Here is a 201,799-nt window from a genome sequence, read left to right on the forward strand (position 1 = left end):
GACGCAAGGGCGGCAAAGCGCTGCTCTTGGGGATCATAAGTAAATAAATTTATCCCGTAGGTGTCATTATTCAGGGCCCCGATGATGAGCTTGTTGTCAGCGGTAAGCAGAATATCACTTTGGCTATAGTGGCCGCCTTGGTTAGCAACAACAGACTGGTTTTCGTCGGTGATTGTTAATCCATTTGTTTCGCTGGTGACCAAGTAATAAAGTGATGATGCCACCGTCAGTGGCGTCAATTGTTGGCCGGGAAAGGAAAAGGGCTTCATTTCCTGAGGCTGCAATGAGGTGGTTGTGGGCTGGCTTGTACACGCGGTCAGAGAAAGACCTGCTAGCGTAATGGAAAGAAGTGTCGGTAGTATTTTCACAGTTAATAGGTTCCTTTAGCGGGTAACTTTGTTCTTTTTAGATAAAACTATTGCGGGTAAGTGAGCACTTACCCGCATGAATGGTTACATTTGCCAGGTAAACCCAAGTTCAAAGGTACGGCCATATTCTTCATACTGGGCATTGACATTGCGCTGTCCGAAGTAGGCATAGTAGGGTTCGTCGGTTAGGTTGACGCCGTTGAAGTAAACCAGCATGTTGTCGTTAACATAGTATTTTCCAGAGAAATCCACTTGCTGGTGATCGTCTTCCATGCGGATGAAATCCCCATCAATTTCTTCGAAATTCTCGCTTTTGTAAGTCATGGTTAAACGCAGGCTCACGGCATTATTTTCATAACCTAAGGTGAGGTTGCCGATGCGATCTGATTGATTGGGCAAACTGGTTTCAAACTTCTCACCATCCACATAGGTGGTGGCATCAGAGGTGGAAAAGGTACCGTTAGCCGACATTAAAAAGCCGTTATCAAAGGTTTTCACCCAGGACAGTTCTAGACCATGTAAGGAAGCCGAGTCACCATTGATCCCTTGCGTAACCTCATCGTAGCCTTCCCATCCTTCGGTACCGGCTACATCGGCGTAAACTACAAAGTTGTCGATGTCTTTATAGAAGTAGCCGGCAGAGATAACCCCAATGTTGCCCGGGTAGTATTCTAAGGTTAAATCGATATTATTCGCTTCATAGGGCTTTAACTCTGGGTTCCCCGCTTCAGCGGTACGCTCGGTTACAAAGCTGCCATCGTCTTCTTCTTCGGTCTTTGTTTCGATGATTTGGTAGGCCGCTACGTCTTCAAACTTGGGGCGAGAAAGGGTTTGGGTATAGGCGCCGCGGATCACCACCTTGTCATTCACGTTATAGCGCAGGTTAATGCTGGGCAGCCAGTGATCATAGTCCCGGTCGGCAGACCAGTCAGTATTGAGCACTTCTTCCTCATCGGTTTGTGCATTTTCCACTAATTCAACCCGCATGCCTTGGGTACTAAAATCAGTGCGCTCGTACCGTAAACCGGCAACGATCCGCAGGTCATCAATATCCGCCGTGACCATAGTATAAGCGGCGAAAATATCTTCATTGTTAATATAAGATGCGCCGTTAGATTCAATTTCTGAATCCAGTTCAGCCAATTCGAGGCTGTCACGTTGCTGGTTAAAGGTACTTCTTAGGGAAGCGCGGTTTAACCCATCACCGAAATCACCTAAATTGTAATCCGGTGAGGCGGCAACAAAAGCTTCCCCTGTGACGCCATCAAAATCGCCATCGTAAATATACACATTGCTGTTGCGATCTTTTTCACGGCTGCGGTATTTACTACCGAATTTTATTTCCCCCGGGTAGTCACCTAAGGAAATTTTGCGGCTAATATCAAACTTGGCACTGGTTTCCACATCTTTGGTGTAATTGTCTTCAAAGCTAATTTCATCCAGATCATAAAGGGAGAGATCCATGGCATCATCATTTTGTATCACTTGGGGAATGATGGCATTAAGATCCGCTGAAATACTGTCGTTGTCTTGTTTAAAGGTGTAGTAAAGGGCGTTGGGCTCATCTTCATCGGATTTAGCATAACCGAGTTGCCAGTCAATCAGCCAGGTGTCCAATTGATGCTCTGCGCCAGCGGCAACGGTGAAGATGGTTTGGGTTTCGTAACGATCTTTGCTTTCCCGCTCAATATCCGAGTCTTCGCCGTCAAAAGTAAAGGTATTGGCTTGGCGGTATTCATCGTCGGAAAATTTGCTGTACAAGGTGCGTATATAATACTGATTGTTAAAATCGGGGCGGTAGTCAACATTGACTGCGGTACCTAAGCGTTCCCGAGTAATGGTGTAATCCCGTTGTTCCAGCTTATCCTCGCCGTTACTTTCGATATTATCTGAACCAAAGTCCCGTTCAAACCAAGACAGTGCCGCCGCAACGCCTAAAGACTCGCTAAATTTATGGGTGACCGCAGTGGATAATTTAGGGCTGACTTTATCTACCAGTTCATTGTAACTGCCCTGAGCGGTAAATTTGGCCGTATCGGTGGGGTAATCAAAAGCACTTACGCTTTTTACTTCCACGGAGCCACCAATGGCATCGGCATCCATATCGGGGGTGACGGATTTTGATACTTCTAGGCTTTGGATCAGTTCTGAAGGAATAACATCCAGCGCCACAGAGCGCACACCGGACTCTGGGGAGGGGACATTCAATCCGTTAATGGTGACGTTGTTTAAGTTAGGATCGATGCCGCGGATCCCCACAAAGCGGCCTTCCCCTTGGTCCCGTTCGATAGATAAACCGGGTAAACGCTGTAAGGCTTCTGCGGCATTTTGATCGGGAAATTGGCCGATGGCATCGGCAGAGACAATGGAGGATATTCTGTCTGAAGTACGTTGTTGATTTATGGCTCGGGCCTGGCCGCTACGTTGCCCTTTTACTAGAATATCAGCCATGGCCTTATCGTTATCAGATAGCACAATAACTGGGCTGACAACGCCACTGTCTTTCACTTTGACTATTTGGGTGACGGTGGGGGCACCAAGATAACTCACCTCCAGGGTGTATGCCCCAGCAGTAAGATCAGTGAACCGAAAGGTACCATCGCGGCGGGTTTCGGTACTTAAATTTAGCGCCGGAATTTTTACCATGGCACCGGCAAAGACACGGGCTTGATTTTCACTGGTCAATTTTCCTTCGATATCTCCTGCCATGAGGGTGAAAGGTACGGTTGACAGTCCCGCGGCAGCTAAACAATGCAGGGTTAATTTTGATAAGCGAAGCATATGTGCATTCCTGATAACAAGATGATTGAGGTTGTGTGGGGGGCTACGCTAGAAAGCTTGGATGACAAATTGATGACTGAGATGTGACAGCCGTTGTCACAATCGGTGGAATTTGGCACTTTTTGTCGGTGAGACATATTTATGAGCCAATATGACCTGTATCTAACTTATTGTTAAATATGAAAATTGATGAAAATATCTCGTCGAAGGGCGATTTTCGACATCCGTTTGTCATAATTCTGAGCCAAAATGACCCTTTCTATGAACCTACGTTTTACGTTATCAACGTGTTTTTGCGAATTACCCTGAGGCCTTATGAATTCGGTTTATCGTGCTCGGCAAAGTCATTTGATTGGCGGCAGTATTGCGACTCAAGCGCTGGCGTTATATTTGTGTTTTTCCCATGGAATTACAAAAGCCGCAGCACAAATTGCATGGCTGGATGTGGTGGGCGAGGGAAGCGTTTTGGTTTTTGCATTAAGCTGGATCGTGGCTGCGATCGTCAGTCGCCCCCCTGGTCGAGTGACTACCTTATTGATTGTTGGCCTTAATTGCTTTGCATTTACAACGATGCTGGATTTTCTCGATGAAGTATTTAGCTATTCTCTGGCTTCCGACTGGTTAAGTATGCTGGAGTCTATTCCGGCTGCTGTGGGCATGGTGGTGATGACCATCGCCCTTGTGGCTTGGCATGGAGAGCAAAAAGCGCTGAATAAACAACTACAACGCCGAGAGTGGACGTATCGGGATCATCATCAAATTGATGCAGTAACCCAGTTATATCAGGCAGACTATTGGCAAGAACGGGTTGAGGAGCTATGTAGTCGCAAACTGACCGGATGTGCGCTTATGCTAGATATAAACGGTTTTTCTCAATTTAACCAAATTCATGGCTATCAAGAGGGAAACCGCTTTTTGCAAGAAATTGCTCGATTACTTGTGATGCATGTGCGAGAAAACGACCTCGTGTGCCGGTTTGCCGGTGATCGTTTTGTGCTGTTATTGCCCAATACGCATTTTTCCACCGCGGCTGCCGTGGCCCGACAAATTGAGGTGTCGGTACATCATTTGGCCTTTAAAAGCGGTGTGAATACCACCGCCGTATTTCAATCGGTACGCACTGCCACCCTGCGCATTGATGGAAATAAGCCGGTAGCGCAGATACTTGCAAACCTGCAAGAAATGTTAGATAAACCGCGACACCAGGCCGCATGAAACACAGTATTGTTCAACCTCATCACCTGGTAACTCATAATGAGAAAGTGATACCGGCTTACCCGATGTGTCGAGCGGTGGTTGACGTGGTCACAAGCCAGGGCATTGATCAGCATAAGCTGCTTCGTGGAACGGGTATTTTTGATACAGACATTTGTCATTCGGGGTGGGTGTCGGCAAATCAATTATCAGCCTTACTTAGTAACGTGGTGAAGCATAGTAAAAGTAAAGGTGTTGGGCTGCAGATAGGGCAAGCCCTAGCGACGTCTCACTACAGTGGGTTTGCTAAGGCGTTAGGTTACTGTCGAGATTTAACCCAAGCAAGCACCATCTTGTCTCATTATTTGTTGCAAGTATGCCCGTTGGTGGATTTTGGGGTTTATCGCCAGCCCCACGGGTTGTTGCTTACGCTGCGAAATAGCATGGGGAAAAGCAAAGGCTTCCCTCTTGCGGTGGACATTGTAATGGCCGCTTTTATTGCCCTTACCAAGCAATGGTGTGGATACCGCTTACCCATTCATTTTTATTTTCCCTTTTCTCGCCCTCGTCAACTGGCAGAATATGAAATGCATTTAGGGCGTCGATTGCACTTTGATCAACCGTGCTTGAGTATGGCCATTGATGAGCAGGGGCAAACAACAACGTTTAACCAGCATAACCCTTTTTTACTGCGGGCATCGTTACATCATTATCGTCAACATTGGTCGCAAGGATCTTTACTGGTGCATTGGGTGCGGGTCTCCATTGCTCAACATCCCCATCTAACGGTGGCTGACACCGCAGAGCAGTTGGCCATGAGTCCGGCAACCTTAAAGCGAAGGCTTAAAGAATATCAGGTTACCTTTACTGCGTTGGTGGACGAAGTTCGGCGTGAACAAGCCATTTTTTTGCTACAGGTATGTCAACTTTCCAATGCGCAAAGCGCCATTAATATGGCTATCGATGATCTTACGAATTTTCGCCGAGCGGTTAAGCGTTGGACGGGGCGTACGCCCAGTGAATTACGGCAATTAAATCCACTAAGCTTACCCATAGACAAATAGCGCTACCAGCACATGGGGTTAGCGTTTTGCTACAAAATCGTTAGGTTGAATGTTGCTTAGTAAGCCGCCGTCTGTCACTTCCACCGTGGCACTATCTACCGATGCACTAACAACCTTTACTTTAGCTGGGTACAAGTTGTATTGCAGAAACGTCATGCCTTGGGGGTCGACCACCTCGCTGGTCTTATATAGGGTTAATTCATCGCCGGGACGAATGCCATGGGCGCGGCCAATAGAGACCTGTAGCTGATTACCTGTTACCGCAAGGACCCGTCCAGTGGCAGGCTGACAAACCAATGTGTGTTCTACATCTTCAACGACATTGGTATAAAGTCGACTGATGGCCTTGCCATATTCGCTGCCCCAAAAAACCTCGCTGCTTACATCTATCTGAGCAAAGCGGTCGAAATCCCATTGCGCCTGCGTGTGATAGTTTTTCTCTAACAGCAAAGCGCCATTCATGCCATCAACCACAAATACATCCATGGCAAACTCGCGAAGTGCTTCTTCACTTTTCCAAAACGCCAACGAGGACGGGATGGTTCGTGTCAGGCTGACATCGGTAATTACGGCGGCAAGAATAAATTGTGCCCGGGTTTGCCTAGCAAGGGACGGAGCCTGAGATAATACATTTGCCCGATCCCAACGCACGGTATAAGGCTCAATGCGGCCGATGGCCACACGTTCAGACAAGGCGGACATTTGCTGTTGTAACTGCCGTGGGGCGACGTCGGTAAGTGAGTGAATTTGCCCGTCTTGGGCTTGTTGGCGGTGGGCGAGAGGAAAGTAGGTCGTTACCAGGTTTTTTTTGAATTCAGCGGCAGCACATTGGGCCGCGCGGGGAAAAATGTCTGCCCGAATACGCACCGTAACGTAATCGTCGTGCCATCTTTCATCAACTAATTGAAGATCGTTAACTTCACCGGCGGCATTGATTTGCAACCTGTCTTCTTGTAACAATCCATTGGTCAGTACCTGCACACTTTGCACTGATGCACCAGCAAACATTAATGCTTGTCTAATGGCTTCTTCGGTGGCTAGCTTTTTCGCAGCCTGCCTATCCCCTTGTGAGATCAATGCTTGCCCCTGAGCTTCAAACCAGGCGGCAGAAGTTTGCCCACAAAGTAATAGTCCCATCGCTAGCATTGCCAAATTTTTCATTAAACCGTGTTTTGTTATACCCATTTCTGTTCTCTGGCACACTAATGACGTAAGTCATGTGATAGCAAGCTGCCTGACAGGTGACGACGACTGACGCGTACCTAAGGTTAGCCTTACCGGTTAGCTTATTGATGATAAACACAGCAAATATTGTTCCTAAATTAATAGTATAAATTTTGACGCTGCTGTTAGGGCACAGTAGTTGCTAGATACGCAGAGTGCTAGGGTGCAAAATAAACGGTTTTGCCCCTCATGTTTATCATTGAAGAAGGTTCGTTATGAATAAAATTAGCCAACAACTCCTTGTGGTTATCAGTGTCCTCGGCGCTATATTGATTAGCGGCTGTAGTAGCTTGATCGATAAGCATGTGGAATGGGAAACCGTGGAGCCTGAGGAATATCCCGTTCTCAATGCCATTGGTTATGCTCCTATTACCCTACAGCGCGGAAACACCGATAACGATCGTACTTTGATGGCCATGCGAGCATCAAAACTTGACGCCTACCGTGAATTAGCCGAACAGGTCTACGGGCAGAAATTAGACGGCAGTCAATCGGTGGCGAACCTGGTGTTGCAGGATTCTCGCTTAAAAGCGTCTGTGGAAGGCGTAATTCGAGGAGCGCGGGTGGTAAAAAGTTATCCAGTTGGCGAAGATACCTATGCCACCGAGTTAGAGTTAGATATGCGTAGAGTTTACGATATTTATTTGTCGGCGACGAAGCCAAAGCGGATACGCGACGTTACCTACTATTAAGACCGTTTGTTGCTATGTTGGGGGGACGTCTACTGATTGGGATGAAAATACCAAGGTGGCAACAGATTACGCGCTGATCCCCCGCCCACGACCTGAACCTTTAGGTTTGCCACTTTTATCGTAGGTCAGTGATTCTTTCGCTCTTACTTCTAACATCAAGTTTCTTAAGTGGGTCAGACGCAATTGCCCCTGTTCTACCGCTTTTTCATTTACTTGGGTTTTGTAACGGCACTCTTCGAGCTGCTGCTTAGATTGTTCAATCATTGCATTGATATCATCAGGCACGTCTTGTGATGCCGATAAGGGTTCGAAGTGTTGGGATACCCGTTGATCAGTGAGCTGAATTTGCTCGAGGGTCTGCTCTTTTTCTTTAAGCAAGTTAATGAGCGATTCTGCGTTGCGAGAACTAATAAGGTGCAATTCCTGATCGAGCAACGCCGACAATTGAGTTAGATTGGCTAACTGTTGTTCGAGGGCTTGCTGAAGTTCATGCACCATTTATTTACTCTCTAGGGTTTTAAACCAAATACTTGCGCTTCTAAGCGGGCGATTTTTTGAGCCAGTGAATCAGCATCAATTTTATACTCACCACTTTGAATTGCTTTTTTTAGTTTATCCACTTTTTCCTGATTCACCGGTGCTTCTGTCCCTTTCTTCTGTACCTGGCTTAATTGCTGGGCAGACTGGGTCAGCGACACGGAATCCTGTCTCGGAGCCGTGGTATGTGTATTTTTTGCCGCTACGTCTTGTTGCACGGCAGTTTGTGCTTGCGACTGTTGATTATTCAACTTCGCATTGTCAATGGGGGCCTTAGGGCTGCCATTGTTTACATTATTAATTGCCATATTGATTTTCCACTACCAATAATACCTCGTTTAGTTTATCGGCAGATTGCTTCGCAACTTTAGCCTAATTTACTAATTTTTTTAGGCAGTAGCCTACAGATTGACTATCACGGTTTGGGTGCTGGCCACTTCGGCGATAATCGATTTTCGCGACGATGCGTTAAGCACTTGAATATTATCACCAATTACGCCGTCTTGCTGGGCTATCCCCGCGGTTTTTACCTGCATGCCAGCGGCGTTAGCGCTTATTGTAATACGATCGCCCTTACAAACAAAGCACAGCATATTACCTTGAATGGCTTGTCCTTGTCTCACGCGCCGTTTCATGCGAGCACCAATCAGTGGCGTAAGGTCGGTATAACTGGTATGACGAATAAGATTAACGTCAACTTCTGAGAGCGTTAAGTTTTGCGCACTTAGCACCGTGCCTGGACTTATCATGCCAGCGGTAACCACCACCGTTCGGGTGCGGGCGATCCTGCCATTGGTAAACAAATACCAATTACTGCTTGGGCAACTTACCCGCACAGAGACATAGCTTTGAGACAGTGCCCCTTCATCGGCCTGGTAGTGATAACCGCTATCACAATGTTGTATTTGAATGCGTTGGTCGATGGGCAGTACGGTTATTTGAACATTATCATTTTGAAACCGATCGCCAATAGCCGCGCGTAGATACTGCTCAGCCCCTTCTTGTAATTGCTGACGCAATTGGTCAGAAGACTGTGCAAATACCTGAAAACTGACTATGGTTATGAGCAGAGCAACGACACCAAGGTGGCGTCTTTCTCGTTTTTTTGTATTTGAATATTGAATCTTTTTCTTCATTTTCACTTTTTCGTGTTCACCTGAACGCAATTTGACTATGATTAATAACAGTATCTGACGGGTCGAAGATGTCAGCGTCACTTTTTTGGCGATTCTACTTCAAATCATTAAGTGATATTGTCAACGCAATGTTCGTGCCCAAAATTTATATAGAGGTGAGGTATGTCTGGAATTCTTGATTCCGTTAATCAGCGTACGCAGTTAGTGGGGCAGAATCGACTAGAACTGTTGCTATTCAGACTGAATGGTCGTCAGCGTTTTGGCATTAACGTGTTTAAAGTGCGTGAAGTGTTGCAGTGTCCTCCATTAACGCGGATCCCCAAATTGAACTCGTTAGTACGTGGTGTGGCCCATATCCGAGGCCAAACCATTTCGGTGATTGATTTGAGTATGGCCACCGGCGGGCGCAAAATCGAAGATTTAGATAACGCGTTTATTGTGATTGCCGAGTACAACCGTTCGGTACAAGGCTTTTTGGTGGGTGCCGTTGAGCGCATTATCAATACCAATTGGGATACCATCATGCCACCACCACAAGGGACAGGTAAGGCGAGTTACTTAACTGCGGTTACCCAAGTGGAAAATGAGTTGGTGGAGATCCTCGATGTTGAGAAAATTCTCAATGAGATATCGCCCCTTAAAACGGACGTGAGTGCTGAGGTAGCTTCGGGTTTAGATACATCAGGCAGCAAGGATAAAATGATTTTTATTGCCGATGATTCCTCGGTAGCAAGAAGCCAGGTGAAAAAGGCGCTTACGGCGCTAGGCCTAGAAATCGAAGTGGCTAAAAATGGCCTCGAAGCACTCAATAGATTAAAAGAAATTGCAGCTGAAACCGGCGATGTGACCGATAAAGTTGGGGTGTTGGTGTCTGATATTGAAATGCCAGAAATGGACGGCTATACCCTAACGGCGGAAATTAAGAACACGCCTGAGTTACAAAAGCTGCATGTGGTGTTGCATACGTCATTAAGTGGTGTATTTAATCAGGCTATGGTGCAAAAGGTTGGGGCAGATGACTTTATTGCTAAGTTCCATCCTGATGAGCTTGCCACGGCCGTGAATAAGTGGCTTAAAGATTAAGCTTTTGAGGCGTTATTAGCTTGAAAAACAAAGATGTGTCTGCAGACAGTTATCGTCAATTCGGTCAGTTTCTGCAACAGCAATGCGGCATTTCTCTTGGCGAGAACAAACAATACTTGGTTCGCAGCCGACTATCGTCGGTGATGCACGAGTATCACTTTGACTGTATTGATGCCCTTATCTCGGCAACCGTTCGAGGGGCTAACCGACAGCTCCTTCAGGCCGTGCTTGATGCTATGACCACTAACGAGACATTATGGTTTCGTGACAATTACCCTTATGAGCTGCTGGTAAAAACCATCTTACCGGAACAGGCGACAAAAAAACGTCGGTTACGTGTCTGGAGCGCCGCTTGTTCGTCCGGCCAAGAACCTTACTCTATTGCCATGTCAGTGTTGGAATTTCAGCGGCAAAAAGCCCAATTGCGTGGTGGTGTTGAAATTGTCGGCACTGATCTGTCCTCTAAAATGCTGGAAAAGTGTGACAAAGGTGTTTACGACGAGTTGTCGCTAGCCCGGGGTTTATCCGCTGAACGGCGACAACGCTATTTTACCGCCAACAAAGATGGGCTGCTGCAAGTGAATCGCGATGTGAGAAACATGGTGTCGTTTCGTAGTTTAAATCTGTTACATAGCTATGGAAGCTTGGGTAAATTCGATATCGTTTTTTGCCGCAATGTACTGATTTACTTTCCGGCAGAAGTGAAAGCCCGAATACTGCAACAAATTGCCGCTCAACTGCAACCGGGTGGCATTCTCTTTCTCGGTGCGTCTGAATCCATAGGCAGCGCCGACAAGCTCTTCTCTATGGTGAAATGCCATCCAGGCCTTTATTTTCAGCGTAAAGCCTAAGCGTTTCCGGTTATCTACCTAGCGTCAAAAATACTTGGCACTTCCTTTGCTTTAACCTTCGGTAAGGTCAACTTTATAGCAACTGAGGTGTCAGACGTGGCCATCAATTTAGACAAATTAGTGGGTTTCCATCAAAAAGCACTGAACATTCGTGAACAGAGAATGGAAGTCATTGCCGGTAATCTGGCTAATGCAAACACGCCAGGTTACAAAGCGCGGGACATCGACTTCCAACGTGCTATGGAATCTGCCCAGACATCTCAGCGTACTGGGTCAATGGCTCGTACCCATGAAGCCCATTACAACGGTAAACTCAATACAACTAGTTTTGACGTGGACTTTCGCATCCCAAATCAACCTGATACCGGCGACGGCAATACGGTAGAAGTACAGACTGAGCGGAATGAATTTCTCGATAATGGTATGCGCTATCAAGCATCGCTTCAGTTTCTAGAGAGTAAATTGAAAGGTATGAAAAAAGCCTTAAGTGGAGGGCAGTAATGAGTCTTTTTAATGTAATGTCAATTTCTGGTACCGGCATGGAGGCAGAAAGTGTCCGTCTGAATACCACGGCCAGTAATATCGCCAACGCCAACAGCGTGAGTAGCAGCTACGAAGACACTTATAAAGCTCGTTATCCTGTCTTTGCCGCAGAACTTGCCCAAGCCACCGGCGATCAAAGTAAAGGGGCTGGGGTACAAGTTAAAGGGGTGGTAGAGAGTGACGCACCGTTGCAAATCGAATATGCCCCTCATAATCCCATGGCAGATGAAAATGGGTATATCTACAAGCCCAATGTAAACATTGTCGAAGAAATGGCGAATATGATGTCAGCTTCGAAAGGGTATGAAACAAATGTACAGGTTGCAGATACCACCAAACGGATTTTCCGTCAGGTATTGCAGTTAGGTCGTAGTCAGTAATGAAGGCTGACATGAGGATATTTCAGTGAGCACAATTTCAAACGATGCTGGTTTAACATCAGAGCTTTACTGGCAGGAAGAAGGCGTTGCCGTTGCCGATGGCAGTGAACAACGGCTCTCCCAGGAAGATTTCTTTTCGTTGTTAACCGAGCAGTTAGCCAATCAAGATCCCACTAAACCGGTGGATAACGATCAAATGGTTGCGCAGATGACATCCTTTACCATGGCTGATGGTATCGAGCAATTAAACGAGAAGTTTGAGTCATTTGCTGCATCGATGACCTCAAATCAAGCGTTGCAAGCATCCAGCCTAATTGGTCAAAACGTCTTGGTTGAGGGCAACATTGGTTATATGGCCGAAGAAGGTGCTGGGTTTAGTGGTGTGTTAGTTAACGACCAAACGGTCCAAGACCTTGCTATCACCATAGAAAACCAATATGGAGAAATTGTCAAAACCATTAATGCTGGCACCCAAGGCGCAGGAAACATTGAGTTCACTTGGGACGGTACCAACAACAATGGTGATGCTATGCCAGCGGGGGAATATGTCATTAATGCCAATGGTACGGCTGATGGCGAAGGAACCTCTGTACCCATTGCAGTGAATAGGCATGTGGGTAGCGTGAGTATGACAGGTAACAGTCAAGGCATCGTTTTAAATTTGGCGGGTGATGTGAGCATTAGTCTCGATGACGTCATCCAAATTGGCAGTGAGTAGGAGAAAATACTATGTCATTTAATATAGCACTAAGTGGTGTTTCTGCCGCGCAAAAAGATTTGGACGTAACCGCCAATAATATAGCGAACGTCAATACGGTAGGTTTTAAAGAGTCCCGAGCCGAGTTTGGCGATGTGTATGCCTCTTCACTGCTTGCCGGTGGTAAAACGAAAGTGGGTGACGGTGTGTTAACCCAAGAAGTTGCCCAGCAGTTTTCCCAAGGGAGTTTGCAGTTTACCAACACCGCATTAGATTTAGCGATTACTGGTAATGGGTTTTTCGCCACGGTACCTGAAATTACATCACGAGATTTCTCGTTTACCCGAGCCGGCCAGTTTAAATTGGACGAAGACAACTTTGTCGTTAACAGCAACGGTGATAACTTGCTTGGTTTTCCTGTGAACACCGATGGCACTAGTTCATCTGTGGCGCTAAGTACCACCGAACCGGTACGGATCCCTGATTCATCAGGTTCGCCGCAGCAAACCTCTGAAGTGGATATTCGCATGAACTTGCCCGCCGGCGATCAAGCCATCGATCCTGCGCAGTTTAATCCTGATGATCCACTGACTTATAATGCGGCAACATCGGTGACGGTTTACGACTCCTTAGGCGATAGCCATGTAATGACGTATTACTTTATTAAGGATCCTGCAGCGACCACCACCAACGATTGGTATGTGGCCACCGCCGTGGATGATGATTTAGTCGATTTAGTGAACTCTGACGGCACGGATTCGGATGTCACTACGGCGGCTAATACAGTGGGAACCAGTTCCGGTTATCCTGCCACGGTGGCAAAGTTGTCATTCAGTCAGGGAGGTGATTTTATTGGTATCGAGTCACCGGATGGATTAACTTCCACGGATTACAAAATTGAGACTGAAGCGCTAGGGGCGACGATTCTCTCCAATGGTTCGGATCCAAGCCAGCAAATTGCCATCGACTTCAACCTAGATCCTTCTTCTGCGACTACCACAGAGCCAACACAGTTTGCGTCGGCTTTTGAAGTAACGTCATTAGAGCAAGACGGTTTACCTGTGGGTCGTTTGACCGGTATTGATATTGGCGCTGACGGTTTGGTAAGAGCGACATTCTCCAACGGTACGTCAGAACCCATTGTTCGGGTCGCACTAGTGAGATTTTCCAACGAACAAGGTTTGACTCAACAAAGTAGCACCCAATGGAAAGAGTCCATTGAGTCTGGAGAGGCGCTGGCGGGAGAAGCCACCACCGGAACCTTTGGGGAAATTAACTCTTCTGCTTTAGAACAAGCTAACGTAAACCTTACCACTGAGCTTATTGATTTGATCATTGCTCAGCGTAACTTCCAGGCAAACTCACGTGCCCTAGAAGTGAACAACCAGTTAAACCAGACCATCCTTAATATTCGTTAAGGTGTTATCTGTATAATTTGCATACCAAGGCCGCATCAGCGGCCTTTTCATTATCTGCGGTTCCCCTACTTACACTCTTGGCACTTAAATTGCTCAGTTATTGATAAGTTCAATAAAACGTCAAAAGTCAGTCATGGATAAATTACTCTATATTGCTGCAAGCGGCGCCAAACAAGACCTGTTGGCCACGGGTGTACGCGCCAATAATCTGGCGAATGCCCAGACGTCGGGTTTTCGGGCTCAACTGGAACAGGCAAGAGCGATGCCGGCATACGGCGAAGGTTTGCCGACTCGAGTGTTTTCAATGACTGAAAGTCCCGCCAGTAATTATGAATCTGGGGCCATGATCCAAACTAATCGAGATCTTGACGTAGCAATCCAAGGGGATGGCTGGTTTGCCATGCAAACTCCCGACGGTCAAGAAGCTTATAGTCGTGATGGCAGTTTTCAGCTCGGACCAAACGGTATGCTAACGGATATGCACGGCAATATGGCCATGGGCGACAACGGGCCGATTTATTTGCCGGTACCCTTGGACAATTTAAATATTTCCCAAGACGGTACGATTTCCACGCGACCTGTTGGGGCGCCAGAAAATGTGTCAGAAGAAGTGGGAAGGTTGAAGTTAGTGAACCCTGACCTTGCCAACTTAGAGAAAGGTTACGATGGTTTATTCCGCACCAAAGACGGGTCTATTGCCGTGGCTGATATCAACGTTAGCGTACGCACCGGTATGTTGGAAGGCTCTAACGTTAATGCGGTGGATGAGATGGTCAATATGATGAGCTTACAACGGCACTATGAAATGCAGGTAAAGCTGATGAAAAAGGCCGATGAACTGTCAACCCGCGGCAATGCACTATTGCGCATTATTTAATTACATTATGTCACGATCCTCAATACTGGGGACGTTAGGAGGTTCATATGCATCCAGCACTATGGATAAGTAAAACAGGTTTAGACGCTGCACAAACTGATGTGGCAGTGGTATCAAATAACCTGGCCAACGCCTCAACGGTGGGCTTTAAAAAAGACAGAGCGATCTTTGAAGATCTACTTTATCAGAATATTAATCAGCCTGGTGGTCGCTCATCGGCAGACACAGAATTGCCGTCGGGACTTATGTTAGGCTCAGGTTCTAAAGTGGTGGCTACCCAAAAAGCCCACACTCAAGGGAATTTGCTGACCACAGACAATGCTTTAGATATGTCTATTCAAGGGCGTGGGTATTTTGAAATTCTACAGCCTGATGGATCCATTGCTTACAGTCGTAATGGTCAGTTTACCATGAACGATGAAGGCCAAATCGTGACCTCCGGCGCGGGCTTTTTGCTCCAGCCAGAAATCACGGTTCCTGAAGATGCCCAGCAAATAACGATCTCTCAGGATGGTGAAGTGTCTGCCACAGTGCGGGGGGAAGCAGAGCCCCAAGTATTAGGGCAGCTTAACCTCGCAGATTTTGTAAACCCAACGGGGTTACAACCCACAGGGCAAAACCTGTATGTTGAAACTGCATCAAGCGGTGCTCCCATTGAAGGTGTGCCAGGATTAGAAGGGTTAGGAACCATTGCCCAAGGCACGCTGGAAACCTCCAATGTGAATGTGACCGAAGAATTGGTCAACCTCATTGAAAGTCAGCGCTTGTACGAAATGAATTCCAAGGTTATCTCGTCTGTTGATCAGATGCTTGGCCAGGTAATTCAGCAACTTTAATGGGTGATGTGATGCGGAATATCATTGTAATAGCAGGCTGGATATTGATAACGGGGTGTGCCAGCACATCCCAACCTCCAGTGCAGGCCAACGATCCGGCTTTTGCCCCTGTGATCCCTGATATTCCCCGAGAACAGATTGCCGAAGATGGGGCACTATTTCGTCCTTATATGGCCAATAGCCTGTATTCCGATGTCACGGCTCGTCGTGTCGGCGACATTATCACGGTGACGTTAAGTGAAAATACCGCTGCAACCAAATCAGCGAATACTGAAACCACCAAAGAAACAGGTATTGATCTGCAGCCAATCACAGGCTTAGGTGGCAATGGTATTAATATTGGTGGTCAATCTATTCAATTAGGAATTGACTCGACCAATGAATTCACCGGTGACGCTACGGCAAATCAAAGCAACAGTTTATCCGGTGCTATTTCCGTTACTGTGGTGGATGTGATGGCGAATCAAAACTTGGTGATCCGCGGTGAAAAGTGGCTGACGTTAAACCACGGTGACGAATATATTCGTCTGACAGGCATTATCCGCCCTGCGGACATCAGCCCTGAAAATGAAATCGTATCTACAAAAATTGCTAATGCCCGTATTCAGTATAGCGGCACTGGCAGCTTTGCCCGCGCTCAGGAAAAAGGCTGGCTTACCCGCTTTTTCACCTCTGAAGTTTGGCCATTCTAGGAGAGGGTTATGTCTGTGCTAAAAACAATCATCGTGTTGCTGGCATTAAGCTTTTCTGCTTTTTCCTCTGCCCAGCGCATTAAAGATGTGGCAAGTATACAAGGGGTGAGAAGTAACCAATTAGTAGGCTATGGCCTGGTTGTTGGGTTACCGGGAACCGGTGAGCAAAGTCCGTTTACCGAGCAGAGTTTTCGCACCATGTTAAGTAATTTTGGTATCAGTCTTGACCCTGGTACCAAGCCAAAAATCAAAAACGTAGCCGCGGTTGCCGTGCATGCGGAATTGCCCGCCTTTATTAAACCCGGTCAGACCATTGATGTTACGGTGTCTTCCGTAGGGGAGGCAAGTAGTTTACAGGGCGGAACGTTACTACAAACCTTCTTACGGGGTGTTGACGGTAAAGTCTACGCGGTAGCGCAAGGAAGCCTTGTGGTGAGTGGTTTTGGTGCCCAGGGCGGCGATGGTTCACGGATTGTTGTGAATACACCCACAGTGGGGCGTATTCCTAATGGCGCCTTTGTAGAACAAGCGGTGCCATCGGGTTTCGCCAACGGCGATAGTTTGACTCTTAATCTACATTACCCTGATTTTTCCACAGCAAAACGCTTGGCCGATACAATTAACCAACGTCTTGGCGCTCAGCCAGAGCAAGGCTATACCATTGCAACGCCCATCGATGCGGCGTCAGTTCGCGTCACTGCGCCCCGGGATGTAGGTCAACGAGTGGGCTTTTTAGCGACGGTGGAAAACTTTGATTTTGAACCGGCAGATGCACCCGCAAGAGTGGTGATTAACAGCCGCACCGGTACCATTGTAATTGGTCAGAATGTGCGTTTATTGCCTGCAGCTATTACCCACGGCGGGCTCACTGTCACCATCTCCGAGAATCAGCAGGTTTCCCAGCCCAATGCACTGGCTGATGGGGATACGGTAGTCACCACCCAGTCCATTGTGGATGTGGATATGGCCGACAGCAGAATGTTCAAATTTGAACCTGGCGCTACCCTTGATCAGCTTGTTCGGGCCGTCAATGAGGTGGGCGCCGCGCCTGGTGATCTCATGGCAATATTAGAAGCTTTGCGTCAGGCCGGTGCCTTACGCGGCGAATTGGTAATTATCTAATGGATATGCAAAACACCGCCCAAAGCCAGCTTGAAATGGCCCGTAACGTCAATGATATTGGCGGGCTGAATAATTTGCGCGAAGCTATTGCTAAAGGTGATGGCAAGGTACTGCAAGAAGCGGCACAACAGTTTGAAGCCATCTTTGTGCAAATGATGCTTAAATCTATGCGCAAAGCGCAAGATGCGCTGGCAGATGAAGATAGTCCATTTAATTCTGAACAAGTTAAGTTTTATCGTGATATGCACGATCAGCAATTGGCGGTAGATTTGTCCAGTAATGGTGGTATGGGTTTGGCCGATTTAATTGTTAAACAGCTTGGACAACAAGATCCGAACTATCAGCCCGCCAGCACAATTCGAGCTGACGGGAATTTGCCGTCTCTTAACCGACAGGTAGAACAACAGCGAAATATCGCCCAGGACGCCATGCTAGGGTCGTCTTCCAAAGGGACTTTATCTGCATATAAAGACGCCATGTTCGATAGTCCCCAAGCGTTTGTTGAAGCCCTTTACCCGTATGCACAAAAAGCTGCCGATACCTTAGGTACAGATGCTAAAGCAATCATTGCCCAAGCTGCAGTGGAAACGGGATGGGGACGCTATGTTATCCATGATGGTGCCGGTAACAGCACAAATAATCTATTTGGAATAAAAGCGGATACACGCTGGCAAGGTGAACAAGCGGTGGTGGATACCATCGAATTTGATCAAGGGGTGCCTGAAAGACGAAAAGCCGCTTTTAGACAGTACCCAACCTTAGAAAGTGGTCTAGCCGATTATGTTAACTTCGTACAATCCCAACCTCGTTACCAACAAGCCATTGCGGCAAAAGACGACACTCAGCAATATTTTCAAGCTCTTCAGCAAGCCGGTTATGCCACCGACCCTCAGTATGCAGAGAAAGTGATGGCGGTATACCGTAGCGAAACGGTTCAGGGGTATCAGCCGTGAATAACTGTGTTAGCGGGAGACCACACTCATGATTAGAACCGATCTGTTCAATATCGCTAAAACCGGCGTGAACGCGAGTAGCCAGTTACTGAATACCACATCGAACAATATCGCTAATGTGAATACAGATGGGTATGTTCGAGAACAAACTGTTTTTGAAAGCAGTACGCTCGGTGGGGTAGGCCAAGGGACAACAGAACGAGTAATCAGTATCTTTGCGCAAAACCAACTACGTCGAGATATTACCTCGGTAGGTGAGTTAGAAACGTTCGTGGAGAAAACCTCGTCGTTGGACAATTTGTTGGCCAGTGAAGCGAATTCTATTGCCGATGGTTTAAGTCAGTTTTTCGCCTCAATGCAAACGGCTGCCGATGATCCCACCAACCTTGCTTCCAGAGAAGCGGTGCTTGGCGAAGCCACAGGGTTGCTTTCTAGAATGCAAACTTTGTCGGAATTCATGGAAGCGAAAGAAGAAGAGTTAAACCTTCAGTTTACCAGCGAAGTTGAACATGCAAATAGCTTGATAAAAAGTATTGGAGAACTGAATTCTGCGGTACTAACAGCGAAGGGCGGAAGTGATAATGAGCCTTCGGTTTTATTGAATCAACGGGATAAAGCCATTAATGAACTAGCTGAATTGATGTCAGTGGAAGTTCGTGAAAACCAATATGGCGCTGTGGTGGTTAATTTGTCTTCCGGTGAATCTTTGGTTTTGGAAGATGGCTCATTTAATTTATTCGAATTAGGTAACGACGCGGATCTTACTTTCAAAGAACTGCAATTAACCACCGCCTTTGAAAATAAAGAAAATACCAGTTTAAACATTGCCGAAGATAGCCTCGGTGGAACCTTGGGCGGGCTGTTTCGCTTTCGTGATGAAATTCTAGGCCCTGCACAGCGGGATATAGGTCAAATGGCACTGGCTATGGCCGATGCAGTCAATACCCAAAACCATCTTGGTATGGATTTAGATTTACAACTCGGCGGTGATATTTTCACACTCCCCACCTTTGCTGGGTTGAACTTTGAGGGCACCCCGGATGATTTGCCGGTTGCTGCTCGGTTAACCCCGGGGCAAGGGGATCAAATTACCGATGCCGATTATAAGGTGACCATAGAATCAGTAGACGGCAGTAACTTTCCTACATCCGTTACCCTCACGTTATTAAACAGTGATGGAACGCCAAAGCAAGATGCCCAGGGTAATGACGTGGAATATACCGGCATCAGTGTAGGAAGTGGTTTTAATGAATTACCCGGTGGTATTGAAATAGAGTTTAACAGTGTCGCCAGCTACGATGCCGGTAACGAATTTTTGATACAGCCAACAAAATTTGCAGCATCAGATTTAACCCTAGCGACACAACGTCCTGAAGACTTAGCCTTTGCGTCTCCACTTAGAGCCGATGCTGATATTGGCAATCTTGGCGATGCCAAAGTAAGTGGCATACAAATTTCAAACACAGTGGTGGACAGTACCCTTGGTAGTGATGCCTCAGCGTTTGATGGTGCCGGCGATATTCACGATGCCAGTAGTGCCCCTGGAGGTACAGTGGGGGCTCCAGCGCAGATTGTCTTTAGTTCTTCCAGCGAGTTTTCTGTGCTTGATAGTGCGGGCAATTTGATTACCGAAGTCAGTGGTGCAAGTAGTTACGAAAACTTACTGAGTCAAGCTAAAACCACTGGCTCCAGCCCAGCTTGGCCGGCGGCGTTTAGTGCCCTTGATGACTATCCAGGTTATGACTTAAGTTTAAGCGGTGTGCCCGTTGCCGGTGATACCTTTAGCATTAGCTATAATACTAATGGCGTGGCAGATAATGCGAATGCATTGAATTTGGCCGAATTGCAAAAAGAGGGCATGGTACAACTGAGTAGTGACAATGCAAATCAGCTGCGAACGTTTCATGATGCCTATTCCTCATTAGTCGGTCGGGTGGGAGAAAGTTCGGCGACAGCACAGATTTCATTGGATGCTGCCGAAGCGATGAAAGTACAGTCGGAAAATTGGTTTGATAGTACATCTGGGGTCAGCCTAGATGAAGAAGCGGCAAATTTAGTGCGCTACCAACAAACTTATGCCGCCGCAGCTCGTATATTAACTACGGCACAAGAATTGTTTGATACGATTCTGGCAGCAGCGAGGTAAGATAAATCATGCGGATCACAACGAATCAGATTTATGACCAGAATATCCGTGCCATCATGGATAATCAAAAAGACATGTCCCAAACCCAGGAAGCCTTGTCCACGGGCAAGCAAATAAATCGTCCAAGCGATGATCCTGTGGGGGCTGCCAGTGTGATCCGTATTACTGAGCAACTGGACAAATTATCCCAATATCAACGTAATAACGACTTACTGACTAACGCGTTAGAGCAACAAGATACCGTTCTCAATAATATCAATGCGTCTCTAGCAAGTGCCAGAACACTCATTGTTCAGGCCGGCTCGGGGATCATGTCAGATGAAGACCAGCGTGCCATTGGCGTTGAATTAGAACAGATACGCAATGAGGTCTTGGATCTCATGAATACGCAAGATGCAGGGGGGAATTACATCTATTCTGGTCACCAATCTCAGCAGCAAGCTTTTACCTTTAACCCTTCCGCAACCGGTAACGCTATTTCTTTTAATGGCGATACGGGGACGACAGAAGTCTCTTTATCTGACAGTGTGACGGTACAACGTAGTTCTTCAGGCCAGGATGTGTTTGAAAATGTGCTAGCACGGTTTAATTTTGATCTTACCGGCAGTACAGGGGCAACCGTTGAAGCGGCTAAGGTAGAAGAGCAAGGTACCTTTGATACATTTTTTAATCAATATTATGATGGCGGGACCTCATCGAATAACGATTTTCAGCTGCAAATACTGAGTACCGGGCAGGTGCAACTAAGTAACATAGGAACCGGTGCCATAGTTGGAGAGGCCGCGTTTGTGTCTGGTGAACCTTTTACCATTGAAGGGATGTCTTACACCGTAACCGGTGTACCGGGAGACACGGTGGATTTTAGTCTACGGGAGCCAGAAAAGAAGAATGTAGCAGAAACCCTCAACGATATTGCAAATCAGCTTATCAATGATTCTCTTACTGGCGATGCGCTTACCGAAGCCCTGAGTGATGCGCTGGTGGGATTAGACAATGGTATGGAGAAAATACGGCTTGAACGTTCTTCTTTGGGCGGGCGGCTGAATGTTGCCGAGTCGATATACGGCACTAACCTTGATTTAGAAATTGCAGCTAAAGATGCCCGTGCCTCCATTGAGGAGACAGATTACGCTGAGGCCTCTGCAGAGTTTGCTAAACAAGAAGCCGCATTGAGCGCGGCATTGGCAACATTTCCTAAAGTCTCAAACCTTTCCTTGTTCAATTATATTACATAATTTTTTAATACCGGTTATACACGCTAGGTAAACTCGGGTTTGATTATCACAGTGTCCTGAATAGTAAGACACATACAAGATATCACCTTGTATCACTAAACCGGGATAGCTATTGTCTTTTGCGCTCGGTAGAGTGTAAAGAGGTGTGAGTTTGGCGGTATCTAAGTCGAGTAACCATAGTTGGGTTTTGAACTCACAGCCTGTCCAATTTCGCCCTGCCACTAATGCCGATTTCTCGGTTAAGCGTATCATTGCAGGGCCACCAATATAGGTGTTTAAGTCTTGCCAGTGCCAGGATGTATAGGGTGGCTTACTTACCCCTAATTGGGCACTAAAGGTATCGGCATCTCGCCTCACCAACCCGTAAATCTCCTTTCTTTTACCAAATAGTAGTGCGCTCTCGTTAGGATAACCTAAGTTGTCTCGCTTCAAGCTCATAGCCGGCTTGGATTGCCTGAACATTTGCCTATGAGGATGGCCAATACAGAGATCTAATTGCTGTAGTGGGCGATGATAGGCCAAGCCAAACGCTTGGTTGTCCAGCCAGGCAATACGCCATAGCCACCAGTGATTGTCGCCAAAAGGGTGGGCAGAAGACCATGACAAGCCATTATCAGAAAACCAGCTCAGCATTTTTGTGTAGCCATGTTGGTTATCCACGGCGCGAAAACGAGCAAAAGCCATAAGCCACAGTCGGCCGTTGCCATCCACTGATAGTTTTGGATCCCGAAGATCCGCATTAGGTAGGTGAATGCGTTCTCGTTGCACAACCTTTGCCTGAGGGGTTAGGCGTGCAATTTCGATATGGCCGTCGCCACTGATGTGATTACTTGCAATGCGGTAACAACACAACAATTGGTCTTGGTAATACGTCAGATCCGTGAAGGCGGCGTGGCTAGCCCGCCCAGATATTCTATGTATTGCCTGCAATTTAAGAAATTTTTCTTGTTTCATAATTTACCTGAAAACCAATGTGTTAAGTGTATTTATGCGGCAATTAAATGCCGCTTACCGGCAATTAAGTGAATTTATATTAAAGGGATGTGGCAAACAGTCGATATAAAATTCGAGAGAGCCAGTTCATCATTTACCCCTCAGGTTATGGTGACTACTAATTGTAATCGCCGGAAGTTCCGGCAGCCAGCCCTGCTGGACTGAGAGTGTAGGAGAGACTTATGTCTTTGTACGTTAATACCAATGTGTCTGCATTGAACGCTCAACGTCAGTTATTCGACGTTAGCAATTCCTTAGGCACTTCATTTGAGCGTCTGTCGTCTGGTTTCCGGATTAACAGCGCAAAAGATGATGCTGCCGGTCTACAAATTACAGACCGTATGACATCCCAAATCCAAGGTTTAGACCAAGCCGTTCGTAACGCTAACGATGCGATCTCACTGTCGCAAACAGCGGAAGGCGCATTGGATGAAACCACCACCGCGTTGCAGCGTATTCGTCAGTTGGCGGTACAATCTCAAAACGGTATCAACAGCTCTGCTGACCGTTTAGCACTGCAAAAAGAAGTATCTGCATTGGCCACTGAAATTACGCGAATTTCCACTGATTCGCAATTCAACGGCGTCGATATCTTAACGGGTGGTTTTTCTGCTCAGTTTTTGGTGGGTGCAAACGCAGGTCAAACAATCTCTGTAAACCTGTCTGCTACTAACCTGGCTGGACTTAACGGCTTTAGTGCTGGTGGCTTAGGCCTAACCGGCGGTACCGTTGCCGATGTGGCAAGTGCTTCATCACTATTAGGCGTGGTTGATGGTGCTATTTCTGCCATTGGTGGCGTGCGTGCTGACCTCGGTGCATTGCAAAACCGTTTCCAATCAACTATTCGTAACTTAAGTAGCATTTCTGAAAACGTTTCAGCTGCGCGTTCACGTATCCGTGATACCGACTTTGCTGCTGAGACTGCCGAATTGACACGTAACCAGATTATCCAGCAGGCAAGTACGACAGTATTGTCTCAGGCCAATCAGCGTCCACAGTCGGCACTTCAGTTATTGGGCTAATCGCTCAACTAACACCGGGAATGAAGCCGGGAGGTAGTGACTCTGAGGTTCTAAAGCGCATAAATTGACGCTTACCCTAAAATAAACATCAAAAAAGCCGGACAAGTTGTCCGGCTTTTCTTTAGGAAAAACAACGAATAACTAATTTTTGCCTGAGATATGACAAAAATTGGAAAAAATACCTAAAGGATTTTGTCTGTCCGTACGATACATAAAGCAACGGGGGCTGAAACTAATAAAATCAAATTCAGCACCTTAAAAAGCTAATAAAAACAATAATAAGCAAAAATGCTATGTCACGTTAAAAACAAAAATAGTGACGTAATCCATATCGTTAGGAGATAGAGAAATGAGTTTATTTGTAAATACTAATGTGTCGTCTTTAAATGCACAGCGTCAACTGTTTAATACAAGCAATAGCTTAGATACTGCTTTCGAGCGTTTATCGTCAGGGTTTCGTATCAATAGTGCCGCTGATGATGCCGCCGGCTTACAAATTTCTGATCGTATGACATCCCAAATAATGGGGCTTGATCAGGCGGTAAGAAATGCTAACGATGGTATTTCACTTGCACAAACCGCAGAAGGCGCAATGCAAGAAATCACCACTGCATTGCAGCGTATTCGTGTACTGGCTATTCAATCCCAGAACGGCATTAACTCTTCTGCCGACCGTCTGGCGCTACAAAAAGAAGTGTCAGCCCTTAAAACAGAAATTTCTCGAATTGCATCGACCACCCAGTTTGGTGGTGTAGATATACTTAATGGAAGTTTTTCATCATCGTTTTTGGTCGGTGCGAATGCGGGCCAAACCATTGGTGTCAATATTTCACGAGAAAATGGATTTGGATTTGTTGGACTGACAGGCACTAGCGATACTTCAGTACTGACCGAAGATTTGGCTTCTGCAGCATTAACCGCTGTGGACTCAGCAATTTCCATTGTTGATGCTAAACGGGCGGACCTCGGTGCTATTCAAAACCGTTTTCAGTCTACTATTCGTAACTTATCTAATATTTCTGAAAACGTGTCTGCTGCTCGCTCTCGTATTAGAGATACGGATTTTGCGACAGAAACAGCCACCTTGACACGTAATCAAATATTGCAACAAGCCAGTACTACTGTGTTAAGCCAAGCAAACCAACGTCCTCAGGCGGCATTGAGTTTACTGCAGTAATACTTAGCATTAAGACACACCGGTCTAAGGCATAAATAATAAGACGAAGGCAAAAAAGGCGGGGCGCTGACTGGCAGGAATGAAGCCAGGAGGTAGTGAGAGGTATGAGGTCTGGAACAACATACCCGCCCGTCAGCTAGAGCAAAGCAAGCTTTGCCCGGAAATCCGGGAGTGACCCGGAAGTGTCAATGTTTTAACACCAACACACAATAATAAGCATAGCGTGTGCCAAATTTTTAAAGTTGTCCACGGTATGCAAAGTTAATTTAATGACGCCTTAGGTGTCTGTATTTAGGCAGCGGGTTAGGAAAGCATAATTTTGGATTCGGTAAGTACGAGCAAGATTATCTTCAACTGCTTGATACATTACAATTTTCCAAAAAAGCGGCAAAGTAGCGCAGGTAGGAAACGAAGTTATGCCATGCAAGCGGCAACTTTCTCCCATCATAACCGTCGCTTTTACCGGTAGAGGCACACCCTATAACCATCCGTGAAGGATTATTTTAATAAAGTGTGTCGTAAAGCGGATAAATTTGGGAAATGTATTACACTGAAATATGGGAAGGAGTTGAGAGGCCGCCCAAACCAGGTACCCCTAGCGGGGGACTGGTGAAATAAAACGCCGGCTAACAGGACTGAGAGGTAGAAGAGTGGTTGAGAGGCCAGTTATTTCTACTAATTATCCTGCCAGCCGACTGGAAACATTTTAAAGTTTTGCTCTAACTCCTAACGTGAGCAAAATTGGCCGGGACGTCTGTTCCGGCCTTTTTTATTTTTATGCCGAAACAACCTGCTCAATCTCACGCTATTCAAACTTAAGCATATCCTATGCCAAAAAAACGTGCCAAATAGTTGGCACTGACTTCAATGGTATTTAGAACAATACATTGAACGAGGTTTTCATACCTGAACATTTTGCACGAAATTTCTCCATTGAAAATAGAAAAGACAAACTTTTCCAGTGCTATTTAATCATTCCATCCTAAAAAGTTAAAAAATATCTCTTTTAATACAGTGGGTTATACGTTTTTTGAATTTTTTTTCGAAAAAAAGCTAAAGGTACTCAAGGAATGGTCGATAACTATTGTTGAGGGGTAATTTAATTACTTAAATGTGATGCTGTTAAGCATTATCAATGAGGGGCTTGTTGGCGTAGTGACCCAGCAAGTCTGAACTGGAAGGTATTGACTGTAACGTAAGTTACATCGATTCCCTAGGAGGTATTCTAATGTCTTTATATGTAAATACTAATGCTTCTTCTCTGAACGCACAGCGTCAGCTTTATGATGTAAGCAATAAGCTAAACACGTCGTTCGAAAGATTGTCATCTGGCTTTCGAATTAACAGTGCTGCCGATGATGCTGCCGGTTTGCAAATTTCTGATCGTCTGACTACCCAGGTTGAAGGTTTGAATCAGGCTGTACGAAATGCCAACGATGCCATTTCTTTGGCGCAAACATCAGAAGGTGCCCTTGCAGAGGTGACCACAAGTTTGCAACGTATCCGTCAGTTAGCGGTACAGTCGCAAAGTGGGATCAACAGTTCGGCAGACCGTGCCGCACTGCAAAAAGAGGTAGCAGCCTTACAAACAGAGATTTCCCGTATTTCTACGGATACGCAGTTTGGTGGTGTTGACTTACTTAAAGGTAATTACTCCGCGACCTTTCTTGTTGGGGCAAATGCTGGACAGTCTATTAGTATCAACTTGTCTCGTACGGGTGGTTTTGGCGCTTCGGGTTTAGGTGTTGGTTCGTTGACAATCGCCACCGCCACAGACGCTAGTGCCGCACTTGGTGCTATCGATAACGCTATGTCTGCCATTGGTGGTGTGCGTGCCGATCTAGGTGCTTTACAAAACCGCTTCCAATCAACCATTCGTAACCTAAGCAGTATCTCTGAAAACTTGTCTCAGGCTCGTTCTCGTATTCGTGATACCGACTTTGCGTCTGAAACAGCCGAACTGACACGTAATCAAATTATCCAGCAAGCATCTATATCTGTGCTAAGCCAAGCGAATCAGCGTCCCCAAGCTGCATTATCTTTGCTAGGATAAAGTCAGTTAAGACTTAAAAGGTATAGGGAAGCGTGAGGTTTGGTGCTTCCCCGTATTCTCTTTGAGATAAGGAGGTAACTGTGGATATCTCAAACTTACAAGTTGGCCAAAATTTTGCTGCTACTCCGATTAACGACGTACCGTTACAACAAAAGCCAGTTGTTGCTCCCATTGATAAAGATAATGGCGATAACAATACGGCGTTTGAAAGTGACAGAGATTCTGCACAAAATGCTCAAGTACCCGAGCAAACGGTCGATAACGTAATCACAGAGCAGCAAGAACAGTCCGATATTGAGGCTGCTACTCGGGAAGTAGAGAGTTTTCTTCAAGTACAAAATCGCAATTTGGCGTTTTCAGTAGATGAAGAAACTAATCGCTCAGTCGTGACGGTAAAAGATTCCGCATCCGGTGATGTTATTCGGCAGATTCCCACAGACGAGGTATTACGACTCGCTGAACGAATTAAGAATTTGCAGGAAGACATAGGCAGTAGTGTGGGGATGCTTGTAAACAACAAAGTGTAAATGAGGTAAGTAAATGACTATTCAATCGTTAGGTGTTGGTTCGGGACTTGCGCTTGACGATCTGGTCACGCAATTACTCGATGCTGAACGTACGCCAAAAGAAGAGGCGTTAAACGAGCGTGAAGAGCAGGTTGAAGCCGAAATATCTGGTCTAGGGCAAGTGAAATCAGTGTTGTCTGATTTTCAGGACGCCGTAGATGAATTGCGAACAGATGCAGACATCAATGGCCGTGAGCCAACCATTACCAATCCTGATGAAGATTTTGAAAACATTACCGCTGAAGCGTCAAACTCTGCGCTTAGAGGTAGCTATGAAATTGCTGTTGAGCAACTTGCAGAGGGCAGTCGTGTCGTTACTGATGACGGTGCTTTTTCTGATTCTAGTGATGCTATCTTATCTTCAGGTACAGGTTCATTGACCTTTAATGTCGGTACCACCGGCGACTCCTTTACCATTGACGTAGCAGCAGGGATGACACTAGCGCAATTGCGTGAAGCCATCAATGACAGCGAAAATAACTTTGGCGTGAATGCCAACATTATCGAGACAGGCACCTCTGCCGGTCCAAGACTTGTTTTTACTTCTGAGGTCACCGGTACAGGCAATGATTTAGAAATTGTTAATGACACCGGAGTTGCCGAATTAAATCGTCTCGCCACATCAAGCTCTAGTCCTTTAGGGCTAATTTCTGACAGCAATATTTCCTCTGCGACGAATGCCCGGGCAACCATTGACGGCATCGTGGTAGAAAGCAACTCTAACGAATTTGAAAATACCATTCAGAATGTGTCGTTTGAAGCTGAGCGTGTATCGCCATTGGCGGCAGATGGCATTTCTTTTCAAACCTCTACGCTGGAAATCGGGTATGACAAGGAAGGCTTGGAAACCAAAATTCGCGATTTCGTAGATACGTACAACAGCGTGATGAGCGAACTTAGCACCCTTACTCGCTACGGTGAGTCGGAGTTGGAAGAAGATGGCGCCCTCGCCGGAGATTCGTTAATGCGGGGGATCATGACGGGTATGGCGTCTATCGTGGGGACGAATGTTTCTTCTTCGGCATTAGGCGGTTTGTTTCAACTTGGTGTAGAACTGAATTCCGATGGCGAACTTGAGATCGGGAGTTCTGATTTCGGGCTAGGCACCGGTGAAGAGCGTCTAGAAGATGCCTTAGAAGATAATTTTGATGAAATCTCAAAGCTCTTTACGGATGAAAATGAAGGTATTGCCACTCGTCTTTACGAATTTGCTGAACAATATGTTTCCTACAGTGGCTTAATCACACTCAGAGAGAATGCCGCGAAAGATAATCGCGAAGAGATTTATGATGATCGTGAAACCCTCGAACTGCGCATGGCCAGCTATGAGCAAGTTCTGCGAGACAAATATTTGAATCTTGACCAAACTGTTGCTCAATTAAATTCAACCAGTTCAGCGCTGCTGGCTACCTTAGGATAAGTTAGGAGTTATCATGGCACTTACAGGTATTAACGCTTACCGCAAAGGTAACCTTAAACAAGATATTGCGAATGCAGATCCTCATAAACTGACATTGATGCTAATGCAGGGGGCGTTAGACCGTCTAGCATATGCAAAAGGCGCCATGGAGCGCAAAGAGTATGCGTCTAAATCAGAATTTCTTTCTCGCGTTACTGCCATATTGATTAATTTGCGAGATACCCTGGATTTAGATATCGGCGGTGAAGTGGCGGAAAATATGTTTGCTTTATATGAGTATATGATTGAACGCACGGGTGAAGCCCATGTCAGGAATGACTTGCAGATCCTCGACGAAGTCATTAGCCTATTAACTCCCATTCGTGATGCGTGGGTTCAGATTCCTCAGACGGCGAAAGAGGAAGCCTATGAAGCCCAGCGTCAAAAACGTCAGGCCGTGTGAATACAGAACTTAATCATTCCCTAACACCGCAGGCACTTGCTGAGATCAACCAACGTATCTTACAGTGCCTGGCCGATGAGGATGAAGCCTCTCGGTATCAGACTCTCCTGTCTTTAATTCAGCAACGCGATGCATTTATTCAATCCCATTTAGCGTCTTTAACCGGCGAAGACGCAAAATCTTTTGCGCAGCAGGAAGTTAGCGTCAATAATAAGTTATTGGAAGTGGCGCAGACTTTGCTAAAGTCAGCTAAAGATGATGTGAGCCAGTTTTTACAAAGTCAAAAGGCGGTAAAGCATTACCGCAAATGATATGTTAAGGCGTAATTGCATCAGCTAACTTAACGCCGGTTCGTAGACTGGTTATTCGTGGAAATCTTCGCATGTTTAATAATAAGAGTATTCTCATCACTGGCGGAACCGGCTCCTTCGGACGGAAGTTTGTCAGTTATTTGCTAAAGAATTATTCACTTCGAAAAGTTATCATTTATTCTCGTGATGAGCTTAAGCAGTTTGAGATGCAGCAGCTTTTTGATGCTGATTGTATGCGCTATTTCATCGGCGATGTGCGTGACAAAGATCGTTTGATTACGGCCATGAAAGATGTGGATTATGTGGTCCACGCCGCAGCCCTTAAACAAGTCCCCGCTGCCGAATACAACCCCAATGAATGTATCAAAACCAACATTAATGGCGCGCAAAATGTCATCGATGCGTGTATTGCCAATAATGTCTCGCGGGTTATTGCCTTGTCCACAGATAAAGCGGCCAATCCGGTAAACCTTTATGGTGCGACTAAGCTGGCGTCAGATAAGCTTTTTGTGGCCGCAAATAACCTGTCTGGTGCAACCGGGCCCCGCTTTTCTGTTGTGCGTTATGGCAATGTGGTGGGAAGTCGCGGCTCTGTGGTCCCCTTTTATCGTAAATTGCTTAGTGAAGGGAAACGCAAGTTACCGGTAACCCATCCTGAGATGACCCGCTTTTGGATCACCTTAGACGAAGGCGTGGAATTTGTGGTGAAAAACTTTTCGCGTATGCAAGGGGGAGAGATTTTTGTCCCCAAGATCCCCTCTATCCGTATCGTGGATTTAGTGGAAGCCATGAGTGGGGCGCGGGATTATGAAATTATCGGTATCCGTCCTGGCGAAAAGCTACACGAAGTGATGGTGCCAGAAGAAATGGCCCATCATTCCATTGAATTTGACGACCATTTTGTTATCGCTCCAGCCATTACGTTCTTTGACAAAAACGTAGACTACTTTCGCAATCGACTCGGTGATAAAGGGCAATCCGTTTCTGAAAAGTTTGAATATCATTCGGGTAAAAACCCCCACTTTCTTGATATAGCTGAACTACAAGCGTTGGATAAAAAAGCCACATGATCCCCTACGGTAAACATTCTGTTGATGAGGCAGACATTCAGGCCGTTGTTGAAGTGCTGCAAAATCAGTTTTTAACCCAGGGACAGCAGGTTCCTGCGTTTGAACAACGCTTATGTGAATATACCGGTGCGAGTGGGGCAGTGGCATGCAACAGTGGCACCTCAGGCTTACACCTTGCTTGTTTAGCGGCCGGTGTGACCGTGGGCGATCTGGTGTGGACTGTACCTAACTCGTTTGCTGCGTCAGCAAACGCTGCGCGCTATTGTGGCGCGGATGTGGATTTCATCGACATTGATCCGATAACGCGTAATCTAAGTGTTGAGGCCTTGGCACAAAAACTACAGCAAGCAAAAAAGCGAGGGCGATTGCCCAAAGCCATCGTGGTGGTGCATTTTGCCGGTAGCAGTTGTGATATGAACGCCATTGCGCAATTAACCGCGCCTTATGATATTTTGCTTATTGAAGATGCCGCTCACGCCCTTGGCGGGAAAGACAAAGATGGCCATCGTGTAGGAGCGTGTCATTATTCGGCCATGACAGTGACCAGTTTTCACCCTGTGAAGTCTATTACCACGGCCGAAGGCGGCGTGGTGTTTACCAATGATCCCTACTACGAATCACAGTTGCGTTTATATGCCAGCCATGGCATTACCAAAGCCCCTAAAAGCCTGCCTGAGGGCCATGAAAATGAACCTTGGTTTTATGCTCAGCAGTCCCTTGGTTTTAATTATCGGTTAAGCGATCTTCATGCGGCCCTTGGTCTTGCCCAAATACAACGAATTGACACCTTTATTGCCAAACGATTGGAAAAAGCCAAGCGGTATCATAAGGCGCTATCATCCCTCGCGGTTAAGCGCCCAGTACTCGATGAAAATAGCGCATGGCACCTGTACATGATTGAAGTCGTGCCAGCGCATCGAACCCGCATCTTCAATGCCTTGCGGGACCAAGGAATAGGGGTGAACGTGCATTATATTCCCATTCATTTGCATCCCTATTATCAGTCGTTGGGCTTTTCTCTTGGCGACTTTCCCCATAGTGAACAGTATTACAACGGGGCCATTACGCTGCCTTTATTTCCTGATTTATCAGTGAAAGATCAAGACACAGTGATTGCTACATTAGGTGAGGTGCTTAAATGAACATTGCGGTTATCCCTGCCCGGGGAGGCAGCAAGCGTATACCTAACAAAAATATTCGTTTATTTGCGGGTAAGCCCCTGATTGCTTATTCCATTGAAGCGGCAAAAAATAGTCAACTTTTTGATGATATTGTGGTGTCAACAGACTCTGATGATATTGCTCGCGTTGCCAAAGAGTACGGTGCATCTTGTGTCATTGAGCGCCCAGCCACATTAGCTGGCGATTTTACCGGTACTTTTCCAGTTGTTCAGCATGGCATCCATCAATATCAGCGTTTAAACGGGCCGGTTAATTACGTTTGCTGTATTTATGCTACGGCTCCATTTTTACAAGCAGATAAGTTACAAGAAGGCTATGGAAGGTTGCTTGACGAACCGGATATGCATTTCGCGTTTTCAGTAACTACCTTTCCATTTCCAATTCAAAGAGCCATCACCCTTAAAGGTAAAGGGGTATGTGCTATACAACCCGAGCAAATGGGTAAGCGCTCTCAGGATTTGGTAGAGTGCTATCATGACGCCGGCCAGTTTTATTGGGGAACAACCAACGCCTGGCTAACAGGAAAGCCGACTTTTGCACCCACGAGTATTCCGGTGATTCTGCCCCGTTATTTGGTGCAAGATATTGACACCCCGGAAGACTGGCAACGTGCAGAGTTAATGTATCGTGCCTATGTGTCTATGGATAAATAATGCAGGAAAAAATACTAATTATCAGAATGTTGGGGCTTGGTGATGTCACCTGTGTCGGGATCCCGGCCATCCGTCATATCAAACAAAAATACCCCGATGCTAATATTCATGTACTTACTTACGCCGCTGGGGAAGACATTATTGCTTTGGCTGAGCCCGATGTTCACATTATGGCATTGAAAAAAGGCGAGTGGCCGGAAAATATTGTCAATGCCATGCAGACCTTTTTGGGGTTAGCAGAGACAATTTTAGGCGAAAAATACAGTCGCATCATTAATTTAGATACCTGGTTTATGCCTTGTTTTCTTGCCCGTTTTTTGAAGGACGCGGGCGAACCCGTGGTGGGCAATACCATGAGTATTAGTGTGGCTGAGTTGGTGGATAAATTCCAACAACAAACCTTGTCCGCTGATTACGTCAACGTTCCTGAACACTATATGCAAAGTACCTGGTTGAGCATGGCTCAATGGCATACTGCTTGGTGGGAAAATGGTATTTCTTTAGAACGGGGTTATCCTGAATTCTATTTACGCCGGTGCTGTGGGTTTGGTGACATTGCCATGGATATGGCCATTGATGTGCCTGCCGATACCGCGTTAGCGGCGATGGATAAACCGGTTGTTGCCATGGCCACAGAAGCGCGAACAAAAGAACGTCACTATCCTTACGGTGAACAACTAAAACAGTTGTTAGAAGAGCAAGGGGTAATGGTTTGGAGTGGTTTTGATGGGCGTTATCCTATGCTTGACACCTTAGGTAAACTTAAAGCCAGTCAATTATTAATTACTGTGCCTTCTGCTCCCCAATGGCTAGCCACTACCGTTAATACGCCTTCGCTAGTCATAAGTGGCACTGTAGATCCAAGAACCTTAATGCCAGAGTTTGCCACCGATATGTCGTCACAACCTGTTGCCGCCGAGATCCTCGCTGAGGGCGTAATGAACATTCTAAAAGGACAGGGCCATGGGTGATATTAAAATTGGCAAGCGACTGATTGGGCCACAAACGCCACCGTTTATCATTGCAGAGTTAAGTGGTAATCACAGTCAAAATTATGACCTTGCGTGCGCCATGGTGGATGCCGCGGCGAAAGCGGGCGCCCATGCAATTAAACTGCAAACCTATACCGCCGATTCCATGACCCTAAATGTAGCTAGCGATGACTTTGTGATTTCAGAGCAAGATAGCTTATGGAAAGGAGAGTCGCTGCACGCATTGTATCAAAAAGCGGCGACCCCGTATGAATGGCATCAAGGTTTATTTGAACGGGCCCAATCCTTAGGCATGCTCGCTTTCAGTTCACCGTTTGATTGTGACGCGGTGGACTTCCTCGACAGTCTAGGTGTTCCCTGTTTTAAGATCGCGTCTTTCGAGCTTACCGATTTACCCCTTATTGGGTATGCGGCAAGTAAAGGAAAACCGTTGATTATGTCTACCGGTATGGCAAGTTTGTCAGATATCGAAGATGCTGTGCAATGTGCAAAAGCCCATGGTTGTGATGATATCATTTTGCTTAAATGTACAAGCACCTATCCTGCCGATCCCAGCAATACCCATTTAACCACTATTCCACATATGCGAGCCGCTTTTTCCTGTCAGGTAGGACTGAGCGACCATACCGGCGGTATCGGTGCGGCTGTGGCGTCGGTAGCATTAGGCGCCAGTGTTATAGAAAAGCACTTTGTATTAGACAGAAACGCTGGTGGCGTAGATGCGGCATTTTCCTTAGAACCTAATGAGCTGGCACTGCTAGTTACCGAAACAAAGCGCGCCTGGCAGGCTATGGGCAAGGTAACCTATGGTGGTAGCCAAGCCGAAGACGCGGCGAAACAATATCGACGTTCGATTTATGTTAGCGCGGATATTGCACAAGGCGAGGTTTTGACCAAGGATAATCTTAAAGTGGTTAGGCCGGCCTTTGGTTTAGCGCCTAAACATTGGCAGGAAGTACTTGGCGGTAAAGCCCGGCAAGCGCTTAAAAAGGGCACCGCACTGTCTTGGGAGCATGTAACGTTGTGAAGCCGCTGCTTTTTCGAGTCAATGTTTCCTCGACCATTGGTATGGGGCACTTAATGCGGTCATTGGCGTTGGCACAAGCAGCTCAAAGCAATGACATTCCCTGTCACTTTATTGTCGATATGGGGGGGAAATCTCTGGCTGTTAGTCGTCACGATTGGATTTACCCTGTGGTGGAGTGCCCCTTCGATAAATCCTCAGACAATGCCGCTTTCATTGCTAATTATGCCCAGACCATAAATGCATCTGTGTTGGTGGTGGATGGCTATGCTATCCGGGCCGAAGAAGTCCTATTGTGCAAACAGCAATTGCCTGTGGTGGTCATGGATGATGGTCAATTAAGCCAACTTAGTGTGGCTGATATTATCGTTAATAGTACGTCCCAAGCCCTGGATCAGGAATATCAACGACGTCAGCCAAATGCGCTCTTGTGTACAGGGGCAAAATACCGCCTTATGCGCAAAGAGTTTCAAGTGGGTATGCCACCAGCTTTTGAGCACCGTCATGGTCTGGTGTTGTCGTTAGGTGGAAGTGATCCGAAAAACCTTACGATCCCTTTAATTAATGCACTGGGGAAGGTACTTAATAATACCCCTTTGCGCGTGGTAACTGGCGCTGCTTTTACCAATACTCCGGCGTTACAACAGGCCATAACGAACAGTACTTTGCCTATACAGCATATTCATAATTGCCAGGATATGGCGGATGTGTGGCGAAACAGCAAGTTGGCAATCAGTGCCGCTGGCGGCAGTCAATTTGAGTTGGGGGTATGTGAAACCCCTGCTGTGCTTTTAATGGTAGCCGAAAATCAACGTTTGGCGACTGAGCAGGCGGAACAGGAAGGATGGTGCTGCACCTTTGATTGTATTGCCCAACCTCCCATAGACGGGATCGCCAATAAGGTCAGTGATTTATGGCGTAACACCGATAAATTAAAAACCATGCATGAAGCCTTACGGGATAAGTATCATGCAGATGGCGCTTATCATGTGTTGGATGCCATTGCAGGAGTGTTAAATCGGTGACTGATACTGTTGTGAATGTGCCCATTATCGAAGCCTATCAGGTTCGTCTTCGTCCCATTACCGTTGCTGATCTCACTTGTTTGCGGCAATGGCGTAACAGTGCTTTTGTACGAGAAAAGATGGTCAGCACTGGGCTAATCAGCCACGAGCAGCAGCTCGCTTGGTACAAAAAAATAGCTACCGACCCTAGTCAAATGCACTGGGTCATTGAATACCGAGATACGCCCATCGGCGCGGTGAATGTTAAGGTTTTCGAGGACGACGATTCGGTCACCTCAGCCAAGATCCTAGAGCCGGGTTTGTATATTGGCGAACCTCGATACCAAGGTAATATTGTGGCGTTTGCTCCCACGCTGGCGTTGTATGATTATTGTTTTTCCGTTTTTCATACTCAGCAATTTCATGCATCGGTGAAGGCTGATAACGAGGCTGCAATAAAATATAACCAGCAATTGGGTTATGAAACCGTCAGTCGGGGACAATTTGTCACCTTAAGCTTGCAAAAAGCATGTTATGAGCGGCAAACTGTCACCTTAAAGTCACTGTTGTCACGAACAGGCAAGACTAAATAATCAAAGAGGTTTTTTGTGGATAATCAGCAAAAGCTTACACAAACATTTGTTCAGGCTCTCGGGATCTCACCGGAACAGGTTACTGATGGATTAACCTACAATACCATCAAAGAATGGGATTCCACCGCCCACATGATCCTTATCGCTGAACTGGAAGATGCCTTCGAGGTGATGTTGGATACCGATGACATTATTGATATGAGTTCAGTGTCAAAAGCAAAAGACATTTTGGCTAAATATGATGTCCAATTCTGAATCCATGATCCTAAAAGGGGGCTCGGTACTGGTGACCGGTGCTACCGGAGATATTGGCCGCGCCATCGTTAACGAATGTGTCAGTGCTGGAGCCGCAGTCTTTGCGGCAGGGCGAAATGAAGATAAATTGTCTGCATTGGTAAATCAGTATGAGTCTCGGGTTATACCGTTAAATTATGATGTTACCGATGAAAAAGCAGTAAAAGATGCGTTTCGTCAAATTCAAATACAACAAAATCAACCCAATGTTGGGCCGCTGATGGGGCTGGTAAATAATGCCGGCGTCATGAAAGAAGCCCCGTTGTCGGTAAGTGCCATGGATGGGTTAAAAGCCCAACTAAATGTGAATTTTTTAGCCCCTTATCAACATATGCAATTAGCGAGTCGACTGATGGCTCGCCATCGGCATGGCAGTATTGTGAATATAGGGTCTCAGGTGGGCGAGCAAGGCAGTAGTGGGTTAAGTGCTTATGGTGCGAGTAAAGCGGCATTAAGCGGTGCAAGCCGTTCGCTAGCTAAAGAACTGGCTGCGGTGGGGATTCGTGTCAATACGGTGGCCCCTGGTTTTATCAATACCGAATTAACCGCACATTTTGACGACGAGGCGCGTCAAGACATTGAGTCCCGTATTGCCATGCGACGCTCTGGCAGAGCTGGCGATGTTGCGCGGGCAGTGGTGTTTTTATTGTCAAAACAATCCGCGTATACCACTGGACATGTGTTGCCGGTGGATGGGTTGTTTTATCCGTGAAAGCCGGGTTTTGGGGCACCATTGACGCCCATTCGCCCGCCAGTGTTGGGGTGATCACTGACCATGACAGTATTACTTATGGTAAGTTGCTTTCCTATGTGGAAAGTTGGCAACACACACTCACTGTCGCCGGTTACCGCCCGCTAATCGCACTAAGCATGGAAAATAGCATCTCAGCTATTGCCTGTTACCTCGCATGTCTTCGTTTAGCCTACCCTGTGATCATATTCAACCCAGCCCTTGGCGTTCAGGGGAGGCAGCTTTTAGCTCAACGCCTCAACCCCAATATTTGGGTGGAAGGAGAGCAGTTAACCGAACGTCATGTTAGCCCTGTGTCTACACACCAAGACCTAGCCGTGCTTTTGACCACTTCCGGGTCTACCGGTGGGGGAAAATATGTGGCTTTGTCTTATCAAAATTTGCACAGCAATGCCACGGCCATTTGCCAGTACCTTCCTATTGTGTCATCGGATATTGCGTTATGTACCATGCCGTTATCTTATTCTTATGGGTTGTCCGTGTTAAATACCCATTTGCTAAAAGGGGCGGCGATTCGCCTAACCCAAACCACGGTGATGGATAAAGCATTCTGGACTTTGTTAACCCAGACGCCGGTGACCTCGATGTCTGGTGTGCCATCCTTCTATGAAATGTTGTTACGACTTCGTTTTACCCGCAATACCTTGCCAGCATTGCGTTATTTTACCCAGGCGGGGGGGAAACTGGCTGAAAATTATATTCACACCTTGGCGGACTATGCCGATAACAGCCAAAAGGGCTTTTATGTTATGTACGGTCAAACTGAGGCAACGGCACGTATGGCCTATTTACCGCCAGAAAAACTGAAACGTAAACCCGGCTCTATTGGTCAGGCAATACCCGGTGGAAAGTTCACCCTGTTAAATAAAGACGGTGGCCTTATTTCCACTGCCAATGAGGTGGGAGAACTGATTTATGAAGGGGACAATGTGATGTTGGGGTATTGTGAGGATCACGCCGATCTTAGCACGCTTGCAGCGCGTCCTTTTTTGGCAACCGGTGATCTCGCTTATCAAGATGAAGACGGTGACTTTTACCTATGCGGCCGTTTAAAACGGATCATTAAGTTGTTTGGTGAGCGTTTGAACCTTGATGGCCTTGAAAGTTTATTTGCGCAACAGGGCATACAGGCCAAAGCAACGGGAGAAGACAACCTGCTAATTCTGGCCTGCGAATCAGGCAGTAAAAGGCGAGCCCAAGCATTGTTAGATGAATGGGTATCTTGCCCACCGCGAGCAAAAGTGCTGATTGAGGTTTCTGACTGGCCCTTATTAGCAAATGGTAAGCCCAACTATCAAGCGTTACTTGAGCAAGGAAAAGGATAAAATGAGCGGGCAAGCCATCGCGGATGATTATCAATCATGCCTTAATGAATTGTTGGCGCAGCCGGTTTACGGCATGACGCAGCGTGAGAAAAGTAACAAGTTGCGGGCAATCATGGCATATTTACATCAGCACCATCTTACTGGATGCGCCGCTTATGGAGCGCTGTTTGCCGATTATCCCAATCACTTTACCTGCTACGAACAATTGCCTTATTTGGCTGTGCGATTGTTTAAATTGCAACGGTTAGCCAGTATCCCTGAAGCCGATGTATTTCGAGAATTGCGCTCCTCTGGTACCACTGGGCAAACCCCTGCGCGGGTGATCCTCGATAAAGCTACCAGTGCCCGGCAAAGCAAAGCCTTAGTCACCATTATGCAGCAATTTATCGGTAAGCAGCGATTACCCATGCTCATTATCGATTCCCCGGAGATATTAAAGTCACCTGACCTGTCTGCACGAGGAGCGGGTATTCAAGGAATGGCCTTTTTTGGCCGTGACCATACCTATGCACTCAATGCCGATATGTCGTTAAACACCCAGGCGGTGGCAGCCTTTGTTGCTAAACATAAAGGAAAGCCCGTACTGTTGTTCGGGTTTACCTTTATGGTGTGGTTGCACTTTGTGAAAGCCATAGAAAGAAGCGGCATCCATGTGGATTTGTCACAAGGCATTTTAATTCACAGTGGTGGCTGGAAAAAACTGGTGGATCAACAAGTCACCAACGAGACTTTCAAGCGCACTATTCGTTCATTAACAGGCCTGACTCGCATTCATAATTTTTATGGTATGGCCGAACAGGTAGGTAGCGTATTTGTTGAGTGCGAGCACGGACATTTACATGCCCCGTCACTGGCGGATGTGATGGTGCGTTGCCCCTATACCCTTGAACCTTTACCCCACGGCAAAACCGGATTACTTCACGTGATATCGGCATTACCCACCAGTTACCCCGGTTACAGCATTCTTACCGAAGATATGGGCAGTATTATTGGTGAGGACGATTGCCCCTGTGGCCGAAAAGGCCGGTATTTTTCCATTGCCGGTCGGTTACCAAAAACCGAGATCCGCGGATGCAGCGATACGGCAGGTACATTGTGAATATTGAGCAAGTATTACCCTTTAGACAGTCTATTGCCGCAAACTCGTTAGCGGCAATTAGTGCCCCCAATACCCTTGTAGGCCACAAAACAACGCTGGATTTTATCGATGCATTATCTGGCGCATTACTTCGAAATACAGTCTGTAAAGCTTTTCCTGATTTAGTCGCGTTGGGGTTTTGGTTACGTCGCGCCAATATACAAAAAGTATTAACTACCCTGGCCGATGGCGTGTATAAGCCTGTGGGGCTAGTGGTGCATTATACCCCTGCCAATGTGGATACCATGTTTGTGTACAGCTGGGTGTGTGCACTGCTGATGGGAAACCGTAACATTGTGCGCTTGTCTAGTCGTCATAGTGAAGCGCAGCAATTGTTACTTGCTGTGATGGAAGAGGTATTTCGCCTACCCGAGTATGCCCAAGTGGCTAACGCCAACCAATTTGTCCATTTTGAACGCCATCATCCAGATAGCGGGGCAATTAGCCTTCTGGCCGATGCTAGAGTGCTCTGGGGCGGCGATGACAGTGTCAAAGCAATCCGGGCATTACCGTGTAAACCGCGATGTCGGGATATTAGTTTTGCCGACCGCTACTCGGCGGCATTTATCGACTTTCATCATATTTTCGAGAATAAGAAAGTCGCAGAGTTATTATGGCGTGAGTGTGAACCTTTTGAGCAACAGGCGTGTTCTTCTCCCCGCCTGTTGTTTTGGCGGGGCGAAGATATCCATTGGACTCGCTTTGTAAATGCTTTAGCGGCACAGGCTCAATCGGCAGCGCCGTCCATCACCCGTAAAAATGAGCAATTAATTTATAACCAATGGTGTCAAAGCGAAGATCTGCTAGATAACGCTGAACAGGCTGGAGCACTCAATCTTGCCCATGTTAAACAGTGGCATCCGGATCTTATTCAACGTCACGTGGGGCAGTATACGGTGTGTTGTATTCGGGTGGATAGGCTTGAAGCATTGCTCGATTATGATGATGCAAGATGGCAAACCCTATCTTACGCGGGTGTCAGTAAAGACTTACTTATCAAGGTTTTCGGTAGTGCGCCGATAGAAGGAATAGACAGAATGGTTCCACTGGGAAATGCATTGACGTTTTCACCCCAGTGGGATGGGTATGAATTATTAAGCCAACTGGCCCGTCGCGTGGTATTTGCATGAAGTTATCGGTGATTGTTCCCGCTTACAATCTGGAAAACTATATTGAAGCCTGCTTGCGCTCAGCGCTTGAGCAGCGCGTTACGGCACCCTTTGAGGTAATCGTATGTGATGATGCCTCAACGGACAATACTGCTGAGATTATTGGCTCGTTAGAGAAAACCTTTCCCCACTTAAAAGCCATCATTAAAAATGATAATGGGGGGCTGGCAAAGAATATGAAAACCTTACTTAACGAGGCCCGTGGTGAATATATTGCCTACTTAGATGGCGATGATCTCGCGCTGCCCGGTAAGCTGCAAACCCAGATAGATTATCTGGATAGTCACCCCGATTGTCAGATGGTTTTTCATGAATCTGATATGTTTGATTCTGATACCGATGCATCCATTCGCCTTTATAGTCAGTCGTTTTACAACTGGTCTTATATTCCTGAACACTCTGATATTACCCATTTAATACGGTATGGCACCTATATGCAGGCCAGCAGTGTGATGTTTCGTCGTCATGATTTTCTAACCCAGACGGTGGCTGAAAACTGCCAAATTATTCTCGATTATCCTTTTTATGTGTTAAACGCAGGCTTTCTTAATGCCAGAATCGACTTTATCCCTAAGGTGCTAGGGCGCTATCGAATTCATAGCAATAGTTTTGGTGCCCAAACCCAACGAAGTGCCGTGCGACGGGAACAAAGCTTGGCGGATATCTGTTTATCGTGTGAATTAGCTGCACAGTTTGATGTGGAGGATGCGGTGATCAAGGCGGGGATCGCCCATCATCAGTTTGCCGCGGCCTTGTATTTTCTGTTTAAAAATAACAGTGAAAAGTTTCGATTTTGGATCCGAGAATCGGCTAAACAGGGCGTGTTTTTTGATCATCGTCACCGCATGGCATTTGAGCACTGCAATGAACCTGACTATGTAAAAAATACCCTAAGAGCGCAAGAAACATCATGAAGCCGTCCATTGCCGTTGTCATATGCAATTATAACAAGGTAGCTTACCTAAAAGGCTGCCTGAATTCGTTGTGGCCGGCAAAAAAGGCGTGGCCTGCCATGAAGGTGTTTGTGGTTGATAATGCCTCCACCGACGGTAGCCAGGATATGATCAGGCAACACTACGGTGAATGGGTGGAATTAATCGCTCTCACTGAGAACACCGGCGGTTCAGGGGGCTTCGCTCGTGGTATGCAGGCAGCGGTGGCATCGGGCTGTGAATACACCGCGCTACTGGATAACGACATCTTGTTAGATGAAGATACCATATCTTTGCTGGTTGATTACTTACAGCAGCATGACAGGGTAGGGGTGGCCGGGGCGAAAATCTGCACCATGGACAACCCGCAAAAGCTACAAGAACTGGGCGCCTTTATCGATTGGCAGCGTTTCGGCGTTAGCACACCGTTGAAAGGACATGACGATACTGACAGCCTACCGGATGTGGTCAATTGTGACTATGTGCCGGCCTGTTGTTTAGTTACCCGCACCCGTATTATTGAAAATGTGGGCACCTTTGATGAAGCCCATTTTATTTACTGGGATGACATGGATTGGTGTACCCGGGTAAAACAGGCTGGCCATGAAATTCACGCCATTCGTCAGGCCAGAGTGCGGCATAAAATGGGGGCGGTGAACGCCACCAATACCTTTAGTAATTATTATTTTGAGCGCAACCGTTTGCGTTTTTTTGCCAAGTATTTGTCTGTGGAAAAGTTTACTCACTTTGCTGAAAAACGCTGTCAGGAATTAGCCCAGCAAGCATTTTTTGCGTATAGAAAAGGGCAGTCAACCCAAGCCGTGAGTGCACAATCCGCGCTACTGGATTTTGCCGCCGGGAATTGGTTTAGCCAGCCAGATGCGGTTTTGCCTAAAGCTGAATACTCCTTTATTAACCAATTACCCAAAGTGCCTTTTTATCGTGTTTATGGCGAAAATGAGCTGCTTTGTTCTCAGGTAGTTGGCGAATTGCAAAAAAACAGGTTGCCCATTATTTCAGATAATGCAGTGAAAAAAGCAGCCGATGAAGTTATTAATATCTGGGTGGTGGAGCACCTTCTAGACGTTGATGATGAGGAAGGTGATTACATAATCGACAGTTACTTTAACGTATGCCCGAAAGATACGTTAAATGAACTTAAAACAGTATATCAAGCATTTACAATGATTTTTGATGCCGTAGAAACTCCCGTCTTCTACCGCCAACTTATCACTGGTTATCAAGAGTTGCGTGGTTTCAATGCTAAATAATGAGGAAGTAATGACCCTATACCATCGTATTTTGGAACGCATAGATGATAAGCGTTTGGACATCATTACCCTAGATGTATTCGATACCATTGTCTTTCGACACGTGAACTATCCCACTGCATTATTCGAGAAAGTGGTGAGTGAGGTGCCTGCGCTGAATGGATTTTCAGGTGAAGACTATAGAGTGCTTCGAGAGCAGGCCGAGAGAGCGGCAAGAGAGCAAGCGTCGCATAAAGAAGATATTGTATTTGAAGAAATCTTTCAGTGCATGCCATTTGACACAGTAACGAAACAAACGCTTTTAGACGCTGAATTATTAGCAGAAAAAAACCATGCTATGGTCAATGAGTCTATGGTGGCAGTGATTGATACATTGTTAGCAAAAGGCGTGTCAGTTGCGTTGATATCAGATATGTACTTGTCGGAACAGCAAATTAAGGATACGTTCTTTTTCAATTGGCCTACGCTTTATAAGTTACCCCTGTTTGTTTCATCTGAATTTGGCAAAACTAAACATTCTGGCAGTTTGTTTAGATTACTGGCAAAAACGCAAGCATGGTCATTTAGTCGATGGTTACACATCGGCGATAACGAAAAGGCTGACGTCTCTTCGCCACATGCCATGGGTATTCAGACTCTGTATTTTCATCCTGCATTAGACACCCAGCGTATCACGGCAATAGAGTCGCAACATTTTCTGGCTGACACCCACTCATCGGCGACTCGATTGTTAGCGTCTTTACAGCAAGACGGGAATACACAAGTAGAACAAGTGGCGTTTGAAATTGGTGCATTTGTATGGGGTCCTGTTTTCGATGCTTTTACAGATTGGATCATTAAACAAAGTGATGCGTCTGGATGTAAACATATTCTTTGTTTGATGCGTGAGGGGTATTTATTTACGCCGTTGGTGAAAAGAAAATTGGAATTGCAGGGGCGCAAGGATATTAAAGTCTCGGCATTTTATGTCTCACGAAAATCTGCGTTTTGGCCTGGTATCGACACGTCTCAACCGCAGTGGCTAGAAAATGTGATGGATACACTAATGTTATATCGCGGATATACATTGAAAAATTTCATTAGAGATTTTCATCTGTCAGATGAGTTACTGTCTTTGCTAAACGGTGATCTTGAATTAAAAAATATCGAAAATTTATTTGTCGAGGGCGAAGCACTATATGCAAGACTAGTGCGAGAAGCGAAAGTACATACCACTCAGCTTGAGCACAAAATTGAGACTCAGCGTCGATTGTTAAAAACATATTTGAAACAGGTGACGTCAGCTAAGTATTCAGAATGTGCGGTGATAGATTTTGGCAACGGCGGCACGATTCAGCATAATCTTGAAGTGATATTGGGCGAGTCCGCTGGGGCTAATTTACTTTTTTACGCGTCCATACGCGCTTATCGCTTTGTTGAGAAAACGCTGTGCCGAGCGTTTATTTCACCGGGAACAGAACGCTTTCACGTGAGTAAAAAGCTTGCTCGTTCTCCTGAGTGCATCGAAGCATTATTACTGGGCGATAAAGGCTCTACCCTTAGCTATAAACAAAATAATGGCAACGTAGAACCTGTGTTAGCAAAAGGAATTACCGCTAACAAGGAACTATGCGAAAAGTTTTTATCCGGTTGCCTAAGCTTCGCTGAGAACGCCTTTAAACACGGAAAACCAGCCTTAGAAGCAGCGACCGTTCAGGCAATAGTGGCGAGATATATATTGATGCCCACGGATCTAGAAGCTTCACTGTTCACTCAATTATATCATCAAGACAATTTCGGCACAGATGGCGAATATACAGTTATTGATGAGGGCCAAAAACAGCTCATCAATCAATATGGTCTTGAAAAGTCTTTGTTTAAACTGACTGGAGATAAAGACTGGGAACTTGGAAATGTGCACTGGCCATCAGGTGTAATTGCGTTAATTGATAATGACTTTATTCCGCGATCATTGGGACTGCTAGATGCGGATAATCACTATCATGTTCAAATATTGATCAAAAAGTTGCTGAATTTAAAGTGGCATACAGTCAGTGTTTACGGTGCCGGTGAATTTTTCCGCGATATCTTACCGTTGCTCAAATCCAATGGGATCACGGTAGAGCGTGTAATTGACAGACGTGCTCAATCAGACGAATCAATCTCTGTGGCAGGCTATCGTGTGACGACAATCGAAGATGCGCTTTACCAGGGTTCTCGCCACATATTGATAACCTCTTATGCTTTTCGAGAGGAAATCGCCAACCGTATTATGCATGCTGCAGCCGAGCAAAAACTTGACAATGTTCAGATGATTAGTGTGTAGTTCTACAACTTTAAGAAACTGATTTATTAGTCATTTCTTGGCTATTACCATACACTTCAACAGTCTGACAACAATGACTATTAAATGACTTTAGAATCATAGGAAATCGTGCATGCTTAAAGATGTTAGAATTCATCTAGATATGGATGATGAGCTGCAGAACGCTCATGAGGTAAGGCTTGCAAGTCGAATTATGTCAAACTTGCGTAGAAACGAGGTGTCTTTTAAGACTTTCGTTCCTTCCCTTGTATCTAAAGTCAAACAAGCAAGAAGTCAAAATATTTCCGTTTTTGCGAACAAGTTCGGTCAACTCAATATTGTAGATTACAGTAAGGGCCGCACGTTTTATGGTCTTCAACCTAGTGAAGAAATAAAGGCCCAGTACAGACAAAAAAAAGCACAATGTACTTATTGCCGTTTTGAAGATGTAAAAGAAAGCCATACCGAAGATTCAGTATCTTTGTCTTCACTAAATGATTTAGTCGTTTTTCAGGAGCATTTAAAACAACCGCCGCTGCCTAAAAAAATTGATGTGATGGTAGTGCTAGGTATCGGCTTAGGCGAACATGTACGTTTGCTTATTGAAAATCACGATATTAAACACCTTATAATTTACGAGCCAGAACTCCAATATTTTCAGTGCTCTGTCTTAGCCATGGACTGGAACCCGTTGTTTAGTTTAGCTAAGAAAAAGGGAACGGGGCTGTATTTTCAGTTGGAAAATGACGGCAATACACTCATTGATGATATGGACGAACTGACTCAGTCTCATTCTGCTGATGGGTTCTTTTTATACCGTCACTACAATCAAAACGTGTTTAATTGTTTGGAACATGGATTGCTGACTGAAAATTGGTCCGCATTTCGTAAAAATGGCTTAGCTTCCTATCTACCGAAAAACAAAGACCACACCCTTTCTCCTTGGACGCCGCCAGTCTCTGTTGCTGACTATAATTTGCTTACAAATAAAGAGAGTGTGTTTACCAACAATATTGCAGCTTTTGAGCATTATTTTGCGGATATTGCAGAACAATTTAAAAACTATGTACCTGAATACTGGCTCCCGGTTACAGATCATGATGGAACTATAAACATAATTAGCCGCTTTTCATTAAATCCGTGGTATAGCACTCACCCTTTTGATGATGGGAAAATAAATCTCAATAATTTTGCTAGTTACCCTAATAAAGATGGGCTGGTGTTAGGGTACGAAGGCAAAAAGCTAAAGGACTATACCCATTTCCGTTTTGTTAAAAAAGCGCAAAAGCTGTTGGATAAAACAGAAGAAGAAGCTGGCGAACTGCCGGCAGTAATCAAGTCTCTGATTATGTTTGGTATCGGGCCGCAATTGTCTCTACTCATGGATGACTATTGCGTGGAAAAATTGTTTATTTGTGAGCCGAATAAAGACTTATTTTACGCATCATTATTTTACGTTGACTGGGCCGCCGCGCTAAAGAAAATTGATGATAGCAAGGGGCGGCTATACATTAACGTTGGTGATGATGGAACAAACTTATTTAAAGATTTGATCAGTCAGTTTTACTCTGTCGGGCCCTATATTCTTGCTAGTACTTATTTCTATCAGACCTACCATAACGAAGCATTGGTAAAAACCATCAGCCAACTGCGAGAGCAGTTGCAAGTGGTTATCGCCATGGGAGAGAACTTTGATCATGCCCGTCATGGTATCGCTCACACCCGAGAAACCATCAAGCGACAATATCCGTTATTGGAAAAAGCACCAGCTAGTAAACTAACTGGTATAGACAAAGATGTACCGGTTTTTATTGTGGGTAATGGACCGTCTTTAGATGATGCGATTGCAGCAATAAAAGAGTGGCAAGGTGCCGCTATTGTTGTTTCCTGTGGCACCGCGCTTATGCCTCTACATAGAAATGGAATTGTGCCTGATTTTCATGCTGAAATTGAGCAGAATCGTTCTACGTTTGACTGGTGCAGTCGTATTGGAGATTTTGATTACCTAAAGAAAATTAATTTAATTTCCTGTAATGGCATTCATCCTGACACCTGTGCTCTGTTTAACGATGTGTTTCTTGCATTTAAGGAAGGTGAATCATCCACGGTATCTACCTTAACTATTTTAGGGCGGGAAAATTACGAAGAACTGCAATTTGCATTTCCCACGGTTTCGAATTTTGTGATGAATATCATTACCTTGATTGGTTTTGAACAAATTTATCTGTTTGGGGTTGACCTTGGCTTTGTAGATAAAACTAAGCATCATTCTACGCAATCGGGGTATTACGATGCTAAAGGTGTGGAAAAGTACAGTTATCAAACTGAAAATAACACCGATATCGTGGTACCAGGTAATTTTGAGAAGTACGTCTATACCAAGTATGAATTTAAAGTTTCCAAAATCATCATCGAGCAGACCCTATCACAAGGTAATGTGGATTGCTTCAATACCAGCAATGGCGCGAAAATCGAAGGCGCTACGCCTTTGCCCGTGGATTTCATACTGATAACATCTAGTCCTGAGCAAAAGCACAAAACACTGCAAAAAATACAGCAACAGGTGTTTAAGCCGGTGACCAGCGGGGATGAATTCGAACAAGCCTTTATCCGTCATTTCGATGACACTGTGTTAGCTGATGAGTTGACCGGATTTATTGAGATAGTCAGTCGACCTTTTTCAAGCATCGAAGATGTTGATACTTTAACCGATAAACAAAAAGAGATGCTGTTTGAGTCGTATACTCGGGGTAACTCTTTATTGTTCTATTACCTGTATGGAACGGTTAATTACGCTAACTCACTGCTAAGCAAACTGTTACTTTCTTTAGTCACGAAATCAAAGCTACTGACCATGCTTAATGAATTAAGAGAAGTGTGGGCTGAAACTCTCAGTGAGATTAAGCGAGAAGTCGTTAACCATCCTTTTCAATACGATCATGTATCAAGTTTTTCCTATGAACGGGAAGAGGTGTTTTTAAAAACTAAAATTCCTCAATTAACGGTTAACTGTTTTCTATCAGAGCAAGAAACATACAAGTTAAATATTTTGGCGCGAAGAAGGGCAAAGCAAATCGGCTTATCTATCTGCAAGACACAGGAAGATGATAGCGCCATTGTTATCTTGCCAGAAAGCGCCGGCAAGCATTCAGCCCTTAATAGAAAAGCGAATGGGCATTGTATTGTCCAGTTAAGGCAGCTTCCAAAGCAGATAGAAAGTGAGTTGCTCCAGCAAAATGGCACCACCTATTTGTATACTCACCCCATGCTTGATTTACCCGCAGAGGCGTCGAAATACCTCGATGGTGAAGCGGTGTTATTTCACGACTATATGGCTACGACGGATCTTTTAAAAGCATGTTTCTTAGCCGATCATGGGAAGTTAATTATTCCAAAAATTTCCTATGTTTCTGAAACCGATGAAGTCCCAGAGAAAATACGGCAGTACGCCTTATCCCTTTTCGATGTGTTAAAAGCCGCGGATCAAATCATCAACTATCCCAATTATATTGTTGTACCGAAAAAGAAATATGCATGCGCTGCCCAAGTAAAAGACGATATGGGTAATCGAGGGCAAGTGTTAGACACAATATCCAATGAAAGCGTATTATTTATGGGCAATACAACGAAATATGAAGCACAAAAACAACTGGATAATTATGACAAGAATTGGTGGAAGGGAGCGCTCTGATAAAGTAAAGCTCATACTTTGAGCGCCACACAATCAAAAGTAATTTGATTAAAGAATTTCGATAAATTGTCGTTACACTTAGTACGAAACGCGCGAATAGATAGCGTGTCTTTTACTAATGTGTTGATGATTTCATGTCAATAGCCCAGGATTGAAAGTTGGTTATCAGTATGGCTCGTGCCTCGAATTTGAACGAATTTTTAAAAACAACGCAGTGTGTGATGCCACATTTTGCACTGTTAGATGCAGATTTTGACGATGTCTGTAATAGTCACTTTAACGGAAATTTGAGGTTGCACGATTCAGAATCGATAACCGAAGGTTCGTTTATATGTACAGAGGCTAGAATAAATGAATTTTTGGCCTGTTTTATCAGTAAGTACCAGTTTTTTGCTCATCAAAATATTTTCGTTACCGTTATTGGGTTGCAAGATAGTTCATCTTCCCAGTTAGACGTGGAATCGATGTTGTTTAATAACGGATTCCATGTGTCTGCTCACCAGTGGCAAACAAGGAACTATCATAATCTTGATGGTAACGCCGGTTATCAAACCACTACTTTTCGAAAAATCCCTCAGACCGAGCACAAGTTAACGTCGATGAGCAATTTGCTTATAGAGCGTGACTTGCATATGGATATGCTGAGGGAATGTTCGGGGCGTTCAGATGCTCATGTGTATCGTTACGTCTTTGCTGGATCATTTATACGACCCAATGATAAGGTTCTCGATTGTGCCTGTGGGTTAGGTTACGGCAGCTATATTCTTTCTTCCTTCAAAAATTGCCGACAAGTAACAGGGGTAGATATTTGTAAAGAGAGTGTCGGCTATGCAAATGATGTTTATGGCAGTGCTAAGTTGTCCTATCAGGCTGTAAACATAGACCATTTTGAACAGGCCGCTTTAGAGCAGTACGATCTTATCACTTCTTTTGAAACCATCGAACACGTGGTGGACTATCACGCATTTTTTAAGTTGTGTTTAACTCACCTAAAACCTGATGGCAGAGTGGTGGCTAGCGTACCCTATTTGTGGGTCGATGAGTCAGGTAAAGATCCAAATCCTTATCACTTCCACGAATTCGATTGGCAAAAATTCAAAGCCTTATTTCTACAATACGGCTTTATTATTGAAGCGCGACATCACCAGACAGCGCCCGGTGGGTTCAAATTAACGGACAGTCCGCGCAAATGGACCGAAGAAAATGTGGATGGTAGCGAATCAGAAACAGAGTGGTTAGTTATCGTTGCGACGCCTAATTTATCACATGAGTTATGGTCGGGCAGAATTACCGAGCCTTACACTAACCCCGAATATACAGCGCCGACGTTGCCGGTTTATGTGGATTTTAAGAATGGCTATGAAAACCCTTGGTTACACCGCCAGATAGTCCAAATCGGGCAACGAATTAAAAGTGATGATGTGCGCGGGGCTTACATCGAACAGCTACTTAAATCATCGAATGAAAGCCCGTTAATGCTTAGAACATTACAGGGCTATGCCTGCAAGCCAGATAAAGCGTGGTTCTGCGAGGTGGAGAAGCTTATTGATACTACTGAAGTGAGCGTCTTAAGCCATCATCCATTTAATCTGCGTTGGTTTACATCCTTAACATTTATACTTGCTAAACAATATTATGAATTAGGTGAATTTGCCAAGGCTACACATTATTTTCGTTTGCTGACAACGGTTGATACGTTTGATTTTTGTGCAATCTTGTCTGTTAAATCAATAGAAAGTTATTGGTATTTAGCAAAAATTTATATTTGGTCTGATGATAACGTAGCGGCCATGAAGTGTTTAACAACCGCAAAAAGTTTGATTCCAACTGTCAGCCAAGCGTTTCACAATTCGATTAATAATAGAGAAGATCTTGTCGCACCTTTTCTGTGGCCTGAAATGGCCGATATTTATGACGTGATCTCTGTAATAAACCAGCTTTATATAAAAATGCAGGTGGTTTCTGACAAGGTTTCGTTGCTATTTGACGCTGAATTTCTTGAACAAAATAAACGGTTCGGCTTAATTAATCTTGTGGACGAGTTGGTTAAACCTAAACAAGATGATGATCAGATTCAGCTACAAGCCATCGGCAAGTCATACGTTAACAAACTCATAGCGAAAGTGAAGCTTACTAACGTTAGACGTGGTGTCTACATTTGGGGTACTGGTATTGTTGCGAAAATGGTGTTTTTGAAATTAAAAGAAAATGCCATAACAGTAGATGGATTTATAGATAACTCGTCTAGTTCGCCAGTAACCTTTATGGAATTGCCTGTTTTTTCGCGTACCGATATAGCGTTTAAATCCATTTCTTTAATTTGCATTACTTCCGTAGGGTCTTCAGAGGAAATTGCCTCTTCGATTATGGATAGTGTTGACTGTGTTTTTATTTCCTAAATTATGTGGTTGTTTTAATTCTAATGATCACTGTTAGTTCGAAAATAAGTTTTTAATAGTTAGTTGATAAGGCGATGTACACCCATGCTTAAAAATATTAAAGAGAAAGTAGGTCGTCTAGTCCAGTCTGGCTTTACACAGTGCCCCGAATTGCCAGCTTTTGTAAAAGAAAGTGCTCATGATATCTATACTATTTCAGATGATGGTGATGCATTCGTATTGTATAACGAGCGTACTGCGACTGATAAATTAATAACACCTAAAATTATTAGCTTTTATACCGACGATAGTATTTACGCCAAGCGGGCGGAAGTTTTTCTACAATCTTTAAACGACCTGAAGATTGATAATTACTACGTTGAAAAAATAGAATCAGGTAAGAATTGGGAAGAAAATTGCAGCTACAAAGCTAAATTTATTGAAAAATGCCTTAAAGAATTCAAAGAGCCGGTTTTATGGATTGATATTGATACGGTAGTGAACGATATACCGTTAATACCGCAGTTAGCTGATTTTGCAATTCATTTATGGGATGGGTGGGAGTTTGCCACCGGTACCGTGTTTTTCAATTATACCGACGGTGGGTTGAAGTTAGTAAGTTGTTGGACGGATTTGGCAGCAACAAAACCGGTTTTATGGGACCAGATGCTTCTGGATGAGGCGTGGAGCCTGACTAGCCGCAAACATGACTTGGTGACATATTGGTTGGATAAAAGATATACCTATATTTATGACAGTGGCGCTGTGGAGCACCCCATTGTTACGCATCTGCAAGCCTCCAGAGATGTAGTGAAACTAAATAAACCAGAATACCCAGACAGTCTTACCCAGACTAGGCGCAAAAGACTCCCTAGTGAAGATAAGTATGACTTGTCGATTAATACCGAAACGAAGCTTAAAAAAACAAACGCTATAATTGAAATAGATGTAGATAACTTAGTGAGCTATTTACTTTCTATAAGACAAGAAAAACCGTTCAGTTTTATCCAAGTGGGTGCTATGGATGGTAAAAAGTTTGATCCCATTTTCCATCACGTAAGTGAGGCTATGAATGTAAAAGGGGTACTTTTAGAGCCTAATAGAGAAATGTTTGAGCAACTACGTATAAACTATAAAAATAAAGAAGGTCTTGAATTTCTTAACATGGCTATTGACTCAGTTTCAGGGTGCAGAGTGCTTCACAAAATCCCACAAAAACACATTGAATCAGGCGATATTCCAGAGTGGGCGTTAGGTATTTCTTCTTTCTATAATGATAGAAATGCGTTGGGTGGCAAGCAAATCGATGATGAAACTTTCGAAAAATTAAGAGCCATGATGGTAGAAGAAAGTGTTGAATGCACGACCTTTGATACGCTACTCGGAAAGGACCATTTTGCCTATTTAGATCTCTTGCAAATTGATACCGAAGGCCATGATTGGCAGGTGTTGTCTACCTTTCCCATAGATGTTATTAAGCCATTGGTGATTAATTTTGAGTATTACAATATGCCCCAAGCAGAAATACATGCTGCTCTTGAGTGGTTAGATACCAATGGCTACTTTTGGAGCCGTAATCACAAAGACGTGACGGCCACATTGCTTAGGATCAGACGAAATGATTGAGCTTGATGTATATATTGCATCTATGGGGCGGTCAGGAAGTACTGCGTTAGCAAATTTTTTAACGGATCCACAAAAACAGCAATACATTTTTGTTGAACCTGATATTGTCAACGGTCCGAATGCGGTCTTTTTTGATCAGCTCCGAGATTTCCAGTTGCAAGATCAATCTCACCTTGGTGAATTTGATTTTTCAAACCTCCGTAACGCTGGGGCGAAGGTTGGCGTGAAAGAAGTAAAATGTAGTTTTCACAATCAAATGGGGACGTTGTTCAAAGCAGACAAAACGATTATAACGTGCAGAAGTATCGACAACGTTTATTTAAGTTTGTTAGAAAAACATCGACTACAACAACTTGCACTCGATGATGCTTGGGCTTTTGACTATTGCGTACGGGAAGCCAACGGACTGGTGATGTTTGCACAAAAGTTTCCCATTGATTATGTAGTGAAGTACGAAGATTTTTCTACCTCACAGGGGGTACGGGATACATTAAGCGATAAGTTAAATTTTGTTGGCGGTGGAGAAGTCGATCGAGGCTTTGTTAATTACGGCAGGAAATTTGAAGCTGATATGTATGCAGGACATATATCGAGCAGAAAGACACCTTATCAAACTATTACTGAAACTGATATTCGTCGGGCTTCACAGTTACAAGCTCTGTGCAGTGAATACCAGCATTGCTTTGGCTATGATTGAAATTCAACCAGCGGCGTAAATCCATTACTGGTTAAATTGATATGTTCAATATGGGAAAAGTAAAAGCCAATAGATCCTCAAAAAACGATGCTGGAGGCAAAATTATAAGCTACACTTTGCAAAGAACAGGAGGATCTTATGATTAATTTTAACAGCGACGCTTCGTCGAACTCGACGCTTTTACAACAGGTTCAGGAAAAACAAACCAGCCTGCTGGAGAAACTCGCGTCCGGTAAAGAAGTTAATAGCGCAGCAGATGGTGCTGCGGCGCAACAAATCATAGATCGTCTCACCTCACAGGTGGAAGGTAATCGTCAAGCCATTAGCAATGCCTATGACGGAATTTCCCTAGCTCAGGTTGCAGAAAGTGGTCTTTCTGGCATTAACGATGATGTGTCTCGGATACGAGAACTTACCTTACAAGCCGGTAACGGTATATTAAACGATGCCGATCGTCAGGCTATTCAGTCTGAAATTACCCAATTGCAGGATAATATTAGTCAGACCATAGAACAGACGAACTTTGCCGGTAAGCCGTTATTAAGTAGTGATGGTGAAATCAGTTTTCAGGTGGGCGCTAACCCGGATCAAAAAGTTGGCGTCGATACCTCAGATGTGGGCAGCAGTCTGTCTGATATCTTAAATATTGATATTACTTCTGGGGATGTGGATTTGGCATTGGACGCTGCTGATGCGGCGCTAGAAACCGTGGGGGCGGCCCAAGGGGGTCTTGGTGCTACCCAGAATCAGCTAGCAAGCACTGCGCGAAGTTTAAGTGAAGCAGACGTGAATGCCACTGCCGCACGTGGCCGTATTCAAGATCTTGATTATGCACAAGCAATTAGCCAACAAGTGACTAATGATGTACTTGGTCAATCCGCAATCAGTATGCAAACACAAGCGAACCAACAACAAGGTCAGGTACTTGCACTTCTCAGTTAAAGTACGTAACAATAGAAATGTAATTCTTAAAAAGCAGGTTTGCCTGCTTTTTTTATGAATTTGAAAAATCTACAGTTGCTTAGCGATCTTTTACCGCTACAATCATATAGATGCGCTAAACTGTAAATAATAAAAATGCGTTCTCGAGGAATCGATGAAGGAAATTCTGCTCGTTAGTGACAACGGCGAACTCATTCAAAAACTAGAAACCGTCATCACATTTATGGGTGAGACGTGTTATGGGCAAGGTTTTGCCAATAGCCAACGTTATTTGAATACTCACAGCGTAGAGGCTGTACTTGTTGATTATGAGAGTGCCGAACAGGCCATTGGCCTGATAGCTGAGTTCCCACATATCCCATTTATCGCCATTCAATCTAAAGATGGCATGATAGCGCCAAACTGTAATTTAGTGAGTACAGCCACACTCCCTGTTACTTATCCTGTTCTTACCCAGGCCATTCATCGTTGTCAGGAATATTCCCGTCTTCGTCCTGGGAATTTAAAAACGACAGGGCTGAAAACCCGTTTGTTTCGCAGTTTGGTTGGCCGCAGTCAACAGATCCAAACCGTACGTCAATTGGTAGAACAGGTGGCGCCTACGGATGCAACCGTCCTTATTCTGGGGGAATCTGGTACCGGCAAAGAGGTTATTGCCCGCAACGTGCATTTTATGTCTGCACGTAAGGATGGCCCCTTTATTCCAGTGAATTGCGGTGCAATCCCCGGTGAATTATTAGAAAGTGAATTATTCGGTCATGAAAAAGGTGCCTTTACGGGGGCCATCAGTGCACGCAAAGGGCGTTTTGAATTGGCAGAAGGCGGCACACTTTTCCTAGACGAAATTGGCGATATGCCCTTGCAGATGCAGGTTAAATTACTTCGTGTTTTGCAAGAGCGCACTTTTGAACGGGTAGGGGGGCATACACCCATTCGCGCTAATGTACGCATCATTGCCGCCACTCACCGTGATTTAGAAACCATGATCCGTAATGATAAGTTCCGTGAGGATTTATACTACCGGCTTAATGTGTTTCCTATCGATAGCCCGGCACTGCGTGATAGGCGGGAAGATATTCCCTTGCTATTGCAAGAGCTCATTAGTCGTATTCAAGGCGATGGCGTGGCCGTGGTACGTTTCACAGAAATGGCAATTTCGTCACTGATGGAACATGATTGGGCTGGGAATGTTCGCGAGTTGTCCAACTTGGTCGAGCGATTAAGTATTCTTTATCCAGACCACATTGTGGATATTCAAGATCTTCCCCCTAAATATCAGTACGGCGATGTGCAGGTGTATGAACCGGATTACCCCGAAGAATTGTTAGAGCGAGATGCCTTCAATGCGCTATTTGCCGAATCTGCAGCATCAGAAGCGGCCCATGAGCCGGCTGATAGCGCGAGTTCAAAAGGGTATAAAGATGATTATTCAGACTCCCAATTACCCGCTGAAGGCGTGAACCTTAAAGAGTATCTGTCAGAGCTTGAAATTAACCTCATTATCCAAGCTCTAGAGCAACAAGAATGGGTGGTCGCCCGGGCAGCGGACAAACTGGGTATGCGTAGAACCACGCTGGTGGAAAAAATGCGCAAATACGATATTCAGCGTGAAGAGTCGGTATCGTCAGATAATTGACTGTAACTTATCGCTGAGTAATCTTGTAACTCATTGTTTTTAAATTGAAATAAATATGGCATAGGTCGTGCATTAACCCTAGTAAGACGTAACGTCTGCTTTTTGACGAGGGTTAATATGATCTATGACAGCCACGGCGCTAATGCCGAACGGCATTCCACTTCTGTTCCGTTTACACCGTATTACGGTGCTTCTGAAACGCCTGTACTTTCTGTGGGCGAAGAAGACGTGGAGTCGTTAAAAAAGCAAGCAAGCCGCTTATCTCACCTGTTACAAGTGATGCCTGCGGGCGTTATTGTTATTGACGGTCAGGGGATTGTTCGTCAAGCCAACGAACAAGCGCGGGAACTTCTAGGCGAACCTCTTGAAGACGAATTGTGGCGAACCATCATTGCCCGTTCATTTAAACCTCGGGCCGATGATGGTCACGAAGTCTCCTTAATTGACGGGCGACGGGTAAAACTATCGATTACCCCGCTTAACAATGAACCTGGCCAACTTATCGTACTTACGGATTTAACCGAGACTCGGGAATTACAAGCTCGGGTGGGCCACATGCAGCGCTTATCTGCACTGGGTAAAATGGTTGCATCCCTTGCCCATCAAATTCGTACACCTTTATCTGCCGCCATGCTTTATGCTGCCAATCTTCAGCAAAAGCGTTTGGGAGAAACGGCCACGTTAAATTTCGCCCAAAAGCTATCTCATCGTCTTAAAGAATTGGAAAGCCAGGTGAACGATATGTTGTTGTTTGCCAAATCCGGAGACGATCAGGTTGTCACCACGATCACCATGGACGCACTTCGACAAGCCATCGAACCCACTGCACATACGATGCTGGAAAGTGCGGGGCAGGCCTTAGTTCTAAACGGTTTTGATGCCAAATATACCATCACGGGTAATATGACGGCGTTGCAAGGGGCGGTTCTAAATCTCATTCACAATGCTTCGCAGGTCAGTGAGAAAGACTGTGTGATTGAAGTGAATGTGGTACAGGCTGGCCGCAATATTGCCCTGTCAGTCATTGATGATGGGCCCGGCATTTCGCCTAATATTCAGCAAAAAATATTTGAACCCTTTTTTACCACCAAGACCCATGGCACAGGCTTGGGCCTTGCCGTCGTTAAATCGGTGGTGCACGCCCACAAGGGCCAGTTAGGTGTGACCAATTTAGAAGGCAGAGGGGCGTGTTTTACACTATCTCTACCTATTAGTCGTCATTCAAATTCACAATTTCACCCTGATGTAACAGGAGAGCAAGTATGACTCACTCTACCATACTCATCGTTGAAGACGATGCAGGACTGCGCGAAGCGCTTAAAGATACCCTCTTATTAGCGGATTATCGTGTGGTGGCTGCACAAAGTGCCGAGGATGCACTGATTCAATTATCTGGCACCGCCGTGGATTTAGTGGTCAGTGATATCCAGATGGGGGAAATGAATGGGTTAACACTGCTTAAGAACATTAAAAATCGTTATCCCCAATTGCCGGTATTACTCATGACCGCCTATGCCACTATTGACGATGCGGTATTGGCGATGCGTGAGGGAGCAACCGATTATTTATCCAAGCCTTTTGCACCTGAAGTGTTGTTGAATTTAGTGAGTCGATATGCGCCGGCGCAAAAAGTAGAGTCGCGTACCCCCATTGCCGCCGATCCTAGTAGCCAAAACCTGCTTGAATTGTCTCGAAAAGTAGCAGGAACGGATGCCACAGTAATGGTCTTGGGCCCAAGTGGTTCGGGTAAAGAAGTGCTATCCCGCTATATTCATGATCAGTCTGCTCGGGCAAAAGACGCGTTTATCGCCATTAACTGTGCGGCGATCCCGGAAAATATGCTTGAAGCTACCCTTTTCGGTTATGAAAAAGGGGCATTCACAGGGGCGGTGCAAGCTTGTCCAGGTAAATTCGAGCAAGCTCAGGGGGGCACCATCCTGCTTGATGAAATCACGGAAATGGATTTGGCTTTACAAGCTAAGCTATTGCGGGTTTTACAAGAAAAAGAGGTTGAGCGACTAGGCGGTAGAAAAACCATTTCGCTGGACGTTCGCGTTATTGCAACCAGTAACCGTGATTTACGCCAAGCGGTTAGTGCCGGCGATTTCCGCGAGGATTTGTATTATCGATTAAATGTCTTTCCTATTGTTTGGATGCCATTGAGCCAGCGTCCCGGTGATATTGTCCCGTTGGCCGAACACCTCATTAGCCGTCATCGTGGGCAGCAACATAAAGGGATTAAATTATCAGCAGCGGCGCGAAATAAGCTCACCCAGTATGATTGGCCAGGCAATGTAAGAGAGCTGGAAAATGTCATTCAGCGCGCGCTAATTTTATGCAATGGTGAAAGTATCGACTCTTCGGATCTCATGATCGATATGGCAGCCACCTTAGCCAGTCATCAAATAAATAACGATGTAGAGCCAGAAGATGATAGCAAATTAGGGTCGGAATTACGCCATCAAGAACATCAAATCATTCTAGATACTTTGCAACTGTGTAATGGTAAACGCAAAGATGTGGCCGAAAAGCTAGGTATTAGCCCCCGCACGTTACGCTATAAACTGGCACGAATGCGTGAAGAGGGTATTGATGTACCCGCCTAACCGACACCTTAAAAAGGCCACATCGGTTTAGTGCGACACTGTTCTTCAAGCCACGATTTTCTGTCGTGGCTTTTTATTACCCTATCAAATACCCCGTCATTAATTTGGCATGCTTTCTAACCTATTGAAATTAATGGATTATAAAAGTTGGTATTACTCTTGCTGTAGAGTAAATAACACCCAGTCGTCAGACAAGAATCTGACCATTAGCATCAATCAGGAGAAGGTATGGACGTCAAAGCCAATAGTTTGTATCAGGAAATGCAAGCCATGATAGGGCAGACGCGTCTGCAAGCTGCTGAGTCACCAGAACAGACCCTCGCCGTTAAAAATTCATCTGCCACTGACTTCTCGGTCATGCTTAAACAGGCGGTGGAAGGAGTAAATAGTATGCAGCTGGAATCAAAAGAGATGCAACAGCGATTTGAAATGGGCGACAAGTCCTTAAGTCTAGCGGAAGTGATGCTGACTAAAGAAAAAGCCGGTATTGCTTTTGAAGCGACTGTCCAGGTGCGCAATAAAGTGTTGGAAGCCTATAAAACCATCATGAACATGCCGGTTTAGTGGAGAAATAGGAAATGGCGGAAGCAACAGGCACTAATCTTACCGTTTCAGGCTCTAACGATGACGTTATGGCTAACGAGGCTGAAAATAAATCCGGATTCATGGATACCCTTGGTAGCGCTGATGTGATGCGTCAGATGGCCCTTGTGGTTGTGCTGGTCATCTGCGTTGCTATTGCCGTGTTTATTCTGATTTGGGCGCAAGAGCCCGACTTTCGCCCGTTAGCGAAATTAGAAACCGAAGAACTCATTGAAACCCTCGACTATCTTGATTCAAGCCAAACAGAATATCGTTTGGAAGGGAATACGATTTACGTACGCTCTGATGAATTTCAGGCGGTTCGATTAGGCTTAACGCGACAAGGACTAGTGCGTTCGGATGATGCGGGTGCAGACATCATTATGCAAGACATGGGATTTGGCGTTTCCCAACGTGTTGAGATGGAACGTTTAAAGCATGCCAGAGAACAGCAAATTTCCGCCACCATTGAAGAATTATCCAGTGTGCAAAAAGCCCGTGTGTTGTTGGCCATGCCTAAAGAAAATGTCTTTGCCCGTCGGGAGAAAAAAGCCAGCGCCACGGTAGTGCTGACGGCCAAACGGGGTAAGGTGATCAATGGTGAAGAAGTTGACGCTGTTATTGATATTGTGGCGTCAGCGGTACAAGGAATGGAACCTTCTAAGGTAACGGTGACCGACAGTAATGGACGCTTGTTAAATTCAGGTTCTCAAGATTCCATCAGCGCAAGAGCCAGAAAAGAATATGAAATTGAGCGTCAGCGGGAACAAGAATACCTAGAGAAAATTGATGCTATTCTTATCCCCGTTTTAGGCATGGGCAATTATACCGCCCAGGCTGATGTGGCAATGGATTTTACTGCGGTGGAGCAAACTCAGCGCACGTATAATCCTGATTTACCGGCTGTACGCAGCGAAATGTCAGTAGAATCTAGCACTGTGGGCTCCATAGCCGGCGGTATTCCTGGCGCACTAACTAATCAACCGCCGTTAGAATCTGCCATCCCTGAAAATGCCATTGCAGGCAGTGGCAATGCACCCATGGTACCGGGACAAAATAACCGAGAAGTGCAAAAAAACTACGAATTAGATACCACCATTAGTCATACTAAAAAGCAGACTGGGGTTATCCGCAGGCTTAGTGTATCGGTGGCGGTGGATCATGATCACAGTGTGGCCGAAGATGGCACGGCAACATCAACACCTAAAACCCAAGAACAAATAATCAATATTCGCCGTTTATTACAAGGTGGTATTGGCTTTGATGTGGCCCGAGGCGATTCCCTAGAAGTAGTCAGTGTGCCCTTTACCCGTCTGGATACCGGGGATGTTGAAGATGTGCCTTTCTGGGAACGTCCTGAAATATTACCTATACTCAAGCTAGTGGTAGGTGGTCTGATTATAATCGTACTGATCGTGTTTGTGATAAGACCAATGCTACGTCGTCTGATTAATCCTGAAGAAATTAAGGATACGGATGACTTCGATGCCGATGAAGGATTGGATCTAGGCGATGATACCATCAGTATGTTGTCACAAGAATTTGATGAAGGGCAGGTTGGGTTTGCGCCGGATGGTTCGCTAATGTTGCCCGATTTACATAAAGACGAAGATGTTCTTAAAGCTGTGCGCGCGTTGGTGGCCAATGAGCCTGAACTGTCCGCACAAGTTGTTAAGGGCTGGTTGATGCAAGATGATTAAGGGGCGTGAGTCATGCCGGATGAATTAGCCGAAACAGGCGGCGAGCAAAACTACGACATCAGCAAGCTCGAAGGCGTCGAGAAAGCCGCTATCTTATTGTTGAGTTTATCAGAAGAAGATGCTGCCCAAATTCTCAAGCACCTTGAACCTAAACAGGTGCAAAAGTTAGGGGCTGAAATGGCCAAGGTTGATGATATGACTCAACCTAAAATCACCTCTGTGCATAAACACTTTATCGATGAGATACAAAACTACAGTACCATCGGCTTCCAGAGCCAGGACTTTGTGAAGCGAGCGTTAACTGCCGCACTTGGTGAAGATAAAGCGGCTAATTTGATTGATCAAATCCTGATGGGCAGTGGGGCTAAAGGCTTAGATTCATTGAAATGGATGGACTCTAAACAAGTCGCCAGCATTATTCGCAACGAACATCCACAGATCCAAACCATTGTATTGTCATACCTAGAGCCAGAACAGAGCGCCGAAATTTTGGCCCAGTTCCCTGAGAAAGTGCGTCTAGACTTACTCATGCGTATTGCGAATCTTGAAGAAGTGCAACCAGCGGCATTACAGGAATTAAACGAAATTATGGAAAAACAATTTGCCGGTCAAGCGGGTACCCAAGCGGCGAAAATGGGCGGCTTGAAGTCGGCTGCGGATATTATGAACTATCTTGATACTTCCATTGAAGGTCAGTTAATGGACGCTATTCGCGAACAAGATGAAGAAATGAGCCAGCAAATCCAAGACCTTATGTTCGTGTTCGATAATTTGGTCGATGTGGATGACCGAGGTATTCAGGCGATATTACGCGAAGTACAACAAGACTCATTGCTTAAAGCCATCAAAGGCGCCGATGAAGATCTTAAAGATAAAATCACTAAGAATATGTCCAAACGTGCCGCTGAAATGCTCATCGACGATTTGGAAGCATTGGGGCCTGTTCGGCTCTCTGAAGTGGAAACCGCACAGAAAGAAATTCTATCGGTGGCCCGGCGCTTGGCTGATTCCGGTGAAATTATGCTGGGTGGCGGCGGTGGTGAAGAGTTCCTGTAGCCTTAAAATAGAGTATCAATGCCATGAGTAACCCTCCTGCTTCGGACGACGATTTAACCACAGCTAAATCTTGGGATTTACCTTTTTTAGCAGAAGAAAAATCGAAGGAAGAATTAACCCGAACCAATGCGCTAAATCGCCGTAGCGATTGGAAATACGAACCTCCCGAACCGGAAGAAGAAGAGATCCTTCCTCCCACGGCCGAAGAAATTGAAGCAATTCGACAAGCGGCTTTTGACGAAGGTCATAATGAAGGAAAGCAAACCGGTTACGAAGAAGGGAAAGCCCAAGGCATTGAAGACGGTAAAAAGCAGGGCTATGAAGAAGGGCTGCAAACCGGTAACCAAGAAGGGCTAGAGGCAGGTAAAGCGCAGATTGATGAAATTGCACAAGGATGGTCGGCATTGGCTGACAACATCAGTGCACCATTAAACCAGGTCAACGAAGAAACCCGCGTGCAGCTTGTCAAACTGGCCGTGGCCTTATCCCGAGCGGTTATTCGTACCGAGGTTACCACAAATGAAGCCTGTGTTTTAACGGCCTTGGCTGAGGGACTTAAAGCGTTACCAGTTAGCGAGACACGTTATCAAATCGCCATGCATCCGGAAGATATTGAACTGGTGGTCGCTCATTTTGGCGAACAACATGTGAAAGAAAAGGGCTGGCATTTTACGGAAATGCCAACCATGGCCCGCGGGGGCTGCGATATTACCACTGAACAAAATGCGGTGGATGTTTCTATTGAGCGCCGCTGTCGAGAGATTCTCGATAAGTTTTTATTACAGCAAGGTTTAACCGATGACTAGCCCTTGGGGGGATTACTTCTCTGAGCTACAAAATGCTATTTTGAATCCGCCTATTGTAGCCGCGGGGAAGTTAGTTCGAGGAATTGGATTAACACTGGAAGCGGTGGGGTGTCAGCTGCCGGTAGGTAGTCAGTGTTTAGTACAAACCGTTGAAGGGGAAATCGAAGCCGAGGTGGTGGGATTTGCAGAAAACATCACCTATTTGATGCCCACCGAAGCGGTGAGGGGGATCGTGCCCGGTTCTCGGGTATTGCCATTAAATCGAGACAGTGGCTTGGCGGTAGGACTCGGTTTACTTGGCCGCGTCGTGGATGGCAACGGCCAACCCCTTGATGGACGCGGTCCAATCAAAACCGATACGCGTGTTTCTACCATTAAACCGCCCATGAATCCCCTTACTCGTAAGCCCATTAGTGAGCCTATGGATGTAGGAGTACGTGCCATTAATGCCCTCAATACGGTGGGAGTGGGTCAACGAATGGGCTTGTTTGCCGGCTCCGGTGTGGGTAAATCTGTGCTGCTAGGCATGATGACCCGAGGGTGTCAGGCTGACGTTGTGGTGGTAGGCCTCGTTGGTGAGCGTGGTAGAGAGGTAAAAGAATTTATCCATGACATTCTCACCGAAGAGGAAAGAAAGCGGGCTGTGGTTGTGGCAGCTCCCGCCGATACATCACCATTAATGCGCCTTAAAGGGTGTGAAACGGCGGTGACCATCGCTGAATATTTTCGTGATCTGGGCATGAACGTTTTATTACTGATAGATTCGTTAACCCGTTATGCCATGGCGCAGCGTGAAATTGCTCTGGCGGTGGGTGAACCGCCGGCGACGAAAGGTTATCCGCCCTCGGTATTTGCGCGTTTGCCTGCCCTCGTGGAGCGAGCTGGTAACGGCAATGACCGCCAAGGATCCATTACCGCTTTTTATACCGTGTTAACCGAAGGGGACGACTTACAAGATCCCATTGCCGATGCCGCCCGCGCGATTTTAGACGGCCATGTGGTGTTATCCCGACGATTAGCTGAAAGCGGTCATTATCCGGCGATTGATATTGAAGCCTCTATTAGTCGGGTTATGCCGATGGTGACCAGCGATGAGCACTTGCAGCAAGCCCGTCGTATTCGACAAGTTTACTCTACTTACCAGCAGAACCGAGATCTGATTGCCATTGGCGCTTATGCTAAAGGCTCTGATCCCCGTATCGACTTATCCATCCGAGCGGAACCGGCAATCAACGCCTTTTTACAACAAGGCATGACGCAGGTACTCAATTACGATGAAAGTCTGCAAGGAATGAATGCCCTTGCTGGCGGGCTAGGTAAAGGGTGAATGGCATGAAACAACTGGAGTTAGTAGCAAAATTTGAACGAGATAAAGAACAAACTGCGGCGCAACAATTTCGACTCGCTCAACAACAGGTTGCCCAGCAGCGTCAAAAGTTAAGTAGTTTGCAGCAATACCGTTTAGATTACCTAAAGCAAATCCAAGCCAACGGAAAAGGTGGTGTCGGAGCCAAGGTGTATCATCAACATCTTAACTTCGTCGGCAAGCTGGAAAAGGCCTGCCAGCAACAAATGAACGTCATTTCCCAAACAACTTTAGCGGCAGATCAGCGAAAGCGGGCTTGGTTAGAGCAGCAAAAACGCCGTAAAGCGGTGGAAATGCTCATTGAAAAGAAAGCCGAAGAAGCACAAAAGCGTGCGCAACGCGAAGAGCAGCATATGATGGATGAATTTGCCGCGCAAAAATACTTTCGCCAGCGTTTTACCTAATCACTCCATTGCCCCTCTTTTTTTATCTGTCTGAGTATCGATTTGTGACAAATGGAACAAGAATTGCTGATTGTCTTATCAGAGACGATAAAAATTACGCTTTACACTGTTTTTTGACACTTTTTCGATAAAAAGTGGAAAGAGGTTTATGGGTATGATGCAACAACTTGCCACACAACGTTCAAACATTGCCGTGCTTCCCGTCGAAACGGATGAAAAGGCGAAAGCGCCTGATACGCAAGGTGATAGCGGCTTTGCCAGCACTTTCGATAGTGTTACTGAGGCCCATGAGCGGGAGCGTCAACAAAGTCTGCAGCAAAAAAATGCTGAGATTCAAACCACTAAAAGACACGCTACCGAGGATCTTCACCAAGGTGCCAACGATGACCAAGAGGCCAACGGGCAGCTTGAGTCGCGTTCTACCATTGAAGGGGATGATCTCAATCACCTAGATGACAATGTGGTAATTGAAAAAGCCGAGGAGCACACCGCTTCCGATGAGGGGGTTTTAGAACAGCAAAACGACGTGGCCTTGTCACCGGATAACCCGCTTGTTACAGAGGGCCAGGCTCAGCGAAGAGAAACCCAAGAAGAAAACACCGATTACCTTACCTTTGTGGATGCAATTCGACAGCTTCATGGGGGGGAACAATACGCTAGTGAAGGTGATGTGACCGCTGATCTATCTGACGATAGCCATGTCTTTGTTGATGGCGATATCCCCACCATTGATGAGAACGGCAATGTCATTCAAGAAGGCTATCATGAAGATTTTGCCGCGCTTATCGACGTGCTAAAAACGGTGGGAGAAAGCACCGATGCACAAAGCGCTAGCACCGATGGTGAGTTACCTGGCGATCTTACTGCGCTAGCAGAATCACTTAATGACGCAATCGCCCAATGGCTAGATAACGAACAGGCTGACGGTGAAAACCTAGATGCTAAGGTTGAGAACGAACAGGATATTCAGGTGTTGGCAGCGGCGTTGATGGCCGCACTTCATAAAGCCAGTAATGAGGATAAGCGCAAGGTCGAAGAGAAAGACGGACAAGGTGATGATGCTTTGTTGGCGTTAAATGATGACGGCGGCTTGTTGGTTGAGTTACTCAAAGCGGAATTAGGTGGCGATAGTGCTCACCAAGGTAAGGGCGATGAACAGCAAAGCGCGTCCCAGCAAGCTCCCGAATCTTCCCCGGATGCCGTGCCCGGCGAAAGCGGCGCTATTATGCAGTTATTTGGGCAAGCTGAGACGACAACCCGCGATACCCTGACTGACGCATTAAGTGAAAACATTATTGGCGCCTTACCCGCAGGGTTAAGTGAAAAGCAAAGCACGGCGTTTAAACAAAACGTTGCTGATATTGTGGCTGATTATCAAAAGCAGTTAGCCGCCGGAGACATTCCAGCACAAACACTAGAAGCACAAATTACAGATGCATTGGGCCAGATAGCGGCAGATGAAAATAATGACATCTCGGCATTAGTGGCTAATGAAGTACGACAATTGAACTTAGTGGCGAGCGCTGCGTTACAAACTATACAGTCTTCGTCTTCAGGAGCGGCTTTCGTTCATGCAGCAACAAGCCATGACACCGCCACCGTGGATTTGCAGCAAGTAAAAGCCGAGCGGGTGCAGCATCAAGACACGGGCGCGAATGATAAAGGGGTAAATATTCAGCAACCTGAGGGGCAGCAACAGCTTGCCGAAAAAGTGCGTTGGATGGTGAATGCCCGCAACAGCATGGCAGAAATTCGTCTTGATCCGCCAGAATTAGGCAGTATGCAAGTACGGGTTAATGTGTCTGGAGATAGTGCTGCGGTGAGTTTTATTGTGCAATCATCTCAGGCGAAAGACGTGTTGATGAATGCTGAACCTCGATTGCGGGATATGTTAGCAGAGCAGGGAATAGCCCTTGGCGAATCCTCTGTGAGTCAGCAACAAGATCAAGGCAATTTCTCAGAAGGCGATGATAGCGAAGGCGGCAGCGGGTCTTCACACCTAGCCGGTGAAGGCACGGAAAACTCTACTGTTATTGAACAACCGTTAACCAGGCAAGCGCAAGGAGGCATAGACGACTATGCTTAAGGGTGGAATGATATACGCAATGGATATTGCTAATTGAGTGTAATTTCACATAATACGCGCAAGACGGTTGATTAAGGTAAAAGTACATGGCTGACGAAGAGTTGCAAATTGAAGAAGAAGGTGGGAAAAAAGGCAAGATGATGCTGATCATCATTATTGTCTTGGTATTGATCGCAGGTGGCGGTGCCGCGTATTTCTTTTTATTTGCAGGTGAAGATCCGGTGGCAACTGAACAGGCTGATGCAACGGATATGGCCGATCCGGCCACCAGTACTGATGCTATGCAAGGTAACGGACAAGCTGAAATGGGTAGTGCCTTGTATGTGGCTATTCCCCAACCCATTACCTTTCATATTCCAGGCAGTGGGCGAGAACGTACCGTACAGATCAAAATCCAGCTTTTAGTAAGAGGCAGTGATAATGAAGAAACGGCAAAGGTTAATATTCCTCTTATTCAGGGTGCCTTATTAAGGGTGTTCAGTAGTAGTAGTGCTGATGATCTGGTGACAGAAGCCGGGAAAATAGAACTTCGGGAAAAGGCGCTGGAAGAAGTGCAGGCCGCCATGAAGCAATACACGGGTACGGACGTGGTAGAGCAAGTGCTTTTTACCGGTTTCGTCATGCAATAACGAGGTAGAACGGTGAGCGATTTATTATCACAAGATGAAATTGATGCGCTATTGCACGGCGTTGACGATGTGGAAGAAGAAGAAATCGTCGATACGCCTTCGGATGCGTCTGCCCTTGAGTACGACTTTTCATCTCAAGATCGCATCGTTCGTGGGCGTATGCCTACCTTGGAAATCGTTAATGAACGGTTTGCACGGCATTTGCGGGTGAGCTTATTTAATATGATGCGTCGCTCTGCTGAAGTGTCAATTAACGGTATCCAGATGATTAAATTTGGTGAGTACATTCATACTCTATTTGTACCTACAAGTTTAAACATGGTTCGTTTTCGCCCGCTAAAAGGGACGGGCTTGATTACCATGGAAGCGCGGCTGGTGTTTATCTTGGTTGATAACTTTTTTGGTGGCGATGGCCGTTATCATGCAAAAATTGAAGGCCGGGAATTTACGCCCACTGAACGACGTATTATTCAGATGCTGCTGAAAATCATTTTTGAAGATTACAAAGAAGCTTGGGCACCGGTGATGGATGTCTCCTTTGAATATCTCGATTCTGAAGTGAACCCGGCCATGGCCAATATTGTCAGCCCCACAGAGGTGGTGGTGATCAGTTCGTTTCATATTGAACTTGACGGTGGCGGGGGAGATTTCCACGTATCGTTACCCTATTCAATGTTGGAACCGATTCGTGAACTGTTAGACGCCGGTGTACAAAGCGACAAAGAAGATACAGATTTACGCTGGAGCAAAGCGTTACGGGATGAAATTCTCGACGTGAAGGTCAATCTTAGTACCCATATGCTTGATGTGGATGTCCCGTTGCGGGATGTGATGGAATTCGAACCCGGGGATATTATTCCGGTAGAAATGCCAGAGCATATTACCGTGTTAATTGAAGAGTTACCCACATTCCGAGCCAAGTTAGGGCGCTCCCGCGAAAATCTGGCGCTGAAAATTTCCGATAAAATACCACGCCCGACGTCGGTGAAATCGGAATTACAATTATTAACCCGTGGCGGGCGCGTTATTGATAACGACGCTGAGCTACAAGTTCTTGAAGAAGATCTGTAACTAAAGAACCGAACACAGAGGCAATGTCATGAGTGAAAATGACGGAATGGACGATTGGGCAGAAGCAATGGCGGAGCAAGCTGATGCAGAAGAGAACGGGTCTGAGAACGGCGATGATGTGCAGGTCGCTGAGCTGGACGAGTTGACGGATGATGCGCCCATCACCCAAGAAGAAAAGAAAAAACTGGATACGATTTTAGACATTCCAGTCACCATTTCTATGGAAGTGGGGCGTAGCCAGATAAGCATCCGAAACCTGCTACAATTGAACCAGGGATCCGTGGTGGAATTAGACCGAGTTGCCGGTGAGCCATTGGATGTTTTGGTAAATGGCACGTTGATTGCTCATGGAGAAGTAGTAGTGGTCAACGATAAGTTTGGTATTCGGTTAACGGATGTTATTAGTCAAATCGAGAGAATCAAAAAGCTTCGCTAAAACGCTTTCTAAAACAGGGGGTTGCGCTATGCTGCCCCTGTTATTTAGCTTCACTGTACAAGCACAAAGTACAAATTCTATAACTAACCCCACCTCTGTACTGTCAATTTTTCTATCACTTTTGCTGGTTGTCGCCATCATTTTCTCATTAGCTTGGCTGATGCGCCGGTTTAATGTCACTCATGCCGGTAGCGGTCAAATGAAAGTCGTGGCTAGCATGGTGGCAGGTACCCGAGAACGGATCATGGTGATCCAAGTAGGGGAAGAACAACACCTTGTGGGAGTGACCGCGCAAAATATCAATCATCTGGCCAAATTGGATACGCCCCTTGCCTCACAACAAGAAGGACAAGGCCAAGGTGATTTCAAACAAAAATTAATTAAAGCCATGGCAAACACCATGAATCCGGGAATGAAAGAAGGAAAGCAAGATGAAAAGTAAGCTTTCTGTGTTACTGATAACCGTCTTTTTGGGGCTTGTCATGAGTTCTCCTGCTTGGGCTCAGCAAGGCATATCGGCCGTTACGGTAACCACCAACCCTGATGGTTCCCAAGATTACACCATGACATTACAAGCGCTGTTTATTATGACAGCCTTGAGTCTTATTCCTGCTTTTATAATGATGATGACATCCTTTACGCGGATCATTGTGGTGCTGTCAATTTTACGTCAGGCCATTGGGCTTCAGCAGTCACCATCTAACCAAATTCTTATTGGGGTGAGCTTGTTCTTATCGATGTTCATCATGACGCCGGTGTTTGAAGAGGTGAATGAACGGGCGTTACAGCCGTATTTAGATGAAGCAATGACCGCACGTCAGGCACTAGATGAAGCCGCCGAGCCGATGCGCGCATTTATGCTATCCCAAACCCGAGTGAAGGATTTAGAAACCTTTGTGCGTATTGCCGGCGATGAGGGAAAATACGATGATCCGGCACAAGTGCCGTTAACCATATTAATTCCCTCATTTGTGACCAGTGAACTTAAAACTGCCTTCCAAATTGGCTTCATGTTGTTTATTCCGTTTCTCATTATTGACCTTGTGGTGGCATCTATTTTGATGGCGATGGGGATGATGATGCTATCGCCTATGATCGTATCTTTGCCGTTTAAGTTAATGTTGTTCGTGTTGGTCGACGGTTGGAATTTAATCTTTGGCACCCTCGCCACCAGTTTTGGTATGGGAGTCTAGGAGGCCTTATGTCACCAGAAGTGTTTGTGGAAATCCTCCGAGAATCCATGTTTATGGTTATTCTGTTGGTGTCTGCGGTCATTGTGCCCAGCATGATTGTAGGATTAATTGTTGCGGTGTTTCAGGCCGCGACATCAATTAACGAACAAACCATGAGTTTTCTACCTCGATTAATCGTTACCTTGTTGGCGTTAAGTTGGGGAGGAAACTGGTTGGTAGAAAAACTGATGGACTTTACCTTTCATATGGTAGACCAAATTCCTCAGGTAGTAGGGTGATCCCATGCATGTGGATCTGAGCACCATCAATCAGTTCTTAGCTGACTTACTTCTGCCTTTTATGCGCATCAGCGGCATGTTTGCCGCCATGATTGGCCTTAGCGCTCAATCAATTCCGCAAACGGTACGCGCCCTGTTAGCCATTTTTTTAGCCCTGGTGATTATGCCAGTGGTCAAGCCTGTGCCTATTGATAACCTGGTGGGCGTGGGGGCATTTTTGCTTGTCATTCAGCAATTATTAATTGGCATCGCCATCGGTTTTGTCTCAATGATGGTATTAAATACCTTTGTGTTGGCAGGACAGATTATTGCCATGCAAACCGGTCTTGGTTTTGCCTCTATTGTCGACCCAGTCAATGGTATAAACGTGCCTGCAGTGGGCCAATTTTATCTGATCCTAGCAACGCTACTCTTTTGGACGATGGACGGTCACTTGGCCATGATCCAAATGATCACGATTAGTTTTGATGCGTTTCCAGTGGGGGAGGCTTGGTTTACGGCAGAACAGTTTCGCGATATAGCCCACTGGGGGTCGTGGATGTTTGTGTCGGCCATCACCTTGTCGTTAGCCCCCATCGTTTCATTACTTATTGTGAACCTCGCTTTTGGGGTAATGACAAAAGCTGCTCCGCAATTGAATATATTCAGTATTGGTTTTTCTATCGCTCAGATTATGGGGCTGATTATTATCTGGATAACCCTGGATAACTTTACCTCCCACTTTGCCAGTCAGTGGCAGCGAGCCCAGCAGTTTATGTGTGAGCTGCTGCTGATTTGTCCTAGCTAAGGTGAATAAAGATGGCTGATGAACAGGAAAAAACAGAAGACCCCACGGGGAAAAAGCTGGATGATGCGCGAAAAAAGGGTCAGCTCGCCCGGTCAAAAGAGCTGTCTACTACCTTAGTGTTGGTGGTAAGCGGTATCATGTTTCTTATCATGGGTGGCACCATCGCCAAAGCGGTTTTTGGCATGATGAAAAGCATGTTTACCATGTCTAGAGATCAAACCTATGACACCACCTATCTGTTTTCTGCCTGGGGGTATGCCATAACCTCGGTGGCCGGTCCGGTCTTAACTTACATGGTGGTGGCCATGATAGCCGGTATTTATGGTTCTATCGCTTTGGGTGGTTTTAACTTTACCTGGGAGTCAGCCTCACCGAAAATGAACAAAATGAGTCCACTCGCTGGCTTAAAGCGCATGTTCGGGGTGAACGGTTTTGTCGAGTTGCTAAAAGCATTCGCTAAATTCATCGTTATCGGTGCGATGGCATTAGGGGCATTATTTTATTTTCAGGATGAAGCGCTTCACCTTGATATGGAGCTTTACCCTCGCAATCTATTTCATGCCTTAGATATGCTTGAATGGGCTTTTTTACTGATGACCCTGGGCATGATACCCATTGCGGCCTTCGATGTGCCTTATCAGCTGTATAAACACAATAAAGAAATGAAAATGTCCAAGCAGGAAGTGAAGGACGAGCGTAAGAATGCCGATGGTAACCCCCAAGTTAAAGGGCGAATTAGACGGTTGCAATATCAGGCTGCGGCCAGACGTATGATGCAGGAAGTACCGCAGGCCGATGTGGTGGTTACCAACCCAACTCACTTTTCCGTGGCGCTGAAATACGATGATAATGGTGGTCGCGCACCGATTGTTGTGGCTAAAGGGGTGGACGAACTGGCTATGCACATCCGAAAAATTGCTGATGCCCATGATGTGCCCATAGTGCCATCTCCCATGCTTGCACGGTCTATCTATTACTCGACAGAAGTTGAGCATGAAATTCCTCACAAGCTGTTTATGGCTGTGGCTCAGGTGCTTGCGTATGTTTTCCAGCTTCGTGCATTTAAAGCCGGTAAAGGCAAACGTCCCAATCCATTGAAGAAAGACTTACCTATTCCTCCCGAGTTACGCCGTTAACTTTGTGACAATTTAAAAAGTGGCATGGTAGTTGAAGTCTAACGGGTAGACATGACGGAAGCGTCAATTTTCTGTTAGTGAGATCCCTAAACAATGCAGCTATCCGGTTATTTTCAGCGATTCGATAAGAATCAGTTACAACATTTCGCCAATGGGTTAGGTGCGCCTATCGTGCTGCTTGCCATCATGGGTATGGTAATCCTACCCATGCCGCCGTTTCTGCTGGATGTGTTGTTTAGTTTTAACATTGCCTTAAGCCTAGTCATTATTTTGGTGGCAGTGTTTACTCAAAAACCGGTCGATTTTGGTATTTTCCCCCTTGTTTTGCTTATTGCGACGGTGTTACGTCTTGCCTTGAATGTGGCCTCGACCCGTGTGGTGCTGCTCTATGGCCATGAAGGCGGAGATGCTGCAGGTAAAGTCATCGAAGCCTTCGGCGCGGTGGTGATAGGTGGCAACTATGCGGTGGGGGTGGTGGTTTTTGCCATTCTCTTAATTATTAATTTTAAGGTAGTGACCGCAGGTGCTGGTCGTATATCGGAAGTGAGCGCTCGCTTTACTCTAGACGCTATGCCGGGTAAGCAAATGGCTATCGATGCCGATTTAAACGCCGGGTATATTGATCAAGATGAAGCTCGGAAACGTCGTGAAGAAATCACTGCAGAAGCGGATTTTTACGGCTCTATGGATGGGGCGTCAAAATTTGTTAAGGGCGACGCCGTAGCGGGCTTGTTCATTATGCTGATTAATATCGTCGGTGGTTTGTTTATTGGCATGATTCAGCATGATTTGTCCTTTGGCAATGCGCTCGAAGTTTATACCATCCTTACCATTGGTGATGGCTTGGTTGCCCAGATCCCCTCATTATTGTTATCGGTGGCCACGGCTATCATTGTTACCCGGGAAAATGAAACCCAGGAAATGGGTAAGGAAATCCGCAACCAGTTGGGTAACCCCCAAGCACTTTTCATTGCTTCAGCGGTGTTGTTTGTGATGGGCATTGTGCCTGGCATGCCGCACATTGCATTTCTAGGGTTCTCTGCCATTGCCGCAGGTTATGCCATATGGCAAACCAAGCAAGCGAAAAAAGCGGCAGCACAGCCAGCCGTTCCGGCGACGGTGGAAGGCGGTGAGCCTGTGTCTCCTGAAATTAAAGAACTGGGTTGGGACGATGTACAACAGGTTGATACCATCGGACTGGAAGTGGGTTATCGACTCATCCCGTTGGTGGATAAATCTCAGGGCGGAGAGTTACTGACACGCATTAAGGGCGTGCGTAAAAAGTTATCCCAAGAGCTCGGGTTTCTGGTGCCGCCGGTGCATATTCGCGATAATCTGGATTTAGATCCTAATGCTTACACCATTTCTATGTTGGGAGTAAGCATTGGTGATGCGCAGATAAGTCACGACGAAGAATTGGCGATCAATCCAGGACAAGTATTTGGTAAATTGGATGGACGGCCTACAACGGATCCGGCTTTTGGTTTGGATGCGGTGTGGATCCGTCCGAACCAGCGTGAGCATGCTCAGACCCTTGGCTATACCGTCGTGGATGCAGCCACGGTGGTGGCGACTCATCTTAGTCAACTTTTAAGTAACAATGCGTATCAGCTGTTAGGGCATGAAGAAGTACAACAGTTGTTAGATATGCTGGCTAAATCCAGTCCTAAATTGGTTGAGGGTTTAGTGCCTGACATCTTGCAACTTAGCACCGTGGTAAAAGTGCTGCAAACCTTACTGTTCGAAGGTGTGCCTATTCGTGATATGCGTACCATTGTACAAACCCTTTCTGAGTACGGTCCACGTAGCCAAGATCCCGATGTATTAGTCTCTGCAGTCCGTATTGCGTTAAAACGTCTTATCGTTCAAGAAATCAGTCAGGGCACAAAAGAAGTGCCCGTCATAACTCTGGCGCCAGAGTTGGAACAGATGTTGCACCAGTCTTTACAGGCAGGGGGCGAAGACGGCGCTGGTATAGAGCCAGGACTCGCCGACAGATTACAACAATCCCTGCAACAGGCAGCTCAACAACAAGAGTTAAATGGAGAGCCTGCGGTATTACTGACATCGGGTATGTTAAGACCTGTGTTATCTCGCTTCTTGAAGTATTCAGTGGCCGGATTACATGTGTTGTCTTATCAGGAAGTGCCCGATGACAAGCAAATTAAAATTGTCAGCTCGGTGGGTCAATAATCTGACGCGACAAGGGTGGAGAGGGCGAAATGAAAATAAGACGGTTTTTTGGTAAAGACATGCGCGAAGCGCTAAATCAGGTGAAGGCAGAATTAGGCAGTGATGCTGTGATCATGTCAAACCGTAAAGTTGCTGATGGTATTGAGTTAGTAGCGGCTTACGATAAAGAACCTGATGCAAAACTAAAACTGCCTACTCGTCAGGGTAAAGATGCCCCTAACGGCAAAAATCCGGTGCCCAGCCTAAGTGAAATTATTGGTGATGAAGGGCCGGACAGTTTACGGGCTTTACTTGAAAAACAAGCTGCCGAAACCCAATCGGCAACCGCAACTGACTATTCTTTTGCTGAAAAACGCGCTGGAGTACCACCTCAAGCGACCCACAAGCCAATGCATTCACAGCCGTCAGCGGAGAGTGATTTTTCGTTTCCTGATCCGTCAGATCATGAACGTCAATTTCGTGCCGCCCCCGAATCCCAGATGAATACCGCATTTGATGCCCCTGCCCACAAGAACCAAGCTCAACCGTCATCGCCAGCAGAGTTAGATGCCATCAAAGAAGAATTAGCGTCCTTACGTAATGTGTTGCAACACCAAGTGGCGGATTTAATGGATGCTAAACAGCGCAGACATCGTCCGGTGCACAGCTATTTAACCCAACGTTTAACCGGTATGGGTTTAAGCACAGCATTGGCAGAGCAGCTGGTTCATTATACCCCTTCGGCCTATACTGAGCGCGAAGCTTGGGTCTATTTACTTAATTTGTTGGCCAACCGCTTGAACGTGTCTGGCAACGATATACTGACCCAGACCGGTGTGGTGGCCTTAGTTGGACCTACGGGGACAGGAAAAACGACCACGGTGGCGAAACTGGCTGCCAGATATGCGCAAAAATATGGCGCCGACCAAGTGGCCATGATTACCATCGATACCTATCGTATTGCCGCGTTTGAACAACTAGCCACGTACGGTAAAATTATTGGTTGCACTACACGTAAAGCCCAAAGTAGCGAAGAGTTAGCAGAACAGCTTTTCCAGCTACGCCATAAACGGTTAATATTGGTAGACACAGCAGGATTCAGTCAACGAGACAGTCGTTTAATTAAACAATTGAGTCAATTTAATCACGGTCAAATGCAACCGGTAAGAAAATACTTAGTTGCGCAGGCTAATACCCAATATCCTGCACTACAACGCATAATAGAGGCGTATAATTCAGTAAAGCTCGATGGATGTATTTTTACGAAACTAGACGAGTGTTACAGTTTGGGTGAGGTGCTAAGCATTGCTGTGGAGCAACAGCTTCCTGTTAGTTATGTTACTGACGGGCAGCAGGTGCCGGAAGATATCAAAGTTGCGGATGCAAAATCTCTCGTTTCTGCAGCAGCAAAGCTTTATAAAAAGTACGGTATGGATCATACTAAGTCTTATCAGGACACTAATTCAGTTAAGGCCGTATGATCGAAGATCAAGCGAGTAGCTTAAGAAAAATGAATCAATCACGCCTCATTAAGGTTATTGCCGTCACCGGCGGTAAAGGGGGTGTTGGTAAAACCAACATCACATTAAACACAGCCATCGCCATGGCGAAGCAGGGTAAACGTGTCATGGTGCTTGATGCCGACTTAGGGCTAGCAAACGTGGACGTTATGTTAGGGCTAAGGGTGGAAAAGAATCTTTCCCACGTTTTGTCAGGAGAATGCACCTTAGATGATGTGTTAGTCACTGGCCCCCACGGAATTAAAATCGCACCTGCTACCTCTGGCACCCAGTCTATGACAGAGCTCACTCCCACCGAGCATGCAGGTCTAATTCGCGCATTTAGTGAATTACGGACGCAAATAGATGTACTCATTGTGGACACTGCTGCCGGTATCTCCGACATGGTGCTGAGTTTTTCCCGCGCGTCTCAAGACATTATGGTGGTGGTCTGTGATGAACCTACATCACTTACGGATGCTTATGCGCTGATTAAGCTTCTTAACCGTGAACACGGTGTGTTTCGCTTCAAAATTGTCGCTAACATGGTGCGGGATGTTCGCGAAGGACATGAACTGTTTACCAAGTTGTCTAAAGTCACCGGACGTTTTCTCGATGTGGCGCTTGAACTGGTGGCGACGGTGCCCTTTGATGAAAACATTCGTCGTGCCGTGCGTAAACAAACCGCCATTGTGGATGCGTATCCAAGTTCGCCAGCCGCTGTTGCCATTAGTCGGCTAGCTTCCAAAGCATTGAGTTGGCCGGTACCTGCTCAACCGGGCGGTCATTTGGAATTCTTTATCGAGCAATTGGTCTCAAATAAGCAAGTGGTGGGAAGCCAACGTTGAACAGTAAAGCCGCAGCCTATCTTCAACAATCAGATAAATCTCAACTCGTTGAGCGGCACGCATCACTGGTAAAACGTATCGCCCACCATTTGATGGCGCGTCTGCCAGCCAGTGTGCTGGTGGATGATCTTATACAGGCCGGCATGATCGGCCTGTTAGAAGCCGCCCGTAATTTTGACGGTTCCAAAGGGGCGAGCTTTGAAACCTTTGCCGGAATTCGTATCCGCGGTGCTATGCTCGACGAAATTAGAAAAGGTGATTGGACTCCCCGTTCGGTACATAAAAACAGTCGCGCGATTACCCAAGCCATTTCTCAGGTAGAAAGTGAAACCGGAAGAGATGCGCGTGATACGGAAATTGCTGCTAAGCTCAACGTCAGTATTCATGACTATCACCAGATGCTTAATGAAGTAAACGCCGGAAAACTGGTGGGTATTGAAGATCTGGGGGTGTCAGAAGATGTCATTAGTACAGAACAAAATAAAGGCAGTGATTCGCCGTTACAGGATTTAATGCAAGGGGCGTTTCAAAAAGCGCTAGCTCATGCCATTACTACCCTGCCTGAACGGGAAGCGATTGTGCTGTCGTTGTACTATGACGAAGAATTAAATTTACGTGAAATCGGTGAAGTCCTTGACGTTAGTGAGTCTCGGGTAAGCCAAATTCATAGTCAGGCCATGTTAAAACTAAAATCTCGCATGCAATCTTGGCAAGCGGATGAATAATTTAAACTAATATTAATAACAATTGATTAATCCTCACTGGAGGCTATTTTGGACAAAGGTATGAAAATTCTTGTAGTAGATGACTTTTCTACTATGAGACGAATCATAAAGAACCTGCTTAAGGATTTAGGGTTTTCCAATATTCAGGAAGCGGATGATGGTAGTACGGCACTTCCCATGCTCCAGCAAGGCGATTTCGACTTCGTGGTAACCGATTGGAACATGCCAGGCATGCAAGGCATTGATTTGCTTAGGGCTATCCGCGCTGACGACAAACTTAAACATCTTCCGGTACTCATGGTAACCGCTGAGGCGAAGAAAGAACAAATTGTTGCAGCGGCTCAGGCAGGGGTGAATGGGTATGTTGTGAAACCATTCACGGCGGCAACGCTGAAGGAAAAACTCGAAAAGATTTTTGAGCGCCTAGGCTGATCCAGCCGTCCGCCAGAGAAGAGGATCACTGGATGTCACCGAAAAAGAATGTGCCAATTTCGTTAGCCGAAGCAAAACAATTAGTTGCTTATTTAGAGCAAGGCGACGACGACGCTGCCAACGGAATACTTGAAGCGGTATCGGCTAAAGAGTCGGTGGAACTGTTTGCCGAAGTGGGTAAGCTTACCCGGCAACTACATGACGCTCTAAATAATTTCCAGTTGGACGAGCGTATTGCGGGCTTGGCAAACGATGATATTCCAGATGCTCAAACGCGCTTGACCTATGTTATTGAAGAAACAGAAAAAGCGGCCAATACCACCATGGACGCCGTTGAAAATTGCATGCCTATTGCCGAATCCTTATCTGAGCGTATTGGTAGCATAGCGCCTGAGTGGAAAAAACTCATGACTCGCCAAATAGAACTGGGCGAGTTCAAAAGCTTATGTATCGATATTGATAGCTTATTTAACGATGCGACCACGGATGCCTCGAAATTGACAGGGTTATTAACCGAAGTCTTAATGGCGCAAGGATATCAAGATTTAACGGGGCAAGTTATCCGTCGGGTTATAGAGCTGGTCAAAGAAGTGGAAGATAGCCTAGTCAATATGTTGACCATGTTTGGTGAGCGGGAAGGCGAGGTGGTTAAACCTGTCCACAAAGCGGAACAAACGGATGGCGTCAAGGCGGAAGGGCCCATAATTAACGCAGAAGCACGTGATGATGTAGTACAAGGCCAGGATGATGTGGATGACCTCCTGTCAAGTCTAGGTTTTTAGGGGAGCACAAGCATGTCGTTTGAAGTTGATGAGGATATTTTACAGGATTTCTTAGTTGAAGCCGGTGAAATACTAGAACAGTTGCAAGAGCAGCTGGTGGATTTAGAAAATAATCCTGAAGATGCGGATCTCCTAAATGCCATTTTTAGAGGTTACCACACCGTAAAAGGCGGCGCGGGCTTCCTTGCACTTACAGAATTAGTTGAGATATGTCACGGGGCGGAAAACGTTTTTGACGTTATGCGCAACGGCCAGCGTACACTTACACCAGAGCTCATGGACGTTATTTTACAAGCCACCGATGTGGTTGTTGAAATGTTTGAACGTGTGAAAGCGCGGGATCCATTGCAACCCGCCGATGCTCAACTTGTGGACGTGCTACACAAACTAAGTAAGCCAGAAACCCCCGATGAAAACATTTTTGGTGCGCAAACAGCGGTGGGCGTCCAAAGTAACGCAGTCTCGCCGGAAGAACAGGAATTTACCGTCGAAGAGGTGCCCGAAGCACCAGAAATAGCGGCGCTAAACAATGGCGCCAGTGACGGTGGTATAGAAGATATTAGCGAAGACGAATTTGAAGCCTTGCTTGATCAGCTTCACGGTTCTGGCGCGCCAGGTCGCTCCGAGCCAGTTCAAACCTCTGCGCCGACCCCAACACAGACGCCTTCAACAGGCAATGATGATGGGGATATTACCGATGATGAATTTGAAGCCTTGCTGGATGATCTTCATGGTAAAGGCCAGTTTAGTGCAGACAAACCGTCTGCGGTAACTACACCATCTACACCTGCCGACAACGGCGTTGCCCACAGCGATGATAATGACGAAATCTCTGATGATGAATTTGAGGCATTGCTTGACCAGCTGCATGGCAAAGGTCAGGGGCCCAGTGTAGCGAGTAATGTGGAGGTGGACAATAAAGCCACCGACGCCGTTAATGCGGCGAAAGCAAAGCAATCTCAAACCCAACCACCGGCAGAGAAACCTCGCTCCACAGCTTCTCCGGCTAAGCCAGCAACGCCAGCAAAAACACCAGCCTCACCGGCAAAAGCGGGGGCTAAAAAAGACGACAAAAAATCCAGTCATGCCCCGCCTCCTGCGGAAACCACAGTACGTGTTGACACCAAGCGGCTTGATCAGATTATGAATATGGTTGGCGAACTGGTGTTAGTGCGTAACCGCCTGCTGAGTTTAGGTATTAATACCAACGATGAAGATATGTCAAAAGCCATCGCCAATTTAGATGTGGTCACCGGTGATTTGCAAGGTGCGGTAATGAAAACCCGCATGCAGCCAATTAAGAAAGTATTTGGTCGCTTTCCTCGGGTTGTGCGGGATTTAGCCCGCAGTCTTAAAAAGGAAATTACCTTAGAGCTTGAAGGTGAAGAAACAGATTTAGATAAAAACTTGGTAGAAGCATTGGCTGATCCGCTGGTGCATCTGGTAAGAAATTCGGTGGATCATGGTATTGAAATGCCTGACGATCGAGCCAATGCCGGTAAACCTCGTATGGGGACGGTTAAACTAGCCGCCTCTCAAGAAGGCGATCATATTCTGTTAACCATCGAAGACGATGGTAAAGGTATGGATCCGGAAAAACTGAAAGAGATTGCCATTAGTCGGGGAGTGTTGGATGCAGACGCAGCGGCTCGCATGTCCGATGTTGAAGCGTTTAATCTGATTTTTGCGCCGGGCTTTTCGACGAAAACAGAAATTAGCGATATTTCCGGTCGTGGCGTGGGTATGGATGTGGTGAAAACCAAAATTACCCAATTAAACGGCACGGTGAATATCGACTCTCAGTTAGGTAAGGGAACACGTCTTGAGATAAAAGTGCCGCTTACGTTGGCCATCTTACCCACGTTAATGATCATTGTTGGTCAGCAGACCTTCGCACTGCCGTTAGGTGCGGTAAATGAAATTATTAACATGGATATCAAAAAGACCAATACCGTCGACGGTCAGCTGACCATGATTGTGCGCTCTAAGGCCATTCCACTGTTCTTCCTGGGTGAGTGGTTAATTCGCGGCCCGAAAGATATTGAGCGAGAAAAAGGACACGTGGTTGTGGTGCAAATCGGCACGCAACAAGTCGGGTTCGTCGTGGATGCTTTAATCGGCCAAGAAGAAGTGGTCATTAAGCCCTTAGATGCGTTATTGCAAGGTACGCCAGGCATGGCGGGAGCGACAATCACATCTGATGGCGGTATCGCACTCATACTGGATATACCGAGTCTCTTAAAACGATACGCAAGAAAATCATAACAGCCTATAAAAAAGGACGATAATTAGATGGCTTTTAAAGTCCTTATAGTGGACGACTCTACGTTTTATCGGCGTCGCCTGCGTGAAATCCTTGATGAGGACCGAGATCTTACCGTTGTCGGTGAAGCAAAAAATGGCGAGGAAGCATTGGCAAAGCTGATGTCTCTATCACCGGATGTGGTGACCATGGATGTGGAAATGCCAGTTATGGATGGCATTTCAGCAGTTAAGGCTATTATGCAAAAGCGTCCTGTGCCTATTTTGATGTTTTCATCCATCACCCATGCCGGCGCACAGGCTACCCTTGATGCCCTTGAAGCCGGAGCACTAGACTTTCTACCGAAAAAGTTTGAAGAAATCTCTCGCGAACGTAAAGACGCGGTGGGTTTGCTAAGAACAAAAGTCCGTTTGCTGGCCCGTCGTGGTGTCGGTTTTCGCCGGCCGGCCCTCGCACGCACGCCACCGATGACAAGAAGCAGCAAAACCTTGCCTGATAATGCTCCTAAAAGCACTTTTTTTCGCAGTTCTGGGTTGCTCAGTGGCCGCAGTGATGGGGCCATAGCGCCAAGCGTTACCTCAGTAAGAGCCTCAGGCAAACACTACAAGTGTTTAGCCATAGGCGCATCCACTGGTGGGCCCGTTGCATTACAAAAACTGTTGTCTGGCTTGCCTGCTACCTTTCCTTATCCCATCTTGCTGGTACAACATATGCCAGGCACGTTCACCCATGCGTTTGCGCAAAGATTACATAACAATTGTGCTATTACCGTCAAAGAGGCGGCCCATGGCGACCTGTTAAAGCCCGGTTGTGCCTACTTGGCTCCGGGTGGCAAGCAAATGGTTGTCGAGGGCACTCAAGCTCCCAAGATTGTTATTCGAGATGCTTTAGAAGACGAAGTGGCAACCTATAAACCCAGTGTCGATATTACCTTTGCTAGTCTAGCCGGGGTTTTTCAAGGTGATGTACTGGGTGTGATTTTAACCGGAATGGGCGCTGATGGCCGAGACGGATGCCAGCAATTATATAATCATGGCGCAAAAATTTGGGCTCAAGATCAAGCTTCTTGTGTGGTTTATGGCATGCCGCAGGCAGTGGCCAAAGCGAACATTACCGATAAAAGCATGGATGTTGAGCATATGGCGTCGTGTATTTTGAGCGAAATGGTCAACTGACTATTTAGGTTGCTGGAGCCTGGTGTTGAAAATTTGGACGGTTGCAAATCAAAAAGGCGGAGTAGGAAAAACCACCACCACGGTGACGTTAGGGGGGATCCTCGCTCAACAGGGCAAACGTGTTTTACTTATTGATACCGATCCCCATGCATCCTTAAGCTACTATTTCGGTACTGACGCAGAGGAACTCAATGCCTCGGTGTACGATATATTTATGCATGACGGTATTATCACCGCTGACAATGTACTCGATTGTTTATGCCCCACAAAATTAGATAGCTTATTTGTCCTGCCTGCTTCAATGGCACTAGCTACGCTGGATCGGCAAATGGGTATGCAAAATGGGATGGGGTTGATCTTAAAGAAGGCTTTAGCCACCATTGCCGATGAGTTCGATTATGTATTGGTGGATTGCCCACCGGTACTTGGTGTGCTGATGGTCAATGCTTTGGCCGCCTGTGAAAAAGTCATTGTGCCGGTTCAAACTGAGTTTCTCGCTTTGAAGGGCCTAGATCGCATGATCCATACATTGGACATCATGGGGCGCTCGTTACGAAAAACCTTTGATACTGTGATTGTACCGACTATGTTTGATCGTAGAACCAAAGCCGCTATTTTGTCTCATCACAAGCTGATGACTGATTATGGCAATAAAGTATGGAAAGGGCTGATCCCAGTCGATACGCGTTTTAGAGATGCAAGTCAAGCCCAGTCACCGGCTTCGGTTGTGTTCCCTAAGGCAAGAGGGGTCATCGCCTACGGTAAACTGCTGCAACAATTAGAGGGATACTAAATAGTATGAAAAAAAGTACGCCCTTTGCCCGAGAAGACGTGATGCAGTCGTATCTGGATAGCCTACTTCATGGGCCGGATGATCCGGCAGAAGTTACGGCCAACACCGCACGATTGCTAGAGCAGGCAGCGGCTCAGGTTACCGAATCGGTGATAGAAGAAGAAGCCCTTGAAGTGCCAGAAACGGCCTCTGTGCTTACAGCGCAAACGTTAGACGCTGAAACGACCTTGCCCATTCTTGATGAACAAGAGCAATCTATCGTTGCACCAAGCTCCACAGCGGCCCCATCAGCCGGTATTGTGTCGATAAAGGAGCAATTAGATGAACATTTCCAAGCGTTGTTCTTTGAAGTAGCGGGGTTAACCTTAGCGGTGCCACTTATCACCTTAGGGGGTATTCATCGAATCGATAAAATAGGCACCTTGGTTGGTAAACCAGCCTGGTTTAAGGGTGTGATGCTATATCGAGAGCAAAAAATAAGCGTTGTTGATACTGCGATGTGGGTTATGCCAGAAAAATACGATCAAAACCTCGCAGAAACGCTAAACTATCAGTATCTTATTATGCTTGGTGACAGTTTGTGGGGCTTAGCCAGTGACAAACTAATCAACACTGTTACCTTGACCAAGGATGAAGTGAAATGGCGCGAGTCAGGTGGCAAACGTCCTTGGTTAGCGGGTATGGTAAAAGAAAGAATGTGTGCGTTAGTAGACGTATATCAGTTAATTACAATGCTAAACAATGGCTTAGGTAGTAATGAGCAAACACCTTAGCTGTGGGAGCCAGGTTCATGAGTGAGAAAAGCACAACAAACAACACACCGGACAACGATCAGGTGCTGCAATGGGTAACGTACCGACTCGGTGAAGAGACCTACGGTATTAACGTCATGCAAGTGCAAGAAGTCTTGCGCTATACAGAGATTGCCCCCGTTCCAGGTGCACCGGATTATGTGCTTGGTATTATTAATCTGCGTGGTAATGTGGTTACCGTCATCGATACCCGTGCCCGTTTTGGTTTGATGCCCGCCGATGTGACGGATAATACCCGCATCGTTATCATCGAATCTGATGAACAAGTGGTGGGTATTTTAGTCGATAGCGTTGCCGAAGTGGTTTACTTGAAGTCATCGGAAATAGACAGTGCGCCGAATGTGGGCACTGAAGAAAGCGCCAAATTTATTCAAGGCGTTAGCAATCGCGACGGTGAATTACTTATTCTGGTAGACTTAAACAAGTTGCTCAGTGATGATGAATGGGATGAACTAAGTAGCTTATAAATGCTCGTTTTGTTAATTATCGATAGGGGAGAGGATGTGGTATCAATCACCCTATCGATGTTAATAACAGGCAACGTGGCATTGCCCCTTTCTTTGTTTTTCCAGGAGTTAAGTCACTAAAATGGATGTATCTGCTTTCTCTCTCCTTGCCATCGCTACCGGGTTGCTAGCGGTTATTGCCGTATTGTGGCTCTATTGGTATTTTCAAAACCGCATCAAGGCCCTGCATTTTCATTTACAGCATCATGGTGATGAAGCCATTTTACTTGCCGAACAAGTGCGGACGTTAGAAAATCAGATAGCAGAAATGCAAGCCCGTTCTATGGTGCAAGGAAAGCATATGCAAGATCTCAGCGAACAGTTCAACCAACTCGAAAACCAGCTTCGGGAGGTCAAAACCCAAGATCCTTCCATGCGTTTGTATACAAGAGCTGCAGAATTAGTGAAATCTGGCGCTGATATTGAAGAAGTGATGCAGGCGTGTGATCTTCCTAGGGCTGAGGCCGAACTGCTTTTCAGCATGCATGGTACCCACCAAATTAAAAACCCATAAAACACAGGACGTTTAGACGTCCAGACGTAAAGATGTTGACATCCGTCTATAATCGGCCACAATAATAGTATCTACATTTATTGTTGGAGCCGTTATGCCGATCTGTATCCCTGAACAACTACCTGCACAGCATGTTTTATCGGGTGAAAATATTTTCACCATGGATAGCAATCGTGCGGCGACTCAGGATATTCGACCTATGGAAGTAGGCATCTTAAATCTGATGCCGAATAAAATCGAAACTGAAGTGCAGCTTCTCCGATTGTTATCCAACACGCCTTTGCAAATAAATGTCAACCTAATAAGAGTAGACAAACTTGCGCCTAAACACACCCCACAAGCACATATGGATGCTTTTTATCATGACTTTTCTGCCATTGCGGAGAAAAAGTATGACGGTCTTATCGTCACTGGCGCACCGTTAGCGCATTTGTCGTATGATCAAGTTAAATACTGGGATAAAATGGTAGAAATATTAGAGTGGGCCCAGCGAAACGTGAACTCAACACTCTATTTGTGTTGGGCTGCCCACGCCGCCATGTTTCATTTTTACGGTGTGCAACGAGAGTTGCGGGCCCGTAAATTATCCGGCGTGTATAAGCATAAGGTGCTTGATCCGTACAATGATTTGTTACGGGGGTTTGATCCAGAATTTTATGCGCCTCATTCACGCTATGGTTATATTGATAGTGAGGTTTATAACAGCATCGATGGTTTGCATGTGATAACCGAATCACCTCAAGCTGGTGCGTACACCGTGGCTTCAGAAGATAAGCGCATGGTGTTTGTCACTGGGCATCCGGAGTATGACCCAGAGACCCTTCAAGATGAATACAAACGGGATTTGAGCGGCGGGCAAGATGCCATTGTACCGGTAAACTATTTTACCGATGATGATCCCTCAAAACCCCCTTTAGTGCGTTGGCGTTCTCATGGTAGTCTGCTGTTCAATAATTGGTTGAACTACTATGTTTATCAGACCACGCCGTACGATTTAAGTCAGCTGTCGGAAAAACCACAGCCCAAGAGGTAACACGTGACATCAAGTACTCAACAAACTCTACTGGATATCGCAGCGCAGCGCATTCTTATTCTAGATGGCGCCATGGGCACAGAAATCCAGAATCATAAACTGGAAGAAGCAGACTACCGTGGTGAGCAGTTTGCCGACTGGCATTGTGATGTAAAAGGAAATAATGACCTTTTGGTGCTCAGCCAACCGGATATTATTTATAAAATTCACTGTGATTACCTCGCTGCCGGTGCCGATATTATTGAGACCAATACGTTCAACGCCACCACCATTGCCATGGCAGATTATGACATGGAGAGCCAGTCTAAAGAGATTAACCTAGCCGCCGCACGCTTGGCCAGAAAGGCGTGTGATGAATTCACGGCAAAAACACCGGATAAACCGCGTTTTGTGGCTGGTGTGCTAGGGCCAACAAACCGCACAGCCTCCATTTCACCAGACGTGAATGATCCGGCGAAGCGCAATGTCACATTTGATGAATTAGTCGAAGCTTATATGGAGTCTACTGAAGCGCTATTGGCCGGTGGTGCGGACCTTATTCTTATCGAAACCATATTTGATACGTTAAATGCCAAGGCGGCAATCTTCGCGGTAGAGACCGTGTTCGATAATATGGGGGCGAAAGTGCCGGTGATGATATCCGGTACCATTACCGATGCGTCAGGCCGAACCTTATCAGGACAAACGGCTGAAGCCTTTTATTATTCTATGCGCCATGCAGAGCCCACGTCGGTAGGCTTAAATTGTGCATTAGGGCCAGATTTGCTACGTCAGTATGTGGATGAGGTCAGTCAAGTGGCCGAATGTCTTGTCTCAGCCCATCCTAATGCTGGGCTTCCCAATGAATTTGGTGAGTACGATATGGACGCTATAGAGATGTCTACACATATAAAAGAATGGGCTGAGTCTGGCCTTGTCAATATTGTAGGCGGTTGTTGCGGCAGTACACCTGAGCATATCCGAACCATCGCTGAGTCGGTAGCAGGGCTAAAACCCCGTTCGATCCGGGAAAGAGAAGTAAAAATGCGCCTTTCAGGCCTGGAACCGTTCGTTCATTAGGGGGTTATCGTGACCACAGGAATTTCTTCATTTATCAATATCGGTGAACGTACTAACGTTACCGGTTCTGCCATGTTTAAGCGTTTAATATTAAATGCTGAATATGAAAAAGCCCTCGATGTTGCCCGCCAACAGGTGGAAAACGGGGCTCAGGTTATCGATATCAACATGGATGAGGCCATGTTGGATTCGGTGGAAGCCATGCGCACCTTTTTGAATCTGATTGCATCAGAGCCCGATATTAGTCGTGTGCCTATTATGATCGACTCTTCAAAATGGGAAGTCATAGAAGCGGGTCTAAAGTGTGTTCAGGGCAAGGCCATCGTGAACTCAATTAGCTTAAAGGAAGGCGAAGAACAGTTTCTTCATCACGCTAAGTTGATAAAGCGCTACGGTGCCGCGACGGTGGTCATGGCGTTTGATGAAAAAGGCCAGGCTGATACCAAAGAACGTAAAATTGAAATTTGTCAGCGTAGTTATAAAGCCTTAACTGAGAAAGTGGGCTTTCCACCTGAAGATATCATTTTTGACCCGAATATTTTTGCCGTGGCCACAGGTATCGATGAGCACAATAATTATGCCGTGGACTTCATAGAAGCCACCAAAGTGATTCGTCAAACCTGCCCCCATGCCCATATTAGTGGCGGCTTATCCAATATCTCTTTTTCTTTCCGCGGTAATAACCGGGTTCGGGAAGCCATGCACTCGGTATTTCTTTACTATGCCATTCGTGCCGGTATGGATATGGGGATCGTCAACGCCGGTCAATTAGAGGTGTATGACGAAATTCCTGAAGAACTCAAAGTTGCCGTAGAAGATGTTATTTTAAATCGTCATGATGAAGCGACGGATCGCCTGTTAGAGTTGGCGCCTAAGTATCAGGGAGACGGCAAAGCGGCAGCAGTGGAAGATCTAAGCTGGCGTGAGCAACCGGTCACCAAACGATTAGAACATGCGCTGGTTAAAGGGATCACCGATTACATCATCGAGGATACCGAAGAAGCTAGATTAGAAGCCGAACGTCCGCTTCATGTTATTGAAGGTCCTTTAATGGATGGCATGAACGTGGTCGGTGATTTATTTGGTGAAGGTAAAATGTTTCTACCCCAGGTGGTTAAGTCAGCCCGGGTAATGAAAAAAGCCGTTAGTCATCTACAACCTTATATTGAAGCGGAAAAGTCAGGGGGATCGAGCAGCAACGGCAAAATTCTCATGGCAACGGTGAAAGGCGACGTGCATGATATTGGTAAAAATATCGTTGGCGTGGTGTTGCAGTGTAACAATTTTGAAGTCATTGATTTAGGCGTGATGGTGCCATGTGCCACTATTTTACAAGTAGCCAAAGATGAAAACGTAGACATGATAGGCCTTTCTGGTCTTATTACACCGTCATTAGATGAAATGGTGCATGTGGCCAAAGAGATGGAACGTTTAGGCTTGGATTTACCCCTATTGATTGGCGGTGCGACCACTTCTAAAGCCCACACCGCAGTAAAAATTGAGAAGAATTATCATGCCCCTGTGGCCTATGTACCTAATGCCAGTCGTGCTGTGGGGGTGTGTCAAAAGCTCATCAGTAAAGAAGGCCGTGAAAAGTACAGCAAAGAGCTAACAGAAGAATACGAAAAGGTGAGGTTGCAGCACGCACGCAAGCAACCTCGAAGTCGTCCGGTTACCCTACAGGACGCACGAGCCAATGGATTTACCCCAGATTTCACCGCTGTGCCAGTTAAACCCAAGAAGTTGGGAGTGACACCCGTGTCAGTGGATCTAGGCGTGTTAAGAAAATACATAGATTGGACACCGTTTTTCCTTACTTGGTCGTTAGCCGGTAAATACCCCCGTATTTTGAATGACGACGTGGTGGGAGAACAAGCCAAAGAATTGTTTGCCGATGCCAATGCCATGCTTGACGATATTATCGAGCACGGCGGGCTAGAAGCCAAAGGCGTGATGGGGCTATTCCCTGCAAATAGGGAAGGGGATGACATCGAAATTTATCTTGATGAAAGCCGGACTGAACTAGCGGGGGTGTCTCATCATTTGCGTCAACAAACCTTAAAAGAAAAGTTTGCTAACTATTGTTTGGCTGATTTTATTGCTGAGAAAGGCAGTGGTATTGACGACTATATTGGGGCTTTTGCCGTTACTGCAGGAATTGGCGAAGACGAGCTGGCTCAATCCTACAAGGACAAGGGCGATGACTATAACGCCATTATGGTTAAAGCAGTGGCAGACCGTTTAGCTGAAGCCTTTGCTGAATATCTTCACGAACAGGTTAGAAAAGTTTATTGGGGTTTCGCCCCTGATGAAAACTTTGACAATGACGCGCTTATTCGCGAAAAATATCAAGGGATACGGCCAGCACCGGGTTATGCCGCTTGTCCGGAACATACCGAAAAACAGTTAATCTGGGATTTGCTCGATGCCGAGGCTCACACCAGTATGAAACTGACTGAAAGTTATGCCATGTGGCCGGGGGCTGCGGTCTCCGGTTGGTATTTCTCTCACCCCCAAGCGAAGTATTTTGCCGTCGCAAAGATACAACGGGACCAGCTAGAAGATTATGCGAAGCGTAAAGGTTGGTCGTTAGAAGAAGCAGAAAAATGGTTGGCGCCTAACTTAGATGACTAATGAATTACCTTACTCCCAGTCTTGCGAGAATAACAAAGACCCTATCTTAGCGATCTTGAAGCAAACTTTTGCTGCAAGTAACAACGTACTTGAGGTCGGAAGTGGCACAGGGCAGCATGCGGTGCATTTTGCATCGAATCTGCCTCACCTTGTGTGGCAAACCAGTGATCAGTTGGATTACCATGACGGGCTGCGCCAACGGTTAGCAGCTTTTCCAACGGATAACGTGCTCCCACCTATCGCCCTTAAGGTCGGTGAGTCCAGCTTACCTTTTGCCCGTTTTGACAGTGTGTTTTCTGCAAATACTGCCCACATTATGCAGCAAGCAGAAATTGCCCAGATGATGAAAGCACTGTCAGATGATTTGCCTGCGGACGGATGCTTTTGTCAGTATGGTCCGTTTATAGAAAACGGTGAATTTAACAGTCAAGGAAATGCGGATTTCCATGAGTACTTGGTCACTAATGGTTATGGCGGTTATCGGGACATTGACGAACTTAAGTCGTGGGCTCCGAATCTGTCTCTCATTGAAATTCATCGAATGCCCGCGAATAATCTACTCCTTGAATGGCGAAAAAAATAGCTTTATGGGCCAGTGTGCCCCAGTTTTAATGCCATATCGATGAAGGCCCTCACGAAGGGGGCATTGGCGTCAGTTTTTCTGTAACCTAAATGCAGAGACTTGGCCAAGCCCTCTTTGCCAAGCCGGGCGGTGGTGAGAGCAAGCTCTGTGTCTTGTTCTTCTACAAGCCAGCGCGGTAGGGCACCGACTCCTCTTCCTGCACTTACCATCTGCAATAATATCTCGGTCGTTTCAATGCACTTATGACGCTTTACACCACATCCTGCTGGGGTAAGAAAGTGAGAAAATATATCTAACCTTGAAGGTTCCACGGGGTAGGTGAACAAAACCTCGCTGCGGAGATCTTCCGGTGATACCCAGGCTTTACCCGCCAGAGGGTGGGAATGGCTCATCACCAGCACTTGTTCGTAATCAAACACGGCTTGATAAACCACCGAGGGTAAATGCAGGGGATCGGGGGTAAGCAGTAAATCAATGTCATAGCCGTGTAGCGCTTGTAGCCCGCCAAAGGTGAATTTTTGTCTTACATCAACATCAACCCCAGGGTAAGAGAGCAGAAAAGGCCTGACGACCCTAAGTAACCACTGATAACAAGGGTGACATTCCATGCCAATACGCAACGCCCCTTGTTTACCGTCGGCAATTTCATAAAGTTGTTCTTCTGTGTGTTCAATTTGCGGTAACACCCGCTGAGCCAGATTCAATACCGTTGTGCCGGCATGGGTAAGACGAAGCCGTCGCCCCTCTTTTTGCCATAAAGGGGTGCCTAAAGACTGCTCTAGCTTACGCATGCTGTGACTTAGGGCTGATTGGGTTAGGTGCATTTTTTCTGCCGCTTCGGTCAAGGTGCCATGTTCATCAATAGCGGCAATAATTTTTAGGTGATGTCGTTCAAGCATTATTATGAAATTCATTCATTGTTTGATGAAAATATACCATTATTATTCATTGTTTTGCTAGGTTACATTGGCCACCTAACTTAACAGATGGACGGATAGATGGCTAAAATACATAATTTAGGTTTCCCTCGCATTGGCGCAAAGCGTGAATTAAAGCATTTACTTGAATCGCTTTGGCGAGGTGATATTAACGAAACCACCTTTAATGAAAAATCCAATGAACTGTGGTTGTCCAACCTTCAGCAGCAGGCGACATTAGATCATGTTCCGGTAGGCGACTTTTCGTTTTATGACCATGTGCTGGATACCAGCTTTTTGTTTGGCAACCTGCCTCAGCGTATTACGGAACAAGCGGTATCCGATCTCGACAAGTATTTTTTATTTGCTCGGGGCAAAGCAGGGCAAGATCTATGCTGTGAAAATGCAGCCGGTGAAATGACTAAATGGTTCGATACAAACTATCATTATATTGTCCCTGAAATTAACAAGAACACCCAGTTCTCTTTGCACCCTAAACAATTATTGCAACGTATTAAAACGGCACGGGGTCAAGGGTATGAGGTTAAGCCTGTGCTAGTGGGGCCGCTAACATATTTGTATTTGAGCCGTAGTACAGATGAAACGTCGTTACTCGACAAGCTTCCGGATTTACTTACTCAATATGTGTTACTACTAACATCCCTCGGTGGTGCAGGTATCGAATGGGTACAGCTTGATGAGCCTATTTTATCCACCAATATTTCTTCTGAATGGAGTATGGCCTTCCGCTATGCCTATCAACGGCTGAGCGATACGCCGGTAAAAGTATTACTGGCTAATTATTTTGGTAAGTTGAATGAAAACTTATCTTTGGTGACAGAACTTCCTGTTGAAGGGCTGCACGTTGATGGTCTTCAAGGTGAGGAGGAAGTTGCCCATTTGGCTAATCACATTCAAGACAATCAGGTGTTGTCTGTCGGGGTGGTCAATGGCAGAAATATATGGAAGCAGGATCTTCGCAAAGTCTTGCGGCAGCTACAACCGCTGCAGCAAAAGCTTGAAAATAGGCTTTGGCTGGCACCGACGTGTTCATTACTGCATGTACCTGTGGATGTTACCTCCGAAGACCAACTTACAGACGGCTTAGCCAATCGATTGTCTTTTGCAGTACAAAAAATTAAAGAACTGGAAATACTCAGAGAAGGACTGAATCGTGGTGAAGCGGCAGTAGAAGATGCGTTAACCGCTTCTGATGCAATTGCAGAACAGGCTGGTACCAAGCTGGCATACAACCCCTTGTTGGACAATGATGAACCCTGCCTGCACCGCAGCACACCGTTCGACGAAAGGTATGCTGCCCAACAGAGCAAACTTAAATTACCTTTATTGCCAACCACCACCATAGGCTCGTTCCCTCAAACTCAGGATATTCGTAAAGTTCGTGCCCAATACCGCCACGGCGATCTAGATGAAGCTCAATATAAAGAGTTTATCGAGGCGCAAATTAAACTGTGCATTAAACAACAAGTTAATCTTGGACTAGACGTATTAGTACACGGTGAAGCCGAACGCAATGATATGGTTGAGTATTTTGGGGAGCTCCTTGAAGGAATTGCCGTTAGCCGCTTTGGCTGGGTACAAAGCTATGGGTCTCGCTGTGTTAAGCCACCGATCATTCATGGCGATATTACGCGGCCGGTTCCTATGACCGTAGAATGGTTGGCCTATGCACAGAGTCTCACAGACAAGCCGGTAAAAGGCATGTTAACCGGGCCTGTTACCATTATTAATTGGTCATTTGTCAGAGACGATATTCCCCAATCAGATGTGGCGTATCAACTTGCCAATGCCTTGCGTGATGAAATTGCTGATCTGGAAACGGCAGGAATTAAGATTGTGCAAGTTGACGAGGCCGCTTTAAGAGAAGGGTTGCCATTGCGCCAGGAACACAAAGAGGCGTATCTGCAGTGGGCGGTGAATGCCTTTAAACTTGCCACTTCTTCGGTATCCGCCGAAACCCAGATCCATACCCATATGTGTTATAGCGAGTTTAGCGATATTATTGATGCCATAGCGAGAATGGATGCCGACGTGGTGACTATAGAAACCGCTCGCTCTCATCTTACTTTGCTGGATGCGTTTAAGTGCACCGCGTACCCCAATGCCATTGGGCCAGGGGTTTATGATATTCATTCGCCAGCGTGCCCAGCAACCGAGACCATCGGCAATCTCATTGAGACCCTCGTTGATATTTTACCGGTGGAAAAACTATGGATAAATCCAGACTGTGGTCTAAAAACCCGTCAATGGTCAGAAGTGCTTCCAGCGCTTTCAAACATGGTAAGCGCAACAGAGTTATGGCGGCAAAAACTTACTCAAACTGCTTAGCTTAAAATGTAAACAGCTAAAAGCCCTGCCTAGGACTGGCAGGGCTTTTTTATATTATAACGGGGTAACATCCGTTACCGAGACTGCATTGGTGAGGCGATCGCCAATGACATTTCGCATTAAACTGGCTAACTCTCTGAAGGTGGCCCGAGCCGGTGAAGTATTTCTCCATGCCAACATATGTTGACGGACCACAGGCATATCCGCTAATTCACACACATGCAGAGCGTCAGGATTATGCAGCTCAGAATGTACGTACAAGCCAGGCATAAATGCCATGCCCATACCCATGACTACCATTTGGCGAAGGGTATCTAAACTGGTGCCTTCGTAATCACGATCGATATTTGCGCCTAACTGTGAGCAAATTTCTTGTACTTGATAGTGAAAGTGATGGCGATCTTCCAATGTTAGAATTTTCTGACCGCGGATTTCTTCAGGTTCGATAAACGCTCGCCCTGACATGGGGTGATCCGCAGGTAATACAAATTTCAAAGGCTCTAAAAATAGCGGTTGTACTTGAATTTGCGAATCTTTGTTCGACATGGGGGAAAGGGTAATGTCGAATTCCCCAGATAGCAGGCCTTGCAGTAATTGTTTTGGCGCCGCTTCACGGACGTAAAATTTGAGACCGGGACGTTGCCGATGAATGTCAGGCAGTATATGTGGAAGCAGGTAGGGTCCTAACGTTGGCGGGATCCCTAGCCGATACGTGGTGGTATCCCCATCTGACAAGGCTTGCGCCATTTCGGCAAATTGCAAAGAGGATTTTAGTACGTTTTCTGCACTATCTAATAAAGACTGCCCTTGTGCCGATAATAAGGTGCCTGAGCGGGAGCGTTCAAAAAGCGTTAATCCTAATGTGGTTTCCAAAGCACTGATCTGGCTTGTTAGCGTGGGTTGGCTAATGCCTAAAATTTGTGCAGCTCTGCGAAAGTTTAATTGTTTTGCAACGGTTACAAAGTACTTTATTTGATTCAGAGAAGGCGTTTTTCCGTTTAACAACATAGTGTTGCCTCATTTCATAACTGATGATAGCAAGCCATTGATAGTAGGTGGCTATCACCACTTGCTCTGTACTTCTATTAAGCTATCAGATAATCCTATAAGCATCTATTAAATTCTTTATTTATTGTTTTCAATATTTCATTTGGAGTGATCTATGGACCACGTTATTTCCGGGGTCGCGAAATTTCAACGCGATGTGTACCCCGAGAAAAAAGAAACATTTAAAAAGCTAGCGACGGGGCAGAACCCTGAAGTGCTTTTTATCACCTGCGCGGATTCGAGAATCGATCCAAATATGGTGACACAAACAGATCCCGGTGAATTATTTATCTGTCGTAATGCTGGCAATATCGTGCCCCCACACAGCCCTCATACCGGCGGTATGACCGCTTCTATTGAGTTTGCTGTGGCAGCACTGGGCGTGACACATATCGTGGTATGTGGGCATACAGACTGCGGAGCGATGAAAGGGGCCCTTAACCCTGAAAAGCTCGATTCCTTACCCCATGTAAGAGAATGGCTGGGCCATTGCCGCTGCGCCACCGAAGTGGTGAAAGAAAAGCACGGTAATTTAGGCAGCGAGCAACTAGGGGAAGTAACAAAAGAAAACGTGTTACAGCAGCTACAGCACTTGCGCACGCATCCGGCTGTTGCCGCTAAATTAGCGACCAATTCCATTGCGCTTCACGGCTGGGTTTATGACATCGAGACTGGCATGATTCATTGCTATGATAGCCATACAGGCGAGTTTATCGAGATGGAAGAAGCTTACGCAGAACAAAAATTGATGGCCGGGGCATAGGGGATTAACGACTATGAAATTGGACATTAGTTTTAGTGAAATAAAAAATGATTTACCCGCCAGTATTGTGGTGTTCTTCGTGGCTCTTCCGCTGTGTTTAGGCATTGCGTTGGCTTCGGGCGCCCCTTTATTTTCCGGTGTTATTTCCGGCATTATTGGTGGCATAGTGGTCGGCATGGCAAGTGGTTCACGACTTGGGGTGAGTGGGCCAGCCGCGGGTTTAGCCGTCATTGTTTTTGATGCTATAGGTACCTTAGGAAGCTGGGAAATATTTCTTTGCGCCGTGGTTTTAGCGGGTGTGTTTCAGCTTCTTTTAGGGTATTTACGTGCGGGGTTTATAGCTTACTTTTTCCCCACGTCAGTGATCACCGGTATGCTTGCCGGTATCGGTGTGCTTATCGTATTGAAACAATTACCTTATTTATTTGGTTGGCACGCAGATTTTCTCGGTGAAGAAGCCTTTATGCAGGTCAACGGAGAAAACACTTTTACCGCCATTCAGCATGCTTTTTCTTCGGTATCAATGACGGCGGTGGGCATTTCTGCGTTCTCCTTGGCGGTACTGATTATTTGGGATAAATACCTCACTCACAAACATAAAGCTTTTCAGTTATTGCAAGGTCCTATTGTTGTGGTGTTAATGGGCATCGTTATTTCCATGATGCTTGCACAGTCGGGTAATCCTTTAACCGGCGATCAGTTAGTTTCTTTACCTGTAATGGACAGTTTCGAGGCATTTAAAGCTGAAATCGCGTTTCCAGCCTTGTCTGAGGTGTTCAATATTAACGTTATCACCATTGCATTAGTCATGGCTGCAGTGGCCAGTATTGAGACGCTGTTGTGCGTGGAAGCGACTGACAAATTAGATCCAGAAAAAAATACCACACCAACAAACCGAGAGCTGAAAGCCCAAGGTATTGGTAATATTTTATCTGGTCTAGTGGGTGGTTTACCTATCACGCAGGTTATTGTTCGTAGTTCAGCGAACATTGCATTTGGTGGTAAGACCAAATTGTCTGCGATACTCCATGGGGTGTTTTTGTTGGTAGCCGTGTTTGCCATGGCATCGCTGTTAAATCAGATCCCGTTAGCGTCTCTGGCCGCTATTTTGGTCATTGTTGGATATAAATTAGCTAAGCCGGCCATGTTCAAAGTCATGTATCAAACCGGTTGGGAACAATTTATTCCCTTTGTGACGACCATCACTGTGATGCTATTTACCGACTTGCTAACAGGTGTGATTGCCGGCTTGGGTGTGAGTGTGTTCTTCACCCTTAAACATAGCTACAGAAATTGCTATCAGTTCACCGAAACCGTGAACGAAGAAGAAGGCAAGAAAATTCATCATATCGTCATGGCTGAGGAAGTCTCTTTCTTCAACAAGCCGGGTATTTTGAAAAAACTCAATTCTATTCCTGAAAACTCAAAAGTCATCTTGGATTTCACCAAAAGTAAATCCGTTGCCTACGATGTAACAGAAATGGTTAAAGACTACCTTGACCAAGCAAGCACAAAAAATATCGTTGTAGAGATGAAACAGCTGTAGATAGCCGTTTTACATACAAGATAACAGTAAGAAAAAGGGGGGAGCCATCGGCTCCCCCTTTTGTCGTTTTTCACTCGTAAAATTCCCCACAATTCGCTATAGTTTTACTGATAGCTATTATCTATCGCGAGATATAGTGTTTTTCTATAACGCTATCAGATAAGAATTCCGTCTATAAGAATGATAATAGAATGTTAATGTGGAGTAATTTTATGGATCATGTCATCTCAGGTGTTGCTAAATTTCAAAAAGAAGTCTTCCCCAAGAATAAAGCAACGTTTCAAAAACTGGCAAATGGCCAGAACCCCGAGGTCCTTTTCATCACCTGTGCCGATTCGAGAATCGACCCCAACCTCGTGACTCAAACTGGTCCGGGTGACCTTTTCATATGTCGTAATGCTGGCAATATCGTCCCACCTCACTCTGCCTATACAGGCGGAATGACGGCGTCTATTGAATTTGCCGTAGCGGCTTTGGGCGTCAGTCATATCATTGTTTGCGGGCATTCAGATTGTGGGGCAATGAAAGGTGCATTGGCACCTGACCAGTTAGATGATCTGCCTCATGTTAAAGAATGGCTTGGACACTGCCGGTGTGCCACTGAAGTAGTAAAAGAAAAAGAGGGAGAACTGTCTATCAACCAGCTAGGGGCGGTGACAAAGGAAAACGTTCTTCAGCAATTACAACATTTACGCACCCATCCAGCGGTGGCCTCTAAAGTTGCCACTGGACAGGTGCAATTACACGGCTGGATCTATGACATAGAATCTGGTGATGTACTTTGTCACTGTGAACAAAGCAACGAATTTAAATTGCTTGCAGACGTTTATGGCGAAAAGCCATTCTCGAAATCAGGTAAGGAAGCATAATTATGAAAAGCCTACTGAGTAACGTAAGAGGTGATCTTACCGGTGGTCTTACAGCTGGTATCGTCGCGTTACCCCTAGCACTCGCTCTTGGGGTCGCTTCCGGTTTAGGTCCTATGGCCGGATTATATGGCGCTATCGCAGTGGGCTTTTTTGCTGCACTGTTAGGGGGAACACCATCACAGATTTCTGGCCCAACTGGGCCGATGGTGGTGGTGATAGCGGGCTTATTTGCATCGCTTTCCGGCGATGTGGGAATGATATTTACCGCCGTTATGCTGGCCGGTTTATTACAAATTGTCATGGGTTTGACCGGTGTTGGCCAATATATCCGGTTGGTACCTTATCCGGTTATCTCCGGTTTTATGACCGGTATTGGTGCCATCATTATTATTCTTCAGTTAGGCCGTTTGATGGGGCATGAAACATCCGGCGGAACCATGGGGGCACTACAATATTTACCCACGGCGCTAAGTGATATAGATTTTGTGACCTTAGGACTCGGTTTAGGCACCTTATTAATTGCCTATAAATGGCCAGCAAAGTTAGGCAAATTTGTGCCAGGAGCGCTTGCAGCGCTGATCATCGGCACATTGGTTAGCTTGTCGCTAGATACACCAGTGCTCGGTGAAATACCGTCGGGTCTGCCGGAGATTCAACTACCAATATTTGATCAATCTTCCTTCTTGTTGGTGTTAGAGGCGGCGTTTATTCTTGCCATACTGGGCGCCATCGATTCACTGTTGACCTCGCTGGTTGCCGATAACATGACGCGAACCCGTCATGACAGTAACCGAGAATTAATTGGTCAAGGGGTCGGCAACACGGTGGCCGGACTTATTGGCGGCATTGCCGGTGCTGGGGCGACCATGCGCACCGTGGTTAATATTCGTAGCGGTGGTAAAGAGCGCCTGTCGGGAATGATACACGCGCTGGTCTTGTTGGCCATCGTGTTAGGTTTAAGCCCGTTGGCGGCACAAATACCCCATGCGGTATTAGCGGGTATATTAGTTAAAGTGGGTTTGGATATCATTGATTGGAGTTATCTAAAACGCGCTCATACTGGGCCGCGATGGGATTTCGCCTTAATGGTGTTAGTGCTTGGTTTAACGGTGTTTGTAGACTTGATCACCGCTGTGGGTGTGGGCGTTGTCTTGGCCGCTTTAGCTTACGTACGCCAAATCGCTCAGTTACAACTAGAAGAAGTGAAGAAGATCCCTGACAGTTTAGGCGATCCCGAAGAAGATGCACTTCTTAAGGAAACCAAAGGTAAAGTTCAGGTGTTTAGTTTTGGCGGACCATTAAGCTTTGGTGCTGCCGCTGACTTAGGACATCATGTACGGGAAAAAGTAAAAGGGGGGTCTAGTGCGTTAATATTGGACTTTACCCGTGTACCGTCCATGGATGTCTCCGCTGCAATGGCGGTAGAAACCATCACATCCGATGCCAAAACAGCAGGACGAGAAGTCTTTATGTGTGGGGCTAACGAAAATGTGGAGAAGGTGCTGGATAACATCAATGCCCATCAAAGCGGCATTCGGGTGTTTGATACACGTAAGCAAGCTCTGATGAGAGCTGTTGATTTGATTAATTCGTCGGGAAAAGTCTCAAGGTAGCCTTGAGGTAACCATCCTTTAACCGACGCGTAAAATAAAAAAAGGCTTCAAACGAAGCCTTTTTTGTTTTTTCTAACACCCTTACCAGATTTGGACTCGGTCTTCAGGCTTTAGGTATAACTTATCGCCAGGTTTTACGTTAAACGCTTCATACCAGGCATCCATGTTTCTCGGCGCCATGGCACGATAACGAGCTGGTGAATGAGGATCGGAGCGTAACTGGTTTATCAAGCTTTGCTCGGTACGTTTTTCCCGCCATACTTGGGCCCAAGATATAAAGAATCGTTGATCTCCTGTCATCCCGTCGATGACCGGCGCTTCTTTTCCATTTAAACTGAGTTTGTAGGCTTCATAAGCCATAGCAAGGCCACCAACATCACCAATATTTTCGCCCATGGTCAAGCTACCGTTTACATGGTTGCCTGGTACAGGTTCGTACTGGTCATACTGGGCACCTAGTTGGGAAACTTTGGCTTTAAATGCGGTGAGATCTTTTTCGTTCCACCAGTTTCGTTGGATGCCATTGGCATCTGATTTGGCACCTTGGTCGTCGAAGCCGTGGCCCATCTCATGTCCGATTACGGCACCGATACCACCGTAGTTGACCGCAGGGTCGGCATTAGGATCAAAGAAAGGGGGCTGTAAAATAGCAGCAGGGAATACGATTTCATTAAACGATGAATTGTAATAAGCATTGACCGTTTGTGGTGTCATGCCCCAGCGTTCACGATCCGTAGGTTTGAGTTCTTCTTCTCTGTCTTTTTTGTTAAAGAACTTACGTAAATTACGTACATTGCCTACTAAATTGTCATCGCTAATCGTCACGCCGCTTAAATTGATCCACTTGTCCGGATAGCCGATTTTAGGGCGAAATGCAGCCAGCTTTTCTTTGGCTTGTTGCTTGGTTTCATCACTCATCCATTCGAGATTGTCAATTCGTTTACCCAATGCTTTTCGCAGGTTTCCTACCAATTCGGTCATTTGCTGCTTTGATGATTCGGGGAAATAACGGGCTACATAAATTTTACCCAAGGCGAATCCTAAGGATTCAGTGCTACCCATTTGGCTTAAAGCGCGCTTCCAACGGGGGCGAGGTTCTTGTTGTCCATTTAAGGTAGTACCAAAGAAATCAAAATAAGTTTGATAAATATCTTCTGACAACAAAGACGCATTCTTGCTTAAAGTGTGATACTTCAGATAAGACTTCCACGTGGCCAAATCTGTCGTGTTGATAAGATTTATCACATCTTTTACCGGCTGAGGAGTAGTGACATTCAATGACGGCACTTTGAGGCCTTTTTGCGCAAAAAAGGTGTCCCAATCAAAACCAGGATAAGCATCGGATAATAAAGAACGGTCTAATTGATTAAGGGTTAAATCTCTGTCTCTGCGTTTGTCTCGTGGCCACTGGGCTTCGGCAATTTTAGTCTCTAAGGACAAAATCGCCTGTGCTTGGGTAGGGGCGTCTTCGACACCGGCATAGGTGAGCATTTTTTCGATGTTGGCAAGGTACTCTGCACGGATCTTAACGAAGCGTTCTTCCTCGCTTAAATAGTAATCCCGATCTGGCAAACCCAAACCGCCAACACTGACGCTAACTTGATATTCATTGGGATCTAGTCGGTTATACCATAAGCCAGCACTAATTGGAGACGCGGTGCCGTAAAGCCAAGCGTTACCCATCATTTCGGTGAGGGATTTTTGATTGGTAATGCCATCGATTTTAGTGAGCACATCTGCAACGGGTTCTACCCCTTTTGCATTGAGTCCATCGACATCCATATAAGCAACGTAAAAGTCACGTACGAGCTTTTCTTCGTCAGACAAATTGTCTTTTTTTAGTAGATCGTCAATGATGCTTTTTACTTGCTCAATACTGCGGTCCGCTAAGGCTGAAAACGCGCCAAAACGTACTTTATCTGCAGGCAATTCGTAGTTTTTGTACCAGGTACCATTAACGTACTCAAAAAAATCATCACCGGGTTTCACTGCCGTATTCATGGCAGACAATTCAATTCCAGTGTTGCCCAGTTCGGGTTTGCCTTTTGCTGCCGAAACAGTGGCTGCCTCAGTAGAGGACTGTGTCTCGTTTTCTTGTGCTGATTGACCGCAGCCTGAGAGGGTGATTGCTGATGCAATGGCAACAGCTAAACAGGTATACTTCATTGTCGTTACTCATTTTTGTGTTGTGCGCAGTGAAAAATTACCTGCGCATTGGTTTTTGTTATTAGTCTTTCTTTCATTGCTTGATTAAACGGTAACACGGTAGCCGCTTGTTCAAAATAATGTGTAATCTGGCGTTTTTCTTCAGCTAAAAATTCTCTTACTCCATTATGAAAGCCTTTGTTGTCTAAGTGATGCAAAGACATACAGTAAGTGGGTTCAAAACCTCTGAGTATTTTATGCTCACCTTGGGTGCCAGGGTTAAATAAAGGTAATTTATTCTCTATGGCAAATGCAATCCCTTGATTGTAACAACATTCGAAATGCAAACCGTCAATCAGTTCCGTGGTTCCCCAATAGCGTCCGTATAGGCCACTCTCATCATAAAAAAGTAAGGCACTGGCAATGGGAACATTTGCCCGCCTTGCCTCGATAAGTAACATCGACTGAGACAAAGTATGATACAGGTGCATAAAAAACGCCGGTGTTAGATAACCGGTGTGACCAGAGCGTTTCATATAGGTCAGCTGATAACAGCGTATAAAGAAGTGCATGTGCTCAGGACGAATGGCTTCTCGGGTCAGTGGATGAAAGGTGATACCTGCGGCCGAGAGCTTTTCTTTTGATTTGCGTAATGACTTGCGCTTGCGTGAGGTGAGTGCAGCGGTAAAGTCATCAAGGTGTTGGTAATCGTAGTTGTACCATTGAAATTGCACAGAAAAGCGAGCTAGAAAATCATGAGATAGAAATTCGTCACTTTCGTGGGGGGGAACAAACAGTATATGGGCAGAAGAACAGCCTGTTTGGTAGTGCTCGTGTATGGTTTTTACCGCCTCGCCGACCAGTGCGTCACGATCGTGGTCTGGTGCACACAATAACTGGCTTGTGGTAACTGGCGTAAAAGGAATTGCACTTACCCATTTCGGATAATAGGGCAAACCATGTTGTTGGTATGCCTGGGCCCAGCCTTGATCAAAAACATATTCGCCATAGCTATCCTCTTTTAGGTACCCAGGCATAACAGCCACCAAGGTTTCATGTTGATAGATAACTAAATGCGCCGGCGTCCAACCGGTATCGGGTCCCACGCAACCGGTTTGTTCCAGACCATTGAGAAATTCATACTGGACAAATGGGCCGGCATTTTTGCTTAACTTGGCCCAAGTATCCGACGGGATCTGGCTGATTGAGGAGAGAAAACCACAAGTATAGGTCATGTTAATGTGTAATTATTGACGAAAAACCGCGAATAATCGTTACCATCCCAGTTGAAATTACAAAGTTAACGCTTATATACAAAAACCATGACAGACTCAGACCGCAAAATCATTACCCACGCGATTACCCGCATGCTTTCACGACGAGAACACAGTAGTCAGGAAGTGTACACCAAACTCAGTCAAAAGGGGTTTGCCAGTGAGGACTTCATTCCCGTGGTACAAGGGTTTCTGGATGCCGATATTCTTAGCGATAGTCGGTATGCACAAATGCGGGTACGAGCCTGTGCAGCTAAAGGGGTAGGTACCTGTCGCATCCGAGCCGAATTAAAACAACAGCATATCAGCGAGCAACTTATAGATGACGCTGTTGTGGAAGCGGAAGTTGACTGGTTTGCGTTGGCCAAACAGGTAAAACAGAAAAAGTTTGGGCAGCAAAAAGAGAGCGATTTTAAGCTTAGGCAAAAACAAATGCAGTTTTTGCATTACCGTGGTTTTACCCAAGAGCAAATTCAATACGCCGTATGTGGCGACTAATTTCGCCTTGTAGCGCTTAACAAATAAGCGCAATCCGTGGTATGTTTGCGCCCTACGGGCGGCGTTGCAATGGTAATTTGCAACCTCTGCGCACCACAGTTATATACCCGCATCAAACAAGGCAAATTTAAATGTTCATCATCGCCTTGTGATGTTCACCGTTAATAAAAAGTAGGACGTTAGAAATTCAATGACATTATCAACTGCTGACATACGCCAAAAGTTCATCGATTACTTTAAAAATCACGGCCATCAGGCAGTGGCTAGCTCATCACTGGTGCCGGCAGACGATCCTACTCTTTTATTTACTAACGCGGGTATGAACCAGTTTAAAGATGTATTTTTAGGGGCAGAAAAACGCAGTTACACCCGAGCCGTTTCGTCACAACGCTGTGTACGGGCAGGGGGAAAACACAACGACCTAGAAAATGTCGGCTACACTGCCCGCCATCATACCTTTTTCGAGATGCTGGGTAATTTTAGCTTCGGTGATTACTTTAAAAAAGAAGTCATCAATTTTGCTTGGACATTTCTGACCAAAGAGCTGGGACTGCCCAAAGAAAAGCTATTAGTCACCGTGTATTCAGAAGATGATGAAGCCTTTGCAATTTGGGAAAATGATATTGGCGTGCCCGCCGATAAAATTATTCGTATTAGCACCTCTGATAACTTCTGGTCCATGGGAGATACCGGGCCATGTGGTCCGTGCTCGGAAATTTTCTACGATCACGGCGAACATATTTGGGGTGGGCCTCCTGGCACGCCGGAAGAAGATGGCGACCGATTCATTGAAATCTGGAACTTGGTTTTCATGCAGTATAACAAGCAGGCAGACGGCACCATGGAACCCTTGCCAAAACCGTCCATTGATACTGGCATGGGGCTAGAGCGTATTTCTGCTATTTTGCAAAATGTGCACAGCAACTACGAAATCGATTTATTCCAGAATTTAATTAGTGCCGCGGCTGATATTACCAAGGCCAGTGACAAAGAAAGCAAATCGTTGCGGGTCATTGCCGATCACATTCGTTCTTGTGCCTTCCTTATTTGTGACGGCGTTATGCCTGGTAACGAAGGGCGTGGATATGTGTTGCGTCGTATCATTCGTCGGGCTGTTCGTCATGGCTATAAGTTAGGTGCTGACGATATATTCTTCTATAAGCTGGTGGCGGCACTGGTGACTGAAATGGGTGACTTTTATCCTGAACTAGCTGACCAGCAGCCGGTTATTGAAAAAGTATTACGGGTGGAAGAAGAGCAATTCAGTAAGACCCTCGAACGAGGCATGGCCATGCTCAACGAAACCCTATCGTCAATGGACGGCGATACCATTCCCGGAGATGTGGTCTTCAAGCTTTACGATACTTATGGATTCCCTGTTGATTTAACCAATGATGTGGCAAGGGAAAATGACGTAAAAATTGACGAAGCAGGTTTTGCTACGGCAATGGAAGCGCAACGTACACGAGCACAAAAGGCCAGTAATTTTGGTACCAATTATAATGATATGGTGAAAGTCGACCATGAAACGGCGTTTACTGGCTATACCCATATTGATGGTGAGGCGACGGTTTTAGAATTGATTCATGACAATCAATTAGTGACTGAGCTTAAAGACGGTGAAGAAGGGATTGTGGTGTTAGACCAAACGCCGTTTTATGCAGAATCTGGCGGTCAAGCAGGTGACAAAGGCGTGTTGAAGGTTGGTGCGGGCGAATTCACCGTGTTTGATACGCAGAAAATGGGTAACGCCTTTGCCCATAAAGGTAAGGTTGTTGGCCAAATTCATAAAGGTGATACGGTTAACGCGATTATCGACGACAGTAACCGAGAAGCGGTGAAGAAAAACCATAGTGCCACCCATTTGCTCCATGCTGCTTTGCGTGAAATTTTAGGGGAGCATGTAACGCAAAAAGGGTCGTTAGTTGAATCTCAACGTTTACGGTTTGATTTTTCCCACTTTGAAGCGGTAACCGATGCTCAGTTACAGACCATTGAAAATCGAGTGAATGAAGAAATTCGTGCTAACCATGCGCTGAAGACCCAATTGATGGACTTGGATGAAGCAAAAGCTTCTGGTGCCATGGCTTTATTTGGTGAAAAGTACGATGAAAAAGTAAGAGTTGTCACCATGGGGCCATTTTCAGTTGAACTTTGCGGCGGAACCCACGTCAATAGAACTGGAGATATTGGTCTTTTCAAAATTGTTTCTGAAAGCGGTATTGCCTCTGGGGTGCGACGTATAGAAGCCATCACAGGCGCAGCAGCCGTTGACTTCGTGCAACAGCAGCACAAGCAATTGCAAAGTGCCGCATCCCTGTTGAAAACTGACCCAGTTAACCTTATCGAGCGTATAAGTACATTACAGGCGCAAACCCGTGAATTGGAAAAAGCATTGAGTGCCAGTAAACAAAAATTGGCGAGCTTGCAAGGTGCTGATTTACTCAGTCAGGTTCAGCAAATTAATGGTACTAAGGTGCTGGTATGTTCTCCTGAAGGCGTGGAATCTAAAGCGCTGCGGGGAATGATGGATGATCTGAAAAACCGAATCGGTGATGGGATTGTGGTGCTTGGTATCGCCGATGGCGCGAAAGTAAGTTTAATTGTTGGGGTAACAAAGCAATTAATTGGAAAGATTAAGGCCGGTGATCTGGTCAACTATATTGCTTCTCAAGTTGGAGGTAAAGGTGGTGGTCGTCCTGACATGGCTCAGGCTGGCGGCAATCAACCCGAAAATCTGCCAACTGCCTTAGCGTCAGTTAACGCATATTTGGCAGATAAGCTATAATTTGAAAGTGAGTTATCGGTGAGTTTTTGATGTGACACAAAAACAGGGAGCCACTGACGTCTTTCGCGGGTCGTGCCGAGAATAGACAACATATTAAGGGATCTGTTTATGTTTATGGACCAGGAGCAAGCGAATGCTTATTTTGACTCGTCGTGTAGGTGAAACCCTGATGGTTGGTGACGATGTAACCGTTACCGTATTAGGTGTGAAAGGCAATCAGGTACGAATTGGTGTAAATGCACCGAAAGAAGTATCCGTGCATCGTGAAGAGATTTACATGCGCATACAGGCTGAGAAGGGCGGGCAGCCAGGTAACTCTACTGCTGAATAACGCTAACAAAAAAAGGCCGGTTCTCCGGCCTTTTTTTATCAGTGTAATTTAACAAAGCAGGGTTTTTGACCGATTTGTTTAAAATCACAGCATGCGGTTCAATTTTCTTAAAAAAGGGTTTGACTCCGCACTGAGTATCAGTAAAATGCAGCACCACGTTACGGAGAGGTGGGTGAGTGGCTGAAACCAGTTCCCTGCTAAGGAACCATACCTAATACTGGTATCGAGGGTTCGAATCCCTCCCTCTCCGCCACTATTAAGGTTGGATGTGGTGGCCAACAACAAGTTTTTGCGCGTGTGTAGCTCAGCTGGATAGAGTACCTGGCTACGAACCAGGCGGTCGGAGGTTCGAATCCTTCCACACGCGCCAGCTTTTAAAACACCACCTTTTGCAATAAAATGCAAAAGTACGATTTATGCGTGTGTAGCTCAGCTGGATAGAGTACCTGGCTACGAACCAGGCGGTCGGAGGTTCGAATCCTTCCACACGCGCCATATTAAAAACCCACCTTTTGGTGGGTTTTTTTTTGCCTTTCGCACGTTGTTTCTATGGGGGATATGCACTAACGGCAATGCGCCCGAAGTTAACCTTTCTTTCTATTTGTGGTATGAGTAGTAAATACATCAGTACAATAGGTACCTACCGCATCCGATTTTGAATGTGAATTCATTTTGGTTGTGTATTTATGCAGAAATTAACCAGATTAAGCATTGTTTTTGCATTTTTATCGTGGTACTTATTCAGCTCACAGAAATATAAGGTGTTTGTAATGACTTCCGAAACATTGGGCAGTTTGTTATACGAAGCAGCCACACTCATGCTCACAGGGATGCTCTTTGTTTTCGCGTTTCTCGTGCTATTGATTTTTGCGATAAAAGCCCTTGCCGCTTTTTGCAAACGCTATCCGGGTGCAGAACCGATTGTTCCGGTTGCAAGAAAAACGTCTCAAGCAAAAGTAAGCACCCACGCTGAAGGGATAGATGGTAAAACATTGTCTATTATCACCGCTGCAATACACCAACATAGAAATAATCCAAAATAAGCCACTCAAGAGGAAACAACATGTCAAAGCCACTGGCCCTGACCGAGTTAGTCTTACGTGATGCACATCAGTCTTTATTAGCAACACGCATGCGTCTGGAAGATATGCTACCCATCGCTAGTCAGTTAGATGAGGCGGGTTTCTGGTCGGTTGAATCATGGGGCGGTGCGACATTCGATGCCTGTATTCGTTATCTTGGCGAAGATCCTTGGGAGCGAATTCGAGCATTGAAAAAGGCCATGCCAAAGACCAAACAACAGATGTTGTTACGTGGTCAAAACCTTCTTGGTTACCGTCACTATGCCGATGATGTGGTTACCCGCTTTGTGGAGCGAGCCCATGATAATGGCGTGGACGTATTTCGTATTTTTGACGCCATGAACGATGTGCGTAATTTGCAAACCGCGGTGAAGGCCACCATCGATTGTGGCGCTCATGCACAGGGCACCATTTCTTATACCATAAGCCCAGTCCATACTATTGATGGTTGGGTTGATATGGCTAAGCAGCTAGAAGATATGGGTGTGCATTCCATTTGTATTAAAGATATGGCTGGGCTGTTGAAGCCTTACGAATGTGAAACCTTGATCACACGATTAAAAGCCACGGTGGATGTGCCCATCGCTATGCAGTGTCACGCCACCACAGGATTAAGCACAGCTACGTATCAAAAAGCCATTGATGCAGGCATTGATATTTTAGATACGGCCATTTCATCGATGAGTATGACTTATGGCCATACGGCCACAGAAACCATTGTTTCGGCATTAGAAGATACGCCGCGAGACACGGGCTTGTCGTTAGAAGGTTTAGAGGATATTGCAGCCTATTTTCGTGATGTTCGTAAAAAATACGCCAAGTTTGAAGGTAGCTTAAAAGGGGTTGATGCCCGTATTCTGCTGGCTCAAGTGCCAGGTGGGATGCTGACCAATATGGAGAGCCAGCTTAAAGAGCAGGGCGCTGAAGATAAGTTCGATGAAGTGCTTAAAGAAATCCCTCGGGTACGTAAAGATTTAGGCTTTATCCCTTTAGTGACACCAACATCCCAAATTGTGGGTACGCAAGCAGTGTTAAACGTATTAACTGGCGAACGCTATAAGAGTATTTCGAAAGAAACCGCTGGAGTATTGAAAGGGGAATACGGCGCTACTGCCGCGCCGGTAGACGCACAGTTGCAAACCCGGGTGCTCGATGGCGGTGAGCCTATCACCTGCCGTCCCGCAGATTTAATAAAACCGGAAATGGAAAGTTTAACCACCCAATTAACCACATTGTCCGACACCAAAGGGTTTAATTTGGCCAAGGATACGGTGGATGATGTTTTAACCTACGCGTTATTTCCTCAAATTGGACTTAAGTTTCTGCAAAACAGAGGCGACGCAAGTGCCTTTGAGCCGGCACCTACAAAAGATGAGCCTGCCACTAAGGCAACGCCATCCCAAGCACCGTCACGTAGCACTGAAGCTGCTTCTTACGACGTGAAAGTGGAAGGAAAAGTTTATCATGTGGAAGTCGCCCAATCCGGCACCTTGCAAAGCGTAACGCCGGTGTCTTCCCCTGCGCAAAGCAGCGCTGCTGTAGATGCACCTGCTTCAAGTGGTGAAAGCATCAATGCACCGCTGTCAGGCAACGTATTTCGTATTCTTGTCTCAGAAGGCGATACTGTGGCCAGTGGTGATGTGGTAATTATTCTTGAAGCCATGAAAATGGAAACAGAAATTCGTTCTGCTGTGGACGGTGTGGTGGCCTCAATCGTGGCCAAAGAGGGTGACGCTGTAACCACTGGGCAACCGCTAATTGAGCTGAACTAATGGAAAAACTATTCATACTTTGGGACAGTACAGCCCTTGCTCATTTTGAAGGCGGCCAGCTCGTTATGATGGCCGTGGGGTTATTGCTTCTATACTTGGCAATTGTTAAAAAATTTGAGCCCTTGTTGTTGTTACCCATAGGGTTTGGCGCCTTGCTCACCAATATTCCCCTTGCCGGCTTCAGTGAACCAGGCGGAATGCTTTACTACATATATGAAGTGGGTATTCACACAGGGGTTTTCCCGCTGCTTATCTTCATGGGCGTAGGTGCCATGACAGACTTTGGTGCGTTAATCGCTAATCCTCGTATGTTATTACTTGGGGCCGCGGCACAATTTGGCATATTTGCTACCTTGTTTGGTGCCATTGCTTTGAACGTGATCCCTGGCTTTGATTTTAATTTAAAAGATGCCAGTGCCATTGCTATTATTGGCGGCGCTGATGGACCAACGGCCATATTTTTAGCTTCCCGATTAGCGCCTGATTTACTCGGTGCTATTGCGGTGGCAGCCTATTCCTATATGGCGCTGGTACCCATAATACAACCGCCGATTATGAAAGCGCTCACTACCCCGCAAGAGCGGAAAATTGAAATGGCACAGCTACGGCCGGTGTCGCAAAAAGAAAAAATTCTGTTCCCACTGGCAGTACTAATTCTTACTATTTTATTTTTGCCCTCGGCAACTCCCTTAGTGGGCATGTTCTGTTTTGGTAATTTAATGCGAGAATGTGGGGTAGTCGATCGGTTATCAAAAACCGCACAAAACGAACTTATCAATATCGTCACTATCTTTCTTGGTCTTGCTGTGGGCTCAAAGCTGTCTTCAGATGCATTCTTAACGGTGGAAACTTTAGGCATACTGGCACTAGGCGCCATTGCCTTTGCCATAGGTACGGCCGCCGGTGTATTGATGGCAAAATTGATGAATCGAATGAGTGGCGGCGGGATTAATCCACTGATCGGTGCCGCAGGTGTCAGTGCTGTACCTATGGCGGCACGGGTCGTCAATAAGGTAGGCCTAGAAAGTAACCCCCATAACTTCTTATTAATGCACGCTATGGGGCCAAATGTGGCTGGCGTGTTGGGCTCAGCCGTGGCTGCGGGGATATTGCTAGCGCTAGTGGGTTAGGTAAGGGTTTGCTGGGGCACCAGCGATTGATACGATTCAATCAGTTTTTTTGTCATTTTATGTTGAGGCCATCGAAAGATGGTCTCTGTTTTTCCTGATTCGACGATTTTTCCATTTTCCATCACAATGATTTTGTCGGCAATGTGCCGCACGATACCAAGGTTATGAGTAATAAAAATAAAGGCCAGTCCAAGCTCTTTCTGCAAGGATAGAATCAGGTTGACAGTTTGCGAACGTACAGACGGATCGAGTGCCGCAAAGGGTTCGTCGGCAACAAGGATTTTCGGCTGTAAAATCATTGCTCTGGCAATGGCGACCCGCTGTTGCTGGCCATCAGAGAGCATATGACGATAAAAATAATAATGGTCGCGAAGTAATCCTACTTGTACCAATGTTTCTTCTATTCGCCGTCTACGCGCCTTTTCGTCAAGATCCGTATTGAGAGCTAAAGGCTCGTCTAAGATCCTGCCCACCGGGATGCCAGGGTTCATTGCCTCTGTGCTATGTTGAAAAATCATTCGAATGTCGTTACTACTATTGTAACTCTTGGTGGATTTTTTCTTCGCTGCGTTGTAAGTAACGTTACTAAGAAAAATCTCCCCTTCGTCGGCTTTAACCGCGCCGACCAAAAGTTTGGCAAGGAGTGATTTACCCGACCGATTTTCACCGATGATCGCAATGGTCTCACTACGATTTACCGATAATTCGATGGGACCAAGGGCAAACACTTCCGGTTTTTTAAGCCATCGATTTTGCTTGTTGTGCTTGAACGTCAACCCGTTAACCAGCATTACTTCACTCATAATTTCTCCATATGCAACGGGAAGTGACAACTATAAGTATGATCATGAATCCGTCTTACTCCGGGTGTCACCACACAAGCACGTTGTGCCCGTGGGCACCGGGGGCCTAACCGACAGCCAATGGGAACATGCTGCAATGATGGAATGGTGCCATCTAATGCTGGTAACGTGGATTTTGGCGGTAAGTCGTTGCGAAAGCTTGGCGCGCTGTCTATCAGCGCTTTGGTGTAAGGATGTAAGGGACGCTTGCGGATCTGTTTCATTCTTCCAGACTCCACGGTTTGCCCACAATACAACACCGTCATTGTGTGTGACATACTGGCAATGGCAAGTAGGTCGTGGCTGACAAACAAGATCGACAGGGATTTTGTCTGATTTAACCGGGTTAGCAGTTTAAGCACTTTGGCTTTCGTTGTGGTTTCCATGCCCCGAGTAGGATCATCCGCGATAAGTAATTTCGGTTGCGAAATCAGTGCCATGGCAATCATAAATTTTTGGCCGATATCAACAGGTATTTGATGGGGATACGCATTCAAATAATGCTTATGATATTTGATCCCCACCTTGTGTACGGTGTTGATGGCGGTTTTGCGGCGATCTTGTTGTCGCTGCCAAAACCATTTTCCTTTAACCAGTTCATCAGGAATGGCTTCTTCTAATTGCTCGCCTAATGTGGCAGAAGGGTCCATGGCACCTACCGGATCTTGGAACACCACCCCGATATCGCGGCGCATTAATTCTCGGCGCTCTTTACTGCTCATGGAAAGCATATTTTGGCCTTTCCAGCTCATTCGGTCTGCGGTGATCTTCCATTGGGGAGGCAAAGAACCGGATATGGCCTGCACCATCAGGCTTTTACCTGAGCCTGATTCGCCCACTAAGGCCCTGATCTCACCGCTGTTAACTGTGAGGTTGACCTTATCTAGCGCCTTCACCCTGGCCGTACCATTGTCTACCTCAAGGGTGAGGTTTTTTATATCCAGCATTGGCATTAGTGACTCAACCTTTTTCTCAGTGCTGACCGTAAACCATCGCCAACTATATTAATGGCCAAAACCATAAGAAAGATAGTTAAACCTGGCAGGGCCACATTCCAAGGGGCGATATAAGCGACATCAAGACCATCTGCTAAGATCACGCCGAGTTCTGGCAATGGTGGCTGGGCGCCTAAATTTAAAAAGCCTAAGGCAGATATATCAATAACCGCAATAGACAAGGCAAGGGAGCCTTGAACCACCAACATTTCAATCATGTTGGGAAGAATAGAATGGAAAAAGAGTTGTTTGGACGTCGCGCCATCTAAGCGAGATGCCAGTATGTATTCTTTTTTCATTTCACTACGCACAAAGGCGCGAGTGTGATGAATGAATTGGGGAATAAGGGCAAGGGTAATGGCCCACATACTGTTAACCAAACCCGTACCAAGTATAGCCACAATAATAATAGCAATCAGTAAGGTGGGGATGGCCATTAGCGCATCGAGGGTATGATTGATCACACTGGAACGCACACCGCTTGTCATTCCGGCAATGGTCCCTACGGTCACACCCACGAGCATGGCAATCAAAACCAGCAAAATACTGGAGCCAAAGGTGACTCTACATCCCACCATGATACGGGAAAAAACATCTCGCCCTAGGGCATCGGTACCAAATAGGTGGGTAATGGTGCCGTTGGATTCCCAACTCGGCGGTACCAATAAAACATCAATGTTTTGCTGCAGTGGATCATAAGGTGCCACTATGGGAGCAAACAATGCAATGAAGAAGAACAGGGTAAGTATAATCAAACCTGTAAATGCGATGTGACTGGCCCTAAACTCTTCCCACGTCCGTTGCCAGGGGGAGGGCTGTGACTCTTCCTGATAAAGACTATACTGTGGCACGTTCGTATTTTTCCCGACTAGGATCGATAAACCGATTAAATAAATCGATGAGAATAGTAAAACTAACCACCACTGTTGCGACGGCGAGCATGCCTACACGCAACGCGGGGTAGTCCCGTTGATAGATTGCCTGAATTAACCAATTTCCTATTCCGGGCCAAGAAAATAGGGTTTCTACTATCATGGCATTGGTAATTAACGTGGTAATTTGGATGGCCATTAACGGCAAAATAGGCAATAAGGCATTGCGCAATATATGGCGGAAGAAAATTTGGCTTTTCGACAAGCCTCGGGATTCCGCCGCGGCAATATAAGGGCTATTTAACACATCAATGACTGAGCGACGAGTCAACCTGATCATCGACGCGGTAGAGATTAGCGCAATGGATATGGTCGGTAATATAAGATGTTTTAGGGCGTCGCCTAGAGCAAGCGCGCTATCAATATTTTTTGCCAAAATAATATCCAGCAAGATAAAGCCCGTTTTATCTGGAACATCAAACAAAAGGCTGACTCTTCCTGAGAGTGGAGCGACCCCCATTTCTAAACTGAAAATGAGAATAAACACCAAGGCTAGCCAAAACACCGGAAAAGAATAACTTACCATGCTGGCCGAATTTATAATGTAATCTGACTTAGAATAACTGCGTAACCCTGCAAAGCAGCCCAATGGTACGCCCACCAGTATGGCGGTTAATAGTGCATAGGCGCTCAGTTCGATGGTAGCAGGCATGGCAATACCTATTTCTTCCCGAAGGGATAAGCCCGACACAAAACTGTAGCCCCAGTTTCCACGAAGCAGTTCGCCCACATAATGAATAAACTGAAATATGTAGGGCTCATCCAATTGATATTGACGCATCAGTGCCGCGCGCTGGGCGGCATTATGGGGCGTTATACCCGATAAATTAACCAGCACATCGCCAGGAAATAAATAGGCCAACGAGAATGACAGTGCCGCTAACACAAGTAGCGTAGTGACAAACAATATGGCGTAGCGAATAAGAATTTTAATCACTGGGTTTTTGTCACTCCAACAAAACGAATACCACCGTAAGGATTGATCACCATCCCTTTTAGATCTTTTCGATAGGCCTGATAGCGATAAGCGTGGGCGATGGGAACCAATGGTAGTTCATCATATATTAAACGATTCACTTGTTCATAAATTGCTTTACGACGTTGGCTATTTTGGGTTTTTAATGCTTCGTCTATCAACGCATCGTAGCGTTCATTGCACCACATGGCGCGGTTGGTACCTGACGGAATGGCGCCGCAACTTAAAAGAGGGCGATAGAAATTATCTGGATCACCGTTATCCGCAGACCAACCTATGAGGACCGAGTCATGTCGTCCTTCTCGCAGGTGGCGGCGAAAGGTCGTCCAATCGTAGGTGACAATGTTGGCTTGGATCCCCACCGCAGAGAGGTAGCGTTGAATCAGTTCTGCCATTTTGGTGGCATTAGGGTTGTAAGCGCGCTCTACAGGCATGGCCCAAATAGACATGGTGAAGCCCGGTTCTACTCCGGCTTCGTCCAACAGTTCTCTGGCGAGGACAGGGTTATAAGCGGTATCGTCGGCATCACTTTGAAAGGCCCAGCTTGCGTTGGGTAATAAGGTTTTAGCCCGTGTGGCACTTTCAAAATAGACCGCTTCTAGTAACGTGTTTTTATCAATAGCTAGCGCTAGCGCCTTACGAACTTTAGGGTTATTGAAAGGATACTTTTTTGTATTAAAAGCCCAAAAACCTATATTGAGCCCCGGCTTTTCAGACAGCGCAAGCTCTTCACGGTTACGAATTATTTCCAGTTCTGTTTGGGCTGGAAAGGCAATGGCATCACATTCTCCGGTAATAAGTTTTGCTAGGCGAATAGAGCTCTTTGGGGTGATGTCGTAAATCAAGTGTTCGCTGGTAAATTCGGCATCTTTCCAGTACTCATGATGCTTTTCGAATCTTATATAGTGGTCTTTTCGATAGCTTTGAAATTTAAACGGCCCCGTGCCTATGGGGTAATCATCGATACGCTCGGGTGTGCCCTGACTTAATAAATAGTCTGCATATTCTGCGGATAAAATAATAGAGAAGTCGCTGGCGAGATTGGCTAAAAACGAACTGTCTCTTTGCTTGATGATAATTTCTAAGCGGTAACTATTAATACGGTTAACTTCGGCGATATTGTCTGCTAAACCGAGACTTTCAAAGTAAGGATAACGCCCGCCAGAAATATTATGGTAGGGATTCTCAGGATCTCGCCATCGGTTAATGCTAAAGATAACGTCGTCAGCATTAAGGGTTCGGGTAGGGGTAAAGTAGTCGGTGCTATGAAACGCCACGCCCTTCTCTAATTGGAAGGTATAAACCAGGCCATCTTGAGACACATTCCAACTACTGGCAATGCTAGGAATGATGTGGCCGGTTTCTGCGTCAAAGTCCATTAACCTATCATAGAGTTGGTGAGCAGTAGCATCGGCCGTGGTACTTGACGTATCAGTTTGGGGGTTAAAATTCACCGGGTTACTTTCAGAGCAGTAGATAATGCCAGAACGGTAAAATGCGTCACGTTCAGACTTATCGCATGCTTGCAGGGTAAACAGCAGAAAAAATCCTAACACCCAGTGAAAACCTTTATTCACCTGCTATGCCTCCGCAGACTCATTTGATGAATCCAGTAAATTGTACTTTTTTAAATAGCCTCGTAGCTGATGATATGTCAGGTTAAGCTTTTCTGCAGTCTTTTTCTGATTGAACTGGCTGTCTTTGAGTGCTTGTCGCAACATATCAATTTCATACTGCTGAGCGCGCTCTTTTAGGTCGATAGGATATTGTGTCACAGGCAAGGGACTCAGTTCCTTGTCTTCGTTCATTGGGGTTTCGTTGGCAGCAGGAGTGGCAGCGTGTAACGAGTCATCCTCATTGATGGGGGAAGGCACACGGTCTTGGGTTTTAATACGTCCCTTGGGGCGAAAGGGCGACTCAAAGGGATCGAGAATAATTTCGTGTACCGGAATATGCGGGTTATTGCATCGATAAACCGCTCGTTCCACCACGTTTTTAAGTTCTCGAATGTTACCCGGCCATTCATAGGACAACAAGGTGCGGCGGGCTTTTTCGGTGAAGCCGCTAAATAGCTCCATTTCCAATTCCCGCGCCATATTGATGGCAAAGTGTTCCGCCAGTACTAAAATGTCTTCTTGACGCTCTCGTAACGGAGGAATAGTGATAACGTCAAATGCTAATCTGTCGAGCAAGTCAGAGCGAAACTCACCTTGTTCTGCTAGGGTGGGTAAATCCTCGTTGGTCGCAGCGATTAAACGTACATCGGTTTTGATGGTTTTACTGCCACCAACCCGTTCAAATTCACCATATTCAATAACTCGAAGAAGTTTTTCTTGTACCAGGCCCGATGTATTGGCCAGTTCATCTAGAAACAAGGTGCCGTTATTGGCCACTTCGAAGCGGCCCTCTCTGCGTTTGGCTGCACCGGTAAAGGCTCCGGCTTCATAACCAAATAATTCGCTTTCTAACAGGTTTTCGTTAAGTGCTGCACAGTTTAACTTGATATAATTTTGATCCCAGCGTTGGGACAAAAAGTGCAATCGTGCGGCCACCAACTCTTTACCGGTTCCCCGTTCACCAATAACCAGTACGGGTTTATTCAGTGGGGCTATCTGGGAAATTTGCTCCAGCATTTCTAAAAAACTGTTTGCTTGACCCAGCAAATTATCTTGTTGGCGGAATCTACTCATCGGTTCTCTCAATAATTAGTCATTTAGACCAATATTTAGTGTAGATGAAAAATGCATGGGATTCGAGGTTTATTTAATGGGAATAAAAATTCAGTTATTTCATTGAGTTATCAAAAGTGGCTTATTGGCAAGATAATTGTATATGTAGTTACCAGAGTAGTAATCTTTCACTGGTTATTGCACATTGTTTAACACGATTATGAGGTAATGATTATGGGAATTTTTTCACGTTTCACCGATATAGTGAATTCGAATATTAATGCATTACTGGATAAAGCAGAAGACCCTGAAAAAATGGTCAGGCTGATCATTCAGGAAATGGAAGACACATTGGTAGAAGTACGTTCCGCCTCTGCTAAAACCATCGCCAGTAAGAAAGAGATTGTGGCGCAAATCAGTAAGTATCAAAACGATGCCAAAGATTGGCAAGCCAAAGCCGAACTTGCCCTGAGCAAGGAGCGTGAAGATTTAGCCAGAGCGGCACTGCAAGAGCGCAAAAAAGCAACCGAAGCAGGCGCTAGCCTTGAGCAGGAGCTGGCCATTGTTGAAGAACAAATCTCAAAGCTACAGGATGAAGTTGGGCAGTTGCAGGAAAAACTCGCCGATGCAAAAAGCCGTCAGAAAACGATTTTAATGCGTCAGAAAACAGCCAGCTCTCGTTTAGAAGTGAAACGTACCCTAGACAGTAGTAAGGTAGATGCTGCCATGGGACGCTTTGAACAATATGAACGAAAAATTGACGATTTGGAATCTCAGGTTGAAGCCTACGATCTTGGTAAAAAGACCCTAAATGATGAATTTGCCGAGCTTGAAGCCGGTGAAAAAATTGACGAAGAGCTGGCGGCTTTGAAAGCCAAAATGAAAGAAAATCATAGCTCACAGTAGTAGGGTATTTTGGTCTAACCGAACAGCTTATGGTCGGTTAGATAACAGATAAAGTGACAGAGTTCACTGAATATTGGAGGTAAGGGTAATGGACGAGGGAATAATTGCACTGATTTTGGCACCACTGCTTATTTTTCTCATCTTTGTAGCACCGATTTGGTTAATTTTACATTACCGAAGCAAGAAGCAGGTGAGCCAGGGATTAAGTGCTGAAGAATATACGTCGTTAAATGAATTGGCAGAGAAAGCTGAAAAAATGACGGATCGCATTAAAACATTAGAATCTATATTAGACAACGAAGCGCCCCAGTGGAGGGATCGAGCATGAGTAAAGGCTTGTATCGAGATACAGAAAATGCACGGATTGCCGGGGTTTGTGGCGGAGTAGCTAATTATTTTGACTTGGAACCTTGGCTGGTACGAATTTTAGCTGTGACGGCGTTCTTTTTATTAGCCGGTCCTTTTATGTTTATCGGCTATATTGCGTGCTGGTTTATTTTAGAGCCAAAACCAGCCGCAGGGAGCTCCTCTGAGAGTGAAGCTTCTGAGCAGAGAGCTATGAAAAACCATTGGGGTAAGGGGTGGCGAAACAGCGGCCAGTACTATCATCATGACTCTTCTCATAAGGTGGCGGTGAAAACCAAAGTGTGGCAAGCCGGCGAACCGCCTAAACAGGCTTTTCATGATATTGCAGGACGCTTCAAAGACGCCGAATTACGGTTACGGAAAATGGAAAAGTACGTGACATCTAAAGAATTCCAATTAAATCGTGAAATAAGCCGCTTATAATCGAGTTGGCTTCTACAGCAAGTCAGCACTTCATGGTGCTGGCTTTTTTATTTTAATCAATACCTTATCGCTCAATGTAAGATATTTGTTACATTTTGCCGTGATGCTAAGATGGGCTGCTTACTTCCATCGCCATGTATTTAATTTAGACTAACGCTCACCAGTTATCTCAAAAGAGCAGTATGAAAAGTGCATCGGTTTATCACTCTAAAGTACCTGATAAGCAAGGATTTATCCATTGGGACGCTGAAGAGAATTCGACTTGGGAAACGCTCACTCAACGGCAGGAAAAATTATTGCCAGGCAGGGCTTGCGAGCAATATCTTCACGGTTTGGCGCTATTAGATTTACCCACACAGCGGATCCCCCAATTAGCGGAAATCGACCAGGTACTGATGGCAACCACAGGATGGAAAACCGCACCTGTACCTGCACTCATTGATTTTACGACCTTTTTTGGCTTGTTGGCCAATAAGCAATTTCCCGTGGCCACTTTCATTCGTTCGCCCGCTGATTTGGATTATTTACAAGAACCCGATATTTTTCACGAAGTGTTTGGTCATTGCCCCTTACTCACAAACTCTGCGTTTGCCCACTTTACCCATATGTACGGCAAGCTAGGATTAGCCGCCAGTCAAACAGATAGACGCTTCTTAGCTCGTTTATATTGGTTTACCGTAGAATTTGGGTTATTGCATACCCCAAAAGGGTTTCGCATTTACGGTGGTGGAATATTGTCATCGCCTAAAGAAACCCGCCACGCCCTTGATAGCGAAGCGGCAATACGGTTGCCTTTGAATCCTCTCGATGCACTTCGTACCCCTTACCGCATCGATATTATACAACCACTTTACTATGTGCTTGAGGATCTCGATGGCTTATATCAATTGGCCGAGGCTGACCTTATGGGGTGGGTAAACAAAGCGAAGCAACAGGGCCTCCATAACCCCGTTTTTGCATCATCAGATGAAGTGACAGCTAAGATAGTTCCGCGTTAGTCTTTTGTGTTATGCTGTAAATATATATTTACAACAATAATGACAGAAAAGACTACTTATGCGTTTAGAAATCAGTTGTCAGGATCGATTAGGGATCACGCAGGATGTGTTAGATATTCTTGTGGCCCACGAAATTGATCTGCGCGGCATTGAAATCGATGAAGGCGGAAAGATATTTCTTAACTTTCCTAATATTGAGTTTGAAGACTTTCGCCATTTGATGCCCAAAATTCGTCGAATAAACGGTATTGAGGATGTTAAGACGACCCCTTTTATGCCCGGCGAAAGAGAACGAAACCAACTCTCTGCTATTTTACGCACCTTACCGGACCCGGTATTTTCCATCGATAATCACTGCCGTGTTTTGATGTGCAACGAAGCCGTAATGAGTGGTCTTGAAATGCCCCTTGAGGCTATCGAAGGGCAGGAGATTTGTGAATTAGTCCAAGGCTTTAATTTCAATAAGTGGATGGCCAATGAAGATAATCATGCCACGTCCTGTAAAGTTAGCTTTATTGAACAACATTATCTGGCCGACATCCTGCCTATTGAGGTGCCAGACGGTAAGAATACCGCCATTTTTGCCGGTGCAGTGGTTATCTTAAAATCAGAAATGCGATTAGGTCAGCAATTTAGTGCGTTTCATCAGGCTGAAGTAGATAGCTTTGACCGCTTTGTGGTGCGTTCTGAAGCCATGACGAAGGTCATTAGAGAAGCTAAACAAGTGGCTGATTTAGAAGCGCCAGTACTTATTTTTGGCGAAACCGGTACCGGAAAAGAAATGATTGCAAGGGCTTGTCATCAGGCCAGTCGACGCAGTGATCAAGCGTTTCTCGTGCTCAATTGCGCCTCTTTGCCGGACAGCGTGGCTGAAACTGAGCTATTTGGATATGGTGCTGGGGCTTTTAATCAACCCGAAGGAAAGCCGGGATTACTGGAGTTAGCTCGGGGAGGTACCCTTTTACTTGATGAAATCGCTGATATGTCTGGTGAATTACAAGCGAAATTGCTTCGGGTGCTAGAGCATAAAGAATTTCGTCGTGTTGGTGATGATAAACCGGTAGTGGTTGATGTACGCTTTATTTGTACCACCTGCCGCGACCTTGGGCAGGCCGTTGCTGACGGGCGGTTTCGAGAAGAGCTTTATTATCGATTAAATGTACTTAGTTTAACGGTGCCTTCTTTAAAAGAGAGGCGACAAGACATTCTGCCATTGGCAGAGTCGTTTATTCTACAACACAGCACTAAGTTAGGCCGTCGTCCTGCGAAGTTGAGCAAATCCAGTGTGGGGTTTTTACAAGATTATCCGTGGCCTGGCAATGTACGCCAATTACAAAATGCCTTGTTTCGCGCTTTGTCGTTGTTAGATGGCAATGAAATCACTAAAGAAGATATACAATTACCGAGTTGTGCGCCAAGCGTGAATTATATCGATGAAAACTTCGATGGAACCCTTGATGAAGCGGTAAAAAAATTCGAGCGTGATTTATTAAAAAGGCTATATCCTAGTTACCCTAGCACTCGGCAACTTGCAAAAAAACTGGGCCTGAGTCACACGGCTATTGCTAATAAGCTACGAGAATACGGCATTAATAAAACCACTGTAAAGCTATAAGTACAGACTGTTAAATAGAGTTTACGTCATTGCCTCCTTGGCATGTCTTGGGGATCTGACTGTCCGTCATTAAGACCGCAGGTCCCACGCTGTGCTTGTTATTCATCTCATCCTCTGTTCACTTTTGTGTACACACACTCATCAACCCATCCTACAAACCTATCCGCTGCAGCCTATTTCAGTTTCACGTCATTTGCGGTCTATTAATGTAATTAAAATGTTAATAGGTGAGTGAAAGCCATGACAGCTAATTTAAGTGATAACCCTTTAGGCACCGCCGGTTTTGAGTTTGTTGAATATACTGCGGCGGATGAAAAAGGCATTGCTGATTTAAAACAGTTATTCGTTGGGCTCGGTTTTGCAGAGGTAGCAAAACATCGTTCAAAACAGGTTTGGCTGTTTCGCCAAGGGGACATTAACTTTATTGTCAATGCGCAGCCTGCTTCACAGGCCGAAACTTTTGCCAAGTTACGGGGCCCGAGTGTGTGTGGCATGGCGTTTCGGGTGAACGATGCCGGAGCCGCTTTGCAACATGCCTTGAGTAATGGTGGCACCCAATTTAGCGGTAATTTAGGGCCCATGGAGCTGAATATTCCTGCTATCTATGGCATTGGCGAAAGTACCCTTTATTTCGTAGACCGCTACGGCGATGACAGTATTTACGACGTAGATTTCAAATTTTATGACAATTGGCAAACCCTTGTTAAACAACGTTCGGTGGGGTTACAAAATGTGGATCATCTTACCCATAACGTGCGTCGGGGAAATATGGGGTACTGGGCGAACTTTTATGAGCGCCTAGGTAACTTTCGGGAAATTCGGTATTTTGACATTGAAGGCAAGTTAACCGGACTGGTCAGTAAAGCCATGACGTCGCCTTGTGGAAAAATACGTATTCCAATCAATGAGTCTACCGACGACCAATCTCAGATTGAAGAGTTTATTCGCCAATATCATGGTGAAGGTATTCAGCATATTGCGCTGTCGACCCCGGATATTTTTACCACGGTGACTCAATTAACGAGCCGTGGAATGCCCTTTATGCACACTCCGGATACTTATTATGAAGGTGTCAATAATCGGGTGCCAGGCCATAGTGAAGATCTTAACCAGTTAAAAGCATTGGGGATCCTCATTGACGGTGCGCCGGCCAAAGACGGTATTTTGCTGCAAATCTTTACCGATACGGTGATCGGGCCGGTGTTTTTTGAAATTATCCAACGCAAAGGCAATGAAGGGTTTGGCGAAGGCAATTTTAAAGCACTCTTTGAATCCATAGAACTGGATCAAATTCGCCGGGGTGTTATCAGTGAGGAGAAGCACGATGGCTAACTGGATACGAATACCTCAATCTCAGGGGACCCATTCCAAACAAGCACACGCTAATTTGCCAGCAAATGCCTGCTATGAACGTGAAGTAGGACGCCATGGCTTTTTTGGTCCGGCCACCCATTTGCACCATAAACATCCTCCCACCAGTTGGTGTCATTGGGAAGGCGATTTACGTCCTCGGGCGTTCGATTTAAATAAATTACCCAGTAGTGCTACCCATTCTCCCTTTGACGCAGTGGTGCTGTTGAAAAATCGCCACTGTCAGTACCGATTTTGGACCTGCTTTAAGCCGATGGCTGAGTTAGCCAGAAATGCCGACGGCGATGATCTCATTTTCGTTCACGCTGGGAGCGGCGAGCTTTTTTGTGATTTCGGTCACATGCGCATAAATGCGGGGGACTATATCATTATTCCCCGTTCGACGATGTGGCGTTTAGTACCACAGCAGCCCCTTTCGTTGTTAATGATCGAGGCCACCAATGAAGCTTACCAATTGCCTGATAGAGGCTTACTTGGTCAACACGGAATGTTTGACACCGCGGTGCTAACATCGCCACAGATTGATCACGCATTTTTAGCCCAACAGGATGAAAATCGTTGGCAGGTAAGAATAAAGCGTCATGATCGAATATCGACTGTGACCTATCCATTTAACCCCTTAGATGCCATCGGTTGGCATGGTGATGTTTGTGTGGTTAAGCTTAACTGGCGAGATATACGACCGGTGATGAGCCATCGGTATCACTTGCCACCTTCCGCTCATACCACCTTTGTTGCACCAAGGTTTGTTGTTTGTACCTTTGTGCCCCGTCCAGCAGAAAGCGAGCCAGGGGTGTTGAAAGTGCCTTTCTATCACAACAATGATGATTTTGATGAAGTGCTTTTTTATCATCAAGGTAATTTTTTCAGCCGAGACAATATCGATGCTGGTATGGTTACTTTTCATCCTGCCGGTTTCACCCATGGCCCTCATCCCAAAGCCTTTGCTGCAGCGGCGAATAACGATAAAACCTTTATTGATGAAGTCGCTGTGATGTTGGATACACGGGATGCACTTCAAGTACTACCAGAAGCCTTTGCCATTGAAGATTCAGCCTATGTTGATAGTTGGCAAACTGCCACCTTGGAGGATGAGAAATGAAATTTGCAAGTTATAAGAACGGGCAACGAGATGGACAATTAATGTTGGTGTCTCGTGATCTCAAGGTGGCAGCAGACGTTAGCGCGATAGCGCCAACTTTACAGTTTGCCCTGGATAACTGGTATCAGTTAGCCGATGAGCTCCAAGATTGCTACGAAAAACTGAATGATGGAAAGTTGGCGACGGTTGCATTCCAGCCAATCCGCTGTGAATCGCCGCTACCGAGAGCATACCAATGGGCCGACGGCAGTGCTTATGTGAATCATGTGGAATTAGTACGACGGGCTAGGGGCGCAGAAATGCCAGACACTTTCTGGACTGAGCCTCTTATGTATCAGGGGGGCTCCGATGATTTTATTGGCCCTGTTGATGATATTATTTTGCCGAGTGATGAGTGGGGGATCGATTTTGAGGCTGAAGTGGCCGTTGTCACGGACGATGTACCCATGAATTGCAGTGAACAAAATGCCGCCGAGGGTATTCGCTTGATCATGCTGGTTAACGACGTTTCACTACGCAACTTGATCCCCAGCGAGTTAGCTAAGGGATTTGGGTTTTTCCAGTCAAAGCCGGCTAGTAGCTTTTCGCCGGTGGCGGTGACACCTGATGAACTAGGTAATGCGTGGCGCGATTGTAAGGTGCATCATCCTTTGCGGTCTACATACAATGGCGTGTTATTTGGTAAGCCTGATGCAGGTACAGATATGACCTTTAATTTTGCCCAATTGATTGTCCATGCCGCTAAATCTCGTAATTTACGGGCGGGTACCATAGTTGGCTCCGGTACGGTGTCAAACAAGCAAAGGCTTTGTGATAAAGGGGTGGTGGGAAAAGGAGGAGTAGGATATTCCTGTATCGCAGAGCGACGGATGATTGAGACGTTGGTTAATGGTTGTCCATCCACACCTTTTATGCAATTTGGTGATAATATACGTATTGAAATGCTATCCGATACTTGCCAAAGTATCTTTGGCGCTATCGAACAGCGGGTTAAACCTCTAAGTTAACCACTGAACAAGGAGCGATTTATGAGTCTAAAACTTTATGGATACTGGCGGTCTTCTGCCACGTATCGAGTGCGCATAGCCATGAACCTTAAAGGGCTAGAGTATGAATACGTGCCTGTACACTTGGTTAAAGAAGGGGGAGAACAAACCCACGATATTTTTAAACGTCTAAACCCGGCTCAACTTGTTCCAGCCTTGGTGGACGACGATGAAGACTTTGTGCTTAATCAGTCGCTCAGCATTATTGAATACCTAGATGAGCGCTACCCTGAGTCATTTAAACTGTTACCCCAGCATGCATTAGAAAGGGCAAGAGTGCGAGCCTTAGCCCACGATATTGCCATGGAGATGCAGCCGTTGGGCAATCTGCGTGTATTAAACGCCCTTAGAGATGATTTTCATGCCGACGATGGGGCTGTTGCAAGCTGGGTAAAAAATTGGTCGCAAATCGGTTTTAAAGCAATAGAAGAGCGCTTACAAACCCAAGCAGGGAAATACTGTTTTGATTTTGATATTACGTTGGCGGATGTTTGCTTGGTGCCCCAAGTTTATATTGCCAAACGTTTTGGCCTGGATATGTCACCTTTCCCGCTTATCACCTCAATTTGTGAACACTGTGAATCCCTTGACGCATTTGTTGCTGCACGACCAGAGAATCAGCCCGACTGCCCTGAATAGAACGGGCAGTCTTTGGATGTGATTTACTGGCTTTTTATTGGCAATTCGGTGGTGTTTTTAACCTGCTTAAGGGCAAAGGTAGAGCTAAGGTGATCCACCAAGGGCAAATGCGTCAGTTTGGTTTTTAGCAGATACTCGTATTCTTCAATGCTTTCTACTACCACTTTTAACAGGTAGTCTTTTTCCCCGCTGGTGGTGTGGCACTCTACTATTTCGTTAATGGATTGCACGGCGTTTTCAAAGTCTGTCAGAGAATCACCATCATGGTTTTTCAAAGTAACAAAAATAAATACAGAGACGCCCAAATTAAGCTTCTTACTGTTCAATAAGGTTACTTTACGAAGAATAATCCCTTCTGATTCCATGCGTTTGACCCGTCGCCAACACGGAGTATGGGATAACCCGACTTTTTGGCTGAGATCAGCCATTGACACGGTGGCATCCTGTTGTAGTACCCGAAGAATTTCGCGGTCAAATTTATCTAGTTTCATTTATGACATTCTCGTTAGGTATATGATAATTGTTATGTCCTCTCTATGATACTAGGATATATATCCTAGTCTATAGTTGATGGGATTAACCGCATTTCCAGCGATGAATACATGTGCTGAACAACGCAAAATATGTCCTCAGCGTTACTGGTTAATATAGGACAATTCCGCCGCAATAGAAGAAAAAACCATGTCTGTTTTTGAGCACCCAGAATTTGATAGTCACGAACATGTGGCATTTTGTCACGATAAGGCCTCGGGGTTGAGTGCAATTATCGCTGTTCATAATACCCATTTAGGGCCCGCATTAGGTGGTTGCAGAATGTGGCCTTATATCAATAGTCATGAGGCGCTTAATGATGTGCTTAGATTATCTAAGGGAATGACGTACAAGTCTGCCATGGCAAATTTGAAATTGGGCGGTGGTAAATCGGTTATTATTGGTGATCCCAGACAGCACAAATCAAAAGCGCTAATGGAGGCGATGGGCAGGTTTGTCGATTCTTTAGGTGGCCAATACTTTACCGCAGAAGATTCGGGTATATCGGTGACAGATTTGCAAACCATGGCTACCCAATCAGAATACATTACCGGGGTGAAGGCCAACTATCATTACAATGGGGAAAACCCTGATGGCAACCCGGCACCTTCCACAGCGTATGGTGTTTTTGTGGGGCTTAAAGCTTCTGTGGAATACGCCCTTAATAGCGACCTAGCGGGTGTGAAAGTAGCAATTCAGGGCGTTGGTCATGTCGGCTATCGTTTAGCTAAACATCTTCATGAGCATGGTGCTGAGCTTTACGTTACCGATATTTTTCCTGAAGGGATTAACCGTGCAGTGGAAGAGTTTGGCGCCACCGCTGTGGCGCCAGAAGCCCTCTATGGTTTAGACGTAGATGTTATCGCGCCTTGTGCTTTAGGGGCATCGATTAACGATGAAACCCTTCCGGAGATCAAAGCAAAGGTGATTGCCGGAGCGGCGAACAACCAGCTTGCCCGTGAGGAATTAGGAGAGGTGTTACGTCAAAAAGGGATCCTTTATGCGCCGGACTATGTCATTAACGCGGGTGGTGTTATCGATATTTATCATCAGCGGATGCGTTCCTCAAATGATGAATTACGCGCACATATCGAACAGATAGGGGATACCTTAACCTCTATTTACACGCGGGCAGATGAGCATGAAGGTGCAACGAACCGCATTGCTAACGCCATTGCCGAAGAACGATTTACGGTTAAGGGTTGAAACTTCGGCTTCAAATCGTCATAATGCGCCGCGCTTGAGATTTGGAGCCTTTTTAATTTCATCTTTCAAGCAGCAGCAAAGTTCAATGGTGGGCCCTGGTCCTCTCGCAATGATACTCTGTGAATCCGGTCAGGCCTGGAAGGGAGCAGCCGCAGCAGACGACTCATGTGCCGGGATGTGGCTGGGGTCTGCCACCCAAATTACTCTTCTTGTTCTTTCTTCTCATTTTGATCTAAAAAGCGTAGCGCTTTGTCTACGGCGTATTCTACGTTCATTTCCATCTGTTGCCTTTCGTTTAACGGTAAGTAAAACGCCATGTCTACTTCATAACGGATATATCTAGGCGGAACCTGATTTAACGCAAGGCAGCACAAATCAGCTAAAAAATTCGGTGATTTTGTTTTCTCCAAGGCGAGTTTTGAAATACGTTCGAGTACAAGTTGCTCATAGTAATTATGAATGTCGTCATCCAATTTCATATTGCGTCCTTTTTACTGTTTCTAGTTCGAAGCCTCTGCGCGCAGAGTATTACTCTTCTTTATAGTCGTTTTGCCGTAAAAGTCGAATCCCTCGCAAAAAAGCAATGAGCTATGTTGCAGACCTTACCTCGTTCGCTTGTTACTCAAAATTAAACTTCCTTGCCTATATATGTAAATATTTTGGGTGTTGATTTAACATTGCAAAGGGGTGTAAAGGTTAAGTAATGAACAGTTATGAAGGATTTACAGTTTTGAGAGTGGTAAATATCATCTTTTTTCCCTTCTATTGAGATAATATTTCTCAGTTAAGTCGGTATTAGGGTTAATCCTTTCGTCTTGACGGTCTATTTACACTGGGTTGAAGAGTTATTTCCTAATAATGTAAAAATTAAAAAAAATATTGAACTTTTAGAACTCTCCTCTGCAAAGTCAGTTGACCGCCTAATGACTATGTGGTTATTATCATCGACAAGGCGTTATGCCTTAACAATTATAAGTCGTGCTAAAACGATTTAATTACACACACTAAATCATATTAGTGGTCCAGGGAGACAATACATGTTTGAAAATTCAAGACTGGCTAAGTCAGTGAAGCTTGCTTGTGCTTTCGGTGCTGCTTCAGCTGCACTTGCGACACCTGTTTCAGTGTTCGCACAAGAAGATGACTCTGCCGAAAAAGTTGAGAAAATCGAAGTAACAGGGTCACGTATCAAGCGTACCGATATCGAAACATCTAGCCCAGTATTGGCTATTGACGCTCAAGCCATCCGCTCTACCGGTTTCACCCGTGTAGAAGACGTGATGAACTCTATGCCGCAAATCGAAGCAGCTGAAACTGCATTCAACGCTAACGGTGCCACTGGTGTTGCTACCCTTGACCTTCGTGGTTTGGGTGCTAACCGTACATTGGTATTGGTTAATGGTCGTCGTTTACAGCCAGGCGGTATTTATAGCCAAGCACCTGACGTAAACCAAATTCCAACAGCATTGATTAAGCGTGTTGACGTGTTGACTGGTGGTGCTTCTACTGCCTACGGTGCAGATGCGGTAGCGGGTGTTGTTAACTTTGTTATGGATACCGACTTCACAGGTCTTGAAATTCAAGCCGGTGCTGGTGGTTACCAACATGACAACGATAATGACTACATCCAAGGTTTAATGGATGATGCTGGCTATGACTACCCAAGCGGTGGTAGCGGTCTTGGCGGCGAGTCTTATAACTTAAGTATCACCGCTGGTGGTGATATCGATGGTGGTCGTGGTCACGTAACTGCTTATGCAACATGGCGTCGTAACAATGAAATGCTTCAAGGTGAGCGTGATTACAGCTCCTGTGCATTGAATACCGACTCAACAGCTTGTGGTGGTTCATCTACTGCTGTTTTACCGAATATCTATTTTACTCCTAACGTTTATGACGAAGCGGGCGATTTAAGCTTTGATGATGAAGTTTTCTGGAGCTTAGGCGAAGATGGCTTGTTCACGCCTTATGACGGTTCTAACCTTTATAACTATGCGCCAATCAACCACTTCATGCGTCCTAACGAACGTTTCACTTTAGGTGCATTCGCAGAATACGAAGTTAACGATAACGCGACTGTTTATCTTGAAACTTCTTTCATGCATGACAGAACAGCAGGACAAATTGCTGAATCTGGTACTTTCTATGCTGAAATTTACGAGCTTAGCTACGACAACGAAGCAGGCTTATTCAGCGATGACCAAATCGATCAGCTTTTAGGTGAATTTGGTGACATCAACAGCGATACCTTTACCGCGCAAATCGGTAAACGTAACGTGGAAGGTGGTGCTCGAGCTGACCAACTTGAACATAACTCTTTCCGCATTGTAACGGGTGTTGAAGGTTACTTGAATGACGAGTGGAGCTACGACTTAAGCTACATGTATGCGTCTACTTCATCTTCATCTGCTTACATCAACGATTTAGATATCAGCCAAATCGGTCCACGTATCGGCGCAATCGGTACAACTTGTACTGACGACTGCCTATACTACAACGTTTTCCAACCAAACGGTGTTACTTCTGAGCAAGCTGCCCAGCTTTCTGGTACCGCTATCTTAACCGGTGTTACTTCGTTAATCGTATACTCTGGTTATGTTTCTGGTGAGTTCGACTTTACTTTACCGTCTGCTGAAACTCCGGTTGCCGCATCGTTTGGTTTCGAGCGTAGAGAAACCGATTACGAGCGTACTGCTGATACCATCTATCAAGAAGGTTCTTTGGCAGGTCAGGGCGGACCTACAAACAGCTTAGTAGGTAACTACGAAGTTAATGACATCTTTGCAGAATTTAGTGTTCCTGTATTAGAAGGTGTTGCTGCAATTGATATGTTAGCCCTTGACTTAGGCTTCCGTACTTCTGATTATTCAACATCTGGTCGTAAGAATACTTACAAGATCGGTCTTGATTGGTCTATCAACGATGACTGGAAAGTACGTGCAGGCTTTAACCGTGCCATTCGTGCGCCGAACGTAAGCGAATTGTTTGCGATTCAAAGCGTAGGTTTATGGCAAGGTGCTGACGGCTGTGCCGGTGCAGAACCTTCATTTACAGCTGACCAGTGTGCTCAAATGGGCGTAAGCGCTTCTCAGTATGGTTCTGTTAACGATAACCCTGCTTCTCAGTACAATGAGTTCACTGGTGGTAACCCTGATTTGGTTCCAGAAGAAGCTGATACATTAACTATCGGCTTGGTTGGTAACCCATTTGAAGGTTTCGATTTCTCAATTGATTATTGGGATATTGAAATGGAGAAGGTTATTGGTGATGTTGGTGCTCAGCGTATTCTTCAGATCTGTGCAGATACTGGTACGTTCTGTGACAACGTAATTCGTGGCGGTTCAGGTACAATCTGGCGTTCAGAAGATGAATTCGTAACTAACTTGTCTGATAACATCGGTGGTCGTAAATGGCGTGGTGTTGACGTTGACGCAACTTACTCTGTTGATGTTGGCGAAGGTTCCGTGTTGGTTAACTTGGTTGGTTCATACAACCTTGAAAAAGAATATCAACCATTATTAGCTGATCCTAGCCAAAACTACGATTGTTCTGGCATGGTAAGTGTTGACTGTTTTGCGCAGCCTAAATGGCGTCATAACGCAAGCGTGAACTACACGTTAGACGACTTTACTGTTATTGGTCGCTGGAGATACTTCGGAGAAGTAGATATCGAAGGTGGCGGTCAAATCGCTAGCTACAGCTTCTTCGATGTAACAGGTAACTATTCTGTTACAGAAAACATTGCGGTTTCTTTAGGTGTGAATAACATCCTTGATAAAGAGCCACCAATGGTTGGAAGTACGTTAGCGACAAACGCAAATACCGTAGCTGGATTCTACGACACATTAGGTCGTTATATATTCACAAACGTAACGCTAAGTTTCTAATTTAGCACGATATAAAACCGGCGCAATGCGCCGGTTTTTTTTTGCCAAATTGTGTAGTATCGTGGGTATAATATGACAAATAACTCCCCATCAGCGCTATTCAATCAAGCTTATCGGTATGTGCAAAATCGCCAATTTAGTCATGCTGAAAAGATCCTTATTGAACTAACCCGCTTATCCCCTCCTAAAGAGCAAGTATGGCAACTATTGGTGTCTTGCGCCTTTAATCAAAAAAAATATTCAGAGGCCTTAAATTGGCTTGTTGATAGCACTAATAAATTTTCTAACAAGGCATGGCAAAAAGACGTAGAAATTAAGTTGTATCGAGCATTAGGCGACACAGCAAAAGAATACGCATTGTTAGAAGCAAGCATGTTAGGCAATGAGAAAAAGGCACCTTGGGAGGTATGGCAAAGACTGACTTTTTTAGCTATTAAGTTAGAAAAATTTAGCGCTGCTAAAGATTATTTCGCTCAATGTTTGCGCGTTTTAGCTAAGCATACTCCCCAGTATTATCAGTTCAATCGAGATTATTATCGTCAAATTGAACAATACGATAAAGCATTGCAATACAGTGAAAAAGCGTTGTCAGCGAACAGTCAAGACGTTAATACGCTTCATGAGCATGCGGTTTTATTGCGTTTAAATGGCCTTGCCGAAAAGGCACTATCCATTCTTCAGCCAATAAGTGAACAACAATCGCACTTTGCCATCTATCATAATTTAGCTAATGCACAGTCTGATTTGGGTCTGTTGGAAGATGCTGTGGAAAATTACAGTAAAGCCATACGTTTTAATCCAAATTTTATTGAAAGTCATGTCAATCTTTCTCGTATTAAGTGGCAACTTAATCACAAGGAGAGTTTTTTAGACTCATTTAAATCCGCAGGTTTGCTTACCACGGCAACAGGTTTTTTTGCCTATGCAGATAGTTTATTAAAGGCTAAAAAATTTGAATTACTTCGACAAGAACTAGATGAATATCGTCACTTTTCAACGCTAGAGTATTGGCATGAGTTACTGGCCGCGTCTTATCGTAATGATGGCGATTTTGCACAAGCAGAAACGGTCTATCAGCACATTGAGAAGACGTTTGCGCCGTCCATTAAAGCGCAATTAGAACACAGCATTAATCAGATAGAAACGGGCCAATATCGAGAAGCCTATGGGCGACTTTCAGGTTTACAAGAGCAGGTACCTGATAACCAACTTATTAAAGCCTATTGGCACACGGCAGCACGACTAGCGAAAGGGGAGGGCTTTGCGGTAGATAAATTGTATCTAAAGCAGCCATTATTTCCTCAGTTGACGTTAAAACAGCGTCAACGTTTGGTGGATGAACTAGCTCCGGTATTACGCTCATTGCATTCATCTGTATCTCAGCCTATTAATCAAACACTAGAGCAAGGTACGCAAACCCAAGGGCACTTGTTTGCATCCACCCATCCCATGATTCAACGGCTTAAGGAGGCTGTGGATCAGGCGATATTGAGGTTCATTTCAGAACAACATATGGACAAACAGCGACTCATTAAAGATGATGGTACGCCTAATTATGTGGGGTCTTGGTCGGTGCGGTTAAAAGGAAAGGGGTTCCACCATAATCACATTCATGCCCATGGCCGAATCTCTGGTGTGGTGTATATTTCCTTGCCCGATATCGTAAACGATGAGAATAAAAAACAAGGGTGGCTAACCTTAGGACAACCTTACGGCTATGGTGATATGACGCTAGAACCTGACGTAATGATTAAGCCTGATATTTTTCATTGCGTGTTATTTCGTTCATTTTTATGGCATGGCACCACCCCATTTGAGGACGATGCTGAGCGACTCACGGTTGCTTTTGACGTTGGTGAGTACGGCAAGATACCGAATTAATGCAAAAACGCCGTACCTTGGGTTATAGATATGCAAAATAAATTCATTTGTTTCAATAATAAAAATTACTGAAAATATCGACTTTACAGCGAAAAAGTAATAAAGCTCACAAATACGTTCGATTTTGCTAATAACTTGTTAACTATTATGGTGACAAATATTGGCAGGGCACGGTGTGTCTGGATGTTTGTCAATGCGTCGAAATAACCTTTTTTACATGATTAGTCGCAAAATTAACGCGTTTTGTCGGGAAATAAGGCAAAAATTCACAGGTTTAGCATCTTTATTCTGGTATGACCAATCTGTGAATGGTTAATCCATAAGCAGTCAAACTAAGAAAGGTTGGGTGTTAAGACTGTGTTACTTGACTCATTCTATAAATCCGTGTGAGTATTAGAGATTCGTAGTGATGCCGTTTTACCGGTTATTACTACCTTCCTTAAAAACATTGATAAAGTTTTTACGCCCCTGGCTAGAACAGTCCATCTGTTTGCGCGAGGATTCAAATAAGAAATTTGGTTGGGAACTATGTCCAAGATGAGCAAGAGAACTCTTATTGCTTCTACTGTGATCGGTGCATTCGCACTAACTGGTAGTGCATCTGTCTCTGCAGTGGAGCTATCCGATCTTCAGAAAGAAGATGCGAAGATTCAAGCTGCTGCAGCGAAATCTCAAGAAAAAATCAACACGCTGTTCGAACAGTCTCAAGAACTGCTAGTTGAATACCGTCAAGTTGTGGATCAAACAGAGAATCTGAAAATCTACAACGATTACATTGCAAGCTTGGTCGCAGACCAGCAGCGTGGAATCGATTCATTGCAACGTCAAATCGATAGTATCGAAGCGACGAAGCAGGGGATTGTTCCGCTAATGTTCCGGATGATTGACAGCCTCGACAAATTCGTTGAATTGGATACTCCAATTCATTTAGAAGAACGTCGTGAACGTATACAACGTCTGCGTGACTTAATGGCAAACTCTAACGTAACAGTATCTGAGCAATTCCGTCAGGTTCTTGAAGCGTATCTTGTCGAAGTTGAATACGGTACGAAGATGTCTTCTTACCAAGGTACAATTGATGATCAAGGTACAGAAGTTACTGTTGACTTCTTTAACCTAGGCCGTACCGCATTCCTAGCACTTTCTTTAGACCAGACTCACGCATGGGTTTGGGATAATGACGCACGTGCATGGCAAACATTGGGTGATGAGTACCTGACATCCACCATCGATGCGGTGAAAATGGCTAACGGTGTAATTCCACCGGATCTTATCAAGTTACCAATTAAAGCAGCGGAGTAAGCGTTAATGAAACCAGTATTCAAATCTCTTGTAGCCGCTGCAACCTTGGCAGTGGTAGCTTCCGGTGCACATGCACAAGAAGCAATGAGCCTGCAGGACCTACTGGAGCAGGTTAAACAAAATCGCGTATCTGAAGCGAATATTAACCAACAGCGTGAAGCTGAGTTCCAGTCTGCAAGAGCCGATAAACAAGCATTATTGAGAAAAGCGCAAGCTAATCTTAAAGCTGAACAAGATCGTGGCGATCGCCTTTCTAATCAGTTTTCTGCCAATGAAGATACACTGAACGAAAAAGCGGCAGAACTCGATCAAGCAACCGGTACATTAGGTGAAATGTTCGGTGTGGTACGTCAGGCATCCTCTGAAGCATTTGGCCGTATTTCTACGTCTATCGTAAGTGCTCAGTTCCCTGGACGTGACGATTTCCTTGCGGAAATGTCAGAAGACTCTAAAGGTCTACCTAATATCCAAGAACTAGAAGATTTGTGGTTTGCGCTGCAAACTGAAATGACTCAGTCTGGTCAAGTTGTTCGTTTCAACACTAACGTTGTTAACTTGGAAGGTGGTACATCCGACCAAACAGTTGTTCGTGTTGGTACATTCAACCTGGTAAGTGACCAAGGTTATTTAGCGTACGACGTGGAAAATGAAGTTGTTCAACCTCTTGGTCGTCAACCTGACGGTTACTTGGTAGCTTCTGCACAAGATATGACGGATAACACATCAGGTTTCGTTCCTTTTTATGCTGACCCTTCTCAAGGCGCAATCCTTGGTCTGTTGAAGCAAAAAGCAACGATGATGGAGCGTTATCACGCAGGTGGTGTGGTAGGTTATGTGATTACAGGTATGCTAGTTATCGGCTTGCTGATTGGCCTGTTTAAACTGATTCAACTGTTCTTAACGGGCACCAAAATCAAATCACAGCTTAAAAATCCTGGTAACCCTTCAAGCAGCAACCCTCTTGGTCGCATCTTGATGGTTTACAAAAACAACAAAGGTGCTGATGCTGAAAACCTTGAACTTAAATTGGACGAAGCAATTTTGAAAGAGTTGCCTACCATTGAAAGTGGTATCAACGTTATCAAAATCTTTGCTGCTATCGCGCCTCTGTTAGGTCTACTTGGTACGGTATTGGGTATGATTGCAACGTTCCAAACCATTACTCTGTTCGGTACGGGCGACCCTCGTATGATGGCAGGTAGTATCTCTATGGCACTTGTAACAACTGCTCAGGGTATCATCGCGGCTCTGCCTCTGATTCTTACTCATAGCATCGTGGCTTCTCGAAGCAAATCAATCGTTCACATCTTAGATGAGCAAACTGCGGGTATCATCGCTGCTCACACTGAGACGGAGAAAGCGTAATATGGTTTACCTGATTGGATTATGGGAATCTGTCAGGGATTTTATCGCTACCGGCGGCGATGTACTTTATTTCGTTGCTGCCGCGCTCTTTCTCATGTGGGTATTAATGATTGAGCGCTACTGGTATATGACTGCGGTCTTCCCTAAGGTGAAGAAAAACATCATCGCCGAATGGGATGCTCGTAGTGATACTACCTCATGGTATGCGCATAGGATCCGTGAAGCATGGATTTCTCAAGCGTCAGATGATTTAGACGCTAGGATGCTAATTATCAGAACGTTGGTGGCAATGTGTCCACTAATAGGTCTACTGGGAACAGTGACCGGTATGATTAGCGTATTTGAGACAATGGCAACGCAGGGTACCAGTAATGCACGTTTAATGGCTTCTGGTATCTCAATGGCAACAATCCCGACAATGGCGGGTATGGTTGCAGCACTGTCAGGACTATTCATCAGTTCTCGTCTCGAAGCTAAAGCGAAGATGGCAAAAGAAGGCTTAGTTGATAGCCTGCCACATCACTAGAGAGAACGATTATGGCTCGAAAAGTCAGAACCGAAGAGGAAGATGCGGCGATTGATATGACGCCCATGTTGGACATCGTGTTCATCATGCTTATCTTCTTCATCGTTACTACTGTTTTCGTAAAAGAAGCAGGCATTGAGGTAAATAAGCCTGATGCGAGCCAAGCGGTTCTTCACAAAAATGCTAATATTTTCATCGCTGTTACTGAGGATGGAAGTGTATGGTTAGATAAACGTGAAGTCGCTGTGGACACCGTTAGGGCTAATTTAGAGCGATTGCTTACAGAGCAGCCAACTGATTATGTGATCATTCAGGCGGACGTCAAGGCCAAGCATGGTATCGTAGTTGAAATTATGGACCAGGTTAAAGCTGCAGGTATTGATCGCGTGTCGGTTGCAGCGAGGGGTTAAGATGGTAAGGTTAATCGTTTCTATATTTTTAGGTGCTGTCGTAGCATTTGGTCTGTTTGTTGTAATGGCGAAGCTCATTGAGAACTCCGCTAGACCTGCAGACGAAGTGCCAGAAGCACCCGTAATTGACATCGTAATGCAAGAACCGGACGATGAGGTACAAACACGTAACCGTAAACCGCCTCCGCCTCCGCCACCACCACAAGAGCCGCCTAAAGTTCAACCTGTTGAACCTGAAGCTGCTGAACCAAATGCTGATGGATTCAGCCTGGCTATTCCCCAGGTCGATACCGGCGGTGTTGGTGTGGACATCGGTGGAGTGGGTGCGATGCAACGTGACGGTGACGCAACACCTATTGTACGTATCGATCCGAAATATCCACCTGATGCTGCCAGAGATGGCCGTGAAGGTTGGGTTAAATTGCAGTTCACCATCAACGAACAAGGCGGTGTGGAAGATATTAGCGTTATCGACGCTGATCCAAAACGTATCTTCGACCGTGAGGCACGTCGTGCACTGAGTAAGTGGAAGTACAAGCCTAAGATCGTTGAAGGTAAAGCCGTTAAACAAGAAAACATGTTTGTTCAACTGGACTTTAAACTGGAGCAATGATTATGAAATTTCGTACATTTAAAATGTCCGCCGTTGCTTTAGTCATGGGTTTTGGTGCTGCAGTAGCAGCGCCAATGGCCGCAGCACAAAGTCAGCCCGCGCAAGCAAAGCCTTCCGGACCTGTGGTATGCCCTGGCTATGTTAAGGCAAAAACCACCTTGGTTGGCGAGCGTACGGGTAAGAAAGTTCAAGCAGCGTTTGAGGCATATAACGAAGATCGTGTTCAAGAAGCTATCGACATCCTTAAAGATGTTGATGCTAGCGACGAGTTCGATAAAGCCTACGTTAACCGCTTTTTAGGTAACCTGATTGCCTCTCAAGAAGGTAAAGGTAAAGAAGCGTTCGGTTATCTTGAGCAAGCGGTAAATCCGAAAGTGCTTAATGATACTGAACACTCCCAAACACTTAAGTTACTCGGTGATTTAAGTATGCAGGAGCAAAACTATTCTGAAGCAGTCAACTATTATGACAAGTGGATGGATTTTACCTGTAAAGAAGATGCTCAGGTTTATACCCGTAAAGCGCAAGCGTTATACGAGCAAAAGAAATTTGACGATGTGGTTCCTGCTGCTGATAAAGCCATCGCGCTGAATAAGCAAGAAGGCAAGCCAGACAAGAACCCCTATTTGTTGAAACTGTCTGCTTTTTATGAAAATAAAAAGTTCCCTCAAACCGTTTCGGTAGCAGAAGAGTTAGTGAACCTGTTTCCTGAGAATCCTACCTATTGGATCCAGTTAGGCAGTTTCTACATGCTTATCGAACGTTTTGACAAAGCAGTGCAAACATTTGATATTGCTTACATGGCTGGTTATCTTGAAAAAGACAGTCAAATTAAGCAATTAGCGTCACTTTATGCTAATGCTGGTGCGCCTTATAAGGCGGCAGTCGTACTTGATAAGTACTTAAAAACTGGTCTGTTAAAGAAAGATGCTGAGATGTATGCGAATGTCGCAAATTCTTTCCATCAGGCTAAAGAGTACACAGATGCGGCACAGTATTACGGTAAAGCAGCTCAAGTAGATTCTGATCCTGAATACTATCGTAAGCAGGGTACGTTACTACTGGTTGCTGAAGATTATCGTGGTGCAATCACTGCATTAAACAAAGCGCTAGAACGTGGTGCCGAAGACGAAGCTAAAATTCACTTCTCTCTTATGGAAGCGAACTTCTATACCGGTAACTACAAAAAAGCTTATGAGCATGTTCAGATCGCTAAGAAAGATAAATCTTTGCGTAGAAATGCCACCGCTTGGGAACCTTATATTAAAGATAAGGCGAAAAATAGCGGCGTTAAAATTTAACGTTAAAACCCTAAAAAACCTCGCATAAGCGAGGTTTTTTTTTATCTATTATTGCGCTAATGAACAAAGCCATTGGTGTAACTCGGATCTTATCCATTGAGCTAAGTCCGCCTTACCTTGGCATTTCGTTTGTCGTGCGATTTGGCTAAGGGGGATCCCCTTATTGATTTGTGCCATCACCGCAGAAAGTGGCGAACTTTGTTCATGGTGTGCAAACCAAGCGGTGGTGCTATAAAGCTGGTGTAGACTTCTTGTGCCATCTGCTACTTGACGTAAACGGGTTAGGTGGGTTTTTTGGTGGTTGTTGTCTGTGATATCCGCTTTTTGCTCAGGGATATGACCATAACACTGTCGTGCTTTAGCCGTTAAGGGGTATGCCACCAAAGTGCTTGCTTTGCCTGAGGCTTTATCTTGTTTTTGCCCTGCTTTAAGCACTACAAAATGTAGGTTTTTCCAAAAGCTTAGTAATTGGGGAGTGGTCCCAAATGAAACGGTAATATGGTCGATGTGTTTTGTTTTAAGGTCGTCGATAATATAACGTACTAATTGGCTTCCTAAGCCGAGGTGCTGTTGATCTGGTCGAACGGCTATCCGATTGATACGTTGTGTATTTAACGTTGCAGTATCGCCATCTGTGGACATCAGCGCTAAAGATTGGGCGGTAAGGTGGCCTTTAACTCGACGTTTTCCTGCAGCAATATCGTCTTTTAACGCCTCCAGTCTTGCGCCACCTTCTTCATCCACTATTGCCGCGGCGACGATGCTATTTTCACGCACCATATAGTAAAAGTGATTGTTGGGCGAATCGATGATCCGCAATATATCGTCTGGGGTGGTTTGGTAATGGGCTTCAGCCATCAATTGCATGATTTCACGCAGATGGCTTTGATTTATGGTGTTGGCCTTTCCCGCGTAGACCTTTACAGTCGTGTTCGCCGCTAGTGCGAAGGTAACGGGTTGTTGGGGTACAAACAGAAAGTGCTCGATGATCCGTTCAAGGGGATCCTGCTCGAACCACCTGACCGGTTGCGTCATCGTAATGCAGGGAATCCCCAATGATTGCACTACCCGATAGCGGAAACCTTGTCCTGAGCCTTCATAACCATCGGTGGTGGAGAGCAATAGAGTAAAGGGGGCCTGGGCCATCAAACCGTGTGTAATGGGGATGGGCAAAGAGGCGGCTTCTTCGATAACCAGTACGTCTATCGGGTCTGTGAAAAGGGCCGGATTATCGAAGGCATACCATGTCATGGTAGAGCAAGCCGGGTTATCTTGGGATGAAGCACATTGGCTATCTACGGTGTCTAACAGACGATCTGCGGCGCGCTTGGTATAGCTGGTAATGGCCACTTTTAAGCCTCGGCTTAAAAAGTGGGCGGTTATTAACCCTGCCAGCGTTGATTTACCTCTACCGCGCTTAGCTAATAAAGCAACTGCCGGGGTAGTGGCGTCGTAGTGGCCAAGAATGGTTTGATAAGCCTGTTGTTGATCAAGGGTGGAAAAAGGAGGATTTACCTTAGCCCTTGCTGCTGCCGTTTTATGAGGAGGTAAGTGGTCACCTTGTTCATTGAATTGACCACAACATGGTTCGGCTAACAGGGTTTCTATAAAGCGCTGAATAAACAAGCTCTCGTTCATTGAAAACCCATGACTTAAAAAGTAGGGCTTAGTTACTGACGGATGAGTTGGCCAGGTGTTCAGTGCTGGAGAAAGTAATACTAGGGTCCCCCCTGCTTTAATTGTGCCTGCAACAGCGGCAAAAATACCGGGCCGAAATGCATCCAAGTAGCTAATAAAAACTAAATCAAATTCGCTGCCAAGCACTTCTTTGTAGCGCGAGAAGGGGTAGCTTACCGAGGTTGCCATGGCGCTTTCGCCACCTATCCAGCAGGTTGTGAGTTGGCTAGGCAGTCCATCGAGTAAACCGCCGGCTTGGGCTAATGTCCAGGGGCTATCACCGCTGATGAGCAAAAGCTGTCGATGATAAACCCTGTTGTTTTTAGGAGAAAGTGGCGTAAGCAGCCAATTTATCAATGTTTTCAAAGCCACCCTTATTAAATTTCGGTATACTAGCGTTTTCATTTTACGTTAATTTAAGAGGTTTTTAATGCGCTTTTTGTCTCGCCGTCTTGTTATGCCCAGTGATTTAAACTATGCCAATGCACTTTTTGGTGGCAGGGCCATGGAATGGATTGATGAAGAAGCGGCTATTTTTGTTACCTGTCAGTTAGAAACCAACTGCTTGGTAACAAAGCATATTGGTGAAATCACCTTTGAATCTCCGGCCTTGCAGGGTGATATTGTAGAGTTTGGTTTAGAAACAAAATCTGTTGGTAGAACATCCATTACCGTATCTTGTTTAGTGCGTAATAAGGCGACGAAAAAGACCATCTGTTTAGCTGACGACATTGTCTTTGTGACTTTAGATCCTGAAACCCGTAAACCTACTCCCCACGGAAAAAGCATTGAAGGGTTAAAGAAGCAAACCGAAAAAGAACTTAAAAGCTTAAACCTGTAAGCATGAAAAAAGGAAACGCACTGCAGTACTAGACGGCGGTCGTTTCCCACTTGCTAATTAGCGTGGCTAGATCTTCGGCCTGTTCGGCGGTTAGCACACACTCTGGCGCCACCTTAGGTACACCGTCATTTTTAGTGAGGGTGGAAAAAGCCATATCGTGACAAAAGCGAATTTGTTCGGGTACCGTTTGCAACGCATTAGACAGGTCAGGATTACAAAGCTTCCACAGCTGTTGATTCACGGCACTATTGAACCCCCATCGAAGTAGCATCAATGATGTTGCACCGTATAAACAAATTCCGTACTGATCATTGATACACTGTATAAAGGTGGCAAACGAATCAGTTTCTTCCCAATTAGTCAGGGCGCCGTCGGCAAACAGGCATTCATCGTGGAATACCAAAAATAAAGAAAGGGTGCCAAAAAGCAACAATTGCTTAATTTGCTCTGTTTCGTCGTCAGAAAACTTCTTGAAACCAAATAGTGTGTTAAATAGCTCACTACTTAATAGCATACTGTCAGTTAATTGAAGTATTTTGGGAAACCGGCATTGGGAAGTAAGTAATTGTTGGGCTGCAAAAATCACCGCAAGATGACGGATATTACCTAAACCGAGGTTTCGCCCTATGGCATGTTCAAGGTTTTTAGGAAGGGTGCCGTAGATGGCGCGACTGGCCTTACTCATTATATGCGCTTGGAAAATGGGGTCTCGCTCAACCAGTGAAACCACTTTGGCCAGGGTCATTTCTTCCTCGTTCATGTTTAATAAACGCTGAATAGAGTTGGGCAGCGGCGGTAAATTCTCCACCACTTCTACTAAGTTTCCGTTGCCCTTTTGAAAGCGCAGGCGGCTACCTAATTGCCTAAGTTGTCCCGCGCTAATACCCGTGTGCTCTTTAAAGCTACGTTCAAAAGAACGTCTGTCGGCAAATCCTAGCTGAGCTGCGGCATCATCGGTTTTGATACCACTAAGTAGTAGATGACACGACTGGTCGTGTATAAATTCTTTAAGTAGTGCACTAAATGAAATGGACTCTTGGCGTAATTGGCGACGAAATGCCGATTCGGTTTGTCCAAGTTCAGACGCCACCCATTCTGCACGGATCCTTGCAGGGCTAGAAGCCCGCTGAAATGCGGCCTTCACTCGCTGTTTAAGGGGCAAGTCATCGGTTTCTTCTAATGTTCCCACCAGCATTTTCTGTATTGATTGAGAATAGAAAAATGAAGGACGGGTGCACCAACTATTGTCGAAGGTGAGGGAAACGTGAGAAGAGCACGGCTTAATGGTGGCACAGGTTAAGTCAGCGAGTAGGGGGGGGTTATCTTGAGTTGGTAAGCTCATAGTCTGAAAATCGAACTTTCTGCCAGCTAAGTGCCGAAAAAGGGCGAGAAGAAAGTAACATCGCATATCAGTGAGTATGGCGAATTTGCCGGCGTTAAAGGTAAGCGAGGTGGCCCCGTTTTCTTCACTAATAACCAAATTAGCCGACGGGCCAAGAAGATGGGCGAATCGTTTGCTTAACACATGTAAAGCATCATCAATATGCTTACTTGCAGTAAGCAGAACTACCAAGTTGCTCATCTTATTAAAATCGAAGTAACCAATGAGCGAGCGACTTATTTTCTGTCGATGATTAGCCGGACATAAAGATAAAATCACACTGGCTAAGGTGTCTTCTGGCAAATTACCAGATTCTAATTCCGTTACATTATCGAGAATGGTGCTATCTCTATCATCACTGATGCCTAGATCGCGGCGAAGACTCAATAAAGCCCGAATGATAGCCGACCAGAATAACCCTTGATACTGCACATGTTCTCCTGTTTATCTGCGTGAGTTCCGTTCGCCCGTTAAGCATATAAGAAAAAAGCGTGCTATTACAGAGCGTCATGTTTTTCCTTGACGGACAAATCTGTAGCAAAGAAAGCGCAGAAGTGTCCTGTTATCCCCACCGGGTACATTTTATTATTTCCCCTGTGATGACAATCCTGAAACCGTCACTTTCAGGGTAGTGTACACGCCAAACCTGTTGTGAGGCAGGGACGGAAAGCCACGGATCTTACTACCGCCAGTAAGATAGCCGGGTTGCAGTGCATGTTGTTAACTATTACAAAGCAAACACTGCTCAAGGAACTTATATGAAATTTAGCATGAAAGCTGCAACTTTGCTGGCCACATTCTGTGCCTTTATCGCACAGGCAGATATTATCAACACTTACGATATTGATTTTGAAAATCAAACACTAACCGCTCATGGTCAAAATGATGGTAGCTATTCCACATGGGACAACGGGGGCAGTGTTTTAAATCTGCAAGAGAACTCGTGGTTTGTACTGAATCTCGAAGATGCATTTGGTATCGAAAGTCTAGATTTAAACAGCGCCGATTCGCAATTTGAGCTTTCATTTGATTTTCGTATGCAAGCTACCGGTAACGATCCTTTGGCTTACTCTGAGATTGCCGGTATCTGGTTGGCAGACTTTACAAAGGGTGAGCAAGACCATGATGCATCACGAACCTTTTCATTAGCCGGTACACAAGGTTTCGGCCTTGATGACTTTAGCTATACCGATGATTCTCAGTGGCAATCATTTTCTTTTACCTTAGATGATTACCTGTCAGGACTGGTAACGGATATCGTATTTATTAACGACTGTGATGCATCGAACGGTTGTAACGATATGACCGTTCGTTTCCGTAATGCTTCCATTTCAGAAGTCAGTGAACCTACCGCCATGTCACTGATCCTTCTTGGAGTGGGCTTTATGGGATGGCGCGCTAGACGCCAAAAATAGGGCTTTTGCCCACCTTGCCCGCCACGTCACACTGCGGGCTTTTTTATCCTCCCTACGGCAGTCTTCACCTTGACTCAACCTCAATAGTTGATAGACTGCCGAGCGTCGTTATCTATACAAGCAATGATAGCGACAACTCTAGGCCAAGGGGTGCCGCAAACAGCGGCTGAGATCCTAAATGGGAACCCTTTAACCTGATCCGGATAATGCCGGCGTAGGGATGGTAAATCTATAATTTAGCCTCAATACCTTCCGTAAAGCCGGATCTTTTTTACACGTAAAGAGATCCCAAATGAAAAAAAGCATACTCACTCTCGCATTATTGGCATCTCCTGCATTTGCAGAAAGCCAAGAAGATATAGAACGCATCACGGTGACCGGCGATTTTCGCCAAACTACTCTCGCTCAACTTAGTGCCAGCGCGTCGGTTATCGACGTCCAACGGGTGGATAGTCGACAGACAAATCATATCGATGGCATGTTAAATATTGCTCCTAATGTCAACTTCGCCACTGGCGCTTCAAGAGGGCGCTTTGTTCAAATTCGTGGTATTGGAGAACGCAGTCAATTTGCTGAGCCCATCAATCCCTCGGTAAGCTTTTTAGTTGATGATTTTGACTTTTCTGGTTTAGCCGCCGCTGGGGTATTGTTCGATATTCAGCAGGTTGAAGTTTATCGCGGGCCGCAGGCAACGGTATTTGGCACGGGCGCCCTTGCCGGCGCGGTGAAGCTAGTTAGCCAGCCCACCGGCGATGATACCGACAGTCATATTTCCATGTCGGCGGGAAATACCTCCTTATTTCGCGTGGAAGGTGCCCATGGCGGCATGCTTAGCGATACCTTGGGTTTCCGTGCTGCCTTTGTTCATAACACCAGCGATGGGTTTATGGAAAATGATTTCTTAGACCGCGATGATACCAATGGTATTGATGAAGACGCCGCCCATTTGGCCTTCGACTGGCAAGCGTCAGATGACACATCCGTGGCGATAAACTATCGTTGGTACGATATTGATAATGGTTACGACGCCTTTTCTTTAGATAACGACCGGCACACCTTGTCAGACGAGCCCGGTTTTGACCGCCAGCAAACCCACGCGGTGAGTGCTCATGTCTATCACAACACGGATGCTGGGCTTATTGAAGTCATCCTTACCCATGCCAGTCACAATATTGAATATGGTTATGACGAAGATTGGACTTACACAGGGTTTCATCCGTGGGGCTATACCTCCTTTGATGCCTATTATAGAGACGTGGATCAGCAAACCGCGGAGTTACGCTTTACGTCGGCGCCTAGTCAACGTCTATTCAATGACTCAACGGACTGGGTTATTGGCGCACGTTTTAATCAAAGTGAGCAAGACTTATTACGTCAATATACCTATAACGATGGTGATTTTATCAGTGAGTTTAAACCCACTACCACCGCGGTATATGGTCAACTTGACACCCAGCTTAGCGACAAACTTATTTTAACCAGTGCTTTGCGAGTGGAGAATTACGCATACGATTACAACGATAATGCCAGCGTAGTCTTTGATGATGACACCACCATGGTGGGGGGAAAGTTAGCTCTTTCTTATCAACTTGGAGAACGGTTCTTATATGCCAGTGTTTCACGGGGTTATAAAGGGGCAGGGATTAACTATGATGAAGAAGTGAGCGAATCCCGTCGCTTTTTCGACGCCGAATATAATCTGAATTACGAGATTGGGTTTAAAGGGCACCTGTTCACCCCAGAACTCACCGCCCGTGCTGCCATTTTTTATATGGACAGGGAAAACACCCAAATCAGCGATTATGATGTGCAAACCCGAGAAGATGGTTCTGCTGCATTTGTGGATATTATTGCCAATGCTGATGTGGGGACAAACAAAGGTGCGGAACTAGAACTGACCTGGCAGGTCAGTGAAGCCTGGATCCTTAGTGGCAGTCTAGGGTATTTAAATGCCACCTTTGAAGGTTATGAAACGGCTGATGGCAATTATGTCCAACGCCAACAGCAAGCGCAGGCACCCCGTTATACGGCGAACCTTTTTAGTGAGTGGTGGATAACGGACCATTTGGTGTGGCAAATTGATATGGATTTTAAAGACGAATATCGATTCTCCGATGGTCACGATGAAACCTCACCGGCGACCACCTTATATAACACTGACATCAGCTGGGTGGCGGGTAATTGGCGTACATCGTTATGGGTAAAAAATCTATTCGACAAAACCTATTACACCCGTGGCTTTGGTGGCTTTAGTAACGATCCCCGTGATGAGTACGCTTTCCCTGAACCCTATTATCAGCTTGGTGATGGCCGTCAATTTGGGGTAACCGCCCGTTTTCAATTTTAAGGAGTTGTAATATGCAAGTAATGGTAGAACTTTCACTTTACCCATTGGTTAACGCCTATATTCCACCTATTCAACAGTTTATTGACCGCTTGAACAGTTACCCGGGGCTCACGGTTACCACCTGTTCCACCAGTACCCAGGTTACGGGGGATTACAGCGAGGTGATGACGATCTTAGGTAAAGAAATGCAACGCACCCACGAAGAAGTCGGGCAGGCAATATTTGTCGCTAAATTCTTAAATTTTGATGCCATGCAAGAGCGAAAAAACACCGATGACTGACTTTCAGTCGTTTGTAAGTCAGATCGCAGACACCCAGCTAGCAGAGTGGTGTGCTGTGATCTTGGCTTTAGCCTATGTTTGGCTGGCGGCAAAGCAAAACCGATGGTGCTGGTTGTGCGCATTTATTAGTACCGCTATCTATACCTGGCTATTTTGGCAGGTGACACTTCCGTTTCAGTCTGCCCTTAATTTGTATTACATGGTCATGGCCGGTTACGGATATTACCAGTGGAACAAGAGCACCACCTCTCCGAGTGGCGTGCAGTCTTGGCGTTGGTGGTATCACCTTATTATCATTCCTCTGGCCTTGCTTCTTGGCTGGGGCTTGTCGTTATGGGCGGAAGGCCAATTTAATAGTGCGTATCTGCAACTTGATGCCTGTATACAGGTGCTTAGTGTAATAACGACCTTTATGGTGGCCCATAAAGTGCTGCAAAATTGGTTGTACTGGTTTGTGATCAATCTTGCGTCGGCATACCTTTATGCCCAAAGCGGGCTCACGCTGTCGGCCTGTTTGTTCCTAGGTTATGTGGGGTTTGCGGTATACGGCTATATTACTTGGCGACGACAATGGAGAGAGCAGGAAAATGACACCTACGCTTATCCTTGATGCACTGCGAAAGCCATTGGCGTTGTCTGCGTCGGCTAAATGTGTTCGTATTGGAGGGGGGAAGGTTAACCATGTTTTCAGACTCACCGATGGCCAGCGGCAATTTGCAGTGAAGGACCTAGGCGAAGATGATTTTACCGGCATTGACCGAGCTGAGCAGTTACGGTTGCAACGACGGCTGGCTGAACAGGGGATTGCTCCTGCGCCTTGTTGGCTTAACGACGGGCAAACCTTGTGGGTAGAAAAATGGGTTGAAGGCATTGGCTCAGACTCACCTGCGTTGCCAGAACTACCGGCATTGGCCCAAGCCCTTGCCACGGTTCATAAACAGAACGTGGATGCAAAACCCTTATGTTTGGCCAATCGTTGGCGGCATTATATTGCCAAAGCGCAGCTATCATGTCGGCACCCTCTGGTTAAGGAAGCCGAAGCCTTAATGGTTAAGCATAAGCTAAACGATAAAAATAATCCGCAATGGGTACTTTGCCACAACGATTTGTCTTATGGACATTTGGTCGACCCGATACAGCCGATGATTGTTGACTGGGAGTATGCCGCCAGAGGGAATCGCTTTTTCGATGTGGTTGCCTGTGCTCAAATTAACGGATTAAATGGGTCACAATCGCAACAGTTGTGTGCGTTGTATGCAGATAAAGCGAACCTGCAATATGAGAATGTCGTGAATGGCTTCCATGAACAGGAGCCGGTGGTCACCCTAACGGCGGAGTTGTGGTACTTGGCGTCTCAATGACCTCATTGAGGATAAAAAACAGGCTAAAACGAACGGTTTTTGTGCGTATTGTTTGAAAGCTAAGCAAAGAGATTGAAATGGCATTAAAAAGGCTTTACCTTTGAATTGTCATACGTATAATGCACAGCGCGCTAGGGGTGTAGTTCGAATTGGTAGAACAGCGGTCTCCAAAACCGATGGTTGGGGGTTCGAGTCCCTCCACCCCTGCCATTTCTCTCCTAGGTAAGTTATACTTTTCCTATCTTTCTTTACGTGAAAAATCATGGCACTAACCCTTACGGCTTATCAAATAGCAGTTCTCCAAGAAATGGATATTTGTGTTTGGACTTTGCAGTCTGATAAGGACAAAGCACAGCCTGATTCTTCCCACTCATCGCCGAACAAAGCGATGCAAGAGAGTGCCGTCACTGCCAAGGAGCAAGATCCCATCGCTCAAATGCGAGCGGCTATCGGTACGAAGCCAACCGCTGCGCCGAAAGAAAAGCCACCGCATACCGATTCTTCCAAATCTGACCGTGTGACTGCCAGCACAACAATGCCGTTCAGCAAAGCTGAAATGGGCCGGTTAGCTTTAGATATCGACAGGGCTATTCATTTTCTTGCGCCTCAGGCCGAACCACAATGGGTGAAAGGAGAGCCGCTTACCGTGACGTCCACTTGTATTACATTCCCTCACAACGAGCCACAACTCAGTGGCGAGGAAAAAAAAGCGTTATGGCATCAACTATGTTCTGTATTTTAGGTCACAGATGACAATGACGATCCGCCCTTTAGTCGATGCCGATTTAAATCATGTTTATGGCCTTCATCAGCAAGCCACTTTTCAGCCTTGGTCTTTCTCTACATTTGCCGATTGTTGTAAACCGCCTTATCAATGTTTGGTTGCCGTTCTGGATAGCCAGGTTGTTGGATACGGGATAATTTTGCATGTGGCTGGGGAAGTGACATTAATGGACATCGCCGTTGCCGCTGATCACCGTGGTAACGGCATTGGTAAATATCTGCTAAATGAGGTAATTGATACCTCAATAAAGTTAAAAGCGGATGAAATATGGCTTGAGGTGCGGGCAGGGAATCATGCCGCTATTGCCATGTATAGAAATGCCGATTTTAACGATATTGATATTCGCCGTGATTATTATCCGTCAAAAAAAGGCCGTGAAGATGCCATCATGATGAGTAAACGGTTAGATTAGTCTTTTCAAGCCAGTGACAAAAAGAGCGAACCACCATGCCTTCTTTGCAAATACCCTCTGATATTGCCGCCCTCGTTGATTATGAAAAATATGCTAAGCAACACTTAAGCGAACAAGCTTGGGCATACATTTATGGTGGGTCTGCCGACGAAATAACCGCGCGGCAAAATGAGCAGGTATATGGTCAGATCAAAATACTCAATCGGGTACTAACGGATGTTTCCCAGGGACATACTCAAACCCATTTATTAGGTGACACCTTTGCCCATCCCATTATTCTGGCTCCCGTGGCTTACCAAAAATTAGCTCACCAAGACGGGGAAGTGGCCTCAGCCATGGCCGCAGAAGCGCAGGGTGGGGCATTCGTGTTAAGCACCTTGTCGAGTACGTCGCTGGAAACGGTTGCTAAATCTGGGGCGGGTAAAAAGTGGTTTCAACTTTACTTTCAAAATAAAAGAGAACATACCCTGGATCTTGTTCGTCGAGCAGAAGAGGCAGGCTATCGTGGCTTAATGATCACGGTAGATGCGCCGATTAATGGGTTGCGAAATCGTGAACAGCGCGCGGGATTTACTTTGCCGCCAGGCGTCCGCGCGGAAAACTGTATCCATTACCAAGATAGTCAAAGCGTGGAGAAAGGGGCAAGCGCGGTGTTCCAAGGACTGATGACATCTGCGCCCACTTGGGATGATATTGAATGGATCAGTGGAGAAACTACTCTCCCGGTAATCATTAAAGGTATTATTAACCCGTTAGATGCTCGCGAGGCTATGGATCGCAATGTGGCGGGGATCGTTGTGTCTAATCATGGGGGACGCACCTTAGATACGTTACCTTCCCCTATCGACGTTTTACCGGCAATTCGTCAGGTGGTTGGGCCTGATTTTCCATTGTTAATAGACAGCGGTATCCGGCGTGGAACAGATATCTTCAAAGCGCTGGCGTTGGGAGCAAACGCCGTTATGATTGGACGGCCTATTTTCTACGGTTTGGCCACGGCTGGCGCTTTAGGCGTGGCCCACATCCTGCGACTATTGCGCGACGAATTAGAATTAACGATGGCGTTGTGTGGTTGCAGTGAATTGTCTGCTATTTCATCTCGCCATCTTTGGCACAAATAGCGATGGCTTAGGTTTCTGACCATTGTCGCAATAAGTTGTGGTATACCCCTGCTAGACGGACCAACTCAGGATGATCGGGAGTCTCTATTGTGAGGGCCTGGATGCTTTTGTCTAAATCATAAAGAATACGTCGTTGTTCATCGCTTCTTATCAGGCTTTGTAACCAGAAAAAAGACGCGAGTCTACGACCGCGGGTGACCGGTGTTACTTTGTGTAAGCTGGTAGAGGGGTACAACACCATATCTCCAGCTGCAAACTTTACCCGTTGTTCTCCATAGGTATCCTGAATAACCAGTTCACCGCCGTCATAGTCTTCAGGTTCAGAGAAAAACAACGTCATTGAGACATCAGTTCTGATTTTTGCTGGTGTGCCGGCTACCCGGCGTATGGTGTTATCAACATGATAGTTAAATTCGCCACCGCCCTGATAACAGTTAAACATAGGCGGGTAAATTTTATTTGGCAATGCCGCCGCTAACACGGCTTGTGATTGGCCTAGACGGGCAAGAATAAATTCTCTAAGTTGTTTACCTACCTCTGAATTTTCAGGTAATTGCAAGTTTCGTTTGGCCTTAACCGCCTGATGACCTGCGGTGACAGAACCATCTACCCATTCGGCAGATTCCAACATGGCAACGGCTTCTGCAACCTGCTCTTTAGTAAAAAAATTCTCTATTCTAACTAACATAATTTACGTGTAACTGCTTATAAAAATAAGCCGGGCTGGGCCCGGCTAAGTACTTATTATTTAAAAGCTATAGCTGGCGTATAACGCATAGCTTCTTGGGTCGCCAGGTCTGAAGTGACCTTTCGCACTATAGTCAGTAACGTACTCTTCATCGAACAAATTGTCGATATTAACTTGTACTTTAAGGGCAGGGGTTACTTGGTACGAAGCCATGACCGAGGCGGTGGTATAAGCATCAACGGTGAAATAGGCCCGTTGTTGACGCCAGTATGTTTCACCGGAATTGTAATAAAGGCCACCACCAATATTGAGTTTGTCGTCCATGGCGGCGTAAGATAACCATACAGTAGCCGTGTCATCTGGCGCTGCCTGTAATCCGTTGCCTATTTCATCGGGATCAAGACCTTGGGTGATTTCGGTATCAAGCTTGGCGTAGTTCGCCGATATGGATAGGTTATCGGTTAGTTTACCGACTAACCCAATTTCAAAACCGGTGGACTCTTGTTCTCCACTAAGATAGTAAAAAGTGGAAGAATTACCATCCTCATCCGTGATTTTTTCAGAATCTTCCACATCTTTGGTGGTTTTAAATATCGCAGCACTTAAAAGTAGGTCGCCACCATAGAGTTCCCATTTTGTCCCGAGTTCCATGGTTTCTGCTTCTTGAGGATCTAGCGCATTGCTATCAGCACTTGTGGACAAGGCCAAGCTAGTTCCAGGAGGTTCTTCAGAATTGCCATAACTAATATAAATACTGCCATTGTCGGTGGGCATATAACTGAATGCGGCCCCATAAGAGAAGAAGGTCGCATCGGCATTTAATCCGGTGTTACAGCCACTGCTGTTGCATGCATCGCCGTCGATTTCAAAGTCATCGTATCTGGCATTAACATCCAATTGGTACTGCTCACCGATACGGATGCTATCGAAAGCATAGATCGCAAACGTGCTGGCATCACCGACGTCATTTTCGCCGGTGCGCACTACACTGCCAGAAACGCCAATATTGTGTAATGGGTTGGTGGGATCCATATAGGGAGTGTCAACGGCTACACCATCCACTGTATAGGTGTAGTTTGAATCTAAATCGTAAGAGGTTAACTCTTCTTTTGCATATTCCGCCCCGATAACAAGGTTGTGGGCAACATTGTCGTGTTCAAAAGTAAATAAACCATCGAATTGGGTAACGAACAAATCGTTTTCTTCATCAAGAGACTGAAGGCGACTGGCGTCAAGTAAACCGGCGGCATCATCTGAGCCCCACCAAGGTCGTCCGATGACAGATTTTTTATCGTTAGACCCAATACGAGTTTGGCTTCGTAGGCTTAGATTGTCATTGACTTTGTGGTTAACCAATAACGTAAACATACTGGTTTCAATGTCTTCGTAATCACGGCCGTCAACACTGTAATACTCACTCCAATAGGCCGAATCGATGGGCCCTTCGGGTAAACCGGTGGCCTCACTGGCACTTTCGGTTACATAAGGTAGCCCAAGGATAGGGGTATTATCTTGGTCCATGTAAAAAACATCGAAGGTAACATCAGTATCTTGGCTTACCTGATAGAAAAATGACCCTGCAATACCTAAGGTTTCATAATTTTCTGAGCCATTGTCAAACACATCACCGCCGTCTGAATAGACAATGTTAAACCGGGCTGCGCTATTATCCGAAAGCTGCTTATTAACGTCGGCAGTAATTCGCGCCGTATCGAAATTGTCGTAACGGCCAGTAGCAGACCCAAAGTCAGCCAACACGGCGCGTTTGCTGCTAAGGTTTAGCGAGCCACCACCGTTGGTTCTGCCATCAATGCTTCCACTGGCTCCTTTGATGACCTCAACCTGTTCGTAGTTGAACATATCACGGCTATACCCACCAATATCGCGGATACCGTCTATATAAATATTTGATGTGGCATCAAACCCTCGAATGCTAACACTATCGCTGGCTGAGATAACGCCGCCACCACCTTCACCGCCACCAAAAGTGGAAACGCCTGCTACGTTTCGTAGGGCATCATTGAGGCTGGTAATACCTTGATCTTCAAGCATGGTTGCTGGAATGACGGTGATAGTTCTTGGTGTATCGGCAATCGGTTGAGTCAGTTTTATTGAGGATGATTCGTCAACTTTATAGGTTTTTTCGACATCGGCTTGGGCTTTTGTCGTAGCCAGTTCGTTCTGTGTTTCGGATGCTTGATAAGGTTCTGCTAAGTCTGCAGCAATACCTGTCATAGGTAGTGCTGTGGATACAGTGAGTGCGAGGGCGCTGGTAGAAAAAGATGCGCCAATGGTTTTCTTTTGCATTCTTAGTGTTTCCTTGATGATGTGTGTGTCAAAACTGCTATGGAGATAGCGGAGGGTGACAATATAAATGAAAATAATCTAAATGCAAATAATTCTTGTTTAAGTTAAGTTTTAGGCTTTCTAAAGAAATAATAAATAGACTGGATTTTGTCGTGGTTGATTAAATCTAAACCGCTAGGTCATCACGTAGGGCGCTATAAGAACGGCATGTTAGGAAAAAAGGGCAGGGCCCTGCGTCGATGATGGCAAAAATAGCGTTTACTTTTTAACTGAGTGTTGTATTTTTGGGCTAAACCTATGTGCCTGTGAGTGACGGTTATGCCGAGGGTGATACCTTGTTTTATTGGAGCTGTTTATGACAACTTGCCACTTTTCTGCCCTTCATCTTTTAAGGGCAATACACAACTTGCTAAGCCAAATGCCTAGCTTCGGATGTAAATAGCATGATTCCGTTTATTAGCCGATCGCCACAAGCAGAGCAGCAACATTGGGTACAAGCATTGTCTGATGCTATGCCACAAGAGCGTGTGGTTTTATTCGATAAATTAAATGACGGGCAAAAACGCCTGTGCGATGTTGCCATTGTTGCGGATCCAGACACTAGGGTCTTGCAGACCTTGCCAAATTTGGAATGGGTACACAGTGTGTGGGCCGGTGTGGAGGGGGTGATACAGGAACTGGCCGATCCTTCCTTTTCCATTGTGCGTTTGGTTGATCCAGAATTAACCCATACTATGTCAGAGGCCGTCTTGGCATGGAGTTTATTTTTGCACCGTGAAATGTATGCGTATCAGCATCAGCAAGCAGAACAGCGGTGGGTACAGCGGCCGATGGTACGGGCGCGCCAGCGTCGTATCGGTATACTTGGATTAGGGCAATTAGGTAAGGCCAGCGCGCAACGATTGAGAGATAACGGGTTTGATGTTTATGGCTGGAGCCGAAATGCTAAAAACTTACAAGGAATAACCTGCTTACAGGGGCAAAATGGGCTGCAGAAGTTATTACAACACAGTGATATTCTGGTGTGTTTATTGCCTTTAACGGCGCAAACCCGTGGCCTTCTAAATGCCCGTACCCTTGCTTGGTTGCCGCAAAATTCAACCATCATTAATTTTGGCCGAGGGCCGATAATCGATGACACCAGCTTATTGAAAGCCCTTGATGATCACCTAGCCTACGCGGTGCTTGATGTGTTTGAGCAAGAGCCGCTGCCTAGGCATCATCCATATTGGCAACACCCTAAAGTCAGTGTATTGCCTCACATATCGGCGCCTACCCACCCATGTAGTGCCAGTCAAATCGTGGCTGAGAATATTCGACGTTATCGTCGGACTGGTCAGTTACCTGAAACGGTAGATACGGGCAGGGGATATTAGTATGTGAAAGCACAATGGGTGTGCGTAGGAAATATGGATGGCAGGAATTAATGCTGTGCCATGCTAGCAATCGTCATTCGCATTTTGATCTTTGTCTTGTTGCTGATCTAATGTGCCGGTGTTGTCAGGGGATGACGGCGCCTCATTTGTATCGTCGCTAACCTCTGTAATGGAGGTATCAGCTAATGGCGGTATTACAGAAAAAGTATCCTCACTGCTTTGTCCGCCGCCACAGGCAACCAAGGTGATACTGATACCGGCACTTAAGGCCAGAATAATGGCACGATTTAAGGTTTTATTAGGTGTCAACGAACTCATCCATTTTTGTGTTTACCCAAAAGTAGTCATAGCTTGAGCTTTGTTGGTTAAGTTCGCAATAGGTCAGTTGCACACATTAGGTATTATCGTGTGCAACTAGGTATATTTTATCCATCGCGGTTACTCAATGGGAGCTATCTGACTAACTGATAAAACAACCCATGAAGCCTGGCGGATCAGGTTCTGTAACGTTTTACCTCATTGCTTAATTCGGCGGTCATTACTTTAAGTTGATCACTGATTTTTTCAGCATCGGCTGTTCCTTGAGCATTTAGGTTGGCAATATCCACAATCTCAGTAACATTCTGGTTAATGCTTTCTGACACATTGGTTTGTTCTTGCGCTGCATTGGCAATTTGAATATTCATCTGCGTAATGGTGGTGGCAGAAGTTTTAATTGCGTTTAGTGAGCTGTCTACGTTTTCTACTTCAGCCGTTACCGCGGCGCTGAGTTTTTCAATTTCTTCAAATAACCCCACCGTTTGTTTTGCGCCAGATTGTACATTTTCCACCATTTCTTGGATCTGATTAGTGCTGTCTCTGCTTCGTGCGGCCAATGTTCTAACTTCATCGGCCACTACGGCAAACCCTCGACCAGCTTCTCCGGCACGGGCGGCCTCAATCGCCGCATTTAAAGCTAGCAGGTTGGTTTGCTCAGAGACGCTTCTGATCACGTCTAAAACGCCGCCAATTTTATCCGAGTGTTCTTCTAGGGTTTTCACCGCTTCAACCCCGGAAAACACCCGATGGCTTAAATCTTCGATTACCTCTATGGCGGTTAGCAAGATGGCGAGGGCATCTTCAATTTTTTCTTCAGCCAAGTTGGCGGAGGCATAGGCTGAACTGGCGTCATCGGAAACGTTTTTAGCCGTCGTTGCCATTTCGTGCATGGCGGTTGCCACTTGATCGGTTTCGTTCAGTTGTCGTTCTGTACCCTGATTTGTTTGTTGCAGTAGCGTGGATAGCTGGGATGTGGCATTGGCCAGGGTCGAGGAGGAATGCAGTACACGTTTTACGATTGACTGTACTTGATCGGCAAATACATTAAAGGATGCAGAAAACTCAGCAATTTCATCACCGGAATCGGTGGATAAACGTTTGGTGAGATCTCCATCACCGTTAGCAATTTCATTCATCGCATTTACGCCAGCTTGTAACGGCCGAACGATACTTCTCACCACAAACAAAGCGATAAATATAATAACGATTAGGGCCACCGCTGAAATCAATACTGTTTGCGTAAAGGTTTTCGTTATGGATTGGTCAATGCTCTGGTCCATAATCGCGACTTGCTGCGCTATACCATCAACCCAAAAGCCGGTACCAAGTAAAACGCCCCACTGTTTTATCGGGATGGCGTAGCCAAGTTTAGGGGCGTAACTGCTGCCATCTTCGTTTGTCCACGCATAGTGGACAAACCCGCCTCCCTGTTTGGCTTGGGCTATAAGTTCTTTTATTAAATATTTGCCTGTCGGATCTTTAAAGTTAATTAAATTGGTGCCTTCTAAGCTTGGTTTAACCCCATGAACTTGATTCACACCTTGATAATCGTAAACAAAAAAATAGCCGGTAGAATTACCGTCTTTGAAGCGTAAGTTACGAAGTACACTAAAAGCCTGTGCTTGAATCTCTTTGTTGTTTGCGGACTCTGGATTATCGATAAAAGGTTTGATGGCCGTGAGGGCTAATGCAATGTAGTTTTTTAATTCCGCTTCCTTTGCGGCGTTAACCTCAGCGTTGAACATGGCAACGGATTTTTTACCCACTGAAGTCGTTTGTACGTAGCTATAACCCATCAGTAGCAAGGTAAGCAAAATAACCGGAACGATGGCGAGGATTATCACGCGGTTTTTTATTGTCAGATGCATGGATGTTTTCTCTATATTCCAAGGGAACTAACTGTTTGCTAAGCAAAATAGGTATTGTGCTTAGCAAACAGCCTTTAAGATAAATGTAGTTTATTGACGGAGAAATGTAATATTTAAGTGAATTATATCGATCCAAATCAATATCAGGTGGGGCTCAAGGGGACGTAGGTACTTGTTGCAACTAGCGGGGTGACGCTTAGGTTGATTAAAATCCGAAACGCCGTTGATAAATTGGGCTAGATGGCAACAATTAACCGTAAATTTTCGTCATTAAACGTGAATCGAGTTTATCGCTAGCCACACTGCGGTATACTGTATTAACTATTCCTTAAGTCATCGCTGTTTTGCGTTATTTCCCATGACTGTTGGGGGGTATTTTCAACTCTCTTGAATAAAAACCAGCAATACGCAACCAAAAAGCCAGCGAAAACAGTATAGATATAAACTCAGCAAGTTTTTAATTTTCTATTAGCGCAGCTAACAGTCACCGCCGGTGGGTGTCACTGCACAAACACATACTCATCCAAAAAAGTATTTCGCTAATTAAGTGCGTCTGTATTTTTTCGTGGTGTTTTTTATTTACATAAGGCAACTAACATGCTTAAAACTATGGTTTACGGTGTCTGTGGCGCTGTGGTTGTGGGAGCAGTCTTATTCGGCGTGTATGCTTGGCATCCCAGCATCGATGAAGTCTCTCCTGTGGCAGAACATAACTTTACACCAGAGATGGTGGCAAAAGGAAAGATGCTAGCCGCGGCCGGTTATTGTGACACCTGTCATACTCCACCCGGTGGTGCGCCCTACGGTGGCAACTATGAAATGCATACACAGTTCGGTTCAATTTACTCTAGCAATATCACACCGGACGAAGAGACAGGCATTGGCAGATGGTCAAAAGCGGCTTTCATACGCGCCATGCGCTCGGGAGTTAGTCGTGATGGGAGCCATTTGTTCCCAGCCTTTCCTTATGAACACTTCAATAAGATGACCGATGAAGACATTACGGCCATCTATGCTTATATAATGACTTCTGTTGCCCCAGTAAAACAGGTGAAAAAAGACAACGGGATCCCGTTTCCACTCAATATAAGGTGGCTTCAAGCAGGATGGAAATTACTTTTCGCAGACACTCAGCAATTTGCATATAACCCCGACAAATCAAAGCAATTTAATCGAGGCGCCTACCTTGCCGAAGGGATTGCCCACTGCGGAGCCTGCCACACACCACGTAATGCCCTCGGTGCAGAACAGTACGAAAAAATGTATCAAGGTGCAGCTATCGATGGTTGGATAGCGCCGTCACTGACCGCTACCAGCACCTCGCCAATACCCTGGCGAGAGCAGGATTTCTATGAGTATCTCACCACCGGTAATGCGCCTTTTCATAGTAGCGCGGCAGGTCCCATGGCTCCGGTCATGCATAAAGGATTAACACAGTTACCCGATGAGGATATTCACGCCATCAGTGCGTATTTAGCCGATTTCAATAACAATGAAGCTAGCGCTTCTGCTGCAACCCATGATGTGGTGCAAACCGCGTTAGCGGCCCAACACACACAAGCGCCCCCGCGTATCGATGAGGGTGCCCGTTTGTATGCCACTGCATGTCAGTCTTGTCATTACAACAGTGACCAGGTAGTGAAAGGACGTCCTTTATTGGCGATTAGTTCATCCACCAACCTTGACCAGCCCACCAACCTCATCAATGTCGTTCTAGATGGCATACATAATGATCAAGGGATCGCGGGTGTGGTTATGCCAGGCTTTAGAGACGCATTAAGTGATGAAGATATCAGTGCCATTGCAGCCTATTTGCGCCAGTCAGCGGGCAAGAAACCATGGCCAAACTTACAACAACAAGTGGTTGATATTCGAGCTCAGCCTCGCTTTGCCCATTAAGTAGACAGGAGAACCTAACATGGCGAATTTTAAAATAAATGGTAAGCCAGTGCGTGTAGATGTAGACAATGACACGCCGCTTTTATGGGTAATTCGAGACGAATTGGCTATGACGGGCACCAAATTTGGGTGTGGAATTGGCACCTGTGGTGCCTGCACGGTTCATGTTGGTGGACGTGCCACACGCTCGTGTATTACTCCGGTAGAGGCCGTGGAAGGGGCCGACATAACCACGATTGAAGGCTTGTCTGAAAACGGAGAACACCCCTTACAGGTGTCTTGGCAAAAACTACAGGTTCCTCAATGTGGTTACTGCCAGTCTGGGCAAATTATGCAAGCTGCCGCGTTGCTCAAAGATATTCCAAACCCTACCGATAGCGACATTGATGCGGTGATGGGTGGAAATTTGTGTCGTTGTATGACGTATGTTCGCATACGCAGTGCAATCCACGAGGCGGCTAACGGGGTGAAGGAAGACAGTCATGAGTAGAATGTTTAAAGACAATGCCATGGGGCTAACTCGCCGGGGCTTTTTAATTGGCATGACCACTGCCGGGGTGAGTTTCGGTTTTCCTCGTCATGTATTAGCCGCCATGGATCCGGCGACTTCTGACGGCAAGATTCTGCCCAGTGAAGGGGATATCTATGAGCCGTCACTTTGGTACACCATTGATAGCGCTGGTAAAGTTAAGGTCAATATTATACGCGCAGAAATGGGGCAACATGTGGGAACCGCCATTGCTCGAATATTAGCCGATGAATTGGAAGCGGACTGGGATGATGTGGAAATCATCCATGTCGATTCTGATCCACGGTGGGGAATGATGGTCACAGGAGGCAGCTGGTCGGTTTCGAAAAGTTGGCCGGTATACCGACAAGCCGGTGCCGCCGGTCGCATTGCATTGATTGAGGCTGCCGCTAAGGTATGGGGAGTGGACAGCGCTGACTGCCGTGGGGTTAAAGGTAAGGTAATATCGAAAAAAGGTGAGCTTTCATACGGGCAGTTAGTGCAGTTGGGGCTGACTCGACAATTTACTGAAGATGAACTGAACGCCTTGCCGTTGAAACCCAATGCTGACCTCAATCTAGTAGGTCAACAAGTCAAAGCGTTGGACGTGGCCAATAAGACTATGGGTAAAACGGTGTTTGGGATTGATGCCAAGGTAGAAGGTATGGTTTACGGCAATCCCATTTTACCCCCTACTCGGTATGGTTCTGCGGTGGTTGATTTTGACGATACCGCAGCCAAGAAAGTTAAAGGTTATCAAAAAACCATTGTGCTAGATGATAGCAGTGGCAGTGTACCGGGATGGTTAATGGTTATTGCCACTAGTTTCGTTGCGGCACAAAAGGCCGCTAAATTAGTGACAGTAAATTGGACGGAGGGCGATGCTAAAAATGTATCGGAAGCCGATATTATTGAACATGGTAGATCGTTACTTGGTGATGACTCAAAGGGCAGTATTTTAGACACGGGGAATGTAAATACGGCACCGGTATTTGCTAAAGCTAATGAACAGTTCACCCAGGAATATATCACCAGTACGGTGTTGCACGGACAAATGGAACCCCTTAATGCGCTGGTATTTAGAAATCCAGACGGTGTGTGGGAAGTGCATTCTGGTTGTCAGTGGCAGTCGTTAACCTTGCCCGTTTTAGCGCAAGCCCTTGGTGAAGACGAAGCCAATATTGTGTTAAGAACTTATATGCTAGGCGGTGGATTTGGGCGTAGATTGAATGGCGACTACACCATTCCTGCTGCATTGGCTTCCAAAGCCTTGGGGGGAAAGCCAGTTAAAATGCTATTGACTCGACCTCAAGATATTCAATTTGATAGCGCCCGTTCAGCTTCTGTACAGCAATTAAAAATAGCATTTGACGATAATAAAACCGTGATCGGTATGGAACATCATGCTACCGCAGGCTGGCCCACCCAAGTTTTAGTGCCTGGGTTTATGCCAAAAGGGGTGAATGATGAACCCTTTGATCCCTTTTCCATAGCCGGTGCCGATCATTGGTATCGCGTGGGCGCACAAAAAGTCCGCGCCGTGTCTAATGATTTAGCCAATGCCACATTTAGACCGGGTTGGTTGCGTTCAGTGGGGCCAGGTTGGACTAACTGGGCATTGGAAAGCTTTATGGACGAAGCCGCGCATTTCGCCGGTAAAGATGCGCTGCAATTTCGTTTAGATATGCTAATAGCTGAAGGTCGTAATGCCGGTTCTACACCGGTGGCTGAAGGGGGCGCAGCCCGTCAGGCGGTGGCTTTGGAAAAAGCCGCTGAGATGATTGGCTGGGGTAAACCCCAAGCTCCAAACAAAGGTATAGGACTGGCCACAACCTTTGGTCAAGAGCGGGAAATGCCTACCTGGGTAGGGTGTGCCGTGCAGGTTCATGTGGAACCCAACAACGGTTTGGTAACGGTAGAAAAGCTTTATCTTGCTGTCGATGCGGGAATTGTTGTTGATCCTGATGGTGCCCAAGCACAGTGTCAAGGGGCGGCATTATGGGGCTTGTCCATGGCGTTATTTGAAGGAACTGAAATTGTTAACGGCCAGTTTAAAGACCAAAATTTTGATCGTTATACGCCGCTAAGAATAGGGCAGACGCCGGAAGTAAAAGTAGAGTTTATTGCCAGTACATTACCGCCATCAGGGCTAGGTGAGCCGGCGGTGACGCCGGTTGCTCCGGCAATAGCCAACGCTATTTACAATGCTGTGGGTGTACGCTTACGTAAATTACCTATGAGTCCCGCTGATGTTAAAGCCGCACTGGAACAGAAAAATGCCTAACAGAAGTAGGCCGTTAGCGCGTCCTTTAAGTTAGGGCTATTGTAGAGAAGTATGGACGTTGCGCTTTCCTACAAGGAAATGAGGAAAGCGCAATATTGTTGTGACTTAAGGCTGAAACGGTAATGATGATTGGTGCAATATAATGCGTATCTTTCCGTCATCACATTGTTTAAAAACGAAGCTCTTATTAACAAAAATGTGGCTGTCATCGGCACCGATGAAATGCACATTACATTGCACAATCGCTAAGTCGTTATGGAGAATGAAATCTTCTTTGCTATACCAAACCTTTACCCAAGGCTTTAGTTTAAAGCCGTTGTCATTAGGAAAGTCACTGTTTCCACCCACAAAATAAGAAAGGGCCCCTTCCTTTGTCGGGCGATATGTTTGTTCGCCAAATGTGAGTGTTGGCTTGAACAATACGTGACCGTTATCATAGTCGTAATTATCCGTTAGAACTTGATTCGAGAATGCTTGGGTGTCTCCGCCTTCAGCGTGAACTTCCCCAACTTTAACCACGTTGTCGCACCAAGTTTGTAGTGCGGTATGTACCATTTCTTTAGTAAACATAATGTACACATTTCTCCTTCATTGATGTTATTTTCTGTGACCCTACATAACCACTGATGACACGGGTGCTAAGGACTTAGTATTCATCATTTGTGTCACATGACTTTCCAAGCATAGCCCATCGATTCGAAAATTAATGTCTATTCCGTGGCCATTTAGGCTCATTGAGGCAATGTTATATTATCTCTAAAAGTTGCGGGATTTAGATTATCCTGATCCAAATATTTAACAAGACTGTTTCGAGATAGTTTTTAGCTATCAATACATCCCCTCTGGTGACTTGGCGATTTTGGCGCAACTCTGTGGGTAGTGATTTAATCACTCACCTAGTTAGGGGCGCGAAACAGTGGATAAAAATTGGGTGTTAGTACTTGCTAAGGTGCCGAACAGCGAATTTTCTTACATTTAGCGCGTTATTGTTGACTTTAATCATAGTATTGTCGACATTTTGTAAATGATAATAATTGTTGTTTGTGATTTCCTGTGATTGTTATATTATCACATTTTGAGATAGAGAGTTGGACACATTAGGTAAAGTCCTTGTGTTCAGTTGTAACACTTTCACAGCATTATCCAGGATCCGATAAAGAAATGAAAAAGACACCCTTAGCACATGCTATGGCCGCTTTATTGTTAGCGAGCCCAGTTTTAGCACAACAAAACACATCCGCAGATAGCCAAAACGAGGACATTGAAAAAGTCTCCGTGGTGGGCGTTCGTGCGCGTTTGTATGAAGCGGGCATGCTTAAAGATACGGTTCAAAAAACAGAAGTGGTATCTGATAGTTTGATGGAGAAACTACAAGCGTCCTCGCTCACTGATGCAATATCCATTTCTCCGGGTGTGCGGGTGAACAACGAATGTTCCATGTGTGGTGTTAAACGGGTAATGCTAAACGGCTTGCGAGGTGAGCACACCACTGTACTGGTAGACGGTATTCCGGTTTACACCATGATGTCTGGTTTCTATGGCCTTGATGCTGCGGCTTCTTCCGGTGTAGAGAGTGTGGAAATTGCCCGAGGTGCTGGAGCGTCGTTAATTGCCCCCGAAGCGATTGGCGGTACCATTAATCTGGTGACCAAAAAAGCGATTGAAAATGGCGTTACTGTAGACCTTTCAGCGGGTGAGAATGGCTACAAAAAAGGGAGCTTAGTGGCTACCGGTCTTGCTAATGATGATAAGACTCGTGTGACATTCTCGGCACAATATGACGACCGTGATCAATACGACGGTGATAACAATGGGGTTAGTGAAAACCCTGAACTTGAGAACAAGGTGGCAACCCTGTTCATCTCCCATGATTTTACCAACCAAGATAGTGTGCATGTGCGCGCTAATCTTGCTGATTCAGAAATATTTGGCGGCCCCACTGGTACAAGTATTGGTGAAGTCCTCAATGATTATTATGCAGATCCAGATTTTGAATCCTCCTCTTTGTTTGAAGATGATGACGTGCGCAATGCCTATATTGGTAAGGGGTGGGAAACCACTGAATGGATAGAATCTGAGCGCAAAGAACTCTATGTCAGTTGGCTCCATGACTTTGGCGACCAATTAAATATGACCTTGGTGGCTTCTCATAATGACCATACTCAAGACTCTTTCTACGAGGGGTTTGTGTACGATGCTGACAATGAAATGGACTATTTTGATGCTCGCTTTAATTGGAATGTGGTTGATGATCATTTACTGACTTTTGGTCTTGATACGCGTATGGAAACCCTCGACTCCCAAACAAACAGTGATACCGATGACTATGTCTCTGACAGTTTCGATTACGACACCTTAGGCTTTTATATTCAAGACAGTTGGTATGTGAATCAGGATTTAGAATTAAATGTAGCGGTGAGAATAGATAAGGTTGAAGCCGACTTCACCGATCCTGCAAAACCAGGTACAGAAATTGACGAAACCATCGTGTCTCCTCGCGTAGATATCCGCTATGATCATAATGAACAGTGGACATCTCGCTTGTCGGCGGGTCGCGGTTATCGAGCGCCATTGTCCTTTTTTGAATCTGATCACGGTATCCTTGATGCGGGTGTGGGCTTTGAAATTAATGTGGATGAATTAGAGCGCTCGTTATCGGTAAATTACGCATTAAGTTATCTTGGGGAAGCCCTTAGCCTTACCACGTCTTTAGGTTATACCAACGTGGAAAATCTTGCGGTGTTGTCTGAAAATGAGGAGGGAGTGCCGGCACTTGATCAACTTACCGAAGACGCCGATGTATTCGTTAGTGATGTGGTATTGAGTTATCATCTCACTGATGATTTTACCTTGGGATTCACCGCTGAAAACTATGTATATAGTGATCAATTTAAACAGTCTTATGGTGTTGTTCCGGTTGAACAGCGTGCTATTTTTACTGCTGATTGGGAAATAAAAGGGTGGGATGTGTACGCCGCTGCCACCTGGGTGGGCAGTCGGGATTTGAGCGAATACGGTACACCTGAAGCGCCTACCTTTGATGCCGCTGGATTACTGCCTATGTCTACCAACGCACCCGCCTATTGGACGGTAACTACGAAGGTATCGAAACAGATCACTGACACCTTTAGTGTGTATGTTGGAGCAAACAACCTGTTTGATTACACCCAAGTTGACGACATGGAGACACCGTTATTTTACGAAGATGGCGGTTATGACGTTGCCTATATTTACGGGCCGCTGCGAGGCCGAGAAATTTATGCTGGTATCACGGTAGCCTTGTAACGATGAATAAATGTGTAAGACAAGTCGCTTTCGCTTGTACTGTCTTTCTAGCGAGCTTCCCGTTGTGGGGGGCCGGGAATAATCCTCTTTATTCGCTAGAATTAGACGCATTGATGAATTTAGAAAGGGTATCACTAGGGGATTATAAACATCAGATCCTAGTGGTAACCGTTTTTGAACCTCAATGCCCTTGGTGTATGAAGCAATTTAAAGCGTTAGAAGATTTATATCAAAACTGCGCTAATCACTTACAACCGGTCGCTGTGGGGGTAGGAGATAAAAAAGGGTTAAAAGAGATTGTATATAAAACAAAGATCTCTTTTCCCGCCGCTGTTGCCTCACCGGATTTTATCGCTATGGTGGGAGAGCCTAAAGCCACGCCTTTTAGTCTTATCATTGACGACAACGGCGACCTAGTTACCACTATTGAAGGCTATGTTCCGCTAGCAAAACTCCGCTATGCATTTCAGGATGTGTGTCTCGCAGACGCCGTTGCACAAACATCTATTTCAGGTTAGTTAAAGGGGCATTGCATGCCCCTGCTTTGTTGATAAATCAGCACCCATCATCAGTAAATCTCCTGCGTATTGCCCTAATGTAAGGGTAAATGCTAAGCAATTGAATAAGCATTGATTGTGTATAGTCTCGAGATCAGCGAAAATAGCCGCCAATTACGATTAACACGACGGGTTACAGGGGAAGCGCGAAAACAGTGTGCTTTGCTAAGTGTGTGTAAATCCGCGTACAAACGAAAAGAACGAATACATGGCAAATCAAGATTTTCTTAATGAAATCAATAAGCGAAGAACCTTTGCTATCATCTCGCACCCTGATGCCGGTAAAACCACCATTACTGAAAAAGTGCTTTTATTTGGCCGCGCATTACAAACGGCAGGGACAGTAAAAGGTAAAAAGTCCGGCCAGCATGCTAAGTCCGATTGGATGGAGATGGAAAAAGAGCGGGGTATTTCTGTTACCACGTCGGTGATGCAGTTTCCTTACCGCGATCATCTTGTGAACCTGCTTGATACTCCAGGACACGAAGATTTCTCTGAAGATACCTACCGTACCTTAACCGCAGTGGATTCGTGCTTAATGGTCATTGACGCGGCGAAAGGGGTGGAAGCTCGTACCCGTAAGCTGATGGAAGTGACCCGTTTACGAGATACGCCAATTATTACCTTTATGAACAAGTTAGACAGGGATATTCGTGATCCCCTCGAATTGCTTGATGAGGTTGAGACAGAGCTCAATATTATGTGTGCGCCGGTGACCTGGCCAATCGGCAGTGGTAAAGGATTCAAAGGTGTTTACCATTTTCATCGGGATGAAGTCTTTCTTTATCAATCTGGAATGGGTCACACCATTCAAGATGTGCGCATCATCAAGGGGGTAGATAGCCCAGAACTGGAAGAAGCCATCGGCAGCGGTTTGGCTGAACAGTTAAAAGAAGAACTTGAATTGGTGCAAGGTGCATCCAATGAATTTGATCAAGAAATGTTCTTAGCCGGTGAACTTACCCCGGTATTTTTTGGTACCGCATTGGGCAACTTCGGTGTTGATCACATGCTTGATGGCTTAGTTAGCTGGGCGCCTGCACCCCAAGGTCGGGTTACTGAAGACGGCGAAATCAGTGCTCAGACGCCAGAGTTTAGCGGCTTTGTGTTTAAAATTCAGGCCAATATGGATCCCAAGCACCGAGATCGCATTGCATTTTGTCGTATCGTGTCCGGTAAGTACGAAAAAGGCATGAAAATGCGCCACAGCCGTATCAATAAAGATGTGCGTATTTCTGATGCATTAACCTTCTTAGCTGGCGACAGAGCATTACTTGAACAAGCCTATGCTGGCGATATTATCGGTCTTCATAATCACGGTACCATCCGTATTGGTGATACGTTTACCTCGGGCCGTAATTTTCGTTTTACCGGCATTCCTAACTTTGCGCCTGAGCTTTTCAAACGCATCCGTTTGCGCGACCCTTTAAAACAGAAGCAATTGCTAAAAGGGCTTATTCAGTTATCAGAAGAAGGCGCGGTCCAAGTTTTTCGTCCACTGATAAACAATGATTTAATTGTCGGTGCCGTCGGTGTGTTGCAGTTTGACGTCGTTGTTGCCCGCCTTAAGGCAGAGTACAATGTGGATGCAATATACGAACATATCAGTGTGAACACAGCCCGCTGGGTTTACAGCGATGATGCTAAGAAATTGGATGAGTTTAGACGCAAAGCCGAGCAGAACCTTGCCTTAGATGGCGGCGATAATCTTACGTATATCGCGCCTACACGGGTTAACTTACAACTAGCCCAAGAGCGTTATCCAGACATTCAGTTTAAAGAAACCCGCGAACATTAAGAAAGACAAACAATGAATATACATGCTTTATTAGTCAGTCGTTTTACCGAGGCATTAGAAGAGCTAGGGGTCGAAAATGCCCCTGTGCCGGTGGCAAAAAGTGCTCGTCCTGAGTTCGGTGAGTATCAGTTTAACGGTGCGATGGCACTGGCTAAACAACTTAAACAAAAGCCCCGTGATATTGCAGAGAAAATTGTCTCCCTGGTGAAGCTAAACGATGTTGCCAGTAAGCTCGAGGTTGCAGGTCCGGGTTTTATCAATGTACATCTAAACGACACTTGGTTGGCGAATCAGTGTGAACTGGCATTACATGATCCCCGCATTGGTGTTGCAAAAGAAAAAACCAACACTATCGTGGTGGATTACTCTTCGCCAAATCTTGCTAAAGAAATGCACGTGGGGCATTTGCGTACCACCATCATTGGTGATGCCGTGGTCAAAGTGCTGGAATTTCTGGGACATAAGGTCATTCGTCAAAATCATATGGGCGATTGGGGTACCCAGTTCGGAATGCTGTTAGCTCACCTGTCAGACAAACTTGAAAGTGAAGTGGCAGAAACCGCCTTATCTGATCTTGAAGACTTTTATCGTGCAGCGAAGGTGCGTTTTGATAACGAAGAGGGCTTTGCGGATCGCGCCAGAGAGTACGTGGTTAAATTACAAGGTGGCGACACCCGTTGTTTAGCACTATGGCAACTGTTCATCGACATCTCTATCAAGCACAGCGAAGAGGTGTATCAAAAACTGAATGTCAGCCTGACTCGTGATGACATTATGGGAGAGTCTGCTTATAACGACGATCTGGCCAATGTGATTGCACAGCTAAAAGAACAAGGCATTGCGGTGGAGGATCAAGGGGCTCAGGTTGTATTCATTGACGAACTTGCCGACAAAGAGGGTAACCCGGCGGTTTACATTGTACAAAAATCCGGTGGCGGATACTTATATTCCACCACGGATTTAGCCGCCATCCGTTATCGTAGTGGTAAACTGAACGCCGATAGAACGCTAATTCTTACCGATGCCCGACAGGCCTTACACTTTAAGCAAACAGAGATTGTAGGTCGTAAAGCGGGCTTCATGAAACCGGAACAAACATACGAGCATTGCCCGTTTGGTATGATGCTGGGGAGTGATGGCAAGCCGTTTAAAACCCGCACAGGTGGCACGGTTAAGCTGGTTGAATTATTGGATGAAGCGGTAGAGCGTGCGGGTAATTTGATTGCAGAGCGTACTTCTGATTTATCTACTGATGAACTCAAAGACGTGGCTCGCAAAGTGGGCATTGGCGCGGTTAAATATGCCGACTTAAGTAAGAACCGTACCACCGATTATGTCTTTAATTGGGATACCATGTTAAGTTTTGAAGGCAATACGGCTCCTTACTTACAATATGCATTTACCCGGGTACAAAGCATTTTCCGTAAATCTGGTATATCCCCTGCCGACTTGCCTGGCGCTATGGCCTTTACTGAAAAACAAGAACACGTATTAGCCGTGTTGTTATTGCAGTTTGAAGAAGTGGTCGGGGTAGTATCAAGAGACGCCACGCCCCATGTGTTGTGTACGTACCTGTACGATGTGGCCAGTGCCTTTATGTCGTTTTATGAAGCGTGCCCCATCTTAAAAGACGGGATCGAAGATAAAGTGCGCAACAGCCGTTTAGAATTGGCGGCGTTGGTGGCGAAAACCCTCGAACAAGGCTTGGCATTATTGGGTATCGAAACCCTGGATAAAATGTAATAACCATAGCATAGCGAGGGCTAGAAAGTGCTTTTTGGTTTTACCATAGAAGCACTTTTTGCCATGGCTTTTACATCAACAGGACAGAGGTGACTGACTCGAGTTCAGCTCCTTGATGACAACAAGTGAAACAGGGTTTTATACACCCTCGCTGGGTTTTGGTGTTAAACACCTTTTTTCCCTTTATTTCTGCCTTAACCGGGCTATCAAAATAAACCTAAATTCGTTACTATTCGCGGTCTTATTTTCAGAACACATGTGGCGAAAAAATGTTTGAAGTAAACCCAGTCAAAAATGCCATTGAAGATATCCGTGCGCGTGCCCAAGCGCTTAGGGGGTATCTTTGACTTTGATACAAAGTCAGAGCGTCTAGAAGAAGTTAATCGAGAGCTCGAAAGCTCTGAAGTATGGAATGAACCGGAACGAGCCCAAGCGCTCGGAAAGGAAAAGGTCGCTTTAGAGCAGGTAGTGGAAACAATCCACAAACTGGATCAGGGCACAGAAGATGTCGAAGGATTATTGGAATTGGCGATTGAAGCCGAAGACGAAGAAACCTTTGACGAAGCCCAGGTTGAACTGGCCGCGCTTATCGCCGACCTTGAAGGTCTTGAATTTCGCCGTATGTTCTCAGGTCCAAACGACAGCAGCGATTGCTATTTAGATCTGCAATCCGGCTCTGGCGGCACAGAAGCCCAAGATTGGGCCAATATGCTGCTGCGGATGTATTTGCGTTGGGGCGAGGCCCACGGTTTTAAAACCGAAATCATCGAGCTTTCTGACGGTGACGTGGCCGGCATTAAAAGTGCTACTATTCGCTTTCAGGGTGAATATGCCTTTGGTTGGTTAAGAACCGAAACCGGCGTACATCGCTTGGTACGTAAATCTCCCTTTGACTCGGGAAATCGCAGGCATACATCGTTTTCATCGGCTTTTGTGTACCCTGAGATTGACGATGATATTCAGATTGATATCGATCCGTCGGATCTGCGTATTGACACATACCGAGCATCCGGGGCGGGTGGTCAGCACGTTAACCGTACTGATTCGGCGGTGCGTATTACCCACGAACCCACGGGCATTGTGGTGCAGTGCCAAAATGACCGCTCTCAACATAAAAATAAAGATCAGGCAATGAAGCAACTAAAAGCCAAACTCTATGAGTATGAGTTGCAGAAACAAAATGCCGAAAAACAAGCGATGGAAGATAGCAAATCAGATATCGGCTGGGGTAGCCAAATTCGTTCCTACGTATTAGACGACTCCCGCATTAAAGATTTGCGCACAGGGGTGGAAACCCGTAATACCCAGGCCGTTCTTGACGGCGATTTAGATAAATTCATTCAGGCTAGCTTGAAATCTGGCTTGTAAATTACCCACTAAAGTGAATAGGTTATGACCGACCAACAACTTGATGAAAATAAACTTATTGCCGAACGCCGCGCGAAACTGAGTGCGATTCGGGAACAATGCCGTGCAAATGGCTTTCCTAATAATTTCCGTCGTGAAAATTATGCTGAAGAGTTACAAAAGAAATTCGGTGAATTAGATAAAGAAACACTGGAAAGCCAGGGTAACAAGGTTTCTGTTGCAGGCCGCATAATGGCAAAGCGTGGACCCTTTATATTACTTCAGGATATGACAGGGCGCATTCAGGCCTATGCTGATAAAGCCACGCAAAAAGAAATTAAAGCAAAATTCGGCTCTTTAGATATTGGCGATATTATTGGTGTGGCGGGTGCGTTGCATAAATCTGGCAAGGGCGATTTGTATGTCAACATGGAAAGTTGGCAATTGTTGACAAAAGCACTGCGTCCATTACCAGAGAAATTTCATGGCTTAAGCGATCAAGAAACCAAATATCGCCAGCGTTATGTTGACTTGATCACCAGCGAAAAAACCCGTGAAACCTTTAAAATTCGTAGTGCAATTATTAATGGTATTCGTCAGTACCTTACCAATAAAGATTACATTGAAGTAGAAACCCCCATGTTGCAGGTTATTCCTGGTGGTGCCACAGCAAAACCGTTTGTGACACACCACAATGCCATGGATATCGATATGTACCTGCGAATTGCACCCGAGCTCTACCTGAAGCGTCTGGTTGTGGGTGGTTTTGAGCGCGTATTTGAAATTAACCGTAATTTCCGCAATGAAGGTTTGTCTACGCGTCATAATCCAGAATTCACTATGTTGGAATTCTATCAAGCCTATGCAGATTACAATGATCTGATGAACTTAACCGAAGATATGTTACGCAAGCTGACAAAGGATATTTTAGGTTCTAGTGAGTTGGTAAATACAGAGCGTGATAGTGACGGCAATGTGATCAGTGAAACCCATTACGATTTTGCTAAGCCGTTTGAACGTTTGAGTATGGGTGATGCCATATTGAAATACTGGCCTGAGGCAAATGAAGCCGCTATTCGCGATCCAGAAGCCAATTTGGACGAGATGAAGGCCATGGCAAAACAACTGCATATCAAAGAGCCTGAAGTGGATGGCATTTGGGGAGCAGGTAAATACCTGTGTGAGATTTTTGAAGCAACGGCAGAAGAAAAACTCATTCAACCCACCTTTATCACCGCTTACCCATGGGAAGTATCACCCCTGGCCCGTCGTAATGATGATAACCCATTTATTACCGACCGCTTTGAATTCTTCGTGGGTGGCAGAGAAATTGCCAATGGATTTAGCGAGCTGAACGATCCTGAAGATCAAGCAGAGCGCTTCCGCAAACAGGTTGAAGAAAAAGACGCCGGTGATGATGAAGCCATGCACTTTGATGATGATTATATTCGTGCATTAGAATATGGCCTGCCTCCCACAGCAGGGCAGGGAATTGGTATCGACCGTCTGACTATGTTGTTTACTGACAGTCCAACCATTAAAGACGTGATCTTGTTCCCTCATATGAAGCCACAAGGCGCAGAAAGTCACGATTAATTACTTAAGGGAAAGCGCCCTTATTTTTTGATATAAACCGGTATTGATGGGAACATCAATACCGGTTTTTTTTGCCTGTCTCACTAAAAAACCACTGATCCCTTCTATTTCGCTTTGTCGCCCATGATGAATGTCTTGATGCATACTGGAATAATTGTTGGCGGTTTGCGCAATCACCTTTCTCACCCTTGCCACTAGGCTTTGGGTGTCGGTTGGAAAACCACAGGCAGTCATAACCATGGCAGTCTCGCTACAAATATTGTGTATTTGACGTTGATAGTGAGGGTGTTTTAATGCCCCATTGGTTACATCGTCAATCGCGGTAAGGGGGTTGATAACCAGGTTTATGGCCAGTTTTTCCCACAAGGCTGCCTGAATATTTTGTTGCCATAAAACCGGCGGCAAACAGGCATTAATTTGTGCCGTCACCCGGTTGTTTAACAACGCTTGCTCGTTGGATGTGCCGTGGACGGGGGCTATGACGCCCAATTTTGTTTCTCCCATGCCGGTATGCTTAACCTCTTGGGCCGAAACCTTAAGCGCACCATGGCTGGTGGTGGCCAGATATAAGGGGTTATCGGGCAATAACGACGTCAGCACCTCATGGCCGCCCATGCCATTTTGTAACAACACAACCGGTGTGTCAGGGCACAATAAATGCCGCCATTGCTCAATGGCCGAGGCTAATTGGTAGTATTTCACCGGCACGATCAGTAAATCCCTTGAGGATAGGGCGACAGGTTCACGGTTATGTAAGGTTGTGGAGGTACCATCCATATGGACAACATTCGTTACCGCAGGCCGTTGGCGACGCAACAGCACCGAGTAAGGAGATTGATTCCGCTGGGCTCCGGCGGCGAGAAGCGAGCCGATTGCACCGTCGCCCACTATAGCGATATGAGAAGTCATCATAGCTCAGTATCAGAAGGTTTCTTTATTGTCGGTAAGGTAAATTTGGGCCACTTCATCCTTTCAATATCCTCAATTTTAGGCAGCCACTGGGTAAGCACGTCCGCTGTAAAATGGTGGCCTTCGTTAGGCGGGCAACAAATACGAAAGGTTTGATTTTGATAAATAAAGACTAACCCATAAGCATGCAAGCTTACCCTATCCTGAGGGGCGGCGCCGCCGTACAGTGTATCGCCCGCGATAGGCGCCCCTAAACTTTTCATTGCCACTCGAATTTGATGGGTCTTGCCAGTAAGGGGCTTGACGAGGGCAACCCGGCCTACCTGAGGAAGGTGATAACTGAAAAATTGTGTTACGGCGGGGTTATGTCGGGTTTTTAGCAATACATGCTGACCCCTACGGCGGTTTTTCATATCGCCCACCAGGGTACCTTGCTTTTTCGATGGCTTAGTCGATAGCACCGCAAGATAAAATTTTTGGATCTGTCTTTGGCTAAATAACTGGCTAAGCTGTGCTGCTGCCGTTGGGTTCCTCCCAATTAGGAGGCAACCGGAAGTGACGGTATCTAAGCGATGACATAAATACAGACGGGATTCGCCAGTAAGTGCTGCCAATACGGTAATAATGCCGTTTTCACCATCATGCATAGGTGTGCCAACCGGTTTATTAACAATGTAAAAATCCGGATGAGTAAATACAATATCGGCGGATGAAAAGGGACTAGCCACGAACTAAGGTTAAGGCTGTGTCGTAATCAAGCTCGTCGATGGCATCTCTTACCGATTGTTGTAGAGCAGGATCCGAGGTGGTTTCGGTTAGCCATTCATCTAATTGATCTTGAGCGATAAATTCACTCTGTTCTAAGGCCTGAATAAAAGCTTCTGGGGCTAAAAGACTGCTTTCGTTCGTGGGCAAAGGTGATGTCGCCGTTGCTTGTGGTGAGCGTTGTGGTGGCGCGTCAATTAAAGAGGGGGTCTGATGGAGTTCATCGATATATGAAAGTGTGGTCGACAAGGTAAAGCAGAATGCCGAAAAAGATGAAGGGGTCCCCGGATTGGCTTTCAATTCATCTTCTGTTTGTTTACAGGCTTGATGTAATCGCGAGATCCCCAAATTACCCGCCACACCTTTTATCGTATGAAGGTGAATTTTTGCTTCTTGCCATTGTTCGTTTCGCAGCATGGTATTGAGTTTATCTTCCGAGTCCTGATATTCGTCGGCAAATTTTTGCAATAGACGTAAAAACAGCGTTTTATTCCCACTTAACTGGGACAAGCCAAACTCAAGGTCAATGATCTTTGCGGCAGAATCCATAATTACTCCGAAAACGTGTTTATCACAGTGTATTTCATTGTGTAATAAATTGATACAAACGACATAACTTGGTATAGGTTTTATAATGCATTTTCTGGTAGGCTGCACCCTTACATTTGTTTTCAGAAGCATTATTACCTTTTTCGCTGTCCTAAAAGGACGCACCATTGATTTTATTGAAAATGCATTTATAAAATGTTTAAAGAAGGAAGCCTGATGGCATTATCTTTACCCATAAAAGTGGTTCTTTGCGCTAGCATTGTTACGTTGTTATTGGGCTGTCAGGCGAAAGCGCCTGAACATAGATCTCCGGCTAGCAATTCGTCAGATATTCACATTCCCCATACTAAATATACATTAGATAACGGCCTGACCGTGATCTTGCATGAAGATCATTCCGATCCATTGGTTCATGTTGATGTCACGTATCATGTGGGCAGTGCTAGAGAAGAATTGGGGAAAAGTGGCTTTGCTCACTTTTTTGAGCATATGATGTTCCAAGGCTCTGAGCACGTAGCGGATGAAGAACACTTCAAGATAATCACTGAAGCTGGGGGCACCTTAAACGGCAGTACCACTACAGATAGAACAAATTATTTTGAAACTGTTCCGGCTAATCAGCTAGAAAAAATGCTATGGCTAGAAGCGGATCGTATGGGCTTTCTTTTACCCGCGGTAAATCAAACCAAGTTTGAAAACCAGCGTGAAACTGTGAAAAACGAACGGGGGCAACGGGTGGACAACAAACCCTACGGCCTGCGCTCAGAAAAAAACGGTGAGGCTCTCTATCCCACCGGACATCCTTATTCTTGGTCTACCATCGGTTATATGGAAGATTTAGACCGGGTGAATGTTAACGATCTCAAAGCCTTTTTTAAGCGCTGGTATGGACCTAATAATGCGGTGTTAACCATTGGCGGAGATATTGATGTTAAGCAAACGCGACAATGGATAGAAAAGTATTTTGGTACGATTCCCAGAGGCCCTGAAGTCGAAGAGCCTAAGCCCCAACCGGTGGTGCTATCTGAAGACCGCTATGTGACCTTGGAAGACAAAGTCCATTTACCACTATTACAAGTGACCTTTCCCACTGTTTACGCTCGCCACCCAGACGAAGCACCGCTAGACGTGCTGGCCGATATACTCGGCGGTGGTAAAACGTCCTTGTTCTACAAAAACTTGGTTAAAGAAGGGTATGCAGTACAAGCGAATGTTGCCCATCCGTGTAAAGAGCTCGCCTGTGAATTTCAACTATTGGCGTTGGCAAATCCTCAGCGTATGCCTACTTTAGCGGCGTTAAATGATCTGGTGAACAACACCTTGGCTGAATTTGAAGAACGTGGTGTTGAAGATGATGATCTTGCACGGACCAAAGCGGGCATTGAAGCATCCACCATATTTGGTTTGCAAAGTGTTGCCGGCAAGGTCAGTTCATTGGCCAGTAATGAAACCTTTTATGGCGAGCCGGATTTAGTTGCTGCCGATTTGCACCGGTATAGCAACGTCACCGCAGACGATGTGATGCGTGTTTATCGACAATACATCAAAGGTAAGCATAGTGTTACCGTTTCGGTTGTTCCTCAAGGGCATCCGGAAGTGGCAGCCCACGAACAAACCTTTGCGCTTGGTGAGCGGGATATTGGTGATGTCACGCTAGTGAATACCACGGTTACTCAGCCAGTTATTCATGATGATTTTGATCGCTCGGTTGTGCCTAAAGCCGGTCCGGCACCGGTGGTTCGTGTCCCTGCGTTTTGGGAAACCCAGCTGACTGATAATATCGATATGCTAGGTGTTACCAGTGATGAAACGCCAACGGTAACATTAACTATCAATCTGGAAGGCGGGATGTTACTCGACCCAGTAGAAAAAGCCGGCTTGGCAAGTTTTACTGCCGCCATGATGAATGAATCTACCACCCATTATGCAAACGAATCCCTGTCTAATGAATTGGCGAAATTAGGCAGTCGTATTCAATTTAGCGCGTCAGGAAGGTTTACCCAGATTTACTTGTCATCATTAACAAAAAATCTCGATAAAACGCTGGCATTGCTAGAAGAAAAACTGTTTCACCCCGCATTTTCAGAAGCGGATTTTACCCGTTTGAAGAGCCGTATGATGCAAGGTATGCAACAGAGTATGCGGAACCCAGGCTATTTGGCAGATCGGGCAAAAGATTACGTTTTATTTGGTGACAGTAACCGGGTTAGTTTGCCTAATGGCGGAACGTTAGAAACCGTCAATAATATTACCCTTGATGATATCAAGCGGTTTTATAACAGTTATTACTCACCGTTTAATACCAGTGTGGTTGCGGTAAGTAATCTAAAACAAGCCGATATCGTATCAGCACTAGGGTTTTTAAAAAATTGGCAAGTAAAACCTTACACCATTGCCAACCAAGGTGAGTTTCCGCAATACAGTGGAACCCAAATTTTCTTAGTGGATAATCCTGGTGCGGTACAATCTGCAGTGCATATCGTTAAACGGGCGTTGCCATTTGACGCCACCGGGGATTATTTTCTTACTAGGTTGATGAATTTCCCTCTTGGCGGTGGGTTTAACAGTCGAGTAAATCTGAATCTACGGGAAGATAAAGGCTATACCTACGGCGCTTCCACTTCGTTTATTGGTGGCAAAACCTTAGGTTGGTTCGATGCTCAGGCAGACGTTAACGCCGTGAGTACCGTAGACGCGATTAAAGAATTTATTAGTGAAATAAAGCGGTTTCAGGCAGGCGGAATGACGGCACAAGAACTGGCCTTTATGCGCAATGCCTTTACCCTTAGTGACGCCCTTGAGTATGAAACACCAAGTAGTAAGGTGGCATTTCTTCGACAAATGCAGGCGTATGATTTACCAGATAATTACAGAGAAATTCAAACTGATTTGATTAATCAAGTTAGTCTTGAGACTCTAAACAGCGTGGCCAAAGAGCAGCTAAATGTAGATGACATGCAAATAATCGTAGTGGGTGATAAGGCCAGCTTGGAAGCACCGCTGGCAGAACTTGGCTACCCCATCGTGCCGTTGTCGTTTTCTGAAAATAAATGATTGTAGATTGCTATTGAATTTTACGGGGAAGCCCCAAAAATAACGGGCCCCCGTTACCAGTATGGATAAATACGTTGACCTCATCAAAGCTTAATTTTACGCGTCGCCTAGAGGCGATGAAAAATGCAGAGTGTTTAAGTGCACTGCGGGATATCAAACATGGTGTAGAACGAGAAGGGTTACGTATCAAGCCTTCCGGCACTTTGGCCAGTACGCCTCACCCCGTAAAGTTAGGCGCTGCGCTAACTCATGAGTGCATCACCACGGATTTTTCTGAATCCTTGTTAGAGTTTATTACTCCACCGATGGCAAACAGTGAAGTGACAGAAGCCCAATTAAAAGATATTCATAAGTTTGCTCTTGAGAATATGGACGATGAAATACTATGGCCCATGAGTATGCCGTGTTTTATCGACGATGAGGCCCATATTCCGTTAGCCTATTTTGGCGAGTCTAACGTGGGTAAAATGAAACGGGTTTATCGTTTAGGACTAAAAAATCGTTATGGCAGTATGATGCAGGCCATTGCCGGGGTGCATTTTAATTTCTCATTGCCAGATTCATTTTGGCAGCAATGGGCAGCCATGAACGGGGAGGCGTGTACTCAGGATCAGATTTCCGCAGATTACTTTTCACTGATTCGTAATTATCGCCGGCTTTGTTGGCTGTTACCCTATTTATATGGTGCTTCGCCAGCCTTATGTGGGTCTTTTATTGCGGGGAAATCAACCCATTTGCCCTTTGAAAAAGTAGGTAAAGGTTCGGTTTATCTTCCCTATGCGACCTCTTTGCGTATGAGTGATTTAGGCTATACAAACTCAGAGCAGTCAGCATTACAAATTTGCTATAACCATTTAACCACCTATGTGGATAAATTGCGCAGTGCTATGTACACCCCTTCAACCAGTTTTAAACATTTTGCTGCAGGAGAGGGCGGCCATTTTCAACAGCTGTCGAAAAATATTTTGCAAATTGAAAATGAACTGTATTCACCCATTCGACCTAAGCAGCCCACTGAATCTATGGAAAAGCCCACAGATGCATTGGTGAAACGAGGTGTGAGCTACGTCGAAGTTCGGGTATTGGATGTCAATCCATTCTCACCTGTGGGTATCGATAAGGCACAAATGGACTTCTTGGATGTCTTTATGGTGTCTTGCTTGCTGATGGATAGCCCTGAAATGACCGCCGAAGAGCTTCAAGAAGCACGAGAGAATATGGACAAGGTGGTATTGGAAGGCCGTGACCCTGCCTTAACCCTGTCTAATCATGGCGAAAGTACTTTATTTAGCGCTTGGTCGGCTTCATTGTTCGATGTTTTCAGACAGACCGCTGAGTTGCTAGATGAAGCTAACGGTAACCAAGATTATTCTCAGGCCGTGGAAATGCAATGGGAGAAAGTCTTACAACCGGCGTTGACACCGTCGGGCAAAATACTGTCGCAATTACTCAAAGAAAATATGGATAACAGTACCTTTGGTCTTAAATTAGCACATCAGTATGCCCAAGATATTGCCAATTATGACTATCGCTTTTATTCACAAGAGGGATTTGAAAACATGGCGAAAACCTCTTTGGCCATGCAAGAGGAAATTGAGTCTGAAACCCAAGCGCCATTTACAGACTTCATCGAAGATTATTTTTCTGCCCCGTTAGCAACGAAAGATGACTGATAAACAGACAAAAAAAATGCCTGGCAAAACTGCCAGGCATAAATATTGTTCCAGGGAAACACACACATTTTGCTAGAACACTTATTTGGACATCATTCTGTGAAAAAGTTCATTTGGAATTTACATTTTTTCCGCTCAGCTATTTATTTTCTTCCCCTACTTTTGCTTAGTGGTTGTGCTACTTCGCCGCCACAAGACACCAGCAATATTTGCGAAATATTCTACGAGAAAGATGATTGGTACGATGCCGCCGCAGACACTCGTGATAAATGGGGGGTACCTATTCATGTGCCCATGGCCATTATGTATCAGGAGAGCTCATTTCGGCACGATGCTTTACCGCCAAAAGACTATGTGTTTTTCGGTTTAATTCCATGGGGGCGGGTGAGTTCAGCTTATGGTTATTCTCAGGCTAAAACCATTACTTGGTCTGACTATGTTAAAGAAACCGGTAACAGCTGGGCTGATAGAGATGATTTTGATGATGCTATGGATTTTATGGGCTGGTTTATTTCAAAATCATACAAGATAAACGGTGTTTCTAAGTGGGACGCGTATGCGCAATATCTCAATTACCATGAAGGGTGGGGCGGTTATCAGCGTCGCTCGTACGATAAAAAGCCATGGCTTAAAAAAGTAGCAGGTAAAGTGAAAGCGCGTTCGTTACGTTATGCCGCACAACTGAAAACCTGTGAAGAAGATTTACAGAAAAGTTGGTTTTGGAAGTTGTTTTCGTAATGAGTGTTGATGGATATCGTAAATAGTACAAGGTAAAAAGAAAGGTAGGCAGGCGCACCACACACCTGCCTACAATCGACGCTAAGCCAAGACCGTTAATCACCCAACGTCGAACAGGCAGGATCAATATATTGCAAATGATAATGATTTGCAATAGCGTTTTGTAATTAATTTCTCATCTTTCATAAAAGACAGTTGATCTAGGTCATTTTTCGCCCTTAGGAGAAAAATAGCCATTGATACAGATCACGGAATCTCATCGTTAAGTAGCGCACACTTATTTCATACCGAAATGAGGAGAGACCACATGTTTATGATGATGTTAAAAGATCCCGTGGTTTGGGGGTCACTGCTAGGTATATTCATTATGATTGTCATGATGGCGTACTACACCTATTTATTCATGCACAACAGTGCGGGTGATGACTAGCCGGCATTGAGTGGGTCGAGGGTTTCGACCAACACGAGTAACGCGCCTTGCCCCCCATATTCCAGGGGTGCCTGATGAAACGCTTTGACATGGGGGTGTTGAATTAGGTAGTGGGGCAAGGCGTTTTTTAATATTCCCGATCCAATTCCGTGGACGATGGCCACACAATCAATCAGTTCCTTGCGTGCAGTATAAAGCAATGCAGAAAGCTCTTGCTTAGTCGAGTCACGATTCAAGCCGTGTAAATCTAACACCAATTCAGGATAAAAATCTCCCCTGCGTAACCGCTTCAAGCTATGGGTTGGCTCGTCGGGCCGGCAATAGCGCATAGGACCTTGTGTCGGCAAGCTGGCTTGGTACATATCAGAGAAAGCAAAACTGGCATCAAGTAGACGCCGCTGCCGATGATCTGGGGTGCTGGCAGAGTGTAAACGTTTTACTGGTTTAACCCGGCGCTCATGCTCATAGGTGTCTTGCTTTAACGGCTTGATCCCGGAGACTGCATCGCGAAATAGCGATAAATCTTCATCATTGTCCGGTTTCCCGTTATTTGTCAAAACCTGTCTCCTCGCTGGGCTATCATCGCCGTCTATCACACCGTGTCGAAATTGTGTTGGGAGTCTTCCCGAGTTTCGGTATGATACCAGCTTTATTTCAGGCAATGTACTACACCCGATGACCGATAAAATATATTTAGATGAAGCCATTAATGAACTACACAGTATTTTAGATATGGTGAGGTGGTCTGTTAGTCGATTTAATGATGCCCAATTATTTTATGGCCACGGAACAGATAACAGTTGGGATGAAGCGGTGAGCTTAGTCATGCACGGGCTGCATTTGCCCCATGATTTACTTGCTCAAACCGGTGATGGCTTGTTTGCTGCCAAATTGACCTGCTCAGAAAAAGAGAAAGTGGCAGATTTGGTGTTAAAGCGAGTACAAACGCGCATGCCATTACCCTATATCACCCATGAAGCTTGGTTTTGCGATTTGCCCTTTTACGTGGATGAGAGAGTGCTCGTTCCGCGCTCGCCGTTTGCCGAATTAATTAAAAATCGTTTTGCCCACTATGTGACCGATGAACCTGCCCATATTCTTGATATGTGCACTGGTGGCGGTTGTATTGCCATTGCCCTTGCCCATGCCTTTGAACATGCACAAGTCGATGCGGTGGATATTTCACATGACGCCCTTGAAGTGGCCGATTATAATATCCAAGAATATCAACTAGGCCATCGGGTCTTTCCTATTCATTCGGATTTATTCTCGAGTTTGGAAGGGCAGCAATACGATCTTATTGTGTCAAATCCCCCCTATGTCGATGAACAGGACATGGATGATTTGCCAGATGAATTTCAGCATGAGCCTGAGTTGGCTTTGGCATCTGGGGAAGACGGTTTAGATTTGGTCCAGCAGATGCTCGAACAAGCGCCGTTGTATTTGAAAGAAAACGGTTGGTTGCTAGTGGAGGTGGGAAACAGCCAGGTACACATGGCAACCCGTTTCCCCTCACTGAACGTAGAGTGGGTAGAGTTAAAGCATGGTGGACACGGCATATTCGCCGTATCTAAAGCGTCCTTGGTTTCTTATTTTAATGGAAAGGAAAAGTAATTCAGATGGCAGGTAATAGCTTCGGAAAAATGTTTACTGTCACAACCTTTGGTGAAAGCCATGGTATTGCCATTGGCGGTGTGGTGGATGGTTGTCCGCCAGGATTAGCGCTTACAGAGGCGGATTTACAGACAGATCTGGATCGTCGAAAGCCAGGTACATCCCGTTATACCACCGCGCGACGGGAAGGCGATGAAGTACAAATCTTGTCTGGGGTCTTTGAAGGTCAAACCACAGGCACCAGTATTGGTTTGCTGATACAAAATACGGATCAACGTAGTAAAGATTACTCGAATATTTCCGATCGCTTTAGACCGGGTCATGCTGATTATACCTACCACCAAAAGTACGGCACCCGTGATTACCGCGGTGGAGGGCGTTCATCTGCCCGAGAAACCGCGGTTCGAGTTGCCGCTGGTGGTATTGCGAAAAAATTTCTCAAGCAGGAATATGGCATTGAAATTCATGGCTACCTTTCCCAATTAGGGCCAATAAAGGTAGACACAGTTGATCATTCGGTAACAAACACCAATCCATTTTTTTGCCCAGATGACAGTAAGCTCGAGGCTCTAGATGCCTACATGCGGGAACTTAAAAAGTCCGGTGATTCCATAGGGGCGAAAGTCTCTGTGATCGCGACAGGCGTGCCGGTGGGCTTAGGAGAGCCAGTTTTCGATCGTCTTGATGCGGATATTGCTTCGGCCATGATGGGCATTAATGCGGTTAAAGGCGTTGAGATTGGTGATGGCTTTGATGTGATAGAGCAAAAAGGGAGCGAACACCGAGATACCCTGACCCCAGACGGTTTTGCTAGCAACCATGCTGGCGGCGTACTTGGCGGTATTTCCAGTGGTCAAGATCTCGAAGTTCACATGGCATTAAAACCCACTTCCAGTATTTCCGTACCAGGTAAAACCATTGATGTGGACGGTAATGAAATCGACATCGTCACCAAAGGGCGCCATGATCCTTGTGTCGGTATTCGAGCCGTTCCTATTGCTGAAGCCATGTTAGCCATTGTGTTGATGGATCATTGTTTACGCCATCGGGCCCAAAACAATGGGGTAACTACCCAAACGCCGGTGATCCCTGGCAAGAAAGCGTAAACCATTGCTTCTTGAATTCTGCACTATGTTGTGCGTGTTATGACGGCTCATTCACGCACCAATATCCTCTTGTTATCGCTAACCTACTGGTTGTACTTCGGCCAGTTAGGCGTGCTTACGCCTTATTTGGGGATTTTTTTAGATGGCCGCGGGTTTAGCTCAGCGGATATTGGTGAACTCTGGGCGGTGATCACCTTGTCCCGCATTATTGGGCCTTCGTTATGGGCAAGTATTGCTGATAAATCCGGGAATGCCATCAATGTGGTACGTCTTGGCTGTTTTCTTACCGTCATTTGTTTTACTTCGGTGTTTTGGTTTAACAGCTTTTGGGGTTTAACACTGGCATTCGGGCTGATGATGATGTTTTGGACTGCCGTTTTACCTCAGTTAGAGGTGATCACCATACAAACGGTTAAACCTACGAAAGTCAGTTACGGCCAAGTTCGTCTTTGGGGGAGCATTGGGTTTATCGTGCTAACTGTGGTGGTGGGTAAAGCGTTGGATCATTACTCTTCAGAAGCCCCCATCTATGCCAGTTTAGTGGTGCTCATCGGCTTGTTTGTTAGTACCCTTTTTATTCAGCAACCACAGCAACAACCTCTCAAACAAAGCGAACATGGCTCCTTGTGGCGGGTGGTGAAAAACCCCACATTTATGTGGTTTTTGCTGTCAGCGTCTTTACTGCAGGTTAGCTTTGGCGCTTACTACGGCTTTTTTGCCCTGTACATGCGCGATCTTAATTATTCGGGGCAGGTAACGGGTTTGCTTATTGCCGTGGGCGTAGTGGCTGAAATTGGTATTTTCCTTATTGCGCGGCGATTGATTCAACGATTTGGGGTCTATTTATTGCTGCTTGCTTGCCTTGTGCTCACGGCTCTCAGGTGGTTTGCTCTGGCTCAATGGGCCGAATACACCGCGGTGGTGGTGTTTAGTCAATTAATACACGCGTTAAGCTTTGGTTTAGCTCACGTTACCGCTATGCATTTTATCACCCACTTTTTTCCAGCTCAGTTTCAAAGTCGAGGACAAGCGGTTTATGTCAGTGTGGCGTTTGGTTTAGGCGGGGCAGTGGGGAATTACGTGGCTGGCCAACTATGGCAGCAAGGGGCGCAAGCGTTTGAAACCTTTATGTTTGCTGCATTGGCAGCCTTATTGGCTGCCATCAGCCTTCTATTTTGCGATAACAAAACGATGAACCGTCAAGGGTAAAAGGGCCTTCTTTACCTTAACTAGGCAACAGTGCTATTTCGTTTACAGCTTGCAATAATTTCGGTGTCACCATTGTCCATGGTCTGCTCTAAAGATACATCAAATTTCCACAACCTAAATAAATGGCGCATTACCTCCTCTTTGGAATTGGCAAGGGGGATCCCTTTTTGTGGTATGTAGCGAAGGGTGAGTGAACGATCGCCACGCACATCCACGTTATAGACTTGGATATTAGGTTCTAAATTACTGAGGTTGTATTGGGCTGACAACTTTTCTCTGATAGCAAGATATCCCTGTTCGTCGTGAATCGCGCTTACGCTGACAAAAGGGGCGCTGGCATCGTCTTCAATGGCGAAAAATTTAAAATCTCGGATCAGTTTAGGAGAGAGAAATTGACTGATAAAGCTTTCATCTTTGAAATTACGCATGGCAAAATGAACGGTTTCTAGCCAGTCTTTACCGGCTACATCGGGTAGATAATATTTATCCTCCTCCGTGGGGTTTTGACACATACGTTTAATATCCATAAACATATTAAAGCCAAGGGCGTATGGATTAATCCCTGAATAATAGGGTTTATTGTATTCTGGTTGCATAACCACGCCGCTATGGTTATGCAAAAATTCCAACATAAACCGATCAGTGACCAGACCTTCATCGTACATTTGATTCAAGATATGGTAGTGCCAAAAGCACGCCCAGCCCTCGTTCATGACCTGAGTTTGTTTTTGCGGATAAAAATACTGGGATACCTTTCTTACGATGCGCACAAGTTCCCGTTGCCACGGCTCTAATAGAGGCGCGTTTTTTTCAATAAAATACAGTAGATTTTCTTGAGGCTCAGGGGGAAAACGTTGCTGCTTGGGTTTATTATCTAACGGATTATCCGGTAAGGTACGCCATAACTCATTCACCTGAGATTGCAGGTATTTTTCCCTTTCTGCCTGGCGCGCTTGTTCTTCTTGCATGGAAATTTTTTGCGGACGCTTATAGCGATCAACCCCGTAATTCATCAAGGCATGACACGAATCTAAGGTATTTTCTACTTCATCTGTGCCATAGCGCTGTTCACATTGGGCAATGTACTTTTTGGCAAAAACCAGGTAATCAATTATCGAACTGGCATCAGTCCAAGTTTGAAATAGATAATTTCCCTTAAAAAACGAGTTATGGCCGTAACAGGCATGGGCCATTACCAACGCTTGCATGGTAATGGTGTTCTCTTCCATAAGATAAGCGATACATGGATCAGAGTTGATCACGATCTCATAGGCGAGTCCCATTTGTCCGCGCCGGTAATTTTGCTCTGTTTGAATAAACTTTTTACCAAAGGACCAGTGAGAATAATTTATGGGCATACCGATACTGGCATAGGCATCCATCATCTGTTCTGCGGTAATCACTTCAATTTGATTAGGATACGTATCGAGCTTGAAGTTCTTTGCTATGCGGTCGATATGTAATTCGTAATCTTCCAACATGGGGAAGGTCCAGTCAGGACCATCACTAAGGGGTGTTTGAAACGGTTTTGTTTGTACACTCATGAAACACCTCCTTGCGCCGTTTCTTGTTCAGACTTTCTGAATAACTCACGGAATACAGGATAGATATCGCCCACAGTCTGAATATGTTTGCAGACAAAATTCTCACACAAATTTTCCACGTTTTGATACTCCCGCCATAAACTCTGATGCTGGCGCTCGGTAATTTCTATATAGGCAAAATAGCGCGTCACCGGCAGTATGTCTTTCATCAATAAGCTTTTACACAAGGGAGAGTCATCGGCCCAGTTATCACCATCGGAGGCTTGAGCGGCGTAGATATTCCAGTCACTATCCACATACCGCTCTTTGACAATTTCATCCATTAATTTCAAAGCGCTTGAAACAATGGTGCCACCGGTTTCTTGGGAGTAGAAAAATTCTTGTTCATCCACTTCTTTTGCCTGAGTGTGATGGCGAATGTAAACCACCTCAACGTTCTCGTATGTGCGGCTAAGGAAAAGATACAGCAGAATGTAAAATCGTTTCGCCATGTCCTTGGTTGCCTGATCCATCGAACCAGATACATCCATTAAGCAAAACATCACCGCTTTGCTGGTAGGCACAGGGCGCTTGTCAAAATTCTTAAACCGCAAATCGAAGGTATCGATAAAAGGTACGCGGGCTATTTTTTGTTTAAGGGCCTCAATTTCTTTTTCCAGCGCTAAAATGGCCAAGGTGTTTTCGTGCTTGTCGGCTTGAAGGAGCGCAAGTTCGGCTTCTTTTTCTTTTAACAGGCGTTTACTGCTGCCGGTTAAGGCTATACGGCGAGCTACCGAACCTTTAAGGGAGCGCACGATATCAAGGTTACTCGGTACCCCATCGGTTTGATAACCGGCGCGATAGGTTTCGTATTGCATGACTTTATCAAATTGATTTTTTTTCAGATTCGGCAACGCCAAATCGTCAAACAGCAAATCGAGGTATTCGTCCTTTGAGATAGAAAATACGAACTCGTCTTCTCCTTCCCCTGCGTCACTGGCATCGCCCTGACCTTGTCCTTGGCCTCCCTGAGGGGGCGGGCGATCGATCTTATCACCGGTGGTAAATTGATCGTTACCCGGATGGACAACGGTTCGCTGTCCACCGGAGCCGGTATGGAAAACCGGCTCTTTGATATCCCTTGCCGGTATACTAATTTTTTCACCGGTTTCCAAATCGGTAACAGAACGTTGTCCTACTGCATCGGACACGGCTCGCTTTATCTGTTGCTTATAACGACGGAGAAAGCGTTGTCGATTTACGGTGCTTTTGCCTTTGCTGTTTAATCGTCGGTCAATAAAATGCGCCATAGATGTCTACTTTTTGGTTGCAACAACAGTGTGTTTGTACTTCCCGTCGTCAATTAGGACGCTTTGCGTACCCGTAAGTACCAATCACACAACAGCCTGACTTGCTTTTGTGTATAGCCTTTTTCAACCATACGATTGACGAAGTCATCATGCTTTTTCTTGTCTTCTGACGATCCTTTTGTGTTAAACGAAATCACAGGCAGTAAGTCTTCCGTGTTCGAAAACATTTTCTTTTCGATAACCGTGCGTAGTTTCTCGTAGCTTGTCCATGCAGGGTTTTTGCCACCATTGCTGGCTCTGGCCCGTAACACAAAGTTCACGATCTCATTACGGAAATCTTTTGGATTGCTAATACCTGCGGGTTTTTCTGTTTTTTCAAGCTCTGCGTTTAAGGACTCTCGGTCAAACAGTTGCCCTGTTTCAGGGTCGCGGTATTCTTGGTCTTGGATCCAAAAGTCGGCGTAGGTTACGTAACGATCAAAGAGGTTTTGCCCATATTCAGAGTAAGACTCTAAATAGGCCGTTTGAATTTCTTTACCAATAAACTCCACATAACGGGGAATGAGGTAGCCTTTTAAATATTCACGGTAGCGATCGGCTGTTTCTTGCGGGAATTGCTCTCGTTCAATTTGGCGTTCCAGCACATAAAATAAATGCACGGGGTTCGCTGCCACTTCCTGATGATCAAAATTGAATACTCTTGATAAGATCTTAAACGCGAAGCGTGTTGATAGCCCTTCCATGCCTTCGTCTACACCGGCGTAATCGCGGTATTCTTGGTAAGATTTGGCCTTGGGATCGGTATCTTTAAGGCTTTCTCCATCGTAAACCCGCATTTTCGAATAGATGCTGGAGTTTTCAGGCTCTTTAAGGCGAGATAGCACGGTGAATTGGGCTAAGCATTCTAGGGTATCAGGGGCGCAGGGAGCGCCATTTAGCTCACTGGTGTCGAGAAGCTTTTTGTAGATACGCATTTCTTCTGAAACCCGTAAACAATAGGGCACTTTTACGATGTAAACCCGATCTAAAAAGGCTTCGTTATTTTTGTTGTTGCGAAAGGTTTGCCATTCCGATTCATTGGAATGGGCCAAAATTAACCCATCAAAGGGAAGGGCCGAGAACCCTTCTGTTGGATTATAGTTTCCTTCTTGGGTGGCGGTAAGCAAAGGATGCAGCACTTTAATTGGTGCTTTGAACATCTCCACAAATTCCATTAGCCCTTGATTACCTTTACACAAAGAGCCTGAATAACTGTACGCGTCGGGATCATTTTGCGCGTATTGTTCTAACCGGCGTATATCCACTTTACCCACTAGGGAGGAGATATCTTGGTTGTTTTCATCCCCAGGTTCAGTTTTCGCAATCCCAATTTGATCAAGAATAGAGGGATAAACCCGGACGACTTTAAACTTTGAAATATCGCCACCAAATTCGTGGAGACGTTTTCTGGCCCAAGGGGACATAATGGTTTTCAGGTAGCGCTTAGGCACCCCATACTCTTTTTCGAGAATCTGACCATCTTCTTGAACATCGAATAACGAGAAAGGATGGTCATTGGTGGGCGAGCCTTTCAACATGTAAATTGGAATTTTTTGCATCAGTTCTTTTAGCCGTTCAGCTAAAGAGGATTTTCCGCCCCCCACAGGACCGAGCAAATACAAAATTTGTTTCTTTTCCTCTAACCCTTGAGCGGCGTGGCGAAGGTAAGAGACAATCTGCTCGATGGCTTCCTCCATACCAAAAAACTCATGAAATGCCGGGTAGCGCGCTATCACGCGGTTGGAAAAAATACGGCTTAGTGCTGGATCGTTTGACGTGTCTATCATTTCCGGCTCGCCAATTGCTGCAAGCAATCGTTCGGCTGAATTAGCGTAAGCCATGGGCTCTGCTTTGCAGATGTCCAGAAATTCCTGAATTGTGAATTCTTCTTGCTGTCGTTCCTCGTAGCGTTGCTGGTAATGCTCGAAAATACCCATCGATTCCCCCAAAAAACGGACTTTCTTATTTACAGCTTAGTCCTGTTTGGCGACTTTAAAAGAATTTTTTCAGGATATTTGGGAATAAAGAAACGCGATTTGGTCTAATTGAAGAATGAACCTTTTTGATTAAAAATTGTCTTTACACCCAATCGCTTGCATTAACATTTATGCAATAAAAAGCCCGGCAGGCGCCGGGCTTTGAATTATTTAATGACTAAATATTACTTAGCAAAGTTTTCGCTTGCGAAAGTCCAGTTAACCAGCTTCCAGAAGTTTTCCAGATACTTAGGACGGGCATTGCGGTAATCAATGTAGTAAGCATGTTCCCAAAGATCCACAGTTAACAGTGGGGTAACACCTTCTTCTGTGATGGGCGTTCCAGCGTTGCTGGTATTAACGATGTCTAAAGAACCATCTGCAGTTTTCACTAACCAAGTCCAGCTAGAACCAAAGTTATTTACAGATTTATCGTCAAATGCTGCCTGAAAATCGGCAAATGAGCCCCATTTGGCATTAATTGCATCAGCAAGGTCGCCAGTTGGTTCGCCGCCGCCATTTGGGCTTAAGCAATGCCAATAAAAAGTATGGTTCCAGATTTGAGCGGCATTATTAAAAACACCACCTTCAGAGGTCTTGATGATCTCTTCTAAATCTTTGCTTTCAAGATCAGTACCTTCGACCAAGCCGTTTAGCTTAGTGACATAAGTGGCGTGGTGCTTGCCGTAGTGATATTCCAAAGTTTCAGCGGAAATATGTGGTTCTAGTGCATTTTTTTCGTACGGCAGTGGTGGAAGTTCAAACGCCATGTGAATTCTCCATTATTTAAATGAATTAATGTCACGGAACGTGTGGGACGTTTTCCACACACATTGGTGACAACGGTCAATGCTGATATAGGGGTTTTATTCGATAACACAATGACAGATTTATCATTTTTCGACAATAATGATAAAGAAATTTTCTTTTCGGCGTGTTTATCGATGATAGTGTTTCTAAGAAGGGCAGTGAGTTTTGGATCATAGGGAGGGATAATTAATTCCCCTAATTCGGGGCTGACCTCATTGACGGGTATGGTACACTGATTATATAAATAGCTAAGTTTATAGTAGTGGGAAAGGTCTTGAATCTTAATGTTTCAAGCCCATATTAAGAAAATCAGATCACTTTCACCCCTAAGAGGATTGAATGGAAAATAGTACAGAATCAACCGTTGATAAAATTAAACAGCAAATTGCTGAGAACCCTATTTTATTGTATATGAAAGGTTCGCCTAAGCTGCCAAGTTGTGGTTTTTCTGCGCAAACTGTTCAGGCGTTGATGTCATGTGGTGAACCGTTTGCCTACGTTGATATTTTACAAAACCCAGATATTCGTGCTGAACTGCCTAAATATGCAAACTGGCCTACCTTTCCTCAGTTGTGGGTTGACGGCGAATTAGTTGGCGGATGTGACATCATCATTGAGATGACCCAGCAAGGTGAACTTCAGCCGCTGATCAAAGAGACAGCGCAAAAGTATAAAACTGAAGAGTAAGTCAAAACTTCACTTTTTATTAGTTTAAAAGCCCGGTTTACCGGGTTTTTTTAGTTTTGAAATAAAATACGGTGAAAAAAGCAGCGGTAAAAGTATTGGCAAAAAGGGGGAGGAAAAAATTGCTAGCCCGAGGGAAAAGGGCAGGTAAACTTAGCAGACTTCTTTAAATAGGGATTCGTCAATAATGGTTGAATCGATAATTTGTTGTGCCATCTGAATACACTTACCGCACTGAGCACCCACATTTAAATGCTGGCGTAACTCGCGCAAATTACCCACACCGGCTTCTTCAACCGCTTGAGTAATGGCTTTATCAGTGACTCCATAACACATACATACGTACATAAGACTGCCCTTGCAATACAACTGTGAATGATAATAGTTGTTATTTATTGTAATGGCAAGGGTAAAAAGATCGTTTTTTTAGCCAATTTGTGCAGATGAGGTGTAAGGTGTTTTAAAATAATGGGCGCTATAAACAGCGACATCCTATTATCGGTAAGTAAAAACCTATTTATATTCAGTTTTGATAAACACCATCACCTTGAGGGAATAAACCATGAGCGTACTTGTTGGCCGTCCGGCCCCGGATTTTACTGCTGCCGCTGTATTGGGCAGTGGAGAGATTGTTGATACTTTTACTTTAAGTGAAGCAATTAAAGGTAAAAAAGCCGTGGTGTTTTTTTATCCTTTAGATTTTACCTTTGTTTGTCCGTCAGAGTTGATTGCATTTGATAAACGTTATGAGGATTTTAAAACCCGTAATGTGGAAGTCATTGGCGTGTCTATCGATTCTCAGTTCTCCCACAATGCTTGGCGCAATACGCCAGTGAACGAAGGGGGCATAGGGCCGGTGAAATATCCACTGGTGGCCGATGTTAAGCATGAAATTTGCCAAGGGTATGATGTAGAGCATCCTGAAGCAGGCGTCGCCTTTCGTGGTTCGTTTTTAATTGACGAAAATGGCATCGTGCGCCATCAAGTTGTTAATGATCTTCCCTTAGGTCGGAATATTGATGAAATGTTGCGTATGGTGGATGCCTTAAGTTTTCACGAAACCCACGGTGAAGTATGCCCTGCGGGCTGGAGTGAAGGTAAAGCAGGCATGGATGCGTCACCCGAGGGTGTGGCCAAATATTTGTCAGAACAAGCTGACAATTTGTAAACAAATAACCGTGGTGCTGTGGGTGTGTAAACACACCCACAACAACTCAAGACTTAGTTAATGGCCACCCACCTAGCTCTCGGTAGCGATTAGCAATAAAGCAAAACAGTTCTGCAGTACGCTGGGCATCATACAGCGCGCTATGGGCTTCATTTTGGTCAAAAGGGATCCCCGCCTCGCGGCAGGCCTTAACCAGCACGGTTTGTCCTACAGCAAGCCCAGCTAAGGTAGTGGTATCAAAAGACACAAAAGGGTGAAAGGGGGTGCGCTTTATTTTACTACGTTCTATTGCCGCATTGACAAACCCCTGATCAAACGCCGCGTTGTGGGCCACGATCACCGATCGCTGACATTGCGCTTCTTTCTGGTATTTACGAATATTTTTACACAGGTCTTTCATGACCTCTGACTCTTCGAGAGCGCCGCGCAGGGGGCAGTGGGGATCAATGCCGTTAAATTCTAATGCGGCCGGTTCCAAGTTTGCTCCTTCAAACGGGACCACATGGTGATGAACGGTGTGGTGGGGATGAAGCAATCCCTGGTCATCCATTTGAAGTGTCACCGCTGCAATTTCCAGTAATGCGTCGTTATGCGCATTAAACCCTGCGGTTTCAACATCAATTACCACAGGAAAGTAGCCTCTGAAACGGTCTTTTAAAGTGTCAGAACTGTCAGACATAGAAAGTAGTTTGCCTTAAATAATCAATCCAAGCATTCAACGATGATACCTTTTCGAAGAGAGTATGACCCTAGTTGGGTAACACCTTAAGGATCTTGAATGCGCAAAAGTAGGAAATTATCGCAGGATACGAGATTGGTATCTACCTTTGTCGTTTTGTGTCGGCCCATGACAGAGTAAAAACTAGGGCACAATGTGCTAAACTTTTTTTTTATACGGGCGATAATAAGAAAGTTCACGTTATCAAATTACCTTCAGGGCAAACTATGTTTCGACAGGCAATATTATGTTTATTGCTGGTTTCAGCAACCAGCCAGTCTGCAATGAGACAGTATGCGGCGTCAGTGGAGACGTCAAATTGGCAATTAGCAAATGAAAGCCGATTACAGTGTACATTATCCCATCCCGTGCCTGGCTACGGTAACGCCATGTTTGTAAGTCAGGCATCGAAGCAGCTGAATATGGAATTTGAGCTCGATATGCACCTACTGCCAAAATCATTCGATGTAGCGGCGGTGTATTCCGTGCCCCCTTCTTGGATGCCTGGTGCCATACCTAAGCCCATTGCTGATATGACCTTGCGTACCCAATATAACGGTGATCTGCCAGAAAAAGCCGCTTGGACAATGCTTAGCGAATTGGAAAAAGGGTACTGGCCCACCATTTACTATCAAGATTGGTACAATCAATACGACAAGGTGGCGGTGGCGCTAAACGCGAGCAATTTTTTGCCTGTATACCGTCAGTTTGTTAATTGTGTCTCTCAACTTCTCCCTTATAGCTTTGACGATATTGCTTATACCGTGTTGTCTTACAAGAAAAACAGTACCGATTTGACCAAGTACGCAGAGAAGCGTTTAGCCATGATTGGCGAGTATCTAAAAGAAGATACCGACTTAGAATTGGTATTGCTTGACGGTTATACCGATAGTTATGGGGGGCGCTGGAATAACGAGCAACTGTCATTACGTCGCGCCGATCAGGTTAAAACCTATTTCACTGCTATGGGCGTTGATGGTTCACGTATTGAAGTGAGCGGTCATGGTGAGAAACGTCATATTTCACCCAATATTAACAGTGATACCCGGGCGTTAAACCGCCGAGTCGTGGTGCGTTTGTCGAAAAGCTAATAGCCACAACACAACCACAATACCTAATGGCTTAGATACTGTTTGACCGGGGGTACTTGGTCAGTAAATAGCCCGTCTACGCCATTGGGTTCAGTTAGTAATGTTAATAACTCTTCGGCAGTGATATCGCCAGGCAGTGCATCCATCCGAAATGTATAGGGGTGAATAAGCAATTTGACTTGTTTTGCGTAAGCTACCCACTTTTGAAGCGCAGCGGGCCGGTTGTTTTCCTTATCGATAACTTGAGGTAGCCATGGACCGATACCGTCAACATACCGTGCTAATTCATCGAGTCCTGGCTTAGTCAGTAAATAGTCGAAATCTGTGGTGGACTCGCCCCAGTGGTTTTCTCCAATTAGCTGTATTAGTTTGCCCTTAAAATGAAAGGACTCCCGCAAACGTTTAAGCTCCATAAAATCAAAACACTGAACATAAAGCTTGGCGTTTTCAGCGGTTAAATTGTGCTGGTGTAAAACATCGAGTACGGTGGCGGAAATATCCACGCCTTGGGCACGATGCCAAGCCGGAGATTTTATTTCTACATAAAATCCCACTTGGGCATAAAATGTATGATTAAGTTGTTGAATAAGTTCGATATGAGTACTTAATGGTGCAATGTGAAAATCGCCATGCTTACCCTGGTAACGTTGAGAAAAAACCCGGTTTCCCACATCGTCGGTACGCTCATGGACTTGTAATCTTTTAAGTTCATCATAGGTGAAATCCAGCACGTACCAGCGACCATCACTGCGAGCCCGTTCAGGGTAAACTTCTTCCACATTAGTGACGGTTTCTAAATGGATATCATGCAAGACAACGGCAACGCCATCTTTGCTTATTACTACATCTTGCTCAATATAATCCGGTAGTTGGGTAAACGCTAACGTGGTGGAGGCAAGGGTATGTTCTGGCAGATACCCAGGTGCGCCCCGATGAGCAATAATATCAAAGGCATAGGCAGAGGTAGTACACACACATTGGCAAATAATAAAATAAAAGAAGTGTCGTACTAATACCATAAATTTTCGCCCAATTGACTACTGATGCCTGCTTTAGGGGCATTGTCCGTGAACAACACGACATTTTTATGACAACGAATTCGAGATTGTAGGAGTAGGGCTACCTGTGAGTACAGGTAGCCAATCAGAGCCGTTAAAAGGTGTTGCTCTTAACGTCACACCGACTTAAATACGGATCAATGACGTTTAAAAGGTGGGCGTCCAATTAGGGCGGGTTTTTCTTGCTCTAGAGTGACTTCTAATTGAGCAACATCATACACAGGTACCCGCTTTATCGAACGTTTGAACGGCGGCTTGCCACTCATGTCTACGGTTCTTACTTCCACATACTCAACGGGAGTATTAACGGTTTCAAGCTTGGCAACGTCATGGACGTCTAATTCGACCATGGTACGTTTAAAAGGCGGTTTGCCGGAGTAATCCACAACCTGAACTGTGTGAGTTTGGGTATTGGCAAAAGCAGCGCTGGCGCTAAAAAGTATAAAAGATGCCGCACCTAAAGAGAGCGGCAGAGAGCTAAATTTTAATAATTTCATCACAATGTCCTTAATTTATGCATTTAAACGGTGCACGGCGACAGTATATTTTTTCGACTTATATGATGAAACCTCAGTTCGTGATAGGTATTCCGTATCAGAAATGGGGTGTTATGCCGCACCCTATGCATAGGAAGGCGTTTTTTTGCTTATTTTTGCGCAAAAATGGTGCATTAGCAGGGGTTGCGCACCATTACAGTATTTTTTTTGTCTATTCACTCTTACACGTAATAGGGAAATTAGCTAACTTTCAGTGTCTTAGTGAAGTGGTCTCAGAGTTGCTTTGTGTTATGTGGTTAAATAATTAGCATGGGCAAGGTAAGTATGAATGGTTGGTCGCATTATCTTTTTGCTTTATCCGTACAAATAGGAGCGCTTTTCTTGAGTATGGGCGTAAGTAATGCCTATTGCGCTGATGATGTGACGCACACCTTTTCTTTATCACGTCACAGTGGGGGGACGCTCTATGTGGACATCACCTTAGAACAGGGGATATCTGCACCATTTTTAGTGGATACGGGCTCAGGGCTTGTCACTTTAAATAAAAAAACCTTCGATGCACTAAATCGCGATGATGCGCTGGTTCCCGTTGGCGAAGTTGCAGCTCGCATGGCAAATGGCCGGATCCACGCTATAAAGCAATACCGATTGCAGTCATTACGAATCGGCAATAGCTGTGAGCTTGGTCCCATAGATGTGGCAGTTTTGCCTAATGGCAGTAATATTTTAAGTATTAATGCGCTGCTACGGGCTGCACCGATGACCCTTTCTGCCGATGCCCTTACCTTATCAGGGTGCCGCACAGACATGCTGGTTATGGAAAAACCGGCGTTCTAACCCATTTGTCTTTTATTCAGACTTTTCTTTAAACTCACACAAGTCTTCAATAATGCAGCTTCCACAACGTGGTTTACGGGCAATACAAGTGTATCGCCCATGCAGGATTAACCAGTGGTGCACATCAACTTTAAATTCTTTCGGCACTACTTTAAGTAATTTTTCTTCTACTTTCTCAACGGTTTTACCCATGGCAAGTTTAGTGCGGTTTGAAACGCGGAATATGTGGGTGTCCACGGCTATTGTAGGCCAGCCAAAAGCGGTATTTAACACCACATTTGCTGTTTTTCGACCTACACCGGGAAGCGCTTCTAAGGCTTCTCTGCTTTGTGGTACTTCACCCTGATATTTTTCTAACAGTATTTCGCTTAAACGATGTACGTTTTTCGCTTTCGAATTATATAGACCAATGGTTTTTATGTATTCTTTTAGCCCATCAACACCTAAATCTGCGATGCCCTGTGGCGTGTTGGCTACCGGAAATAGTTTTGCTGTTGCTTTGTTCACACTGACATCGGTGGCTTGAGCAGACAAGGTTACCGCAACCAACAATTCAAAGGGAGTCGAAAAATTCAATTCTGTGGTGGGATGGGGGTTTTCTGCCCGAAGACGGGTGAGAATTTCTCTTCGTTTGATATTGTTCATAATTTATGTTTATTGCTCTGCGGTAACTCGAATTCGGGTAACCGTTTTACTCGCTGGTGCTTGCTTGGCAGCATGTAACCGGTCAATGTAATTTTTTGCCGCAATAATAAACCCCATGCCAATGAAGGCGCCGGGTGGCAGTATCGCTAACAAAAAAGGTTGATCAGTGTGAAACAGGGTGATGGTCCAGTTTTCAGCAACCGCGCCAAAAAGCCTGTCAGCGCCTGCAAGTAATGTCCCTGATCCTAATGCTTCGCGAAGGCCGCCCAGTAACATTAAAATAAACGTGAACCCTGCGCCCATCATTAATCCATCTAAGGCAGAGGGGACGATGGGGTTTTTAGAAGCATAGGCTTCAGCGCGGCCAATAATGGCGCAATTGGTTACAATAAGGGGAATAAAAATACCTAGGGTAAGGTAAAGCTCGTAAGTGTAAGCATTCATAAGTAGTTGCACTATGGTCACAAATGCCGCGATCACCATTACAAAAACCGGGATCCGTATTTCATTACTTACCACATTTCGAACAAGGCTTACGGTGATATTCGATCCCACCAATACTAGGGTGGTGGCAAGGCCAAGCCCGAGGCCGTTGATCACTGTGGAGGTAACCGCCAGCAATGGGCAGAGCCCTAACAGCTGTACTAACGCGGGGTTGTTTTTCCATAAACCCTGTAAGGTAAGTTCTTTCCACTCATTCATGATCATTTACCTGCCTTGTCTATATCGCAATGGGTAGGCTGCGCAAATAAACTCTCTTTATTTGCCTCTACATATAACAACGTGTTTTTCACTGCTTTAACCACCGCGCGGGGGGTAATAGTGGCGCCGGTGAATTGATCAAATTGTCCGCCGTCTTTTTTAACCCGCCAAGCTGACAGGGTGTCATCGCTGAAGATGATCCCGTTAAAACTGGTGATCCAATCACTCACGCTACGCTCAATTTTATCGCCGAGTCCAGGAGTTTCTTTGTGATCCACCGACCGAACACCCAATACACGCATGCTATCGTCAACCCCAACCACAAGCTCAATATTGCCACTGTAACCGTCTGGTGCGGTGGTCTCAAGGGCTAGTGCGGTGGGGACGTTGTCCATGCGTGCTCGATAGACATGATGCACACGGTCGTTGCCCAGCAATGGGTCGATCACTTCGGTACAATCTTGATAAAGGGAATTGTTGTAAAGGGTTTCTGGCACCACTTCGTTGAGTACCGACAACAGTCGCTTTTGTTGTTGCTCTTTGATTTTGTCTTGGGTACCGAAAAAAGTAATGGCAATTAACGCGGTGGTGATCAGCGCAAATATACCCAACATAACGCCATTTTTTAAAATACTATTCATGGTTAATTACTTTCCCTTGTGGCCATAAGTGCGAGGTTGGGTGTAGTAATCGATAAGCGGTACCGCCATATTCATGATGATCACGGCAAACGCCACTGCATCAGGGTAACCGCCAAAGTTTCTAATAATGATGATCCAAAAGCCAATCATGGCGCCAAAAATGATCCGCCCTTTTGCTGTGGTTGAAGCCGATACGGGATCGGTAGCAATAAAGAAGGCGCCAAATAATACGCTGCCGTTAAGGAGATGAAAAAGCGCTGAACCGTATATATCTTGGTTGATAAGGTGAAGAACGGTGGCGCAAAAAGCAATACTGACAATTAAACTGACGGGAATATGCCAGCTAATAATTCGGGTTTTAAGAAGAAATAGCCCGCCTATAAGATAACTAACACTGACCCAAGCCCAACCCGTACCGCTACTGACAAAGGGGCCGCCTTCATAGACCTGACTGGTTAATAATTCATTGTAGGTTGAAGCCTGGGTTAACCCGGTTTTAAGATGATCTAGAGGGGTGGCAGAAGATACCCCATCGACGGCCTGCAACCCTTGTTCTAAACTAAGCCCGCTGGGCGTATAGCCGGTAAATATAAGATGAAGCATATCACTGAATGTGAGCGTAACAGCATGTAACGGGGCGGGTGGTATCCATTGGGTCATGGCCGCCGGAAATGAAATTAGTAGCACCACATAAGCTACCATTGCAGGGTTAAATAAGTTGTAACCCAAGCCGCCGTAGAGTTGCTTCACAATACCAATGGCAAAGATCACACCAATCACCGTCATCCACCAGGGTAAGGCCGGAGGTAAACTCACTGCAAGTAAACAGGCGGTCAGTACGGCACTGTAGTCGCTGAGGTTTCTTGCTACGGGCTTATTTCTTATCGCAAGAATACTGGCTTCTACAACCAGAGCGGCGATTGTTGCAATGGCAATTTGAATGAACACGCCCCAGCCAAAGAAATAGCTTTGGCATATCACGCCGGGCACCATAGCATACAAAACCATTCGCATAACCTGACTGGTGTCACGGTCGGCGCGCATGTGGGGTGAACTTGATAGGGTCAGTTTCATTGGCGACTACTTATTCTTTTCTTGAGCGGCTTTTTTGGCCTTCGCTTTGGCGACGGCAGCGGCAATGCGTTGCTTTTTCGCTGCTTGGGCATCCTCTGCGCTGTCTGACACCGGCGGGACGTTTTGTCCATCGGTGCTCTCGTTAGATGCCGGCGGGGTGTCCGTGTGTTGTTGTGCGGCCTGTTGTGCCGCTTTTTTAGCTTTGGCACGGGCTACCGCAGCAGCGACCCGCTGTTTTTTCTCTGCTTGAGCATCCTCAGCGCTGTCTGACACCGGCGGTACGTTTTGTCCATCAGTGCTTTTGTTCGATGCCGGCGGAGTGTCCGTGTGTTGTTGTGCGGCCTGTTGTGCCGCTTTTTTGGCTTTGGCACGGGCTACAGCAGCAGCAACCGCTGCTTTTTTGTTATCTTGCGGCGCAGACGAGGTTTCGTTGGCGGTGGCGTCTGAGTTACCAGCTTGCTGGGCTTTCTTCGCCTTGGCTCTGGCCAGTGCGGCTGCCACTTTATCTTTAGAACTACTGGTTGTCTTGTTATCGACAGCGGCTAAACGGGCTTCTTTGGCCTTTTGGTGTTTGGCTTCCCGTTCTAGCTTTTCTCTTTCTAGGCGGGCTTTGCGCGCTTCAAAACGGGCTTTGGCTTTATCCGCTTTGTTTCGTTCGTCCCGCTCTACTCGAATGTCAGACTTTGCCTTTCGATAATAATGCACAAGGGGGATTTCGCTGGGGCATACATAGGCACAGGCGCCACATTCAATGCAGTCAAACAAGTTATATTCTTGTGCTTTATCGTATTCTTTCGCTTTACTGTGCCAGAAAAGCTGTTGGGGCAAAAGATGGACCGGGCACGCATCTGCACACGCGCTACAACGAATACACGCGCGTTCGTCGCTGCCGTGGGTTAATTCATTATGGGCAGGGATCAGCAAACAGTTGGTGGTTTTTACCACAGGTACGGCGGCGTCATTGAGGGTAAAGCCCATCATTGGCCCCCCCATTATCACTTCTGGCTGTTTTTGTTGTTTAGGGAGATACCCTGCCACCGACAAAAGATGATTAACCGGTGTACCGATACGAGCCCAATAATTACCTGGTCGTTCTACCGCGCTACCGGTTACGGTAACAATGCGTTCTATCAGCGGTTTACCCCGTAATATTGCATCGGCAACGGCAAAACAGGTGCCTACGTTGAACATGGTAATCCCCACGTCAATAGGAAGGCCGTCTCGTGGTACTTCTCTGCCCGTGAGTATTTGAATAAGTTGCTTTTCACCACCTGCGGGGTATTTCGTAGGTACGGTGACAAGGTGAATATCGGTACGAGATTCACATGCCTGTTTCATCACCGCAATCGCGTCGGGTTTATTATCTTCAATGGCAATCACCACTGCTCGAGGGCTTAGCAGGTGGGTAAGAATATCTACGCCTTCTAAAATTGAGGCGGCTTGCTCTCGCATAAGTCGGTCATCGGCAGTGATGTAGGGCTCACATTCAATACCATTGATAATGAGAAATTCAACGGATTTACTGCCCGACGCTTTGATATGAGAAGGGAATCCCGCGCCGCCCATACCTGCTACGCCGGCATTGCAGATTTGAGAGACGAGTTCACTTTTTTCTATTTCTAAGTAATGGGGCGTTGGTGTTAATGATACCCAAGTATCATGGCCGTCAGGTGTTATTTGAATACAGGTTTCTGACAGCCCACTGGGATGAGCGGTAACATGATCGCCAATGGCCTTTATTGTGCCCGAGGTGGGGGCATGAATAGGAACGGAAAATGCCTGGCTACTTTGGGTAAGAGGCTGCCCCTTTTTAACCTGCTCACCTTCTTTTACCAGAATTTGACCATCGGTGCCGATATGTTGGCGTACCGGCACAATTAATTGTTCTGGAAGGGAAGGGTGGACGGTACAGGTTTGATTGGATAGGTGCTTGTTTCCCGCCGGATGAACGCCGCCAGAAAATGACCAAGTTTGCCCTTTGTCTAACCGTGAAATAATGTCTTCAAACTGAGGTAACTGCACGTCTAAGATACCATTTTTACAGGAATATCGCCTTTGGGCGTTTGTTTAAAGTCCCAACGCCATGATGCCGTGGTTGTGGTAACAGGGACCATATCAATACAATCAACAGGGCAGGGGTCGACACACAAATCGCACCCAGTGCATTCGTTTGTCAGTACAGTGTGCATCTGTTTGGCGGCACCTAAAATCGCATCTACCGGGCAAGCCTGAATGCATTTCGTACAGCCTATACATTCATCTTCACGGATGTAAGCGACTTTTTTAACATCTTCTTCGCCATGAGAGGCATCGAGGCTTTTGGCTTCTTTACCGGTTAAATCGGCTAACTTTTTAATGGTTGCCTCGCCACCTGGCGGACATTTGTTAATTTCGTCGCCATTGGCAATGGCTTCAGCATAGGGTCGACATCCAGGATAACCACATTGTCCGCACTGGGTTTGCGGTAAAATTTCATCGATTTGATCGACCAAGGGATCAGATTCAACCTTAAAACGGATACTGGCGTAACCGAGAAGTAAGCCAAACCCGAGGGCAAGAAGACCCACCGTAATTAATGCCACCGACATACTCATTACACCTTCACCAGACCACTGAAGCCCATAAATGCTAACGACATTAATCCGGCAGTTACCATGGCGATAGAAGCCCCCCTAAACGCGGTGGGCACGTCGGCAGCTGCAATGCGTTCTCGCATGGCGGCAAACAGCACTAGTACAAGAGAGAAGCCCACAGAAGCACCAAAGCCATATATGAGGCTTTCAACAAAGTTATGCTGTTCGGTTAGGTTTAACAATGCTACACCCAACACTGCACAATTGGTGGTGATAAGTGGAAGAAAAATACCTAATAATCGGTAGAGGGTCGGGCTAGTTTTATGGACGACCATTTCAGTAAACTGAACAACCACAGCAATAATGAGAATAAAAGCTAAGGTACGCAGATAACCGATGCCCAACGGCACCAGTAGGTAGGTCTCAACGAGATAACTGGATACCGATGCAAGGGTTAGCACGAAAGACGTTGCCATGGCCATGCCCAAGGCCGTTTCAAGTTTACCTGACACACCCATAAACGGGCACAGTCCTAGAAACTTAACCAGAACGAAATTGTTAACCAGCACTGTACCTACAAGAAGTAAGAAAAAGTCAGTCATAAATCTATCGTCAACTTAAACCAGAATGCATATAAAACTAGGAAGAATACGTGTTTTTTTATTTCGGCGGGTATTATCGCTTTTTGTGGGGCGATACACAACTTGATGAGAATACTTAATAAAACGAAGAAGAAGTTGGCTCCCCGCCCCGTCC

General features: G+C 45.6%; 181 protein-coding genes, 4 tRNA genes, 1 other RNA gene and 2 riboswitches (1 of these 188 only partly in view). Of the genes, 141 read left to right on the forward strand and 45 right to left on the reverse strand.

From position 1 onward, the window contains the following. Both KO501_RS06720 and KO501_RS06725 read right to left on the reverse strand, forming a co-directional pair. Positions 1–368, reverse strand: partial view of a phytase gene (locus KO501_RS06720; protein WP_216028862.1) — the 5' portion only. Its footprint begins 1,507 nt before the window's first position; only the first 368 of its 1,875 coding nucleotides appear in the window; the start codon lies at positions 366–368; its stop codon lies off the left edge, out of view. Positions 369–452: 84 nt separating this feature from the next. Then, positions 453–3,149, reverse strand: a complete 2,697-nt coding sequence (locus tag KO501_RS06725) for a TonB-dependent receptor (RefSeq protein ID WP_216028863.1) — start codon at positions 3,147–3,149, stop codon at positions 453–455. Between the two features lie 315 nt (positions 3,150–3,464). On the opposite strand from KO501_RS06725, the gene KO501_RS06730 reads away from it, so the two are divergent. Next, on the forward strand, positions 3,465–4,364 hold the full coding sequence (locus tag KO501_RS06730) for a GGDEF domain-containing protein (protein WP_216028864.1): 900 nt from the start codon (positions 3,465–3,467) through the stop codon (positions 4,362–4,364). Next, the gene (locus KO501_RS06735) at positions 4,361–5,407 is read left to right on the forward strand and encodes an AraC family transcriptional regulator (protein ID WP_216028865.1); all 1,047 of its coding nucleotides are present in this window, start codon (positions 4,361–4,363) and stop codon (positions 5,405–5,407) included. The genes KO501_RS06730 and KO501_RS06735 overlap by 4 nt, the downstream gene beginning before the upstream one ends. A gap of 18 nt (positions 5,408–5,425) precedes the next feature. Here the strand turns inward: KO501_RS06735 and KO501_RS06740 are convergent, their stop codons facing one another. Beyond that, on the reverse strand, positions 5,426–6,592 hold the full coding sequence (locus KO501_RS06740) for a flagellar assembly protein T N-terminal domain-containing protein (protein ID WP_216028866.1): 1,167 nt from the start codon (positions 6,590–6,592) through the stop codon (positions 5,426–5,428). 254 nt (positions 6,593–6,846) lie between these two features. On the opposite strand from KO501_RS06740, the gene KO501_RS06745 reads away from it, so the two are divergent. Next, on the forward strand, positions 6,847–7,323 hold the full coding sequence (locus KO501_RS06745) for an LPP20 family lipoprotein (protein WP_216028867.1): 477 nt from the start codon (positions 6,847–6,849) through the stop codon (positions 7,321–7,323). A 66-nt stretch (positions 7,324–7,389) separates the two neighbouring features. On the opposite strand, the gene flgN is transcribed toward KO501_RS06745, so the two are convergent. The 3 genes from flgN to flgA form a co-directional block, all read right to left on the reverse strand. Continuing rightward, complete coding sequence (flgN, locus tag KO501_RS06750) at positions 7,390–7,821, reverse strand: flagellar export chaperone FlgN (protein ID WP_216028868.1); 432 nt, start codon at positions 7,819–7,821, stop codon at positions 7,390–7,392. An 11-nt stretch (positions 7,822–7,832) separates the two neighbouring features. Continuing rightward, the gene (gene flgM, locus KO501_RS06755) at positions 7,833–8,168 is read right to left on the reverse strand and encodes a flagellar biosynthesis anti-sigma factor FlgM (RefSeq protein WP_216028869.1); all 336 of its coding nucleotides are present in this window, start codon (positions 8,166–8,168) and stop codon (positions 7,833–7,835) included. A gap of 93 nt (positions 8,169–8,261) precedes the next feature. Then, positions 8,262–8,996: a flagellar basal body P-ring formation chaperone FlgA gene (flgA, locus tag KO501_RS06760; RefSeq protein WP_216028870.1), complete on the reverse strand. Its 735-nt coding sequence runs from the start codon at positions 8,994–8,996 to the stop codon at positions 8,262–8,264. Between the two features lie 162 nt (positions 8,997–9,158). On the opposite strand from flgA, the gene KO501_RS06765 reads away from it, so the two are divergent. The 13 genes from KO501_RS06765 to flgL all read left to right on the forward strand — a co-directional run bounded on the left by KO501_RS06765 (position 9,159) and on the right by flgL (position 21,829). After that, entirely contained in the window at positions 9,159–10,079 is a 921-nt protein-coding gene (locus KO501_RS06765; protein WP_216028871.1) for a chemotaxis protein CheV, read from the forward strand. 20 nt (positions 10,080–10,099) lie between these two features. Then, positions 10,100–10,930: a protein-glutamate O-methyltransferase CheR gene (locus KO501_RS06770; protein WP_216028872.1), complete on the forward strand. Its 831-nt coding sequence runs from the start codon at positions 10,100–10,102 to the stop codon at positions 10,928–10,930. Between the two features lie 96 nt (positions 10,931–11,026). Continuing rightward, the gene (gene flgB, locus KO501_RS06775; protein WP_216028873.1) at positions 11,027–11,431 is read left to right on the forward strand and encodes a flagellar basal body rod protein FlgB; all 405 of its coding nucleotides are present in this window, start codon (positions 11,027–11,029) and stop codon (positions 11,429–11,431) included. After that, entirely contained in the window at positions 11,431–11,853 is a 423-nt protein-coding gene (gene flgC, locus KO501_RS06780; protein WP_216028874.1) for a flagellar basal body rod protein FlgC, read from the forward strand. The genes flgB and flgC overlap by 1 nt, the downstream gene beginning before the upstream one ends. Before the next feature lie 25 nt (positions 11,854–11,878). Further along, positions 11,879–12,571: a flagellar hook assembly protein FlgD gene (locus tag KO501_RS06785; RefSeq protein WP_216028875.1), complete on the forward strand. Its 693-nt coding sequence runs from the start codon at positions 11,879–11,881 to the stop codon at positions 12,569–12,571. A gap of 11 nt (positions 12,572–12,582) precedes the next feature. After that, positions 12,583–13,968, forward strand: a complete 1,386-nt coding sequence (gene flgE / locus KO501_RS06790; RefSeq protein ID WP_216028876.1) for a flagellar hook protein FlgE — start codon at positions 12,583–12,585, stop codon at positions 13,966–13,968. Positions 13,969–14,101: 133 nt separating this feature from the next. After that, positions 14,102–14,845, forward strand: coding sequence for a flagellar basal body rod protein FlgF (locus KO501_RS06795; protein ID WP_216028877.1), 744 nt, complete (start codon positions 14,102–14,104; stop codon positions 14,843–14,845). Positions 14,846–14,892: 47 nt separating this feature from the next. Further along, positions 14,893–15,681 (forward strand): flagellar basal-body rod protein FlgG, encoded by a 789-nt coding sequence (gene flgG, locus KO501_RS06800; RefSeq protein ID WP_216028878.1) that lies wholly within the window; start codon positions 14,893–14,895, stop codon positions 15,679–15,681. An 11-nt stretch (positions 15,682–15,692) separates the two neighbouring features. Further along, complete coding sequence (gene flgH / locus KO501_RS06805; protein ID WP_216028879.1) at positions 15,693–16,373, forward strand: flagellar basal body L-ring protein FlgH; 681 nt, start codon at positions 15,693–15,695, stop codon at positions 16,371–16,373. A gap of 9 nt (positions 16,374–16,382) precedes the next feature. Next, complete coding sequence (locus tag KO501_RS06810) at positions 16,383–17,495, forward strand: flagellar basal body P-ring protein FlgI (protein WP_216028880.1); 1,113 nt, start codon at positions 16,383–16,385, stop codon at positions 17,493–17,495. Then, a complete protein-coding gene (gene flgJ, locus KO501_RS06815; protein ID WP_216028881.1) occupies positions 17,495–18,448 on the forward strand; it encodes a flagellar assembly peptidoglycan hydrolase FlgJ in 954 nt (317 codons plus the stop codon). The genes KO501_RS06810 and flgJ overlap by 1 nt, the downstream gene beginning before the upstream one ends. Positions 18,449–18,476: 28 nt before the next feature. Further along, positions 18,477–20,594 carry a flagellar hook-associated protein FlgK gene (gene flgK / locus KO501_RS06820; RefSeq protein WP_216028882.1) on the forward strand — a complete coding sequence of 706 codons (2,118 nt, stop codon included), beginning with the start codon at positions 18,477–18,479 and terminating at the stop codon, positions 20,592–20,594. Positions 20,595–20,602: 8 nt separating this feature from the next. Continuing rightward, on the forward strand, positions 20,603–21,829 hold the full coding sequence (gene flgL, locus KO501_RS06825; RefSeq protein ID WP_216028883.1) for a flagellar hook-associated protein FlgL: 1,227 nt from the start codon (positions 20,603–20,605) through the stop codon (positions 21,827–21,829). Here the strand turns inward: flgL and KO501_RS06830 are convergent. Continuing rightward, a complete protein-coding gene (locus KO501_RS06830; protein WP_216028884.1) occupies positions 21,797–22,783 on the reverse strand; it encodes a hypothetical protein in 987 nt (328 codons plus the stop codon). The genes flgL and KO501_RS06830 overlap by 33 nt on opposite strands. A 221-nt stretch (positions 22,784–23,004) precedes the next feature. Here KO501_RS06830 and KO501_RS06835 point away from each other — a divergent pair, with 221 nt between their 5' ends. The 61 genes from KO501_RS06835 to KO501_RS07135 all read left to right on the forward strand — a co-directional run bounded on the left by KO501_RS06835 (position 23,005) and on the right by KO501_RS07135 (position 90,430). Continuing rightward, a complete protein-coding gene (locus KO501_RS06835; RefSeq protein WP_216028885.1) occupies positions 23,005–23,844 on the forward strand; it encodes a flagellin in 840 nt (279 codons plus the stop codon). A gap of 349 nt (positions 23,845–24,193) precedes the next feature. Continuing rightward, positions 24,194–25,021 (forward strand): flagellin, encoded by an 828-nt coding sequence (locus KO501_RS06840; RefSeq protein ID WP_216028886.1) that lies wholly within the window; start codon positions 24,194–24,196, stop codon positions 25,019–25,021. A gap of 1,228 nt (positions 25,022–26,249) precedes the next feature. After that, a complete protein-coding gene (locus tag KO501_RS06845) occupies positions 26,250–27,074 on the forward strand; it encodes a flagellin (RefSeq protein WP_216028887.1) in 825 nt (274 codons plus the stop codon). 80 nt (positions 27,075–27,154) lie between these two features. Next, positions 27,155–27,601: a flagellar protein FlaG gene (locus KO501_RS18305; protein WP_216028888.1), complete on the forward strand. Its 447-nt coding sequence runs from the start codon at positions 27,155–27,157 to the stop codon at positions 27,599–27,601. 13 nt (positions 27,602–27,614) lie between these two features. Beyond that, the gene (gene fliD, locus KO501_RS06855) at positions 27,615–29,060 is read left to right on the forward strand and encodes a flagellar filament capping protein FliD (protein WP_216028889.1); all 1,446 of its coding nucleotides are present in this window, start codon (positions 27,615–27,617) and stop codon (positions 29,058–29,060) included. A 13-nt stretch (positions 29,061–29,073) separates the two neighbouring features. Next, a complete protein-coding gene (fliS, locus tag KO501_RS06860) occupies positions 29,074–29,502 on the forward strand; it encodes a flagellar export chaperone FliS (RefSeq protein WP_216028890.1) in 429 nt (142 codons plus the stop codon). Next, positions 29,499–29,813, forward strand: coding sequence for a hypothetical protein (locus tag KO501_RS06865; RefSeq protein WP_216028891.1), 315 nt, complete (start codon positions 29,499–29,501; stop codon positions 29,811–29,813). Before fliS ends, KO501_RS06865 begins: the two co-directional genes overlap by 4 nt. Before the next feature lie 71 nt (positions 29,814–29,884). Further along, on the forward strand, positions 29,885–30,883 hold the full coding sequence (gene pseB, locus KO501_RS06870; RefSeq protein ID WP_216028892.1) for a UDP-N-acetylglucosamine 4,6-dehydratase (inverting): 999 nt from the start codon (positions 29,885–29,887) through the stop codon (positions 30,881–30,883). Continuing rightward, on the forward strand, positions 30,880–32,025 hold the full coding sequence (gene pseC / locus KO501_RS06875; protein ID WP_216028893.1) for a UDP-4-amino-4,6-dideoxy-N-acetyl-beta-L-altrosamine transaminase: 1,146 nt from the start codon (positions 30,880–30,882) through the stop codon (positions 32,023–32,025). Before pseB ends, pseC begins: the two co-directional genes overlap by 4 nt. Further along, positions 32,022–32,717 (forward strand): pseudaminic acid cytidylyltransferase, encoded by a 696-nt coding sequence (pseF, locus tag KO501_RS06880; RefSeq protein WP_216028894.1) that lies wholly within the window; start codon positions 32,022–32,024, stop codon positions 32,715–32,717. Before pseC ends, pseF begins: the two co-directional genes overlap by 4 nt. Beyond that, positions 32,717–33,688 carry a hypothetical protein gene (locus tag KO501_RS06885; RefSeq protein WP_252728191.1) on the forward strand — a complete coding sequence of 324 codons (972 nt, stop codon included), beginning with the start codon at positions 32,717–32,719 and terminating at the stop codon, positions 33,686–33,688. The genes pseF and KO501_RS06885 overlap by 1 nt, the downstream gene beginning before the upstream one ends. Then, positions 33,681–34,736, forward strand: a complete 1,056-nt coding sequence (pseI, locus tag KO501_RS06890; RefSeq protein WP_216028895.1) for a pseudaminic acid synthase — start codon at positions 33,681–33,683, stop codon at positions 34,734–34,736. The genes KO501_RS06885 and pseI overlap by 8 nt, the downstream gene beginning before the upstream one ends. After that, the gene (pseG, locus tag KO501_RS06895) at positions 34,733–35,758 is read left to right on the forward strand and encodes a UDP-2,4-diacetamido-2,4,6-trideoxy-beta-L-altropyranose hydrolase (protein ID WP_216028896.1); all 1,026 of its coding nucleotides are present in this window, start codon (positions 34,733–34,735) and stop codon (positions 35,756–35,758) included. The genes pseI and pseG overlap by 4 nt, the downstream gene beginning before the upstream one ends. Further along, a complete protein-coding gene (locus KO501_RS06900; RefSeq protein ID WP_216028897.1) occupies positions 35,755–36,330 on the forward strand; it encodes a GNAT family N-acetyltransferase in 576 nt (191 codons plus the stop codon). The genes pseG and KO501_RS06900 overlap by 4 nt, the downstream gene beginning before the upstream one ends. Positions 36,331–36,345: 15 nt before the next feature. Beyond that, complete coding sequence (locus KO501_RS06905) at positions 36,346–36,585, forward strand: acyl carrier protein (RefSeq protein WP_216028898.1); 240 nt, start codon at positions 36,346–36,348, stop codon at positions 36,583–36,585. Continuing rightward, entirely contained in the window at positions 36,569–37,336 is a 768-nt protein-coding gene (locus KO501_RS06910) for an SDR family oxidoreductase (protein ID WP_216028899.1), read from the forward strand. Before KO501_RS06905 ends, KO501_RS06910 begins: the two co-directional genes overlap by 17 nt. Next, entirely contained in the window at positions 37,333–38,700 is a 1,368-nt protein-coding gene (locus KO501_RS06915; RefSeq protein ID WP_216028900.1) for an AMP-binding protein, read from the forward strand. The genes KO501_RS06910 and KO501_RS06915 overlap by 4 nt, the downstream gene beginning before the upstream one ends. A gap of 1 nt (position 38,701) precedes the next feature. Further along, complete coding sequence (locus KO501_RS06920; protein WP_216028901.1) at positions 38,702–39,799, forward strand: acyl-protein synthetase; 1,098 nt, start codon at positions 38,702–38,704, stop codon at positions 39,797–39,799. After that, positions 39,796–40,968, forward strand: a complete 1,173-nt coding sequence (locus tag KO501_RS06925) for an acyl-CoA reductase (protein ID WP_216028902.1) — start codon at positions 39,796–39,798, stop codon at positions 40,966–40,968. Before KO501_RS06920 ends, KO501_RS06925 begins: the two co-directional genes overlap by 4 nt. After that, a complete protein-coding gene (locus tag KO501_RS06930; RefSeq protein ID WP_216028903.1) occupies positions 40,965–41,921 on the forward strand; it encodes a glycosyltransferase family A protein in 957 nt (318 codons plus the stop codon). Before KO501_RS06925 ends, KO501_RS06930 begins: the two co-directional genes overlap by 4 nt. Beyond that, entirely contained in the window at positions 41,918–43,210 is a 1,293-nt protein-coding gene (locus KO501_RS06935; protein WP_216028904.1) for a glycosyltransferase family 2 protein, read from the forward strand. Before KO501_RS06930 ends, KO501_RS06935 begins: the two co-directional genes overlap by 4 nt. Beyond that, entirely contained in the window at positions 43,200–45,515 is a 2,316-nt protein-coding gene (locus tag KO501_RS06940) for a hypothetical protein (protein WP_216028905.1), read from the forward strand. The genes KO501_RS06935 and KO501_RS06940 overlap by 11 nt, the downstream gene beginning before the upstream one ends. Before the next feature lie 112 nt (positions 45,516–45,627). After that, on the forward strand, positions 45,628–49,185 hold the full coding sequence (locus KO501_RS06945) for a 6-hydroxymethylpterin diphosphokinase MptE-like protein (RefSeq protein ID WP_216028906.1): 3,558 nt from the start codon (positions 45,628–45,630) through the stop codon (positions 49,183–49,185). Positions 49,186–49,355: 170 nt separating this feature from the next. Then, positions 49,356–51,584: a class I SAM-dependent methyltransferase gene (locus tag KO501_RS06950; protein WP_216028907.1), complete on the forward strand. Its 2,229-nt coding sequence runs from the start codon at positions 49,356–49,358 to the stop codon at positions 51,582–51,584. An 84-nt stretch (positions 51,585–51,668) separates the two neighbouring features. Next, positions 51,669–53,189, forward strand: a complete 1,521-nt coding sequence (locus KO501_RS06955; RefSeq protein ID WP_216028908.1) for an FkbM family methyltransferase — start codon at positions 51,669–51,671, stop codon at positions 53,187–53,189. Continuing rightward, a complete protein-coding gene (locus KO501_RS06960) occupies positions 53,182–53,886 on the forward strand; it encodes a hypothetical protein (RefSeq protein ID WP_216028909.1) in 705 nt (234 codons plus the stop codon). The genes KO501_RS06955 and KO501_RS06960 overlap by 8 nt, the downstream gene beginning before the upstream one ends. A gap of 138 nt (positions 53,887–54,024) precedes the next feature. Next, positions 54,025–54,828, forward strand: coding sequence for a flagellin (locus KO501_RS06965; RefSeq protein WP_216028910.1), 804 nt, complete (start codon positions 54,025–54,027; stop codon positions 54,826–54,828). Positions 54,829–54,982: 154 nt separating this feature from the next. Continuing rightward, positions 54,983–56,464, forward strand: coding sequence for a sigma-54-dependent Fis family transcriptional regulator (locus KO501_RS06970; protein WP_216028911.1), 1,482 nt, complete (start codon positions 54,983–54,985; stop codon positions 56,462–56,464). Positions 56,465–56,581: 117 nt separating this feature from the next. After that, positions 56,582–57,730, forward strand: a complete 1,149-nt coding sequence (locus KO501_RS06975; protein ID WP_216028912.1) for an ATP-binding protein — start codon at positions 56,582–56,584, stop codon at positions 57,728–57,730. Then, entirely contained in the window at positions 57,727–59,070 is a 1,344-nt protein-coding gene (locus KO501_RS06980; RefSeq protein WP_216028913.1) for a sigma-54 dependent transcriptional regulator, read from the forward strand. Before KO501_RS06975 ends, KO501_RS06980 begins: the two co-directional genes overlap by 4 nt. 228 nt (positions 59,071–59,298) lie before the next feature. Beyond that, the gene (fliE, locus tag KO501_RS06985) at positions 59,299–59,634 is read left to right on the forward strand and encodes a flagellar hook-basal body complex protein FliE (protein ID WP_216028914.1); all 336 of its coding nucleotides are present in this window, start codon (positions 59,299–59,301) and stop codon (positions 59,632–59,634) included. Positions 59,635–59,648: 14 nt separating this feature from the next. Beyond that, positions 59,649–61,352, forward strand: coding sequence for a flagellar basal-body MS-ring/collar protein FliF (gene fliF, locus KO501_RS06990; protein WP_216028915.1), 1,704 nt, complete (start codon positions 59,649–59,651; stop codon positions 61,350–61,352). Between the two features lie 12 nt (positions 61,353–61,364). Then, positions 61,365–62,408, forward strand: coding sequence for a flagellar motor switch protein FliG (fliG, locus tag KO501_RS06995; protein ID WP_216028916.1), 1,044 nt, complete (start codon positions 61,365–61,367; stop codon positions 62,406–62,408). 23 nt (positions 62,409–62,431) lie between these two features. Continuing rightward, the gene (gene fliH / locus KO501_RS07000; RefSeq protein WP_216028917.1) at positions 62,432–63,214 is read left to right on the forward strand and encodes a flagellar assembly protein FliH; all 783 of its coding nucleotides are present in this window, start codon (positions 62,432–62,434) and stop codon (positions 63,212–63,214) included. Continuing rightward, positions 63,207–64,541: a flagellar protein export ATPase FliI gene (gene fliI, locus KO501_RS07005; protein WP_216028918.1), complete on the forward strand. Its 1,335-nt coding sequence runs from the start codon at positions 63,207–63,209 to the stop codon at positions 64,539–64,541. Before fliH ends, fliI begins: the two co-directional genes overlap by 8 nt. Before the next feature lie 5 nt (positions 64,542–64,546). Continuing rightward, entirely contained in the window at positions 64,547–64,984 is a 438-nt protein-coding gene (gene fliJ, locus KO501_RS07010; protein ID WP_216028919.1) for a flagellar export protein FliJ, read from the forward strand. A 154-nt stretch (positions 64,985–65,138) separates the two neighbouring features. Next, complete coding sequence (locus KO501_RS07015; RefSeq protein ID WP_252728192.1) at positions 65,139–67,070, forward strand: flagellar hook-length control protein FliK; 1,932 nt, start codon at positions 65,139–65,141, stop codon at positions 67,068–67,070. Between the two features lie 86 nt (positions 67,071–67,156). Then, a complete protein-coding gene (fliL, locus tag KO501_RS07020) occupies positions 67,157–67,699 on the forward strand; it encodes a flagellar basal body-associated protein FliL (protein WP_216028921.1) in 543 nt (180 codons plus the stop codon). 12 nt (positions 67,700–67,711) lie between these two features. Continuing rightward, the gene (fliM, locus tag KO501_RS07025) at positions 67,712–68,770 is read left to right on the forward strand and encodes a flagellar motor switch protein FliM (protein ID WP_216028922.1); all 1,059 of its coding nucleotides are present in this window, start codon (positions 67,712–67,714) and stop codon (positions 68,768–68,770) included. A gap of 28 nt (positions 68,771–68,798) precedes the next feature. Beyond that, a complete protein-coding gene (gene fliN / locus KO501_RS07030; RefSeq protein ID WP_216028923.1) occupies positions 68,799–69,206 on the forward strand; it encodes a flagellar motor switch protein FliN in 408 nt (135 codons plus the stop codon). A gap of 28 nt (positions 69,207–69,234) precedes the next feature. Beyond that, complete coding sequence (fliO, locus tag KO501_RS07035; protein WP_216028924.1) at positions 69,235–69,648, forward strand: flagellar biosynthetic protein FliO; 414 nt, start codon at positions 69,235–69,237, stop codon at positions 69,646–69,648. Further along, positions 69,638–70,399: a flagellar type III secretion system pore protein FliP gene (fliP, locus tag KO501_RS07040; protein ID WP_216028925.1), complete on the forward strand. Its 762-nt coding sequence runs from the start codon at positions 69,638–69,640 to the stop codon at positions 70,397–70,399. The genes fliO and fliP overlap by 11 nt, the downstream gene beginning before the upstream one ends. An 8-nt stretch (positions 70,400–70,407) precedes the next feature. Further along, on the forward strand, positions 70,408–70,677 hold the full coding sequence (fliQ, locus tag KO501_RS07045; protein ID WP_216028926.1) for a flagellar biosynthesis protein FliQ: 270 nt from the start codon (positions 70,408–70,410) through the stop codon (positions 70,675–70,677). A gap of 4 nt (positions 70,678–70,681) precedes the next feature. Continuing rightward, positions 70,682–71,464 carry a flagellar biosynthetic protein FliR gene (gene fliR / locus KO501_RS07050; RefSeq protein ID WP_216028927.1) on the forward strand — a complete coding sequence of 261 codons (783 nt, stop codon included), beginning with the start codon at positions 70,682–70,684 and terminating at the stop codon, positions 71,462–71,464. 11 nt (positions 71,465–71,475) lie between these two features. Then, positions 71,476–72,600, forward strand: a complete 1,125-nt coding sequence (gene flhB, locus KO501_RS07055; RefSeq protein WP_216028928.1) for a flagellar biosynthesis protein FlhB — start codon at positions 71,476–71,478, stop codon at positions 72,598–72,600. A 93-nt stretch (positions 72,601–72,693) separates the two neighbouring features. Then, a complete protein-coding gene (flhA, locus tag KO501_RS07060; RefSeq protein WP_216028929.1) occupies positions 72,694–74,793 on the forward strand; it encodes a flagellar biosynthesis protein FlhA in 2,100 nt (699 codons plus the stop codon). A gap of 29 nt (positions 74,794–74,822) precedes the next feature. Then, positions 74,823–76,253: a flagellar biosynthesis protein FlhF gene (gene flhF, locus KO501_RS07065; protein WP_216028930.1), complete on the forward strand. Its 1,431-nt coding sequence runs from the start codon at positions 74,823–74,825 to the stop codon at positions 76,251–76,253. Next, positions 76,250–77,119 carry a MinD/ParA family protein gene (locus tag KO501_RS07070; RefSeq protein ID WP_216028931.1) on the forward strand — a complete coding sequence of 290 codons (870 nt, stop codon included), beginning with the start codon at positions 76,250–76,252 and terminating at the stop codon, positions 77,117–77,119. The genes flhF and KO501_RS07070 overlap by 4 nt, the downstream gene beginning before the upstream one ends. After that, entirely contained in the window at positions 77,116–77,844 is a 729-nt protein-coding gene (locus KO501_RS07075; protein WP_216028932.1) for an RNA polymerase sigma factor FliA, read from the forward strand. The genes KO501_RS07070 and KO501_RS07075 overlap by 4 nt, the downstream gene beginning before the upstream one ends. Positions 77,845–77,892: 48 nt before the next feature. Next, positions 77,893–78,276: a chemotaxis response regulator CheY gene (cheY, locus tag KO501_RS07080; RefSeq protein ID WP_216028933.1), complete on the forward strand. Its 384-nt coding sequence runs from the start codon at positions 77,893–77,895 to the stop codon at positions 78,274–78,276. Between the two features lie 32 nt (positions 78,277–78,308). After that, the gene (locus KO501_RS07085; RefSeq protein ID WP_216028934.1) at positions 78,309–79,058 is read left to right on the forward strand and encodes a protein phosphatase CheZ; all 750 of its coding nucleotides are present in this window, start codon (positions 78,309–78,311) and stop codon (positions 79,056–79,058) included. A gap of 12 nt (positions 79,059–79,070) precedes the next feature. Continuing rightward, the gene (locus KO501_RS07090; protein WP_216028935.1) at positions 79,071–81,323 is read left to right on the forward strand and encodes a chemotaxis protein CheA; all 2,253 of its coding nucleotides are present in this window, start codon (positions 79,071–79,073) and stop codon (positions 81,321–81,323) included. A 27-nt stretch (positions 81,324–81,350) separates the two neighbouring features. Then, positions 81,351–82,496 (forward strand): chemotaxis response regulator protein-glutamate methylesterase, encoded by a 1,146-nt coding sequence (locus KO501_RS07095; RefSeq protein WP_216028936.1) that lies wholly within the window; start codon positions 81,351–81,353, stop codon positions 82,494–82,496. A gap of 25 nt (positions 82,497–82,521) precedes the next feature. Continuing rightward, positions 82,522–83,289 (forward strand): ParA family protein, encoded by a 768-nt coding sequence (locus KO501_RS07100; RefSeq protein WP_216028937.1) that lies wholly within the window; start codon positions 82,522–82,524, stop codon positions 83,287–83,289. Positions 83,290–83,294: 5 nt separating this feature from the next. After that, complete coding sequence (locus KO501_RS07105) at positions 83,295–84,062, forward strand: chemotaxis protein CheW (protein WP_216028938.1); 768 nt, start codon at positions 83,295–83,297, stop codon at positions 84,060–84,062. Positions 84,063–84,079: 17 nt separating this feature from the next. Then, complete coding sequence (locus KO501_RS07110; RefSeq protein ID WP_216028939.1) at positions 84,080–84,568, forward strand: chemotaxis protein CheW; 489 nt, start codon at positions 84,080–84,082, stop codon at positions 84,566–84,568. Positions 84,569–84,689: 121 nt separating this feature from the next. Next, positions 84,690–85,121, forward strand: a complete 432-nt coding sequence (locus KO501_RS07115) for a DUF2802 domain-containing protein (RefSeq protein WP_216028940.1) — start codon at positions 84,690–84,692, stop codon at positions 85,119–85,121. Between the two features lie 94 nt (positions 85,122–85,215). Continuing rightward, the gene (metA, locus tag KO501_RS07120) at positions 85,216–86,154 is read left to right on the forward strand and encodes a homoserine O-succinyltransferase (RefSeq protein ID WP_216028941.1); all 939 of its coding nucleotides are present in this window, start codon (positions 85,216–85,218) and stop codon (positions 86,152–86,154) included. A gap of 3 nt (positions 86,155–86,157) precedes the next feature. Then, entirely contained in the window at positions 86,158–87,213 is a 1,056-nt protein-coding gene (locus KO501_RS07125; RefSeq protein ID WP_216028942.1) for a homocysteine S-methyltransferase family protein, read from the forward strand. A gap of 9 nt (positions 87,214–87,222) precedes the next feature. Continuing rightward, positions 87,223–89,847, forward strand: coding sequence for a methionine synthase (gene metH / locus KO501_RS07130; RefSeq protein WP_216028943.1), 2,625 nt, complete (start codon positions 87,223–87,225; stop codon positions 89,845–89,847). Continuing rightward, positions 89,840–90,430 carry a DUF938 domain-containing protein gene (locus KO501_RS07135; protein WP_216028944.1) on the forward strand — a complete coding sequence of 197 codons (591 nt, stop codon included), beginning with the start codon at positions 89,840–89,842 and terminating at the stop codon, positions 90,428–90,430. The genes metH and KO501_RS07135 overlap by 8 nt, the downstream gene beginning before the upstream one ends. 2 nt (positions 90,431–90,432) lie before the next feature. On the opposite strand, the gene KO501_RS07140 is transcribed toward KO501_RS07135, so the two are convergent. Further along, positions 90,433–91,329, reverse strand: a complete 897-nt coding sequence (locus KO501_RS07140; protein ID WP_216028945.1) for a LysR family transcriptional regulator — start codon at positions 91,327–91,329, stop codon at positions 90,433–90,435. 99 nt (positions 91,330–91,428) lie between these two features. On the opposite strand from KO501_RS07140, the gene metE reads away from it, so the two are divergent. After that, the gene (gene metE / locus KO501_RS07145; protein WP_216028946.1) at positions 91,429–93,696 is read left to right on the forward strand and encodes a 5-methyltetrahydropteroyltriglutamate--homocysteine S-methyltransferase; all 2,268 of its coding nucleotides are present in this window, start codon (positions 91,429–91,431) and stop codon (positions 93,694–93,696) included. A gap of 54 nt (positions 93,697–93,750) precedes the next feature. On the opposite strand, the gene KO501_RS07150 is transcribed toward metE, so the two are convergent. Continuing rightward, a complete protein-coding gene (locus KO501_RS07150; protein ID WP_216028947.1) occupies positions 93,751–94,704 on the reverse strand; it encodes a hydrogen peroxide-inducible genes activator in 954 nt (317 codons plus the stop codon). Between the two features lie 154 nt (positions 94,705–94,858). Here KO501_RS07150 and KO501_RS07155 point away from each other — a divergent pair, with 154 nt between their 5' ends. From KO501_RS07155 to KO501_RS07170, 4 genes are all read left to right on the forward strand, one after another. Continuing rightward, entirely contained in the window at positions 94,859–95,506 is a 648-nt protein-coding gene (locus KO501_RS07155; RefSeq protein ID WP_216028948.1) for a carbonic anhydrase, read from the forward strand. A gap of 13 nt (positions 95,507–95,519) precedes the next feature. Beyond that, complete coding sequence (locus KO501_RS07160) at positions 95,520–97,052, forward strand: SulP family inorganic anion transporter (protein ID WP_216028949.1); 1,533 nt, start codon at positions 95,520–95,522, stop codon at positions 97,050–97,052. Positions 97,053–97,264: 212 nt separating this feature from the next. Further along, the gene (locus KO501_RS07165; protein WP_216028950.1) at positions 97,265–97,921 is read left to right on the forward strand and encodes a carbonic anhydrase; all 657 of its coding nucleotides are present in this window, start codon (positions 97,265–97,267) and stop codon (positions 97,919–97,921) included. A gap of 2 nt (positions 97,922–97,923) precedes the next feature. Continuing rightward, the gene (locus tag KO501_RS07170) at positions 97,924–99,534 is read left to right on the forward strand and encodes a SulP family inorganic anion transporter (protein ID WP_216028951.1); all 1,611 of its coding nucleotides are present in this window, start codon (positions 97,924–97,926) and stop codon (positions 99,532–99,534) included. 81 nt (positions 99,535–99,615) lie between these two features. Here the strand turns inward: KO501_RS07170 and KO501_RS07175 are convergent, their stop codons facing one another. Further along, positions 99,616–101,700, reverse strand: coding sequence for a M13 family metallopeptidase (locus tag KO501_RS07175; RefSeq protein ID WP_216028952.1), 2,085 nt, complete (start codon positions 101,698–101,700; stop codon positions 99,616–99,618). A gap of 5 nt (positions 101,701–101,705) precedes the next feature. After that, positions 101,706–102,914 carry a GNAT family N-acetyltransferase gene (locus KO501_RS07180; protein ID WP_216028953.1) on the reverse strand — a complete coding sequence of 403 codons (1,209 nt, stop codon included), beginning with the start codon at positions 102,912–102,914 and terminating at the stop codon, positions 101,706–101,708. 87 nt (positions 102,915–103,001) lie between these two features. Here KO501_RS07180 and KO501_RS07185 point away from each other — a divergent pair, with 87 nt between their 5' ends. The 9 genes from KO501_RS07185 to KO501_RS07225 all read left to right on the forward strand — a co-directional run bounded on the left by KO501_RS07185 (position 103,002) and on the right by KO501_RS07225 (position 110,554). Further along, positions 103,002–103,451 (forward strand): regulatory protein RecX, encoded by a 450-nt coding sequence (locus KO501_RS07185; RefSeq protein WP_216028954.1) that lies wholly within the window; start codon positions 103,002–103,004, stop codon positions 103,449–103,451. A gap of 190 nt (positions 103,452–103,641) precedes the next feature. Beyond that, positions 103,642–106,239, forward strand: a complete 2,598-nt coding sequence (gene alaS, locus KO501_RS07190; protein WP_216028955.1) for an alanine--tRNA ligase — start codon at positions 103,642–103,644, stop codon at positions 106,237–106,239. A 133-nt stretch (positions 106,240–106,372) separates the two neighbouring features. Continuing rightward, on the forward strand, positions 106,373–106,570 hold the full coding sequence (gene csrA, locus KO501_RS07195) for a carbon storage regulator CsrA (protein ID WP_216028956.1): 198 nt from the start codon (positions 106,373–106,375) through the stop codon (positions 106,568–106,570). A 162-nt stretch (positions 106,571–106,732) separates the two neighbouring features. After that, positions 106,733–106,823 (forward strand) — tRNA-Ser (locus KO501_RS07200). A gap of 40 nt (positions 106,824–106,863) precedes the next feature. Further along, a tRNA-Arg gene (locus KO501_RS07205) sits at positions 106,864–106,940 on the forward strand. A 48-nt stretch (positions 106,941–106,988) separates the two neighbouring features. Next, positions 106,989–107,065 (forward strand) — tRNA-Arg (locus KO501_RS07210). Positions 107,066–107,340: 275 nt separating this feature from the next. Then, entirely contained in the window at positions 107,341–107,613 is a 273-nt protein-coding gene (locus KO501_RS07215; protein ID WP_216028957.1) for an OadG family transporter subunit, read from the forward strand. Between the two features lie 20 nt (positions 107,614–107,633). After that, positions 107,634–109,424 (forward strand): sodium-extruding oxaloacetate decarboxylase subunit alpha, encoded by a 1,791-nt coding sequence (gene oadA / locus KO501_RS07220; protein ID WP_216028958.1) that lies wholly within the window; start codon positions 107,634–107,636, stop codon positions 109,422–109,424. Then, positions 109,424–110,554: a sodium ion-translocating decarboxylase subunit beta gene (locus KO501_RS07225; RefSeq protein ID WP_216028959.1), complete on the forward strand. Its 1,131-nt coding sequence runs from the start codon at positions 109,424–109,426 to the stop codon at positions 110,552–110,554. The genes oadA and KO501_RS07225 overlap by 1 nt, the downstream gene beginning before the upstream one ends. On the opposite strand, the gene KO501_RS07230 is transcribed toward KO501_RS07225, so the two are convergent. The 6 genes from KO501_RS07230 to pspF are packed head-to-tail and all read right to left on the reverse strand — an operon-like array spanning position 110,551 to position 116,989. Next, positions 110,551–111,357, reverse strand: a complete 807-nt coding sequence (locus KO501_RS07230; protein WP_216028960.1) for an ATP-binding cassette domain-containing protein — start codon at positions 111,355–111,357, stop codon at positions 110,551–110,553. The two genes, KO501_RS07225 and KO501_RS07230, sit on opposite strands and share 4 nt — an antisense overlap. Further along, a complete protein-coding gene (locus KO501_RS07235) occupies positions 111,354–112,349 on the reverse strand; it encodes an oligopeptide/dipeptide ABC transporter ATP-binding protein (protein ID WP_216028961.1) in 996 nt (331 codons plus the stop codon). Before KO501_RS07235 ends, KO501_RS07230 begins: the two co-directional genes overlap by 4 nt. Beyond that, positions 112,349–113,242 carry an ABC transporter permease subunit gene (locus tag KO501_RS07240; protein ID WP_216028962.1) on the reverse strand — a complete coding sequence of 298 codons (894 nt, stop codon included), beginning with the start codon at positions 113,240–113,242 and terminating at the stop codon, positions 112,349–112,351. Before KO501_RS07240 ends, KO501_RS07235 begins: the two co-directional genes overlap by 1 nt. Next, positions 113,229–114,260, reverse strand: coding sequence for an ABC transporter permease (locus tag KO501_RS07245; protein ID WP_216028963.1), 1,032 nt, complete (start codon positions 114,258–114,260; stop codon positions 113,229–113,231). The genes KO501_RS07240 and KO501_RS07245 overlap by 14 nt, the downstream gene beginning before the upstream one ends. Next, the gene (locus KO501_RS07250; protein WP_252728250.1) at positions 114,257–115,840 is read right to left on the reverse strand and encodes an ABC transporter substrate-binding protein; all 1,584 of its coding nucleotides are present in this window, start codon (positions 115,838–115,840) and stop codon (positions 114,257–114,259) included. The genes KO501_RS07245 and KO501_RS07250 overlap by 4 nt, the downstream gene beginning before the upstream one ends. 39 nt (positions 115,841–115,879) lie before the next feature. After that, entirely contained in the window at positions 115,880–116,989 is a 1,110-nt protein-coding gene (gene pspF, locus KO501_RS07255; RefSeq protein ID WP_216028965.1) for a phage shock protein operon transcriptional activator, read from the reverse strand. A gap of 213 nt (positions 116,990–117,202) precedes the next feature. On the opposite strand from pspF, the gene pspA reads away from it, so the two are divergent. The 9 genes from pspA (at position 117,203) to maiA (ending at position 125,434) form a co-directional block, all read left to right on the forward strand. Next, on the forward strand, positions 117,203–117,874 hold the full coding sequence (gene pspA, locus KO501_RS07260) for a phage shock protein PspA (protein ID WP_216028966.1): 672 nt from the start codon (positions 117,203–117,205) through the stop codon (positions 117,872–117,874). Between the two features lie 88 nt (positions 117,875–117,962). Further along, entirely contained in the window at positions 117,963–118,202 is a 240-nt protein-coding gene (pspB, locus tag KO501_RS07265) for an envelope stress response membrane protein PspB (RefSeq protein ID WP_216028967.1), read from the forward strand. Beyond that, the gene (gene pspC / locus KO501_RS07270) at positions 118,199–118,663 is read left to right on the forward strand and encodes an envelope stress response membrane protein PspC (protein ID WP_216028968.1); all 465 of its coding nucleotides are present in this window, start codon (positions 118,199–118,201) and stop codon (positions 118,661–118,663) included. The genes pspB and pspC overlap by 4 nt, the downstream gene beginning before the upstream one ends. A 182-nt stretch (positions 118,664–118,845) precedes the next feature. Beyond that, on the forward strand, positions 118,846–119,661 hold the full coding sequence (gene phhA, locus KO501_RS07275; RefSeq protein WP_216028969.1) for a phenylalanine 4-monooxygenase: 816 nt from the start codon (positions 118,846–118,848) through the stop codon (positions 119,659–119,661). A 58-nt stretch (positions 119,662–119,719) separates the two neighbouring features. Then, the gene (gene tyrR, locus KO501_RS07280) at positions 119,720–121,276 is read left to right on the forward strand and encodes a transcriptional regulator TyrR (protein ID WP_216028970.1); all 1,557 of its coding nucleotides are present in this window, start codon (positions 119,720–119,722) and stop codon (positions 121,274–121,276) included. A gap of 240 nt (positions 121,277–121,516) precedes the next feature. After that, entirely contained in the window at positions 121,517–122,608 is a 1,092-nt protein-coding gene (gene hppD / locus KO501_RS07285) for a 4-hydroxyphenylpyruvate dioxygenase (RefSeq protein ID WP_216028971.1), read from the forward strand. Further along, positions 122,601–123,749 (forward strand): homogentisate 1,2-dioxygenase, encoded by a 1,149-nt coding sequence (locus tag KO501_RS07290; RefSeq protein ID WP_216028972.1) that lies wholly within the window; start codon positions 122,601–122,603, stop codon positions 123,747–123,749. Before hppD ends, KO501_RS07290 begins: the two co-directional genes overlap by 8 nt. Next, positions 123,746–124,756, forward strand: a complete 1,011-nt coding sequence (locus KO501_RS07295) for a fumarylacetoacetate hydrolase family protein (RefSeq protein ID WP_216028973.1) — start codon at positions 123,746–123,748, stop codon at positions 124,754–124,756. Before KO501_RS07290 ends, KO501_RS07295 begins: the two co-directional genes overlap by 4 nt. Before the next feature lie 21 nt (positions 124,757–124,777). Continuing rightward, positions 124,778–125,434, forward strand: coding sequence for a maleylacetoacetate isomerase (gene maiA / locus KO501_RS07300; protein ID WP_216028974.1), 657 nt, complete (start codon positions 124,778–124,780; stop codon positions 125,432–125,434). A gap of 23 nt (positions 125,435–125,457) precedes the next feature. Here the strand turns inward: maiA and KO501_RS07305 are convergent, their stop codons facing one another. Next, entirely contained in the window at positions 125,458–125,925 is a 468-nt protein-coding gene (locus tag KO501_RS07305) for an Lrp/AsnC family transcriptional regulator (RefSeq protein ID WP_216025826.1), read from the reverse strand. Between the two features lie 190 nt (positions 125,926–126,115). Here KO501_RS07305 and KO501_RS07310 point away from each other — a divergent pair, with 190 nt between their 5' ends. Further along, a complete protein-coding gene (locus tag KO501_RS07310) occupies positions 126,116–127,171 on the forward strand; it encodes a Glu/Leu/Phe/Val dehydrogenase dimerization domain-containing protein (RefSeq protein WP_216028975.1) in 1,056 nt (351 codons plus the stop codon). Between the two features lie 93 nt (positions 127,172–127,264). Continuing rightward, an RNA gene (gene ffs, locus KO501_RS07315) (signal recognition particle sRNA small type) lies at positions 127,265–127,361 on the forward strand. Positions 127,362–127,371: 10 nt separating this feature from the next. Here ffs and KO501_RS07320 read toward each other — a convergent pair. Continuing rightward, positions 127,372–127,650, reverse strand: coding sequence for a late competence development ComFB family protein (locus tag KO501_RS07320; protein WP_216028976.1), 279 nt, complete (start codon positions 127,648–127,650; stop codon positions 127,372–127,374). Positions 127,651–128,295: 645 nt separating this feature from the next. On the opposite strand from KO501_RS07320, the gene KO501_RS07325 reads away from it, so the two are divergent. From KO501_RS07325 to KO501_RS07360, 8 genes are all read left to right on the forward strand, one after another. After that, positions 128,296–131,058, forward strand: a complete 2,763-nt coding sequence (locus tag KO501_RS07325) for a TonB-dependent receptor (RefSeq protein WP_354667814.1) — start codon at positions 128,296–128,298, stop codon at positions 131,056–131,058. 72 nt (positions 131,059–131,130) lie between these two features. Continuing rightward, the gene (locus tag KO501_RS07330; protein WP_216028978.1) at positions 131,131–132,939 is read left to right on the forward strand and encodes a putative 2OG-Fe(II) oxygenase; all 1,809 of its coding nucleotides are present in this window, start codon (positions 131,131–131,133) and stop codon (positions 132,937–132,939) included. A 537-nt stretch (positions 132,940–133,476) separates the two neighbouring features. After that, a complete protein-coding gene (locus KO501_RS07335) occupies positions 133,477–134,241 on the forward strand; it encodes a DUF3450 domain-containing protein (protein WP_216028979.1) in 765 nt (254 codons plus the stop codon). Positions 134,242–134,247: 6 nt separating this feature from the next. Then, a complete protein-coding gene (locus tag KO501_RS07340; RefSeq protein ID WP_216028980.1) occupies positions 134,248–135,606 on the forward strand; it encodes a MotA/TolQ/ExbB proton channel family protein in 1,359 nt (452 codons plus the stop codon). Position 135,607: 1 nt separating this feature from the next. Then, the gene (locus KO501_RS07345; protein WP_216028981.1) at positions 135,608–136,132 is read left to right on the forward strand and encodes a MotA/TolQ/ExbB proton channel family protein; all 525 of its coding nucleotides are present in this window, start codon (positions 135,608–135,610) and stop codon (positions 136,130–136,132) included. An 11-nt stretch (positions 136,133–136,143) separates the two neighbouring features. Beyond that, on the forward strand, positions 136,144–136,542 hold the full coding sequence (locus KO501_RS07350; protein ID WP_216028982.1) for a biopolymer transporter ExbD: 399 nt from the start codon (positions 136,144–136,146) through the stop codon (positions 136,540–136,542). A 1-nt stretch (position 136,543) separates the two neighbouring features. Next, a complete protein-coding gene (locus KO501_RS07355) occupies positions 136,544–137,155 on the forward strand; it encodes an energy transducer TonB (protein ID WP_216028983.1) in 612 nt (203 codons plus the stop codon). Positions 137,156–137,157: 2 nt separating this feature from the next. Then, positions 137,158–138,456, forward strand: coding sequence for a tetratricopeptide repeat protein (locus KO501_RS07360; protein ID WP_216028984.1), 1,299 nt, complete (start codon positions 137,158–137,160; stop codon positions 138,454–138,456). A 48-nt stretch (positions 138,457–138,504) separates the two neighbouring features. On the opposite strand, the gene KO501_RS07365 is transcribed toward KO501_RS07360, so the two are convergent. Then, positions 138,505–140,499 carry a GNAT family N-acetyltransferase gene (locus tag KO501_RS07365; protein WP_216028985.1) on the reverse strand — a complete coding sequence of 665 codons (1,995 nt, stop codon included), beginning with the start codon at positions 140,497–140,499 and terminating at the stop codon, positions 138,505–138,507. Between the two features lie 64 nt (positions 140,500–140,563). Here KO501_RS07365 and KO501_RS07370 point away from each other — a divergent pair, with 64 nt between their 5' ends. Beyond that, complete coding sequence (locus tag KO501_RS07370; RefSeq protein WP_216028986.1) at positions 140,564–140,974, forward strand: hotdog domain-containing protein; 411 nt, start codon at positions 140,564–140,566, stop codon at positions 140,972–140,974. A 28-nt stretch (positions 140,975–141,002) separates the two neighbouring features. Here the strand turns inward: KO501_RS07370 and KO501_RS07375 are convergent, their stop codons facing one another. Next, complete coding sequence (locus tag KO501_RS07375) at positions 141,003–142,787, reverse strand: helix-turn-helix domain-containing protein (RefSeq protein WP_216028987.1); 1,785 nt, start codon at positions 142,785–142,787, stop codon at positions 141,003–141,005. A 197-nt stretch (positions 142,788–142,984) separates the two neighbouring features. Then, positions 142,985–143,068, forward strand: a riboswitch (cyclic di-GMP riboswitch). A 45-nt stretch (positions 143,069–143,113) separates the two neighbouring features. Between KO501_RS07375 and KO501_RS07380 the strand changes: the two genes are divergently transcribed. The 9 genes from KO501_RS07380 to KO501_RS07420 all read left to right on the forward strand — a co-directional run bounded on the left by KO501_RS07380 (position 143,114) and on the right by KO501_RS07420 (position 150,076). Next, the gene (locus tag KO501_RS07380) at positions 143,114–143,770 is read left to right on the forward strand and encodes a PEP-CTERM sorting domain-containing protein (protein WP_216028988.1); all 657 of its coding nucleotides are present in this window, start codon (positions 143,114–143,116) and stop codon (positions 143,768–143,770) included. Positions 143,771–143,906: 136 nt separating this feature from the next. Then, positions 143,907–144,008, forward strand: a riboswitch (TPP riboswitch). 54 nt (positions 144,009–144,062) lie between these two features. Next, entirely contained in the window at positions 144,063–146,117 is a 2,055-nt protein-coding gene (locus KO501_RS07385) for a TonB-dependent receptor (protein WP_216028989.1), read from the forward strand. Positions 146,118–146,128: 11 nt separating this feature from the next. Next, positions 146,129–146,398 (forward strand): hypothetical protein, encoded by a 270-nt coding sequence (locus KO501_RS07390; RefSeq protein WP_216028990.1) that lies wholly within the window; start codon positions 146,129–146,131, stop codon positions 146,396–146,398. After that, complete coding sequence (gene pnuC, locus KO501_RS07395) at positions 146,391–147,008, forward strand: nicotinamide riboside transporter PnuC (protein ID WP_216028991.1); 618 nt, start codon at positions 146,391–146,393, stop codon at positions 147,006–147,008. The genes KO501_RS07390 and pnuC overlap by 8 nt, the downstream gene beginning before the upstream one ends. Beyond that, on the forward strand, positions 146,986–147,759 hold the full coding sequence (locus KO501_RS07400; protein ID WP_216028992.1) for a phosphotransferase: 774 nt from the start codon (positions 146,986–146,988) through the stop codon (positions 147,757–147,759). The genes pnuC and KO501_RS07400 overlap by 23 nt, the downstream gene beginning before the upstream one ends. 133 nt (positions 147,760–147,892) lie before the next feature. Further along, positions 147,893–147,969, forward strand: a tRNA-Trp gene (locus KO501_RS07405). A gap of 52 nt (positions 147,970–148,021) precedes the next feature. After that, complete coding sequence (locus tag KO501_RS07410) at positions 148,022–148,501, forward strand: hypothetical protein (protein WP_216028993.1); 480 nt, start codon at positions 148,022–148,024, stop codon at positions 148,499–148,501. 7 nt (positions 148,502–148,508) lie between these two features. Beyond that, positions 148,509–148,955, forward strand: a complete 447-nt coding sequence (rimI, locus tag KO501_RS07415) for a ribosomal protein S18-alanine N-acetyltransferase (RefSeq protein ID WP_216028994.1) — start codon at positions 148,509–148,511, stop codon at positions 148,953–148,955. A 35-nt stretch (positions 148,956–148,990) separates the two neighbouring features. Next, entirely contained in the window at positions 148,991–150,076 is a 1,086-nt protein-coding gene (locus KO501_RS07420) for an alpha-hydroxy acid oxidase (protein WP_216028995.1), read from the forward strand. A 7-nt stretch (positions 150,077–150,083) separates the two neighbouring features. Here KO501_RS07420 and KO501_RS07425 read toward each other — a convergent pair whose 3' ends face one another. Continuing rightward, positions 150,084–150,764 (reverse strand): Fe2+-dependent dioxygenase, encoded by a 681-nt coding sequence (locus KO501_RS07425; RefSeq protein ID WP_216028996.1) that lies wholly within the window; start codon positions 150,762–150,764, stop codon positions 150,084–150,086. Between the two features lie 60 nt (positions 150,765–150,824). Next, positions 150,825–153,071, reverse strand: coding sequence for a TonB-dependent siderophore receptor (locus KO501_RS07430; RefSeq protein ID WP_216028997.1), 2,247 nt, complete (start codon positions 153,069–153,071; stop codon positions 150,825–150,827). Positions 153,072–153,514: 443 nt separating this feature from the next. Between KO501_RS07430 and KO501_RS07435 the strand changes: the two genes are divergently transcribed. Next, the gene (locus tag KO501_RS07435) at positions 153,515–154,447 is read left to right on the forward strand and encodes a glyoxylate/hydroxypyruvate reductase A (protein WP_216028998.1); all 933 of its coding nucleotides are present in this window, start codon (positions 153,515–153,517) and stop codon (positions 154,445–154,447) included. Between the two features lie 63 nt (positions 154,448–154,510). Here KO501_RS07435 and KO501_RS07440 read toward each other — a convergent pair whose 3' ends face one another. Both KO501_RS07440 and KO501_RS07445 read right to left on the reverse strand, forming a co-directional pair. Then, entirely contained in the window at positions 154,511–154,765 is a 255-nt protein-coding gene (locus tag KO501_RS07440; RefSeq protein ID WP_216028999.1) for a hypothetical protein, read from the reverse strand. Positions 154,766–154,941: 176 nt separating this feature from the next. Further along, entirely contained in the window at positions 154,942–156,633 is a 1,692-nt protein-coding gene (locus tag KO501_RS07445) for a methyl-accepting chemotaxis protein (RefSeq protein WP_216029000.1), read from the reverse strand. Between the two features lie 597 nt (positions 156,634–157,230). Here KO501_RS07445 and KO501_RS07450 point away from each other — a divergent pair. Genes KO501_RS07450 through KO501_RS07460 form a run of 3 tightly spaced genes read left to right on the forward strand, consistent with a single transcriptional unit; the run spans position 157,231 to position 161,324 of the window. Further along, positions 157,231–158,532 (forward strand): cytochrome c, encoded by a 1,302-nt coding sequence (locus KO501_RS07450; protein ID WP_216029001.1) that lies wholly within the window; start codon positions 157,231–157,233, stop codon positions 158,530–158,532. Positions 158,533–158,551: 19 nt separating this feature from the next. Beyond that, the gene (locus tag KO501_RS07455; RefSeq protein ID WP_216029002.1) at positions 158,552–159,022 is read left to right on the forward strand and encodes a (2Fe-2S)-binding protein; all 471 of its coding nucleotides are present in this window, start codon (positions 158,552–158,554) and stop codon (positions 159,020–159,022) included. After that, positions 159,015–161,324 (forward strand): molybdopterin cofactor-binding domain-containing protein, encoded by a 2,310-nt coding sequence (locus tag KO501_RS07460; protein WP_216029003.1) that lies wholly within the window; start codon positions 159,015–159,017, stop codon positions 161,322–161,324. Before KO501_RS07455 ends, KO501_RS07460 begins: the two co-directional genes overlap by 8 nt. Positions 161,325–161,429: 105 nt before the next feature. Here the strand turns inward: KO501_RS07460 and KO501_RS07465 are convergent, their stop codons facing one another. Then, positions 161,430–161,894 (reverse strand): hypothetical protein, encoded by a 465-nt coding sequence (locus tag KO501_RS07465; protein WP_216029004.1) that lies wholly within the window; start codon positions 161,892–161,894, stop codon positions 161,430–161,432. 591 nt (positions 161,895–162,485) lie between these two features. Between KO501_RS07465 and KO501_RS07470 the strand changes: the two genes are divergently transcribed. The 6 genes from KO501_RS07470 (at position 162,486) to lysS (ending at position 171,650) form a co-directional block, all read left to right on the forward strand. Next, positions 162,486–164,609 (forward strand): TonB-dependent receptor, encoded by a 2,124-nt coding sequence (locus KO501_RS07470; protein ID WP_216029005.1) that lies wholly within the window; start codon positions 162,486–162,488, stop codon positions 164,607–164,609. 2 nt (positions 164,610–164,611) lie between these two features. Then, positions 164,612–165,127 (forward strand): redoxin family protein, encoded by a 516-nt coding sequence (locus KO501_RS07475; RefSeq protein WP_216029006.1) that lies wholly within the window; start codon positions 164,612–164,614, stop codon positions 165,125–165,127. Positions 165,128–165,374: 247 nt separating this feature from the next. Continuing rightward, complete coding sequence (prfC, locus tag KO501_RS07480) at positions 165,375–166,964, forward strand: peptide chain release factor 3 (RefSeq protein ID WP_216029007.1); 1,590 nt, start codon at positions 165,375–165,377, stop codon at positions 166,962–166,964. A 12-nt stretch (positions 166,965–166,976) separates the two neighbouring features. Further along, a complete protein-coding gene (gene argS / locus KO501_RS07485; RefSeq protein WP_216029008.1) occupies positions 166,977–168,707 on the forward strand; it encodes an arginine--tRNA ligase in 1,731 nt (576 codons plus the stop codon). 269 nt (positions 168,708–168,976) lie between these two features. Continuing rightward, a protein-coding gene (prfB, locus tag KO501_RS07490) for a peptide chain release factor 2 (RefSeq protein ID WP_216029009.1) occupies positions 168,977–170,075 on the forward strand; the annotation gives its coding sequence in 2 pieces (ribosomal slippage) (positions 168,977–169,051 and positions 169,053–170,075; 1,098 coding nt in all). Positions 170,076–170,099: 24 nt separating this feature from the next. Continuing rightward, complete coding sequence (gene lysS, locus KO501_RS07495) at positions 170,100–171,650, forward strand: lysine--tRNA ligase (RefSeq protein ID WP_216029010.1); 1,551 nt, start codon at positions 170,100–170,102, stop codon at positions 171,648–171,650. Here lysS and KO501_RS07500 read toward each other — a convergent pair whose 3' ends face one another. The 3 genes from KO501_RS07500 to KO501_RS07510 are packed head-to-tail and all read right to left on the reverse strand — an operon-like array spanning position 171,651 to position 173,873. After that, positions 171,651–172,562: a 2-dehydropantoate 2-reductase gene (locus KO501_RS07500; protein ID WP_216029011.1), complete on the reverse strand. Its 912-nt coding sequence runs from the start codon at positions 172,560–172,562 to the stop codon at positions 171,651–171,653. It lies immediately after the preceding gene. Continuing rightward, a complete protein-coding gene (locus KO501_RS07505; RefSeq protein WP_216029012.1) occupies positions 172,559–173,287 on the reverse strand; it encodes a TIGR01621 family pseudouridine synthase in 729 nt (242 codons plus the stop codon). Before KO501_RS07505 ends, KO501_RS07500 begins: the two co-directional genes overlap by 4 nt. Continuing rightward, positions 173,280–173,873 carry an Hpt domain-containing protein gene (locus tag KO501_RS07510; protein WP_216029013.1) on the reverse strand — a complete coding sequence of 198 codons (594 nt, stop codon included), beginning with the start codon at positions 173,871–173,873 and terminating at the stop codon, positions 173,280–173,282. Before KO501_RS07510 ends, KO501_RS07505 begins: the two co-directional genes overlap by 8 nt. 216 nt (positions 173,874–174,089) lie before the next feature. Between KO501_RS07510 and KO501_RS07515 the strand changes: the two genes are divergently transcribed. The 4 genes from KO501_RS07515 to KO501_RS07530 all read left to right on the forward strand — a co-directional run bounded on the left by KO501_RS07515 (position 174,090) and on the right by KO501_RS07530 (position 179,768). Beyond that, positions 174,090–176,927, forward strand: coding sequence for a pitrilysin family protein (locus KO501_RS07515; RefSeq protein WP_216029014.1), 2,838 nt, complete (start codon positions 174,090–174,092; stop codon positions 176,925–176,927). Between the two features lie 116 nt (positions 176,928–177,043). After that, positions 177,044–178,600: a glutamate--cysteine ligase gene (gshA, locus tag KO501_RS07520; protein WP_216029066.1), complete on the forward strand. Its 1,557-nt coding sequence runs from the start codon at positions 177,044–177,046 to the stop codon at positions 178,598–178,600. A 99-nt stretch (positions 178,601–178,699) separates the two neighbouring features. Beyond that, entirely contained in the window at positions 178,700–179,338 is a 639-nt protein-coding gene (locus tag KO501_RS07525; RefSeq protein WP_216029015.1) for a hypothetical protein, read from the forward strand. A 307-nt stretch (positions 179,339–179,645) separates the two neighbouring features. After that, positions 179,646–179,768, forward strand: a complete 123-nt coding sequence (locus KO501_RS07530; protein ID WP_216029016.1) for a DUF3149 domain-containing protein — start codon at positions 179,646–179,648, stop codon at positions 179,766–179,768. On the opposite strand, the gene smrB is transcribed toward KO501_RS07530, so the two are convergent. After that, complete coding sequence (gene smrB, locus KO501_RS07535; RefSeq protein WP_252728193.1) at positions 179,765–180,325, reverse strand: endonuclease SmrB; 561 nt, start codon at positions 180,323–180,325, stop codon at positions 179,765–179,767. The two genes, KO501_RS07530 and smrB, sit on opposite strands and share 4 nt — an antisense overlap. A 118-nt stretch (positions 180,326–180,443) precedes the next feature. Here smrB and prmB point away from each other — a divergent pair, with 118 nt between their 5' ends. From prmB to KO501_RS07550, 3 genes are read left to right on the forward strand one after another with little or no spacing between them, the layout of a single operon-like run. Further along, on the forward strand, positions 180,444–181,382 hold the full coding sequence (gene prmB, locus KO501_RS07540; protein WP_216029018.1) for a 50S ribosomal protein L3 N(5)-glutamine methyltransferase: 939 nt from the start codon (positions 180,444–180,446) through the stop codon (positions 181,380–181,382). A gap of 5 nt (positions 181,383–181,387) precedes the next feature. Next, complete coding sequence (aroC, locus tag KO501_RS07545; protein ID WP_216029019.1) at positions 181,388–182,488, forward strand: chorismate synthase; 1,101 nt, start codon at positions 181,388–181,390, stop codon at positions 182,486–182,488. Positions 182,489–182,527: 39 nt separating this feature from the next. Next, a complete protein-coding gene (locus KO501_RS07550) occupies positions 182,528–183,697 on the forward strand; it encodes an MFS transporter (RefSeq protein WP_216029020.1) in 1,170 nt (389 codons plus the stop codon). Positions 183,698–183,717: 20 nt separating this feature from the next. On the opposite strand, the gene KO501_RS07555 is transcribed toward KO501_RS07550, so the two are convergent. The 4 genes from KO501_RS07555 to sodB all read right to left on the reverse strand — a co-directional run bounded on the left by KO501_RS07555 (position 183,718) and on the right by sodB (position 189,315). After that, complete coding sequence (locus tag KO501_RS07555; RefSeq protein WP_216029021.1) at positions 183,718–185,241, reverse strand: SpoVR family protein; 1,524 nt, start codon at positions 185,239–185,241, stop codon at positions 183,718–183,720. Beyond that, the gene (locus tag KO501_RS07560) at positions 185,238–186,530 is read right to left on the reverse strand and encodes a YeaH/YhbH family protein (RefSeq protein ID WP_216029022.1); all 1,293 of its coding nucleotides are present in this window, start codon (positions 186,528–186,530) and stop codon (positions 185,238–185,240) included. The genes KO501_RS07555 and KO501_RS07560 overlap by 4 nt, the downstream gene beginning before the upstream one ends. A gap of 53 nt (positions 186,531–186,583) precedes the next feature. Next, on the reverse strand, positions 186,584–188,506 hold the full coding sequence (locus KO501_RS07565) for a PrkA family serine protein kinase (protein WP_216029023.1): 1,923 nt from the start codon (positions 188,504–188,506) through the stop codon (positions 186,584–186,586). A gap of 224 nt (positions 188,507–188,730) precedes the next feature. Further along, a complete protein-coding gene (gene sodB / locus KO501_RS07570) occupies positions 188,731–189,315 on the reverse strand; it encodes a superoxide dismutase [Fe] (protein ID WP_216029024.1) in 585 nt (194 codons plus the stop codon). A 379-nt stretch (positions 189,316–189,694) separates the two neighbouring features. Here sodB and KO501_RS07575 point away from each other — a divergent pair, with 379 nt between their 5' ends. Then, positions 189,695–190,042 carry a Grx4 family monothiol glutaredoxin gene (locus KO501_RS07575; protein WP_216029025.1) on the forward strand — a complete coding sequence of 116 codons (348 nt, stop codon included), beginning with the start codon at positions 189,695–189,697 and terminating at the stop codon, positions 190,040–190,042. A 150-nt stretch (positions 190,043–190,192) separates the two neighbouring features. On the opposite strand, the gene KO501_RS07580 is transcribed toward KO501_RS07575, so the two are convergent. Beyond that, positions 190,193–190,387, reverse strand: a complete 195-nt coding sequence (locus tag KO501_RS07580; protein ID WP_216029026.1) for a (2Fe-2S)-binding protein — start codon at positions 190,385–190,387, stop codon at positions 190,193–190,195. Positions 190,388–190,601: 214 nt separating this feature from the next. On the opposite strand from KO501_RS07580, the gene KO501_RS07585 reads away from it, so the two are divergent. Further along, positions 190,602–191,207, forward strand: a complete 606-nt coding sequence (locus KO501_RS07585) for a peroxiredoxin C (protein WP_216029027.1) — start codon at positions 190,602–190,604, stop codon at positions 191,205–191,207. Between the two features lie 46 nt (positions 191,208–191,253). On the opposite strand, the gene rnt is transcribed toward KO501_RS07585, so the two are convergent. Beyond that, positions 191,254–191,886, reverse strand: a complete 633-nt coding sequence (gene rnt, locus KO501_RS07590) for a ribonuclease T (RefSeq protein WP_216029028.1) — start codon at positions 191,884–191,886, stop codon at positions 191,254–191,256. A gap of 266 nt (positions 191,887–192,152) precedes the next feature. On the opposite strand from rnt, the gene KO501_RS07595 reads away from it, so the two are divergent. After that, a complete protein-coding gene (locus tag KO501_RS07595) occupies positions 192,153–193,016 on the forward strand; it encodes an OmpA family protein (protein WP_216029029.1) in 864 nt (287 codons plus the stop codon). Positions 193,017–193,039: 23 nt separating this feature from the next. On the opposite strand, the gene glpQ is transcribed toward KO501_RS07595, so the two are convergent. Together glpQ and KO501_RS07605 are read right to left on the reverse strand one after the other, a co-directional pair. Then, on the reverse strand, positions 193,040–194,035 hold the full coding sequence (gene glpQ / locus KO501_RS07600; protein WP_216029030.1) for a glycerophosphodiester phosphodiesterase: 996 nt from the start codon (positions 194,033–194,035) through the stop codon (positions 193,040–193,042). Between the two features lie 176 nt (positions 194,036–194,211). After that, a complete protein-coding gene (locus KO501_RS07605) occupies positions 194,212–194,571 on the reverse strand; it encodes a hypothetical protein (protein ID WP_216029031.1) in 360 nt (119 codons plus the stop codon). A gap of 324 nt (positions 194,572–194,895) precedes the next feature. Between KO501_RS07605 and KO501_RS07610 the strand changes: the two genes are divergently transcribed. Beyond that, positions 194,896–195,408 carry a retropepsin-like aspartic protease gene (locus KO501_RS07610; protein ID WP_252728194.1) on the forward strand — a complete coding sequence of 171 codons (513 nt, stop codon included), beginning with the start codon at positions 194,896–194,898 and terminating at the stop codon, positions 195,406–195,408. A 12-nt stretch (positions 195,409–195,420) separates the two neighbouring features. Here KO501_RS07610 and nth read toward each other — a convergent pair whose 3' ends face one another. The 7 genes from nth to rsxA are packed head-to-tail and all read right to left on the reverse strand — an operon-like array spanning position 195,421 to position 201,645. Next, a complete protein-coding gene (gene nth / locus KO501_RS07615; RefSeq protein ID WP_216029032.1) occupies positions 195,421–196,053 on the reverse strand; it encodes an endonuclease III in 633 nt (210 codons plus the stop codon). A 9-nt stretch (positions 196,054–196,062) separates the two neighbouring features. After that, entirely contained in the window at positions 196,063–196,755 is a 693-nt protein-coding gene (locus KO501_RS07620) for an electron transport complex subunit E (protein WP_216029033.1), read from the reverse strand. 2 nt (positions 196,756–196,757) lie between these two features. Further along, positions 196,758–197,396 carry an electron transport complex subunit RsxG gene (gene rsxG, locus KO501_RS07625; RefSeq protein WP_216029034.1) on the reverse strand — a complete coding sequence of 213 codons (639 nt, stop codon included), beginning with the start codon at positions 197,394–197,396 and terminating at the stop codon, positions 196,758–196,760. Between the two features lie 6 nt (positions 197,397–197,402). Beyond that, on the reverse strand, positions 197,403–198,470 hold the full coding sequence (gene rsxD / locus KO501_RS07630) for an electron transport complex subunit RsxD (RefSeq protein ID WP_216029035.1): 1,068 nt from the start codon (positions 198,468–198,470) through the stop codon (positions 197,403–197,405). A 6-nt stretch (positions 198,471–198,476) separates the two neighbouring features. Next, a complete protein-coding gene (rsxC, locus tag KO501_RS07635; protein ID WP_216029036.1) occupies positions 198,477–200,492 on the reverse strand; it encodes an electron transport complex subunit RsxC in 2,016 nt (671 codons plus the stop codon). Between the two features lie 2 nt (positions 200,493–200,494). Further along, positions 200,495–201,064, reverse strand: a complete 570-nt coding sequence (gene rsxB / locus KO501_RS07640) for an electron transport complex subunit RsxB (protein WP_216029037.1) — start codon at positions 201,062–201,064, stop codon at positions 200,495–200,497. Further along, the gene (rsxA, locus tag KO501_RS07645) at positions 201,064–201,645 is read right to left on the reverse strand and encodes an electron transport complex subunit RsxA (protein ID WP_216029038.1); all 582 of its coding nucleotides are present in this window, start codon (positions 201,643–201,645) and stop codon (positions 201,064–201,066) included. Before rsxA ends, rsxB begins: the two co-directional genes overlap by 1 nt. Positions 201,646–201,799 lie beyond the last annotated feature (154 nt).

This window comes from Alteromonas sp. C1M14 (genome assembly GCF_018860965.1).
In the GTDB taxonomy this organism is placed as follows: domain Bacteria; phylum Pseudomonadota; class Gammaproteobacteria; order Enterobacterales; family Alteromonadaceae; genus Alteromonas.

Bases quoted from the DNA above. Each gene is read 5' to 3' on its own strand.
- KO501_RS06725 (WP_216028863.1), bottom strand. From the start codon at position 3,149: ATGCTTCGCTTATCAAAATTAACCCTGCATTGTTTAGCTGCCGCGGGA.
- KO501_RS06730 (WP_216028864.1), top strand. From the start codon at position 3,465: ATGAATTCGGTTTATCGTGCTCGGCAAAGTCATTTGATTGGCGGCAGT.
- KO501_RS06735 (WP_216028865.1), top strand. From the start codon at position 4,361: ATGAAACACAGTATTGTTCAACCTCATCACCTGGTAACTCATAATGAG.
- KO501_RS06740 (WP_216028866.1), bottom strand. From the start codon at position 6,592: ATGGGTATAACAAAACACGGTTTAATGAAAAATTTGGCAATGCTAGCG.
- KO501_RS06745 (WP_216028867.1), top strand. From the start codon at position 6,847: ATGAATAAAATTAGCCAACAACTCCTTGTGGTTATCAGTGTCCTCGGC.
- flgN (WP_216028868.1), bottom strand. From the start codon at position 7,821: ATGGTGCATGAACTTCAGCAAGCCCTCGAACAACAGTTAGCCAATCTA.
- flgM (WP_216028869.1), bottom strand. From the start codon at position 8,168: ATGGCAATTAATAATGTAAACAATGGCAGCCCTAAGGCCCCCATTGAC.
- flgA (WP_216028870.1), bottom strand. From the start codon at position 8,996: ATGAAGAAAAAGATTCAATATTCAAATACAAAAAAACGAGAAAGACGC.
- KO501_RS06765 (WP_216028871.1), top strand. From the start codon at position 9,159: ATGTCTGGAATTCTTGATTCCGTTAATCAGCGTACGCAGTTAGTGGGG.
- flgC (WP_216028874.1), top strand. From the start codon at position 11,431: ATGAGTCTTTTTAATGTAATGTCAATTTCTGGTACCGGCATGGAGGCA.
- flgE (WP_216028876.1), top strand. From the start codon at position 12,583: ATGTCATTTAATATAGCACTAAGTGGTGTTTCTGCCGCGCAAAAAGAT.
- KO501_RS06795 (WP_216028877.1), top strand. From the start codon at position 14,102: ATGGATAAATTACTCTATATTGCTGCAAGCGGCGCCAAACAAGACCTG.
- flgG (WP_216028878.1), top strand. From the start codon at position 14,893: ATGCATCCAGCACTATGGATAAGTAAAACAGGTTTAGACGCTGCACAA.
- flgH (WP_216028879.1), top strand. From the start codon at position 15,693: ATGCGGAATATCATTGTAATAGCAGGCTGGATATTGATAACGGGGTGT.
- KO501_RS06810 (WP_216028880.1), top strand. From the start codon at position 16,383: ATGTCTGTGCTAAAAACAATCATCGTGTTGCTGGCATTAAGCTTTTCT.
- flgJ (WP_216028881.1), top strand. From the start codon at position 17,495: ATGGATATGCAAAACACCGCCCAAAGCCAGCTTGAAATGGCCCGTAAC.
- flgK (WP_216028882.1), top strand. From the start codon at position 18,477: ATGATTAGAACCGATCTGTTCAATATCGCTAAAACCGGCGTGAACGCG.
- flgL (WP_216028883.1), top strand. From the start codon at position 20,603: ATGCGGATCACAACGAATCAGATTTATGACCAGAATATCCGTGCCATC.
- KO501_RS06830 (WP_216028884.1), bottom strand. From the start codon at position 22,783: ATGAAACAAGAAAAATTTCTTAAATTGCAGGCAATACATAGAATATCT.
- KO501_RS06835 (WP_216028885.1), top strand. From the start codon at position 23,005: ATGTCTTTGTACGTTAATACCAATGTGTCTGCATTGAACGCTCAACGT.
- KO501_RS06840 (WP_216028886.1), top strand. From the start codon at position 24,194: ATGAGTTTATTTGTAAATACTAATGTGTCGTCTTTAAATGCACAGCGT.
- KO501_RS06845 (WP_216028887.1), top strand. From the start codon at position 26,250: ATGTCTTTATATGTAAATACTAATGCTTCTTCTCTGAACGCACAGCGT.
- fliD (WP_216028889.1), top strand. From the start codon at position 27,615: ATGACTATTCAATCGTTAGGTGTTGGTTCGGGACTTGCGCTTGACGAT.
- fliS (WP_216028890.1), top strand. From the start codon at position 29,074: ATGGCACTTACAGGTATTAACGCTTACCGCAAAGGTAACCTTAAACAA.
- pseB (WP_216028892.1), top strand. From the start codon at position 29,885: ATGTTTAATAATAAGAGTATTCTCATCACTGGCGGAACCGGCTCCTTC.
- pseC (WP_216028893.1), top strand. From the start codon at position 30,880: ATGATCCCCTACGGTAAACATTCTGTTGATGAGGCAGACATTCAGGCC.
- pseF (WP_216028894.1), top strand. From the start codon at position 32,022: ATGAACATTGCGGTTATCCCTGCCCGGGGAGGCAGCAAGCGTATACCT.
- KO501_RS06885 (WP_252728191.1), top strand. From the start codon at position 32,717: ATGCAGGAAAAAATACTAATTATCAGAATGTTGGGGCTTGGTGATGTC.
- pseI (WP_216028895.1), top strand. From the start codon at position 33,681: ATGGGTGATATTAAAATTGGCAAGCGACTGATTGGGCCACAAACGCCA.
- KO501_RS06910 (WP_216028899.1), top strand. From the start codon at position 36,569: ATGATGTCCAATTCTGAATCCATGATCCTAAAAGGGGGCTCGGTACTG.
- KO501_RS06920 (WP_216028901.1), top strand. From the start codon at position 38,702: ATGAGCGGGCAAGCCATCGCGGATGATTATCAATCATGCCTTAATGAA.
- KO501_RS06930 (WP_216028903.1), top strand. From the start codon at position 40,965: ATGAAGTTATCGGTGATTGTTCCCGCTTACAATCTGGAAAACTATATT.
- KO501_RS06935 (WP_216028904.1), top strand. From the start codon at position 41,918: ATGAAGCCGTCCATTGCCGTTGTCATATGCAATTATAACAAGGTAGCT.
- KO501_RS06940 (WP_216028905.1), top strand. From the start codon at position 43,200: ATGCTAAATAATGAGGAAGTAATGACCCTATACCATCGTATTTTGGAA.
- KO501_RS06945 (WP_216028906.1), top strand. From the start codon at position 45,628: ATGCTTAAAGATGTTAGAATTCATCTAGATATGGATGATGAGCTGCAG.
- KO501_RS06950 (WP_216028907.1), top strand. From the start codon at position 49,356: ATGGCTCGTGCCTCGAATTTGAACGAATTTTTAAAAACAACGCAGTGT.
- KO501_RS06955 (WP_216028908.1), top strand. From the start codon at position 51,669: ATGCTTAAAAATATTAAAGAGAAAGTAGGTCGTCTAGTCCAGTCTGGC.
- KO501_RS06960 (WP_216028909.1), top strand. From the start codon at position 53,182: ATGATTGAGCTTGATGTATATATTGCATCTATGGGGCGGTCAGGAAGT.
- KO501_RS06965 (WP_216028910.1), top strand. From the start codon at position 54,025: ATGATTAATTTTAACAGCGACGCTTCGTCGAACTCGACGCTTTTACAA.
- KO501_RS06970 (WP_216028911.1), top strand. From the start codon at position 54,983: ATGAAGGAAATTCTGCTCGTTAGTGACAACGGCGAACTCATTCAAAAA.
- KO501_RS06975 (WP_216028912.1), top strand. From the start codon at position 56,582: ATGATCTATGACAGCCACGGCGCTAATGCCGAACGGCATTCCACTTCT.
- KO501_RS06980 (WP_216028913.1), top strand. From the start codon at position 57,727: ATGACTCACTCTACCATACTCATCGTTGAAGACGATGCAGGACTGCGC.
- fliE (WP_216028914.1), top strand. From the start codon at position 59,299: ATGGACGTCAAAGCCAATAGTTTGTATCAGGAAATGCAAGCCATGATA.
- fliF (WP_216028915.1), top strand. From the start codon at position 59,649: ATGGCGGAAGCAACAGGCACTAATCTTACCGTTTCAGGCTCTAACGAT.
- fliG (WP_216028916.1), top strand. From the start codon at position 61,365: ATGCCGGATGAATTAGCCGAAACAGGCGGCGAGCAAAACTACGACATC.
- fliH (WP_216028917.1), top strand. From the start codon at position 62,432: ATGAGTAACCCTCCTGCTTCGGACGACGATTTAACCACAGCTAAATCT.
- fliI (WP_216028918.1), top strand. From the start codon at position 63,207: ATGACTAGCCCTTGGGGGGATTACTTCTCTGAGCTACAAAATGCTATT.
- fliJ (WP_216028919.1), top strand. From the start codon at position 64,547: ATGAAACAACTGGAGTTAGTAGCAAAATTTGAACGAGATAAAGAACAA.
- KO501_RS07015 (WP_252728192.1), top strand. From the start codon at position 65,139: ATGATGCAACAACTTGCCACACAACGTTCAAACATTGCCGTGCTTCCC.
- fliL (WP_216028921.1), top strand. From the start codon at position 67,157: ATGGCTGACGAAGAGTTGCAAATTGAAGAAGAAGGTGGGAAAAAAGGC.
- fliN (WP_216028923.1), top strand. From the start codon at position 68,799: ATGAGTGAAAATGACGGAATGGACGATTGGGCAGAAGCAATGGCGGAG.
- fliO (WP_216028924.1), top strand. From the start codon at position 69,235: ATGCTGCCCCTGTTATTTAGCTTCACTGTACAAGCACAAAGTACAAAT.
- fliP (WP_216028925.1), top strand. From the start codon at position 69,638: ATGAAAAGTAAGCTTTCTGTGTTACTGATAACCGTCTTTTTGGGGCTT.
- fliQ (WP_216028926.1), top strand. From the start codon at position 70,408: ATGTCACCAGAAGTGTTTGTGGAAATCCTCCGAGAATCCATGTTTATG.
- fliR (WP_216028927.1), top strand. From the start codon at position 70,682: ATGCATGTGGATCTGAGCACCATCAATCAGTTCTTAGCTGACTTACTT.
- flhB (WP_216028928.1), top strand. From the start codon at position 71,476: ATGGCTGATGAACAGGAAAAAACAGAAGACCCCACGGGGAAAAAGCTG.
- flhA (WP_216028929.1), top strand. From the start codon at position 72,694: ATGCAGCTATCCGGTTATTTTCAGCGATTCGATAAGAATCAGTTACAA.
- flhF (WP_216028930.1), top strand. From the start codon at position 74,823: ATGAAAATAAGACGGTTTTTTGGTAAAGACATGCGCGAAGCGCTAAAT.
- KO501_RS07070 (WP_216028931.1), top strand. From the start codon at position 76,250: ATGATCGAAGATCAAGCGAGTAGCTTAAGAAAAATGAATCAATCACGC.
- KO501_RS07085 (WP_216028934.1), top strand. From the start codon at position 78,309: ATGTCACCGAAAAAGAATGTGCCAATTTCGTTAGCCGAAGCAAAACAA.
- KO501_RS07090 (WP_216028935.1), top strand. From the start codon at position 79,071: ATGTCGTTTGAAGTTGATGAGGATATTTTACAGGATTTCTTAGTTGAA.
- KO501_RS07095 (WP_216028936.1), top strand. From the start codon at position 81,351: ATGGCTTTTAAAGTCCTTATAGTGGACGACTCTACGTTTTATCGGCGT.
- KO501_RS07105 (WP_216028938.1), top strand. From the start codon at position 83,295: ATGAAAAAAAGTACGCCCTTTGCCCGAGAAGACGTGATGCAGTCGTAT.
- KO501_RS07110 (WP_216028939.1), top strand. From the start codon at position 84,080: ATGAGTGAGAAAAGCACAACAAACAACACACCGGACAACGATCAGGTG.
- KO501_RS07115 (WP_216028940.1), top strand. From the start codon at position 84,690: ATGGATGTATCTGCTTTCTCTCTCCTTGCCATCGCTACCGGGTTGCTA.
- metA (WP_216028941.1), top strand. From the start codon at position 85,216: ATGCCGATCTGTATCCCTGAACAACTACCTGCACAGCATGTTTTATCG.
- KO501_RS07135 (WP_216028944.1), top strand. From the start codon at position 89,840: ATGACTAATGAATTACCTTACTCCCAGTCTTGCGAGAATAACAAAGAC.
- KO501_RS07140 (WP_216028945.1), bottom strand. From the start codon at position 91,329: ATGCTTGAACGACATCACCTAAAAATTATTGCCGCTATTGATGAACAT.
- metE (WP_216028946.1), top strand. From the start codon at position 91,429: ATGGCTAAAATACATAATTTAGGTTTCCCTCGCATTGGCGCAAAGCGT.
- KO501_RS07150 (WP_216028947.1), bottom strand. From the start codon at position 94,704: ATGTTGTTAAACGGAAAAACGCCTTCTCTGAATCAAATAAAGTACTTT.
- KO501_RS07155 (WP_216028948.1), top strand. From the start codon at position 94,859: ATGGACCACGTTATTTCCGGGGTCGCGAAATTTCAACGCGATGTGTAC.
- KO501_RS07160 (WP_216028949.1), top strand. From the start codon at position 95,520: ATGAAATTGGACATTAGTTTTAGTGAAATAAAAAATGATTTACCCGCC.
- KO501_RS07165 (WP_216028950.1), top strand. From the start codon at position 97,265: ATGGATCATGTCATCTCAGGTGTTGCTAAATTTCAAAAAGAAGTCTTC.
- KO501_RS07170 (WP_216028951.1), top strand. From the start codon at position 97,924: ATGAAAAGCCTACTGAGTAACGTAAGAGGTGATCTTACCGGTGGTCTT.
- KO501_RS07175 (WP_216028952.1), bottom strand. From the start codon at position 101,700: ATGAAGTATACCTGTTTAGCTGTTGCCATTGCATCAGCAATCACCCTC.
- KO501_RS07180 (WP_216028953.1), bottom strand. From the start codon at position 102,914: ATGACCTATACTTGTGGTTTTCTCTCCTCAATCAGCCAGATCCCGTCG.
- KO501_RS07185 (WP_216028954.1), top strand. From the start codon at position 103,002: ATGACAGACTCAGACCGCAAAATCATTACCCACGCGATTACCCGCATG.
- alaS (WP_216028955.1), top strand. From the start codon at position 103,642: ATGACATTATCAACTGCTGACATACGCCAAAAGTTCATCGATTACTTT.
- csrA (WP_216028956.1), top strand. From the start codon at position 106,373: ATGCTTATTTTGACTCGTCGTGTAGGTGAAACCCTGATGGTTGGTGAC.
- KO501_RS07215 (WP_216028957.1), top strand. From the start codon at position 107,341: ATGACTTCCGAAACATTGGGCAGTTTGTTATACGAAGCAGCCACACTC.
- oadA (WP_216028958.1), top strand. From the start codon at position 107,634: ATGTCAAAGCCACTGGCCCTGACCGAGTTAGTCTTACGTGATGCACAT.
- KO501_RS07225 (WP_216028959.1), top strand. From the start codon at position 109,424: ATGGAAAAACTATTCATACTTTGGGACAGTACAGCCCTTGCTCATTTT.
- KO501_RS07230 (WP_216028960.1), bottom strand. From the start codon at position 111,357: ATGAGTGAAGTAATGCTGGTTAACGGGTTGACGTTCAAGCACAACAAG.
- KO501_RS07235 (WP_216028961.1), bottom strand. From the start codon at position 112,349: ATGCCAATGCTGGATATAAAAAACCTCACCCTTGAGGTAGACAATGGT.
- pspF (WP_216028965.1), bottom strand. From the start codon at position 116,989: ATGAGTAGATTCCGCCAACAAGATAATTTGCTGGGTCAAGCAAACAGT.
- pspA (WP_216028966.1), top strand. From the start codon at position 117,203: ATGGGAATTTTTTCACGTTTCACCGATATAGTGAATTCGAATATTAAT.
- pspB (WP_216028967.1), top strand. From the start codon at position 117,963: ATGGACGAGGGAATAATTGCACTGATTTTGGCACCACTGCTTATTTTT.
- pspC (WP_216028968.1), top strand. From the start codon at position 118,199: ATGAGTAAAGGCTTGTATCGAGATACAGAAAATGCACGGATTGCCGGG.
- phhA (WP_216028969.1), top strand. From the start codon at position 118,846: ATGAAAAGTGCATCGGTTTATCACTCTAAAGTACCTGATAAGCAAGGA.
- tyrR (WP_216028970.1), top strand. From the start codon at position 119,720: ATGCGTTTAGAAATCAGTTGTCAGGATCGATTAGGGATCACGCAGGAT.
- hppD (WP_216028971.1), top strand. From the start codon at position 121,517: ATGACAGCTAATTTAAGTGATAACCCTTTAGGCACCGCCGGTTTTGAG.
- KO501_RS07290 (WP_216028972.1), top strand. From the start codon at position 122,601: ATGGCTAACTGGATACGAATACCTCAATCTCAGGGGACCCATTCCAAA.
- KO501_RS07295 (WP_216028973.1), top strand. From the start codon at position 123,746: ATGAAATTTGCAAGTTATAAGAACGGGCAACGAGATGGACAATTAATG.
- maiA (WP_216028974.1), top strand. From the start codon at position 124,778: ATGAGTCTAAAACTTTATGGATACTGGCGGTCTTCTGCCACGTATCGA.
- KO501_RS07305 (WP_216025826.1), bottom strand. From the start codon at position 125,925: ATGAAACTAGATAAATTTGACCGCGAAATTCTTCGGGTACTACAACAG.
- KO501_RS07310 (WP_216028975.1), top strand. From the start codon at position 126,116: ATGTCTGTTTTTGAGCACCCAGAATTTGATAGTCACGAACATGTGGCA.
- KO501_RS07320 (WP_216028976.1), bottom strand. From the start codon at position 127,650: ATGAAATTGGATGACGACATTCATAATTACTATGAGCAACTTGTACTC.
- KO501_RS07330 (WP_216028978.1), top strand. From the start codon at position 131,131: ATGACAAATAACTCCCCATCAGCGCTATTCAATCAAGCTTATCGGTAT.
- KO501_RS07335 (WP_216028979.1), top strand. From the start codon at position 133,477: ATGAGCAAGAGAACTCTTATTGCTTCTACTGTGATCGGTGCATTCGCA.
- KO501_RS07340 (WP_216028980.1), top strand. From the start codon at position 134,248: ATGAAACCAGTATTCAAATCTCTTGTAGCCGCTGCAACCTTGGCAGTG.
- KO501_RS07345 (WP_216028981.1), top strand. From the start codon at position 135,608: ATGGTTTACCTGATTGGATTATGGGAATCTGTCAGGGATTTTATCGCT.
- KO501_RS07350 (WP_216028982.1), top strand. From the start codon at position 136,144: ATGGCTCGAAAAGTCAGAACCGAAGAGGAAGATGCGGCGATTGATATG.
- KO501_RS07355 (WP_216028983.1), top strand. From the start codon at position 136,544: ATGGTAAGGTTAATCGTTTCTATATTTTTAGGTGCTGTCGTAGCATTT.
- KO501_RS07360 (WP_216028984.1), top strand. From the start codon at position 137,158: ATGAAATTTCGTACATTTAAAATGTCCGCCGTTGCTTTAGTCATGGGT.
- KO501_RS07370 (WP_216028986.1), top strand. From the start codon at position 140,564: ATGCGCTTTTTGTCTCGCCGTCTTGTTATGCCCAGTGATTTAAACTAT.
- KO501_RS07380 (WP_216028988.1), top strand. From the start codon at position 143,114: ATGAAATTTAGCATGAAAGCTGCAACTTTGCTGGCCACATTCTGTGCC.
- KO501_RS07385 (WP_216028989.1), top strand. From the start codon at position 144,063: ATGAAAAAAAGCATACTCACTCTCGCATTATTGGCATCTCCTGCATTT.
- KO501_RS07390 (WP_216028990.1), top strand. From the start codon at position 146,129: ATGCAAGTAATGGTAGAACTTTCACTTTACCCATTGGTTAACGCCTAT.
- pnuC (WP_216028991.1), top strand. From the start codon at position 146,391: ATGACTGACTTTCAGTCGTTTGTAAGTCAGATCGCAGACACCCAGCTA.
- KO501_RS07400 (WP_216028992.1), top strand. From the start codon at position 146,986: ATGACACCTACGCTTATCCTTGATGCACTGCGAAAGCCATTGGCGTTG.
- KO501_RS07410 (WP_216028993.1), top strand. From the start codon at position 148,022: ATGGCACTAACCCTTACGGCTTATCAAATAGCAGTTCTCCAAGAAATG.
- rimI (WP_216028994.1), top strand. From the start codon at position 148,509: ATGACAATGACGATCCGCCCTTTAGTCGATGCCGATTTAAATCATGTT.
- KO501_RS07420 (WP_216028995.1), top strand. From the start codon at position 148,991: ATGCCTTCTTTGCAAATACCCTCTGATATTGCCGCCCTCGTTGATTAT.
- KO501_RS07425 (WP_216028996.1), bottom strand. From the start codon at position 150,764: ATGTTAGTTAGAATAGAGAATTTTTTTACTAAAGAGCAGGTTGCAGAA.
- KO501_RS07430 (WP_216028997.1), bottom strand. From the start codon at position 153,071: ATGCAAAAGAAAACCATTGGCGCATCTTTTTCTACCAGCGCCCTCGCA.
- KO501_RS07435 (WP_216028998.1), top strand. From the start codon at position 153,515: ATGATTCCGTTTATTAGCCGATCGCCACAAGCAGAGCAGCAACATTGG.
- KO501_RS07440 (WP_216028999.1), bottom strand. From the start codon at position 154,765: ATGAGTTCGTTGACACCTAATAAAACCTTAAATCGTGCCATTATTCTG.
- KO501_RS07445 (WP_216029000.1), bottom strand. From the start codon at position 156,633: ATGCATCTGACAATAAAAAACCGCGTGATAATCCTCGCCATCGTTCCG.
- KO501_RS07450 (WP_216029001.1), top strand. From the start codon at position 157,231: ATGCTTAAAACTATGGTTTACGGTGTCTGTGGCGCTGTGGTTGTGGGA.
- KO501_RS07455 (WP_216029002.1), top strand. From the start codon at position 158,552: ATGGCGAATTTTAAAATAAATGGTAAGCCAGTGCGTGTAGATGTAGAC.
- KO501_RS07460 (WP_216029003.1), top strand. From the start codon at position 159,015: ATGAGTAGAATGTTTAAAGACAATGCCATGGGGCTAACTCGCCGGGGC.
- KO501_RS07465 (WP_216029004.1), bottom strand. From the start codon at position 161,894: ATGTTTACTAAAGAAATGGTACATACCGCACTACAAACTTGGTGCGAC.
- KO501_RS07470 (WP_216029005.1), top strand. From the start codon at position 162,486: ATGAAAAAGACACCCTTAGCACATGCTATGGCCGCTTTATTGTTAGCG.
- KO501_RS07475 (WP_216029006.1), top strand. From the start codon at position 164,612: ATGAATAAATGTGTAAGACAAGTCGCTTTCGCTTGTACTGTCTTTCTA.
- prfC (WP_216029007.1), top strand. From the start codon at position 165,375: ATGGCAAATCAAGATTTTCTTAATGAAATCAATAAGCGAAGAACCTTT.
- argS (WP_216029008.1), top strand. From the start codon at position 166,977: ATGAATATACATGCTTTATTAGTCAGTCGTTTTACCGAGGCATTAGAA.
- lysS (WP_216029010.1), top strand. From the start codon at position 170,100: ATGACCGACCAACAACTTGATGAAAATAAACTTATTGCCGAACGCCGC.
- KO501_RS07500 (WP_216029011.1), bottom strand. From the start codon at position 172,562: ATGATGACTTCTCATATCGCTATAGTGGGCGACGGTGCAATCGGCTCG.
- KO501_RS07510 (WP_216029013.1), bottom strand. From the start codon at position 173,873: ATGGATTCTGCCGCAAAGATCATTGACCTTGAGTTTGGCTTGTCCCAG.
- KO501_RS07515 (WP_216029014.1), top strand. From the start codon at position 174,090: ATGGCATTATCTTTACCCATAAAAGTGGTTCTTTGCGCTAGCATTGTT.
- gshA (WP_216029066.1), top strand. From the start codon at position 177,044: ATGAAAAATGCAGAGTGTTTAAGTGCACTGCGGGATATCAAACATGGT.
- KO501_RS07530 (WP_216029016.1), top strand. From the start codon at position 179,646: ATGTTTATGATGATGTTAAAAGATCCCGTGGTTTGGGGGTCACTGCTA.
- prmB (WP_216029018.1), top strand. From the start codon at position 180,444: ATGACCGATAAAATATATTTAGATGAAGCCATTAATGAACTACACAGT.
- aroC (WP_216029019.1), top strand. From the start codon at position 181,388: ATGGCAGGTAATAGCTTCGGAAAAATGTTTACTGTCACAACCTTTGGT.
- KO501_RS07550 (WP_216029020.1), top strand. From the start codon at position 182,528: ATGACGGCTCATTCACGCACCAATATCCTCTTGTTATCGCTAACCTAC.
- KO501_RS07555 (WP_216029021.1), bottom strand. From the start codon at position 185,241: ATGAGTGTACAAACAAAACCGTTTCAAACACCCCTTAGTGATGGTCCT.
- KO501_RS07560 (WP_216029022.1), bottom strand. From the start codon at position 186,530: ATGGCGCATTTTATTGACCGACGATTAAACAGCAAAGGCAAAAGCACC.
- KO501_RS07565 (WP_216029023.1), bottom strand. From the start codon at position 188,506: ATGGGTATTTTCGAGCATTACCAGCAACGCTACGAGGAACGACAGCAA.
- sodB (WP_216029024.1), bottom strand. From the start codon at position 189,315: ATGGCGTTTGAACTTCCACCACTGCCGTACGAAAAAAATGCACTAGAA.
- KO501_RS07575 (WP_216029025.1), top strand. From the start codon at position 189,695: ATGGAAAATAGTACAGAATCAACCGTTGATAAAATTAAACAGCAAATT.
- KO501_RS07580 (WP_216029026.1), bottom strand. From the start codon at position 190,387: ATGTACGTATGTATGTGTTATGGAGTCACTGATAAAGCCATTACTCAA.
- KO501_RS07585 (WP_216029027.1), top strand. From the start codon at position 190,602: ATGAGCGTACTTGTTGGCCGTCCGGCCCCGGATTTTACTGCTGCCGCT.
- rnt (WP_216029028.1), bottom strand. From the start codon at position 191,886: ATGTCTGACAGTTCTGACACTTTAAAAGACCGTTTCAGAGGCTACTTT.
- KO501_RS07595 (WP_216029029.1), top strand. From the start codon at position 192,153: ATGTTTCGACAGGCAATATTATGTTTATTGCTGGTTTCAGCAACCAGC.
- glpQ (WP_216029030.1), bottom strand. From the start codon at position 194,035: ATGGTATTAGTACGACACTTCTTTTATTTTATTATTTGCCAATGTGTG.
- KO501_RS07605 (WP_216029031.1), bottom strand. From the start codon at position 194,571: ATGAAATTATTAAAATTTAGCTCTCTGCCGCTCTCTTTAGGTGCGGCA.
- KO501_RS07610 (WP_252728194.1), top strand. From the start codon at position 194,896: ATGAATGGTTGGTCGCATTATCTTTTTGCTTTATCCGTACAAATAGGA.
- nth (WP_216029032.1), bottom strand. From the start codon at position 196,053: ATGAACAATATCAAACGAAGAGAAATTCTCACCCGTCTTCGGGCAGAA.
- KO501_RS07620 (WP_216029033.1), bottom strand. From the start codon at position 196,755: ATGAATGAGTGGAAAGAACTTACCTTACAGGGTTTATGGAAAAACAAC.
- rsxG (WP_216029034.1), bottom strand. From the start codon at position 197,396: ATGAATAGTATTTTAAAAAATGGCGTTATGTTGGGTATATTTGCGCTG.
- rsxD (WP_216029035.1), bottom strand. From the start codon at position 198,470: ATGAAACTGACCCTATCAAGTTCACCCCACATGCGCGCCGACCGTGAC.
- rsxB (WP_216029037.1), bottom strand. From the start codon at position 201,064: ATGAGTATGTCGGTGGCATTAATTACGGTGGGTCTTCTTGCCCTCGGG.
- rsxA (WP_216029038.1), bottom strand. From the start codon at position 201,645: ATGACTGACTTTTTCTTACTTCTTGTAGGTACAGTGCTGGTTAACAAT.